This is a genomic window from Flavobacterium sp. B183 (assembly GCF_023539155.1).
GTDB lineage: Bacteria > Bacteroidota > Bacteroidia > Flavobacteriales > Flavobacteriaceae > Flavobacterium > Flavobacterium tructae.
Genome location: NZ_CP097434.1, coordinates 5,131,245 through 5,361,930, shown reverse-complemented (window position 1 = coordinate 5,361,930; position 230,686 = coordinate 5,131,245). Strand labels below are relative to the sequence as shown.

Sequence of the window (230,686 nt, the reverse complement as noted above, 5' to 3'; positions counted from 1 at the left end):
TCAATTCTGTGAAAAGTATATTCTACGTCAAATTCCGGATTTTCTTCATTATCTTTTTCGGGAATTAAATGCGGAAGTGTTTTGGCTGTTTTTGGAGTTTGTCGACGGGGAGTTTTTTTAACTTCGTATACATCATATGAAAAACCATTTTTCTTTAGCTGAACATTTAATCCAGTAGAGTTCAGTAAATACTTTACCTCAGTATTTGGTTTTCCTTTTTGATCGATAATCTGCCCTTTATTTTCTTTAAAACCAATGGATTGGTTTGTATTTTGGGAGAATAATTGAAAAGTAAATAAGAAAAAGTATAAAAGTAAGCGTTGTTCCATTTGAGTAATTTGAAAAGTGGTAAATGTAATTAAATATCTACAAAATAAAACTAAAAAGGCAAAATTCCATTCATCAAAATCTTTCCCTTAAAAAGTATCCAAATATCCCGTATTTTTGCAAAAAAATAAATTCCTTTTGAAAACAAAACTTTTTGTAATTACGCCACCTTTTACGCAACTGAATACCCCGTATCCGGCAACAGCGTATATAAAAGGTTTTCTGAATACTAAAAATATCGAATCGGTTCAGGCTGATTTGGGTATTGATGTGATTTTGGAACTGTTTTCGAAGAAGGGGTTAATTGATCTGTTTCTCTATTCTGAAAATCTTTTTAAAGATTTGTCCTCTCAAGCGGAGTCGAGGGAAGACATTTCAGATAATTCCAAACGTATTTTTGCATTACAGGACGAATACATCAAAACAATTGATGCAGTAATTCAGTTTCTGCAAGGGAAAAATCCAACTCTGGCCTTACAAATCTGTCAGGAAGATTTTCTGCCTGAGGCCTCCCGTTTTGCACAGTTGGAAGAATTGGATTGGGCTTTCGGAACCATGGGAACGCAGGATAAAGCCAAGCATCTTGCCACCCTTTATCTCGAGGATATTTCGGATTTTATTGTGGAATGTATCGATGAGAACTTTGGCTTCAGCCGATATGCCGAACGTTTAGGGAGAAGTGCCAATTCGTTTGATGAATTGTACGAAGCTTTACAGCAGGAACTAACCTATATCGATTCTATTTTAATTTCAATTTTAAAAGAAAAAATTGAAGCAGTTCAGCCTACATTTTTTCTGATATCGGTTCCTTTCCCGGGGAATTTGTATAGTGCTTTCAGATGTGCACAGTGGGTAAAACAATATCATCCGGAAATTAAAATTTCGATGGGCGGAGGTTTTCCCAATACCGAATTGCGTTCACTTTCGGATCAACGTGTTTTTGAGTTTTTTGATTTTATCACTCTCGATGACGGAGAAGTGCCAATTGAAGAACTTATTGAAAGCTTGTCTTCCCGAGCGGAGTCGAGGGAAGAGAAGCGATATAAAAGAACTTTTTTGCTGGAAAACGGAGAAGTAGTCTACAAAAACAATTCCTTAAAACACGATTATAAACAGTCACAGGTTGGAACTCCCGATTATTCGGATTTGCCTTTGGATAAATATATTTCGGTAATCGAAATTGTGAATCCCATGCACCGAATGTGGAGTGACGGACGCTGGAACAAACTTACTATGGCGCACGGTTGCTATTGGGGAAAATGTACCTTTTGTGATATCTCATTAGATTACATAAAAGTTTACGAGCCGGTCGCGGCAAATTTATTGTGCGATCGAATGGAAGAGATGATGCTGCAAACGGGGCAGAATGGATTTCATTTTGTAGATGAAGCAGCTCCGCCGGCACTGATGCGAGCTTTGGCTTTAGAAATTTTGCGTCGAAAATTAGCAGTAACGTGGTGGACCAATATTCGATTTGAAAAAAGTTTTTCGAAAGATTTGTGTTTATTGCTTAAAGCTTCGGGCTGTATTGCCGTTTCAGGAGGTTTAGAAGTGGCCTCAGACCGATTATTAAAGCTAATTGACAAAGGGGTAACAGTAGAACAGGTTGCAAGAGTAACCCGAAATTTTACCGAAGCCGGAATCATGGTTCATGCTTATTTGATGTACGGTTATCCAACTCAGACCATTCAGGAAACGGTGGATAGTCTCGAAATGGTGCGTCAGCTATTCGAAGCAGGGATTTTGCAGTCGGGATTTTGGCATCAGTTTGCGATGACAGCTCACAGTCCGGTTGGATTGTATCCGGAAAAATTTGGTGTCACAAAAGCAACGGAGGCTATCGGAACTTTTGCTAATAATGATATTGATTATACCGATTCTACAGGAATCAATCACGATAAATTTAGTTTTGGACTGAAGAAATCACTTTTTAATTTTATGCATGGAATCTGTTTTGATTACGAATTGCAGGATTGGTTTGATTTTAAAATTCCAAAGACTAAAATAGACCCCGACTTTATTTTTAATGCCCTTGAAGAAGGAAATGATTTCAATACAAAACCGAATGCAAAAGTTGTGTGGTTAGGCGGAAAGCCATTTGTGGAGCATTTCACAAAATCTAAAAAAGGAAGAAGCTGGGAAATGATGAGTTTTACTTTTCATGATAAAAAAGAAAGTTTCAACATTCAAACCAATAAAGAAGAAGGAGAATGGCTGGTTCAAATTTTAAGTAAAATGGCTATTTCAAATACTAAAAATTACACTTTTCAGGAAGTGAAGAATGATTTTGAAACTAATTTAGACGATTTCGAACTGTTCTGGTATTCCAAGCCCGTTAATACTTTGCGTGAGTTCGGATTATTGGTTTTGTAGTTTTTCTTTGTATTAAATGAAGGACTAGTATTCTACACAGGTACCGTCATTTGGAATCGAAACTTTATCTAAAAGATTATTATCCAGAAGCGCTTGTTTTAATGCTGTTCTTGTTGTCGGACAGTGATTTAAAGCTTCCAAATGATTGGCGAATACTTTTCCGGGAGCAAGTGCGGCAAATTTCAGAATATCGTTCATTCGCATCAATAAGGGCTGACCGAAATCTAATCTGGCAGTTCCACAGGCGACAACCGAAATGTCGGGTTTAAACTCAATTAGGACTTTTTGTACGTGTTCCGTAAAAATAGTATCAGAACTGATATAAATAGATTTTTGATTGGGTAATTCGATATGAAAGCCCATAACGTTTCCCATAAGTTTGGCAACAACCCCATAGCCATGAACGGCGGGTATTCCTGTTATTTTACCTCCAAGGAATTCCTGAGGTTCCCAATAGTTTAAGGTTTGTACGATGCTTAAACCTCTTTTCGATAGAGCACTTTGATCTTTGCTGCTGCAAATGACCGGAATACTTTTACGTCTTAAAAAAATCTCGCCCGCTTTATCGATATGGTCAGGGTGCAAGTGAGTAATAAGGCAGACGGTTACTTTACTCAAAATATCTCTACTGTTTTTGGGTAAAGCGATAAGTGGGTTTCTTTTGGGTTTGTAACGGAAAATAGTAAAAGGAGCAATCGTTTTCTTTTTCCCCAACATCGGATCAACCAATATAACATCGGTTTCAGTTTCTATAACTAAAGTGGCGTTACGTAAATGATGTAATTTCATATTGGAGGAAATAAGTACTAAAATACAAAAAATGGAAGAATTTAAGCCTATAAATTACATAGTAAATCGAAAACCAATTCCGTGAAGGTTCTCAATAGAAATGCCTTTTTCGTTGCTTAGAATCTTACGAAGTCGTGAAATAAAAACGTCCAGACTGCGCCCCATAAAATAATCGTCGGTTCCCCAGAGAGAGGTAAGAATTTGTTCTCTTTTTAAAACGGAGTTTTTATTGTCGAGGAATAATTTCAATAATTCGGCTTCGCGCTGCGTAAGGCTGATTTTTTCGCTTTCGTTGAAAAGAACAAAGTTACTCGTGTCAAATTGATATTTGCCAATCTCATAAACCGGTTTTTCAGTTAAAATGTTTTTCTGCGAACGCTTCAGAAAAATTTCAATTTTCAAAAGCAGTTCCTCAATGCTAAAAGGTTTTACGAGATAATCATCGGCACCCAAACGCAATCCTTTAATGCGATCTTCCTTTAATGTTTTGGCGGAAAGAAAGATAATCGGAATGTCGCTGTTGCATTTTCTGATTTGAGAGGCCAGTTCAAAGCCATCCATCTTAGGCATCATGATATCAAGAATACAAATGTCAAAATTCTCTTTTTTAAAGTTTTCGAGACCCATTTGTCCGTCACGGCAATGATTCACTTCATAGTTGTTCTGTTCCAGATTGTCTTTGGTCAGGAATGCCAGGGTTTCATCGTCTTCAGTATAAAGTATTTTGAATTGTTTCATTTTTTATATGGAATTGATAAAGTTATAGTGATGCCTTTTTCAGAATTGTTCTCCGCTTTTATTTTCCAGTTGTGCAAGTTGCAAATTTCTTTTACATAATACAAACCTAGTCCAAAACCGGTTACCTCATTGCTTTTTTCGTTTTGAGCACGGTAGAATTTATCAAAAATAAAGGAAAGGTTTTTAGATGAAATTCCAACTCCATTGTCTTTGAAAGCTAGTTTTAAAACCGAATTTTCTGCCGTTATTCCAATTAGAATAAGACATTTTCCGGAACAATATTTTACCGCATTGTCAAGTAAATTATAAACTAAATTCGAGAAATGAAAAACGTCCGTTTCGATTTTGTACTCTTTGGAAATAGTTTCAATTTTGATATTGGCCTCCGGATATTTTAAAAGTATGTTTTGGATTACTTCTTCAATAATCGGAACAACTAAAACCGACTCCTTCTTTAATTCCAGTGGAGCATAATCTGATTTAGCCACATTTAAAATCTTTTCAATATGACCATTCAGTTTGTTGCTTTGGTTGATAATGATGTCAGTGTAAGTATAGAGTTTTTTGTCTTCTTTAATAGGTGTTTGCTCGATCAAATATTTAGATGCAATCAGAATGGAAGATAAGGGTGTTTTAAACTCATGCGTCATATTGTTGATGAAATCGCGCTGCAGTTCGGAGTATTTTTTTTGTTGTAAAAGAGTAAAAATCGAGTACACATAAATTAATAAAATAAGAATCAGAGCAATCGAAAGTATAAACCAGAATCGCATCGAACTAAACAAATAGGTCGTCTCATTTGGAAAACGTATGGCGAAATAATAAACCAGGTTCTTGTGTTTTGGAAAATAAACGGGTTGCTTGATTGTCTTTTTTTCAGATAGTGAAATATAATTCCCATACACCATTTCGTCACTCTGACAATTGTACATCGCATATTCAAAATCAGTCGTAATGTTCATTTTTTTGAACTCACTTTTCAGGTAAAATTCCAGAATATCAGGTTCAAAATCATTGTCAATATTTACAATATAATAATCGTTGGCAATCTTTTGAACAGGATTTTGTGCCGGAAGTTCATGATTGGTTCCTTCGTACAGTTTTTTAGCGACTTCAAGCAAAGCGAGATGTGCTTTTTGACTGAGTTTTTTTTGTTCTATAGTAAAAGCTTCTTTGGTCCAAAGCAGCTGTGTTACCAGTATACTGATAATAGCCACTAAGCCTAATAAAATGATGCTATTGAGTTTGTTGAGTTTCAAGAAAACAGTTTTTTAAAGTGTAATATTAATCAAATTTATAGTGAAAAACGCCAATTAACAAGTCGTTAACAAAGATTTGAAAGCGGTTAACAGCGATTTGATCAGTTCAGAAGTACTTTTGAAATATCATTAACCAATAAAATATTTAGCTATGAAAATGATTAAAATTTCGATGTTAGCTTTGGCACTAGGTTTAATGTCTTTTTCGGCAATCGCACCGTTAAAGTCATTAAATTCTGAAACAAAAGTTGCTGCAGCAGCGGCTTCAACTGTAGTATGGAAAGCTGAAACTATAGATGTAGGAGAAATTCCTCAGGGAACTCCAAAAGCAATTGTTTACGAATTTAAAAATACCGGAAAAACTGCTGTAGTGATTACAAATGTAGTGGGATCTTGCGGTTGTACAGCTACAGATTATACTAAAGAACCTATTTTGCCTGGTAAATCAGCAAAAGTAACCGCAACTTATAACGCTGCCAATAAAGGTGGTTTTACTAAAACAGTTACAGTAACCACAAGTGCCGAAAGCACTCCAAAAGTCCTTACGCTAAAAGGCACAGTGATCTAAGAGTTTTAAATATATTAGTTATAAAGCGAGAAGCTCCGGGTATGTAATATATCCGGAGTTTTTTTTATGTTGTTTATTTTATCCTTTTAAAAATTATTATCTTTAATAAAAATGTTTTTCTGGAAAGTGTAGAGCGTTTTTTTTCAATATCACCGGACTAAAACAGCTAAAATTGTTAAAATGCGATAGGTACTTAAGAATTAAGTCGGCAATAGTCAGACCAAGCAGGTTCTCTTAAAAAAGCAATACGATGAAAAATAATATGTTTAAGTTTGTTCTCTTTCTGTTGATTATTCCTGGTTTTATGATGGCAAATGTCTCTCTACCCAATATTTTTGGTGATAATATGGTTTTACAGCGCAATGCTGAAGTTAAGATTTGGGGTTGGGCCAATCCACAGGAAGAAATTCGATTAGTGGCTGACTGGAGCAATATCGAGTATAAAGTTAAAGCAAACAATCTGGCGCAATGGGAACTCAAAATAAAAACGCCTGAAGCTGGAGGCCCCTATGTAATTTCCATCAAAGGGTACAACGAAATTATTCTTAAAAATATTTTGATTGGAGAAGTTTGGATTTGTTCGGGACAATCGAATATGGAAATGTCATCAAGCTGGGGAATAGACAATGGGGAGGAAGAAACTAAAAATGCAGCAAATCCGAATATTCGATTTTTTAACGTTCCGAAATTAACAGCTACAACGCAACAGAACAATCTGCTTGGTAACTGGACAGAATCGACTCCCGAAACCATGAAATACTTTAGTGCTGTTGGTTATTTTTTTGCCAAACGCTTAAGAGAAGAACTAAAAAATGTTCCAATTGGGTTAATATCTTCTAACTGGGGAGGTACTCCTGCAGAAGTCTGGATACCCGAAGAAGTCGTTCAGAACGATCCCGTTTTGTTGGAAAATGCAAGAAAATTAAATGAGCAGGAGTATGGACCCCGACAGCCGGGACGTGCGTACAATGCGATGATCTATCCTTTTGTTGGATACAAGATTGCCGGAACAATTTGGTATCAGGGAGAATCGAATGTTGGCTCTTTAGTATATGACAAAACATTATCGGCTTTAATTGCTTCATGGCGGAAAGTTTGGGGTGATAATTTTCCGTTTTATTATGCACAAATTGCCCCTTTTAAAACAGGAAGTAATAATTTTCATAATGTCATCGTAAGAAATTCACAAAGAAAATTACTCAAAGAGGTTTCAAATACCGGAATGATTGTGACCAGTGACATTTCAGATGTAAAAGAAATTCATCCCAAAGATAAAAAGACAGTGGGAGTCCGTTTAGCCAATCTGGCTTTGGAAAACACTTATAAAAGTACTGTTGGGTTGGTCAATGGACCTCTTTTTAAGAGTTTTAAAATCGATAAAGAGATAGTAACTCTTTCTTTTGATTATGCCGATGGTTTATATTTTAAAAACAAGCTGTCCAACCAGTTTGAAGTTACAGGGGCAGATGGTATTTTCTATACAGCCGAAGCCTTAATTAGAAACGATCAGGTCGTAGTAAGCAGTAAAAAAGTTAAAAATCCGGTTAAGGTTCGTTTTGCCTGGGGAAATACAATTCAATCTGATCTGTTTAATGAAGTGAATTTGCCTGCTTCTTGTTTTAGTACGGAATGAAACAGTTATAAAATTTGATTTGTAATCAAAAAAGCCAAGTACTCATGTCTTGATAACAAAATTTTACTTGTTCATAAAACCGGTCTTGAAGCAACACAATTAATAAATCTCTAAGATCAGTAAGTCATCATTTGAAATAAAAGAAATAATAGCTTCCCTTTTTGAGATTAAAAGCTCAGCAATTTGGTTCGTATTTTTGTTGAAAGTCTTTAGAATTATTACTTTTGGCGGTGCTCCCTTTAAAAGCAATAGTTTTTCAAAATCATCATCGTGAGTAAGTATGGTGAAATTGTTTTGTTTGGCGAAATTCCAAATCTCAATATCTTTTGCAGGCTGGTTTATTCGAATATCTTTGCAATGCAAACAATTTGAAAATTCATTTTCAATGCTCTTAATTACCCTCCATGAGATATTTGCATCCAAAAGTAATTTCATTAGGCTGCGATTATTTTGGTTATATTTTCCCTGTTTGCAGCAAAGGCTAAAGCCGCTAAAATATGCTCTTTTTTTAGTTCGGGAAAATCAGCTATAATTTCTTCGAAAGTCATAGCTGTAGATAGCCAGGAAAGAATGTCTGAGACGCAAATTCGGGTTCCTGCAATCACAGGTTTACCAAACCGAATGTCCGGATCGATTGAAATTAAGTTTTGCCAGTTATTTTCCATAAATTTATTGTTTAAACAAATTTACAAAAATAAAGCACTATTTGCTTTTAAAATAATAGGGTTTGTTTCTACCTTTAAATGCTATAAAACTTATAATTAAAACAATGAAATATAACAGATGTGGAAAAAGCGGATTGTTACTGCCTCAGATTTCTTTAGGATTGTGGCATAACTTCGGATCGGTAGATAATTTTGATACAGCAGAATGTATTGCCGTTGAAGCTTTCGATAAAGGAATTACACATTATGATCTGGCCAATAATTATGGGCCGGTTCCCGGATCTGCAGAAACTAATTTTGGAAAAATACTCTGGCATAACTTTCAGGGAAATTTAAGAGACGAAATCATTATTTCGACCAAAGCAGGCTACACCATGTGGGATGGCCCTTATGGAGATTGGGGTTCTCGTAAATATTTACTGTCAAGTCTGGATCAGAGTTTAAAAAGGATGAAAGTAGATTATGTGGATATTTTTTATTCGCATCGTCCGGATCCTGAAACTCCAATTGAGGAAACGATGATGGCTTTAGATTATGCTGTGAGAAGCGGAAAAGCTTTGTATGTGGGAATAAGTAACTATTCGGCGGAACAAACCAGAGTGGCTGTAGATGTTTTGAAGCAATTGGGGACACCATGCTTGATCCATCAGGCAAAGTATTCTATGCTGGAGCGTTGGGTAGAAAATGGTTTATTAGATGTTCTCGAAGAAAAAGGAGTAGGTTGTATTGCGTTTTCTCCATTGGCACAAGGACTTCTGACGGATAAATATCTAAACGGAATCCCTGAAAATTCAAGGGCACATAATCCAAACGGACATTTGAAAGAAGATGAGGTTACAAAGGAACGCAAACAGAAATTAGTGCAATTGAACGAAATTGCAGGAAACAGAAACCAGTCTTTGGCTCAAATGGCTTTGTCATGGCTCCAAAAGGACAAACGAATTACTTCAGTTTTGATCGGAGCAAGCTCTGTGAAACAATTGAATAATAATATCGAATGTTTGAAGAATCTTGATTTCGCAGAAGACGAAATAAATGCAATAGAGAAAATTTTAGCATAAATCAATTTTTATATACTTTAAAAAGTAAGGGCTGTCTCAAAAATGAGTCAGCCCTGTTTTTTTATAAATTAGATTTTTTCGAAACTGCTCCGGCAAAGCAAAATGTTTGTAACAAATGTAATTTTCCGATATTAGAAAAGCTCCAGCGTAGCGAAACGTAAATGGTTTAAGACGGCATGATTTTTTTGTTTGTTAAACTTTGTGTTGTCTCTCATTACTCCAAAAGCATTTTCATATTTGCTTTTATTTGACCGGAAACGTATTTTTTATGGAGTTGTTATGGTTTTCTTTTTTAGTAAAGTCCGTTCAAATTAGAATGGACTTTCTCGTTTTTAGCAATGAATGTTAATCGTTGAATTTTTTGTTTTTTACGATTTAAATTTGTAGGAATTTTTTCTTTTTTGATATCGCGTTTTTTACCTCATTAATGGCAGGTGATTTTTATTGTGTTTTTTTATTGTTTTGAATCAATGGGTATTTTTTATGGGGTATGCTTTTTTTTTATATTAATTTTTGATGTTTTTTCATTGTTTTTTATTTTATTTTTCATGTAAACCTATTTATTTATATGGTTTATTGCTTTTTTTGTGTTGTGTATTTTTTAAAAATGAATAGCTAATAATATCAAATAACGATTATGGAGAGGTTAATTTTTGTAATCCGTAATTCTTGCTTGAAAACGCTAAAAAAGTAGATTTGAATTCTTTTACTCATGCAAAAGTTAATAAATTCGCTACTGAAAATGAAGAGGTTTTAGAGGGAATAAGAGGTTTTAAAAGTGACTTATAGTATTCAATTGCCTATATAAAAGATTAACTAACCAAAATCAATTAATAACCAAAACCAATTAAAACATGAAAAAAGTATTGCACATTTTAGCCGTGATGTTAACAAGTTCTTTTGCTTTTGCTCAAGATGAAACGGAAGCTGCGACTTCACCGGCGACCACCTGGGGAGGATCGGCAGATGCTTATTATAAATATGATTTTTCAAAACAAATGAACGGACTGACAAGTTTTACCAATTCTCAGGATTCATTCGAATTAGGAATGGCTTCAGTTCAGGCAGGACATACCTTTGGAAAAGCCTCCGTTTTTGTTGATCTGGGCTTTGGAAAAAGAGCAGGAGAGTTCTCTTATAACGAAACAACAGATAAAGACATAAATGCAAAATTTTTGATTAAACAATTGTTTTTTACCTATCAGGTTACCGATAAATTTAAGTTTGTAGCTGGTAGTTTCGGAACACATATAGGTTATGAGGTATTAGATGCTGTTGGGAATAAAAATTATAGCATGTCTTATGCTTTTTCTTATGGCCCGTTTTTCAATACAGGTCTGAAAGCACAATACACATCAGGTAAGTTCACAGCTATGCTTGGGGTTACTAATCCGACCGACTTTAAATCAGCAATGGATGCAGGTTCAAGTCAAAAAACATACATAGCGCAAGTAGGGTATATAGGAGAGACCGGGAGTGCTTATTTGAATTTTACTTCGGGAAGTACTAATCCGGTTTCTGATGAAAATAAAACACAGATTGATTTTGTAGCATCTAAAACAATAACGGATGCCTTTTCTTTAGGGTTTAATGCCACGTACGCTAAAACGAATAACGATATTGACAGTGCGCTCGATGGTAATTGGTTTGCCTTGGTAGGATATGCGAATTATGCTTTCAAGCCAAGTTTGAGTCTGGCCTATAGAATGGAGTATTTTGATGCAAAAAAAGCAGCTGCGAGTCTAGGGACTTTGACAGGATCGAATGTTTTTGCAAACACAGTTTCTTTGAATTATAAAGTGGGGAAATTGACTATTATTCCGGAGTTAAGGTACGACGCTGCCTCTGAGGATGTTTTTTTAGATAAAGATGCTGCCCCAACCGGAGGATCATTCTACGGATTGGTAGCTACAACATACTCTTTCTAGAGATAAAGATTGATATTTTTTTTTTTTTTTGGAGCTGTCGAAACATACTTATGTTTTGGCAGCTTTTTTATTTTCTTTAAGTGAGAGGTGAATTGTGAGAGGTGAGTTATGGGGTAAGCTTTTTGTGTGTGAATATTGCTTATACTTTGAGATTAAATAACCACAAAGCTTGTCATTTCGACCGAAGGGAGAAATCGCATTAGAAACTCGACACAGAATGTTGTCAATCTTTGTCGAATCCCGCATGCGATTTCTCCCTTCGGTCGAAATGACATAAAATGAAAAAAAACTTTACGAATCTTGCCTTAAATCTTAGTGCTCGTTACAGTTAATCTTCAGGTGTAAATTACTGAAGCTGTTTTTTATAAATCGAATAAATGGTATCTATTGTTTTTCGATCTAAAGTTGGCGTCACATCAGTTTGAATGTAATGTAATTTGAAAGCCATAATAGCCGCAGAAAGATTTTTAGTATTGTATCCAATAATCCTTAGCGCCTGTTCAATCTTAAAATCAAAAGGAGCTTCCTCGAGAATTTCGTCCGACCAGATTCCAAATCCTTTTTCGGCCAGAGTTTTCCAAGGGAATAAAGCGCTTGGGTCCTGTTTTCTTCCCGGAGCAATATCAGAATGCCCTAATATGTTTTGAGTTGGAATATTGTAATCTTTCTTTAGTTTCGTTAATAGCGCCACTAAACTGCTGATCTGAGCCTCGGTAAAAGGTTTAAAACCGTTGTTGTCAAGTTCTATCCCGATAGAAGAAGAATTTAAATCTGTATTTTTCCCCCAGGTAGATGCTCCTGCATGCCATGCTCTTAGGTAATCGTTCAGCATTTGAACTACTTTTCCATTTTCAGATATGATGTAGTGAGCACTTACCTGAGTTCTTGTTTTGGTAAAAGTATTAATCGTTTGTTGAAGTGAATCCTGAGCCGTATGGTGAATAATAATAAAACTTGGTTTTCTTAAATTAAAGTTTACTGTTCCGATCCATTCTGTCTGTATGCCGTTTAATAAGGAAGTAGAGCCGGTTTTTGATAAAGTGTCTTTAATAATGCCAAGCTGTTGTGCATAACTTGTATCAATAACGATACGCGGTACTACAGGAATTGGCTGAGCTTCTTTACTGGTAATTTGGCCTTCTAAAGTTTTAAGCTGCTGATCGTAAACTTTTTCAGTATTTTTATAAGGATTTGTAGAGCAAGAAGTAATAATAATTGCTAAAATCAGGTAACAAAAATGTTTTTTTGCCATGGTTAGTTGCATTTTTTTAGATGAAGTCGAAACAATTATTCCTGAGTCTTGATTGTTTCAGAGTCTTCTTTTACTTCTTTTGAATCTTTATCTTTTGAATCTTTATCTTTTGAATCTTTTTTCTTTTTTGATTTAGAGGTCTTTTTGATCTCTTTAAAATTATCCATAAATGCAGTGTACTTTGGAACCTGATCCGGATTTAAGAAAGCGGTAATTTTTTTTGTGGTGCTTTCTCTTAATGCTTTAATTTGTTCGATCTTTTGATCCTGACTGCTGCTCTCATTTTTTAGTAAAATCCCCTGTTCTCTCATACTGTCTACCAAAACATTTGAGATAGCGATAACTTGCAGTTCATCAAGATTTATTTCAGGTTTCATTTGTTCAACAATTTTGCCAACTGTTTCCTCTACAGGTACCTCTTTTGGTTTACTGGTATTGGGTTGCGGACCTCCCATCATGCTTCTGTCCATTCCCATTCCGCCACCTCTTCCGTAGCCATTACCATAACCGCCACCACCGTAACCGTTATTGTATCCATTTCCGTATTGGGCCGAAACAGAGTTAAAACACAATAAGGTGAAAAACAAAATAAATAAAGATTGTATAGGTTTCATAAAAGTGTATTTTATCTAAAATTGATACTTGTTTAGCGTAAATTTAAGCAGGTTCTCCGTATAAATCAAATTCTGTCGCTTCTATTATCCTTATATTAACAAATTCTCCTGTTTTTACATAATGCTTAGAAGCGTCAATTAAAACTTCGTTATCAACATCCGGACTGTCAAATTCAGTTCGCCCTACAAAATGAGCTCCTTCTTTTCGGTCAATAATGCATTTGAAAACCTGTCCTACTTTTTCCTGGTTTAAGTCCCATGAAATTTGCGATTGTAATTCCATGATCTCGTTTGCACGAGCCTGTTTTACATCGTCCGGAACATTATCTTCCAGCAAATAAGCATGTGTATTTTCTTCGTGAGAATAGGCAAAACATCCCATTCTGTCAAATTTCATTTCCTGAACAAAATCTTTCAGAATCTCAAAATCTTCCTGAGTTTCACCCGGATATCCAACAATTAAAGTCGTTCTGATCGCCATTCCCGGAACTGCAGCACGGAAATCTTTTAATAATTGTGTCGTTTTTGCCTGAGTAGTACCACGACGCATCGATTTTAAAATAGAATCCGATATATGTTGCAATGGAATATCGATGTAATTACAGATTTTTGGCTCACGTTTCATTAATTCTAATACATCCATAGGGAAACCTGTTGGATAAGCATAATGAAGACGAATCCATTCGATACCTTCAACATTGGCTAATGCTTCCAAAAGTTCGGCAAGATTTCGTTTTTTATAAAGATCAAGACCATAATACGTTAAATCCTGAGCAATTAGAATTAATTCTTTTACGCCATTTTTTGCTAAACCTTGAGCCTCTTTAACCAGTTTTTCAATAGGTTGCGAAACATGTGAACCTCTCATTAAAGGAATCGCACAAAAACTGCAAGGTCTGTCGCAGCCTTCCGCAATTTTCAAATAAGCATAATTCTTTGGAGTTGTAGTTAAACGCTCTCCCAGTAGCTCGTGTTTATAGTCAGCACCAAGAGCTTTAAGCAGTTGAGGTAATTCAGTTGTACCAAAATATTGATCGACATTTGGGATTTCCTTTTCTAAATCCGGTCTGTAACGTTCTGACAAACATCCGGTAACGAAAACTTTATCTACTAATCCTTTGTCTTTTTTATCAGCATATTCCAAAATCATGTTTACCGACTCTGCTTTGGCGTTGTCAATAAAACCGCAAGTGTTGATCACAATAATGTTTCCTTCTTCCTTAGCAGGTGCCTCATGTTGTACTTCTTTGCCATTAGCACGAAGTTGTCCCATTAGCACTTCACTGTCATATACATTTTTCGAACACCCAAGAGTGATTACGTTAATTTTGTTCTTTTTTAAAGACTTGGTTCTCATACTTTTATAAATTGGAGTGCAAAATTACACTTTTTTATTCAAACACCGCTTGTTTCCGTTTCTTTTAGATGATTTTTATGAAGCTTATCCTGCTGTTTGCTATATCTTTTGTGTCGGCCGAGGCGGACACAAAAGGATGCTGCTTCCATCCGGGCTAAAAAAAATCCGTCAAGTAAGAGCCTGACGGAGATTTTAATTCATTCTATTTATTTTTAATTACAATTCAAATAGTAAAGTAAGCGTCACATTGTTTAGTTTTGAGGTAACGTTCGCTCCATCGGTAAATCCGGTTGCAAAAAATCCCTGATTCGATTTTCTTTCTAAGTAAGAATAGGCTAAATCTACTTTAGTGCCTCCAAAATTATAACCTAGACCACCTGAGTAACTGGTTAAGTCTCCAATCGTAGTTCCGTTTTTATAAGGGCTTTGTTCAAAACGATATCCGCCGCGTAGGCTTAATTGTTTTATTTTATATTCGGCACCTACTCTTAATTCACCGGCATTGGTCAATTGATTGCTGATGTCGCTATTTACTCCTCTAAAACCTGCATCGTTTGTTGGTTTGTATTTGGTGTTTCCGTAGTCTTTAATGGCATAATCAATACTGATAAGGCCTGATTTTCCAAATACATAAGCAGCGCTAAAAGTGGTTTTCCCTGGTGTTTGTAGGGTATAAGAGTCGTAAACATTTACAATTTTTGGATTTACCGTTTCGTTAATGTCTTGTCCTCCTTGAGCTTTTCTTGTGCTGTATAAACTTTGCGAAGTTTCGTCGTTTAGTTCGTACCAGGTATTGGATTCGTAGGCTAAGCCAAGTCGGAATGCATCAGTGACTTTAGCGATAGCCCCAAGTTGAAAGGAGAAGCCGTTACCGTAAGTGTATAGTTCATTGTTAAAACGTAAACTTGAAATTGTTTCTCTTGTTTCTAATGGGTTGTCATTATCTTCATAGAAGCTGGTTGATCTTCTGTAGTCAGTAATGTGAACATTTAAGTTGGCTCCAAGATAGATTCTGTCTTTGTAAGATGTTGCAATATTGAAGCTTAATTTGCTATTATATCCGCTAGTGAAAACTTCATTCTCGTGGTAATAGTTGCCACCTGCAGGTACATTGCTGATATATTGTGTGTTGTTGCTATTTGTGGTAACAGGGTCAATTACATGTCCCCAGTATCCCATATATGCTTGTTGTTCGTTATAAAACAAATCTTTGTAATTAAGTCCATCTATCACGTTCAAAGGAATTCCGTTTGCAAATTTTAGGAAATATTTATCAATAGAATTTGTTGGGTTTGTTCCTACTGAAACAATTCTGTTGTCGAAATTATTGGTATTTTCATAAGTGGCTCCAATTGTAATTTTTTTCCAGTTGTTGCTTGGGTTGTGGTCGTGAAAAACAAAAACAGCACCCGCCTGATTGAGTATAAAAGAATTTTTACTTTCACTAATTCCTGTTCCAAAATAGTTGGAGTTGTTTTTGATGTTTTGATTGCTAAAACTTACTCCAACCTGATTATTAGAGAATATTGCCGATCCTGCAGGGTTTACGGAAATAGCTGAGAAATCTCCTCCAACGGCTCCAAAAGCACCGCTCATGGCTCTGAATCTTGCAGTTCCGGTTAAATTGTCTTGCGCATAACGTACAGCATCTGATACTTCCTGAGAATGTGAGACGCTGGCAGTTAGTCCTGTAATAAGTAGGAATAATATTTTTTTCATTTGGATAGTTTTTATTGTGATTTTGTGATTAATGAAAGAGGCGATTATCTTCTTCCGCCTCCTCCGCCACCATATGATCTTCCGCCACCGCCGCCACCGCCGCCGCTATACGATCTTCCTCCTCCGCCACCGCCGCTATTCATAGAACGGGATGGGCTAGGAGAGTAGCTTCTTGTTGGTGCAGAATTATTATTGTTGTAATTGTAGCTTCTGTTAGTGTTGTAATTGCTTGATGATCTTCTGTTGCTGTAATCAGCACTATTGTATTGAGTTGTGTTTCCTCTGTTGGTAAAGGTTGGTGAGGAGTTGTTGTATGTTCTTCCGTTTACAGACGCATTTCTTCTTGAATCAGAGAAATCACTTCTGTTTGTGCTATAGGTTCTATTGCTGTTATAGCTGCGGTTAGTAGTGGTGTAGTCTCTGTTAGAGTTGTAAGTTCTGTTGGTGCTGTAGCCTCTGTTTGTAATATAGTTTCCGGAAGAATAGTTTCTTCCTCCATAATAAGCTGCAGAACCTCTTCTTCCATAGTTATAAGAGTAGTTGTTGTATCCGTATCTATGACCAGATCCCCAATAGCCAGGGTAACCCCATCCCGGATATCCCCATCCTGGATATCCCCATCCGCCTCCCCAGTAGCCAGGGTATCCCCAATAGTTGTCCCAGTATCCTCCGTAACCCCAACCATAGTAAGGGTATCCGTAGCCAAAACCAAATCCTAACGACCATGAAGGGTTAGAATATACGTTTACAGAAACATCAGTGGTTGCACTTCCCCAGGCAGGGTAGTTGCTAACGGTTTTTGTGCTGTCATTTACAGCATAATTGCCATAGCTGTCAACATCTGTAAAAATTTCAGTTGGCTGATTGTCGTCTTGTAAGGATCTAAAATAATCTTTATATTGATTGTTTGTGGTATTTGCTTGAGCATACGTTCTTGGTGAACCTCCGTAAATTCCATCGTTGTCATGATAGGAAGTGTTTTGGTAAGAACCACACGATGCTAATAGAAAACTCAATAATCCAATTAAGTAAAAATGACTTGAGTTTTGGCGGAAAGAAATAGAAGTTTTCATATCTGTGGTGTTTTTTATTGTTGCACATTACAAAAATAGTTAGTTTTGTCAAACTATTTAGTTAAAATTATTAAAACAAAATTTGTGCCAAACTATTCGATATGAGTAAGAACCTCACTACAAGATCAGAAGATTATTCAAAATGGTATAACGAGCTGGTTGTAAAAGCGGATCTAGCTGAAAATTCAGGAGTTAGAGGCTGTATGGTTATTAAGCCTTACGGATACGCTATTTGGGAAAAAATGCAGGCGGAATTGGATCGAATGTTTAAAGAAACAGGACATCAGAATGCGTATTTTCCTTTATTTGTGCCTAAGAGCATGTTTGAAGCGGAAGAGAAAAATGCAGAAGGATTTGCGAAAGAGTGTGCTATTGTAACACATTATAGATTAAAAAATGATCCGGAAAAACCCGGAAAGCTTATTGTAGATCCAAATGCGAAGCTGGAGGAAGAGCTTATTGTTCGTCCGACGAGTGAAGCGATTATTTGGTCTACTTATAAAGGTTGGGTTCAGTCTTACAGAGATTTACCTTTGTTGATTAATCAATGGGCGAATGTGGTGCGTTGGGAGATGCGTACACGTTTGTTTTTAAGAACTGCTGAGTTCTTGTGGCAGGAAGGGCATACGGCTCATGCTACAAAAGCTGAGGCTTTAGAGGAATCTGAAAAAATGATGCATGTATATGCTGATTTTGCAGAGAATTTTATGGCAATTCCGGTTGTAAAAGGATTGAAGACCGAAACAGAACGTTTTGCAGGTGCTGATGAAACGTATTGTATTGAAGCTTTGATGCAGGATGGAAAAGCATTGCAGGCAGGGACTTCTCACTTTTTAGGACAGAACTTTGCGAAGGCATTTGATGTTAAGTTTGCCAATGCCGAAGGAAAACAGGAGCATGTTTGGGGAACTTCATGGGGAGTTTCGACCCGTTTGATGGGGGCGTTGATTATGACACATTCTGATGATCAGGGATTGGTATTGCCTCCAAATTTAGCGCCAATACAGGTGGTGATTGTTCCGATTTATAAAACAGACGAGCAATTGGCTGAAATTACAGCTGCAGTTAATGAATTGACGGCTAAATTAAGAAAGCTGAAGATTTCTGTTAAATATGACGACCGAACAACTCAGAAGCCTGGATTTAAGTTTGCGGAATGGGAATTGAAAGGGGTGCCGGTTAGAATCGCGGTTGGGCCAAAAGATTTAGAAAATGGAACTTTTGAAGTTGCCAGACGTGATACACTGACTAAAGAGGTTGTTTCTAATGACGGAATTGTGAATTATGTAAATGATCTTTTAGAGCAGATTCAGGTTGATTTATTCAATAGAGCATTGAATTATCGCGATACGCATATTACGGAAGTAAATAGCTTTGAGGAATTTAAAGAAATTTTAGATGGAAAAGGTGGTTTTGTATCGGCTCATTGGGATGGTACAGCGGCTACTGAAGAGAAGATAAAAGACCTGACAAAAGCAACGATTCGTTGTATTCCTTTGGATGCTGTTGAAGAAGCGGGAACCTGTGTGTTTACTGGGAATCCATCTTCTAAAAGAGTGCTTTTTGCTAAGGCATATTAAAAAAAAATAAAAAAAATTGCATCAGCTATTGTGCAACTAAAAAATAGATGTATCTTTGCATCCGCATTAGAGAAACACACGGTCCGTTCGTCTATCGGTTAGGACGCCAGGTTTTCATCCTGGTAAGGGGGGTTCGATTCCCCCACGGACTACTTTTTTTCTGCGACAAAGTTATTTAACTTGATGTAATGGTCCGTTCGTCTATCGGTTAGGACGCCAGGTTTTCATCCTGGTAAGGGGGGTTCGATTCCCCCACGGACTACAAATTTCAATTTCTTTAAATTGAAGAAAACTTAGTACGATGATGGTCTGTTCGTCTAGGGGTTAGGACTCCAGGCTTTCGTCCTGGTAACAGGGGTTCGATTCCCTTACAGACTACAAAAATTAGTTGTAAATAAGTTTTGTAAAATAAAAATTGGTGTCTCGGTTTTTGTTTTATTAGTTAAAACCAAAGTGATTGTTTTATAATTGTGGGAGGTTTTTCTTTTTTAACTAGTATTTATAATAATTATTACATCTAAAAATTAAAAGAAAATGGCAAATCATAAGTCAGCATTAAAAAGAATCAGAAGTAACGAAAAAAGAAGAGTTCTTAACAGATACCAGCATAAAACTACTCGTAATGCTATTAAAGCGTTAAGATTAGCTACTGATAAAGCTGATGCATCTTCTAAATTATCAACTGTTATCTCTATGATTGATAAATTAGCTAAAAAGAACATCATTCATGATAATAAAGCTTCTAACTTGAAGTCTAAATTAACTAAACATGTTGCTAAATTGTAATTAATTACAATTTGATAAAAATATAAAAGTCCTCTTTGAGGACTTTTTTTTGTTTGTATTATTCCGAAGATTTTTAAGGTTTAGTAGTATTTGATTGTGGTTTGGAATTTGAAATTTGGAATTTGAAATTCTGAGGTTAGATTCCAATTTTCTTTTTAAGATACTCCAGCATTGGAAGGGTGATTGGTTTTGAAAGGAAATCGATTATAATGGGGTATTTTTTTGCCTTGGCCAAATCTTCAGGATCAATAGTAGAGGAGAGAACAATTACATTTGCGGTATTGAATTCTTTGTAAGCCGGAGAGGTGAAATGATCCAGAAATTCCCAACCGCCCATTACAGGCATGTTTAGGTCTAAAAAAATCAGTTCCGGTTTTTTGTTTGCTTTGTTTTTGTTGTTGGTGTATTTAAGTGTATTGAAATGGTGTAATGCTTCTTCACCATTCTGAGCTGTGATGATTTCTTTTGAGAATGATGATTTCGAAATTACTTTTTTGCATAACATCAACGTGATTGGATCATCGTCTATACATAAAATTTGCTCCAGCATATGAGTTAGTTTTTGAATGTTATTGTAAATGTGGTGCCTTTGTTGACTTCACTATCAATACTGATGGTTCCTCCCATGGTTTCGACTTGTGATTTTACAAGATATAAGCCTAGTCCTTTACTGTCGGGGTAGTTGTGGAATCGTTGGTACAGTCCAAAGACTTTGTCGCGGTTTCTTTCTAAATCAATTCCAATTCCGTTGTCTTTGAAAGTTAGAACTGCTTTTTGGTCGATTTGTTCTGCTGTAATGGATATTTTTAATTTTCTGTTTTCTGATTTGTATTTTATAGAATTGGTAAGTAGGTTTAATAAAATGCTTTCGATATAGGCTTTGTTTGTGTTTAGCAACGGAACTTTATCGAATTTGAGTTTGATAATGGGTTTGTGCAGTTCGATTTGAAATGATAGCTGACTAAATACATTTTCAAAAACTTCTTGTAGTGAGACTTCCTCTTTTTGCATAGAAGGGTTGTCTTTGATGATGATTACTTTTACTAAGTCGTTAATGGTTTCGTTTAGCAAATGTGTTGATTTTGTGAAACCGGACAGGATTTCTTCGAGTTCTTCGTTTTCGACAGGGATGTCCTCAATAAGATTTAATAGTCCGATTAAATTGGATAATGGCGCACGTAAATTGTGTGAGGTAATGTAGGAGAATTGTTTTAAGTCTTTGTTGTTTTGGGTTAATTCTCTAATTAAGTGTTCTTTTTCCGTCTCTAGTTTCTTTTCATCGGTAATGTCTCTTTGAATGGAGATCCAGTGTGAAATAACGCCTTCAGTATTAAAAATAGGGATCATCGAGAATCTTACCCAGTATTCTTCTTTTGATTTAGTATAGGTTATAGTCTCAATTAGGCACTCTTCTTCATTTTTTATAGCTCTTAAGAGTTTTTTTAATTCTTCTGAATCGGATTTTGGACCTTTGAAAATATTGGGTGATTTTCCAATTATTTCATTTGACATGTATCCTGACATTTGTGAAAAAGCAGGGTTAACGTAGACAATTTTAGGTATTTTTCGATCTGGAGAATTGGCTTCTGTTATTAATATGGAATCTTTAGATTGTGTAATTACAGTTTCTAAAAGTCTTAATCGTTGTTCTTCTTCCTTTTGTTTGGTGATGTCCTGGATGGCTCCAATCATTCTGATGGCTCTTCCGTTTTCATCTTTGAGAAGAAAACCTCTGTCCAAAACATATTTGTAACTCCCGTCGGCACATTTAAAACGATACTGATCCTGCCATTTTTCTGTTTTTTGTTCTATAAAAGAGTATAGTTTGATAGACATTCTGATGCTATCTTCCGGATGAATCTTGTCAAACCACCATTTGGATGTTTTTCCAACTTCCGTTGGATTGTATCCAAAAACGTTTTCTATTCCTTTGTTCCAATTGATGCTGTCTTCCTGGATTTTCCAATCCCAAATGGTGTCACTTGTTGCTTTGGCTACAATGTCATATTTTTCGTTTGATTCTTTTATTTCTTCGTTTGTTTCCTTTAATTTTTTGAAAATAGCAATGTTTTTTTTCTCGTTTTTAGAAAGTATGTATTTGAAAAACAGTGCAGTGCTCAGGATGAAAAAAATGTCCTTTAAAAAAAAAACAATGTAGTAATCGGTCTTTGAAAAGTAAGTCGTAAGTAATTTATGACAGATGATTGCCACAAATAACGATATGATAATATAAACTAGAGTAATTTGGAGAGTTTTACTTTTCATCACTCAAATATAGTTAAATTAACTATAATTAAACAATAACAAAAGTTCAATTTAGACTTAAATTTACATTGTTTTTGGGTTACTAATTACTTGTCTCTACGCAAACTATCGCAGAAACGTTTTTTATATCAAAATAAAGTGTACCTTTGCACCCATTAAAAATCACAGATGGAATCTATTAGAAACATTGCAATTATTGCCCACGTCGATCACGGTAAAACCACTTTGGTTGATAAAATTATGTATCACTGTCAATTATTTCGTGACAACGAAAACACAGGTGATTTAATTCTTGATAATAACGATTTAGAGCGTGAGAGAGGTATTACTATTACTTCAAAGAACGTATCAGTTCAATATAAAGGAACAAAAATCAATATTATTGACACTCCTGGCCACGCGGATTTTGGAGGTGAAGTAGAACGTGTATTGAACATGGCCGATGGTGTATGTTTGCTAGTGGATGCTTTTGAAGGCCCAATGCCACAAACTCGTTTCGTATTACAAAAAGCGATTGACTTAGGTCTTAAGCCTTGCGTAGTTATCAATAAAGTGGACAAAGAAAACTGTACTCCTGAAGAAGTTCATGAAAAAGTTTTTGACTTAATGTTTGAATTAGGTGCTGAAGAATGGCAGTTGGATTTCCCAACAGTTTATGGTTCTGCTAAAAACAACTGGATGTCTGACCACTGGGAAAACGTAACGGATAATGTTGAAGCATTATTGGATATGGTTGTTGATAATGTACCTGCTCCTAAAGTTTCAGAAGGAAATCCTCAAATGTTGATTACATCTTTAGATTTCTCTGCTTTTACAGGACGTATTGCTATCGGTCGTTTAGAAAGAGGTGTCTTAAAAGAAGGAATGCCAATTTCTTTGGTAAAAAGAGATGGTGCCGTAACAAAATCTAGAATTAAGGAATTACATACTTTTGAAGGTCTTGGACGTAAAAAAGTAACAGAAGTAATTGCAGGAGATATTTGTGCTATTGTTGGTGTTGAAGGTTTCGAAATTGGTGATACTATTTCTGATTTTGAAAATCCTGAAGGTTTAGCATCTATTGCTATTGATGAGCCAACAATGAGTATGTTGTTTACTATTAATGACTCTCCTTTCTTTGGTAAAGAAGGTAAATTTGTAACTTCTCGTCACATTAGAGAAAGATTGACAAAAGAATTAGAGAAAAACTTAGCGATGAAGTTAGGTGAAACTGATTCTGCTGATAAATTCATGGTTTTTGGTCGTGGAGTACTTCACTTATCTGTTCTTATTGAAACAATGAGAAGAGAAGGGTATGAGTTGCAAATTGGTCAGCCACAAGTTATCATCAAAGAAATTGATGGTCAAAAATGTGAGCCAATTGAGGAATTGACAATCGATTTGCCAGAGAATCTTTCAGGTAGAGCGGTAGAGTTTGTTACCATGCGTAAAGGTGAAATGTTGAGTATGGAAACTAAAGGGGAACGTATGATCGTTAAATTTAATATTCCATCACGTGGAATTATTGGATTACGTAACCAATTACTTACTGCAACAGCTGGTGAGGCTATTATGGCACACCGTTTCATTGGATATGAGCCTTATAAAGGAGAAATTGCCGGACGTAACAAAGGTTCGTTAATTTCTATGGAAAAAGGAAAAGCTATTCCTTATTCTATTGATAAATTACAAGATCGTGGTAAGTTTTTTGTTGAACCAAATGCCGAAATTTACGAAGGTCAGGTAATTGGAGAAAACTCTCGTAGTGATGATATGTGTGTTAACGTAACGAAAGAGAAAAAACAATCTAACGTTCGTTCTTCCGGAGCTGATGATAAAGCGAGAATTATTCCTCCAATCATTTTCTCTTTAGAGGAAGCATTAGAGTACATTCAAAAAGATGAATATGTAGAGGTTACTCCAAAATCTATTCGTTTGAGAAAAATCTATTTGACAGAAACTGATAGAAAAAGATTTAAATTCTAAGGAGTTTAAAATTCAATATAAAAAGCCAAATTCCAATCAGTGGAATTTGGCTTTTTTTTGTCTTGAAATTTTCGGACAGGAATTTCTTTACAGATTTTCGGAATAAGAAAGTGTAAAGTTTTTATCTTTTTAAGCTGAAGTGACCTTTTATGACTCTGCCATTAACAAATTGAAGGTTGAACCAATAGTCATCTGCTGGCAATTGTTGGTTATTAAATTGGCCGTTCCAGCCCAGTGTATTTTGATCCATTTGTTTGAGTAATTTTCCATAACGATCAAAAATGAAGATTTTAAAAGCCGGAAGCTGATCGGAGTTTTTAATTAGCCATAAATCATTATAACCGTCTCCATTTGGAGTAAAGAATCTTGGGTAGTCTGCAATGTAAACCTGATATTGGTTTGATGATCCGCAGCCGTTTTTGTCTCTTGCGATAGCATTGTAAACTCCGGGTTTGACATTAGTGAATAATGGGGCATCCTGAAAAACACTTCCATCCAATGAAAATTCATAATTACCAACCCCCGTATATTGAATTAAAACTGAATTCTCATCGCCAGAGAAATCTTTTGTATCTGCACCGCTTATAATCGCAGATTCAGACAGTATTACTTTAAATTTTTTGGTTTTTTCGCAGCCGTTAATGTCTTTTACAAGTACGGAATAATCACCGGCCGTGTTTACTGTAATGGAATTTGATGCAGCTCCGGTATTCCATAAATAGCTAGCGAAACCAGTGGCAACATCCAGGGTAATCTGCTCCCCTTTACACAAGTATTTTGATTCGTCTTGAAAATTTGAAGGATCAAAAGTGTTTACGACCAGAGTTATGGGAAGAATGTCGTAACAATCAGACCCATTTGTGGCTTTAGCATAAATGGTTTGGGTAAAAGCGGTAGTGTTTTTAAAGATATTAGGTAATGTATTTGTAGCTGCCAGAGCATCATTTACATTTAAATAGTAACTGAAAGTGATGCCCGTAGGTAAACCTGTCGAAAGTTGAGAGGTTACTTGTGCATTAAGATCAAATTGATAAAATCCGTCTTGTTTGTCATCTCCGTCACAAGTTGCAAATGGATTTTGTGAGGCAATTGTAGTGTTGGAAATTTGCAACGTTACTTCTGCGATTTTACTACAGCCATATTGGTTTTCAAGACGGACGTAAATGACCTGATTTTGGGATTTATTACTATACTTTTCAGGAGTTGAGATTGGATTCGTTTTAGTTTGAGCATCAGCTAGTGATTCGTAGTATCCTTTGTTCAGCGTTTCGGCAACATTGTTTTTCACAATATTAGCGACCTTTGTCAAGTCAAAAACCGATATTCCGTCGGTATTATCGTCACATTGTACTAATGAAGTGTTGGTGGATAGAATCTCAGGAGCAAACTCAATTTTAATTTTTCCGGTGGCCACACAAGTTGTTCCTATTAGTGTGGCTTCAACCTTATAATTGCCAGATGTTATAACAGTATAGGCAGAACCGGTTTCTGCCGGAGAAATTTCTGCATAGTTATCGGTGGTAGTTTCTTTAAACCATTTAAAAGTATAAAGATTGCTGTCCAGACGTGTATCTAAGACAATACTTTCTCCAAAACAGGCTGGATTTTTATCGGCAATTGTTTTGTTGGTTCCAAGATTTATTCTAGAGATAAAACTACCGGCTTCTATAAAAACAGCAGAGTTGAATTGCCCTGTCGGATCATCAGCAATTACCAGTTTTAAGTGGTATTTTTTGTTGGGAATTACATCTGTATGAGCATTCATAACTACAGTTTGCCCTGCGTAATTTATGGGGCTATTAATGGTATTGTAGCCATTGAAAAAATTTTCATTTAAAGGGTCACATCCCGGATAGTTGGTGCCATTGACAAAAGCGGGCTCAATTTTGGTATGAACTGTTGTAGAAGCAACCGGTGTTGTCGTATTGGGTAAGACGGCTAAATTTTTATAAGGGTCACTAGTGCCTGCTTCTTTTATTAAAAAAGCAAAACCATCAGAATAGATGCACGGATAGTAGGTTTGATACTCGTTTGAAGCAAAAATATAATTAAAGCTGATGGAGTTGGCTAAAGCGATAAAATCAAATTCCAGAACAGTTGCCTGTTTACTCGAGTTATTGTTTAAGGCCTGATTTAAGTCTGAGTCTCCCAGCCACTTATCGTTAGTAACGCCAATAGAGTTTGATCGTATAAATGGACCTGAAGCATTTGTACTTGGTGATGTACTTAAAACAATACCTCCTGAAAAGGGAAAGCTACCTCCGCCCGAATTAAAATAAGCATAACTATTACCCGTATTAGCAGGATTTCCAGTTGCATTAACACTAGTAACATTGATACAAGCGCTGTTAATTAAAATATTTTTTGCTAAATCTTCAGCAGTTCTGGTATCGTCTATACTAATATTTTGTGCGTTTACTTTTAAAGAGAGTAAACACACAAAATAGACTAGTGATAAGATTTTAAAATAGTTCATAGTACAACAAATATACTACAAATCTCTCTTTTTTAATAGCTTGTATGCGAAGTAAACAAATAAGAATGTCCAGATCAGAACGATTAAAACCGAAGTATAATGTACGCCATAATCTTTGGTATTTTCTACCCCAATTTGTGTTCCTATTGAACGAATTACGGATAATCTTGAAAAAGGCTCAATGATTAGATTTGACATGGCTTCCAGCGGAAAAAAATTCATGATCGTTTGACCCACTGAACTTTCAGGGAAAATCTTAAAGATCAAAACTCCTTTCATAATTCCTTCTATTATACTCCATACCAAAAGAAAACCTAATGCAAAAGCCGAACGCTTTACCAAAATTCCTAAAAACAAACAGAATGCAAAGAAGCCGGTGAGTTTTACGAAAAAGGCAAGAAGATAGTCTAAATCCATCAGAATAACATCAAATTCGGTATAGGATGAAAAGCACAGTCCAAGAATTACACTCATAACGAATACGAAAATGGTAGAGGCTAATGCAAAGAGTACAACTGCTAGGAACTTGGACAGAACGAATTCTTTTTTGCTTAAACCGTCAATCAGGTTTTGTTTTAAAGTTCCGTAACTGTATTCATTGGCCATCATAGAAACAATAACGATTGCAAGGAAAAGTTTAAGTAAGGCGGCTACATAAGTATTGAAATGCCAAATGAAAGGGAAGTTGAAAATACCCATTTCTGCCAAATGGAATTTAAAAGGACCTATGTCAAATTTGATCGAAGCCATTAAAGCGATGAACGAAAGCAGTATGAAATAAGTTAAAGTGAGGATGCGGCTGGCTTTGTTTTTCCAGATTTTTTGTAGTTCTATAGAAATTAGTCTGTTCATGGTTTAGTTGTTTTGGATAATGGCGTTCTTGGTTAATTCTAAAAATTGCGCTTCTAAACTGTTTTTACGTTTTACCAGATGGCTCAAAGCAATATTTTTAGAAAACAGAAAATGATTGAGTTCAGAAGCGGATAAATCAGAGTTCAAATAAACCAGGATTTTACCGTCTTCTTCGGTGATTTTTTCAACTGCCGGATGTGTTTCCAGTATGGTTTTCAACGCCAGATTGTCATCAGACTGAAGTTCAAAGAAACCTTCATTGGCTGACATTCCATCGACAGATCCGGAGTATAAAATTTCTCCTTTTCGCAAAACAACCACATGCGAACATACTTTTTCTACTTCGTCTAAAAGGTGAGAGGCCAGTAAAATAGTGGTTCCTTGTGACGCAATCTTTCGGATAATGTCTCTGATCTGATGAATTCCCTGTGGATCTAAACCATTTGTTGGTTCGTCTAAAATTAAAATTTCCGGATCATTTAAGAGTGCCGAAGCAATGGCAAGACGCTGTTTCATTCCCAAAGAAAAGGTGCTGAACTTGCTGTCTTTTCTCTCGGATAGCCCAACTAAATCAAGCTTTTCGCTGATTTTAGAATAATTGATGCTTTTTATTTTACAAACCAGTTTCAGGTTTTCTTCGGCAGTCATGTACGGGTAAAAGTTGGGCCTTTCGATGATGGCGCCTACTTTTTTAGTGCTTCATGTGTTTGTACCTTTCCTCCAAACCAGGTATAATTTCCCGAAGTTCTGTTTACAACATTCAGGACAATTCCTAAAGTGGTCGATTTACCGCTTCCATTAGGGCCTAATATGCCATAAACGTGGCCTTTTTGTATTTCAAAAGATACATTTTTTAAGGCCTGAATGCGCCCGTATCTTTTGTGAAGATTCTCGATAGTAAGTATGGTTTCCAAATTTATTTCGGTTTTAGTTTTATGTAAGACGATTCAACTTTTATTTTGTTACGCTAAATTTATTTATATGATGCTATTCATTTAAATTTGTAATAAAGATATTCAAAAATATGAGCGAACCTTTAATGGTTTTGAAAAAACCGTCTTATCCTTTAATGCCGTCTCTTCTTAGTTATTTAGAGCGATACGAACGTATTTCGAAAGTATCGGTGTTCTATGATGATCTATTGCGATTTTCAGGCTCGGTTAATGTTTATGATAAAAATGAAACGGATACTTTATGGATCAGAGTGTATTACAGCGAGTTTGAGAGAAATGAGATCGATCTGAATCTGAAAAAAATCTATTCCCTTTTACATTCTGATGGAAATAACGAGATCATTCAGTATTTGAATATTGATGCAATTGATTACTGTACTTTTGGAAATTCTAAACCTTTCCGAATAAAAGTTCGTAATATTCTCAATGATAATTATGTTCATTTTTATATCAAAAAAGCAGATGCTTCAAGAATTTACGGATTAGAGTTGGAGGATATTCTTTCACCGGATAAAATCAATTTTTTGGTTTTTAAGGATACTTTAATTGAAGAGCATATTATCGGAATCCCGGGTGACGTTTTTATGGATACTTTATTGGATAGTTGTACGGAAATGGAAAAGTCACAGATTGCAAAAGAATTTGTGAAGTTCAACGAACGTTGTATGATTAGGCTTTTGGGTGATATGCGTGCTTATAATTATGTGATTGTTCCCATTCATGACTTCGATCAGGTAGTTTATAAAATCCGTCCAATTGATTTTGATCAGCAATGTTACGAAGGAAACTTTAAAGTGTATCGTCCCCAGTTTTTCAAAGAAAATTATCCGATGATCAAATTGATTAAAGAAAAATTGGAGGACCGGTCCATTATTCAGTACAAGGATGAGGAAAGAGCGATTTTGGCAAAACGTATCCATTCAGCCGAAACCAGAATCAAAAAATTACTGAATATCATGTGTCACGATACGATTTCGACAGAAGAGCATCTGAATCAACTAAAAATGGAATTGTACCGTTATACCAATGATATGAAGTTCAAGAATGCTAAATCTATGGGACATATTATGTTTGCTGCTTTTGAATTTATTACACGCAATTTTAAAAATACAAACCTACTTTAAGTGCTGCACTCAATAAAAATCTTTGGCGGGTAACAGGTTTTAGTTAGGTTAAATTAAAAGAAGATATTATGAAAAAGTTTTTTTTACTCGGGGCTTCTATAGCCTTATTGGCTTGTCAGCAACAATCCAATACAAATTTAAAAACGTTGTACGCACTTCCGAAGAAGCTAAAAGAAGTTTCGGGAATTACTTATTTTCCTGAAACGAATTTAATTTATGCGATAGAAGACAGTGGCAATAAAAATGAAATTTATGCCATAAAATCAGATGGAAAGATAGCCAGATTGATTGTTGTTTCAAATGCGACTAATGTAGATTGGGAAGATATTACCAGAGATAAAAGCGGGAATGTTTATATAGGAGATTTTGGAAATAACGACAACGAGCGCAAAGATTTGTGTATTTATAAAGTCAATAAGAATCAGTTGAATAAAGATTCAGCTGTCGCAGAGTATAAGGTTTCATTTTCCTACCCGGAACAAACAGAATTTCCTCCGAAGAAAAAAGAAATGTTCTATGATGTCGAAGGCTTTTTTGAACACGGGAATTATTTTTATCTGTTTACCAAAAACCGTAGTAAGAATTTCGATGGAACGGCTTTTATTTATAAGATTTTAAATGCTCCGGGAACTCAGAAAGCGATTAAAATAGGGGAGTTTAAAACTTGTGATAATTACAATCATTGTGTTTTAACAAGTGCAACCATTAGCCCTGATGGTAAAAAAGTAGCTTTGCTGAGTCATGATAAAATCGTTTTGTTTAAAGGGTATAAAAATGATTTGTTTCATAAAGGATCGCAAACGGAAATTAAATTAGATCACTTTTCGCAAAAAGAAGCTGTTGTTTTTAAAGACAACAGCACCTTGCTGATTGCTGATGAAAAGGCAAACAAGACTGGTGGGAATGTTTATGAGTTTAAGCTAAAATAAAAAGGGACTGAGGTACTGAGGTGCTGAGGCTCTAAGGTTTTTTGCCACGAATTCGCGAATTTTAGTTTACTGTATCATTTTTGAATACTGAGAAAGAAAGCTTAGAATCTCAGTAACTCAGTACCTTTAAAATAAAAAGTTAGCCACGAATTCACGAATTTTAAATTACAAAATCATTCGTGAGTTCGTGGCAAAAAAAACTTAGAACCTTAGTAACTTAGCATCTCAGAACCTCTAGTTAAAAACTGTAAGCCGCTCCAAAAATGACTCTTCCGGTTTCGTCAGGTGATTTGAAATAAGTGATTCTTGCCGTTAGTACATTGATTGCGTTCAGCCAAAGTCCGCCGCCATAATCCTGATGCCATTTTCGGGAATTTTCACCGTCAAGCCAGATTCTTCCATAGTCAAAACCACCCAGAATCCCGTAGGTTAACGGAGCAATTGTTTTTTGGATTTTACCAATGCTAAGACGTAAATCAGTACTTTGAGAAAAATAAGAACTTCCCAGAAAGCGTTCGTTTCGATAACCGCGTAAGTCTGTATCGCCTCCTAAAGCCGCACCCTGATAAAATTCGTAATTGTTATTTAGGATCGCTTTTCCTTTTAAAAGTGTAGCTAAAACCAGCTTTCCGTTAGAATCAATTTTATGCGTAAATCCTAAAAGGCTTTCAAGAGTCGGGAAGTTTTGCCTGGTTTCATTTAGATTGGCTAACCACGCTGCCGAGATCATGAAAGTAACTCCCAAAGTAGGTTTTGCCGCAAAGTCGGAGTTTTTGAAATGGTACTTGATTTTCGCACCACCAAAGGTCTGACTTTGAAAAATCTCCGGATTAATGATGTTTGGAATATCAATAAATCGGTTTTTAGTTTCTTCTACTCTCATTTGTTGAAACATGGGCTGGATGCTAAACTCGCTTCCATATCGACCAACATGTCGGATCGCCGCTGAAACATTAAACTTCTGAATGCGAACGCGGTTGTAATCCATTCCGAATTGCTCTGTATTATTGATCGTTTCATTCCCATATCCGAAGTAATTCACTGTAAAATTTGGAGTTGTATATTGCGATTCAACGTCAATAACCCACTTGCCAAGCAAACCCGGAAAATGTGCGGCATAATTCAATTCGAAACCTTCCGTTGCGAAATAATAAAAACCGTTTAACACATGTTTTTGGGTGTAAGGGTTTTGTTTGAAATTGTTTACGGTATAGTTTAAATTAAAGCCAAGCTTTACACCATCGTCAGGATTGTACCCTATATTTGGAAGCCCTGAAATCACATTATACTTTGGCTTTTCGTAATTGTAAAGGTTAACGTCGTAATCATCTGTTAGTTGAGTTCCGGTTTTTGAATCCAGATTATAGGTATTTTGTTTTGATTTAAAATCATAAACGATCACTCTTTTTCCGTTCTCAATGTTATAGGTATCATTGTTTTGTCCACCTATTAAACGAATTTTTATCTTCGATTTTTCATTGCCGGTTACCTGGAAAGTATCATTATCATCTAAACCGTAAATCCATAAGTTGGAGGTTTTAGCATCGGTAACGGTTTTAGTATATACCAATTCGTCGCCCTCTTTTTTAACTCTGAAAACCTGAATTTCGAGTGTTTTTTTGGCGTTATGGCGAATTACAAACTTGTCTTTTTTATCTGTTCCGGCGATCATTACGGTATGACTTAAAACATCAAAGTATTCAGAAGCATATTTTTGAAGTTCTTTCTTTCTGCTTTTCAATTTCTGTTGAATGTCTTTAATCGTTTCGTCCTGAACCTCTTTTGGTAAACTTTTAAAAGCATTGTCAATGTCAGCATCGGTTAAGTTTTCCTGAATGTATTTTGCCTGAGCAATCCAGTCTTTTTCTTCGGCAGTTCTTAAGAAAGCCAAATCAAGCGGGTAAGGTTCTCTGTTAAGCCATTTTACATTGTCGATTTTGTCTTTAAAAGTACGCATGTGGCGCAGTGCAGGAATGTTCATCAACAGCGAAAGCAAAGTCCCGTCATATTTTGAAAAAGCCTGATCGCGATCTCTGGGAATAGGTTTATAAATGACCTTTCCCTCTTTTTTATATTCTCCCCAACGCCATTGGTCGTCATGTCTATCCCAATCGCCAATAAGCATGTCAAACAAACGGGCTTTTATGTATTCGTTTTCGTCAACGGTATATTTTTCATCTTTATGAAGGTTTTTCATCATGTCAGATGTGCTGATAATATTGGTTGGATTTCCAAAATTCTTCCCTTCCAAATGGTTGTCAGCAGGTCTTTCCTCGACCATGTACAATTCATCTCCAAAATTCGAATTGAATTCTTTTAAAGTATTTTGTTTCGGAATGTAATATAAAATAGGGTTGCTGTGTGCCAGCCCTATTCTATCGGCAAGATTGCCCACTGCAAAGGGAGTATAGGGATGTGAAGTAGTATAAAAGTCCAATAAGAAATTCTCTGCATAGGTGTTTTCAAAATCATTAACAATGTACTGATCTTTAAAAGCTACAGATTGTAAAAATTGTGTAGCGCTTTTTTTCATAGCACGCATCACATATTCACGGCCTTTAGGATCCGAGACTCTTAAAGATTTAGACTGGTGTCCGCCACCTTCACGAATAGGTTTCAAACCTCCCATTAAAGTGTCCAGAGTTGCGGTTTTAGTCTCAACGGGTAAACTGTAATATTTTCTATAGTGGTTTCCAAAAAGAAATTTATGAAACAGACTTTTCTGAGTCATTTTTTGAGAATAGATAGAAGTCGTAATTTTAGGAGGGAAATTATTCGGAATATCAGCAGCCCAGTTGATTTCTTTAGCCTTTATGATTTCATGCTCAAAAAGTAGTTTCTCGTGGTTGTTTTCATTTCCGAAGAAAGAAACTTTCGCATCTCCGCTTTTGAATAAAGTTAAGGTAGCATAACCGTTTCCTCCATAAGAAAAATCATTTGAATTAATGGCCCTTGCAGCTTCAGATTTTGATCCGGCACCGCTAATAATCTGCTTAATATTTTCCTTGTTTACATACTGCAGATTATGATCGTGGCCGGAAACGACAATCACATTTTTTTGTTTTTGCAGCAGCGTTTTAATACGCTTGGCATAAGCAGTATATTGTTTGTTTTGAATGTCTTGCGGACTGGCACCTGTAGTTTTTCGCAGTAAATTAATAAAGGAACCAATTACCGGAAGCGGAATTTTTTGTTCCAGAGGGAACAGTTGCTTTTCCAACGAATATTGACCGCCATGGGATCCGTTGCTCATGAGGGGATGATGTATGGCAAGAATGACCGTTTTCTCCTGATTTTTATTAAGAACACTTTCCAGTTCGTCAAAGAAATCTTCTCTGGTTTTAATATCACAATTGTCATTTATAGTAGGGTGGTTGTTCCAGTCTTCCAGAAACCATTCACTGTCAATCGTTACTAAAGCAGTTGTGCTGTCTATTTTAACAGCTTCTATAGCACAGCTTTTTCGGGGTAAAAAGGCTTTTTTATCGTTTAAATACTTAGTAACAAATTCAGCCTGAAGTTCAAGGCCTTTGATACCATTGTACCAATCGTGGTTTCCGGGAATGACAATCGTTTTTCCTTTAAATCCTTCGGTAAGTTTTAATTGATTGGTCAGTTTCGTTTCGGCCAAAGTCTTTTCCGGTCCTTCATTATGGGCAGGAAAACCTTTCGGATAGATATTATCTCCTAAAAAAAGTAAGGTCGATTTTTTACTCGCTTTTTTTAGCTTTTGATGCAGTAATTCAAGAGTTTGTTGTGCTTTTTCTTCGTCGGCGTTTCCGGCATCACCCACTAAATAAAAAGTGTGTGCAATTTTTATGGTATCTGTTGCGTTTTCCGTTTCGTTAGCACTGACATTTTTACCATATTGTGCTTTATGAGTCGCACAGGAATAGGGGAGCAGCAAGACAGCTATTGCCAAAGAACAGGTTTTAATTTTCGCAATAAAATGATTATCCAAAAACAATTTCATAATTTAGTGGTGTAAAAATATTCTTTATGAATTTAATAGAACAATCCGAAGATTTTGTTAGTAATTTACTCAAAGATAAACTTTCTAATTTATATTCTTATCATAATTTTAGCCATACTTTAACGGTCGTAAATGCTGTAAAAGAGCTTTGTAAAAAGGAAGATGTTACGGCTGAGGAGAAGGAAGTACTTTTAGTGGCAGCCTGGTTTCATGATAGCGGGTACATTAATGGTTATGAAAAACATGAAGAAGAGAGTGTGAAAATTGCTACGGCTTTTTTGAAGGAAAAAGAATTGTCGGATGAATTCATATCACAGGTTTCCGGTTTGATTCTGGCCACCGTAAAAGAGTATATTCCTAAAACACATTTGGAGAAAATAATCAAGGATGCCGATTTTGCTCATCTTATGGGTACTGAGTATGCAACGACCTGTGAATTATTGCGAATTGAATTAAAGAATACCTGGAATTTAAACTTTTCAAATGCCGAATGGGCAAAAGAAAACCTGAATTTTCTAATGAACAAGCACCGCTTTTACACGGATTATGCACTTAGAAAATGGCAGCCTTTAAAAGAGAGGAATCTGTTGATGGTTCAGAAAAAGATTGAAAAGCAGGAAAAGAAAGAGACCGAAAAAATCGAGGAAGAGAATAGAAAGAGAGATAAAATTGAAAAACCGGATCGTGGTATCGACACATTGTTTCGTGTTACCTTAGGAAATCATACGCGTTTAAGTGGGATTGCCGATAGTAAAGCAAATATTTTATTGTCTGTAAATGCTATTATCATTTCGATTGCACTTTCTACGATTATCCCTAAATTAGACAGTCCGAAGAATGCGCATTTGGTTGTCCCCACTTTTATCATGCTGATTTCAAGTGTAGTGACGATTATTTTTGCTATTTTATCTACGCGACCAAAAGTAACAACCGGTGTTTTTACACGTGAGGATATCGAAGCCAAGAAAATTAATTTATTATTCTTTGGAAACTTCTATAAAATGCCTCTTGAAGAATATGACTGGGCGATGAACGAAATGATGAAGGATAAAGATTACCTGTATTCGACCATGATAAAAGATTTATATTATTTAGGGTTGGTGTTACAGCGAAAATATAATTTACTGCGTATTGCTTACAATCTTTTTATGATCGGTATCATTGTTACCGTAATCTCTTTTGTAATTGCGTTTAAATCCATATAAAAGCTCAACTAAAAATTAGTTGAGCTCATCTAATAAGTCCTGATAGGTAATTTTTTTCGCTACGGGATTTGTATTGTTGTTGATTACTTTAACACGAATGGCTCTTAGACCCGAAACTCCCTGAAGGTCTTCGACTTCAAATTGTTCGATGGAAGGCTCGAGAATTTTTTTGTGCTGCAAGTATTTGATGTACTTCAAATATTCAGCTTCCTCACTGTTTTGAGAATACACAATTGTAATTTTCTCTTTCTCCGTAATACGTTCTTTTGTGCCTTTGATATTCGATTTGTCGATGCGTTTTTTCACCACTTCATATCTGGCATTGTAGGTTCCGTCAACATCAAAGCGTTTTTCATCCATTCTGAAACGGATCGAAAGCGGAGAAGTAAACACTAAAATTAAAGAAGTCACATCTAGTTCGTACGGGAGTGATTCTTTAAGCTGATGATGTTCAAGTTCCATTTCGCACAAGGTTTGTAACTGCCACAAGCGTAAATTGTGCAGATACATCATATCAAAGGGTTGATTTGGCGCAATAGAAGCTCCGATATAGAGGTTATGCTCAACACCATCTGTTTTAAATCGTTCGTAATAGTGTGGGTAAATCTGCTGTGCTTCGAGTTGTTTCTTGTCCAGAACCGAGGCTAGTTTTTTGTTGATAATAGACATCGCATTATCAAACTTCTTTCGCTCCTGATAAAACAGTCCACTTTTTGCGTCAAGACTCTCAAAGTACTTCCGTTCCAGTTTTTCGCTTTTTTCGGTTTCTTTTGTATTTTTTAGAAGAGGATGAATTTCTTCTTCAATATAACGCTGAATATATTGCTCGGTATCTGCTTTTAAAGGAGCGTCAAGCTCATCGCGAAAAGATTCCAGTTCAAATTTACGCTGTTCCAAGAGGACCAGATTGTGGTTTGTATTCTGAGATTCGAAAATTTTCAGCAAAGCAGTCAATTGATTTTTAAGGTCGATCTTAACCGTTTCATTTCGATGTTCGGAAGAACCTTTAATGTCAATTTGACCATAAAGCGGATATACGTTCTTAAACACAATTTCCTTAAAAATATAATCCTTAGTGTGATTGATGTTTTGGAAATAGTTTTGCGATTCTTTTTTGAATTTCCAGTACACACTTGGGTGAATGGTGGTGTACTCGCGCTGAATAATGGCTTCAATCTGATGCTGCATATCCGTATTGTAACGATCAATTGTATCAGTTAAATAAGGCAGTACCAGTTCCAGTTTAGTAGCATTAATCGTATTGAGCGCTTTTATTTGGGAAGAAACTAATTCTACAACGCCCAGTAACTGCCCATCTTTTATGATAGGAGCAAAAACGCAGCTTTGGATTCCTTGTTTTAGCAGGTGCTCCCCCAATTTTATATTATGTGATTCGGCAATAAATTTTTCGACATTAGAGATCACCAAAGGTTCTTTATCGTTTAGTAATTTCTCGAAGGTACATCCGAAAAAAGCATTCTTGCAATCAATTTCCTGATCTTTTGAAAGTAGAAAACTCTGCATCTGAGTGTCAAATTTAACAGGTCTGATAAATTTTTCTTCCTCCGGATTGTATACAATAAATCCCACCTTTAAATCTGGAATTTTAAAAATCGATTTAAAAATATTGAATACAATTTCATTTGTAGCAGCCGTTTTTGAATCAGGTTTCAATAAGTTGCTTTTCAGGTTTGAAATTGCACTTTCTGTAGTAGCGTCGAACAAAGAAACAATTCCAAAACCTTTTAAAATCCAGCTTCCAGCAGGGAATTTCGATTTCCAGAGTTCAAGATCGTGGTAGTTGTCCAGCAGTAAGTCAATATCATCCTGAGTTAAAGCTATTGATTTTTCTGTTGGAATGACTTCCATGAAATCGGCATTGTACAGAATACGATAGTGCTTTTCTATTCCATTTTCATCGGGAATATCATAGAAAAAAGGGTTGTTAAAATCGATACGCTGTTTGTAATAGGCACCTAAAATAATACAGCAGTTGTTGACATAGAACTGATGATCGTCAAAATCCCGAATTTCCATATCAAACTCTGATCCTGCGTTGCTTAAGATTTTTTTAAAGCGTTCCGTATAGTTGAAATATAAATTCTGAAAAGGGATAGTAACCGCTTTTATTTCGTTATTTGTCAAAGCAGTTGGGAAGATATCAGCCAAAAGATTCCTGATTAAAGCTTCATTGTCTTTAATAAGGGCATATTCCTTAATTCCCGTTCTAAGCTCAGGAATTGATTCTATTTGTTTTAAAATGGCTTTTGCGTAGTTAGCCCTGTAATCAACATCCGACAAAGCAATTTCTTCGAAAGATTCGATAAGCTTATGAAAGGAGATGATCGTTTCGAAAGGACTTTCGTTGTATAAATGAATATCCATCTGAATTGATTTAGATTGTAAATTTAAGCATAAATTAAGAATTTTTAGCATTTCATTATTTCTTTCCTTTATAATAGCATAGAGCAAAAGCTTGTCAATAACAGGTGTAAAACGCAATCTTTTTTGTTTAACAAAATATTAACGTAATTAATAACGGAACGATCGTTCCGTTATTATATCTTTGTATCAGAATAATCAAATAATCAGTAATTTAATAACAATTGAAATGAGAAAATTAGAGAATAAAGTAGCCATTGTAACAGGTGGAAATAGTGGAATAGGGTATGCAGCTGCAGCGGATTTGGTAGCAAATGGGGCAAAAGTAATTGTGACGGGAAGAAACAAAGAAGCCTTGGCAAAAGCAGAAGCTGAATTGAAAGTAACCGGAATTGCATCGGACCAATCCGATTTAAAATCAATTGACGGTTTAGTTGCCGAAGTGAAAGACCAATTTGGTAAAATTGATATCCTGTTTTTAAATGCCGGAATCGCTTCTTTTGCTCCCTTGGAATCTGCTTCCGAAGGTCATTACGATTCGATTATGGATGTGAACGTTAAGGGAGTTTATTTTACACTTCAAAAGTTGTTGCCTATTTTAAATGACGGAGGTTCTGTTATTTTTAATACCTCTATAAATGCCAATGTTGGTATGGAAAATTCAGGAGTTTATGCGGCAAGTAAAGCGGCTCTGTTATCTTTAAACCGTGTTTTTGCAACAGAACTGGCACCCAGAAATATCAGAATTAATGCAATTTCACCGGGACCTATTGAAACGCCTATTTTTGGAAAATTAGGATTAGAAAAAGCAGAAATCGAAGGATTTGGTGCAGCGTTAAGCGATAAAATTTTATTGAAACGTTTTGGTAAAGCTTCAGAGATTGCTAAGACAGTTACTTTTCTTGCGTCAGACGATGCTTCGTTTATTACAGGAACCGAAATTGTGGTAGATGGCGGGCTTACTGTAAATACGGTGGTTTAATTTTTTGCTCTAATTACGGAACAATCGTTCCGTAATTTTTCGTATCTTTGTAAGAGAATTTAATTATGAAGTTATGGCCAGAACAAAAGAATTTGATGAGGATAAGGCTCTGGATAAAGCGATAGAAATTTTTTGGTGTAAAGGATATAATGGTACTTCGGCACAGGACCTGGTAACGCATTTGGGGTTAAGCCGTTCAAGTTTGTATGATACTTTTGGAGAGAAACAGAAACTTTTTTCAAAAGCTTTAAGAAGGTATCTGGAACATGGGCAGGAAGCCACAAGAAACCTTTTAAATCAATCAGAAGATATAAAAGAAACCTTAACCGAGATTTTTAAACAGGCGGTTATTGAAAGTCTGGATGACCGAATGACAAAGGGATGTTTTGTTGTAAATGCTGCTGTTGAACTTGCAATGCATGACGAAGAGATTGCTAAAATTGTGAGCGATAACCGGCAAACGGTGGAGGAGATTTTTTTGACGGCAGTAAAAAAAGGACAGCAGGCTGGACAAATTTCAAAGCAATTAGAAGCAAGAATGCTGGCTCGTTTTATCTTTAATAATTATACCGGAATCAGGGTGTTGGCTCGCTCCGGAGAGAACGATAAGAAGGTTTACGATGATATTCTGAAAGCGATGTTTTCAGTATTGTAACTTTGGAATGAAGCATAAAAAAACGGCAATTACTAGTGTAGTTGCCGTTTTTTGCTTTAAGTAAGTAATAGAAAATGAATGACCCTTAGCTTTTCTCTTCTTTATTGAAATACACTAAGTAGTAATACATTTGTTTTTCTTCATCCCAGCCTTTTTCAACAAATTTTTCAGCACTTTCAGGGTTAATAAAATCCATTTTGATCTGAATGTGTGTGTCCAGATTGATCACATTTTTGATCGATTTTCTGGCGTCTGAAACTGCTGCGTTAGCAATAGGGAATGAGGTTACATCTTCGATGCTGTATTTTTCTCCCTTATCCACTTTATAGTTTTTGAATTCAGGAATTAATTCAGGATTGTCTAATACTTCGTTTAAGAAATTTTGTTCTTCAAACTGATCGTTTTTTGCAAAATAATTCACAGATCGGTTCATGAACATTACTTCTTCTTTTTTGTCTTCTGCTGGTAAAACTACATCTTTGGCGAAGTTCTGGCAGAATTTTAAGTATTTTTTAGTGATGAAGTTTTCATCCTCAAAAGCATCAACAGATAAAAAGTGCTCTAACCAGTAGCGCGCGTCATAACGGTTGCTGTCAACGGTTAGGATTTTGTATCCTTCTTCTTTTTTATAGTTAAAAATCAAACATCCTTTATCTAATTTACTTAAGTTGATTCCTTGTTGCAGGATCATTTCAAGATTACTTTCTTTCTCTTCAAATTGTAAAAAATCAGCTTGTAACTCACTTTTAAAGATTCCAATAGCATCTACAACATTATTGTCGATACTTAGATTGGTCAGGTACGTGATATAAACCTCTCCGTTTTTAATATGCGGGTGATTGGATTGTTCGAATAAATGCGTGGTGATTTTTTTTGAAACCTCGTGTAAATTTCCAGGGTTGCTAAAAATTTCTGTCGCATATTTAAACATGTCGTTGTAGTCTAAATCAACTTCGTGCGCAAACTGATAATAGTTTTCCTCTTTCTCTCTGAAAGGCTTAAAAAAGTACTCTTTGATCAAAGGAACAATTTCATCATTTAAATTAAATGGTTGTTCCGATAAAAAAATCGCTTCGTTTCTGCTTTTGTTCCCTACGCGGTGTATCGCAAGCGTATCGATGTGGGTGTTGAATAAGTTGATCATATTTTTTAGGTTCAGAGTGGCAAAGGTTCAAAGGAACAAAGGTTATTTTCTGTCTTTTATTTTTCGAATAAAAGAGCTTAACATTCGCTCAATTTCTCTGCTTTCTCCATTTATTTTATTAAATTGATTCTCGCTTAAATATTTTAAATTATATGAGATTTCAAGCTGGGTTTGCATTTCGAATAAAGATGATATTGAAATATTTAAAAATCTCAGGTAATCGTTATTTCCTTCTCTGCCATAACCTTCTGCAATATTACTGGGTATTGAAATTGAACATCTTCTGATTTGTGAAGATAGTCCGTAAATTTCTTCTTTTGGAAATGATTTTGTTATTTGGTAGATTTCGGTGACCAGAGTCATTGATTTTTGCCATATTAAAAGGTCCCGGAAAGTATTCATAATCTATGATATTTAAAAAATTAAACATAAAGATAAGAATATTCTTTCTTTTGTGAAAAGATTTTATAGAAAATACCTTTGAACCTTTGTCGCTCTGAACCTTTGAACCTTACAAACTAATTCCAATTCTCCTCAAATCCATAATCTTCAAAGCTGTCATCGCCTTCGAACATGTCAAGATCATCCTCATCAAGATCGTCTTCAAATTCTCCGTAGATATCGTCGTGCATGTCGGCTTCAAAGTTCTTTTCTGTAGCTTCGTCCGGCATTTCTCCGTGTGAGAATAGCGTTTCTGGGTATGGAGCTCCTGCGATTTGATCTTCAATAGCAGCTAATTCAACTAAGAATGTCCACATATTGATGAAATCATATACATAGATAATTTTGGTATTTTGTTCGTCTAAAATAGAAGATAACGGATAATCGCCCATCGTTCTTTGCTCACCAGGAACGTCACCAGTATCAAAAAGCGGAATCTCGTCTTCCTGATTCCAGGTTTCATCACAGGTATAAAACGAAGCCACTTCCATTCCGTCAAAACCAAAAGCGTTGAAGATAGCATTGTGTAAATCCTCAAGAGTATCGTCTTCAAGAATAGCAATGTCTCTAAAAATATCTTCTTCGGCGTCTAGAATTACTCTAAATTTATAAACCATAATCGTTGTTTTTATTGAAAGGGCAAAGGTAAAGTATAATTAACGATTTACGAATTTTGATTTACGAATTGTTGAAAAGATTTTTTATTCGTCGGAGGTAGCACAGTATGAGTCTTTTGTAATAAATAAGCTCTGACTCCGGCTCAGATGACTGTCGTGAGAAAAGCAATTACTTTCCGATTAATCTTTTCCTGATCTTGTGATAATGTTTGTGGTAGGTACTGTGGCTCGGATAGCTTCTGCTCGAAGTCATATTATTGAAAATTAATGCCGTTATGAATAAAATAAGGACACCGTCTAAAACGGGAGAAAATACATACATATAACCCAGGTCTTTTATCTGAGCAGAACCTGTAACCGCAATAAGTGCAGTGGCTCCTCCGGGAGGATGAAGCGTTTTGGTAATTTGCATAAATATAATCGATAAGGAAACAGCCAAAGGTGCAGACAGCCAAACAATGTCCGGAATTAGTTGGTTTATGGTTACTCCGATAATTGCTGAGATTACATGTCCTCCAATTAAATTTCGGGGTTGGGAGAACGGACTTTGAATGATTCCGTAAACCAACACACTCGAGGCTCCAAAAGAACCAATTAAGAAAACAATATCGGTGCCGGAAAAGCGAATAGATTCCAGATAAGAAAGGATTCCAATACCAATAAAAGATCCAATAAATGACCAAAAATGTTCTTTATAATCGATTAAAGTCTCTTTGTAAAGTATATAACGGGTTTTACGATAGCCTCTTTTTATTTTTGGAGTTGGCATATTTGCTAAATATTTGATGTGGTATTTTTTAAATTCAGGACTAAAACCTGAACTGATGTGTTATATCAGTGTTTGAAAATTTATTTTAGTAAACCTGGCGAATAAGTATAAACGGTATAAGGATAAATCATTTTTGCGGTATATTTTGATATCAAACAAACGACCAAGATTGGGATAAACAATGTGTAATCGTTAGTTAATCCGCAAACTAAGAATATTGCTGTAAAAGGAGCATGAATGCTGGCGCTTAAAACAGCCGCCATTCCGATAATCATAAAATTTACAGGAATTACATGTACGTGAAAAAAGGTATTCAATACAGATGCCAATAGTAATCCTAAAAAAGCTCCAATAAACAAGCTTGGTGCAAATACTCCACCATCGCCTCCGGAAGCCAGTGTGATAGAGGTTACAATTGGTTTAAGAATCAATACACCAATCAATGTTAGCGATAAAGTTATGGTTAATGGAATTTCAGATGTAGTGCTGAATATCCCTTTTATAGCGTGATATCCTTCTCCATACAATTGAGGGAAAATAAAAAGAGAAATGCTTAAAACCACTGAACCAATTAAGATTTTATAATAATGTGTATCGATTTTTCCGAATTGAGATTTAAAAAAAAGCACGCAACGTGTGAGATAAACTGAATTTAGCCCAGCTAATATTCCTAAAAGTATAAAGTAGGGAATCGCTTTTAAATGCCAAGTTGTAATGGAGACTGTGAATAAAGGTTCTTCTTTTAAAATAGAGAGCAAACCAAAAGCAATGGAAACGGCAATAATATTGGAAATAATAAAAGCACGGGTTACTTTTCTGGAGATTACTTCTAAAGCAAATAAAATTCCCGCAATCGGACTGCTGAATAAAGCGGTTACTCCCGCTGCAACTCCCGCACATATTAGTTCGGTCTTGTATTGGCGAAACACATTTTCTTTTTGCTGTGCAACAGAGCCAATGGTGGCGGTGGCCACTACGGTTGAAACCTCAATTCCGGTAGAGCCTCCAAAGATTACGGTCAGTAATCCGTTGATAAAATGGGACGGAATTTTATAAGAAGGCAAGTTTTTGGAAGAGGATTTGGTGCTTTCGAAAACCTCTTTAATGCCCTTGTTTTCTTTTTTCTTAAAGAGATATTGTCTAAGAAAGTAAATAACAGACAATCCAAAAACGGGGAAGATGATATAAAAAACAGGATTTACGGAGACTTCATGAAAGAAAATTTCTTCGTAATACTCGGTAATTTTTTTAAGGGAGATTCCTAAAAAGGCAGAAAGAAAGCCTATTAATATGGAAACAATAACTAATTTTTTGAGGACAATAAATTGATGATTTTTTTTGATTTTCGCCGTTTTGTTCATCAGAGATTGATTTTGAAATCGCATTTTTTTATGCGGATTACAAAATTAGCTAATCAAATTCGGTTTTTAATACAAATCGCTCCATATATTGTGTTAAAATTATCAGTTAAAGAAAATATCTTCTGTTCGTTTTGATCTTATCTTTCATAAAATTCAATGGGTAATTCGTCAGGATCGGCAATAAAAGTGAATCGCTTATCGGTAAACTCATCGATTCGGATAGGCTCTGATTCGATGTTTTTAGTGTTTAAAAAAGCGATGGTTTCCTCTAAGTTAATGACTTCAAAAGCCAAATGACGCAAGCCGACAGCTTCGGGTCTTGAAGGTCTTTTTGGCGGATTGGGAAACGAAAACAATTCGACAATATAAATACCATTCAGAGCCAAATCTAGTTTGTAGGATTGACGTTCTTCACGATAGATTTCTCTAATGATGGTAAGTCCCAGAACTTCCGTATAGAAAGTTTTAGACTTTTGATAATCCGAGCATAAAATGGCAATATGGTGAACTTTATTTAAGGTAAGCATTGATTTTTTATTGGGGTTCCTGATTTAATTTTCGAATAATTTTTGCCGGATTTCCAACGGCCAGCGAGTTGTCCGGAATGTCTTTGGTCACTACTGATCCCGCACCAATCACACAGCCTTTTCCGATGGTGATACCCGGACAAATTACCGTATTTCCGCCAATCCAGCAATCATCTCCGATAGAAATGGGTAAGGCATTTTCGAGTGTTTTTCTGAGTTCAGCGTCAAGCGGATGGGTGGCGGTATAAATTTGAACGTTTGGTGCAAAAAACACATTTGATCCAATATTTACCGGAGCACAGTCCAAAACAACACAGTTTACATTAAAATAAACGTTATCGCCACATGAAATATTGTAACCATAGTCGCAATGAAAAGGAGGTTCTATATAAAAACTCTTGCCTGCATTCGGAATTAATTCTGCTAAAATTTCCTTTGCTTTTTTGGTCATTCGGTATTCAGTAACATTTAAGCGGTGCAGTAAGTTTTTGGCTTTTCGGCGTTCTTTCACTAAAATAGGGTCACCGGCCAGATAATATTCTCCGGCAATCATTTTTTCCTTCTCAGTTTTCATAAAGTGTTTTTATATTTTTTTCTTGGCAATTTTATCGTGTATTTTTAAAGTTTCCTGCAAAGCAGCACTGGAATACCAAGGGGTTAATTCGGCTTCAAGCAAATTGGCTTTTATGGCAGGATCTGTTGCTACCAATGCTTTTGCTTCCTCTATAGTTTCAACATTAAAAATATAGATGCCTCGATAATTTCGGTCGTTTTTCATAAAAGGACCGGCAACAACCAGTTTTCCTTCTTTGGCTAATTTTCCAATATTCGCCATATGACCTTCAAACAGTTTCTTGCTTTCTTCTTTGGATGCGGTGGTGTTGCTTCCGGATTTTAAAAGACAGAAGACATATTTTTTCATTCCATACTCATCCGCATTCAGAGATTTAGCCAGTTTTTCATCAAATTTAGTTTCTGATTCCTGAGCGAATCCAATAGCGATTACAAACAATAAAGCGAAAATTGAAAACAATTTTTTCATAGCATACTTATTTTAAAGAAGTTTTTTCAAGATAACAATTTGTCCTAAATGATACACATCATGCTGAATAATTCCGTGAAGATGTTCATAATAAGTATGACCATTATTTACATAAATTTTAGCCAAATCGGCATCATCAAAATCCTGAAAGAAAGTACTCCAGGCTTCCTGTGATTTTGCCAGACTTTGAAGCGATTGCTCCCAAGCTGCTTCTGATGGGTCCAAAACAGGCACAAAATAGTTGTGATCCGGTGTTATTACAGTCTCTCCCTGCATACGATTTAGAATGTTTCTCCTCCATTGGATCAAATGGTTGGTAATTTCCCAAATGGTATTTAAGTTAGGATTTATTTTCCGGTAGGCCTGTGCGGCAGTTACGTTTTCTAAAGTTTTGGTTAAGTTAACTTCCAGCCATGGATCTCCATTATAAATGGATTGATACAGATTTGAAATTCTTTTGCTTTCTGACATAAGTGAAGATTTTAGAATTCATAGCTAAGATACAAATTAGATATTTACAACTCATCCTTAAAATTCTACAATTGGGTTATTTAATATTTTTTAACAGGAAATGTTAAAATACATTTGCTCTATCAAAAACCAAAATCATGAAAACCAAAATTACTTTTATTTTATTATTCTTTACCATTTTTACTTTTGCCCAGAATACGATTTCAGGAAAAGTTGTTGATCAAAAAGGAAAGCCTGTTCAGGGCGCTAATATTTACATAGACGGAACTTATGACGGAGCGACAAGTGCTGAAAACGGTAGTTTTTCATTTGAAACCAGTGAGAAAGGAAATAAATTTTTGGTAGTGAGTTTTTTGCTTTTCGAAACTTTCAAACAGGAAATAGATGTAGCCAATTATAAAGATCAAACGGTAAAACTCAGAGAGAATGTAAATGCACTTGATGCCGTTGTTATCACCGCTGGGACTTTAGAATCAGGGGATAAAGCAAGAGTTTCCGTTTTAAAACCTCTGGATATTGTGACTACCGCCGGATCTGCGGGAAACATTATTGCAGCTTTACAAACTTTACCGGGAACACAAAGCGTTGGCGAAGATGGACGTTTATTTGTTCGTGGAGGTGAGGCAAGCGAAACACAAACTTTTGTAGACGGACTTCGTGTCGCACAGCCTTATGGTGCAACGACTAATAATTTGCCAACCCGAAGCCGATTCTCTCCATTTTTGTTTAGTGGAATTGCATTTTCAACAGGAGGATATTCCGCAGAATATGGTGAAGCTTTATCAAGTGTTTTGTTGCTAAACACTCAGGATGAACCGGATCAGAATAAAACGGATATTGCTTTAATGACTGTAGGTTTAGGAGTAGGGAATACTCAAAAATGGAAAAAAAGCTCGTTCAGTATCAATACCAATTATATTAATCTGGCACCTTATCAGGCTGTAATTCCGCAAAACGTAGATTGGAATAATCCGTATCAGTCTTTGGGTGGTGAGGCCGTATATCGTTATAATTTTGAAAGAGGAATTTTTAAATTCTACGCTGCTTTTGATGCAGAGAAATTCGATTTGAATCAGAAAAATGTCAACTTTGCGAATCCTATCCGAACGGATCTGGACAATAATAACTTTTATCTGAATGCATCGTATAAGGGAGATTTTGGAACAGGCTGGCAACTCACATCAGGAGTTAGTTACGGATACAGCAAAAACAAAATTAAATTTGATATTAATGATGTGGACAATAATGAAAATGCAGCTCAGCTAAAATTAAAATTGAGAAAAAACATCTCGAATTATTTCAAGTTGTCATTTGGAGCCGATTATTTCATCACAAAGTTTAATGAAAATTATACAGATAATAATACTATAAAAACAGCAAATGGCTACGATTCTAATATTGCTGCTTTTTATACGGAAGGAGATATTCTATTCTCGAAAAAACTGGCTGCAAAAGTAGGTTTCAGACTTTCGAATAACAGTTTGCTAAACGAAACAAACATTGCTCCAAGAGCTTCTCTGGCTTATAAAATTTCAAAAACCAGTCAGTTTTCATTTGCTTACGGAGATTTTACACAGACACCGGTAGTCGATTATATTAAATACTCCAAATACCATCAGTTTGAAAGTGAGAAAGCGAGACATTATATCTTAAATTATCAGTTCACCAAACCGGGACAAACTTTTAGAGCAGAGGCTTACTATAAAGACTATAGCAATTTAGTACAATACAACACGAGAGATATTCAGTACAATTCGGTTTTCAACAACAACGGTTCGGGCTATGCAAAAGGATTGGATTTGTTTTGGAGAGACAGCAATCTCCATAAAAACCTGGAATACTGGATTTCTTATTCCTATATCGATTCAGAGAGACAGTACAAGAATTTTCCAGCGATGGTAACTCCTAGTTTTGTGGCTCATCATACCCTGTCTGTCGTAACCAAATATTTTATTACCGATTGGAAATCTCAGATTGGTTTTACAAACAGTTTCAGTTCCGGACGTCCGTACAACGATCCAAATCAGACGCAGTTCATGAATGGAAGAACAAAAGCGTATAATAGTTTGAGCTTCAACTGGGCCTATTTATTAACCACTCAAAAAATCCTGTATTTCTCTGTTTCAAATGTATTGGGAACTCAAAATGTTTTTGGATATGATTACGCAAAAAATCCCGATACCAACGGAGTTTACAATAGACAAGCCATTATACCAACCGCCGATCGCTTTTTCTTCGTTGGTTTCTTCTGGACCATTAGTCAGAATAAGAATGAGAATCAGTTGAAGAATTTGTAAGCGGCATAGTTACAAAGGTTCAGAGGTTCAAAGGTTCAGAGGTTCAAAGGTTCAGAGGTTCAGAGGTTCAGAGGCCTAAGGGTTTTGAAAATTGAAGGACATAATTAGGTTAGTGTAAGAAATGCTTTATCCAGTTTTGGAATCTTTGCACCTTTGTCGCTTTGCACCTTTGCAACTCAGAAAAAAACAATTCAGTCATCAAAATCAACAACTCGGTATCATTTAATTTTAAAAGAATAAAATCCGATATACTTTTGAAGTATAAATTAACAAGGAACAAATAGACAAAGGTTAACGGATAAGAAAATAAAAACTTTGCCACTTTGGAACTCTGAACCTTTGAACCTAAAAAAAAAGAGTTTTAATCATCAACAAAAACTTAGAATATCAAAATTTAAAATATTTAACAACTTTAAAAACAAGAAATCATGACCAAGATTATTACCATTATTACTTTATTTATCTGCAGTTTAATATCTGCACAAACACAATTTGAACAAGGAATGGGAAAAGCTTTCGGGCTTTGGAAAGAAGGAAAAAATACGGAAGCTTCGGCTATGTTTGAAAGAATTGCTGCAGCAGAAAAAAACAGTTACCTGCCAAATTACTATGTAGCCTTAATCAATACTACAGCTGCATTTTCTGAAAAAGATAAAACAAAAATTGATTTGCTGCTTACGAAAGCGCAAGATGCACTGGATACAGAATTTGTTAAAGATCAAAATAATGCCGAATTATATGCGATGCAGGCTTTAATTTATACAGCCTGGGTAGTAGCTGATCCAATGACAAACGGAATGAAATATTCGGCTAAGGTGATGGAAGCTTATGCAAAAGGAAAAGCGATAGACCCGAATAATCCGAGAATTGTTTTTGGTGAAGCGGATTACCAGATTGGAGGAGCAAAATGGTCCGGGGTTGATACCAAACCGTTATGTGCACAGGTGGATAAAGCTGTCGAACTTTTTGCTACTTTTAAACCAGCGACACCTTTTTCTCCAAAATGGGGATTAGAAAGAGCTTTGGAAACGCAAAAGAATTGTAAAAAATAATTTAATACCAAAAGAATAGAATGAAAGATCATAGAAACTCGTTTGCTGAATTAAAAAGTGGAACCCTTATGTGTTTCAAGATTTCTATGGTCTTTACCGTTTTGTTCTGCGCTTTTTTAGGTACCGATTTAAATGTTGAAAATGTATTGCTAACCTTTGGGATAAGCTGCCTTTACTCTTTTGGATTGGGCTTTGGTAACGGATTTATTAACGTTCTTTTGGACAAAAAGTGGGATTGGCTGGAACAAACAAACTTAAGGGTGTATTATGGAATTTTGATTACCATATTGTATACCGTTCCGGTTGTTTTGGGAATCAATTATGTTGTTTGCGTATTTGTTCAGCATCTTCCACCGGATCAGTTTTTTAGTGAAAGGATGATTTGGGCTCACCTATTTTATGTGATTCTGTCTCTCGGAGTGTCAACTTTCATGCAGGCCCGAAGCTTTATGGTGAAGTGGAAACAGGCATCTAAATTTGAAGTAACACAACAAAAAATTATTGCAGGAACGGCAAATGCAAAATTCGAAAGTTTAAAAAATCAAATAGACCCACATTTTCTTTTTAACAGTTTAAACGTTCTTAGTTCTTTAATTGAAGAAAACCCGGATAATGCACAACGATTTACGACCTCTTTGTCTAAAATCTATCGCTACGTTTTAGAGCAAAAAGACAAGGAGCTGGTTTCTGTTGAAGATGAACTGTCGTTTGCTAAAACCTATATGAATTTGCTTAAAATGCGATTCGAGAATAGTTTGTTTTATGAATTACCAACGACAAATATTAATCCCGATGCAAAAGTAGTTCCGCTATCCTTGCAGCTTTTACTGGAGAATACGGTAAAACACAATATCGTTAGCGAGCAAAAACCGTTGCATATCAGGATTTTTGTAGAGGGAGATTATCTGGCGATACAAAATGATTTTCAGAAGAAAGAAGTTTTACAGGACAGACAGGGAGTTGGGCTGCAGAACATTGTTAACCGATATTCAATTGTAACCAACAGAAAGGTTCTGATTGAACAAAACGAAGAAAATTTCACTGTTAAAATTCCAATTTTAACCAAACAAATTACAGTTATGGAAACAAGTGCAGAATATAGCGACGAAAATAAAGCTTATTTCAGAGCTAAGAAAAGAGTAGAGGAACTAAAAGGTTTTTACGGTAACGTAATTTCATATTGTTGTGTGGTACCATTTTTAATTTTTATAAATTTGAGGTACTCTCCTGGATTTCAGTGGTTTTGGTTCTCGGCTTTAGGCTGGGGATTTGGAGTTGTCATGCATGCTTTTAAAGTATTTGGGTACAGCTCAGATTGGGAAGAACGAAAAATAAGAGAGATTCTGGAACGTGAAAACAAACAAAAAAACTGGAAGTAGCCATGGAAAAGGATTTTATAGAAGCTGAACGTTTTTATCAGGCCAAGAAAAAAGTAAAAGAAATTAGAGAGTTTTACGAGCACCTGGCGGTTTTTATACTGGTAAACATTATTGTGATAACCGTAAATCTTATAACCTCGCCTGAATATTTATGGTTTGTCTGGTGCGTTTTAGGTTGGGGTGTAGGAGTAGTCATTCATGGACTGACAGTGTTTGATATCCCGCCTTTTTTCAGTAAAGATTGGGAAGAGAAGAAAATCAAAGAAATTTTGGAAAAAGAAAAATTAAGAAAACCTGAGAATAATTATGGAAACTAATTTTAATAAGGAACAGGAAGATTTCGAACTTCAAAAGATGGCAAGTAAAAAGGTGGTGAAGTTAAAGGCTTTTTACACCCATGTGATTTTCTACAGTGTGGGTCTTATACTTTATATTTTAAAAGATTATTTTGGACTTCCACTTAATATTTTTCCTGTACAATATCTGAACGGATTTGTTATGTGTATCTGGACCACTGCTTTTGTAGTATCGGCGATAGATATATTCGCTTCTTTTAAAATTTTTGGAGAAGAGTGGGAAGAGCGTAAAATGAAGAGCATCTTAGAGAAAAAGGAAAAAAAACAAAAATGGGAGTAGTCATGGAAGTAAATTTGAATGAAGAGGATAAATATTACCTCGCAAAAAAGAGAGTGGAGGAAATCAAAGGTTTCTATGGCAATTTAACAGCATACGTTATTGTAAATCTTGTTCTGATTTTTATCAATCTTTATACATCACCAAGGCATTTATGGTTTTACTGGCCTTTAATGTGGTGGGGAGTTGGAGTGGTTTTTCACGGTTTGAAAGTCTTTAATGTATTTCCGGTTCTTGGAAAAGACTGGGAAGAGAAAAAGATCAAAGAACTGATGGAAAAAGAGAGAGAGAATAAAAATAAATGGCAATAATTAAAGTAAAATGAGACGATATAGAAGAGACAGGTACGAAGTTTACAGAGATGAAATTAGTACAGACGAAAGCTATAATTTAGCGTACAGAAAAGTGAAAAAAATCAAAGGCTTTTACACACACTTAAAAGTGTATTTGATTGTGAATGCCATCATTATAGTTTCTAATTTAAACAGAGATTATTTCAGCCATAGTGTTTATGAAAACGGATTGTTAGACTGGCGTACTTATTCGACAGCCATATGCTGGGGAGTAGCTTTAGTCATTCATGCTTTCACCGTATTTGGTCCTGATATTTTTTTCAGCAATGAATGGGAACAAAAAAAGATCCAAAAATATATGGAGAGAGAGGCACAGAACAATAACACAAAATGGCAATAATTTTTAAATCAAAATAATATGGGACAGTTTAGAAGACAGATGTACGAAGAGTATTCACATGAGTTTAGTACAGACGAAAGTTTCAATTTGGCATACAAAAAAGTAAAGAGAATTAAAGGCTTTTATTCGCATTTAAGAGTTTATATATTGGTGAACATTATCATCATTGTTTCAAGTCTGAATCAAAGTTATATAGGAGATCATTTTGTCATTAGAGGATTCCGTGATTGGGAAATTTATTCGACTGCATTTTTTTGGGGAATTGCTTTAGTGATTCATGGAATTTCTGTTTTTGGCCCTGATGTTTTTTTCAATAGAGATTGGGAGCAAAAGAAAATTCAAAAAATAATGAAGAAAGAGGCTGAAAATAAAAATAAATGGAAGTAATTTTAAACTGAATTTTTAAATTTTGCATCTTACGAAATGACCACATTAATTATAGAAGACGAAAAACCGGCAGCAAGATTACTACAACGAAAACTCGAAAAGTTAGATATTGCTGTAAAGACCATGTTACATTCTGTTGAAGAATCCGTTTATTGGTTTGAAAATAATGAACATCCGGATCTCATATTTCTGGATATTCAATTGTCTGATGGTTTGTCGTTTGAAATTTTCGAAAAAATAAATATTCAGAGCGCCATTATTTTTACCACGGCTTATGATGAATATGCCTTAAAAGCATTTAAATTAAACAGTATCGATTATCTTTTAAAACCCATTGATGAAGATGATCTGGAGGTTGCTGTTGCGAAATTCAAAACCAGATTACCCAAAACAAGTTCAGAAAATTCAAATTTGCAACTTGATTTTGAACAAATTCGTCAAATGTTGTCAAATCCCTTTGAAAAGAATTATAAAAAACGATTTACAGTTAAAATCGGACAGCATTTAAAGGTCATTACAACAGACGAAATTGAGTGTTTCTTTAGTGAAAATAAAGGAACCTACATTCATACTTTTGATAATAGAAATTATTTAATTGATTCGACTTTAGAAATCCTGGAGCAGGAAATCGATAAAAAAGATTTCTTTCGCGTTAGCCGAAAATTCATTGTTCCACTTACGGCGATAAAAGAAATTCAGGTTTATACCAATTCACGGTTAAAGGTAATTTTGCCAACTTATAAAGAGGATGAGGTAATTGTGAGCCGTGAGAAAGTGCAGGACTTTAAAAACTGGCTGGGGTAAATTTATTTAATAAATGTATCGTTCCTACGGAACTTTTTTGCGGGTTGAATTTATTTTTCAATGGATCAAAATCCATTGCTACAATATTTGTCATTCCTTCGGAATTTTATAATGTGCCTGAACAGCTTCAATGATTAAGAGAGAGCCATTGGCTCGACGCATTTTTTAAAGCGGATTTTAATTCGCTTTAAAAAATAGGTTATCAATATGGAGAGCCGTAGGCTTGGGCCATATTCTAAATTATAATGTGTTTGAGCGGTTTTAATGATTAAGAGAGAGCCATTGGCTCGACGCATTTTGTAGGAGCGGATTTTAATCCGCTTAAAAAAAAGTTTATCAAATATGGAGAGCCGTGGGCTCGGGCGATATCCTTAAATAAAAAAGAGCTGGAATTTTCCAGCTCTTTCTATATAATTTAAGTTATTATTTACTCAATCGGTGCAAAGTGTAGGTCATGGCACTCAAAAGGAAAAAAGCCATAATTTGATGAATTAATCCTAGTGCTAGAGGAACACTGTATAAAAGTGTAAAAACGCCCAGTAAGAACTGAATAAAAACAAAGACAAGAAGAACGTTGATTCCCTTAGACTGATTTCTGGTTAGAGAAAATTGAGTTCCTTTGTAATATAAGAAAAGGATAAGAGCCACTACTACATAAGCAAAAGTTCTGTGTACAAACTGAACTCCGCTTTTTCCTTCGATTAAGTTTTTAACCAAAGTAGGCTGTTCAATAAAAACCGAATCGTGAATAAATTGTCCGTCACTCATTAAAGGCCAGTGATTGTGTATTAAACCGGCATTAAGACCGGCTACAAATCCGCCGTAAATAATTTGAATCAGTAAAGCGACAAGAGCTATTCTTGCGATATTACGAAGCGGAATTATTTTATAAACATTGCGTTCCGGATAAATTAAATCTAAGGCAACCCAAAGTGTATAAGCAAAAGTAATAAAAGCAAAAGTAAGATGAAGAGAAAGTCTGAAATGACTAACATCCGGATTGTCGATTAATCCGCTGCGAACCATAAACCATCCAAGAAAACCTTGAAAACCTCCCATTGCCAAAAGAACAATACATTTGTTTATGGTTGAACGATCGAGTTTTTTTCGAATTAAAAAATAAACAAAAGGGACAAAGAAAACCAGTCCGATAATACGACCGATAAAGCGGTGAAACCATTCCCAGAAATAGATGAATTTATAATCTGAAAGCTGAAAATCGTTGTGTATGTTGATTTTTTGATATTCTGGGAATTTCTTGTATTGTTCAAATGCTTCATTCCATTTTGCTTCTGTCAGAGGTGGAAAAGTATCTGTTACCAAATGCCAGTCGGTCATGGATAAACCTGAATTGGTCAGACGGGTAATTCCGCCAACGACAACCATTAAAAATAGCAAAACACAACCTGATAGCAACCAGATGATTACTGATTTATTTTCTTTTTTCATTTTATAAAATAATACTTAATTCTTTATACTTTTTTTAAGCCTAATTTTTCAGCTCTTTTAATCACAAAATCATAAGCAGCCTGATATTCATTTGGAATGTCACCTTCGAGAATTGCTTCTTTTACAGCTTCTTTCAAAATTCCGATTTCTCTTGAAGGCTTCAAATCAAAGATTTCCATAATTTCTTCACCCGAAATGGGCGGTTGAAAATTACGAACATGATCGCGTTCTTCGACTTCAACGATTTTCTTGCGGACGAGCTCGAAGTTTTTATGGTATTTTTTAAACTTTGACGGATTTTTGGTGGTGATATCTGCCTCACACAAAGTCATTAGGTTCTCGACATCCTCACCGGCATCAAAAACCAAACGACGCACTGCACTATCGGTTACGATGTCGTCAGCCAAAACAATAGGACGTGAACTCATGATAACCATTTTTTGCACAAATTTCATTTTGTGGTTCAACGGCATGTGCAGACGTTCGAAAATCTTTTTAGTCATCTTTCCACCTAAAAACTCATGCCCGTGAAAAGTCCAGCCTTGTTTTTTATTGAAACGTTTTGTGGGTGCTTTTCCAATATCGTGCAATAAAGCTGCCCAGCGTAACCATACATCGTCTGTATTTGGGCAAATATTGTCGACCACTTCCAATGTGTGATAAAAGTTGTTTTTATGGGTATGACCTTCAATTTCTTCTACCTGATTTAATGCTGTTAATTCAGGTAAAATTAGATCTAAAAGTCCCGTTTTGTATAATAGTAAAAAGCCGGTAGAAGGTTTAGGAGTGGAGAGGATTTTGTTTAATTCGTCAACAATTCTCTCACCTGAAATAATTTTAATGCGATCGGCATTTTTTGTGATGGCATTTAATGAATTTTCTTCTATTTGGAAATTCAATTGTGTGGCAAAACGAATCGCACGCAGCATGCGCAGCGGATCATCAGAATAAGTGATGTCCGGATCCAAAGGGGTTTTGATGATTTTGTTCTCTAAATCAGACAAACCATTAAAAGGATCAGAAAGATCTCCGAAGTTTTCTTCGTTTAATGATAAAGCCAAAGCATTAATCGTGAAATCCCGACGGTTTTGATCATCTTCTAATGTTCCGTTTTCCACTACTGGATTTCGGCTGTCTGAACTGTAAGATTCTTTTCTTGCTCCGACAAATTCAATATCGGTATCTTCAAAACGAAGCATGGCAGTTCCATAAGTTTTAAAAACCTGAACTTTTGGTTTATTAGGAAGTAAATCAGAAACTTTAAGTGCCAATTCGATACCGCTGCCTACAGCAACAACATCAATATCTTTTTTAGAACCTCTGTTTAAAAGTAAATCCCGAACAAAACCTCCGATGACATAACTGTCAACGTTGAGTTCCCGGGATGCCTTCGAAATGATATCGAAGATTTTATGTTGTAAAGCAGTTTTATAATTTGTTTGTATAGCCACGAATTCACTAATTTTAAATATCTGTTTATTCAAGAAGAGAATGAACGACTGCAAATTTACAACATAGAAAATGCCTAATACAATCTATTGCTCACTTTTTTGAAGAAATTCTAGGTTTTAAGCATCAATTTTTGTTGAAATGGAAAAGAGGAAAACTGGTTTGTCATGAATTCCGCGAATTTTTGCATTTTTTTTGCCACAGATTAAAAGGATTTTCACAGTTTTTTTTGATCCTTCTAATCCTTTTAATCTGTGGCGAAAAGGAACCTTTATAATGCGATCGAACAAATCAATTCAGATCTGTTATTTTTAAAAATTCAATTTGTATTTTTGGAGTATATAAAAATGTACACATGAAAATTGTTATATCGCCTGCAAAGTCATTGAATTTCGAAAAAGAATTACCTACTACTCAATATACAGAACCTCATTTTTTAAAAGAAGCACGTGTAGTTCATAAAATCTTAAAGACTAAAAAACCTGCTGAGTTATCTGAATTAATGTCGATTTCAGCTAAGCTATCAGATTTGAACTGGAAAAGAAATCAGGATTGGAAAACACCATTTACACCTGAAAATGCCCGTCCGGCGGTCTATACTTTTGATGGAGACGTTTATACGGGTTTAGATGCTTATTCTATTCCGGTGGAGAAACTGGATGTTCTTCAAAGCAAACTTCGAATTCTGTCGGGACTTTACGGAGTCTTGAAACCATTAGATTTAATGCAGGCTTACCGTCTGGAAATGGGAACAAAATTACCGGTAGGGGAGTATAAAAATCTGCACGAGTTTTGGAAACCAACCGTGACAAAAGCATTAAATAAAGAGTTATCTAAGGGAGAGTTGTTTGTCAATTTAGCGAGTAACGAGTACTTCTCTGCAGTAGATGTAAAAGCTTTAAAAGTTCCTGTGATCACACCGGACTTTAAAGATTATAAAGACGGAAAACTCAAAATGATCAGTTTCTTTGCCAAAAAGGCAAGAGGGATGATGGTGCGTTATATTATTGATACTAATGCTGAAACTATTGAAGACTTAAAAGGATTTAATTATGAAGGGTATCAGTTTGATGGTAATCTTTCGAAGGGAAATCATTTGGTGTTTACGAGATAGATTTTTTTAAAGGTTCTAAGTGACTAAGATGCTAAGTTTCTGAGATTTTTTGAAGAGCAGTAGGCTCGAATCATATTGTAGGGAGGGATTTTAATCCCTTTATGATGGATCAAATATATTTAAAAGAAAAACGCCGAATTCGATTTTTGAATTCGGCGTTTTTACGTATTATAAATCAATTATTATTAATGCATTGCATCAGCAGGATTAATCTTGTTTTTTCCTTTTTTGATTAAAAGAATAATTGGAATACAGCATAAGAACATAATTCCCAAATACATGAAGATATCCATATAAGCCATTACGGTACTTTGTTTCATTACAGAATATTCAATGGCTTGGTAAGCTTTTTTCAGTGCAACGTCTGCGCTATATCCTTTAGACATAAAAGCTCTTTGCATTCCTGCAATACGCTGCTGTACTTCATATTTTGCAGGATCTAAATTGGTTAGTAAGTTCACTCGGTGTTCCTGTCCTAAACGAGTAATAAACGTGGTAATAATGGCAATACCAAACGAACCTCCTAATTGTCTCATCATTCCGGTAAAAGCAGCTCCTTCACCAATATGTTTTCCTTTTAAGGTAGATAGAGAGAGTGTAGTAATAGGTACAAAAAGCAATCCTAAACCGATTCCTCTCAGAATTAAAGGCCAGTACATATGTTCAACTCCGGTATCAGGAGTCATACGGGTCTGCATCATAAAGGTAAAGAAAAAGAACACCAAAAATCCGACTCCAACCATATATCCCTGAGGAACTCCTCTCTGAATCATGTTCCCGACAAAAGGCATCATGATTGCTGTGGTAATAGATCCCGGAATCAATAATAATCCGGCATCTGTTGCGGTCCATCCTAAAATAGATTGCGTGTAGATTGGTATAATTAAAGTCGATCCGTACAGACCGAAACCAAGAATGAAACACATTACGGTTCCTATTCTAAGATTTCCGTCCTTTAGAACACTTAAGTTTACGATTGGATGTTTATAAGTAAGCTCTCTCCAGATAAATAAGACCAATCCTAAAACCGTAACCACACTTAAAGTTATGATAGTTGAATCGTTGAACCAATCGTCTTGTTGCCCGTGCTCCAGAACGAATTGTAAAGACCCGATAAAGGCTGCAAGCAATATAATTCCCCACCAGTCAACCTGATTGGCTTTTAATTTTTCTCCATATTTAGGACTTCTTACGAACGTTAACGCTAAAATTGTAGCGATGATCCCCAATGGAATATTAATGTAAAAAATATAAGGCCAGGAGTAGTTGTCTACTAAATATCCTCCTAATGGCGGTCCTAAAGTTGGTCCAACAATTACCCCCATTCCGTAAATAGCCTGAGCCATTCCACGTTTTGCTACAGGATAACTTTCGGTGATAATGGTTTGTGCTGTTACCAGTAAGGCACCTCCACCCATACCCTGAACAAATCTAAAAGCTACCAGTTCCCAAATATTGGTAGCGTTTCCACATAAAAAGGAACAGACTGTAAATATTATGATAGAAGCCACAAAATAATTACGTCTTCCAAATTGTTGTGAAAGCCAGCTCGTCATCGGAATTACAATCACATTCGCAATGGCGTATGCTGTAATTACCCAGGCCACATCAGTTAAAGTAGCGCCAAGGCTACCTCGCATGTCTGTTAGTGCTACGTTTACAATTGTTGTATCTACAATTTCAAGCAAGGCACAAAGTACTGCCGTAATCGTAATGATGACACGTCTGTATCCGTATTCTACTAAATCTTCGTCTGCTTGTACTGCTGCCATTATTTTATTTTAAATGTACATCTACATCAACATTCATCCCTGGTCTTAGTAATTTTACTTTCTCCGGATCGTTTGATTCGTCTAAACTAATTTTTACTGGTAGTCTCTGAATTGTTTTTACGAAGTTACCTGTTGCATTATCAGGAGGTAATAAAGAAAAACGTGATCCTGTTGCAGGAGAAAAAGAAGTTACCGTTCCTTTAAATTCGTAGTTTGGATAGGCATCAACTTTTAGACTTACTTTTTGTCCGGCAACCATTTTGTTCAATTGCGTTTCTTTAAAGTTAGCCACAACCCAAGCTTCATTGTTGTTGATGATGTAAAATAAAGATTGTCCCGGTTGAACTAATTGTCCCGGTTGAATATCTACTTTAGAAACCTGTCCGTCAATTGCAGCAGTTACAACCGTATAGCTAAGGTTTAAATGAGCAACGTCTAACATTGTTTTCGCTTTTTTGATATTAGCGGAAGCTACTTCAGTTTGTTTGTCAGAAACTTTTGATTTCGATTGAATTACTGATTTCTGGTAAGAACTAGCTCGTTGTTGATCTTGCAAAACACGTACCTGGTTTTCAGCTTCTTCTTTTGCAGATAGAGCCTGTTCGTATTGTTGTTTTGTAATCGTATGTGTTTTGTACAAATTATTGTAACGGTTGTAATCGTTTGTAATTTGTCTTAATCTGATTTTTGCGCTTTCGATAGAACCTGTTGCAGATTTCATTTGCGCGTCCGATACAGAGATGCTTGCATTAGCGCTTCCAATATCAGCTTTTGCAGCTTCGTATTGTCCTTCAGCACCTAATAAGGCAGCATTAGCCTCATCGATTTTTAACTGATAATCTCTTTTATCAATCGTAAACAAAGTATCCCCTTTTTTTACAAAATCATTATCTTTTACGTATACTTTACTAATATATCCCGATACTCTTGGAATAATCGGATTCATTTTTTTCTCTATTTGAGCATCGTCCGTTTCTTCGTGAGCTAAAGAATGCATGTACTTAGTTATTCCGTAAGTTCCGCCCACTAAAACCAAAACGGCTAGTATAATGATGAATTTAGTATTTGTTTTTTTCTTTTCCATGAGAGCTGTCGATTATATTTTAGAAAGATTGAATGATTGTGATAATTGTCCGGATACCGAAAGTAATTCGTAATATTTTTGAATGATAGTAGCTTTTGATAATGCGGTATTTATTTTAGCGCTTAATTGTTCAACGTCAGCTTCAACCAAATCATTAGTATCTGATAAACCATTGTCAAACTTATCTTTTACAAGTCTGTAATTTTCACTTGCCTGTTGAAGAGCTTCATCGTAAACCACACTTTGATTGATTGCCAAATCATAATCTTCAATTGATTTTTGAACTTCAACTTTAATACGGTCCGTCATTACAGCCTCACTATTTTTAACTTCCATAGCTTTGCTTTCCGCTACTCGTACATGAGCACTGTTTTTGTAAATTCCGGATAAGTCATAAGTTAAACCTAATCCAAAGTTCATAGCATATCTTACCGTTATAATGTCTTTAAGGTCCAGAGCTGTATAACCGCCAAGTAAGGCTAATGTAGGATAATAGGCTGCTTTTGCTACTTTGATATTTGACTCAGTAGCTTTTTGCTGCAAACGAATTGCTTCCAAATCTTTTCTGTTTTCAAGAGCTATTGCATCTGATGTTGGTGCATTGCTAGTTTTTAAGTTGAAAAAATCAGCTTCATTAACCTGCAGTTTCGTGTTAGGGTCTAACTTTAATAAAGTGGTTAGATAGAAGTTGATATTGTTAAGATTGTTAGTCGCTTCATCAATAGATAATTGCGTTTTTGAAACCAGTAATTGAGACTTTAATAAATCATTTCTTGGAATAATTCCATTCTTCTCCAATTCTGTGAAATCAGTAACACGTTGTTTCGCACTTTTTTGGTTTTCATTTAAAACATCTAATGTTTTTTGAGCTTTATACAAAGCAGTATAATAGGTAATTACTTTTAAAGCAACATCCTCTTTTGTTTTGGCAGCTGTAGCATTTTCCGCTTCGTATAAGTTATCGTAGGCTTCAATACTATTCTGAATTTTGAATCCTGAAAATAAAGGAAGACTCAAAGTTGCCATTCCAAACATTGCTCTGTCCGGAGATGCAATAGAGGCATTTTCACTTTGATTTGGCATACTAATCGATGCCTTCGTAAGACGTTGGTATTGACCGGAAATTTTAATATCCGGATATTGATTGTCTTTTACGCTTTTTAATTCGTATTTTTTTGTGTTTACCTTAGAGTTGGCAAGTGTAACTTCGTTACTTTTTTCCCAGGCCATTTGTACGGCCTCGCCTAAGGTTAAACTTGTTTTCTCTTGTGCTTCTATTGACGAAATTCCGATGAAGAAAACCCCAAAGAGCATTAATTGACTAATTTTCATAAACAAGTAGCGCTTTTATAGTTTGTTGAATGTGCTTTGTAAGACTGGTTTTTATATAATTATTATACAATTCTTCGGTATTTAAGTTTAATAATTCTTCAAAGAAAGGTTTGTTCATATGAAAGTGAAAAAAGGTTCCGATAATTGTTGGAGTGATGAGCGGAATGATAACATCTTTTCTGAAAACCCCTTTTTCCTGACCTTGTTTAATAATACTTTCAACAGATTTTAGATTTCCCTTTTTTAGTTCTGTGAAGGCAATAAAACTTTTTTCCCTTTTTTTTGCGTTGATTTCAAAATGTAAAACTCTGAAAATCCCTTTATTACAGCTTATTCTGGTGATGTAAATTTCGATTAATTTATTGACTTTATCGATAGGTTCGATATTTTCCAGTAATAAATTTTCGAGCTTCAACTTTAAATCAGATGTCTTGTAAATGATTAAGGCTTCAAGTAGTCTTTCTTTTGAACCAAAATAATACGAAACCATGGCAATGTTAATCTTGGCATGTTTTGAGATATCCCGTATCGAAGTCCCTTCAAATCCTTTTTCAGAAAATAGCTTTTCTGCAACTTCCAGAATTTGAATTTTTTTATCGTTTAATTCGAAGTTTGACATGGTAATGTTTCTAATCGGGTACAAAATTAAACAACCGTTTAATTTAAACAGTTGTTTAATTTTGTTTTAACAAAATATTAACATTGTTTAAGTTTGATAATTTTGTGCAAAAAAAAGCTGAAAACAGTACTGTTTTCAGCTTTTAATGTTTTTTTGTCATTTCGACCGAAGGGAGAAATCACATAAGAAATCCTCATACATAAGAGTCAATCTTTGTCGAATTACGAGTGTGATTTACTTTGTCATTCGCTATCGCTCGTGTCTCCTTCGTAGAAATGACAAACCAGACGGTATTACTATATTTAGTAGAAAAATTAATTATCTTATCTCGCCAACAAATTCTTCAATTTTTCCAGAGCCGTTTTCGCTTAAATGTTTGATAAAGGCACTTCCTATAATGGCTCCTTTAGCAAATTTAGTAGCCTGATTGAAGGTTTCTTTATTTGAAATTCCAAAACCTACGATTTGTGGGTTTTTAAGATCCATTTGGGCAATTCTTTCGAAGTAACTTTCCTGAGTATTTCCGAAACCGGCCTGAGAACCCGTTACGCTGGCAGAACTCACCATATAAATGAATCCATTTGAAACGCTGTCAATAAAACGTATACGTTCTTCTGACGTTTGTGGGGTAATCAGGAAGACATTGATTAAACCGTATTTTTCGAAAATTACTTTGTATTCGTCTGCGTAAACATCAACTGGTAAATCCGGAATAATTAAGCCGTCGATACCAATTTCGGCACATTTTTTACAAAATTCTTCGATTCCGTATTGCAGCATCGGGTTAAAGTATCCCATAATAATTAACGGAATTTTTACGCTTTCGCGGATGTTTTTCAACTGATCGAAAAGAATTTGGGTAGTCATTCCATTGTGAAGTGCCTGTGTTGAACTTGCCTGAATGGTTGGTCCATCAGCCAAAGGATCACTAAAAGGCAAGCCAATTTCGATTAAATCAACACCATTTTTTTCTAAATCCTGAATGATGGGAACGGTATCATTCAAATTGGGATATCCCGCTGAGAAATAAATAGAAAGAATCTTTTTATCTTCTTGTAATTTTTGAGTTATTCTGTTCATTGTTTTTATTTTTTCTCCTAACAAAAGTTAGATAGGTTTAAATTTTATCTTCTCCCGGATTAAGGGATTTGTACTATTTTTTTACAACTTTACTAGTCCAGTTTTCGTTTTGATATTCTACCAATAAAAGTCCGGTATCTGTATCGTTCATCTGCCCAATAAGTTCACCTTTATTATTCCAGAAAGCACTTTGTCCGGCTGATGGTGATCCCCACGATTCGCCGCTGAAATTAGACATCAGCACATTTAATTGGTGTTTCCCGGCATAACTTTGTAAATGCCTGTAAGCATTTGGAATCCCATTTGGCGAAAAGAAAATACTGGCAATATAAATACTTGCTTCTCTATTACATGCATTTTGTGGATGCAGTGGATTGTCGATATCAGCACAAATAGCAAATGAAATTTTCTGATTTTCAATTTCAATCATCGGATTATAATCAAACGAAGATTGAAAAAAATCGTCTTCTCCTTCATGCAAAAATTGCTTAGTGTATATCGAAACAGAATTGTCTGGAGTAATAATAAATTCGCCGATAAATAATGCTGATTCAATTTGGATTGGCGCTCCTGCAATGATGACGATATTGTTTTCTACGGCTAATTTTCTTAAATGATTTAATCTCGAATCGTCTTTTTGAAAGGCCAGTTTTTGAGCGTATGCTCTTTCATAACCTGTGATTGACATTTCAGGAAATGCAATTAATTTTGCTCCATTCTGAACGGCTAGTTCGATAAGCCGATAGTGCTCTAATAAGTTGGAATCAATATCCTCACGGAATGGTTTTGTTTGTGCTGCTGCCAGAATCATGGTATAGAATTATTTGTTTTCGATATAAATCCAGGCAACTGTTCCGGAATTCAAGGTTACCTGAACTCTTTTATATGCATTAGATTCGAATAGATCTACTTTAGCCAAATCGGCATTTGTGACGTCAAAAACAACACCGTGTATAGGATCCGTAGAGGTTGCGCTTGGTACGACTACAACATAGTCCGCCATTCCAAATTCTTCTTCGATTTGCAGACTTTTTAGTTTGTGACCGTGAAGCTGATCTCGGGTTCCGGTTAACACCTTATTAAAAAGACGCATCTGAATTTCTTTTGATCGCAATGTTCCGTAAGAGAATAACTTTTCCATAGTTGCTATTTTATTACAATTTAAAATATTCAATATAATTGTCTAAATCCTTATCTCCGCGACCGGAAAGACTGATCACTACGATATCGCTTGGTTTGAATTTCTTCTGATCTAAAACAGCAAAGGCATGTGCACTTTCAATTGCCGGAATAATTCCTTCCAGTTTGGTCAGCTGTAAACCTGCATTCATTGCATCATCATCAGTTACAGAAAAGAATTCCCCGCGACCGGTTTGCGCCAGATGTGCATGCATAGGACCAACTCCGGGATAATCAAGACCGGCAGAAATAGAATACGGTTCGGTGATTTGTCCGTCCGGAGTTTGCATTAAAAGGGTTTTACAACCGTGAATAATCCCCATTTTTCCTAATTTACTGGTGGCGGCGCTGTGACCGCTGTCTACACCTTTTCCGGCAGCTTCTACGGCAATAATCCCCACTTCAGGTTCATGCAGAAAGTGATAATAAGTTCCGGCCGCATTACTTCCTCCACCAATACAAGCCACTACATAATCAGGATTTTCACGTCCTTCTTTTGCTTTTAACTGCCATTTGATTTCTTCTGAAATAACACTTTGAAAACGGGTAACCATGTCAGGATAGGGGTGTGGTCCAATTGCTGAGCCTATGATATAATGTGTATCTACAGGATTGTTAATCCAATCACGAATAGCTTCATTGGTAGCATCTTTTAATGTTTTGGAACCTGAAAGTGCCGGACGTACTTCTGCGCCTAACATTTTCATACGTGCCACGTTTGGTGCCTGGCGCGCGATGTCAATTTCACCCATATACACGATACATTCCAGTCCCATTAAAGCGCATACCGTAGCGGTCGCCACACCATGCTGACCGGCACCAGTTTCAGCGATAATTCTTTTTTTACCCAGACGTTTGGCAACCAGAATTTGTCCAATAGTATTATTGACTTTGTGTGCTCCAGTATGATTTAAATCTTCTCTTTTTAGATAAATTTTGGTATTGTACTTCTCTGACAAACGTTTTGCGAAATAAAGCGGACTAGGACGACCTACATAATCTCTAAGTAATTGGTCAAATTCTGCTTTAAAATCTGGTTCGCTTGTTATTTTTAGATAATTCTGACGTAATTCTTCTACATTCGGATAAAGCATTTCGGGAATGTAAGCTCCTCCAAACTCTCCGTAATATCCTTTTTCGTTAACATTATAATTCATTGTATAGTTGTTTTGGGTTTAAAGTAACAGGTTTTAGATTTTTCTGAAACTTTCTTAATAGACTTGTATTCTTTAATCCTGGTTCTGTCTCAAATTTACTATTTACGTCGATAGCATAAATAGGCACTTTGAGGTTTTTTATTGCAGGTATTTCTTCAATTCCGATGCCACCACTCAAAAAGATTGGCTTCTCAGATTTATAATTTTCTAATATTTTCCAGTCAAAAGTGGTTCCGTTTCCGCCCGGTAATTTTCCTTTTGTATCAAACAGGAAATAATCGCAAACCTTTTCAAAAGGTGTCAGAACTTCAAAATCAAAATTTTCATCTATCGAGAATGTTTTTATGATTTCAATAGTCACATCAATTTTGGCATCGATCTTAGCTCTCAGTTCCTGGCAAAATTCTACGGTTTCTTTTCCGTGTAACTGAACGGCCTGTAAATGATATTTGTCTGCTGTTGATAGTACGTTATCAACCGTTTCATCTACAAAAACACCGGTTTTCTTGATGGTATGAATCAATTCCGGAATTGTTCCGTCAAAATAACGTGCGGATTTTTTCCAGAAAATAAATCCCATATAGTCGGGCAGGAGTGTTCCTGTTTCGAGTATATTGTCGGGATATTTCATACCGCATATTTTTAGTTTCATTTTTTTTTATTTTTATGCTTTAAGCTTTAGGCAATAAGCTTTAGGCTAAATTAGTAATGTTAAGAAAGTTTTTCGGTTTTCAGCTTACGGCTTAAAGCTTACAGCCTACAGCTGTCTAATAAATTCAGTTGCTGCCTGACCGGCATTGTCTGTTTTCATAAAGTTTTCTCCAATTAAGAAACCACTGTAACCATAAGGTCTTAATTCCGAAATGGCTTCAATAGATGAAATTCCGCTTTCTGAAACTTTTACAAAATCATTCGGGATTTGAGCGGCCAGCTGTTTGCTGAAATCCAGACTTACTTCAAAAGTTTTCAGATTTCTGTTGTTCACGCCAATCATATCTAAACTTGGCATTACAGATTTCTCTAATTCTTCCTGATTGTGTACTTCCAGTAAAACTTCTAATCCTAATTGCTTGGCAAATTCCGATAACGATTTGATTTCTTCGCGGGTTAAAACGGCTGCAATCAGTAAAATTAAATCGGCTCCGTACGCTTTGGCTTCTAAAATCTGATATTCATCGACGATAAACTCTTTTCGCAAAAGAGGAATATTTACAGTTGCTCTTGCCAGAAGTAAATCGTCTAATGAACCGCCAAAGTATTTCCCGTCGGTTAAAACTGAAATTCCACAGGCGCCGGCATTCTCATATCCTTTAACAACTTCTTCTACTGTGAAGCTATGATTGATTACAGATTTAGACGGTGAACGGCGTTTGTGCTCCGCAATTATTCCTGTCGAACTTGTCTTCAGTTTTTGACTTAGAGAAATCGTTTCTCTTCCAAAAAACACAGAAGCTTCCAATTGCGAAACGGGAATGATTGATTTTTTAAGGACGACTTCTCGTTTTTTATCTACAATTATTTTATCTAAAATGTTCATTGTTTTATTGGTTTCAGGTTTCAGGTTTCAAGTTCCCGGTTTCAACAACTTGAAACCTGAAACAAAAAAGACTTGAAACTATATTTTTTACTTACTTAGTTCTTGTAATTTTTTAAGCACTTGATGTCCTTTTCCGGAAAACAAACTTTCTTTGGCCTGCTTAAAACCTTCCTGAGGTGAGCATTTGGTTACGGTTGAAATGGCCATTCCGGCATTTGCACAAACCACATTATTCTGAGCCTCACTTCCTTTTCCGGAAATAATACTGACAAACATATCGGCTGATTCTTCGATGGTTCTTCCTCCCTCAATTTCTCTTTGTGATAAAAGACGAACGTTGAAATCCTCCGGTTTCAACATGCCTTCCATATCGCTTGTAATGATTTTTGTTGGGCCGGTTAATGAGATTTCGTCGTAACCGTCAAGCGAATGAAGGATGGTAAAATTAACATCAGTGTTTTGATATAAATAAGCATACATTCTCGCTAATTCTAAATTGAAAACACCAACTAATTGATTTTTAGGGAAAGATGGGTTTACCATTGGACCTAACATGTTAAAAAAGGTTTTTACAGCCAGCTCTTTTCGGATTGGTCCCACATGTTTCATGGCTGGGTGAAATAGAGGAGCGTGTAAAACACAAATTCCTGCCTGATCGATACATTTTTCTAAAAATGACGGATCGTTGCTGAATTTTATTCCCATTTTTTCCATCACGTTGCTTGATCCCGAAATAGAGGAGACCCCATAATTTCCATGTTTTGCTACCTTTATTCCTGCTCCGGCAGCTACGAATGAAGCTAAAGTCGAAATGTTGAAAGTATCTTTTCCGTCACCACCCGTTCCGCACAAATCAATAGCGTTGTAGGCCGATAAATCCACACGAATACACAATTCTAATAAAGCTTCGCGGAATCCGGAAAGCTCATCAATGGTAATGCTTCGCATCATAAATACAGTCAAAAATGCCGAAATCTGACTTGGGTTGTAAGCCCCGCTTGAGATATTGATCAACACGTCTTTGGCTTCTTCTTTCGAAAGCACTTCGTGATTGATTAATTTATTTAGTATGTTTTTCATTTTTTTTAAGTTGCTAAGGTTCTAAGTTGTAGAGAATTTTGAGTTTGTTTCAAGTTTCAGGTTTCACGTTCCAATAACCTAAAACTTGAAACTATTTTTTACTAGCTTTTAATCCAATTCTCTAAAATTAGTTTTCCTTTTGGTGTCAGAACACTTTCCGGATGAAATTGTACACCTCTTACATCAAAAGTTTTGTGTCTTAACGACATGATTTGTCCGTTTTCATCAACTGAAGTGGCTTCAAGAACATCTGGTAAGTTGGCATCAACAACCCAGGAATGGTATCGACCGACCTCAAATTCACTGCCTAAACCTTCGAACAAAATTTCGTCTGAAACAACTGTTTTTACATTTGTAGCGACACCATGGTATACCTTGTCCAGGTTTGAAAGTGTTCCTCCGAAAACTTCTCCAATAGCTTGTTGTCCTAAGCAAACGCCTAGAATACTTTTTGTTGGAGCGTATTTTTGAATCACGGCTTTCAATAATCCCGCTTCATCCGGTATTCCGGGGCCTGGAGAAAGAAGTATTTTTTCAAAAGAGGCGATTTCATCAATATCAAACTCATCGTTTCTGTATACCGTAACTTCACAGTTCAAATCTTCCAGATAGTGTACTAAATTATAAGTGAAACTATCGTAATTGTCTATAACTAATATTTTTTTCATTGTGTTTTTTGTTTCAAGTCTCAGGTTTCAGGTTTCAGATTTCAACAACTTGAAACCCGAAACAAAGAAAACCTGAAACTAATTTTTATTTTTCCCGAACATATTTTTCAGTGATAATACGATCGATCCCTAATTTTTCTAATTTTTCGATTCCCTTTTGAATCAGCGTATCGTTTTTAATTTTTACAACAAACTCAAACTTATTGTTTTCCCATTGACGGTTATTGAAGTATTCCAGATTTTCGGTATAAATACTGTCTTTTAGAGTGTATTTTCCGCCTCCGCCAAAGAAAACTGCATTTGTTGAATCCTTACCGTTATTTAAATCATGATTGAAAAAAGCAAAATGGCTATCATTTATAATTTTAATCATTTTTGTTTTTGGATTGAAAGTCGAGAACGTAGAATCTTTTTCGGTGGTTTCAGCTGATATCAGACGCCAGGTTCCGTTTAAAGAAAGTGTGTTCGATTCTTTTTTAACTTCGCAGGAAGTAAATAATACAATGGCAATCAAAAATGGAATAATGTTCTTCATCGTTTTTAGGTTGTGTTTATGGTTGTTTTTTAGTTTTGTTTCAAGTTTCAGGTTCTTTTTGTTTCAAGTTTCAAGTTTCAAGTTTCAAGTTTCAAGTTGTTGTAACGCAGGTAAACCTGAAACAAAATGACTTATATTTTCTCCGCCATCTCTAAGGCTGTATTCAAGGCTCTTAGTTTGTTGTAAACTTCCTGCATCTCGCTTTCTTCATCAGAACTGGCAACAATTCCGGCACCAGCCTGGCAGTGTAATTGATGATTTTTACTCAGGAAGGTTCGAATCATAATAGCGTGATTGAAATTACCTTCAAAATCCATGAACCCAATGGCTCCTCCATAGAAATTACGATTTGTTTTTTCATAATCTTCGATCAGTTGCATGGCTCTGTGTTTTGGAGCTCCGCTTAAAGTTCCTGCCGGGAAAGTATCGGCTACCACCTGCATAGTGGTTGCTTTTTCATGTAGATAACCTGTTACTTTTGAAACCAAATGAATTACATGCGAGAAAAACTGAACTTCTCTGTATTTTTCAACATTTACATCATGTCCATTTCGGCTTAAATCATTTCTGGCCAAATCGACAAGCATCACGTGTTCGCTGTTTTCCTTTTTATCTTCTGAAAGTTGTTTGGCTAAAACAGCGTCCTGTTCGTCATTTCCGGTTCTTTTAAAAGTTCCCGCTATAGGATGAATTTCGGCTTTTCTATTTTTTACAATTATTTGTGCCTCAGGTGAAGATCCAAATATTTTGAAATCGCCATAATCGAAGAAGAATAAGTACGGAGAAGGATTTATGCTTCGTAAGGCACGATATACGTTGAATTCATCGCCTTTGAAACCTTGTGTAAAACGACGTGAAAGTACCAGTTGAAAAACATCTCCACGGAAGCAGTGTTTTTTGGCTAAAGTTACATTGTGTTTGAATTCTTCATCGGTTAAATTAGAGAAACCTTCACCTTCCTTGGTGAATTTATAAGAGGCTATATTTCTGGATTGTAACAATTGTTCGATCTCCGAAATATTATTTCTTCCATCAACACTATGACAAAAAATGTACGCTTCATTTTTAAAGTGATTGATGGCAATGATATTTTGATAAACAGCATAAAACACATCGGGAATTAAAGTAGCTCTGTCTTTTTTGGCAATCGAAACTTTTTCAAAATAACGAACGGCATCGTAAGAGATGTATCCAAATAAACCATTATTGATAAATTTAAAATCATTTTTCTCTGATTGGAATTGGCTTGAAAATTCCTGAATAATTTCCGGAATATTCGTTGAACTGTCGATAGAGATTCGTTCTTTAGTTCCGTCAGGAAAAGTTTTTGAAATAGTTTCGTTCTCAATTTTAATGGTTGCAATGGGATTGCAGCAGATGTAAGAGAAACTGTTGTCATTTCCGTGATAATCACTGCTTTCCAATAGTAAGCTATTTGGGAATTTGTCCCGGATTTTAAAGTAAACACTTACTGGTGTAATGGTGTCTGCCAGAATTTGTTTGTAGTGTGTGTTGAGTGTAAATGGTTTCAAAGTATTTCGTTTTTTTTATTTTTAATAGATTTTCTTATCAGAGTTTAGACCAAAAAAAAAGGCTTGTCGTGATGACAAGCCTTTTATATTTATAGTTTTACAATACCATAGGAAGCTTTGTTCACGACGTTTGACGTAAATTCTTCCACCACCAAGTATTGTTCATTATTGTTTTCATATCTTATTTTGATTTCACAAATATATAAATGTAATTTGAATTACAAGACATAAAAAGTCAAAAAAAACTTTTCTAAATTTTAAAATTTGTTAAATTTTGTCGCTGCCAGGTTGTTTTAAGGCCTTAGTTACCAATGGCTATGGTGTTGTTTACGTTCATCCTAAAGTCCGGACTTCCTTTGATATTTGGTGTTGTAAACAATTCGCTGTTTTTGATTTTAGTAAAGTTAATGTCAAAAATTGGATTGTTGTAATAACTTTCAATTGCAGCATTTGCTCCGCCGGCTTCGCTTGTGATTCCACCATTACAATTATTTACGATTAAGTTTTTGAAGGTAATTTTCCCCAAGTTAACCTCGCCGTTTCCAATGTTTCCTTCCAGCAGAACAAAAGGTGTAAATCCGGAAACAATACTGTTCGTAAAATTAAAAAAAGTGTTCTCTCTGACGTAAACAGATTCTCTCACGAGTCCCTGATTGTTTTCTTCCAGATTTATAAGCGTAATATTACTGGCATTAATTTTAGTCAATTTTTTGCTCATGTCTGTATTTCCAATTTTGTCATAAGAATCAACTTCAAAACATCTTGAGCCCGAAATATCCGATGAAAAGGGATGACGAATGGCAATACTGTTATTGATGTTGATTTGTGCACCCTGAGTGAAATCAAAATCATCATCGGTGGTGCGATAAGAAACCAAATTGTTCAGGTTTAAATCTCCTCCGTAACATTCGAAAGAGTCATCATTAGAGTAACTAATCTGAATATTGCTTAAAATAGTTTTTTTCCCTACTCCGGCAAGCGAAAGTCCGTTAAGTTCTTTGGCAGCACTTAGTTTTCGTCCGGAATATTCAATTCGTACATATTTTAAAACTCCCGAGTTGTCTTCGGCATCCTGACCGCCGTAGTGGTTTAGCATTGGTTCCAGATCAAAAGGTAAAGTATGTACTCCTCCAAGGGTGTTGATTGGTGCTTTTCCCAAAATGATAATTCCACCCCAGTCTCCCGGTTTTCTTTGGGTCGTTTCTTTGTTGGAAGTAAAAACAATAGGGTCTGTCTCTAAACCTTCGGCTACAATTTTTGATCCGTTTGTAATGACCAGAGTTCCACATGTTTTATCGTCGCCTCTTATTACAGTTCCCGGTTCGATAGATAATACGGCATTGTTGGTAACGTAAACAACTCCAACTAATTGATATGTATTGCGTTTAAGGAGTTTGGTGTCTTTGTTAATGGTACCTGCAATAATGTTTGTGGCTTCGCTATATTCGGTATTGGCAGGTTTAAAATTGGTCCAGTTGTTCATCCAGTTTGAGGTACCAATAATACCTTTAGGCTGTTGTTGTGCCTGTAGAAAAAAAGTACTAAGAACCGTGACAACTATAAGATGTATTTTTGCTTTCATAACTATGATTTTGATTTCTAGTTTTTGATTTTTAATAAGTTCAAAAGTAGAAGGCCAATGTTAATCAAAGCCCAGTATGGTATTACGAAAGCGTTAGGGGAATATTATGAATGTTATTTTTTTGGGAAAAATGTAAAAATAAACCCCAATAGTGTTAAACTAATGGGGTTTTTCTTATAGTAATAAGAATTGCTGTTTTTTTTATGCTATTAGAATTTTAAAGCTACTGTCAATTCAAATTCGTCATTGATAGTTTTGTCTCCTAAGTTTTGGAAGAAGTTACCAGAGTTGTATTTGATGTCGTATTTAGTTCTGTCCACTTTGAAAGCTGTTGTAGCAGTATTTCCTTTCACAGCGATATCAAAAGTTACAGGTTTAGTGATTCCTTTAATAGTTAAATCAGCAGTTACTGTGTAAACATCAGTAGATTTTGCTCCGATAGTTTTGAAAACTAATTTTGCAGTTGGGAATTTCTCAGTTCCAAAGAAATCGTCAGCTTTTAAGTGACCGTTTAATTTTCCTTGGTACTCTCCTGTCAAATCTGTTGCTGTTAATGAAGTCATATCAACAGTGAAGTTACCACCTGTTAATTTTTTTCCTTTGAAAACTACAGCTCCTTCTTTGAAGTTTACAGTTCCTGAGTGCTCTCCGGTTACTTTTTTACCTACCCATTTGATAGTACTTGCTTTTACGTCGATTTTTTTAGTTTGTGCGTTTACTGAAAGTCCAGCTACTGCTACGAATAATGCTATTGCAATTGTCTTTAAATTTTTCATTTTGTTAAAATTGATTTTGATTAATAATAATTATATAGTGATAAATAAATTCTCGTGTGATTTTCTAACTTTTTTGTAGTGTTGAGTTTCGTCCTCATCATGTCTGTAACCTACAGTTGCAATAACAGAAGCGTTTAGGCCTAATTTGTCAAAACCTAAGATTTCATTAAATGCAGCAGCATTAAACCCTTCCATTGGAGTCGCATCGATTTTTAATTCAGATGCTGCACTCAATAATGTACCTAAAGCGATATAAGTTTGTTTTGCTGTCCAGATATTTTTAGCTTCAACAGAAAGATTTGAAATAGTACCTTTCATCATGTCACTGAATCCGCCTAAAGCGTCAGCAGGAACACCTCTTGTTTCACTGATGGTATTGATGTAAGCATCTACAGAATCCGCTCCAAGATTTAAGTCGTTTGCGAAAATAAATATTTGAGAAGCATCTGTAATTTGTGTCTGTCCGTAAGCAGCAGCTTTTAATTTTTCTCTGATTTCCGGATTTTCAACGATAATAACTTTGTAGGGTTGTAATCCGTATGAAGAAGCACTTAATCTAACAGCTTCTTTTAAAGTGTTTAAATCTTGTGAAGATATTTTTTTGGTGGCATCAAATTTCTTTGTTGCATATCTCCAGTTTAGATTGTCTAATAATGTACTCATAATTTTAATTTTGTTGGGTTCTGTATTTCTCTAATAATTGGTTTAATAATTCTAATTCTTCAGGGCTTATGTTCTTGGCAAACAAACGCTCGTGCTCGTCTACTTTCGGATCTAATTCTTTCAATACATCCAGTCCCTTTTGGGTGATTAAAACTTCAATTTTGCGTCGATTACCGGGACAAACATTTCTGGTAACGAAATCTTTCAATAATAATTTGTCTACTAATCGGGTCGTGTTGCTCGTTTTGGCCAGCATACGCTCCTGTATCACACACATATTAGCAGGGTTTCCTTTTTGTCCTCTTAATATACGCAGTACATTATATTGCTCTCCGGACAGATCATACGGTTTTATCAATTCGTTGAAATGATCCTGAATCACATTTTGCGTGTACATGATATTCAGAATAACTTTTCTCGCATTATCCATCTTAACTGTACTTTTTATAACCTCTTCAATTGTCATAGTCGTAAGTGTATAATTTGTATATACAAATGTATAACTTTTCATATTTGTATATACAAATGTATCGTTAATTTTTTGTTAATTAAAAATAACGCTGATTTAAAACTTCGCAAACCCTATAGAACTAGAGTAAAAATACTATAAGTTTTTAATTTATTGTAAGATTTGTGAATTATTTAATGTTTATTTAAAACGAACTAAGCTTTTTCAAAAAATTAAACCTTGGTAAAATCTTATATAAAGAAATAATTAAATAGTGAGCAGGGCGTGCCACCATCCCGATAAGAGGGCAAAGTTGCGTTGTGCTTATACGCCCTCTTATCAGGATGCTGTCGGGCTATCCGCACTGCTTCGGCAGATAGCTTCTATCCCTCACGCGATCTCACAATAGGAGAAACCCATGAGCCCTAAATTTTAGAACTCTCAGTGTGTTAAGCATTAATTAATTGCCAGATATAGTGCGGCAGCTAATCCCGAACCAATTATGGGGCCTACAATAGGAATCCAGGCATACGTCCAGTTACTGCTTCCTTTTATAGGTAAAATAGCATGCATGATTCTCGGACCTAAATCTCTTGCGGGATTTATGGCGTAACCTGTAGTTCCTCCTAATGACAGACCAATTGCCCATACGACTATTGCTACCGGAAGTGCTCCAATAGTTCCTAAACCAATTGTTGCGTTAGCATCGGTTGCGATTTGTAAACTCGGTCCGGCAATATAAAAGACTGAAAATAATAGGACAAAAGTCGCAATTACTTCACTGATTAAGTTGGAGAGATTGTTTTTGATTGCCGGCGAGGTAGAGAAACAGGCAAGCGTAGTTCCTTCGTCTTCTGTTGCTGCAAAATGATCTTTGTGAGACAACCAAACTAAAAAAGCACCTGACATTGCTCCAATCATTTGAGCAAGGATGTAAGCAGGAACCAGATTCCAGTTAAATTTTCCAATTAGGGTCAAACCTAGTGTAACAATAGGATTTAAATGAGCACCGCTAATTGGTCCCGCGATAGTAACACCCACAAAAACGGCAAATGCCCAAGCTGATGTAATCACCATCCAACCTGAATTGTTTCCTTTGGTATCTTTAAGTAAGACGTTTGCCACAACACCATTCCCTAATAAAATCATAATCATTGTGCCTAAAATTTCTGCTATAAAAGGAGTCATTTTTTACGGTTTAGTTAGTAATTAAAATTTATTCTTCAATCCAATGTGATGCGCGGCCAACAGCTCTGTCCCAGTTTTTCACCAGTAGTTTTACTTTTGCCTGATCCATTTTTGGAGAAAATACTTGGTCAATCGACCATTGTTCTTTTAGGTCGTCCAAACCAGACCAATATCCCACGGCTAGTCCTGCCAGATACGCGGCTCCCAAAGCGGTAGTTTCTAATGTGGTAGGCCGGGTTACATTAGACCCAAATATGTCTGATTGAAATTGCATTAATAAATTATTTGCGGCTGCGCCACCGTCTACCCGTAGTTCTATTCCTTTGTATCCGGAATCTGCTTCCATAGCTTTGAGCAGATCGTTTACCTGATAAGCAATTCCTTCTAAAGTTGCTCTGGCGATATGTGCATTTGTAGTACCTCTGGTAATTCCAACGATGGCACCTCTTGCGTATTGATCCCAATACGGAGCTCCTAAACCGGTCAAAGCAGGAACAAAATAAATACCACCATTGTCAGGTACGGTTGCTGCGAGCGCTTCGATTTCATCTGATGAATTGATTATTTTTGCGCCGTCTCGTAACCATTGTACGGCTGCACCTCCAACAAAAACACTGCCTTCTAAAGCATAGGTAGTTTTTCCGTTGATTTTCCATGCAATTGTAGTCAATAAGTTGTGCGCTGAAAAAATAGGTTTTTCACCGGTATTCATCAGCATAAAACAACCTGTTCCATACGTATTTTTAATCATTCCGGAGTTGGTGCACAGCTGACCAAAAAGGGCTGCCTGCTGATCTCCGGCGACCCCACTAATTGGAATTTTTGTCGAGAATAGGGTAGTGCTTGTTTCTCCATAAATGGCACTGCTTTCTTTTACTTCAGGAAGCATGGCTCTCGGAATATCAAATAATGTCAGCAACTCGTCGTCCCAATCCAGAGTGTTTATATTGAATAATAAAGTTCTGCTGGCATTAGAAACGTCCGTCATAAACAATTTACTTCGGGTTAGTTTCCAAATTAACCAGGTATCTACAGTTCCAAAACAAAGTTTTCCCTGTTCTGCTTTTTCGCGTGCTCCGGGAACATTGTCTAATATCCATTTTACTTTGGTTCCGGAGAAATAAGCATCGAGAATTAATCCGGTTTTTTTCTGGATCATTTCTGTATGTCCTTTTGCTTTTAGTTCGTCGCAGTATTTTGCCGTTCTGCGGTCTTGCCAGACAATGGCCTTGTAAACAGGTTCACTTGTTTCGCGATCCCAGACAATGGTAGTTTCTCGCTGGTTGGTAATTCCTATGGCTGCAATTTCGCGGCCTGTAATTCCAACTTTTGCTATTACTTCGGCAGCGACACTAACTTGCGAAGACCAGATTTCGTTAGGATCATGTTCAACCCATCCCGGTTTTGGAAAAATTTGTTTAAATGGCTTTTGAGAAATACTGACTATTTCTCCTTTATGATTGAATACAATGGCTCTGGATGAAGTAGTTCCCTGATCCAAAGCCAGAATTAATTTGTCCTGCATGATCTTATATTCTTAAGTTAATAAAAATCTATTGAAATTCTTTTAGAAGAAAACCTTTTGCAATTCCATGAAAGTTGGTCATTTCTCTAAGGATCCAGGTTTCATCATGTCCGAGTTCCTTTGCCAGAAGGCGCGCTACTTTTTCAGAAGAAGCTATGGCAGCTCTGGCATCTAAGAACAACAAGCGAACACGTCTTGCGAGAATGTCATCTACCGTTCTGGCCATTTCATATCGAATAGCCCAAACGACTTCAACCATGGTGAATTCGTGATCCGGATGTAGTTTTTCTTTCAGTTCAGGCTCATTTTTCTGCAATTCTACTATTTTAGGAAGGTCTGATCCATAGATATATAAATGATTTGTTCTGTCTGAATTTGTAGTGGCTTTATTTCCATGAATCGGAAGATGCTCGGTAATACAAGTTTTTTTAGGTAATTTGCCTATTTTGATAGCCTTATCGATAATATCCTCAGAGATCTTTCTGTAAGTAGTCCATTTGCCTCCGGTAATTGTGATTAATCCGGTTTCTGAAACTATGATTTTATGGCTTCGGGAAACTTCTTTGGTACTTTTGCCTTCTTCTTCCGGTGCAGCCAAAGGTCGTAAACCGGCAAAAACAGATAAAACATCGGCTCTTGTGGGTTTTTTAGCCAGAAAACGTTGAGCAGTTTCCAAAACAAATTCAATTTCACTCTCTAATGCAATGGGTTCGAGACTGTGTTTTCGAATTAAAGTATCAGTGGTTCCGACTACAATTCGATTGTGCCAGGGGACGGCAAACAAAACTCTTCCATCACTTGTTTTAGGAATCATCAAAGCATGTTCACCCGGCAAAAAGGATTGATCAAATACAAGATGAATTCCCTGACTTGGCACAATGTATTTTTTGTACACAGTGTCGTTAAGTTTCATGATGGCATTTGTAAAAACGCCTGTTGCATTAATGATAGCCGACCCTTTGATTTCGTACTTCTTACCAGTCTCATGATTTATGGCTTCAACACCGATGATTTGGTTGTTATCATTCTTTAGTAAATTGACAACTTTGACATAATTTAAAAGGCAGGCTCCTTTTTCAATAGCCGTTTGAGCAATGTTTATCGCCAGTCGGGAATCGTCAAATTGACCATCATGATAAATTACGCCATTTGTGAGATTTCTTTCTGCTACGGCAGGAAGCATTTCAATTGTTTTTTTTCTGGAAAGGTATTTTGATCTTCCCAAACTTAAACGCCCTGCCAATAAATCATAAACAGTCAATCCGATGGTGTAGAATAAACCGGCAAAGAAGTTGTAATTCGGAATTATAAAAGATTGATTTTTTACTAAATGGCCGGCATTTTTGGCAAGTAATCCTCTTTCTTTCAAAGCTTCGATGACCAGATGAATATTTCCCTGCTCTAAATAACGAACACCGCCATGAACTAATTTGGTACTTCGGCTGGAGGTTCCCTTTGCAAAATCAACTGCTTCAAGCAAAATGGTCTTATAACCCCGGCTTGCGGCATCAAGAGCAGTCCCCAAACCGCTTGCTCCCCCGCCAATTATGATTACATCCCAGTGTTCCGTATTTTCTAGTTTCGACAATTGTTCTGAGCGTTTCATAGGACTGTGATTGGTTCGCTTTTTTGTAAGATTAAATCTGGTATTGTAAACTTAATGAAAGTAAAATGAAGATAATACTCTTAGTAGAAAAAAATGTCTTAAAAAAACGACAGAACTTAATCGCAGGCAAAATAAAACCCGACAGAGGTTTTTGAAATCTGTCGGGTTTACTTATTTTATTGTTGTATTTTCTAAATCAGCTTTTTTTCAAACGCTTTTCGTGCTCCTCCTCTGAAAAAAACTTCACCACAATAGGTATACTTCAGTCTGTCTAAAATTTTAAGCATTGGAATATTGTCAAAATTCGTGTCTACCTTTATACTGTATATGTTCTGTTTGAGGCATAAACTTTCTATCTTTTCAAACAGTTTGGTTGCAATACCTTTACCTTTTGCGAGTTTCGATACGGCAACACGATGAATGGCTCCATAATCGCCATCAGTGAGCCATTTACCTTCTATGACTTCGTAGGCTGGTTCTTTATCAAAAAGAATCGCTGCATAAGATAATATAGTGTCATTTTCTGTAAGCACGTACCCATGATCGTTTTCAATATCGGTATGAATGGTAAGCTCATTAGGATAACCGTCCTGCCATTGTGTGCTTCCGTCCAGTCTTCGCTGTTCGATAGCATCTTGCAGAATCTCCCAAATGAAAGGTACGTCAGAAATAATCGCTTTTCTTAAAATTAAGTTTTCGGTAATGTGAGTCATCTGTTAGCTATTAGTAAACCCAACAGGTTTTTAAAACTTGTTGGGTTTGATGTGTATAATACAAGTAAGAATATTAATGAGGCAATTTGTCTTTAATAAGACCATAAACCCAGGTTCCAAAGATGGCACTTATCAGCGTTACAATAATAACAGTTGCACCAGTACCAATTTGGGCAAATAAAGGCCCCGGACAAGCACCTGTAATGGCCCATCCAAAACCAAATAAAAGACCTCCATAAATTTGTCCTTTACTGAATGTTTTGGGCTGAATTTCGATTTTTTCGCCTTGCAGTGTTTTTATGTTGAACTTTTTAATAAGAAATACGGAGATTACTCCAACAGCAACTGCACTTCCAATTACACCGTACATATGAAATGATTCAAGATGGAACATTTCCTGAATACGGAACCAGCTTATGATTTCAGTTTTTACGAATACGATTCCGAAAAAGATCCCAACAATTAAATATTTAAGATTTCCAAAGACCGTTTCTTTTTTCTGGCTTGCATTGATTCCCTCGCCGTCGACTGTTTTATTTTCTAAACTCATTTTTGAAATTTTAAAGTGAAAGAATATAAGGTAAGATCAAAAGTGTCATTACAAAACCTCCAATCATAAAACAGATTGTCGCTACCAATGATGGCCATTGTAAATTTGAAATTCCCATAATGGCATGCCCGCTGGTACATCCGCCGGCATAACGTGTTCCAAAACCTACCAAAAATCCGCCTACCACAATCATGATAAAACCACGAAGTGTGAATAAACTTTCCCAGGAGAATAATTGTGCAGGAACCAAACCGTTATGATCGGTGATTCCGTAGGCAGCTAATTTCGTTGATAATTCGGGACTAATTTCTATTGGATTTGGATTTGCCAGGAAATAAGCGGCAATGACTCCGCCCAGGAAGATTCCAAAAACGAAAAATAAATTCCAGCTTTCTTTTTTCCAGTCGTATTTAAAGAAAGAAATATTGGCAGGAATACAAGCCGCACAAATGTGACGAAGTGACGAACTGATTCCGAAAGATTTATTTCCGAGAATCAATAAAATAGGAACTGTTAATCCTATTAACGGCCCGGAAACATACCAAGGCCAAGGTTCTTTTAAGATTTCAAGCATTTTTATTTTTGTTAGGTTCAAAGAGGCAAAGGTTCAGAGGTTCAAAGGAGAAACTTTTGTTGCTTTGCATCTTTATTTTTTAAGTTCAAAGAGATAAAGGTTCAGAGATTCAAATAGAAAACCTTTGCACCTTTGTACCTCTGAACCTTTGTTACTTTAACACTTTACTTTGACAAACAAAATCTGATTTCGGAGTTTCTGTTTTAGAAATGGCTCCAAAACCGCCTTCAATTTCGCTAAAATTTCTGAAACCGCGAGCCTGTAAAATCGAAGCGGCAATCATACTGCGATATCCTCCGGCGCAATGCAGATAAAAATGTTCGTTTGGGTTAATGTCTTTTACCCAATCATTAATATAAGCCAGTGGTTTGCTGTATGCGTCTTCGATGTGCTCTGCGGCATATTCTGTTTCTTTGCGAATGTCGATTACTTTGTCTTCTCCGAATTTGAACTCATTTGAAAATTGTTGAGCAGTGATTCTGTTTACGGTGTCTACTTCGTAACCTGCTTTTTGCCAGGCTTCAAAGCCGCCTTCTAGATGACCAATAATCGAGTCAAATCCTACACGGCTTAAACGGGTTACGGTTTCTTCTTCAAGACCGGTTTCCGTTACCAATATAATAGGCTGTTTTACATCACCAATTAAAGTTCCAACCCAAGGAGCAAAATCACCATTGATTCCAATATTAATAGATTGCGGAATAAATCCTTTACTAAAATTGGCAGCACTTCTGGTATCCAGAATCAAAGCACCTGTTTCTTCGGCTACGGCTTCAAATTCTTCTGCTTTGATGGTTTTCATTCCATTGTACAAAACCGTTTCAAAACTTTCGTAACCTTGTTTGTTCATCGCCACATTCATACTGAAATAGGCGGGAGGAGGCAATAATCCGTCTGTGACCTCAGCAATAAACTCAGCCTCTGTCATATTGGCGCGCAACGCATAGTTATTTGCTTTCTGATTTCCTATTGTTGAAACCGTTTCTTTACTCATGTTTTTTCCGCAAGCGCTTCCCGCACCATGCGCAGGATAAACGATCACATCATCGGCCAAAGTCATAATTTTATCTCGTAACGAATGATATAAAATTCCGGCCAATTGGTCCTGTGTCATTCCGGCTGCTTTCTGAGCCAAATCCGGGCGTCCAACATCTCCAATAAATAAAGTATCTCCGGAGAAAATGGCGTGATCTTTTCCATTTTCATCAATCAGTAAATAAGTGGTGCTTTCCATGGTATGACCCGGAGTATGCAACGCTTTGATGGTGATATTTCCAATTTTGAATTCCTGTCCGTCTTTTGCTGAAATACAGTCAAATTCGCAGGTAGCGTTGGGTCCGTAAACGATTGGCGCCTGAGTTTCTTTGCTTAAATCGACATGTCCGGAAACAAAATCGGCGTGAAAATGCGTTTCAAAAATATATTTCAATTTTACCTGATCACGTTCTAAACGGTCTAAGTAAGGCTGAATTTCTCTTAACGGATCAATAATTGCGGCTTCACCATTTGAAGTAATATAATAGGCACCCTGCGCAAGGCATCCGGTGTAAATTTGTTCTATTTTCATGATTTGAAATCTAAAATAATGTGATACAAAGGTAAGTCTGTTTTTCGGGAAATTAAGTGACTATTGTTACAGAAATTTAATTTCGGTGTGAAATAAAAAGCGGATTTTATCATGCAAGTTATATTATTTGATTTAAACCCGTGCAATTAAGCTTTAACTTATAATTTTGCATATGACGAATGTCATTTTAAAACAAATAAACAGTTAAAAAGATGAAAACAGAAGATTTATTGAATCAGATTGCTTTTATAAAAGAAATTGATAAGGTAAAGTACATTCAGCGAAAAACGAAGCTGTTTCATAGTGACCGAAACGAAAATGATGCAGAGCACAGCTGGCATTTGGCTTTAATGGCAATCGTTTTGGCCGAACATTCAGATGAACCAATTGATGTTCTGAAAGTCGTGAAAATGGTTTTGATACACGATATTGTAGAAATTGACGCAGGTGATACCTTTATATATGATTCACAGAAAAATCATTCTAACACTGATGAAGAACGATTGGCGGCGAATCGTATTTTTGGTTTGCTACCGAAAAAACAGGCCGAAGAATTAATTGCTATTTGGGAAGAATTTGAAGCAGGTGAAACTAACGAAGCTAAATTTGCCAGATCGATGGATCGTTTAGAGCCTTTGTTGCAGAATACTTCTAACAATGGAGGAACCTGGAAAGAGTTTGGTGTAAGTTATGATAAAGTGCACGACAAAAAGAGCGTGATAAAAGAAGGTTCTAAAACATTATGGAGTTATGCTGAAGGATTAATTAACGAAAGCGTTGAAAAAGGGATTTTGAAAAAGGAGTAATTTTTTAAACAGATAGTTTCAATTACGATTTATAGACAATCGTGTCATTCCTGACAATTCTGGCTTAAAAACATAAGTGCAGTTTGTACAACTAAATTGTTGAAAAGTTTAACAAATATCGGGCGATAAACTTTTTTTAAAGGCAGGACTTTCGGGTTTTAATGGGTAAATTTGTTGGACTTCATAAATAAATTACCGCTATGGAAGAAATGCTTTTTTATGACCGAATGCAATTCGCCTTCACAATTACTTTTCACTATCTTTTTCCGCAACTTACAATGGGTCTTTCGCTGATCATTGTGTATTTCAAATGGAAATATCTTAAAACTAAAAACGAACAATACAATCACGCCACCCATTTCTGGATGAAAATCTTCGCTCTGAATTTTGCGATGGGGGTGGTAACCGGAATTCCAATGGAGTTTCAATTTGGGACCAACTGGGCAAAATTCTCGGAGTTAACCGGAGGGATTATCGGTCAGACATTAGCCATGGAAGGTATGTTTTCGTTTTTTCTGGAATCCTCTTTTTTAGGTCTGTTTTTGTTTGGAGAAAAATTATTGGGACATAAATGGCATTTTGTTACCGGATTACTAATCTGTATCGGTTCCTGGGCCAGTGGTTACTTAATCATCGCAACACATTCGTGGATGCAGAATCCAGTAGGTTACGAGATTTTGGAGAACGGAAAATTTGTGTTGACCAATTTCAAAGCACTGTTTCTAAATCCGTGGTTATGGCCATCGTATCTGCACAATCAGGCCGCTTCTTTAGTGACAAGTTCTTTTGTTGTGGCAGGAATTGGTTCTTTTTATATTTTGAGCAAAAAGAATATTGTTTTCGGAAAACTGTTTCTTAAAACGGGAGTGATCTTTGGATTGATTGCCAGTATGATTGTGGCGGTTCCAACGGGAGATTTACTAGCCAAAAATGTGGTGAAATACCAACCTGTAACGTTTGCGGCTATGGAAGGGATTTTCCATACCGAGAAAAAGGGTTCTGAAATTGTTTTAATAGGACAGCCTGATGTTAAAGATAAAAAACTGGACAACAAGATTGCCGTTCCGAATATTCTGAGTTTCCTGACTTATGGAAACTGGGAGCAGGAAATTAAAGGCTTGGATCAGTTTGAAGAAGATATTCATCCTACTAATATTTCAGGTTTGTATTATGCCTATCATATTATGGTGGGACTTGGAACAGTTTTTATTGGTTTGATGTCCCTTGCTTTGTTTCAATTGATCAGAGGTAAATTGTACGAAACCAAATGGATTCTCTGGTCCTTGCTTTTTATGATGCCGTTTCCTTACATCGCCAATACAACTGGCTGGTACACGGCGGAGTTGGGAAGACAACCCTGGCTTGTTTATAATTTAATGCGAACAGCGGCTGGAGCCTCTCCAACTGTTTCTTCGGGAAATACCCTGTTTACTTTGTTGGGATTTATAGGGTTGTATCTATTACTGGGAATGCTGTTTTTGCTTTTGATTGGAAAAATTATCAATAAAGGACCTCACACTGAAGTCATAACTGAAAATATATAAGTATGGAATTTTTTTGGTACGTAGTTTTAATGGGAATTTTGGCCGTTTATATTGTGTTAGACGGTTATGATTTTGGAGCAGGAATTATTCATTTATTTTTTGCCAAAACAGAAAAAGACAAAAAAGCAATTACAAACGCAATCGGTCCGTTTTGGGATGCCAACGAAGTTTGGATTATCGCTGCAGGAGGGGTTTTGTTTTTTGCTTTCCCTACTTTATATGCTTCTTCTTTCAGCGGATTTTATCTGCCTTTGATCATGATTTTATGGTTGCTGATCTTTCGTGCCATTGGTTTGGAAATGCGCGGACAGGTGCATCATCCCATGTGGGAAGCAATCTGGGATAAGGCTTTCGGAATTGCAAGTTTGCTTTTGGCTTTGTTCTTCGGAATTGCCTTAGGAAATATCGTTCGTGGTGTCAACCTTGGAATGGTAACCAACGGCGTTTCGACTCAGGAAGCGCATTATTTCTTTTTGCCATTGTGGAATCCAACTTTTAGTCCGCAGGCAAGTGAATTGGGAATTATCGACTGGTTTACACTTTTCCTGGGAATTGTGAGTGTGGTTTCTTTAACCATCCACGGCGCAAACTGGATCATCTTTAAAACCAATTCAGCTTTGAATCCACAGCTTAAAAATGTTGTTTTTAAATTGAATATTGTCTTGCTGGTTTTGGTGTGTATTTCGTTGCAAATCTGGCACTTTATTGAACCAAAGCCTTTCCATAATTTTGTAGAGAATCCAATTCTTTGGTTTTTTCCATTGATGACTTTTGTTGGGATTTTGGGATTATTCAAAGTACGCTCGTGGAAAAAAGACGGTTATGGATTTTTGTTTTCATCTTTGTTTTTGGTAGGTGGATTTGCTTCAACTGCCGTTTCCATTTTTCCGAATGTTTTGCCTTCTACAAATAATATAAATCCATCCCTAACTATTTATAACACTGCCGCCGGCGAATATGGATTGAATGCCGGAATGAGTTGGTTTTTTATCGCTTTGTTTTTGGTGATTATCTATTTTATTATTCAATACCGTGTTTTTAGTGGGAAAATGGATGATATCGGGTATGGGGAACATTAGATTTTATAGCCGCGAATTCACAAATTTTTACGAGTTAATGATATGCATAGCCGTTGGTTTTAACCAGCGGTTTTTTTTGTTTAATCCTAAGGAGGCTTTAGTCCAAATAAATGATTATTATGATTCCATGGGTTAAAACCCACGTCTATTCAATTTTGATAAATTCGAAATTTCTAATATATCATGAGTTCGCGCTAGTTAAAACCCTTTTTTGCAGGCTTGACCGAAACGCTGGATGATCCCGTTTTATGAAATCTGGACTATAAAAGAGTTTAGGTTTTAGAATATTTTCGTTCTTTTAATCTCAAAATTTACAATAATGAATTACCAAATCAAAAAAGCAAGTTTAGAAGATCTCAATGAAACAGCTGAACTTTTTGACCTCTATCGTGTTTTCTATCGTCAGAAATCTGATGTTGAGGCAGGAAAAACATTTCTTAAAGAACGATTGTTGCATAATGAATCGGATATTTTTTTAGCGATTGCAAACGGAAAAGCTGTTGGTTTTGTACAGCTCTATAAAATATTTAGCTCTACTAAAATGCAAAGACTATGGTTACTAAATGATCTTTTTGTGCATCCTGATTACAGAGGCAAAGGATTTTCTGTAGCGTTAATTGATCGCAGTAAAGAATGGTGTGAGGAAACCAATGCTTGTGGTTTGATGCTGGAAACCGAAAAAACAAATGATATAGGAAACCAATTATATCCGCGCTGTGGTTTTGAATACGACGGTCAACATAACTATTATTATTGGTGGAAGTAAAAAAGGCTTAAGTGTAAAGTTAGCCTGCACACTTTTGTCATTCCGAGGTACGAGGAAACTCCGCAAGTAACTCCGCAACGAAAGTCAATCTTTGTTGAGCTTCTCGCGGAGATTTCTCCTTCGTCGAAATGACAATGATTGTGATTATTTGGTCTAAAAATAAAGTTTTTATGCTTTTTTTTACATCTTAAGTAAAGATATTCTACACTTAACTAAAATAAAAATCGGCTTTATCTGCGAGAAAAAATAATTTTAAAACAAAACTTCCTTGGTAATAATATAAAATCCCATTACGAGAACAAACCATCCAAAAATGGGTTTTAGTTTTGCCCCGTCGATTTTTTTAGAAAGCTGGCTTCCTATAAACATTCCGAAGAGTGCCATTGCCGAAACCCCTAATAAAAAGTATAATCGATAGGAGTTCCGATGTATAAATCGCCGCCGAAACCTATCGAAGAGTTAATCGTAATAATCAACAATGAAGTTCCAACGGCTTGTTTCATGGGTAAATTAGCGAAGAAAAGCAGTGCAGGGATAATTAGAAAACCACCTCCGGCACCCAAAAATCCGGTCACAATTCCAACTAAAAATCCAATTAGACTTAATTGAACATAATTAGTTTCGGTGGCTTTTGTTTCGGGTTTATTTTTTCGGATCATCGAAATTGCTGCTGTGATCATCAATACCGAGAAGATAATCATGATGAGAAAATCTTTGGAAACCGAATATGAAGCTATAGAAAACAGGGTAGAAGCAATTTGAGGAAAAATAACTTCCCGAATAATCAAAATCGAAATGACAGAAGGAATCGCAAAATACAAAGCCGACTTAAGTTTAAGATTCCCCATTTTGTAATGACTGTAACTTCCAAACATGGCAGTTAATCCCACTATAAATAAAGAATATGAAGTAGCTTGTTCCGGATTTACTTTGAACAAATACACCAAAATTGGAATAGTTAGTATAGACCCGCCACCGCCAATAAGGCCCAGTGAAATTCCTATAATAATCGAAGCAAAATATCCCAAATATTCCATTGCAGTTGTTTTAACGCAAAGATGCTTCGTTTAAGAGAGACTCACAGTAACATTTATCACATAAGAGTATTTTGCCACAGATTAAAAAGATTAATAGGATTTCTGTTGGGTTATTTTTTAAATCAGCATTACTGTAAATTCGTCATATCGTTAAAAAATCAATTTAATCAAATTAATCTGTGGCAACTGTCTATTTTAAAAGTTCGATTTGATTGCGGTTGAGTTTGACCAGACCTCTTTGTTCCATTTTTTTGAGGAGTCGGGAGATTACCTCTCTGGAAGTATTTAATTCGGTTGCAATTTCCTGATGAGACAGATTGACTTCAGAGCAGCCACAAGCATCAGAATGTCGTTTGAGGTAAAACTCTAAACGCTCATCCATAGACCGGAAAGCAATATTGTCTACCACTTCGAGAACTTCTTCAAAGCGGCTGCGGTAGGTATCGATTACAAATTCATACCAGGTTCGGTGTTCCATCATCCATTTGTCCATCATTTGCAAGGGAATCATCATAACCGAAACATCTTCGACAACTTTTGCCATAATCTGGCTTTTTTCGCTTTTAGCGGTGCAGATCATCGAAATGGCACAGGCTTGCCCGGGTTGTAGGTAGTACATTAAAAACTCGCCGCCATCTTCACCTTCACGGTAAATTTTAATTTTTCCTTTGGTGATTAACACGGTATTTTTAATGTATTGTCCGGTTCGCATTAAAATGGTTCCGGCTTCAAAATCCTGTGCACTTCCGTTTTCTTCAATTGTTGCAATAAGTTCGTCGGAGAAATTGGGAAATATATTTTTTAGTGAGTTTTGCATTGATAATAGGAGGGAATTAATGCCCACGGTTTTAACGGTTTGAACAGGTTTACACTTTTTTTGCCACAAATTCCACAAATTAACACGAATTAATTTGTGGAAATTCGTGCAATTCGTGGCGAATATTTTTAATCCTTTTAATCAGTGGCAAAAAACATTCTTGAAGAACATTTTTATTAAATTAAAATTAAAATCTATAATTTATTACAAAGATAAGGGATTGCAATGGTATAAATTATCAGAAAATTATATTTAAGAGGTGTTTTGTGTAAATGAAAAAATCCTATTTTCTATCGAATTTATAGACTATATTTTTAAAAATAGTAAGTAAATTTGCTTTTCACTGATTATAGTACTTTCTCTAAAACGTTTTCTGAGAATAATAATCGAAATCGCATTTGGCACGTTTTTAATCAATAGAAACGTCGTAATTTTACAAAAACACATTTACTATGAATTTATCACAAGAAGATTGGGTTAATCAGCTGGCTGCTGACGAGAATGCAGTTATACTGGACGTAAGAACTGAAGACGAATTTAATGACGGCTACATTGAAAATGCCGTAAACATCGACATTAATAAAGGACAAGGGTTTATTTATGAAATCGAAGAGCTTGATAAAAACAAAAACTATTATGTGTATTGCCGTTCTGGTGCCAGAAGTGCCAAAGCATGTCAGATTATGAATGAGTTAGGGATTAGTAATGCCTACAATTTGCTTGGTGGAATTCTGGATTGGGAAGGTGAAACCGTAAACCCATAAAACAGAAGAAGAGGCCTATAAAGCCTCTTTTTTCTTTTTCAAATGCTATTAATAACCAAACTATAACAGACCAAATTATGAGTTTAATACCCGAAGAATTTCAAATTAAAAATTTGATCAATCAAGATACTTATCTTGTAAATGGAGAATTAAAACCATGGACGGGACAGACAACCCCAGTTTTTTCGACCATTTCCTCAACCGAAAAATATACGCCAACTTTATTAGGATCGATTCCGTTTATGGAAGAGAAAGAGGCTGCCGAAGTAGTGGAAGCTGCCAATGCCGCTTACAACAAAGGTCAGGGCTTATGGCCAACGATGAAGGTCGTTGACCGTATTAAATGCATGGAGAGTTTCGTAAAACAGATGAAGGAAACCCGCGAAGAGGTGGTGAAACTTTTGATGTGGGAAATTGGAAAAAACCTTGGCGATTCGCAAAAAGAATTTGACAGAACCGTTGAATATATTCAGGATACCATAGACAGTTATAAGGAACTAAACGGACGTAGCTCGCACTTTGAAAAAGTTCAGGGTGTTAATGCGATGATTCGTCGTGGGCCTCTGGGCGTAGTTTTATGTCTCGGACCTTATAATTATCCTTTGAATGAGACTTTTTCATTGTTGATTCCCGCTTTAATTATGGGAAACACTGTGATTTTTAAACCTGCAAAACATGGTGTTTTATGTATTTCGCCATTGTTGGAAGCGTTCAGAAGCAGTTTTCCGAAAGGAGTCATCAATATTGTTTACGGTCGTGGCCGAGAAGTAGCTTCGCCTATTATGAAGTCAGGAAAAATTGACGTTTTAGCGTTAATCGGAAACAGTAAATCGGCCATAGCATTACAGGATCAGCATCCAAATAAAAACAGACTTCGTTTGATTTTAGGTCTGGAAGCGAAAAACCCGGCGATTATTTTACCCGATGCCGATTTAGATCTGGCGATTCAGGAATGTATTACCGGAAGTTTATCGTTTAACGGACAACGTTGTACGGCACTAAAAGTTCTGTACGTACATGAATCTATTGCGGAAGAATTCAATAAACGTTTTGCTGAAAAAGTGGATGCTCTGGCATTTGGAAATCCGTGGGAAAAAGGAGTTTCTTTAACACCGCTTCCGGAAACAGACAAACCAAAATACATTCAGGGCTTAATTGACGATGCCCTACATAAGGGGGCAAAAGTACTGAATGAAAAAGGAGGAAAGCATAGTGAAAATTATATTTTTCCGGCAGTTTTGTATCCGGTAAACAAAGAAATGCGAGTGTATCACGAAGAGCAGTTTGGACCGGTGGTTCCCATTATCTCTTTCAAAGATATCAACGAACCGCTTGAAGATATGGCCGAATCCAATTACGGACAACAGGTGAGTCTTTTTGGGAAAGATATTAAAACTTTGGCACCGCTTATTGATGCCTTAGTAAATTTAGTATGCAGAGTAAACCTCAACAGTTCTTGTCAGCGTGGTCCTGATGCCTTCCCGTTTACGGGGCGTAAAGATTCTGCTGTAGGAACTTTAAGTATTCCGGATGCCTTGCGCTCTTTTTCTATTCGTACGTTTGTGGCTTCAAAAGATATCGCTTATAACAATGAAATTTTGCAGGAATTGCTAAACAGCAGGGAATCGAATTTTATTAATACCGATTATATTTTGTAGTTTCCAAGGTTATATATTAATTGTAGAGGCCGTCTTTTTCTTTTTGAATTGGACGGTTTTTATTTTCTTTTTAAGTCTTTGATTTTCTGTGTGATTGAGGTTCTGACTTTATTGTTTATTTTTAGAAATAAATTTTTTGAATAATGTAACTTAAAGCTAAAAATGTCATCTAACTACTATAATCAATCAAACCACCAAAATCTTAAAAATCACTTATGGAAAAAAAATCACTTCAATTGCTATTTATAGCGTTTTTGTTTTTAGCACAAAATAGTTTTGCACAGGAACTTTACATGCCAAGAAATATTAAAGAGTCTTATACAAACGGTGTTCGTTCTATGGATGGAAAACCCGGGAAAAATTATTGGCAAAATCATGGTAAATATGACATGGCTTTGACTGTAGATGCCAATACAAAAATAGTTAGCGGAACCGAAACGATCGTGTATGAAAACAACAGTAATGATACGCTAAGAAATTTACGAATTAGATTTGTGAATAATATTCATAAAAAAACCTCGCCACGAGCGGTACTAAATAGTGAAGGTTTTTTTACGGAAGGATTGACAATAACAAATTTAAAAATAGAAGGTGAAGTTTACAAAGAAGATGCTAAAAGCTGGGGTACCGTTGGGAGTGTAAAAATGAAGAAACCTTTGCCGCCTCATAGTAAAATTACAATTGATATCGATTGGAATTATCCGCTATCAGAAGTGAGCGGGAGAGAGGGGCAAATCGATAACACTACTTTTTTTGTAGCCTATAGTTATCCTCGTGTTTCTGTTTTTGATGATTACAATAAATGGGATAACCTGCCTCATACTTCAGGTCAGGAGTTTTATAATGATTTTAATGATTATACGTATTCTGTAAAAGCACCTAAAAATTATGTGGTTTACGGAACAGGAGATTTATTGAATCCGGATGAGGTTTTACAGCCTGAATTTGCTGCACGTTTAAAAAAATCATACGTAACAGATGAAATTTTACACATTGCCAATGAGCAGGAAATGAAAAGCGGTTTGGTAACAAAACAAAGCGATTGGAACGTTTGGAAATTTGAAGCTAAAAACATTACAGATGTTTGTTTTGGTTTAAGCGACCATTATTTATGGGATGCCGGAAGTGTAATTGTAGATAAAAAAACAAAGCGACGCGCCAGTATCCAAGCAGCTTATGATGTAAAAGGAACCGATTTTGAAAATTCTATTAAGTACAACCAATATGCTTTAGATTTCTTCTCACACAATTGGCCGGGAGTTCCTTATCCATATTCTAAAATGACGGCTTTTCAGGGTTTTGCAGATATGGAATATCCAATGATGTGTAATGATTCGCAAATGGGAGATCCTGTTTTTGCACAATTGGTTCAGGATCATGAAGTAGCTCATACCTATTTTCCTTTTTATATGGGAATCAACGAAACGCGTTATGCTTTTATGGACGAAGGCTGGGCGACAACTTTTGAATATTTAATAGGAATCGCGGAGCATGGAAAAGAAGCTGCCGATAAGTTTTATAAAGAATTTCGCGTAGAACAGTATATAAATGACCCGTCTACAGAAGAAGATCAGCCTATCATCACGATGTCGTCACAGTTATCAGATTCTGGTTATGGCAATAATTCATACGGAAAAGCTTCTTTGTCATACCTTGCTTTAAAAGACTTGTTGGGTGATGATTTGTTTAAAAAAGCATTGCATGCCTATATGGACAATTGGAATGGTAAACACCCGGTTCCATGGGATTATTTTAATTCGATCAATACAGCTTCGGGTAAAAATTTGAATTGGTTTTTTGATAATTGGTTTTTCACGAATAATTACTTAGATCTTTCCGTTAAAAAGGTGGCTAAGAATGTTATTTCTGTAGCCAATGTTGGTGGTTTTGCAATTCCGTTTGATGCCATTGTAACCTACGCAGATAATACGACAGAAACAGTTCATAGCACACCGGCTGTTTGGCAGGCGAATCAAAAATTGGCCGCTGTTACAGTGAAGAGCAGCAAGCAAATTAAAAAAGTAGTGCTTGATGGTGGTATTTTTATGGATGCTACTCCTGCCGACAATACTTGGTCAGCAAAATAAAAGAGTACAACAGAAGTCGTTTTTTTAACTAAAAAGACGACTTCTGTGTTTCATAAAAGCAGCACAATAAGTTTTGAATTTTTAGTAACAAATTGAAAAAAATCAATAAGAAATGAATAGTTTACAAATTGTTTTTAGAAAAAAGATACTCTTCTTCAGTTTATTTGTATTGTTAACGAGTTTTGCATTTGCTCAAAATAAAGATAGAATTGAAATAGGAACAATCGATAGTATTTCTTCTAAAGTCCTGAACGAAAATAGAAAAATATGGATTCATCTTCCTAAAAGTGCCCGAAATACAGGTCTAGCAAAACAAAAGTATCCGGTCGTTTATTTACTCGATGCCGAGGGACATTTTAGCTCCGTTGTTGGGATAATTGAAGAAATGAGCGAAGTGAACGGAAATACAAATTGTCCGGAAATGATTATAGTCGGGATTACCAACACTAATCGAAATCGTGATTTAACTCCAACACATTCGGAGGTTGATCCTCCTTTTGTACCCCAAAGCCTAAGTGATCAATCTGGTGGAGGAGAAAAATTTGTTGAATTCCTCGAAAAAGAACTGATTCCGTATATCGACAGTAAATACTCCACAGCACCTTTTAAAACTTTGATTGGACATTCTTTTGGAGGGTTGACAGCCCTGAATATCCTTACTAATCATACCGACTTATTTAACTCTTATATTGCGATCGATCCAAGTTTGTGGTGGGATCGTCAGAAGTTTTTAGCAGATACGAAGAAAAAATTAGCCAATAAAAACCTGTCAAAAGTTTCCTTATTTATGGCGGCTGCCAATACAATGGATGAGGGGATGAATATTGAAAAAGTTAGAGAAGATACAACACTTCTTACCAAACATATCCGTTCTATTTTAGATTTAAATGATTTTTTGCAGAACAATAAGAAAAGCAATCTGAATTATGCGTACCAATATTACAACGATGACAATCACGGATCTGTGCCATTGATCGCCACCTATGATGGTCTGCGTTTTCTGTTTAAGTTCAATCAATTGAAACTTTCCATTACGGAACAGTTTAATTTTAATAAAGCAGTTTTTGCTAAGATTGAAAAACACTTCGAGAATGTTTCAAAAAAATTGGGTTATACCGTTAATGTTCCTGAAAATACCGTAAATGCTTATGGTTATCAGTCTTTAGGAAAAAAAGATATGGATTTGGCCGGTTATCTGTTTAAGTTAAATGTTGCCAATTATCCTCAAAGTGCAAATGTATATGATTCCCTTGGAGATTTTTATGAAGCTAATGGTGATAAGAAAAATGCAATTGCCAGTTACGAAAAAGCGCTGCTGTTGGATAAAAACTTTTCGGAGGCAAAGGGAAAGCTGGAGAAACTAAAATAACCGATTTAACAAAAACTTAAAATGTCAGGAGAAAAAGATTTGGAAAAATTGCTAAAAAGCATGAAACCTCAGCATAATTTAGGAGATTATGTTTTCTGTAAAGTAGAAAAGATCGGGAACATGTCTATGGATGATATTGTAATGTTGTTCAAAGAAAATGAGGCAATTACTCTGATTTTGAAAAAAGAAATTGCAGACACATTAAAGTTGGATTACTCAGTTGTAATGTCCTGGATCACACTCACGGTGCATTCTTCATTAGAAGCAGTTGGTTTAACGGCGGCTTTTTCGAAAGCACTTTCTGAGAATGGTATTAGCTGTAATGTCGTGGCTGCTTTTTATCATGATCATATCTTCGTGGCTAAAAAAGACACAGATAAAGCAATGGAAGTTTTAAATTTATTTTCAGTCTAAATTAGAGTAAAATAGTAAAAAGTAGCAGTAAATATAAGAGAGACAGGGTCGTTGAATTTCTTCTCGGATGATTTATAAGTAAAATCTTATTTTTGAATTAAAAAAAAGTTAAAAAGGAGATGGAAGTCTGCGATTAAAAAACTAGGTTTGCAAAAAAATGAAAACCTACATTATTAATGAAAAAGAAACTATTTTTTATTGTTTTATTAATCTGTTTTAAAAACTTTGCTCAAAACAACCCTAAAATCGCATTTCAGAAAAGCAGATACGAATTAGCTTTAGATTACTATGAAAAAGCAGATTATAAGAAAGCAATTGACTTGTTTTACATTGCCTCAAAAATTAAACCTGATAATACAATAGGTCAGGAATCGATTAAAAAAGTAGATACCTTAAGAACAGTTTTGAGAGAACATCTTTTAAAGCAGGCTATTGGTACCTGGAAAATGGTCGGAGATAAGCCGGTTTGGGCTGCTAGTCAAAACAATGCAGCTTCTCAGAAAGATTTTGAGGAATTAATTGAGATTAAAGATGATGAAATCTTTTCGTATGAGAAGAATAAGAAAACGCAGGAAAAAAAACTTATTAAGTCTGAGAAATTAGTGTATTACAACAAAGAGAAATCAGATGCATTGTTTTCAGACATTATTTTATCTGATGGTACAGTTTGGAATTGCACCATAAATGGAAATGAATTACATGTCATTAATGTTGGTAAGAAGGGAGATGAGGGTATTGAAAAAATAACCGACAATAATACAGAGCGATTTTATATAAAAGTAGAATAGTAAAAAAGGGAATCAACTTAGATTCCCTTTTTTTGTTTTTATGAAATATCTTTGTGTGTAAAAGAGTAATTAACAGAACAATGAAAATCAAAACAATAGAGGCTTCGGAGACCTGGCAAATCAGACATGAAGTAATGTGGCCGGATCAGCCGTTTGAGTTTGTACAGTTAGAAGAAGATGCTTTAGGATTACACTTTGGCGTTTTTGTGGAGGATAAGCTGGTTTCAATTGTTTCCTGTTTCATCAATGATGACAAAATGCAGTTCAGAAAGCTGGCTACGCTGGAAGTATATCAGGGGAAAGGCATTGGTTCTGAGCTTGTAAAATATATTTTGGAATTAGCAAAAGAAAAGAAATTGAAAAAAGTTTGGTGTAACGCTCGAGTTAACAAAAAAGCTTTTTACGAGAAATTGGGCATGCAGGATACGGGGCAGGTCTTTGCAAAAGCAGGACAGGAATTTACCATAATGGAAATTTTACTTTAGAAAAGAGAGCGTATTTTTTCGAAATACAATATACATTCTCAGATGTTTGCGATTTTGATGTTTTTTTGCTTGTTTTTGAAATGTTATCAATTTGATTCTGAATCAGAGTCTATTTTTTATGATTTTTCGACAAGAAAGGATATCTTTTTATCACAATTTCAGCCTATTAAAACTCTGAAAACGTTTTCGTGTTTTATTAAATGTTAAAGCTTATAAAAAAATCTTTTTTTCTTTCGATACTTTCCTTACTTTCGCACCCAAATGAGAAAGTTAATAGTCTTTTTAGTATTTATGAATTTGCTTCTGCTTGGCGGAGGGCAATATCTTAATGCGGGTACTCCTAAAGACTCTCATTCTCACCATCTTGAGAAAAGACACCGTGTGAAATTCACCAATCAGGATCAGGGCAGTTCGATCATAGAAGACGCTGACTGTGATACTGAAGAAGAATGCCTTGGAAGTGATGATCTTAAAGGTGGTCTCTCAAACCATTTGTTTACAACAAATTACAGCTTACTCGACAGTTGGTATCTTTCCTTTGCTACCAGTCAGACTGCTGCAAACGATTATAATCGTTTTAAAATCTTTCTGCCATTCTGTGGCAACTCAAATCCTTTCTACATTACTCAACAAGTACTAAGAATTTGATTCAACAGTATACATCGGTTGCCTAAGTTGTGATCTGCATATTTTGTTGATGTATTTTTTGCTACTTCATCTTATATGAAAGTTAAGTTCTGACTAAGGGCACCTGATGCATTTTTCATCTAAAGGAATCACCGTATTCCAAGCACTCAATCGCTTAATTTCCATTAAAATCATGAAAAGAATTATCTTGTTCACAGGCTTAATTGCCCTGGTGTGCCTAACTAGTTGTACAACTAAAAAAGAAGAAAAAGAAGAAGTAGAAAAATTTGTTGTTACCAATCCGGTAAAAATAGACACTTCGTTTACGAAACAGTACGTTTCACAAATCAAATCAGTACGTAATATTGAAATCCGTGCTCAGGAAAAAGGTTTTTTACAAAACATCTTTGTGGATGAAGGACAATTTGTAAAAAAAGGGCAGCTGTTGTTTAAAATTATGCCAAATATGTATCAGGCAGAATTATTAAAAGCACAAGCTGAACAAAAATCAGTAGAAATAGAACTTCAAAATGCCAAATTACTGGCAGATAAAAATATCGTTTCTAAGAACGAATTAAGTGTAGCACAGGCAAAATTGCAATCTGCAAAAGCCGAAGTAGCACTGGCAAAACTTCATTTGTCATTTACAGAAATCAGAGCTCCGTTTGACGGAACTATCGATCGTATTCCATTAAAATTAGGAAGCCTTATTGATGAAGGTGAATTGATGACGAGTCTTTCAGACAACAGTCAGATGTTTGCTTATTTCAATGTTTCAGAACCGGAATATCTGCAATATCAAACCGATGTAAAAGATCGTGCTGATAATAGAGTAAGCTTGGTTTTGGCTAACGGTGAAACCTTTAAAGAAAAAGGAAATGTAGAAGTTATCGAAAGCGAGTTTAATAATGAAACCGGAAATATTGCATTCAGAGCACGTTTCCCTAATTCAGGAAAATTGCTTAGAAATGGAGAAACAGGACAGGTTCAGATGATTGTTCCGCTTAAGAATGCCATCGTAATTCCTCAAAAAGCGACTTACGAAATTCAGGATAAAAAATATGTTTTTGTGATCGATAAGAACAATAAAGTAAATTCAAGAGAAATCACAATAACAGGCGAAATCCCTGATTTGTATGTGATCAGAACCGGACTTGCCGATACCGATAAAATTTTACTTGAAGGAGTTCAAAAAGTAAAAGAGAACGACAAAATCAAATATGAATTCCAATCTCCTAAAGCGGTAATGAACAATTTACGCTTAAAAGCAGAATAGGTTTAATCATTAAAAAAATAAAAAATGTTTAATAAATTTATTCAAAGACCTGTACTGTCGATAGTAATATCGCTTATAATTGTCTTTTTAGGAGTATTGTCGGTATTGAATTTACCTATCACGCAATTCCCTACAATCTCACCACCAATGGTGAATGTTACTGCAGATTATCCCGGATCTAACGGTGAATTGATGATCAAGGCAGTTATTATTCCTTTAGAAAGAGCTTTAAATGGAGTTCCGGGAATGAAATACATGTCTTCTGATGCCGGAAATGATGGTGAGGCGACTATAAAAGTAGTTTTTAACTTAGGAACAGATCCCAACCAAGCGGCGGTTAACGTTCAGAACCGTGTAGCTTCGGTTACCAATAAATTACCTCCATTGGTAATTAGAGAGGGTATAAAAATTACCCGAGAAGTACCAAGTATGTTGATGTACGTGAACCTTTACAGTACAGACAAAAATACCGACATGAAGTTCTTGTACAACTACGCTGATATCAACGTACTTTCAGAATTGAAAAGGGTAAATGGTATCGGTTCCGGAGATATCCTGGGAACTCGTGAATATGCTATGCGTATCTGGCTGAAACCGGATCGTATGCTGGCGTACAAAATCTCTGCCGATGAGGTAATGGAAGCATTGTCAAGTCAAAGTTTGGAGGCTTCTCCGGGTAAAACAGGAGAAAGTTCAGGTAAACGTTCTCAGGCATTTGAATATGTATTGAAATATTCAGGACGTTTTACCACAAAAGAGCAATATGGAAATATTGTGGTAAAGTCCAATGCTAACGGAGAACTTTTACGTTTGAAAGATATTGCCAATATTGAATTTGGAAGTTCGATGTATGATATTTACTCGAACCTAAATGGTAAGCCTTCTGCGGCTATTGTATTGAAACAGTCATTTGGAAGTAATGCCAATCAGGTTATTGAAGAGGTAAAAGCGAAATTGGAAAAAATTAAGCAAAAATTCCCAAAAGGAATGGATTATGAAATTTCATACGACGTTTCTAAATTTTTGGATGCCTCTATCGAAAAAGTAATCCACACGCTGGTAGAAGCTTTTATTTTGGTTGGTTTAGTGGTATTTCTTTTCTTGGGAGACTGGCGTTCGACTGTTATTCCGGCAATTGCGGTACCGGTATCGTTGATTGGAACCTTTGTATTCATGACTTTCTTAGATATTTCATTGAACTTAATTACTTTGTTTGCTTTAGTATTAGCAATTGGAGTCGTCGTCGATGATGCGATCGTTGTGATCGAGGCAGTTCACGCCAAAATGGAAGAAGAACATCTGTCGCCTCTTAAAGCAACTAAAAAAGCGATGCATGAGATTGCAGGGGCAATTATAGCGATTACATTCCTGATGGCGGCGGTATTTATTCCGGTGGCTTTTATGTCAGGTCCTGTTGGGGTGTTTTACCGTCAGTTCTCAGTTACTATGGCAACGGCGATTATACTTTCGGGTATTGTGGCTTTAACCCTGACACCGGCACTTTGTGCTATGATGTTAAAAAATAATCATGCTCTGCCTAAAAAGAAAACACCTGTTAATGTTTTTATAGATGGTTTTAACAATAAGTTTAATCTGGCTCAGGGGAAATACCAAAATGTATTAGGTAAGATTGTAAACAGAAGAGCCGTTACTGTAATTGCTTTGTTAGGATTTTGTGCCGGAACATGGTTAGTGAGCAGCACAGTTCCTTCCGGATTTATTCCGAATGAGGATCAGGGAATGTTCTATGCTGTAATTCAGACACCTCCGGGTTCTTCATTAGAAAGAACCAACAATATTGCAGAGCGAGTTCAGAAAATTGCTGAAGATATAGACGGAGTAAAATCAGTTTCTTCATTGGCAGGTTATGAAATTCTTTCTGAAGGTACAGGAGCAAACTCAGGAACTTGTTTGGTTAACCTTAAGGATTGGAGCGACCGAAAAGAATCTGTTTTGGAGATCATGCATGAAATGGAGGAAAAATGTAAAGATATTGCAGGAGCTAATATCGAGTTTTTCCAACCGCCTGCTGTACCTGGATATGGTGCTGCCGGAGGATTTGAGCTTCGTTTATTGGATAAAACAGGTTCCGGAGATTACAAAAAAATGGAAAAGGTAAATAATGACTTTGTTGCTGAATTGAACAGACATCCGGAATTGTCTAACGTGTTTAGTTTCTATAGCTCTAGTTTTCCTCAATACATGATGAAAGTCGACAATGATCTGGCACAACAAAAAGGAGTTTCCATCGAAAATGCCATGAATACCTTGTCAACTCTTGTGGGAAGTAACTACGAAATCAGTTTTATTAAATTCGGAATTAACTATAAAGTAATTGTTCAGGCTTCTCCGGAATATCGTGCTCAGCCCGATGATATCTTAAAACTGTATGTGAAAAACAACCGTGATGAAATGGTACCTTACTCCGCTTTTATGAGATTGGAAAAAGTATACGGACTTTCTGAAATCACAAGACATAATATGTACACTTCCACACAAATTAGTGGTTCGGCTGCAGCGGGATATAGTTCCGGTACGGCAATTAAAGTTGTTCAGGAAGTTGCTGCTAAAAAATTGCCTAGAGGATACGACATCGACTGGGCAGGTATTTCTGCTGATGAGGTAGCACAGGGGAATCAGGCAATCTGGGTATTCCTGATCTGTTTAGGATTCGTATATCTGGTACTGGCAGCTCAATACGAGAGTTTTATTTTACCATTATCTGTAATTCTTTCTTTACCGGCAGGTATTTTTGGAGCTTTCTTTTTACTGAAATTAACAGGATTAGAGAACAACATTTACGCACAGGTAGCCATGGTAATGCTTATTGGTTTATTGGGTAAAAATGCCGTGTTGATTGTAGAGTTTGCAATTCAGCGACATGCTGCAGGTAAATCAGTTCTGGAAGCTGCAATGGAAGGAGCCAAAGCAAGGTTCCGTCCAATCTTGATGACTTCCTTTGCTTTTATAGCAGGTTTATTACCACTTGCATTTGCTACCGGTCCCGGAAAAATTGGTAACCGTACGATTGGTACTGCTGCAGCAGGAGGTATGCTTATCGGAACGATTTGTGGGGTGTTTTTGATTCCTGGTTTGTATTACATCTTTGGAAAAATAGCAGAGAGATACAAACTAGTGAAACATGAAGAAGAGAATCCATTAACAGAAGAAATTGATAACAATCATGTATAAATTCAAATCATATCAATATAGTATTGCATTGAGTGCATGTCTCATGGTTGCAGGGTGTAAGGCCCCTGCTCCTGAGACTACAACAACAAGCACACCAGTTCCTGAGTCGTTTGGTACAACAACTCAGATTCAGGATGCAAACAACAATACGGCAACATTAGCGTGGAAAGATTATTTTAAAGATCAGAATCTGGTAGAGCTAATTGATGTTGCGCTTAAGAACAATCAGGAATTAAACATTACTTTGCAGGAAATTGAGATTGCAAGAAATGACATTCGTGTAAAAAAAGGACTTTTATTGCCAACTGTTGGTGTTCGTGCCGGAGCGGGAGTAGAGAAAGTGGGCCGCTACACCAGTCAGGGTGCAGGTGATGCCAATACAGACATTAAACCTGGTGTAAAGACCCCAGATCCATTGGGAGATTTTACTATTTCGGCCTATGCAAACTGGGAAGTTGATATCTGGAAAAAACTGCGCAATTCTAAAAAAGCAGCTTTAAATCGATATTTAGCAACAGTTGAAGGGAAGAACTTTGTAATTACGAATCTTATTGCCGAAGTAGCCGATTCTTATTATGAGTTACTGGCTTTAGATACCCAATTGGACATTGTAAAACAAACCATCAAATTGCAGACGAATGCTTTGGAAATTGTAAAAATTCAGAAGCAGGCGGCAAGAGCGACCGAACTGGGAGTGAAGAAGTTTGAAGCTGAGGTTTTAACTTCAAAAAGTATGGAATTTGGAATTCTTCAGCAAATAAAAGAAACGGAGAATAAAATCAACTTTTTATTGGGAAGATATCCACAGGAAATTAAAAGAACCAATACAAACAACTTCCTGAGCTTATTACCGGCTGTTGTGACTTCAGGAATTCCGTCTCAATTACTGGCAAATCGTCCTGATGTGAAACAGGCAGAATTAGAATTAGTCGCTTCAAAATTAGATGTAAAAGTGGCACGTGCAGAATTCTATCCTTCATTAGACATTTCAGCTGCAATAGGAGTGCAGGCGTTTAAACCTTCTTATCTGTTAACATTTCCGGAGTCACTTCTGTATTCATTAGCAGGAGATCTGGCCGCACCGCTGATCAACAGAAATGCGATTAAAGCAGAATTCGCCAGCGCAAATGCAAGACAGCTTCAGGCTTTGTACAATTACGATCGTACCATTTTGAATGCTTATTTAGAAGTTTCTAATCAACTTTCGAAGATCGAAAACTTACAAAAAGGGTATGATCTTAAATCGCAACAGGTAGATGCTTTGAACACTTCAATAGATGTTTCTAATGATTTGTTTAAATCGGCCAGAGTAGATTATTTTGAGGTTTTAATGACACAACGAGATGCATTAGAAGCAAAACTGGAATTGGTAGATACTAAAAAAGAACAATTGAATGCTGCAGTCCATGTTTACAGAGACTTAGGTGGCGGTTGGAAATAATATTGCTTTTTAATTTGTAGACAAAAGCCTTTCAAGATTTTATACTTGAAAGGCTTTTTTAATTGCGGGTGAAAAGAATGTAAAAGAGATTATTTCAATTGTTTAGCTTCTCGATTACTGCTAAAAGAATCTCTGAACATTTTCCAGCCTTTTGAAGTTTTCTTCCAGAGAACCAAAAATTTCCCATCATCCATTAATTCACCTTTGGAGTTTAAGGATTGCCACAGGCCTTCTTCGGTCACATATGCTATGCCGTCACCGTATACTGCTGTGGTGATAAATTTTCCGCCTCTTAAGCCATATTCATCATAAGCTTTTCTGAAAAATTTGGCCGCACCTTCTTTTCCATAGATTTGTGGTGCGTTTGGGAGTAAGATAGAAGCATCTTCGGCATAGCGGTCTATAAATAGGGACGGATCATTGTTTTTAAAAGAATCAAAATAAATGGCATTGCTTTCCTGTATTGCTTTTTTTGCTTCTCTTAAATCTGCTGTTTTATTTTTGGAAGATGAATTACAGCCGGAAAGCAACAGGACAATTGCAATGAATTTGAATGTCAGATAAATGAGATTTCGATTAAAAAAGAGGTTGTAAAAACCAACTAAGAAAAAGGTTGATTTTGGATTCAATTCTGATGTCGTATTAAAAGAATTCATAGTATAAAGTTTTTAGATTGACTATTATTTTTGTCAAAGATAGTCAGGGTAAAAACGTCTGAATTGTACAAATCGGAACTGAATTTTAAATGAAGGGGCTTAGTTTCTAAGGTACTAAGAATTAATTTTGTAATGCAGAATATTCTTTTTAGATAATTAATTGATTGATAGGAGACTGATTCTCTAAATAGGAAGTTGGCGTAGTTCCCGTAAAGGATTTAAAATCCCTTATAAAATGGGATTGATCAAAATAGCCAGAATCATAAGCAATAGAAGTAAAGGGATATTCGGTAGTGTTAATGAGCTTAAGACTGTGTTGGAAACGTTTGATTTTATTGAATGCTTTTGGAGCGAGTCCCGTATGCTGAAAGACTAGTTTATGAAGATAACGGGGTGTTATACCATATTTTACTGAAATACTGTTGATATTGCTTTCAGTCGGGTCGTTGAGTAAACTGGATAAGATGTGAGCTACTTTTTCGATCTTATCCGATATTTTATCGTTTGTTATAATTTTTTGTATCAGGAAGGTTTCGATCAGTTCGATCCTTTTTTTAATATCAGAAGTTTCTAGTAACTGATCGTGCAAATGTTTTATTGGATTACCAATTATATCCTCGAGATCGAAAATCTGATTGTTGAATATTCCGATTTCATCCTTAAAAAAATAAGCTGCCGTGTGCGTATAAAACCGAATTCCCAACATCGTATGTTTGCCTTTTGATTTTATGGCAAGAGGTTTAGTGATCTGTCCCCATAATTCAATTTTTGGAGTTTTGTAGAAAGTCTGGTCAACCAATGATTCCCAAATGCCATCACCAAGATTGAAAATAATTTCCATTTCGCCACTCGGAAATACTGTGTCTTCAAACTCCTTATCCGAATCTGATTCAAAAATATAGTAATGTTTGATATAAGGCTTCAGAATTTCTGATGGCAAAAAATATTGGAATTGCATTTTACGGATGTTTAATTTTCAAATAGTAAATGGATTTTTAGGATTAATTTGTTGATAGGTGTAAAGTTATGAAAAATAGTAAGGAGAATTTTATAGTAGGGTACAGAAATAAAGACGCACTTTTAGGGCTACAATTCTGATGCTACAGTGCGTAATGAAACCAAAAAGTTTTTAAACAAGTGTCACTCCTGCATTTTGATAAGGTTTTAAGGTTTCATCCTTCGGATCAATATTGGTCACCAGTACGTCAATATCTTTAATCGGACAAACAAAATAGGATTCAGCAGTGCCTACTTTTTCGATAGAGCCCAGAGCAATAACAAAATCGGAGTGCTGAATCATGTTTCTTTTTATCTGAGAATCATCGTGTAAAATCCCTGTAACACCACGTTCGTGATGAATGCTGCAAAGTCCGAGAATACAAATGTTAGCTCTGAAGTTTCTGAAAAAATCTATGGTTTCTATACTTGCAGTCGCGAAAGAAGTTTTGCACATTCTTCCCCCTGCAAAAATCAATTCGATATTGGGCAAATCTTCGATTAGGGCCGCTACAGGAAAACTGTTTGTAATAACCGTTATTTTCAAATCATAAGGGAAACTGGCTACTAAAGCTAATGAAGTGGTTCCACCATCGATAAAAACAACCTGCCCGTCTTTTAGATAAGAGATTGCTTTTTCGGCTATTATTTTTTTGTTTTCAAGGTCATGTTTCTCTCTATTTCTAAAATGAAGCGGAATCGGAGACGGGGCAACCGCACCACCGCGGACAGCCTTTAACAATCCCTGATCTGAAAGTTCTTTTACATCCCGTCTTATCGTGTCTTCAGAAACATTTAAATAGACGCTAAGTTCTTGTAAAGTAAGTCGATGTTCTTTTGACAGGTATTCTAAAATTACTTTTTGACGTTCCTCTTTTTTCATGTCTTGCAAATTTATATTGCAAAAATAAGTTAAAATTGCAATACTTTGCAATATTTGCGTAAATTTGTTGCAAAATTAATCGAAATGAAAAAGAAAACTATTGCCATCGATATGGACGGTGTACTTGCCGACATTGAAGCACAATTAATAAAACAGTATAACGAAGAGAGCGGAACCTCACTTTCAAAAGAAAGTATTCAGGGATTAAGCGAAGAAGAAGCTTTTAGTGACAGGGTACTTTTGCGTAAAGTTTTGAATGCAGATAATTTTTTCAGAAATCTGCCGGTAATACCCGACGCAGTCGAAAGTTTACGCCGATTACAGGAAAATTTTGAAATATTTATTGTTTCTGCTGCAACAGAGTTTCCGGTATCACTGGCTGAGAAAGTAGCCTGGTTGGCAGAGCATTTTCCTTTTATCACATGGGAAAACATCATTTTATGCGGCAGCAAACGAATTATCAATACCGATTATATGATTGATGATCACAGAAAAAATTTAGATCATTGCATGGGAAAACCAATTATGTTTACCGCATTTCATAACGTTAATCTAACGCACCATTTAAGGGTAAACAACTGGAAAGAAGCCGTTGAAGTTTTAGAGAAAGACATTGTATCTAATTTAAACTAAAGTTTATTTGCCTTAAAATAACGAAATAGTATACAGGATTAGTTTTTTATTAACCTGTTTTTTGAAGGGAAAGAGCCTTTTGAGAGTAATCTTGAAAGGCTTTTTTTGTCTATGCAAATTATTAGATAGTCAAATTATAATGTTGAATTTATTTAGGTATAGATAGGTTCGCTTTAAATCCTTTATCCGGTGCTGTATCAAAAGTAATAGTTCCTTTAACGGCCTGGATGCGTTGTTCCATGTTTTGCAGACCATTTTTTGCAATAGTGGCCTTTTCAAAACCTTTACCGTTGTCGGTATAGTTTATAGCGATTGATTTCTCATTATTTTCAAATTTTATCCCAACAATAGTGGCGTTGCTGTGTTTTCTCATATTCACCATTAATTCCTGTAAAATTCGGCTAATGGTGATCTTTTTAGTATCGTTAATCGTTTCCCAGTTAATGCTTTCTAAATTGGTGACAATAATGTTTCTTTCGTTGGTTTTGTAAGTCGAAAGCATTTCTTTAATGCTGTAAGTGAAATCTGCACCAGTCTCAATCTTGTTGTTTTCTCTAGAAATTCCTCTTACACGGCCGTAAATATCATCTAGTTTTTGGAGTAGATTTTCTCTGGTGTTTTCTTTAGATAAAGGCTGTGACTCTGCAAAAGCAATGACATTATAAACATCGTTTGCCAGCTCATCATGGATTTTTTTCGCGATGCGGGCTTCGGTCATATACGAAGTTTTAAATTCGATTGCTTTGTTCTTGTTTTTGTAATAACGCACTACAATTAAAATTAGAATGACTAAGAAAACGAAAATGATTATATATACAATTCGCAAATATTTAGCTCTTTGGAGAGACAATTGAGTTTCGGCTTTTTCTAAACGAAGTTTAGCATTTTCATCCTTTTCCAGTTTAGCATCGTATTTAATTTTAGCAAACTTATTTTTAAAGTTGTTTCGAACCTTAATGATACTGTCGTTTAGTTTAAAATATTTTTGAACGTATTGGCTTTTTTTAGGACTGTGGTCATTAGAAATTAGAATTTGAAGGGCTTCCAATCTTTCGTCAACACTGTTTAGTTTTGTGGCGACGCTGTAAGCTGCAAGGGCATTTTCATCTGATTTTGGAATATCTTTTTTAGTATAGTAATCTGCGAGGTGCAGGTAGCTTTCAATACTGCCGTAAGTATCTTTAATTTCATTTCTGGTTTGGAGCGCTTCATTCATTAAGCGAAATCCTTTTTCCTCCATTCCATTCTTAAAATAGGCATAACCTAGGTTATCCATAACCAGTGATTTCTTGTTGGCATAAGTTTTCTCTTTTAATAATTGTTTGTTTAAAAGAGATTCTAAAAGAATAATTGCTTTGTCATATTTTTTTTGTTGGATATAAACGACCCCGATATTGTTTAAAGGGTATAACTTTTCAATAGGTGATGTATAATCTTTGACAACTTCCTTATAGTAATAGATTGCATCATCATATTGGGAAAGTTCTTTGTCGGCAACACCTAATATATTATTTATATATGCTGTATAGACATTCTTCTTTTTAATGTAAGATAGGGCTTCGGTAACAGTTTCTTTACTACCGTAATAATCTCCATTAATTTGTTGAATAGATGCAATTTGGATCAGGATGTAGCCGATGTTGACACTGTCTTTTTTGCCACTTTCTTTTAAAGCCTCGTACAGTTGCTTTGATTTATAAAACTGATCGAAAGCACTATTGAAGTTTTGTTTGGTATGATTTTCAATTGCTTTATTCCGTAAATTAAGCGCTTTTTTTCGGATAGCTTCTGTGTTTGTTTTTATGGTCTCTTTTTCTTTACAGGAAAACAGAAAAAAAAGAATAATACAATAAAAAAACGGGGACCGTAACATATAAATTTACTTTCCCCGAAAATAGTAATTAATTAGATACTAAAAATAATATCTTTATTAAATCTCTGGTGGAGGTGGAGGTGGAGGTGTTCCATCGCCAGGCCCATCTGCAAAAGTTGGTTTTGCAGGAGTGATTGCTTTTTCCTTTTCCTGTTTGGTTGGAGTTTCGTATTCATCAGGTGTACAGGAGAACATGCTGAATAGTATCGTGAAAGCGATAAAAATTATTAGCTTTTTCATATTATTTAGATTTAGAAATTAGACATGGGTATTGCTGACCGGAAATAGTCCGGAGGTTGGTTAGGGCAATACCAATATTGGTTTTTTGGGAAGTACAATGTGTAGAACTGTAAGACGTTATTTATACTTCCCGAATAAAATCGGTCTTACGGTTTTTTTTACACTGTTAATTTGAACTAGTTTTATATTTTTGTTTTAATCTGCAGATAAAACTTGAACTAATTTCTATGGCAAAGAAAAGACACTTTAAAGCCTTTAATGGTAGGGGATTCCCAGAATTCCCTCGTTTTCCTGAGATTCCCAACAATTCCCGAAAATTCCCAAAAAAATACCATGCATAGCCAGACATTAGAAGAATACAAAAAAGCGATTAAGAGCAAATACGAGATCGAGAAAGAAGGTGAATACTTTGATTATTTGTACAACCCTTCGCGCGCAAAGCTCCGTGACTTGTGTTGGATTATTTTTGAAAATAATCCGACTCAGGACGACTTAAATGTTTTCAGAAATTTATTGTGTTTAGATTTTGATCATACACGAAAAAATAAGTTTAATGAACAAAAAGATAAGTTCAGACCGATCGAAACTTTTTTTAAAGGAGAGACCGATCCATCAAATATTGATGCCATAAATCTGGCAGCAATTATGGTAGACTTTCAACCACGTCCTTTTAAAAAGTACAATGAAAAGTGTCGAATTAATGAGGTCAAACACATGATAAGTGTTGTCGAAATTAATGCAGCTGCTGAGGTCGAGATCATCGAAGAAGGTAACCTCGAAGAAGGCAATCTCGTGGAAAGTTATCCTGAAAAAGGAAATCGTTTCTATAATTTTAAGTACGTACTCTCAAGAAAAATAGTTAAGAAAATCTATCCACGAAAAATAATTACAGCTACAGTTGGGGCGGTCGCTTTTGTGTCTTCTGCACGTTTATACTTTGTGCGTAAAAAAGACCAAACGGAATAGTTTTGAAATAAAACAGAGAAGCATTTTGAAAAATAAAATGCAGGAAGAAGTAAAATGAATCATTTTTTGAAACAAAATTCAGGCGTGTAAAGAGTGTGTTTTTCGGCATATATTGGCTGTTATTTATACTATAAAGATAAGAAAAAAACACCAGTAAACCTAATGAAATCAAGGGTTTTTGGTGTTTTTTTTGCTTTTTAATACAAAAAAATTATAAGATTTCGGTGTCGTATTTTTTACTTTTTAAGCCAATAAAATTTGTTCTGATTTCGTCAATGGAAGTGGAGCAAAATTACTTTATACAGCGTTTATCTTAAGACAAGAAATCTTTGAACCACAATCCTGAATGCTTGATGGTTCTTTGTTGGGTGTCGAAATCTACGTGTATCAATCCAAAACGGGCGTTGTAACCTTCGGCCCATTCAAAATTGTCAGTAAGTGTCCAAACAAAATAACCGTCAACATTTAGACCTTCTTTTTTAGCTTTCAGAATTTGCTCCAAATGGTCCTGAATGTAGTGCGTACGCTTAATATCATATACTTTTCCATTTTTTAGAGTATCGGGAAAAGCGGCGCCATTTTCGGTAATAATAATCTTTTTGATACCATTGTAGGCATTAAATTTTTTAAGTACTTCATAAAGAGCAGGAGGGTAAACTTCCCATCCCATATCGGTTGAAATGACATTTCTTTTTTCGGCACTGATTAGTTCGGCACCGATATACGGAATAAGTAAAGATGATTTTACAACTTCGCGGGTGTAACATTGCAGACCAATAAAATCAAAGTCAAAAGACAAATTATTGAGATCATCTTCTACAATATAAGCATTAAGTTTCTTTAATACCGGTAAATCGCCTTGGGGATAACCCATTCCTAAAATGGGTTCGATAAAAGTTCTGTTTAATAAAGTGTCTACCCGTTTCGCTGCTTCGATGTCTTTAGAAGACTGAGTTGCGGGTTCAATATGTGTACAGGAGAAAGTTGTTCCAATATGAGCGTCTGGTATACGATTTCGTATTATTTTGGCACCTGCTGCGGTAGCTAAAGTGACATGGTGCATGGCTTTTAGGTAGTTGGTAATGCCTTTTTTTCCTGGAGCATGAATGCCCAGAAAATACCCCGCACCTGTAAAAACGGAGGGTTCATTGATTACCATCCAGTTTTTAACCCGGTCACCAAAACTTTGGACGCAGATTTCAACGTAGGCCGAAAACCAGTTAACCGATTCGCGATTGGTCCAGCCTCCTTTTAGCTCTAAATCATGTGGAAGATCCCAGTGGTAAAGTGTAATCCACGGTTCAATTCCGGCCGAGAGCAGAGCGTCAATGATTTTGTTGTAATAGGCTATTCCGGCCTGATTAATTGGAGGAACCCCGGTAGGCATGATTCGGGGCCAGCTGATCGAAAATCGAAAGTTCGGAATATTCAGCTCACGAATTAAATCGATATCGTTTTGGTACGAATTATAAAAATCGCAAGCAGTTGAAGCATGATGTCCGTTCTTTATTTTTCCTTTCTGAGAAGTAAAAACATCCCAAATAGAAGGGCCTTTTCCGTCGGTATCATGTGCGCCTTCAATTTGGAAAGCGGCGGTTGAAACACCCCACAAGAAATCATCTCCAAATTGGTTTTTATGCAAAAATGAGGTCTCAACTTTATTCATTCAATTGTACTTTCCTTTTTAAAATTGTAATTTATTAATGAAGGAAAGAAGATTGCATTGCTCTTAAAAAAAGCCATTCTTTGAATGAAACTAGAAAATTTAGATTAAAGAATTTCATAACGATTAGTTTTATTCAAATTAATAAAACTAATGTGAATTAAATGTAAAGTGATTATTATCAAATGTTTAAAAGAATTTCTGTCGCTTTGATAAGGTCAGTCTTCCCAACCGCAAAGGGTGAGTCCAAGGCCCTGTGCACGTTTAACAGACACTTTGGAAATTTCACTACGACAGGAGCTCAGACCACGACAATTTTCCTTGTAATGGTATTTTTTGGCACCTGTTGGGCCACAGATAAATACTTTCGCTTCAAAGGGATGAAAAGAGGTTAAAAATATAAAAAGTAAAGTGTATTTCATAAGAATAGGTTTTTGGGAAATTGGCTAGTGAACGACTAGTTGATAAGTATTCCCTTTTAAATCTTTAGCATTTAGTTTTTCATGTTCTATCCATTCTGTTTTAATTTCGAGATCAGGAATAGTATCAAACTTTAAGATTCCTGCACCATATTTTCCTTTTACATTGATGTTTCCAAAAACCGAATCTCCCTTAATATCAACCCCTTTTACGTTATAGTTGTATTCATAATTCCCTGAAGTGCCTGTGCGGTATTTATATTGATATTCAGTGTCTATGTGGTAGGTTTTGGCTTCTTCGGGATTAATAGTCTGGCGATCTGCCGGAGTAATTACCTCCTGATAAAAAGTGTTTATTTTTTGAGGAGGTAATTTTTTATGGCATGAGCTCATTCCTAGTGTTAGAAGTAGGAATGAGATTTTATAGAAGATTCTATAATTATTAAGCATATTTTTTTAATGTGTTTAAAAGCTAAAATCCATTATTGTACTTCACATTAAAGGAATGATCCGACATAAATAACAATCCGAAAAATTCAAAGAAAGCTAGTATCGAGGGGATTAATGTCCAGCAAAATAAAATATACATTATTCCTTGTGTCGATTTTCCTAAATAGAATTTGTGAATTCCAAGTCCTCCAAGAAAGAAAGTTAAAATTGTTGCAGTTAGTTTACTTTTCATAATTTACATTTTAGATAATATTTCTGTTTTTTTTGAGTCAAATTCTATTTGCGAAATGATTTCGCCTTCCAGTAATTTTTTGAGTTTGTTAAGTGTTTCAATAGGATCTTCTTTTTGCTCTGTACTTTGAGGAACTGATGTCCCGGTATTTACAGTTATTCCTCCTCCGGCAATTGCTCTCTTGTTTTCAAGATCGCGTTCGCGTCTGTAAACAATCATTTCTTCTTCTTTTTCCTGAGCAAATTGATACAATTTTCTGGCCTGTGACTTTGGCAAATAATCAAGCATGTTCATTTTTCCTGTGGTCGTCTTCATAGTAAAAGTTGCACCCATAATTCCTTCCTTCATGTGACAATCTAAAATATCTTTCCAGGCATAATCCTGAAAATCCATTGACAAACCTAAATTTTTCGGCCTACAGAAGATTATTCTTTTATTAGTTAAGGCAATACAGTCAGGAGATAAATTTAAGGCCGGTTTTTTTTGTACTGCTATGTATTCTACCTGTTCACCTGAGGTGAGTAATCCATTGACTTTGCTTAATAACTTTTCAACGGCTTTTGGATCTTGTTCTTCGTTTAAGAATTTTTTTAAATCGTTTATCATAATTGGTTTTTTTAAATTATTATTTGCGTTCGGGTAATTCTAATAATAGCTGATCTGAACGAATCATTCTTTTATTTTTATCAAATGTAGGTTCATTAAGAACCAGTATTTTACGGAAATCCATAATCTGGAAAATTTAAAATTGGACCATAAAAAAAGCCCCCGAAGGAGCTTTGAATAGGTAGGATTAAAAATCAGGGATCTTAAATAATTCCCATATCTTTGGTAATGGTAACCAAATGAATGGTATTATTGGCTTTGAAAAAATCTTTCAGTTTCGAAATTCTTTTCTCGATGGCGCTTTTACTATTGGGTTTTATCCCCATCTCTTTAAACGTTTCTATGATATCATCCTGAAGAGTTCCGAGCGATAAATGTTTTAGAATGAGTATGTCTAAATCATCGATTTCAAAATTATTTTTTTCCTGAAGTGCAGAAGCAACCTCAGGCGAAATAAATTTTTGATCTGAAGTAAAAATAAGATGAATCGCTTTTTTCAGTTCTTGGATGCTATTGAGACCTTTTAATACAAAAGCATCCACTTTTGCATCTTCAAAAAGTGATTTGATGCGATAACTTTTATCTTCGACCGAATAAGCAATGATTTTAATATTGGGCTGTAATTCACGTACTTTTTGAACCAGTTCATCTCCGTTAGCAATTTTTACTTCGCGATGATCAGTCTTGAAGGAAAGATCGCTAATTAATAAGTCATAAGGCTCATCATCCTGAATTGCTCTCCGTATTTTGAGAAAGGCTTCATCACAATATTTTGATTGTTGAAAATGGCTGATATTTAAATCCTTCAGGACTTGTTCAATTCCTAAATTCATAGTATCAAGATCTTCGGCAACTAGTACTTTTTTAAACATAAGTTATTTATTTAGGCAGTGTTATTTTTACTTTAAAACCTTTACTTGGTTCAGTGTCAAAAGTAATAGTTCCTTTTGTGGCCAGAATACGGTTTTCCATATTCTGAAGGCCATTTTTGATTATTTTATCTTTTTCACAGCCTTTGCCATTGTCAGAGTATTCAATAAGTATTTTGTTGGCAGTATTTTCAAATTTCAAAACGACTACTAATGCCTCGCTGTGCTTTTTCATATTGACCATTAATTCCTGTAGAACCCTATGTACAGCAACTTTTTTGATATCGTCAACTAAATCCCAGTTTACTTTTTCAATATTATTAATAATGACATTGGTACTGGTGCTGTTATATGTCGAAAGCATTTCTTTTAAGTTAACCGCATAATTGGCTTTCGTATCAATTTCATTATTTTCTCTTGAAATTCCACGAACCCGATTGTAGATCTGATCCAGTTTATGAACTAAATTTTCTTTTACATTGGTACTTTCCAGAGACTGTGTTTGTGTAAAGGTGATGGTATTAAAAACATCATTTGCCAATTCGTCATGAATGTCTTTGGCAATCCGGGTTTCGGTATCGTATGCCGCTGTTAATTTTTCGATTCGGTTTCGGTTTTGATAAAATTTTCTCAAATACAATAGTAAAAGACACAAAGCAGCTATTCCGATTATAAAAAACGCCCTTTGGTATTTGGCTTCCTGAATTGAAAGCAAGTTCTCGGCTCTTTCTAAACGAAGTTTCTGATTCTCATCTTTCTCTTTTTTAGAATCGTACTTAATTTTAGCAAATTTATTTTTAAAATTGTTTCGGATCTTAATAATACTGTCGTTCAGGAAAATGAACTTTTGGGCATACTGTACGTTTTTAATTCCGGAATCATTAGACATTAAAAAGGACAAAGCCCTTAAGCGTTCATCAACACTATTGAAATGTGTCGCAAGCTGATAGGCTGCCTGAGCATATTGGTTAGATTTTTGGGAATTTGATTTGGAATAAAATTCGGCTAAATGTAAATTACTCTCGATACTTCCATAGAAATCTTCGCTCTGAGTTCTCATTTTATGCCCTTCGTTCATCAGGGAATATCCCTTTTCCGTCTCACCCATTTTAAAATAGGCATAGCCCAGATTGTCTAAAACCCTTGCTTTTTTTGGTGGCTCCTTATCTAAGAGTTTTTTATCCAATATGGTGTTTAAGATGTTGATCGCTTCAGTATATTTTTTCTGCTGAATGTAAACAACGGCAATGTTATTTAAGGGAGATTGTCTGGATGCATCATCGGTACAGTCTTTTAAAGCTTCTTTATAGAAGAAAATAGCGTCATTATAGATAGAGAGTTCTTTGTCAGCAATGCCAAATGAATTATTAATGGCAGCACTATACACATCTTTCTTTTTGAGATAGGGCAGTGCTTCAGTTAGGGTTTCTTTGCTGCCGTAATAATCTCCGTTGATCTGCTGTATATTAGCCATCTGAATCAGGCTGTATACAATATTGGCACTGTCTTTTAAGGTTTCGCAGGCTATTTTTGCTTTATTATATTGGTAGAATGCAGTGTTAAAATTTTTATTCTGAAAATTTTCCATCCCTTTACTGAGATACCCTCTGGCCTCTTTTTTAGTTGAGGTAGTATCAACAGTATCGACAGTTTTTTCTTTGCAGGAAATAAGCAGCAGGAAAAATAAAAAATAAAAAAAAGGGGATCGTACCATAAAAGTTACTTTCCCCTAAAAATAGTAATTAATTGTAAATGTAATAATCTAATTTGCCATTATTTTGTTGGTGGTGGTGGTGGCGGAACCGTTATGGGTTGATCTCCGGGCCCGTCAGCATATGCAGGTATTGCAGGTTTGTCATTTGTTTTTGCAGTATCGTATTCGTCAGCGGTGCAAGAATATAAAGAGGCACTAAGAAGCACAATTGCTCCCATCAAATATAAATTTTTCATGGTTTTTGGATTTAAAAATTATATGCGGCATGCCCGTTCAGAACTTTTCTGAATCTTGTTATGGCGATGCCAATTTTGTTGGGAAGTGAAGTGCGTAGGCCGTAAAATTTTCATTTATACTTCCCGGATAAACTCCGTTTTACGGTTTTCCGCACTTTTTAATTGAACTAGTTTTGTACATTTGTTTTTGACCTGCAGATCAAAACGTTAACTGATTCTGAAGGCAAAGTAACGACGCTTGTAAGCCTGTATTGATAAGGAATTCCGGGAATTCCGATGTATTTTTTGAAGTCCTTATAATTCCGTAAAAGTCCTTGAAAATCCAATTGACAAATCCTTAAAAATCCTAAGATATCATGCCAAACAATACTTTTGAAGATTACAAAAAAGCGGTTAAGAAGAAATATGAGATAGAAAAAAAGGGCGGACATTCTGTTTATTTGGAAAACCCTACCAGAGCCAAACTCCGCAATTTATGTTGGGAATTATTTCAGCAGCAAAATAGAAATCAGGACGATTTAACCGTTTTTAGTTCTTTGTTAGGACTGGCTTTTGATGTGAACAAAAAGAATAGCTTTGATAAGCAAATAGATAAATTCAGACCTATTGATAATTTTTTTAAAGGAGAATCCGATCCAACAATTCTGGATGTAGTAAATATGGCCGCAATCCTGGTCGATTTCAAGGCAAGACCTTTTACTAAATTTAGGATGCAGGAGTTATTTAAAGAAGAAGATCTAACTGAAGAAGAAGGTTCAATTGAAGAAGAAGGTCAAATTGAAGTTGAAGGTCTGATTGAAAATGAAGAAAAAATAGAAGTATTGAATCCGAAAAAGGAAGAGAATACGCATTCCGGAATTCTAGATAATTTTTTGGTTAGAAAAGAAAGAGAAAAAGTAAACGGGACAGAGGAAATAAATGGTATTGAAGTCAAAAAAACACAAATCAATTCATTTGTAAATGTAGATGTTGAAGAAATCCATGATCCTGAACCTAGTCCTGAACTTGGGGTAGGATTACAACGTGCTATTATTGGTATTGTTGGTATTTTGTGTTTAATAGGTTTAATTATTTATTTCGCTTTTCCAGATAAGGAATGTATGCAGTGGTCAGGGGATCACTATGAAATGGTAGATTGTGATTTAAAAATACAAGGTTTTGCTAAATCTGCTAATATTGAAATAATAGACCCAACGCTTGTCAATCTTAAAAAGATTAAGGTTTGTGATACGACCACTTATTTTGATAAAAACGGAGTAGCGATTATATGGTATGCTAAGACGGCAAATGGAATTGAATTTTTTGATGCACATGGCAGACATCCGGAAAATAATAGTCCGTTACGACCTGTGACACATTACATCCTGAATAAATATGTAAAGAGGTAAATGAGTTCGTTAGAAGATTAAATAAAAAGACGGAAATAACTTTTGAGAAAGTCATTTCCATCTTTTATTCCTTTGAATTCGAAAAGTAGGAGTATGTTTAGGTAGACAGCGTTAAGCCTTTTTCTTTAAAATTACTGAAAAGAACCTGTCTTGCATTGCTGATAGTTTCTTCAGTACGGTAAATGCTACACCAGAATTTTATTTGCAGTTTGAATTTTCCATCAGAAATGGCGCTGTAATAAATTTGCGGAACTTTGGATGTATTGACCAATGCCATACTTTCGAGCGATTCCAGAATAATCGCATTGATTGCTTCCGGCATAACATCACCAGTTACTTTGGCTGTTATTTCAACGAGTTTAAAATTGTCGGTATAGGTCCAGTTCGTAATATTTTGGGATAACAAATTACCGTTCGGAATAATGATTTCGGCACCGTTTGAAGAGTTGATTTTGGTGGTACGCAATCCCATCGATTTTACCCGGCCAGATTCAGAACTAATGTCGATGACATCTCCAATCTGAATGGGTTTGTCAAAAATCAGGATGATACCTGAGACGAAATTATTAACGACATTCTGAAGTCCAAGACCCACACCAACACCCAAGGCTCCCAGTAGAATGCTCAGTTTGTCCAGAGGCATTCCCGAAGCAGCTACAGCCAAAAGATAACCACTTATTAAAACCACAAGCCTTGTGATGAGTAGTTTAGAATGCTGTCTTTTATTGATCGTTTCTTCGTTTTCATCGTCAATTTCTCCAAAGAAATAAGCCACATAGTTTTGTAATAAATGCGCAACCCAGATGATGATAAAAAATAAGACAATATTACCCAGCGTAAAAGTGATACTTCCAATCGTATTTGGATGACTTAGTAGCGAACCCAAACCGGTGCGCAGTGATTCCCAAATGTTTAAATTGGCTGCAATGACCACAATCCACATATAACTGATGACAATGATGAATGGTCTTTTTAGTGTATCAGATAAGCTTTCATGATCAAAGATTTTCTCGATACCACGTTTAATGCGGGTCGTGTAAATTTGTAAAAGAATAATTTCGAGTACAATTTTTAAAAGTACACTCAGTGCCACGATCTGCGTTAGCGATATAAAAGCAGTAAGACTTAACATATTGGCAAGTGAAACTCTTCCGAGAACATTATCGAAAATGGATAAAGCATTCAGACCAATAAAAATGATGGTGGCCCATTTAAAAAAGCCTTTGATGTACAACTGATCTTTTAAGGTTTTGATCTGCACGAAACCATAGCGGATTCCGAAGAGGTTGATTACAATAAAGGCACAACGCTGCATAAAACCAACAGGGATAAACAAGTCTAAGAAACACAGCATAAAAAACAATACCAAAAGAAGTAACCAGTTGCGCATGGCAACGGCCGACCATTTATTTTTAAAAAGTACTGTAAGTAGTCCCAGAAGAACCAGCTGAATCGATTCAATAAATAGGGCCGGAGCATATAAATTGCTAACTACAGCAATGTTAAGACCAATGACAGCAACCGGAATAACAACACCTCTATTGATGTATTTGAAGTTAAGCTGAGACAGGTTTTCGGCATGTGCATTACTGTTGAGGTATTTTAAATTACGGGAAATGTACCAACCCAATATTCCCATCAATAAAAGCAATGTGATTAAGCCGCCGGCTCTGTAACTTAAATAATATTCCGCAACGTTTTCTTCAATAATTATTTTGGCTTTAATGTTTTTACCTACGATCTTTTTTGCAACAGAATCGTTTGTACTCCATAAAACTGGATATTCTTTTTTAAGCATACTGATTCCGGATTTTTCCAGTTTACTCTCTACAGTAATTAAGGCATTAGAGACTGCAATTTTTCTTTCAACCGTTAATCTTTTATTGTGGTTTAAAATACTTTGATTCTTGGTCATCAGACTGTCGGTACTCAAGTATCTTTTTTTCAGATTCGCAAATTCACTTTTAAATTGCTTGCGGCGAAGGGTGTCTTTCAAAAGTCCCATGAGGGTTTTATCCTTGCGCAAATCAATTACCCTGTTTTTGATTTTTTCAAGTGCCAGATTGCGAGAATTGATTGCTGTATTTTGTTCGTCAAGTTCCAGCTCAATTTCTTTCAGTACAATGCGATACATTTGCTGGTTGCGTACATTCGGATTTGCTCCTTTTAGGCTGGCCAGAATAAGATCAAGTTTACTTTGCGTTCCTTTGATTTCACCAAACAAACGATGACTGTTTCCATCAAATTCAGTATCGTTATGCGCAGATTCCAAAACCTCTCCCGCTTTTTCAATAGCCATCAGATAGTCACTATCCGTAGTGGTTTCTTCAAATAGTTTTGATTTAGTCTCTGTTTTTGGAGAAGTCGTTTGAGAATAGGCAATCGGTGCATGAAATAAGACAGCCAGTAAGGCGAGTACACCGATAAAATTTCTTTTCAGGATCATAATTTGGGATATGAATTAAGGTTCAAATGTAATTTTTTTTAAAGTATTTATAAGGTCGGATGTAACAAAATTTGATTAAATGAGTTTTATCACTTCTGATTTTATCTGCCGCTGGCAATTGTTTTTGCCACAGATTAAAACGATTATTTGGATTTTAAATTTTGTATAAAAAGTATTTTAATATTGGTGATACCTAGTTTTTGGACATGTGTAAAAAAAATCTTTTTAATCCATGTAATCCGTGGCTAAAAAAGGAACCCCCAGAAACATAATTCTAACTAAAGTCCTAAAAATAGTATATTCGTAGTGTTATAACCGAAATACCAAAACAATTCGAAAATGGAAAATATTACTGTAATCATCATGTTACTATTTGGAGTCGCTTTTTTGAGTCTCGTTAGTAAAAAATACAATTTTCCAATTCCCATTGTACTAGTGCTTTGTGGTGTGGTGATTAGTATTGTTCCCGGACTTCCGGTAATTGCTTTAAGTCCTGAGGTGGTTTTTATTATCTTTTTGCCACCGCTTTTATACCACGCCGCCTGGTACACCAGCTGGTCCGATTTTAAACAAACCATCCGGCCTATTACTTTGGCAGCGGTAGGTTTAGTGTTGTTTACCACGGTGGCAGTAGCAATTGCAGCGCACCTGCTTATTGATGATATTTCCTGGCCTTTGGCTTTTCTCTTAGGCGCGATAGTCTCGCCTCCGGATGCGGTTTCTGCGACTTCGATTACCAAAGGATTGGGTTTGCATCCCAGATTAATCTCGATTCTTGAAGGCGAAAGTCTGGTGAATGACGCCAGTGGTCTGGTAGCTTACAAATATGCATTAACCGCAATTACGGCCGGTAATTTTGTGCTTTGGCAGGCGGGGTTAAACTTTGTTGTAATGTCTGTAGCGGGAATTGCAATTGGTTTGGCTGTGGGGTTTATTATGTGTTATATTCACAAGAGATTTGTCTGTGATGAGGTGATCGAAGCTACTTTGACTTTGCTAACGCCTTTTGCCTCTTATTTAATCGCAGAGCATTTTGAATGTTCAGGAGTTTTAGCCGTAGTTGCTACCGGACTTTATTTGTCAGCCCGATCCGGAACAATTTTTACGCACGAAAGCCGAATTATGGCCGGAACGATTTGGAGTGTTTTGACCAATATTTTAAACGGTTTGATTTTTATTTTAATCGGATTGCAGCTGCGACAAATTATTGCCGGAATTGGAGATTACTCAGGTTGGTCCTTGTTTGTTTGGGGCGCTTCGATAAGTGTAGTCGTAATTTTGGTTCGGTTTTTATGGGTGGTTCCGGCAACTTTGCTTCCGAGAATGCTTAGTAAAAGAATCCGTATGAAAGAAGAATTTGATTATCGTAATATGATTATTTTCGGCTGGTCCGGAATGCGAGGTGTAGTATCCATGGCGGCTGCGCTGGCTTTACCGTTAATGATGAACAAAACAACCGAATTTCCTTTACGAAACCTCATCATCTACCTGGTTTTTTGTGTGATACTTTCGACTTTGGTCATTCAGGGACTTACTTTGCCCTGGCTGATTAAAAAGTTAAAAGTGCAACCGTATTCAATTCTTGCCGAAGAATATGAAATCAGAAATACTATTGTTTCGCAAACCATTACCCACATCGAGGATAATTTTTCTTTGCTTAACGATGATTTACTGCACAACATAAAAAGCAAATACGAAGTCAAATTCAATCGTCTTCAAAAAACGGAACTTCCGGCTAATTTCTTCGGAAAAGGAAAGGTTTTGAGAGGGGAGATCTTCAACGACTTCACCAAACTCCAGATAGATCTTTTAAACATAGAACGTGACAAACTGGAACTGATGCACAAAACCGGTTCTGTTCACGAAGAGATTTTCAGGAAAATTGAAAAGGAACTGGATTTGGAGGAGACCCGTTTGTGGATGGAAATGTATGAGGACTGATTTTACTTTTTGTAACATAACGTTTTATAATAGCAATACAAATGATCATAGATAACAAGCTCATAGGTTCTTTGTTTGAAAGTATATTGCCTGTTAATCATCATATGGATATGGCTTGATAAGAAAAATTGCAGAACCTAAAATTAACAGCTTCCTTTAATTAATGGATTCTGATAATGAAGTTTTGTTTTTATTTATAGTTGGTTATGTTTCGCTTAATTTCTCGAGTTGCTTTATAAAACAAACAGGTTTAATACCGGATTTTTTATAAAAAGCGGCAGAAAATGATTCAGCATTATTAAAGCCGAACTCAATAGCCAATGCTTGAATGGTATATTTCTGTAATTTGGGATCCTTTTTTAAAGATTCTAAGGCATGTTCGATTCTTAGGTCATTAATATATTGAACAAATGTTTTTTCTTTACAGCTATTGACTACTTTGGAAATATATTTACTATTAGTTTCAAAAGTATCAGAAAGCGACTGAACGGTAATGCTTGATAATAAGTATCCTTTTGTTAGTTCAAAGTGAGTTAGTTTTTTTAATATCTGTTCCACTAATTCTTCATTAATGCCAATACCTTCTATTCCAGATTTAGCTGTTTTGGCTTCTTTTTTATTTATTTCAACGGTTTGTATTTCATTATTCGTTGATTTATCTATTATTTTTTCAAATTGAGATGACTGTCTCTTTTTGATTCGATACTGATAAAACCCAAAAAATGTTGTAATAATTACCAATAGAAATAATACACCAATACTCCAATATGATTTGGTTTGATCATTGGTGAGTGATTGTATCAGGTTCTCTTTTTCTAGAATTAAATAGGGTGTGTTATATATAAGGTCTTTTTTTGGATTTTGTGCGCATAGTAGAGTTGTAAAGAGTAATAAAAATTTGAGATTGTAGTGCATATAAGAAATCATAATTATTTTTTTTTCTTTTTTTTTCTTACAAAAGTATAGTTTATTGCTAAAAAGCAGCAATGAAACTCATTAAAAATTAGTATGACTTTGTATTTGTAATGTGTTGACTTTTAGTGTATTGTATCGGAATTCGTGTGGTATTTCTGATTTTGATATCGAAATTCAGGAATTTCGATATTCTATTTTTGTAAGTATTGAAGTGTTTACCTAGTTTTGGTAGGAAAATAGATACTATTTTACAATTCGACGTCACTGCAAGAATTAGATTGTTTTCTTAAATGTAATTGGCCATTACTATACCATGATTCAAAAAAGTAATGAATCTAAAAAAACAAGGGTGCGGAAAAATAAACCGCAGAATTAATTAACACTTTAAAATTTAAAATTATGAATTTAGAAAAATTGAATTTAGTTGAGCTTAATGGTAATGAAATACTGAGAGTAGAAGGGGGATGTCCACCTTACAGTAGTCATAATCCCGCACCATATTTATCTCATCAAATGATTGATTTTTTTAGGGGACTATTAGATGCGTTTTAAATTTATTACAAACTTATAATTTTTTAAATATGGAAAATATTATTGGAATAACAGAACTTAATTTAAATGAATTAATTGAAATTGAAGGGGGGCATGATGGTATAGCCTATCAGATTGGTCATTATGCAGGGAAGGCTCTCCTAGTAACAGCATGTGTACTTTGTATTGCATCTATGCTTTAAGTTAATGTGTGGTTGTCTTAAAGACAACCACACATTAAATAACTTAGTACTTTTTTTTAAAAGTAATTGTAGTGATTGAATTTTTATCACTATTACTAATATAAAAATATCGCATCTTATGAAATTATCTACATATGGTTTTTTAATTCTGGGAATATTATTTGGTATTGGATTCATTACATCATTATTTAAAGATGGCGTACAAGAGTTATTTTTTTTTGTAGTTCATATTTGGGTTTATAGAATTTATAAATTAATATTTTCTTTTCTTTTTATCTATGCTTATTTTAGAATTAGAGCGAAAGAGCGAAAAGTATAAAGGAATTATTCGTATTTCTTTCTGTTGTAATTTTTGAGAGAAATCATAACAATATAATTAATTGCAAATTGACATTTAAAGTAAAGTATTCAATGAAAAGTAAATTTGAAAATATTGACAGAAAGAAACTTAAAAAAAATATTATAAATATTATTGTTTTTGTTTTGATCTTTTATATCCTTTCAAAATGGAATACTATTGAAGAGTTTTTTAAAAGCTATTTTTAAATATAAAACTATTAAATTATGGAAAATTTAATGGAATTAGAATTTAGTGAAGCACAAGAAATTTCAGGTGGAGTTACTTTTGCTTATAGAGTTGGCGAATTTATTAGATTTTCTGGTCATGCTGACCTTATGGGAATATCAAGAGCATGTGAAATTGTTTATGCTAGGCAGTAATATGACTAAATGAAAAAACTTAAGATACAAAGAAAGTTTACATTTCATAAAGTTTTTTTAGTGTAATAGTAAAAGGTGGGGGAATGTTATTAATACCGACTTCCACATTTCTCATGATTTCTCAAAATCAATAATTGGATTAAAATACAAAGTAAAATTCCCTGTATGGTTTGTATAATGTTTTTGGGAAAAATAAACCGCAGAATTAATTAACACTTTAAAATTTAAAGTTATGAATTTAGAAAATTTAAACTTAGTTGAGCTTAATGCTCAGGAAATGGAAGAGATTGAAGGAGGGTTTCTTTTAGAAATTCTTGTAGGAGTTCTTATAGGAGCTATTGCATATATGTTAACAACTTAAAAATATAAGTTATGATAGATTTAGATAAAATTGGGGTTACAGAAATATCTGTCCAAGAACAAGCGGCAATCTCTGGAGGTTTTATGTGGGGCTTAGTTTTTTTAGTTGCCTTGGGAACACGTCTGCTTCTTGATCTTTTGGATTAATGTCAAAAAAGGACCTTTTTTTGCTTTTAAGCGGCTTATAATCGTAATAAAAAGTATGATTAATAATATTTAATTAAGAAAATAGCTACTTACTATTTTGCATTTAATTTTTAATGTTTTTTTGTTCTAACGCAAATAGTGAATAGTCATTTTTATAGAAAAATTATTTTAGTAATTTATGAAACAAATACTTATTGTTTTTCTAATAATGCCGTTTATAAATAGTGCTCAAACAAAGTACTATAATTATAATTTGTATGAAGGAAAGTCTTACTTATTTATCATGGATCAAAGCAACGACGTAATGCTAAACTCTATTCGTTTTATAGGTGGGCAAATAAACAATCCACAGAATACAAAAAAAGAAGAAAAATTATACGGAACAGGATTATTGATCTTTACCTCTTTAATTGGACAGGCAATTACCCATGAAGCGGGTCATCAGTCTGTACTTTCTGAACTAGGGATAGGAAGTATCAGCAAACCTTTTATAGATAAAAATTTAGTAGCTAAGGTAACAGGAGTAACCAATGAAACGCTTGTCAATTTAAGGAATAACTCTTTTCCCAGTTACATTAGACTTCATACAGCCGGACTGGAATCAGATTATGCTTATTTGAGAAAATCAGATAGGTACTTTAGTTTTAATGAAGAAGATTATAAAGTTCTGTATCCAGATTATGTAATAAGAAAATTGGCTACTCAATTTTATTATTTGACCAGTTTCTATGATTCAAAAACGAAAATTAAAGAAGCTGACAGTAATGAACTTGATCGTGATATTGTTGGACATGATATATACGGAATGATTCGGCATTTGCACAGACCATCTATGGAGTTTTATCGTTATACTCAAAGAGGAGGTTTAACTACAGAAGAGAAATTATATGCAAGGAGGATAGGGTACATGTCATTAGTTAATTTTTTGAATCCAAATCTTTGGAAAAGTAGAAATTATAAGCTTTCAGATATTGTCACCGGAAATTTTTCGGTTAGTTATTCTTTGGCACCTTTCGGAGATTTTATAGAACAAAACGCTTATTTAAAGATCAGCGATAAATATAAACTTAACCCTTATTTCAGGCAGTACTTCAACAAAAGTTATACTTTTTTAGCAGGTGGTATTGGCTTGTATAATTACTCTTTCCTCAAAGATAAATTTTTATTGAATTCATCACTAGATTTTTGGGAGCAACCGAGAAATTTAGAATTTAGAACAAAAGTAAAAGAAGTCGGATTTGGCGTGAAATCTGAATTAGCGATGAGATTCTCAAAAGGGAAAAGTGATACGAAACCATCAGCATATTTTAATTTAGGGATGTCTTATAAAACGAATGGTTTTATTCCTGAAGCCCCTTCTCTTTGTAATGATTTTCAGATCTATTTAGGGGTTATTGTCTCTGTGAAAAACAAAAGTTAGAAAGTATTGACTTACATATCTCTGGAGTTATTTGAAAAATTAGTACTTCTGTCCAATGTTATTAGATAGAAGTATAGTAAGTCTGTTCTTATAGAACGATTCTAGGGAAGATGATTTTGTTTAAGTTATTAATTAACCACTTAAATTTTAAAATTATGAATTTAGAAAATTTAAACTTAGTTGAGCTTAATGCTCAGGAGCTCATTTCAATTGAAGCAGGCAACAGATTTTGGGGATGGGTTGGTGCTGAAATTGTTGATCATTGGGATGAAATTAAAAAAGGATTTAGAGAAGGTTGGGCAGCCGCCAGCCATTAGTAAATAATAAAAAATGAAGAAAATGGAAAATTTGAATGAATTGAATTTGAGTGAATTAACGTTAAGTGAAATGGTATCAATAGATGCAGGAGGATTTTGGGGAGATGTTGCCTATGGAATTGGCTACGCAGCCGGTTCTTTGTATCGTTCCTTGCGAGACATTGAGCCACAAGTTGCCCAAAGATGGTAATTTAAAAAATGATTTTTTGTAGAATCTAAAGAGGCTGTTTTAAACAGTCTCTTTATTGAATTCAATAGCATATGATCTCAAAACTAAAAAAAAACATTCAAGATCTTCAACAATGGCAACTTGTATTAGTTGTAATTCTTTTAAACCTTTTTAATAGTTATACTTTTAGCGTTCTTGCAGAGTTCTTTGGTAGTGATTTAGGCAAAGGGTTTAATGAAAATTACACGATTAATGAAAAACTAGTTTTATTTGTTATCGTCGGCCCGCTTCTTGAGACTTGTTTGTTCCAGTACGGCGTTATTGAAATTTGCAAAAGCCTAAAAATAGCACTCAAGTATTGTTGTTTAGTATCTGCTTTAGTTTTTGCCTCAACACATCTCTATAATGTTTTTTATTTCTTCTTTGCTTTTGTTGCAGGGATGTTGTTGGCTTGTTTGTATGTAACGGGTAGAAATGTAAGGGGCTCATTCTTAATGACATTAATTGCACACACAATTTATAATGGGACTGTCTTTATCATGAAAATTTACTTTCCTTAAACTTGTTGGTTAGTAATTATATTCATGAAAAGAAAACATAAATAAACGATGAGAGACAAATTTAAAAATATTGAAAAGAAAGAATTTAAGATCGTGGCTAAAAAATTAATCCTTTTCATTTTCCTTCTATGTATTTTTTACAAATGGGATAGTATTGAAGAATTTTTTAAACATTTATTTTGAATATGAAAAAGGAGAAATATGAAACCTAATAATGTAACAAATGAGACTTTTTTGAGTAAAAAAGACAACGAAATAGCGTACGTAATTTATGCACTAATATTCTTTCCCGTGATGTTTTACTTTGCAGGGACCGTGTGCGGAGCGGCTTTATATTATTTATTACCTTAATTATATTTTAGAAATTATGAATTTAGAAAATTTGAATTTAGTAGAGCTTAGTGCTCAGGAAGTAGAAGAAATTGAAGGTGGTACTATGCCATATACAGGAGGTACTATGTGGGCAGGTCGAGAGGTATTCAAATTTGCAAAAGGCTTCATTAACGGATTTTTAGACAATCTTTAATTAAAAAGGAGTATGGAAAATTTAATTGAGTTAAACGAATTTAAAATGTTGAATATTGAAGGAGGTTCTTCCGAAGAATGGGGGTATCGAATGGGAAGAGCATTGGCTAAAACAGTTAAGCAATGTGCTAATTTATTTGGTACTGTTTCCGTTCTTTTTGCACTCTAATCATAAGATTCGTTTTTTTACTGAATGAAAAGGAGTTGTTTTTTAAGCTTTTAATAGTAAAAAATGACTTCTTTATCTATACATGCAACTTAATAAAATCAAAAGTTGAAAACAAAAATAGTTAAAATATTACTCATTGTGATGTCTGCGGCTGCAGTTGTCCATTTAATTAAATCTATTATTGAACCAAGATTTGGTTATGATGTTTTTGGCTTTGAAGCAGATATATGGAGTTATAGGATTTATGCGGTTTTACAGATATTTATATTTGTGAAGACATATTTAAAAATAAAAGAAGAATGAACTTCAGTTCAGACCCAATAAACACGCTGGAAAATCTTATTGCTAAAAATAAAACCAGGAGCTTTTCTATTTATTTTGTTATCCTTTTGTTTATCATTGTTTTCTTGACACTTTTGCCTGTTATCAAAGTGGATATTAGCAGTCAGAGTCGTGGTATTGTTCGCAGTAGAACCGATAATGTACCTGTTGCAACGATGGTTAGTGGAAGGGTGAATTGGATCAATTTAAAGAATAACGGAGTTGTACGAAAAGGAGACACACTTTTAAAAATTGCTAAAGAAAATTTGGAGAGTGATAAAAGGACTCAGGATACTTTATCAAAATCTGTTTCAGCACTGCTCAGAGACGTTTCAGTACTTTTGCAGAATAAAACGAATCATTTATTGACCACTACAGCACGAGAGGATCTATTGAAATTTCAGTCTGGGAAAAATGAATTGCAAAGTAAGATCACGCAGGCACAAATCAATTTTGACCGCAATAAAATTTTGTATGATAAAGAAATTATTGCCAAGGCCGATTTTGAAAAACTTGAATATGAATTACGTCTGTCCAAACAAGCCTTGCAAAGTTTCATAAGTCAGCAAAAATTAACCTGGGAAAACCAAAAGAGAGATTTAGAAGATCGCTTAAAGAACCTGAATGGCGCTGTCGCTAAGATAAATGCAGAATCGAATAATTATGTTGTTTTGGCTCCGGTTTCCGGAACAATCGAAAACTATTCAGGTATTCAAAAAGGCTCCTTTATAAATGCTTCCCAATCTATCGCAGCCATTTCATCGGCAGATCATCTTATTGTCGAATGTAATGTTTCTCCCAATGATATCGGTCTTATTAAGAGAAATCAGAAAGTCAAATTTCAGATAGATGCCTTCAACTACAACCAATGGGGTTTGTTAGAAGGAAAAGTGATTGATGTTGATCGTAATATTACGCTGCAAAACGATCAGGCTTTTTTTAAGGTGCGATGCGCTTTAAACTCAAAAACCTTGCAACTTAAGTCAGGTTACAAGGCGAACATTTCCAAAGGAATGACCTTAACAGCAAGATACATAATTACCCGAAGAAGTTTGTTTGATTTGTTATTTGACAAAATAGACAATTGGTTAAACCCAAAACAAAGAGCAAATAACAAATAAAATGAGTTCAATAAAAATAAAACAACATGATGTTAAAGATTGTGGCGCTGCTTGTCTGTCATCTATTGGAAGTCATTTTAAAGTTAATCTGCCTATAGCTAGAATACGCCAGTTTGCTAATACCGATAAGCGTGGCACCAATGTTTTAGGGATCATTGAAGGCGCGGAAAAAATGGGTTTTACTGCCAAAGGCGTCAAAGGCGGTTTAGATGCCTTAGATAAAATTCCGCTTCCGGCAATTGCACATGTTGTCATCAAAGAACAGTTACAGCATTACGTGGTACTTTATAAAGTAGAGAAATCTAAAATCACGGTCATGGATCCGGGTTTAGGCAAAATGGAAAACTATACCTTCGAAGAATTTCAGAAAATATGGTCAGGAGTATTGATTCTCTTTGCTCCCAATGAAGATTTTAAAACAGTAAACGAAAAAATAGCACCCTTAAAAAGGTTTTGGAATTTAATCCAACCCCATAAAACGATCTTACTTCAGGCTCTGGTTGGAGCCATTTTGTTCACCATTTTGGGATTGGCGATGTCTGTTTACATCCAAAAAATAACAGACTACGTTTTGGTAGATGGTAATCGAAAACTGCTTAATTTATTGAGCCTTTCTATGATAGCAATAATTTTGCTGCAAGCCTATATTGGCTCCAAAAAGAGTGTTTTTGTGATGAAAACGGGACAATTAATCGATGCAAAATTAATTCTGGGGTACTATAAACATTTACTGCATTTGCCGCAGCGCTTTTTTGATACCATGCAAATAGGGGAAATTACTTCAAGAATAAGTGATGCGGTAAAAATTCGCTCGTTTATAAACGAAGTAGCCATTGAAATGATTGTCAACCTCTTTATTGTTGTTTTTTCATTTGTATTAATGTTTACGTATTACTGGAAACTGGCCTTGGTAATTGTTTTGGTGATTCCGTTTTACGCCATGATCTATTTTGTTTTAAATAAATTCAACAAAAAAGTGGAACGAACTATCATGGAGATTGCTGCCGAACTGCAAACACAATTGGTCGAAAGTATTACCCATGTCAGGACAGTAAAGGAATTTGGAATCGAAGATTTTTCTAATCTAAAGGCGGAAAACAAATTCGTGAAGCTGTTATTTACGACCTACAAATCAGGTTTAAATGGAATCTTTGCAGGAACTTCTACACAATTTTTAGCTTCGGCTTTTACTATAGTTTTAATGTGGATCGGATCGGGTTATGTAATCGACAGAGCCATTACTCCGGGAGAACTATTCTCTTTTTATGCCTTGATTGGTTATTTTACTTCTCCGGTTGCTTCTTTAATCAACATGAATAAGACAGCTCAGAATGCCTTAATTGCAGCAGACCGGCTTTTTGAAATTATGGATCTGGAAAGAGAAGAAACAGAAAATAAAATAGAATTACAGAAAGAGCATTTAGGAGATATAAGGTTTGAAAATGTCTCTTTCAAATATGGATCCCGTCTGGAAGTTTTTAAAAACTTTAATGCAGTATTTAAAAAGAATCATACAACAGCAATAGTAGGAGAAAGCGGCAGTGGAAAAACAACTTTAATTTCATTGCTGCAAAATTTGTATCCTATCAAAGAAGGTAAGATTTATATTGGAGAATATGATTCACAGTTTGTTCATTACCAGAGTTTGCGAAAAGTGATAGGAGTTATTCCCCAACAGCTTAATTTGTTTTCCGGAAATATTATCGAGAATATTGCTTTAGGCGATTCGTTTCCGAATATTCAAAGCATTTTGGATTTGTCCAAACAGCTGGGAATAACTCATTTTGTTGAGAAATTACCAAACGGATTCGAAACACAAATTGGAGAAAATGGAGCTATGTTGTCAGGTGGGCAAAAACAAAGAATTGCCATTGCTAGAGCATTATACAAAAATCCGGATATTCTATTAATGGATGAAGCCACAGCATCATTAGATACAGCCTCTGAAAAAATGGTGAAAGAGGTGATCGATAATTTTAAAACTCAGGGAAAAACAATCATTGTTATTGCCCACCGTTTAAGTACAATTGCTAATGCAGATACCATATTGGTTATGAAAAACGGAACGATCGTCGAATCAGGAAATCATTTTGAATTGTTAAATCAGGAATCGGAATATTATAATCTTTGGAGTAAACAAAATTTGGTTTAGATGGACTTTTAATTAGAACGATTTATTTTGTACCATAAAAACTTCTTTTACGTGAAATTTCCCTAGCCCGGACAGAAGCGGTATCCTTTTTCTTGCTCCTTTAGCAAGGAAAAGATATAGAGGATGGCCGGAAATAGCTCCAGAAAAAGAAATTCCAAAATTATAAATTCCCAAATTGCTTCGCCTGCTCGCTATCGTTCAGGTCTAAATTCCAAAAATCCTTCGACTTCGCTCAGGATAACAATAATAAACACCAGAAAACGTTATTTCTAAACTTCGTCATGCTCAAAGGCCACAAAACCTCAACTTAAAACCTCAACTTAAAACCTCCCAAAACCCCAGTAAAAACTGTATACTGTATACGAAAACGTGTAATAATTACACACTTGAAAATGACGCAAAACCGCTAATTCATTAGAAATCAGTAAAAGAATAATTATGGCATAACGCTTGCAAAATGGCATTAGTATAAAATTCTCTCCATTAATCAAAATGTAGCATCGGAGGGAAAGAATTAAATAAGAGCCATTAGAAAGCAATCAAAAGTAATGTCATATGAAAAGTGAAACCTTAACATCAGAACAGTTTTATACTTCAAATCCAGATCTTAATACCGAACAAGCCTTAAACAGTTCCATTTTTCGTATTAGTAACGCCAATGCAACTTCAAAGAAAGTAAGCGAGCGTACCAAAAGTAAGACGGGGTTGTTTGTACTGGTAAGTACATTTATCCTAATGTTTATTGGGGCTTATACTGCTTATCAGCTGCAAGCCGATTTCGATCAGTTTCAGTTGGAGCGAATAAATTCAAGCTGGGGATTTCCTTTCCTGATACTCGCAGGTGTATTGTTTGTATTTCAGGCCGGAGTTTTCCTGTACAATCTATACTTGTATTTTACTTATAAACCAATCGAATCCGTTTCGGACGAAATGTTGCCAACCTGTACTGTGATTGTTCCGGCGTATAATGAAGGGAAACTGGTTTGGGATACTTTGATGAGTTTGGCTGACAGTGATTTCCCGGAGCAAAAAATGCAAATATTAGCGGTTGACGACGGAAGTAAAGACGATACCTGGTACTGGATGCAGCAAGCAAAAATAAAATTAGGAGATCGTTTGACGATTTTTCAGCAACCTGAAAATAGAGGAAAACGTCATGCCTTACACCGTGGATTCGAATTGGGAACGGGAGAAATCTTTGTTACGGTAGACAGTGATTCAATTGTAAAAAAAGATACTTTAAGAAACTTAGTGAGTCCGTTTGTAGTAGATGAGAAATGTGGTGCAGTAGCTGGAAATGTTCATGTACTGAATAGCAAAAAAGCAATCTTGCCAAAAATGCTGAATGTGAGTTTTGTGATGAGTTTTGAGTTTATGCGTTCTGCCGAAAGTCAGTTAGGGTCTGTGCTTTGTACTCCGGGAGCAGCGGCAGCTTACAGAAAAACCTCGGTTTTTGCTTGTTTGGACGAATGGATCAATCAGACTTTTATGGGACAGCCATCGGACATTGGTGAAGACCGTGCCATGACCAATATGATTTTGAGACAAGGGCAGCATGTGTTGTTTCAGCGAAATGCTTATGTATTGACCAACGTGCCGGAAGAATATACCGGATTGTATAAGATGTTTATCAGATGGAGCAGAAGTAATGTGCGTGAGAACATCGCTATGGCAAAGTATGTTTTTACAGATTTCAGAAGTGAATCTAAATTTGGAGCACGTCTTTTATTTGTGAGTCAATCTATGAAGATGATTATGGCGTATCCGTTTATGTTTTTTATGTTCTTTTTCATCGCGGTACATCCGATATTGTTTTTAAGTTCTACACTTTTAGCGATTTTAATCGTATCGAGTTTTCCGGTATTGTTTTACACCAAAAGATATAATTTTGCTGATTCACTTTGGGCTTATTCGTACAGTGTTTTTTATACATTCAGTTTGTTTTGGATTACACCGTATGCTATCGTTACAGCCAATAAAAAAGGCTGGCTGACCCGTGGATTGGCCTAGAAAAAAATATTGTAATTAAAAAAATAGAAATTGATTTGTTTTTTTAGGACTCCTTCTCATCTGAGCAGGAGTTTTTTATTTTTGGAAGAATTAGGAATTGGGATTTAAAAAGGAAAGAATCTGAAGTCGTATGATTCTTGTGCTGTTTTTTAACCACAAGGTGCGCAAAGGTTTACGCGAAGATCGCTGGATAGTTGTGATAAAATTGACTTATCTGTATTATGGAGAATGGGAGAAGCGATTCTGATTACTATACTTTGTTTCAATAAAAAAACCTCTAAAGTTTTAAGTTTAGAGGTTTCAATATTTTAAAAGACAACTATCGCTGTTCCGTAATTGTTGCTTTATTAAGCTTTATAACTCTGATTTTCTTGTTGGTATTATCAGATAAATACAAACGATCGTTTAATTGTGCTACACCAATAATACTTCCAAATGGATTTTGTCCCATAATATCAAGAGCATTTACTCTTGGAGTATAGATTCGATCCTTGAATTCTCCTTTTGGATACAGACGCAAGTAGTTGTTGCTCCCTATATTTTCGGATGTAATGGTCCAGTCTTTAGAAAAACTTATGGCCATAGGCTCCGCGGCAGCAAAAACTGCTGTTACAGGTTTTATGGGTTCAGTTAAAGAGGCAGCAGCATTAGTTTTAATAGACTCAATGTTGTAATACAGGTAACTTTTGGCATCTCTTCCGGCTACTACTAAATTGCCTGCATCTATATCCATAGCATACACCTCATCCCAACCGTTTAAAGTGTTTAATTTAGCAATTGGCTTTAAATTCCAATCACTGCTATCAGTAATTTGGGTAGTTTGAAAAACTTTAATTGAGGTTTCTTTTTCTTTTACGAAGATTAAACCATCTTTAACCACAACACCAAAAACGTGCACAAAAGTATTCCACCACTGACCGTTTCCGACTGTATTGATTCCGGCATTTGTAATCTCATCCAATACAAATAGTCTGGAATCGACACTCCCGATATAAAGACGTCCGCTATCTACACAAACTGAAGTAAGTTTGGTAAACGGAATTGTAGTGGCTCCTTTAGTATAAGCCGAGATCGTTTTGATATAAGCCATCGAAACAGCATCAAAAACTTCCAGTACATCGCCATTACAAACGTATAATTTATTGTTGGCAACCGTAATTCCTTTAGGATCTAAAGTTCCCGTTCCTGCACCAATTTGAGCCGCTGTGATGGAAGCTTCTTCCGTTGGAAAGTAATAATCGTATTTTGTTGGTTCACTGCCGTTTGAAGAATCATCGCTACAAGCTGTAAAAAGACAGAGTAGGATGAATAAAAAAGATATTTTGTTCATGATAGTTTTGTAGGTTATTTCCATTTTCCTTCTCCTTTATATTTTACTAAAAATGGGTTTTTAGGATCAATTTTGAAAACAGGCTTTTTATAAGATTGACTTAGATAGCTTGTTTTTGTATATCCTTTTAATACATCAGGATCTGTAAAAGGAAGATCATTCAAAGAGATGAGGTATTTATAGAAATCAGTAAACATTCCCTGTTGACCACCGCCTTCGCCACTGTTGCATAAGTTACTACTGTGACTGTAGCCGGAGTGGTGAGAGTATTCGTGGGTCCAAACTGACATATCGCCAACCCAATGTCCGGTCACATAACCAGATTCCCATTGTGAGGCTAAAGCTCCCCCTCCCCAGGCAGAACCACCTCCTACCATCGCCATATTCAGAGTCCGGCTATCGATATAAGTGTTATAGGCTTGTTCAATTTGGGCTTTGGTAAGATAATCGTAAACACCATCTTTGTCTTCAGCATTTCCGTGCCAGTTTAAAGCACCGTTTATACCTGCTCCGGCCGCTGTTGCCTGTTCTTTTTTATAACGGTCAAAATTCATAAAAGTATCATAATACAAAGGATGACTTATAGCATAGGAATAGTTAATAATCATAGTGATCGCTTCTTTAGCCAAAACAGGATTCATTGGTAAAAATTTATTAGGATCATCAGCAGGATTATTAAGGTGATATTGGGTGCTGAATTGTACGAGTCGATTTGATTTGATTCTTTTGAACATCGCAAATAAAGGATCAGTTGATTCTACCGAAAATTCGATTGCTCCTGAAGAGAAACCATCAATTTTATCAATAGTAACAGCCTTACCACCTTCAAGTTGATAGTCATGAGTTCCATTTACTAATGGAATTTGATGTGCCGAACGGTGAAAAGCAGGGACTGATGTAAATTCAAAAAGCAAAAATCGCTTGTCATAGTTAGGTAATTTTGCATACACTTTTACATCTTTAAGTCCAACTGGAGAATAAAGAGAAATTTGTACAGAATCTTTGCCTTTTTGAATAATTTGCATGGGCTGATTAACGCGAAACCAGCGGTTTTTGTTGTCATACATTTTTGAAGAACTTTCATTGTCTTCAAACATCGTCATTGGTCGGTTTTCTTGAGGTAAAGCTGTCGCATCAATAGCGGGCAAATAATTGGCTTTGTAGCTGTCACCTTTTGAATCATCATCGCTGCATCCGAATAATATGCCTGCGAAAAAGACAAAAGGTAAAAAATAAGAAATGGGTTTTCTCATAGGATTAGTAGGTTAAATTTGGGTTTATATAAAAAATTGTTGTTGTTTAAATCAATTTTTAAGTTTTGTTTTTGGGGCAATTTTGGGCAAAGTTAAAAAACTTATTCACATTTAGTTTCAGGAGGGTAACAATTGGTGCTGTTTAGGGAATGATTGATTATTCGGATTTATTTTTTCCGGGTTGTTTCATAATAATACAAGTTAAAAACGCTACTATACTCCATAAGAAATCGAGTTTAAGGAAAGTCAAAAAATTACTGTAAAATCTATTTTTCTTTCCTTATTCTATGAAATAAATAACGGTGTTTTCGGAAAATTTAAGGTTTTTATTTCAGATAAATTATCATTGAACTGAACAAAACTTGCAGGAAATCCCGGCTTTATTTTTCCAATTTGATCTTCTAAACCAATCGCCGAAGCAACGCGTGAAGTGGCCATTTGAATGGCTTCGTCTGCTGAAACTCCCAGATGATTGTAAGCATTCTGAACGGCTTCCAGCATCGAGATTGTTGCTCCGGCCAGACTACCTTCACTGTTTCGGTAAAAGCCGTCTTCAAGGTATGCATCGAAATGATTCCATTTAAAACTGGCAATTTTTCGTCCCAGGAAAGTGGCATCACTAATCAAAAAGAACTTATCCTGTTTTAATCTGTAGGCTAATTTCGCAGCAGCATAATCACAATGTGCACCGTCTAAAATAACCGGGGAATATACATTTTCATTTTCTAAAGTGGCACCTACTAAACCCGGTTCACGATGTCCGAACTGTGTCATTGCATTGAATAAATGAGTGACAAGTTTAATTCCCTTTGAGAAATAAACCTGCGCTTCTTTGTGTGTTACGGTTGAATGTCCGATCGAAATTATAATGCCGCTTTCAATTAACATGTTGAGTTGTTGCTCGGTAAAACATTCCGGGGCAATGGTGATTACTTTAATAACATCTTTTCCTAATCGGATAATTTCTTCAAGTTCCTCATTAGTAGGCTTACGAACCTGATCAATAGGATGTGCGCCACGTTTTAGCGGATTCAGAAAAGGGCCTTCCAGATGCATTCCTATTACACCGTTGGGGTATTTTTTCATGTAACTTCGTACCGCTTCAATTCCGTTTATGATAGTTTCTCTTGAAGAAGAAATCAAACACGGAAGTATATGAGTCGTACCGTATTGAAGGCTTGTATCATAAATGTCCTGAATGGTTTCCTCAGTAGGGGTTTGACTGAAATACAATTTTTCGCCTCCGTTGATTTGAATATCAATAAATCCGGAAGCAATATGTTTGCCTTTTAAATCAATCGTTTCGATATCATTTGGAGTTTCTTTTTGAACAGAAAGGATGATTCCGTTTTCAATGATGATTACTCCGTTGGTAATAATTTCGTCACCCGTGTGTACAGTGGCATTGATAATGGCTTGTTTCATTTTTTAGTGTATTTATTAGTTTAGTGGAAATAACAGAATAAGTGTTATTTGCATTTAAAAGATAATGACCTCTGTGTTTGCAGATGTAAATGTACTGGGCCCTATTGGTCAACCAATTTAAGCTAAAACGAACAAAGTACATTTGATAAATTGAACTTTCTGCATTTTTCATAATAAATTCCAATAGTATCGCAGAGTAGTATTGGTAAACTTGAACAGACTAAAGCTTCGGGGAGCTAAAATGCTAGTGTTTTGTCCTGTAGAAATCCGTATAATTTTGTTTGTGAGATGATTATTTTTTCACTTCACAAAAATAATTTTAAATAAAAGAATGTTCATTCATTTATTATGCTATATTTGTGCTAAAATAATCAGTATGAGAGCAAGAGATGTCGACAAAGAAAAATTAGTAATCGAAATGGCAATTGATCAGATTGTTCAGGAAGGATTTCAGGGTTTTAGTATGAACAAGCTGGCGAAGGCCTGTTCTATTTCTGTTGGCACGCTTTACATCTATTACAAAGACAAAGATGATTTGATTCAAAAAATAGGTGCCATTATCGCGCTGAAGTTTTTTACCAGCACCGTGAAGAATTTTTCGCCCGAAATGTCATTTGAGGAAGGTTTATGGAAACAGTGGGAAAACCGCGCCAACTTTACCATGAAATATCCCAAGGAAGTTGCATTTTTTGAAATTGTCAAACATTCCCCTCATTCAGAGATCATTCTGGATTCTATTCAGGAGTTTGCAGATTTTAGAAGGATTATGAAAACGTTTATAGAAAACGGCTTGCGCAATAACGAGTTGATTCCTATGACATTTGAGGCTTTTTGGAGTGTTGCCTACGGGCCTTTGTACACTTTATTGAACTTACATACTGAAGGTAAGAGTATGGGAGGAAAACCCTTTACACTTACTAAGGAAATTATGAAAGAAGCCTTTCAGGCCACTGTAAAAGGACTAAAACCATGAAAAATTATGGAAACAAATTTAAGTACAATACACATTTTTAAAACAAACATTGGTGACAAAGACCCTAATTGTCCCATCCGTCAAAAACTTGACACTCATTCAGACATTCAGCAATGGAGCATTGACTGCGAAGATGTTGATTGCGTTCTCAGAGTTGTTTCAGAAACATTACATCCTGAAATTATTATTGATATGGTCACATCATTTGGCCATGAATGTCAAGAGTTAGACTAAACTAATACATTTTATAAAGAATGAAAAAAAACACTACAGAAAGCCCGGCTTTCTCGACACATCAAAAAATCATTATTGCGATATTAGCGCTTTTACAGTTCACCGTGATACTCGATTTTATGGTTATTTCTCCCTTAGGAGATATTTTAATGAAAACCCTGAACATGACACCGGCAAATTTTGGTTTTACCGTTTCTGCCTACGCCTTTAGTGCTGGAGCTTCAGGATTGCTCGCTGCAGGTTTTGCAGATAAGTTTGACCGAAAAAAACTTTTAATTTTCTTTTATATCGGATTTATTATAGGTACCGTTTTCTGCGCACTTTCAACCAGTTATGTAATGCTGCTATTGGCAAGGATTGTAACCGGACTTTTCGGAGGGGTAATAGGATCTGTTTCCCTGGCGATTGTAACGGATTTGTTCGTGATTCACCAACGCGGACGTGTGATGGGATTTATTCAAATGGCATTTGCTTCCAGTCAGATTTTAGGAATTCCGGTAGGCTTGTATTTTGCCAATCACTGGGGATGGCATTCGGCTTTTATTATGATTGCAGTTCTGGCGGTATTGATACTTATTGCCATTATCACTCAGATGAAACCGATCACCAAACATTTAGAAGTACAATCAGACAAAAGTCCTTTTTTACATCTGTGGCATACCCTGAGTAACAAACAATATCAGGTTGGTTTTATGTCTATTGCTTTTCTTTCGGTTGGAGGTTTTATGCTACAGCCCTTTGGAAGTGCCTTTTTAGTCAACAATATTCACATCAGTCAGCTCGAATTGCCAATGGTCTTTTTCTTTACCGGACTTTCGGTACTTTTCATCATGCCTTTGGTAGGTAAGTTGAGTGATAAAGTCAGTAAGTTCAAACTGTTTGCGGCCGGATCTATACTTTCGGTTATTATGATTATCATTTACACCAACCTTGGTCCGGTACCTCTTTGGCAAATCGTAGTGCTTACTATGATTATGTTTATGGGTATTATGAGTCGAATGATCCCCGCTACAACATTAAACACAGCTATTCCCGGATTGGAAGATCGTGGTGCTTATATGTCGATCTCTTCTTCTTTGCAGCAAATTGCAGGTGGAATTGCCGCGGTTTGCGCCGGGTTTATTGTACATCAGAAAACAAAGACATCACCTCTCGAAAACTACGATATTTTAGGATATGTAATTGCGGTAATTACACTTTCGACCATATTTTTGATTTGGAGAGTCAATAAACTGGTGAAATCAAAAGATACAGTTGCTCCTACTCCGGTTCCGGAAATGGTAGAAATTTAATTTTTTAGATTTCAAATCATAAGAAAGCTTGTCCGTTAACGACAAGCTTTTTTTTATCTTTTTATGAAAATTGTTGATTAGGAGGTTTTTATTTTTCTATGCCAATACCAGTAAACCGAAAAAGCGTTTATAACAGCCAGTGTCCATAGAATTGGACTGGTGAAAAAGCTCTCATAACTTCGTCCTTCAGGAATTTCAACAAAAGGAACGGTTATCAAAACGTCCAAAAACAATGCTGTTCCCGACATTAATACACCAAGTGCAAAACCGTTGGTGTTGTATTTTTTCTGATAATAGAATTTTGCGCCAACGATGGCATAAAAAACAATAAGCACCATAACGATTAAAGCTTGTATTAGAAAATAATCTTTCAGAAGGGGAGTATTACCTAAAAGATAAAAGGAAATACTGACGCACAACCAAACTATAAATCCTGAAAATATTCCTCTGCTATATTTCATAATCTTATATCAATTTTATTTATATTTTAGTCCAATGTTTTCCGATATAATGCCGATGTAATATGAAAATAGTACAATGCAATTGGACTATATTGAATATACAATCGGTATTAGTTTTAGGAGTTCCAGATTTCGGTCTTGGCAGTCTCTTTCGCGTAGGCGGAAAAATCCTTTGCTTTTCTGCCCAAAATGTTTTCTATATCTGAGGTGATACTGGAATTTCTACCGTCTAAAACCTGTTCAAAAAGATAGTTGATGAGCCAAATATGATCTTCCGGAACCTGATATTCCTGCAAAAGCTGATTGTATTCTTCTAACGATAGTCCCTGAAAGGTAATATTTCGACCACTGGCTTCGGCAATTTCATTTACGGCTTGTTGGAACGTCAATAACCTTGGACCGGTTAATTCATAAGTTTGTCCGTTGTGTTTGTCTTCTAAAAGAGCGGCAGTAACCACATCGGCAATATCATCGGCATCGGTAAAAGGTTCCAGTGCTTCTGCTCTTGGTAAGGCCACTATTCCGGCTAATATCGGATCTAAAAAGAAACTTTCACTAAAGTTCTGATTGAACCAGCTGGAACGAATAATGGTCCAGTTTTTGGCAGCCGATTTAACGATTTCCTCGCAAAGCTGTGCTTCTTTTTCGCCTCTTCCCGAAAGTAAAACCATCTTCTGTACACCCAATTTTGTGGCAAGACCAGTAAAATTCTGAATCGTTTTTACCGCTGAAGGAATGGCCAGGTCGGGTTGAAAAGTAATATAAACTGTATCGATTCCCTGAAGAACAGTGGGCCAGGTTTCCTGTTTTTCCCAATCGAAAGGTAGTTTTTCATTTCGGGAACCCAAACGAACTTCAATACCTTCAATTTGTTCTAATCTTTCGGCTACTCTGCGTCCTGTTTTTCCATTGGAACCCAGAACTAAAATTTTTGTATTTTTCATATCAGTATTTTTTAAATGATTACTGATACAAAGGTGTTTAGATTAAAACGGATTCATTTGTCGTAAAAGAATTATGATTTGTTTGAAAAGAATTGCTGCCGAACTTCATTTGGACGCATACCAAATTTTTTATGAAAGGCATTCGAAAACGAACTCAGACTGTCATAACCCACCTCCCAGGCCGATTCCTGAACTGTTTTTTCGTTGTCACGCAACAATTCGTAAGCCTTGTGCAGTCTTTCTTCCTGAACGAATTTGAAAACAGGAATGCCAAAAAGTTCTTTAAAATTCTTTTTTAGTTTGTTACTGTTTAAGCCTACCATTTGCGATAATTGTGTGATCGATGGTGGTTTTGAATAGCTGTTGGTTACAATTTCTTTTGCTTTGAAAAGTTTGTTTTTATCAATTTCCGAAAGGTCAATTTTGGTACCTGTTGCGAGCAACGCATAAAAGTGAGCCAAAAGTTCGTTGACCTGACTTCTTAAAAACAGTAATCTCGTATTGCCGGTGTAGGTGGTATTGAAAATCTTTTGAACCGCGACCTGCATCTCCAAAGTCATATAAAAGGAAGGTCCTTGCACAAAATGTTCCTGCGGATTTAATAATTCAGGAAGGTAATTTTCAAAAATTTCTTTCTCGGCCTGAGGCAGAGAATGTAAATGTTTTGGTTTGGTGAAGATGCTAATGGACTGTAGAGGTTTATCTGGTTCTATTTTATGAGAGAACTCTACCTTTTGATTGCCAAAAAAACAAATGGCGAGTCCGGTTGTATTGGTCAGATATTTAGTCTGATTGTTGTGTTTGATTTCCAGTTCAACATTTCCGGAACCATAAAAGGCAAAGCCAACAGCATCTCCGTCGATTTCACATTGCTGTATGAAAGTCTTAGAGGTATTCGATTGTTCGATTAAAACAATAAAATCATTTAATTCTATAATGTCTGTTGTCATTGGTTTTTAATAGGTTTGACTCGAAATTGTCTGAAAAGTTACCAATTATTTTTAATATGTGCCATTCCTACGGAATTCAATTGTTGTGATATCATTTTATTCAACGGATTAAAATCCGTTGTTACAATATCGTTCGTTCCTCCGGAACTTTAGGGCGAGAGCCATTGGCTCGACCAATATTGTAGGGATGGATTTTAATCCATCCAAAAATAAATCAATAGCACAACAATTGAATTCCGTAGGAATGGAATCTATTAAAAGGATCCGTATTTCTGAAAAATCAAAAAAACCTCCCCAAAAAATAATTTGAGAAGGCTTCTTTTTAAATGGACGATTTTATAATCGATCCATTTTTGAACAAAATAAAGGTATGATTTGAATTAGTAAGCTAAAATTCCCAGCGTACAAAGGCTTCCATTGCGGCGTAACGTGACAAACCTAACTGATTGTACAATTGGGCTGTTTCGCTGTTTCGGTCTTCGGCTCTTTGCCAAAATTCTCTGGCATCAGTACCCTGAAAAACAACACCGTCTTTTTGCGACTGATGTTTGAAAATTCCGTGGCGTTTTGCCAATACCTGATCGGGACTCATTGGTACGGCCATTTCAACCTCATCGATTCCCCATTCCTGCCAGGCACCTCGGTAGAGCCACACCCAGCAATCGTTCATAAAAGGTTTTGGCTTTAGTGTTTTTACAGCTTCAAAGATCGCATCCAGACATACTTTGTGCGTTCCGTGCGGATCGGCTAAATCTCCTGCTGCATAGATTTGATGCGGTTTGATTTTTTCGATTAAATCCATAGTCAGTTGGATATCCTCACTGCCCAAAGGCTTTTTTTCAATCGCTCCGGTTTCGTAAAAAGGAAGTTCCATAAAATGAATCTGTTCTTCCGGTAAACCTACAAACTGACTGGTGGCACGTGCTTCTCCTTTTCGGATCAATCCTTTTAAATAGCGAACTTCCGGAATATCAATTTCACTGGCTTTTTTGTTTTTTAAAAAGTGTTCCGCTTTTTTGCAGATGGTTTCAGCTTCGATACTTTGTATTTTAAATTTGTCATTGTAATCACAGACAAATTTGGCAAATCTCAAGGCTTCATCATCGGCAACGGCAATATTTCCGGAGGTTTGATAGGCCACGTGTACCTCGTGTCCTTGTTCCTGTAAGCGCATAAAAGTTCCGCCCATACTGATAATGTCATCGTCTGGATGCGGACTAAAAAGCAATACTTTTTTTCGGACTGGTTCTGCTCTTTCCGGGCGATTTGTATCGTCAGCATTTGGTTTACCTCCGGGCCAACCCGTGATAGTATTCTGAAGTTTATTGAAAATCCTGATGTTAATGTCGTATGCCGGACCTGAATCGGCCAGTAAATCGCTCATCCCGTTTTCAATATAGTCGGCATCGGTAAGCATCAAAATTGGTTTCTTTAAATCGAGCGCCAGTCCTAAAACCGCTTTTCGAATCAGTTTATCGGTCCAGATGATTTTTTCAACCAGCCAGGGTCTGTTGATACGCGTTAGTTTTGAGGATGCTTCTTTGTCCAGTACAAAAACAACCTGGTTGTGTTCCTGTAAAAACGAAGCGGGAATTTGATTGGTCACTTCTCCTTCAACCGATTTTTTTATGATATTGGATTTTCCTTCTCCCCAGGCCATTAGAATGACCTGCTTAGCTTCCATTATTTTTTTAACTCCAAGTGTAATGGCGGTTCTTGGCGTGTTGCTAAGACCGGAAAAATCTCCGCTGGCTGCTACTCTGGTAATGTGATCTAAAGCCACTAAACGCGTTTTTGAGTTTTGTAGCGATCCCGATTCGTTAAATCCAATATGACCGTTTCCGCCGATTCCAAGAATTTGCAGATCGATTCCGCCCAAAGCTTCGATTTTAGCTTCATACTCGTGACAGTAATCAGCAATTTCTTCTTTGGATAGTTGTCCGTTGGGAATGTGGTAGTTTTCGGGTAAGATGTCTATCTGATCCAACAACAGTTCTTTCATAAATCGAACATAACTGTTAACAGAATCTGGTTCCATCGGATAGTATTCGTCGAGATTGAAAGTAATTACGTTTTTGAAACTTAAGCCTTCTTCTTTGTGCAAACGAACCAGTTCGGTATACAATCCTTTTGGAGAAGAGCCGGTTGCCAAGCCTAATACACAAGATTCGTTGTTTTTTTGTTTGGATTGAATAAGTGCCGCAATTTGCTGAGCGACTGCTTTTGAAGCTTCGGTTGAATTTTCGAAAACAACTGTATCGATGTTTTCAAATCGCTTTTCGAAACCCGTTGCTTTATCAATGTTACTTTTTATCATTTTAGTTTAGTTTTGACCTTTTAAGATAGTATCCAAAAGGAAAGTATTAGTCTTCGTTTGAAGGTTTTCCTATTGTTGCCAATATTCCGCCGTCAACATACACGATATGACCGTTTACAAAATCACTTGCTTTTGAGCTTAAAAAGATGGCGGCTCCCTGTAAATCGTCCGGATCTCCCCAACGACCTGCGGGAGTTCTTCCCATAATAAATTCATTAAATGGATGTCCGTTTACTCTGATAGGTGCCGTTTGACTTGTGGCAAAATAGCCCGGACCAATTCCGTTAGTCTGAATATTGAATTTTGCCCACTCGGTGGCCATATTTTTGGTTAGCATTTTTAGTCCGCCTTTTGCAGAAGCGTAAGCGCTTACAGAGTCTCTTCCCAGCTCGCTCATCATTGAACACATGTTGATGATTTTTCCTCCTCCGCGTGTGATCATGCCTTTTGCTACATTTTTTGAAACAATAAAAGGACCGGTCAGATCTACTTTTACTACCGCTTCAAAATCGGCAACTTCCATTTCTATGATTGGGGTTCTTTTGATAATTCCGGCATTGTTGATTAAAATATCGATCGGGCCTACTTCGGCCTCAATTTTATTGATGGCTGCAATTACGGCAGCTTCGTCTGTTACATCAAACAGGTATCCGAAAGCCTCAATTCCTTCTGATTTGTATTCAGCAATTGCATGATCAACAGCTTGTTGTGAGGAATGATCGTTTACTACAATTTTTGCTCCTGCATGTCCCAGTCCTTTGGCCATTGCCATTCCTAAACCATGAACGCCTCCTGTAATGAGTGCTGTTTTTCCGGTTAAATCAAATAAGTTAATTGACATTTTTGTTTGTTTTTGGTTATTAGTAATTTTAATTTGTTTTTATTTCGTTGAAGGCCTTTATTTTTAGCACATTCATAATTTTAAAATATCTGCCACAGATTACACCGATTAGAGGGATTTAATATTTTGAAAGTTTCTGCAATAGATTCGCCGATTAGAGGAGTTAATCCATAAAATCATTCGAATCTGTGGCTATAAAAGATGCACGCTATGAATTATGATTTCGTTTTACTGCTATTTTACACTGACTGTTAATGGATTTTTAAGCTCTTCATTAAAATGATCGAGGTAATTGAACCATTGTCTGGCCGAGGTAATTTTTCCGGCTTTGTCCCAGGCTGCACCAGTATAATAAATAAGAGGTTCATTATTTCTGACAGTGGTTTTGGTGAGTAATTGTTCTTTGTTTACCCACATGGCATTTGCCGGAGTTGTTAATATGGAACCAACTCCGGTAGTGCCTTCTTTATCAAAAGTAGGTTCCCAATACCCTATAATACCTTGCTGTTCGTTTAAAGAAAGAACACCGGCTTTTTCCCGTCTAATAATTCCAACAACTACTGGCAGTGGATTTTTATCATCAAATGTGTAAATATTCTCCATTCGGTTGAGCTGTGAACCGGCATCTATAGAAATGATTTTTGTGGCTTTGACGGGTATTCCACCGGCATTCCAGAGGTCATATGTCAGTTGAAAAGTGGTGCGGAGAGGTCCATTGTCTAAAATTTTCCATTGGTGGTAATTGCCCGAATATCGAATGGTATCTTTTACGTACGGAGCCATATTTCCTGCACCTAAAGTGTGTCCTACGTGATAATAATCCAATCCGTCGCCATGATCGATATGATAGTCGTTGCGTTTGTAGCGATCGTTTAGGACGAGTTTATCGGTTCGTTTTACCCAAACATCATAACCGTAAGCGTCACCTTCAGTTTTTTCAAGAGCCTTTCCATAGGCACGGAAGGCAATTTTATCATTTTCCCAGGCAAAATCGTCCAGACGTTCCGGTAGATAACGCGCATAGGTTTTGACAGCAAAAGGTTCTGGTTTTCCTTTTTGAATGGAAAGATTCAGAATTGCTTTTGCTTTTAGATCAATTTGTACCAGTAGATTTTGAATGGCATTATTCCCGCGATGTTCTAACTGAAACGGAATTTGTTTTTTGGTGAGGGTGTTCAATACGACAAAGTTAGCTGTGTCAATTTGCGGACAGGAGGAAAGTACCGATTTCCAGGGGATGGCTACAACCGTTTCTTTACGATCTATGATCGAATTATTGTGAACGGTTACTGTTGCTTTTGTTTGCGCAATTGTAGTGATCGGCAAAATGAAAGTCAGTATAAAAAGGAGTTTCATTATTTTCATAAAGGGCATTTTTATTTTAAACGTTGTATGGATGTTATTTTTTTCAATAAAACAGTTCCGTTAAGGCATAGTTCGAGCCTTCCTGTTCCAAAAAGACTGTTTCATCTGGACAGGATTCTGATTTTCAAAACTGAAATCCGGGATTGTTTTGAGGCTTTTTTAAAAACCTTGTTTTAGCTGATGTCTAACACAATAGTATCAGAATTTTATAAAGATTGTTTTTTGCATGGTATAGTAGTTTGTGTAGTTTGAATTATTCTTTTGTATCGTCGATTTTTGCTAAATACTCACTTGGCATACAGCCATAATGCTGCTTAAAGGCTGTAGAAAAATAAGAAGGAGAGTTGAAGCCGCACATATAAGTGATTTGTGCAATCGTATAGCGTTTGCTCTGCATCAATTCGACCGCTTTTTTAAATCGGATTCTCTTGATAAAATCCATAGCCGATTCTCCGGTAATGGCTTTTAATTTTAAATACAGATTCGATCGGCTCATGCCAATTTCTCTGCTAAACTGATCTACTGAAAATTCAGAATTGGCCAAATGATCTTCAACGATGCGAATGGCCTGTTTTAGAAACTCCTCATCCAGTGTATTAAAAGCAATATTTTCCGGAACCATTTCTTTTCCGACTGCATAATATTCTTTCAGTCTTTTTCGGGAGCGTAACAGATTGGTGATTTTCGTTGCCAGTAAAGGTGTCGAAAATGGTTTGGTAATATAATCATCGGCACCCATTTCGAGTCCTTTTATCTGCTGGCTGGTTTCGGTTCTTGCCGTTAAAAGCATCAACGGAATGTGCGAAGTATTAATGTTTTGTTTGACGCGTTTGCAAAAGTGTAAACCATCCAGTTCGGGCATCATCACGTCGCTGATGATCAGATCATAAGGCTGGATTTCCAGAAGTTCTAATGCCATTTGTCCGTTATGAGCTACGGTGACTTCGTATATTTTACTGAAATAGTCCTGTAGATAATCTAAAATCTCTTTGTTGTCGTCGACGATTAAAAGTTTAACAGGTTGATTTTTTTCGATGATTTCATTTTCTTCCGGCAGTAAAGCGTCTTCATTTTCAAGGTCATTGTCGGACAGGATTGCAAGGTCATAAGCAGATTCTTCCACATGTTGATCGTTTTGGTAAACCGCATCCGAAATAGGAATGGTAACAGTAAAACTGCTTCCTTCCTGCATTTTACTTTCAGCAGTAATGTCACCATGATGCAATTCGACCAGACGTTTGGTAAAGGCCAAACCAACACCGGAACCCAAATTCATTTCGCGATTGTTTACCTGATAGAAACGGTCGAAAACTTTTGATAAATCTTCCGTACTAATTCCGACTCCCGTGTCAGCAACTTTTATTTGTACCGTATCTTTTTTCTGTACTAGTGTGACAGCAATACTTTGCCCGGTTTTAGTATATTTAAAAGCATTGGATAAAAGATTGAAAAGGATTTTTTCCATAGCATCTTTGTCAAAATAAAATGACAATTGTGGCTCTTCAGAATGATAGGTATAGTGAATGCTGTTTTTCTCTGAAAGCGGTTTGAAAGACTCAAAAATCTCCTGCGTGAAACTTACAATATCGCCTTTGCCTACTTTTAATTGTCGCGTGCCCATTTCGGTTTTTCGAAACTCAAAAAGTTGATCGACCAAATTATAGAGTCTTTTGGCATTGATAAACATTAATTCATGTTTCTTTTTGGAAACTTTATCGGTAAACGGCATTTTTAAAAGTTCTTCGAGGGGTGCTAAGATCAGGGTTAAAGGAGTTCTTAGTTCATGAGAAACATTGGTAAAGAAATCCATTTTAACCTGATTGATATAGTTTACACGTTCTTTATCGATGCGTTCCAATTTTAATTGCTGAACGGCTTTTATTCTTTCTTTTATAATTTTAAAACCAATATAGGCTGCCGTACCAATGATGGTTAGCAATAGCAAAGAAAACCAGATGGTTTTATACCAGGGCGGAAGTATAATAACTTTTAAGTTTCGAACAGCACTCATTTCTCCGTTTGGTCCAACGGCTTTGATCTGGAAGTTGTAGTTTCCTGCAGATAAGTTGCTGTAACTTACTTTAAGCTCATCTGTTCGCTGCCAGTCTTTGTCGATTCCTTCCAGTTTGTAGTAGTAATAAGTTCGATTGGAAGAAATATAATTAAACGTATTAAAGAAGATGCTGAACTGTTTGTATTCAGGTCCAATTTCTAATTCATCGGTTTGGTCAATATGTCCTTCGAGTATGTCGGTATCATCTCCGGCAGCAACCGTTTTGTTTAATACTTCTAAAGCGGTAAAACTTAATTTTAAAGGAAGCGGCTGCTGCTTTACAATCGTAGGATAGAAATAGGAAAGTCCTTTGATTCCGCCGAAAAGCAGCATACCATCTTTGGCTTTGCAAAAGGCATAATCGTTAAATTGTTTGTTCTGCAGACCATCGCTTTCGTCAAAAGCCTGTACAGAACCTTTGTCGGGATTAAATTTGATTAAGCCGCTGTTGGTCGAAATCCATAAATTTCCTTCGTCGTCCGGAAGGATGCCGTAAATGTTTTCTTTAACAAAATCTTTTCGGGCTTTACTATTTTTGAAGGACTCCTGGGTTTCATCGTACAACCGTAATCCTTCACGGGTACCAATCCAGATTCGGTGTTTTGGATCTTCGGTTATACAATTTATAATATCATCGCTTAATTTGCCGCGACCGATAGTAGCAAACAGATTAGTGTCCGGATAAAAAAGAGTCACACCGTTAGTAGTTCCAATCCAGATTCGGTGTTTGCTGTCTTCAAAAAGAAAAGTAATATCATCTGATGCCAGACGTTTTCCGGCTTTGTCTAAATGAAGGTGCGTAAACGATTTGGTTTCCGGATGAAACTGGTCCAATCCCGATCGTGTACCTACCCAGATACGCCCCTTAGAGTCTTTCAATAAGCTGTAAACCAAATCTCCTGCGATCGAGTTGGGATTGTTTTCATCGTGGCGAAAACGCTGTGCAAAACCTGTATTCGGGTTGAGTATATTTAATCCACCGTTGTGGGTACCAATTAATACATTCCCGTTATCATCAAATTCGATGGCTTTGATATTGTTCGAACTTAAGCTGTTGGCGTTGTTCTCACTGTTCGAAAAATAGTTGATGGTATTGGCATTTTTGTTCCAATAATTCAAGCCTTTGTCATTGCTTCCAATCCAGAAGTTGCCTTTTGAATCTTGTTTGATTGCGCCAATTACCTCATCATTCAAAGAAGGTTTTCCGGAGTTTTGGCTTAACAAATTGAATTTAATATCGTTTTTATGATAGTAATTTATGCCTCCGTAATACGTTCCCAGCCAGATTCCGTTTTGCTTGTCTTTAAAGAAACAGCGAACAGAGTTTTGACTGATGGTGTAAGGCTGTGCTATTTGATGGTAATAATTACTGAAAGAGTTGGTTTTAGGATTAAAAATGGTGAGTCCTTTAAAAGTGCCGAGCCAGATATTTCCTTCGGTATCTTTTCCAACACATCTGATATTATTATCGGCAATACTGTTTGCTCCGGAGGTGTGGAGCAGTGCGGTAACCTGACCATTTTCGGCATTGTACCGAATAACACCTTCGCCTTCGGTGGCCACCCACAGCTTTTTATCATCGATATAAACCGCATTGATATACGGCTTTTTAGTGCCTAAATTAATTTTTGTGAGCTGATGTGAGTTGGGATTTAGTTTAAACAGACCAACATCTGTTCCCAGAATTATTTGTTTTTGCCAAACGCCGATGTAGGCAATTTTTTTGATTTCGTGCGAAGAAGCATTAAATCGGATGGATGAAAAATTCTGTTCTTCAGGGTTCAGCACAAAAACTTCTCCGGTAATCGAGGTCGCCCAAATTCTATGTGCAGGGTCTTCCGTGATCGACGAGATGTACCATTCCCCAATAGTTCGTGGAAGCTTGTAATTGGTAAAGCTGTCGGTACTGTAATTGTAAACACTAATTCCCTGATTACCGCCCACCCATAATTGCCCTTTATGATCGGTAAACAAGCTTCGGATGTAGTACGATTGCAAACTGTTTTTGACATTCCTTACGGGACGATACACTTTAAAACCTTTACTGTCATAACGATTTAGTCCGTCCTGAGTTCCTATCCAGATAAACCCCAGAGTATCCTGTTCAATAGCAAAAACGGAACTTTGCGACAAGCCTTTATCAACCGAAATCGTACGGAAGTATCGATCCTGTAACTGAGCCTGACTTTTAACGGCAAAAAGGATAAGATAGAAAAGCACAGCTATGGCAATCGTTTTCTTCATGAAAGTTTCAATTTTAATGGTTGGGTTTGTGTTTAATAGGTTATCGGTAATTTAACTCTAAATTTAAAGAAAAAGCAAACGTCCTTTTGTTTTTAATTTTTGTCGTACTTGACGACATCCGGTAATTCGTCAACAGCTTCCTGTTTGTTTAGCTCAGTACCATTCATTTCAAGCAATACAGAACTTCCTGTAATTTTAGGAGAAAAAGTTTTACCTTCAAATGTAATGGGTAAATTTCCATAACTAAATAATGATTTTGCAGTTTTTCCCGTAACTTGTAAAGCAGCCGGTTTTTCGCCGTCTAATTGTACTTGTATGTCCCAGTCGCCAATCTGCAAATGCGACAAGAAGCCATTGTTTGATAGCGTTTTTATAATTTCCGTTTTGCCGTCTTTTATTTGTATTATGGTTAAATATCTGAATTTTTGTTTGGGTTCAGAAGTGATTCCGGCATGCCATTGGTCTTTAAATTCTTTGATCTGACCTTCGTCGTTGGTTACTTTATTCCAGTTGACAGCGGCTTCGTAAAATTTATTGTGTACAGCCATTTTTAGCGGACTATTAGCAAAAACACTTGCGGTTACGTTTCCTAAATCTGTTTGTACCGTGAAGTTTTGCTGTTTGGCATTCGCCGAATTTTGCCCTTCAATGGTATAATACGGACAATGAAACTGAGTGGTCCATTTTATCGGGGTTTTAGCTTCCAGTTCGTCGTATAAAACAATATACCCGCCTTCAAGCTGCAGCATATGTCTGCGGTACAAGGTCACACCAGATTCTCCGTAACCGTTTGCTTTATTCGGTACTACATTAATTTGTTTAAATCTGTTGAGCCAGAAATCACTTTTAATGTCACCATAAGCATTGCTGGCATCTCCTAAAGCGTATTGGATGCGTTGACCGGAAATCGCTCTCGGAATCCATCCGTAACCTTCTTCTCCAATTTTTTGGTTCAGACTGTCGGCTAAAATGGTGTTGTATGCTTTAGAAGATCTGTAATCTAAAAGATTGTGTTTGTCGCTGAAATTACTGTAATATCCTGTTCCGCCAAAGAGAACTTTCCCTTTATAATTAATCGTAAAAGCATTTTGCGAAGCGTGACCGTGTCCTGAAGAACCAAACGGACTGCTGAACAAATAACTGCTCAGGGTTGTATTGGCTTTGGTCAGATCTTCGTGCATGGCTACGACACCTACATCGGCAAATTTTCGAGTTTTAGGGAGTTTTTCGGGCGAGGTTACAGGTAAGTTTCTATTGGGTTTGTAGTTTAATAATCTAAAGAATAAAAAATCATCGGTACCGTGATAGTAGGCCGGATAGTCTCTTTTGATTTCACCAACATACCAGTTCAGATAAGGATCATTCATACGGTAGGTCAAAGCATCGGCAAACCAGGCTTCGCCTTTTACGATGTACGGAATGTTTTCCCACATGTCGCCAATGGCAGTACTTGCCGCACCGTTTGGATGGGTGTATAGCATATAATACGGAAGATTCTGCATCCACGGTAATTTAAAATAATCAACACCGCTAAAGTCACCAAACATTTGAGACAGGTAAATAATCGATTTAAAGTTAACTCTGAAATAGCCGTTTCCTTCATGCCAGCCGCCATCAGTAGTGCCCAAGACCGGAAAACGTGCCGACCAGACTTCGTACATATAAGTGAGCCATTCTTTGGCTTCGGGTACATCGTTTATTACCGCTACAGTTGCGATGGCAAGGTTGCGCAAGGTGATTTGCCAAACGTGATTGTCGCTTACATGTAGCTCAAAACGATTGGGCAAATGGTCGTAAACTCTTTTGGCTCTGATCGTGATGCTATTTTTTAAGGTTTCTTTTTCCTGCGGCGTTAAAAAATCATAACCGCTATCGTAGAACCAGCCCAGGGCTTCTAGTACGGCACCACTTGTAAAATCATCTCCTGTTGCCAAGCCATCAGGATTCATGTTGGCAAGGTTTAAAGCTCTGCGTTTGGCATCCAAAATAAAACGTTTGTCTTTGGTGAGCTGATAGGCGATACATAAATTTCGAACCGGGTTTCCAACAGCATCTCCAAAACCATGATACATTCGTTCGATAATAATTTTCTTTTCTAACGGATTTTTGCCTGTGGTATCAATGACTCTTTGCGGTTTCTCTGTTGGAAGAGGAGCCAGCATTAGTTTTTCTGCGAAAGCAATAAATTTTTTAGCTTCCGGATTGTCCAGATTGTTGCGGTAAAAAGCCTCGCCTATGCGGTTCATATCCCATAAAAGAGGATGTGCACCTTCGTTTCTTTTAAGGACTTCGCTAATGGGAGGAGCTACTTTTTGGGAAGCATATTTTGCATCTACGACGAAATTGTAAACCGGAGACCAGGTCCATTGATTGCTGTCTTTTAAGGCATAACCGTATTTCCAATACCATTTTCCGGCTTTTAGAGCCTGATGTAACGGATAGACCGCCCAACGTTGTTCGGCACTGGTGAACGGGTTTTTGGTGAAGTTTTTATCGCTTGCGAGCATCACTTTGTAGCGTACATTGCCAATATTGGGATCTTCCGGAATATCACTTCCGCTTTCCATTGGGGTTACCATTCTTTTTCCATTGGTCCCCGGCCAAAGCAGGGCAGGAGCATTGGTAGGTACCGTAATTCCGTTTACAGGATAAGGCCATTCACGTACTCTTGAATGTAATTTTTCGGCGGTGAGTTTTAGAATTGCTGATGATTGTTGACTAAAAGCAGGCAGCAATATAAGCGATGCGACTAATGTGACTATTTTTTTCTGAATCATATTATTTTTTCTTTAGGCAAGTTTATAATCCGGATTGAAAAGAATCTCCATTTGCGCTGCACCATTTTTTTAAATAACGGCGCATGGCAATTAGTTCTTTTTTATAGGCCTTGTTTACTGCCAGATTGGTGATTTCTCCCGGATCTGTGGTCAGATTAAAAAGCTGTTCTTTTAAATCGCCTTTGTTGTACACAATGTATTTGAGATTTTGAGTAATTACAGCACGTCCGCTAATGTTTAAAAGTTCTTCGTTATCGGCAAAATCGGTTTCGATAACCAGAGTATCCCGCAGGTTTTCTGATGGATTTGTTATTCTTTTACTGAGGTCAATTCCTTTCAAATAAGTTGGTTTTTGTATTCCGGTGAAGCCACAAATGGTCGGGATAATGTCGATACCATTGCAAACCAGAAGATCGTCGGTACGGGGTTTCCATTCGCCTATTTTCGAAATGATAAAAGGTATTTTGGCGGATTCTTCATATAGTATCTGTTTTTGGTTCCAACTGTGGCCTGCATATCCGTCACCATGATCTGCTGTAAAAATGATAATGGTGTTTTTTTCGATGTTGTATTTTTTCAAAGAGGCGAGTACCATTTCGATGTAACCGTCTACTTTTTCAACTAAGCGATTGTAGGCCCAGCGGTATTGACGCCATTGATCTGCAGTCCAGTTTACAGAAGGGTAGGTTCTGAAACTTACTTTTTGCTGATCACGGACAATTTTAGGTTCGTACTGGGGGATTTTCCAATTGGAGGGCAATTGCGGACACTGATCGACCGGTGGTGCTTTTTCTAATACATCCATTTTCAGATCTTCATCACGAGCCCACTCGCAAATGTCATGGGGATTTAAAAAGGAGGCGACCAAAAGAAATGGGGTGTTTTTATTTTCCTTAATGAAACGAGCACAAAAGGAAGGTGTCGCCGCATCGTTGTAATCCTGAAAACTGGTGTTTTCGATATACTCAAAACCATGCTGACTTTTCTTGGCAGTGGGAACGGGAAGATGCCATTTGCCTACGTAACCGGTTTTGTATCCTCCGTTTTGGAAAATTTTCCCCATCATTAGTAAATCGTCAGGCCATTGACCGTCTTTTTCGGGAGCGTTGCCTACGAAGCCGGTTTCAAAAGGCATTTTTCCACTCATGAGGGCGGTGCGTGACGGAGTACATAAAGGCTGAGCACAATAGGCTTTGGTAAAACGGATTCCATTTTGCGCGAGCTTGTCCATTGCTGGGGTATGGAGGTCTTTGTTTCCTGCAATACTCATCGCATCGGCAGTTTGCTGATCGGTCATGATGATCAGGATATTGGGGCGTGCAGCGGTTTGGGCATTGCCGGAAAAAGGAATAGCCAGTATTCCCAACAAACAAACAAATCCTATGACTTTTTGAAATATCATATCGGCCTAATTTTTATAGATTACGTTTTGCCTTTTAAACTCTTAAATGCAAAAACGAAGTTAACTATCAGGCTTTAATTTGGGTTTTGAATTTGTTCAAAATGCTATTAATTTTAGTTAAAACCTTTAATAATGGGCAATTAGTGAGGAGATTCTTAAAAATATTTGCTCGCAGAGAGGCGAAGCTGCAGAGTTTTTTGCCACGGATTAAATGGATTAGAGTGATGCGTTGTTGGTGTGGATTTGCTCGCAGAGACGCAAAACCGCAAAGTTTTTTATGCAGTGCGTTTAGACAATCTACTAAGATCTTTGCGATTTTGCGACTTCGCGAGCATATTCTTTTAGTTCGTGCTGTATTTCAAATCTTTAAATTTCTGGAAAGCATTGGCACAGGCTCCCAGTAATCCGGCTTTGTTGCCTAAATCTGCTGCTACGATGCTGGTATGCGCAAAGGCAACCGGAATAGCAAAGGTTTTAACTCTTTGGGTTAGTTCGTCAATATAAAACTGACCAGCTTCGCTGATACCACCTCCAATAATTACTTTTTCCGGACTGAAGATGTTGACAAAATTAACAATTCCGGCAGCCAGGTAATCAAAATGATGCTCCATGGTTTTTATCGCATGATTTTCTCCGGCAAGGTATTTATCGATGATGGTTTTGCCGTCAATATTTTCATCTGCGGCAGGATTTTGTGACTGATAGTACTTGATTAAAGCGGTTACGGAAGCGTAGGTTTCCAGGCAGCCTCGTCCACCGCAATTACAGGCGATACCATTTTGCTGAATTACGGTATGGCCCAGTTCGCCACCGCGATTTTTGAAACCGCTATACAAGCCTTTATTAATCATAATGGCACCGCCAATGCCTGTACCAATCGTTAGAAAAACAGCATCGGTACTGTCTTTGGCTGCTCCGTAAATCAATTCGGCAAGCCCCATTAAGTTGGCATCATTATCAATTACCACATGATGTCCAGTTAGATCCTTTAGAATTTTTCCTAAGGGCAATTGGTCAAAACCGGGTAAGTTTACACCGCCGCCAATGATCACATCATTTTCAATCAGACCCGGAAAACCAATTCCGATACCCACAATGGGTTCTTTTAACTGATCGGTACATTGTGTGATGGCATCGACCATTAAGCGGATGATCTCTTTTTCGGTACGGGCTTCTTTTAAGGATACTATAAACGAAAATAAAATTTCTCCGAGTTCATTCACAACACCACATTTCAGTGAAGTACCACCAATGTCGATCCCAATTGCGTAGGATTTTGACAGTTGTGTATCATTTTTGGTAACCATATTGTTCTTTATTTTTAGTAGTTTTCTTTTCTGTTACAAACAATTAATGCAGAACAAAGTCCTGCATTAACGGTTATAAACTTATTCATTTCTAAATAATGTTGCATCATTTATTTTTAATAATTTGAGTTTTTCAAAATAAACCTCATCATTTAGTGGGGTGTGCATGATTTTTAAATACTATTTGCCTAGTACTTTGGATTCTGACGTGTGATGTTTTTGTTTACGTCTGTTTCATTTTGTGGATAAGGGTACAATTCATGTTTTCCGGCCACAAAATTGGTAATTGCCGGGAAGAAATAAGTCGATCGGATTTGTTTGACCGCGGTACTTGTTTCGATCAGTTTATCTCCTAAGATTCCCCATCGGATCAAGTCGGCTCTTCGCATTCCTTCGCCCGAAAGTTCCCAGGCTCTTTCCTGCTGAACGGCTTTTAGGAAATTGTCTTTGTTCAGACCGGTTGCTAAACTCATTTCGGCTGTAGTGGGTTTGGTCAAGAGTCTTGCGGTTGCGGTTGCTCCGGTACCTTTCCCGTCTGTACTGGTAATGGTTACGGTAGGAACAGAGGTATAACCATCGCCGGAACGCAGCATTCCAATGGTATTGATTCCTCCGGCCGAAAGGGTGATTACTGCCGCCGCCGCATCAGTACCGCCGCCACCTGTGATTTGTATTAAAACATTGGCTGCATTGGTATATCCGGTTCCTTTTGTTTTTATGTCAACCGCAATTCGGCTTCCCTGTATGTCAGCACCAAAGGCTCTTTTACGAACCTGATTGATGGCGTCGTAAGCAATAGTATTAGGGCCCTCGTTTAGTTCATTTTCTACCTCAGCACGCATCAAAAGCAAATCGGAATAACGCATGATGACCCAATTGATGTGTGTGTAAACACGTTCTGCGGTTGCATTGGTCTGGTATTCTCTGCTCCATTTACCAACCGTCCATCTTTCGTCCTGATTGGTGGTTAAAAGCGGAAGTTTGTTTCCCAAATTGTTGATGGAGTAGGTGGCAATCGAAAAATCCCTGCGCTGATCGGCCGCATTAAAACTATTGTAAAATGGTTTTGGAACTAAACATCTCGAAATGTTGGATGGATAGAAACCAGCTGCTGTTGCCGGACCGTTGAAGTTTCCTACCCAGGAGGCATTTCCTATGTTTCCTGACGGATTGTAGAAAGCAACCTGAAAAATATTCTCGGTAGGTTCTAATACATGCTGACACTGGTTTTTAAATACTTTAGCATAAGATGGGTTTAGCTTATACGGATTTTGAGCTATAACATCGTTAATCTGTTGCTGTGCCAGTTTGTAATAGTCTTTGTAGTTTGAAGGACGTTTCATCGTTCCGTCTGCACCTAAAGAGTATCCTCCGGCAAAAAGGGCTACTCTGGCCAGCATGGCTTTGGCTCCCCATTTGTTGATACGTTCGTCTGTAGGCAGCTGTTCCGGAAGGAGAAGTGAGGCTTCGGTCATGTCTTTGATGATCTGGGTATAAATTTCCTGACGGTCTACAAGTGCTCCTTTCAGATTATCGCCGGATTGAGAACTTTTTGTTTTAAAAGGCACGTCTCCCCATAAACGTACAAGTTCGGAATAATAAAAACCGCGGAGGAATTTTGCTTCGCCAAGGTAGCGGTTCAGCTGTTCTTTTTGGGCTGTGTTGCCGTTTGAAAAGAGTTCCATTTGCGGAATTCTTTCGATCACTACATTGGCTCTGTCTATTCCTTCGTACAATTTACTCCAAGTGGTGTAAAACATATTCGTTTGAGAAATTCCCTGATAGTGTGCTATGGTTCTCCAGTCGTCGGCACCAATTCCGGTCATTTGTTCGATATCGGTATCGGCATCAAAAACTAAGGAAATGTTCCAGCCATAACTGTCCATTGACGACATGGATTCATAAACACCAAGGGTAGCCATATTGGCTTCGTTTGCATCAGAGAAAAAGTTAGCAGTGGTGAAATAAGAATAGGGGGTAACTTCCAGTTCTTTGTCGCAGGAATTAAGCGGTAATAAGAGGCAGGCAATACCGGCTGCTATAAGTGTTTTGCGGGAAAATATATTGTTTTTCATCTTTGTAAACTTTAAATTATAGCGAAATATTTAATCCTGTGATAAACGATTTACTTCTAGGGTAAGCACTAAAATCGACTCCGCGGGTTATGGCATTGTTGAGTACGCTTACTTCAGGATCATAGCCTGAATATTTGGTGAATACGTACAGATTGTAAGCGGTAAAATAAATTCTCAAATTTGAGATTTTAGATTTTTTAAGCCATTCTTTTGGTAAGGTGTACCCAAGGCTGATGTTGTTGATTCTTAAAAACGAGCCATCCTCAATAATATCGCTGTACAAACGTCCGGTAGTGTTTCCGTTAAAGGCCGGATTCGTTTTGCCAGCGTTAAGAGCAGTCAGTTCGGTGGGATCGGTAACACGTTGTCCTGCTGCGTTAATGGTTGTCCATCTGTCAGCATAGATCGCTACGGTGTTTAAATTGTCGAGATTCAGTCTTGAGTTGTTTAGAACGTTGGCATTATAGATATCATTTCCTACCGTAAAATCAAGGAATACACTTAAATCAATTCCTTTGTAGCTAAAGGTATTGTTAAGACCTCCTGTATATTTAGGATTGGCATCTCCAATGGCAGTTCGGTCTAAATCATTAATTACGCCATCCGGTGTACCATTAGGACCACTGATGTCTTTAAATTTGATAAAGCCAGGCTGTGCAACGATATTGTCGCTTACTACCCCCGGTTTAAGGGTGTAGGTACTAGTTGTGGTATTATAATCAAAATCGTTTACCTGATACAATCCGTCTCTTACATAACCGTACATGACGCCCACCGGTTTTCCAACCTGCAAAATGTAGTCGTTCCGATCGGTATAACTGTTGGTGATCAACGAATTTTCGCCTTCACTCAAACTTAGTACTTTAGTTTTGTTAAAAGCAATGTTGAAAGTTGTACTCCAGTTAAAACTATTGGTTTTTACGTTTACCGTGTTCAGTGTAAATTCTATACCGCGATTGGAGGTGGCTCCGATGTTTTGAAATTGTTTTTTGAAACCTGAACTTGCAGGTACACGGGTGTTGTACAGTAAATCCTTAGAACGGTTTTCGTATAATTCTGTGGTAAGCGCGATTCTTTGTTTGAAAAAACCAATGTCAAAACCAATATTCGTCGATTTTGTAGCCTCCCATTTTAAAAAGGGATTTGGAAGATTGTTCTGAAATGCAGTGATATTCATCTGATTGTTCAAAGGATAAGATCCTGAATTAAAAATACCCAAAGCGGCATAATTGGCAATTCTGTTATTTCCGGCTTCACCATAACTCAAACGAAGTTTTAAGTCTGAAAACGCAGGTAATTTATCCATAAAAGGTTCTTCGATAATTCTCCAGGCAGCCGAAACAGAAGGGAAGTATCCCCATTGGTTTTCTGTCCCGAATTTAGAAGACCCGTCTGCTCTTAAAGTGGCAGTCAGCAAATACTTGTTTTTGTACGAGTAGTTGGCTCTTCCAAAAAAAGATAATATTTTGTCATCTTCTGCGTAGGTTGTCGGAATTCCGGCAATGGTACCCAGTTGCAATTTATCCCACCCCAGATTAACGTCAGGAAAAGCGGTTGCCGAAGCCGTAATTCCTTCTGCATAATTGTAAATGTACTCTTGTCCGAGAGAGGCATCAAATTTATGTTTTTTATTAAAAGTCTTACTATACGTTAGAACGTTATTGTAATTTAATCGGGTGCCAATATTGTGCGTCACCCCGCCATTGGCACCACCGCTTCTGATGGCTTGTATACCTCTGGAATCGTTAAAATATTTGCTCTTCATGCTGTTGTCGGTATAACTGATTAATCCGCGATAGATTAAGCTTGGCGTTATGTTGTATTGCAGCTGTAAACTCATGTTGATGGCTCTGGTAATGGCCTCTCTTTTTTGACTGTCGATGGTAATCAAAGGACTCTGGAAGGTTGGAGAATCCTGATTGTCCAACGGATCTACGGTTAAGGTTTTAAGATCTTCATCAGATCCTGTTTTTCCAATGGTAGGTCGGTATTGCAATAAATTTTGCAGCATGCTCAAACGTGCATTTCCACCATCGTTTGTTGATAATCCGGTTACTTTTTGATTGGAGTAATTTACAATTGCGGTAACCGTCACCTTTTTACTGATGGAATTGGTTACGTTTAGTTTTGCAATATTTTTTACCGATTCGCTTCCCAGCATAATTCCCTGATCGTTATTCACCGAGTAGAAAGCATTGTATTTGGTATCATTTTCACCACCGCTGATGCTTAGCTTGTGGTATTGACTTTCCACAGCATTTCCAAAAACCTCATCCTGCCAGTTGATACCTGGTCTGTCTTTGTAAAGGCCTTCAAGCTGATCATAAGTTCCAAAAGCACTCACAAACTTCTGCATTCTGGCATCATCAGTTGCTGATTCATAAAGTAATTGGGTGTATTGGTAAGGATTCATCACCGGAATTGTTTTGGCGATAGTCTTAATCCCGGCATAAGTATCATAACTTAAAGTGAGTTTTCCTCCCTTTGCTTTTTTGGTTGTCACTAAAACTACCCCGTTGGCCCCTTGTGCACCATAGATAGAAGTCGAAGAGGCATCTTTTAAAACGTCGATAGATTCAATATCCATCGGATCTAAAAAGCTTAATCCTCCGGTTTGAGCTACACCGTCAACGACATACAAAGGTTCATTACTTTGAGTAATCGAAGTTCCGCCCCTAATTCTAAGAGAAGGTTCAGACCCGGGTGTACCGTCAGACATGGTAACCTGCATACCGGCAATACGGCCCTGTAATGCCTGTGCCACATTTTGAACCGGAATTTTAGCGAGTTCCTGTCCCTTAACAGAAGAGATAGCTCCCGTAAGATCTTTTCTCGCTTTGGTTCCGTACCCTACTACAACTACCTCATCCAGATTATTGGCGTCATCGAGTAATTTAGTATTGATAAGCGTTCTGTTTTTAACAGGTTCTTCTTTAGTTTTAGTTCCGATGAACGAAAAAACTAAAATAGCATTTGATTTTACCTTAATTTGATAATCACCGTCCATAGCAGTAACAGTGGTATTTTTGGTTCCTTTTTCAGAAACAGTTGCTCCCGGCATAGGCATATTCTGAGCATCGGTTACCACACCTTTTACGGTGATAATATCCTGCCCGTACATCACTTTGCAGGTGGTAAGCAGCAAAAATAAAAATAGAGTCCTTTTCATAATTTTTTTTAAACCGGAATAAGGGTAACCTTACTTCCTAAATTGATGTTGTATAAGTTGATATCTGGTCTTGCTGCATAAGGAGAAATCACTCTTCTGAATCATTTATCTTCTTCTTATTGCTTGACCGAAATTCCGAATTACTGTTGTAATAAGTTTGAGATCGACTGCCGTTTGACACTATTGTTTAACCAATCGCTTCATTATTCTTAATGGACGAAAATTATAACAATTTATTAACTGAGGAAATTCGCAGAGGAATTTTCCGCCTGACAATTAAAAATGGATTCTGTAGTTGCTGGTTCATTTTTTTGGAATTGGTCATGTTTTTTTTGATTTAATAAAAACAAATATATAAATCGACTGTAGAGGACAGTTTTGAAAATGTCCAAATTGCTATTGATTTTGATTAATTGTGCTTTTAAAACTCTTTAAAATCCTTGTGTAATCAGGGTTTTATGGCGTTTTTGAGATTTTGTTTTCAGTATAAAAGTGTTGATTTTACTGTACTGTTCTGTGATCATTTGTGTTGGGCAAAAGTTAAATTAAAGGCAATAACAGATTAACGAAAACGATGTAATTTTTACAGATTATAGGAGGGAAGTAAAGTAGTTTGTTTTCTCTTTTTCAGATAAAACTGATAAAAGTATTGCGAGCATTTATTTTTTGAATAGGAATTGGACGATAGATTCATCGTTATTTAGAAATTGATGGGGAATTTAATCGGAAGCTTTATTTGTTTGTGAAATAGATGCCGCTCCGCTGGAGCTTTATGGTGGTGTGGTTATTAAACGTTATAAATATTTTGCTCCTCTGGAGCTTTACCTGTCGTGCGATTATAAAATAAAATTGTTATAAATATTTTACTTCTGTGGAACTGTTTTTTTCAGGTTAGATTAATGGAGGTGCATTTAAAATAAAACCCCAGAGGGATTTCATACTTATAAAAAAAACAATGTCTTATAGGTTAGAACCCCAGCAGGCTGGTAATTTTTATATGTGCCATTCCTATGGAATTCAAATGTTGTGTTCCTTTTACATTCAACGGATTAAAATCCATTGCTACAATATGAATCGTTCCTTCGGAACTATTGAAAAAGAGCCTTTGGCTCGGTCTATTTTGTAGGGATGGATTTTAATCCATTTAAAAATAATTTCGCACCGAATATTTGAATTCCATAGGAATGGCGCATATTATCCGGTAATCATGGTGTCAAAACATAAAGCCCCGGAGGGGCTTCATATTTGTAGAAAACAGTATCCCCAACGCTAGAACCCCATTGGGGTGGCAGATTATGACGGATGAAATAGGAATGAAAAAACAGATAAAAAAGTGGGGAAGAAGGAATTATCCGGTAATTAGTAGGTCCCCAAAAAAAAGGCGCCTAAAATTTAGACGCCTTTACATACATAATATTTTGAAAGGAATTAGAAAAGCTTAATCATTCAGATTTGTTTTTACCTCACTTTTTTTACCATCAATTTGTAAACTCATATCAATAATTCCTTTTTCGAAATCATTAGCCTTATTCATCTTAATACTGATCTCCGGAGCTTTAGTTCCATCATATGGATAAACTACCGTAATAAAACTTTGTGCTGCAGCAGTAGTTTTCGGCTTTTCAAAAACAAAAGCAGGGCGTGCAATTTCTTTGGCGTACTGATAGGAAACCTTACCGTCTTCTTCATTTAATGTCACTTTATCGGTATTTAAAGATTGTATCAAAAGATTGTTGCCGTCTTCGTAAGTGGTTGTAACGCTATTGTTCATTTTATTGAAAACGGGTTTGCTGTCTTCTTTTAATTGAAAGTGAACTCCTAAGTTTCCGGTAGCTTTCCCAATTGCTTTATCAAGAATTAAAAAGTACTTCTGATCTATAAAAAGAATGGTACGCTGGTGGTTTAAATCAGTATAACTAGGATTGGTATAGGTTAATTGGTCTAAGTTTTTAGAGGTACTCCATTTGTTTTCTTTGGCTTTGGTAATGATCATGTTCTGATTGTCAAGTGTCAACGTGCTGTGTACTCTGGTTTGACGGTACCAATTTCTCATTTTGGTTACCTCAGCATCACCACTGTAAATGTAGCAGCCTGTATCTGGTGTAAAATTGCGTCCTTTTACCCAAAGTTCAAACGTACCGTTGTCCGGCTGTGCATGGAATTCGGCCGGAGGCCCCGCTTTAACAATCATGACGGTTGATTTATCGTTCCATCCATTTCTAAAAGCGTAAAAACCGCCGTCTGATAAGCCATGGGATTCATAATTGGGCAATTGTCCTTCGGCACCAGCCGTACCTAAATATTTCAAGAGCCCGTTTTCAGGAAACATTTTTGACCAGTTTAGAAATTGTTTTATTCTGCCATTTTTATCAAAAGTCCAGGAGTCGCCAAACATCGGTGTACTGTAATCGGGAAACGAGATATTGGCGGTTGCCACCATCATTTTTTCGATTGTTTTAGAGTAGGTTTCCGGAAATTCTTTTGCTACACCCGCCATTTTAGCCGAGTTGTAGGCTTTTAAAAAGATTTCGATACAGGCAACATGATAAATCGGTGAAAGCTCCCATTGTACACCGTCAGGGAGTACTTGTAATTTTATTTCGCGATTGAGTATTTCGATGCCGCTTTTACGCCATTCTTCTGCTGCTTTGAGTTCCGGGAAAAAGGCTCCTGCACTCAGGATACGTTGTGCTTCAAACAATAAATGATTGCCTTCTTTACTATAATTCTTAGGAATATAAGCCGTCTGTTTCGAAAAACTGTTTAAGAATTCCATCAAAAAAGCGGGTGTAAAATTCGATGAAACTACAAACAGGTTGAAGGTTCCCGGAAGGCTCTGTATACGTTCTGAGACTTCTAACGGACGCCAGGCAAATTGGTCATTTTCTTTCGAACGCCCTAAAACATTTTTTCTCTCCCAATCGCGAAACTGGGAAACCCATTCTTTGGCATATTTTTCATCGCCGCTGCTTCTGTAGGCCATTCCCATAGGTTGCCACCAGGTTACACGGTGCAGCTGCCAGCGTACTTCATTATCTTTTACCGGCCAATAATCCCAGTTAATATCGGTTCCGTAATCAAAATAACCATAGCCTTTATGAGGCTGAAACTGATGCAACAAAGCATTATCGGCTTTTAACTGATTGGCTTTTCCGATATCTTTTCCTCTAAATCGGGTTTCATCGCCCACATTAAAATCAGGGTTTTTGATTTTTCTTCGCTCGCGGTAATAATTGAGCAACGCTCTGGCAGCTTCGTCATATTTACCGGAAGTAAAAAGCTGATTTACATTCTCTAAACCCGGATAGTGAAGGTTGACAACATCAAAACTTTCTTTTGTCAGTTGTTTTTCCTGCGCATGAGTAAAATAAGCGGTGGTAAATAGGAGGAGTAAGGTTATTGTTTTTTTTAGGTTTTTCATTAGTATGTAGTTATTGTTTTTTAAAATTTAGTTGATCGTTTATTGTTTTATTAATTTGACGGTTTTCTTTTGTTTGCCCTGACGTATTTCGGCAAAGTATATTCCGGGAGTCCAGTCACTGCCCAGAACGATGGTTTGCCCATAGTCTGATTTTAGGATGTTGACACGTTTTCCTAAAGTGTCGAACACATTTACAAAAATAGTCTCTCCGGCTTCACCTGTAACATTGATTTTAAAATCAGTTTGGGAAGGGTTGGGAGCAACAATTACTGCTAAATCTTTAGAAGCTTGCCCCGTCGGATTATTGATCCCCAATGTGGATGATTTTACGAGTTCGGTTTGAATTGTAAGTCCGTTAATGGTATTGAAGATCACTTCTGTATTAGCGCCATTGATAGAGGTGGTTATATTGGAAGCTGGTGCGGCCAATTCCCACTGACCGGCAAGCGTTAATTTTACAGAATCTGTTTGTGCCACTCTGTTTAAAATGGAGTTCTGACTGCTAATCTGACTCCAGGTGTAGGTTTCATTGGGAGCCAAAAGTCCTAAGTTTGGATTGGTGAGACTGACTTTTAATCGGTTTCCGTTGTCTGTTTTTTGCGTCATCACAGCCGCCGGTTTGCTTACACTCACCACTACATCATAAGTAAATACAGTATTTGGAGTAAAAATAACATAACCAAATAGGGCATCCGGCAGGTATTGTACAATGTGCGCCTGACTGTTTTGATGGTAAATTTTAAAGTAAGAAGTAAAATTAGCAGCCAGTTGTTGTGTAGCGGTCTGTCCGCCTTGCAATACGACCGCATATTGAAATTTGGCTGAAACCGGGGCAGTACCATGATTGATATAGGCACTAGTAAAATTACCCGAAGTAGTAGCGGTATTGCTGTTGTTGCGGGAGTTTTGTTCCAATCGGTTAACGGTTATTGCATCAGTATTACTTGAATTTCCGGGAACCACATAGCCATTGCCTAAAGCATCTGTCGCCCAAAAGGCTCCCGTTTGGGTAAGTGTATAAGTATTGCCTGTAGTGGCCGTACCGTTCACATAAGTTGCGGTTGCTGTATTGGCCAGTGCTGTTTGAAACAAAGTGGTATGAATAGGGTAGGTTCCGTTGGTATCTTTGATATTAGAACCCAGGCAGAGAATCATATTTTTAAAGAAAAAATTAGACTTCAAAGCCGTCATTCCGGTAGCAGAATTATAATCTTTATAGTCCATACCAAAAATACCGTTATGGTCTAAAGAACCAACTGTCAGAAATGATTTTCCGTTCATCTCCCTCATAGTCCCCGTTTCAAGGATGTTTAGAGGAAGATAAGCAACTGTTGTTCCGGGAAGATGCGACCAATCCCAGCCATTTTCGGAATAACCGTTTGAAACCCGGGTTACAGGAGTACCGGTGGTCAGCAAATCCATAGCGCCTGCAGAAGTGTATCTGCCAAAAACATTTTCTGTGGCCGAATCCTCGAAATGCCAGATGTGTTTACTGGTTCCTTTTATGCTTGCCTGAAAGCCGTTGTATTTGTGAACGCTCAATCCGGCAAAGGGAAAATTAAATTGCCCTTGGGTTATTTCTGGAAGCGGACTAAGTCCTGCATTTAAAGTTTGCAGCAGATCCATTAAACTTCCGGGCGTATGAACCAGTGTGATCGATAGGGCATTTTGTCTCAGTAAATTTGTATTAGCGGTTGCAGAAAGGTTCCAAAGGCGGACAAATTCTCTCCCTGCTTCCAGATTGGCTACAGGATCGGCTACATATAAAAATGCCAGTGCAGGTCGTAAGTCGTTTAGCGCATCAGTGTTGGTGAAGAATCTTCCGGCGAGCCCTAAAGGCATTTCAAAACCTTTACTGAATTTGCTGTAGTTTAAAATGGCATTTTTTAAGTTGCTTTGTGCTTCGACATTTAATTCATAGGAGGTGTTCTTCAGCATCATATTCATAATCGAAGATTGTTGCAGCGCTTCTACTCCGTAGGAATTCGAATAAGGACCTCGGTGATGATAGGTAATAAAATCAGGTTTAATACAATCGTTCCAGCCGTTGCTTATTTTGAGAGCATTGTCAATAAAGCGTTTCAGGAAATCCATATCGGTCACTTTTGTAGTTGAAGCATCGTCCTGAGCCAGTACATAACAAAATCGCTGCTGAATGGAAGAACGGATAATATCGGAATTGAAACCGGGATTGGTGAAATTGAAATTAGGATAATCCGGAGAAATAAAAGCCGTTAAGCTTTTCAGTGCTCCGAGATGATGTGTAAATTCTCCGGCAGCAACCAGTTCGTCTTTCATCAAAAAAACGGAAGTTGCATATCCTGAGGAGCGCAAACATACCCCATGACCACTGGTAATTACTTCTTCAGTCGCAGGAATGGAGAGATAAGCAAAATTAGTAGTACTGCTGATGCCTTTAGCTTTCATATAGTTGAAAAGTGCCAAAATAGAATCTCGCAGTGCAGGACTGTGATAATCGGGATTAGGACTGGCAGCTGACCCTTTTAATTGGTACAAAAAGACTAAGCGGATTAGTTTTTGCTCGACCAGAATCTGATACGCAGTCTGATCGGCACTAACAGTAAAATTCCATGCCGGACCAGGATTGGCAAAATCGTATGCCGAGAGGTTTTTAGCAGCTATACCATTGCTCAGAAAACGGCTGTATCTTTCGTTGACTTCTGCTTTAGAATAATCGAGATTCTCCCCTGTGAGCCAGTTTCGATATTTGACCGCAATCTCGTTTACAACACTCAGCTGAGCGTACGAAAAGTTAAAAACAAAGGCTATTAGCCCGACGGATAAAAGTATTTTTTTGTGCATAAGAGTGGTTATTAATAGATTAGTGGTTAGTAATTTATTGTATTCTTAGCAACTAACCCGCAAAACTTCCAACGGTTAGAATCGGAGGTTTTGCGGGCTTGTACTGAAGTTATTTTTATCAGAAATTATTTTAAGGAAATACCGCCAGAACTGTTTTTCGGCAAACTGTTAATCGTTTTTGGGGATATTTTTTTGTAATTTCTAAACTAAAGAACTTCCTGTTTTATTTCCTTTCGCAGACAGATTTTTGCACGAACGGTCTACTTTTAAATTTCTATTTTTTTAAGAGATGCGTATCTTTTTAAAGCTTCGAGATAATAATAATCGGCATAGTCAAGGGGTGTATCAATTTCTGAATTGTATAAAAAGGCGCCCACGCTGTGTTTCAGTAAAAAAAAGTTGTTTTCACCCGGTTTTGCGAGATAAGCATCAGACGATAAAGATTTTAAAATGGCTTCGGCATAGTTGACATATTTTTTTCCATCCTTAACCTGAATACTTAAATCAAGCAATGCTGAGGCGATTACAGCTGCTGCCGAAGCATCTCTGGGAGCAAGTTCAGCAGTGTCCATGGCGTTGTGCACATCAAAATCCCAAACCGGTATTTTGTCTTTTGGCATACGAGGATGATTCATTAGGAAGGCAGCAATATTTTCGGCCTGTTGTAAAAATTTCGGGTTTTTGGTATTAGCATAACACATCGTATATCCGTACAATCCCCAAGCCTGACCTCGTGCCCAGGCTGAATCGTCAGTAACACCCTGATGTGTTCCTTTACGTAATACTTTGCCTGTTTTCGGATCATAATCAACCAAATGGTAGGAACTGAAATCTTTTCTAAAATGGTTTTTTATAGTGGTCAGCGCGTGCGTATTGGCAGCGGTGGCATATTCAGGTTTGTTAAAGGCGCTGGCACTCCAATATAAATATTCAAGGTTCATCATATTATCGATAATCACCGGATAATGCAACCACTCAAAATCCCAGGAACGAATAGCTCCAACTGTTGGACTAAATCGGGCATAAAGATTTGCTGCTCCGTCAGCCAGTGTCGGAAGATAAGTTTTGTCTCCCGTAATTCTGTAAGCATTTCCATAAGAACAGTACAACATAAAACCTACATCATGAGTGTTTTTTATATTTCGTATAGAATCTAAAGCAAGCGTAAACTTTTTAGCCTCTTCCGCCAGAGCTTTATCCCCGGTGAGTTCATAGCCATACCACAAACTTCCAGGAAAAAAACCGGTAGTCCAGTCTGTTAAACCGGCCAATCTCACCGTTCCGTCAGGATTTACAGAACGCGGATTTTTCCCCGGTTTATAAGTCTGTGCCGCTTTGTTTAGCTGGAAGCGAATGGTTTCGGTTGTTTTTTTAAACCAAACCAAAGATGGATCTTCGGGTTTGAGATTGGCAAAGGAGTTTATGGTAATAGCAAAGACTGCTACTAATAAGCCTAGGTTTTTTTTCATTGTTTACTCTTTTAGATTTATGATCTGTTTGTTCTAATGCTTTGATGAAGCGAAGTTAGATTTGAGATTCAAAATCGCCTTTCAGTTTTTATCATAAAACTTTCAAATTTGTGTAAAGAGTCTGTTTTTTACAGAATTAATGAAGGTTTTGAGCTGCTCGGTTTAGGCGACTGAGTAAAAGGTGATTTTGAATTTTACCAAAGTCATAAAAAATAGGTTTATAGGTGTTGAAGCATTAGCCACAGATTAAGGGATTAAAATGATTAGCAAAAATCTGCTAACCTGAGCGATAGCAAACGTGCGGACCAATCTCCTGAATCTGTGTGAAAAAAATAAACACAACAGTTTACCTATCGATTAATTGCATAATTTTGAAAATAGTAAACCAACACTATAGATTCCTTTGAGCAAAAATGCCATACCCACTTTGTCTGTTTTAAATATACTTGGCGAGCAAACGTTTGGTATCACCCTGTTTCGGCATAGTGTAAAAGGGCGTAACGAATTCGAGCAGCCTCATAAACACGATTTCTACCTTGTTTTTTTCGTAGAGAACGGTTCCGGATTTCATAGTGTAGATTTTAAACAAACGAGAGTAGAAGATTATCAGATTCATTTTGTGGGAGCCGGACAGGTACACAATTGGTCGCTTGATGTAAATACCAATGGTTTCCAGCTGATGATATCTCCTGCGATCATGACCGTTTTTTCTAATTTGTCGCAGTTACCTTTTTTCGGACAGAGTTCACCCTTCTGCCTTTCCTTGGATAAGAATGGATTTCAGAATGTTAAAAGCCAGTTGGAGGAAATCGAATCAGATTTAGTTAAAGACGATCTATTGACCAAAGAAATAGTGATGTTGAGATTGCACTTGCTGTTTAAATTGTTGCAAAAAGAATACGTTTCGCAATTTCCGGATCATGATGTTGCGGCCAAATCAGAAAAAATTATAAAAAAGTTCAAGACACTGATTGAAGATCACTTTACAACTCAATTCTCTGTGAATTTTTACGCCGGAGAGTTGAATGTGACCTCTAATTATCTGAATATTCTCTCCCAAAAATTCCTGAACAAATCGGCTGGCGATGTTATAAAAGAAAGAACCATTCTGGAAGCCAAACGATTGTTGATTAGTACTGACTTATCCGTAAAAGAGATTGCCTATCAGTTGGGATTTAGCGATAATGGCTATTTTGCCAAAGTGTTTAAAAAGTATATCGGAAAAACACCAACCGATTTTAAGGAAAATTATAATCTGTACCATTCTTATCATTAATATTCCTGCTCCGGTTTTAAAAAATTAAGTGAATTTTGCAGTTCACCATTATTTCCTGAGAATCAGTTTCTCAAAAATATATCACACTATTAACCGATGAGCGACAATAAAATAAACCGAAAGCAATTTTTAAGAATGGGAGCCGCAGCAACTGGAGCCGCATTGTTTTCCGGAATAAGCAATACTGCAATGGCACATTCTATTGAGGAACCGGAGTATATTACGACCAGTACGAAAGAATATATTTTAACCAATGTAAGACTGGAAGACAGTTTTGAGTACAATGAAAAAAAAGAAGTAATTGCCACCAAAACCAATTTGTACAATGTACATATTTCAGATGGGAAGATTAAAAATATTACAACTGCCAAACCTGATGGGAAACTAAAAAAAGTAGATGCCAAAGGTCTTTTGATGCTTCCGGGATTGCGTGACATGCACATCCATATTGATAAAACTTTTTACGGCGGAAAATGGAATGCCGCTCCCAGAAAAGGATTTACGGTAAAAGATATGATTACGCTGGAACAAAAGATAATTCCCGAACTGCTTGTCGATTCTCAGTACAAAGCAGAGCAGGCTATTCAGTTGATGAAAAGTCAGGGGAGTTATTTTGCCCGTTGCCAATGTAATATTGACCCCGTGAGCGGATTAAAAAGTCTGGAGCATTTGTTGAAGGCTTTAGAGAATAATAAAGACAGTTTTGGATGGGAGATTGTGGCTTTTCCACAGCACGGAATTTTATATTCGCAATCAGAACCTTTACTGAGAGAAGCTGCAAAAATGGGAGTAGATTTTATTGGCGGACTTGACCCTACAACGGTTGATGGAAATATGGAGAAATCACTTGACAGTATGTTCCAGATTGCAATAGACCACAATAAAGGAATCGATATTCATTTGCACGAATCGCCACCTTCAGGAAAATCGGCTATAGAATACATCATTAAAAAAACTGAAGAGAACAAACAATTACAGGGAAAAACTTATATCAGCCATGGTTTTGCATTGGCCAGAATGGATCCGAAAGATTTAGAGGGAATAGCCGAAAAGATGGGAGCACTTGGAATAGGAGTCATTTCGACAGTGCCGATCGGAAAAACCATCATGCCCATTCCTACTTTAAAGAAGTATGGTGTGAAACTAATGACGGGTACCGACAGTATTGTCGACCACTGGATGCCTTTTGGAACCTGTGATATGCTGGAAAAAGCAAAATTATGTGCACAGCTTTATGGCTGGACAGACGAGTACAATTTGAGCCGTGCTTTGCATATCGCCACCACAAACGAGGTGTTGCCGCTTAACGATGCAGGTGTACGCGTATGGCCGGCAGCGGGGGATGATGCGCATTTTATTTTGGTAAAAGCAAGCTGTTCTGCCGAAGCGGTAGCTCGTTTGCCAAAAAGAGAAGGCGTGTTTTTTAAAGGTAAAATGATAGCAGGACAGATGACCGGCTTGTAAAAAAAATGAAAACGTATTTCTTACCGTCAATAAGCTGACCAGAAGAGATACAGTTGCCTGCAAAAGAATAATGGTTTGGATTTTATGTTTAATCTGAATTACAAGCATAAAAAAACAATCAGAACCACTAGGTTCTGATTGTTTTTTTATTTGAAATCGATATTAAATTTATGATGAGTTACCTCAGCATAAGAATTTAGCGTAATTTTTTTATATACTATTTACCATTTGATGTACATACTGCCCCAGGAGAATCCTGCTCCAAAAGCCGTAATAACAAGATTATCTCCTTTTTTGAAATCGTTTTTGAAATCCCAAAGACATAACGGGATGGTTGCCGCTGTAGTGTTACCGTATCTTTGAATGTTTACTTTAAACTTCTCAATAGGAATACCAACTTCTTCACTTACTGCCTGAATAATTCTCAAGTTAGCCTGATGAGGAATTACCCAGTCTACCATATCCGGAGTCAATGAAGCTTTTTCCATTAGTTCTTTCGAAGTACCGCTCATGTTTCTCACAGCGTGTTTAAAAACGGTTCTTCCTTCCTGATGTACAAAGTGCTGTTTGTTTTGAATGGTTTCTTCTGTTGTTGCCAAAAGAGAACCTCCGGCACGTACAGAAAGAAATTCAGCTCCTGTTCCATCTGTTCTGAAAATGTTTTGATGAATACCACGACCGTCTGTAGTAGGTTGTAAAAGTACAGCACCAGCGCCGTCGCCAAATAAAATACAGCTGTTTCGGTCTTCATAATTAACGATCGAACTCATTTTATCGGCACCAACTACGATAACATTTTTGTATCTGCCGCTTTCAATAAAGCTTGCGCCTACCGAAAGTGCGTATAAAAAACCACTGCAGGCAGCGTTAAGGTCAAATCCCCAGGCGCTTTTCAATCCTGCTTTTTCGCATACCAAACTGGCAGCGGGAGTAAGAATATGATCGGGTGTTGATGTTGCGAGTATTAAACAATCAATATCCAGAGGATTTATATCATAATTTTTTATTAAATCTTTAATGGCGAAAGAAGCCATATCTGAGGTTGCCAGTGTAGGGTCATCCAATATTCTTCTTTCTTTTATGCCTGTTCGAGAGGTAATCCACTCATCTGTTGTATCTATTCTTTTTTCTAAATCAGTATTGCTTAAAACCGTTTCCGGTACATATCCTCCAATAGCAATAATGGAAGCCTTTGTTGTATTCATTGAATTTTTTGTTTCTCTTTTAGTGTTCTTTTAATTTTGACTTTCGGCCCAAAACCTTTCTCCAGTCCATTTTACAAGAGTTTTTCGAAGAATATGTAGTACGAGGGGCATCTTCATTTACAGGGGCGCAATTTAACAAATATAAAGACGCAAAAATCTCGGGATTTGTTAATTTACTTTTAATATTTCTATTTCACTTCATTATTAATAAAATCAATTCCTGTTTTGAATGATTTTGTTTCAGTTCTTCAATGTTTATAAAAAAGCAATCCAACTGAACCTATTATTGGTCGCAAAAATGCTTTTTTGTTACGGGTAGGTTTAAAAAAGTGAAGAATATTTAAAACAGCATTCTTTTAATGAATGAATGAAATTTGGTCTCATTCATTGTCAAAAGTGTAATATGAACTAATTAACTCTTGTTTTTATAAAGATAATTCTATCTTTACGGCCAGATTAAGGTCTGTTTTTTCTTTAGAGAAAACAGTTAAAAGGGAATCAGGTGTAAATCCTGAACAGACCCGCTACTGTAAGTTCTGTAAAAGTCTTTAACGTTACTCATGCCATTGCCCCGCTTTGCGGGATGAGAAGGCTGTTTAAAGATGGAACAAGTCAGGAGACCTGCCGGAATCACATAGTTTAAGACTTTCGTGGAATAAAGTTGAACAACAATAAACGGACCTGTTATTTTGTAACGGGATCCTGCCTTATTGCTTTTTTGACGATCATATCCCGAAGTTTATTTAATTAAATCAGTGATGTGTAAGACCAGAAAATTACTTTTATTTCTTTTCGTATTGTTAGCTCCCGTCGTACTTCACTCGCAGACTACTAAGGACAGTCTGAGGGTTTTGAAAGAAGTACTGTTAAAAGCAAAACCTTATCAGGAAGTGATTCCCGTACAAAGCCTCTCAGGAGTACTGCTTGAAAACTTAGCCAGCCACAATGTTGCCGATGCACTTCGTTATTTTGCCGGAGTACAAATCAAGGATTACGGTGGTTTGGGCGGACTTAAAACGGTGGATGTACGCAACATGGGAACGCATCACGTGGGTGTTTTTTACGACGGAATTCAGTTAGGAAATGCACAGAACGGAGTTACAGATTTAGGAAAATACTCTCTCGATGATATGGAATCTCTCACCATGTATAATGGTCAGAAGAGTGAAATATTTCAGTCGGCTAAAGATTTTGCGGCAGCTTCTACTATCTATTTGCGCACCAAACGGCCTGTTTTTGAGAATAACAAAAAGACCAATTTCTTACTGCGTTATAAAACCATGTCCATCAATTACAATGACCTTTCTTTTAGATTGGAGCATAAATTAAGTGATAAAGTAAGTTGGAGCGCCAGTTCTGAATACATAAAATCTAATGGCGAATACAAATTCAGATACAAAAGAAACAATCTCGACGGTACTGTGGCTTATGATACCTCAGCCACGAGACACAATAGTGATATAGAAGCATTCCGTTTCGAGTCTGGTCTGTATGGGAAAATGAAGAACGGCACTTGGGATGCCAAAGTGTATTATTACGGTTCCGAAAGAGGAGCACCGGGAGCTATTGTAGAAAATAAGTTTTCGGATGGTTTTAGACAGTACGACAAGAATTTTTTTGCACAGGGTACTTTTATAAAAGATCTTAGCGAAAGATATAAATTTCAGGCTAAGGCAAAATATGCTTATGATTATACTCATTATGTAGCCAGAGACACCACCAGTGTACTGGGTGAAGTAGTTACCGAAGGTGCCCAATCTGACGATAGTTATTACCAACAGGAATATTATTTTTCAGCAGTCAATCTGTACAAGATTCTACCCACTTGGGACGTTTCGTTGTCAACTGATTTTCAGTACAACCGCCTTAATGCAACCAGAAAAGGGATAAAGACCCTGTTCTCTTATCCGGAGCGCTACACCGCTTTGTTTGCGCTGGCAAGTTCCTATAGACTGGATGGCTTTAAAGTTTTGGGCAGCGTTGTGGGAATGCACGTGCAGGAAGAAGTACGTTACAATGCCAAAGCTCCCGATAAAACAGAATTTACTCCTGCTATATTTTTGGGTTACACTCCTTTTAAAGCTTATGATTTTAATGTAAGAGCTTTTGCGAAACGTATGTTCCGAATGCCCACTTTTAATGATTTGTATTATACGATGGTCGGTTCCAGTACCTTAAGGCCCGAATACATGAATCAATATGACATTGGATTTACCTACAACATACCAGTAGAGAAAGGTTTCCTGGATCAGTTTTCTCTTCAGGTCGATGGATATTATACCAATACTAAAGATAAAATAATTGCTGCTCCAACCGGAAATTTATTCCGTTGGATGATGACTAATATCGGGCAGGTGAAAGGAAAGGGAATAGAGTCGGCTGTGGATATGAAAATGCATTTCGGCAAAGTAAATCTGACTACTCATTTAACCTATACGTATTCGGAGAGTCGAGATTACACCAAGTTTGCCGGTTTGGAATTATCCTCTTACGGAGATCAGATTCCTTACACACCCCGGCACAGCGGATCCGGAATATTAAATGCAGATTATAAGTCATGGAATTTTAACTACAGTTTTATATATGTAGGAAAACGCTACAACGGAAATGTAAACAATATCAAAATTAATGAAGTGCAGCCTTGGTACACCCATGATTTGGCGGTTCAGAAAATGTTCTCCTTTCATCAGTATAAAATAAAAGGAACGATCGAATTGAACAATGCCCTGAATCAGCAGTACGAAGTGATTTATAACTATCCGATGCCGGGCCGTACTTTAAAATTTATAATCAGTATTGCACTATGAAAAAGAGAAGTACCCAATTCCTGCTTAGTTTATTTGTTGCTCTTCTTTTGGTTTCCTGTAGAGAAGAAGAAACTATTTTTCCCTCTTCGGATAAAAGTGTAGCCGCACCCAGAAGCGATGGCAAAATAGAAGGATTTTATCTTTTAAACGAAGGTAATATGGGAATGAACCGTGCCAGTATTGACGTGTTCAATTACAGAACCGGGAATTATACCACCGATATTTACTCCGAACGCAATCCAACAGTAGTAAAAGAACTGGGGGATGTGGGTAATGATATAAAAATTTACGGGAATAAAGTGTATGCGGTGATCAACTGCTCCAATAAGGTTGAGGTAATCGACAAATGGTCCGCAAAACGAATCAAAAAAATAGACATTCCGAATTGCCGATATGTCACTTTCTACAAAAATAAAGCCTACGTAAGTTCGTATTCAGGCCCTGTTGCCATTGACCCAAATGCCGAAATTGGATTTGTAGCCGAAATAGATACCACATCCTTAGAAATAAAACGCAAAGTGACCGTTGGTTATCAGCCGGAACAAATGGTGGTACATAACGGAAAATTGTATGTAGCCAATTCAGGAGGTTACAAAGTACCTAATTATGACCGTACCGTATCTGTTATCGATCTTGAAACTTTTACCGAAATAAAAAAAATCGATGTGGGGATTAATCTTCATAGCATGCAGGTAGACAGCAGGGGGGATATTTATGTGAGTTCCAGAGGTGATTATTACAACACACCGTCTAATCTTTTTGTGATTGATACGAAGACGGATGAAAAGAAAATGCAGCTTGATATTCCCGTTTCAGCAACCTGTCTGGTCGATGATTTGCTCTATTATTACAGCGTTTCATGGAGCTATCTGACCAACAGTAATAAGGTTACGTACGGAATATTAGATACAAAGACCAAAAAAGTGATTAACGATAAAATCATTACAGACGGCACCGATAAGCATATCATGATTCCTTACGGTTTACAAGTAAATCCCGAAACGAAAGAAATATACATTACCGATGCCCAAAATTACGTAGTAACAGGTTACATCTACTGTTTTACTCCCGAAGGAAAATTAAAATGGAAAACTACGGCAGGTAATATTCCGGCACATATTGCTTTTATAACTAAAAAGTAAGTTGTGAAAAGTGAAAAGTGAAAAGTGAAGAATAAAGAATAAAGAGTAAAGAGTGAAGAATTAGATGTTACGCTCACTGGAAATTTATTTTGTTGTACCTCAGCAATTATCTGTCATTAAAGAATAAAAATAAAAAAATATGAAAAGAGTCCCTTTTGCACTTTTAAAGAGTACGCTAGTATTAACCCTCTTACTGGGATTTATTTCCTGTGGAACGGATCGGGAAGAAGAAGCGGAAAATGAAAATTTTGGAGAAATACTAAAAGAATCCTATACGATAGATCGTTTTAAAGTGCTCAATATTGATTTAAAATTAAATAGTAATTCAAAACTAACCTGGAGTATTAAAGATTCAGTGATCTCAGAAAGCCTTCAATTGGATTTTATCAGTCCGTATTTAAAGAGCTATCCCTTAACGTTAAAAGTGGAAACCAATGGTGTTGTAAAAACATTCCAATCGATTATCAATGTAACAAAAGAGACCGGAAATTATAGTAAGTACATCTCTAATGTACTGGAATTTCGTCCCGGAGTCGGTCAGTTTACCAATGAACTTCCCTTATACGCACCAGGAAATACCGAAAGTAATTTGATCAATGCCGCAAAAAAGTCACTCGTTGGTTCTAATGCCAGTATGATATCTCTAGGCGGATTTGGAGGCTATGTTGTATTTGGTTTTGATCATACGATTCCAAACATGAATGGCCGTGATTTTAAAGTTTTGGGAAATGCATTTTGGGCTAATGACACAAAGGAAACTCGTTCAGGTTCTTGTGAACCCGGAATTATTCTGGTGGCTTACGATAAAAATAAAAACGGGAAACCCGACGAGGACGAATGGTACGAAATAGCCGGAAGTGAATACTTTAAAAATACTACCGTGAAGAACTATAGTGTGACTTATTTCAAGCCGAATCCTGACAAACAGCCTGTTGCAGGTCAGGATTTTTGGCAGATCGATGTGCAGTACATTAAATGGGAAGACAATCAGGGGAATTCAGGATATAAAACCAAAAATGGATTTCATGAACAAAGCTATTATCCGCTATGGATTTCAGAGGCTTCTTATACTTTGAAAGGAACCAGAATTAAAGACAATTTTTATGATCAAAGTGGTACCGGAAACTATTGGGTAGGTACAGGATTTGACTTTGGTTATGCCGATAATGCACCTAATAGCGACGAAGGTTCTAATATTGATATTTCCTGGGCGGTAGACAAAAACGGAAAATACGTAAAACTTCCGGGAATAGATTTCGTCAAAATACATACCGCAATCAATCAGGAAGCAGGCTGGCTGGGAGAAGTTTCTACAGATGTTGCTGGAGCTTATGACCTGTATCTTAAATAATGAAAAATTAAAATTAAATTGAATATGAAGAAAAATTACTTGTTATTATTGATGTTCCTTTCTGTCGTTTTTATGCGTGGGCAGGTAGTATTGGAGGGCACAATTCTAAATAATAATAAACAATCAGCAGCGAAAAATAAAATTGCCAAAAACACGACTGCTGCGACAACCTTTGATGATATTAAGTATTGGATAGGCACCGGCTCTAATCGGGCAGCATTTGTGGTGCAGTGGAATGATGGTAAAAATACCGATGCTTTAGTCTGGGGATTCAGATGGGAGGGTACTGCCACAGGCCAAGACATGTTGAAGGCCATACTAAAAGCAGATCGTCGTTTTTTCGCTCTGTTGTATAAGGGAACACAAACGGGATCTTCGGTGGGAGGATTGGGTTTTGATCTGAATGGAATTAAAACGATCGGACTTTATAAAGGCACAGATTATACTTATCCTCTTTATCCAACAAATGGTTTTGTGAATACGACTGCTTATGACTTTGACAGCTACACAGCAATTGATACAAACGATCACTGGCAATCCGGATGGACAAATGGAGAATGGACGTATTGGGGGAAAAATTCTGCCGATGCTGATTTTACTGCTGTAAGTACAGGGGCATCTGGTCGTATTCTGCAAAATGATTCCTGGGATGTTTGGAATTATGCACCGTCTAAAAATGTGCTTCCTATTGCCGGAACTTTTACTCCGGTTGTACCTTATGCAGAAGCAACAGATTTTACGAATGGATTTTTTATGGTAAACGAAGACTGGTTCGGACATACCAATGGTTCTGTGAATTTTATTAATAAAGACGGAAGTACTAATTACCAAATTTATAGTATAGCGAACAACAATGAAACCTTTGGCGTGACCACTTGTTATGGAACAATTTACGGAGATAATTTTTATTTTATTTCCAAACAGGCAGCAAGTGGAGGAGATCAAAATTTTAGCCCAGGCGGAAGATTGGTTGTTGCCAATGCTAAAACCATGAAAAAAATTGCCGGATTTGCAAACATTGGAGCAGATGGACGTTCGTTTGTTGGAGTTAATGAAAATACAGGATATATCGGTACTTCAAAAGGTATTTATCTTTTTGATATTGCCAATTTGAAGGTAGGGAGTTTATTAGCAGGCACAGGTACTGCAGGACAGGTTGGCAATATGATTCGTACGTCTCAGTATGTATTTGCAGTAACACAAAATGGAGGAATGCTGATAATCGATCCTGCTACTAATACTTTGATTAAGACTATTACCGGTAAATTCCACTCTGTAGTTCAGGCCAAAGACGGAAGTGTATGGGGAATTCAGGATCAAAAGCTAATCAATATTAATGCTACAACTTTTACAGTAACCGAATATGCAATTCCAACAACTAAATACCCGGGTTCCTGGGGAGCCTGGAACGCGGGAAGTTTTACTTATAGCACGCAGGAGAATGCTTTGTTTTGGATAAACGCTATCAGTTCTTTTACTTCAGTAACAAAAATTGTAAAATTTGATATTACTTCAAAAACCTTTAATGAGAATTTTGCAACGATTCCGGGGCAGACAGATGCTTTTAAACAAATTCCTTATGGTGCCGCCCTGCGTATTGATCCGGTTTCAGATGAGCTGATTCTCAATACTACAGAAAACGGATTTGGAGCACATTTTCAGAAAAACTGGGTTCATACTTTTGATCGTACAGGAAATTTAATTCAGACAAGAGTTTTAGACGACTACTATTGGTTTCCCGGCACGACTGTTTTTCCGGATAATGCAGCACCAGTAGTGAGCAATACTCTGCCATCGGAAGTTTCGGTAAAAGAACCAACTGTAATCGATTTAAAAAACATTGTCTCGGATACTGATAATTTGTCGGCGGCGATTGTAAAATCTGTAAAGTCAGTTAGTGATACAGAGGTGGTTTCGGCCGTAATAAATGTGAATGACGAATTGGTTCTGACTCCAAAAACTCAGGGTACTGCAACAGTGGTGATTCGTTTTAATTCCAATGGTAAATGGGTTGAAAAATCAATTACAGTCAATACAACAAGCAATTTAGGAAAAGGCGAATTCACGAAATTAGTACTGGCAGTTTATCCAAACCCGGTTTCAGATGTATTGAATATTAGAACGGAAGACGAAGTGTTAAAAGTAACAGTCTATGATATTTCGGGTAAATCAATTAACACTCAATTCAATAACAATCAGATTAACGTTAGTGATTTTACCAATGGAATGTACATCATCAATATAGTGACTGATAAAGCAAACTATGTTCAGAAATTTATTAAGAAGTAAAATGTAAAATGTAAAAAGTGTTTCAAAAGCCCTCTTGCTGTTTTGTAAGAGGGCTATTTGTTTGAAGTTCAATATTTAACTAGTAGTAACTTCATTAATGATTTTATAAAAATATCTCTATGATTGTTTTCTTAATATCTGTTGGAGAGTATATTAGAATCAGAAATTAATTGTTGTAAGGTAAAAAGAGAGGTAACAATAATCCAGTAGAAAAACTTTCAGTGCTAAAAACAAAGATATAAATATTAATAATGTTACGATTTATTGTAAAATCGATATTATTAGTTCTTTGGCCGTCATAGACTCCATTCCAAAAACTTCATTATTAAAAAATGTTAGAATGCTCGGATCGGTTTCTGTTTCAAGTGCCAGAAGAAGATTTTCTTTAAAACCTGTTTGTAAATAAGTTTGATAGAGAAGGCCATATTTAGAATGTAATATGGTATGCAAATCTGGATTTTGTGAGTTTAGCCATTCATCCGCTGCATAACGTTCTTCTTTTAAAATTTTTCTTTGCTTTTGACTGGAAAAACCTTTAATTGTTTCTGTGCCATCACCTAAAAAAATAGGTTGTAGTGAAAAGTAGTATGGTTGTAGACACTTAGTGTACGCAATCTGTCCACACCAGTTAAAATAGCAAATTTCCTTACGTAATCCTTTGAAAATTTTCGAGTATGATATTCCTTCATAGATGAAATCTTCATATATTTTAGTATAATTAATACGAATAGCTTCGCGATTTGATTTGTCAAAGTATGATTTAGAGACTTTAACACCTTTCATATTGTAATGTGGTTCTTTTGCATACAAGAAAGGTAAACAATCAAAGTTAATATCTGTCAAAGTATTGGCTTGTGTTTTAAACTTGTTAAGATAATGTTCCAATATAATTTCAGCTTTGCTACCTTCAGGTACAGGAATGAATTCTATATCTATTAGTTCCATAATTTTTAATTTATGCTGTTTCGATGTATTTGATGTTTGATATGTCCATACTTGATAGGTCTAAACTAATTCTCATGTTTTCTGACATAGTTTCAAAGTCACTTACTATCAAAATCAGTTCGCCATTATCTTTATAAAGAGAAATTAAAGAACCTACTTTCCTTATTTCTATTGTTTTGTTTAGATCTATTGATCTAATTGCTCGCAATTCATTAGAATTACCAGTGTAAACGTATAAGTTGTTTATCATTCTTAGACTCAACAATGTATTTGTAGCGCTTTTTATCCTAAGATATGAATTACCTCCGGAAAAAGGGTCAAAAGAACTTTGTACATACTTAAAACTAATTCTCCAATTCTTAGTGTAATTAACTGGAGGTAGCCAATAAGCAAGAGCATTAATTTGCGGAGCTGTTACTTTTGGATAATCACCAACTGTTACATCTATATTTGATTTAGACTGCCAGTCAGATTCTACAGGTGTAAAAACGGTACCCAATACAATCAATAGCGCATCCGGGAAAGTTTGAGATATACCATTGTTTAGCGTAACATCAAAAATACCTTCTGTGTTACCAGTAGTTACATTCAAGTGATATTCGTTATCACTTATAAATGTTTTATAATTTACAGTTTGCCCCTCAAGAGAAATTGTCATATTTGGTGTAAAGAAAGAGCCTTTTAATATAATGTTTCCAGTAGTCGCTGGCAAATAACTATCCGGTATTAATTCTTCTAAATAAGGAGGAGGGGCAACTGGAATTGTAACTAATTTTAAGTATCCATTAGAATCTGTTGTCAAAACTTTATTTATTGAAATTTGACCATCGTTTCGGGTATTTGGATAACCTTCAAGTTTTAAATTTGATGCACTCAGATTTGGTATTGCATTAAATAAATCTTGTGCAGTTCCTTGGTAGCTTCCTTTATCCAATTTTGCAGCAAAACTTTTATTCATACCATTTATGTCGTAGTAATTCTCAAGCAAATTTTGCTCTACAGAATCAATATCATTTTTTAAATGTTGCGCTGTTCCGTTGTAATCGCCTTTGTCTAATTTTTTTTCAAAAGTAGTAGCATGAGCATTATCGTCTGTGATATGAGTATCAAACTGAGATTGATCCGTTTTTGCGTCTAAAGTTGTGGTCAAATTAGAAATAGAGGCCTGTGGAATCTGTTCATCTTTATGCCAAAAGCTTGACCAAGATGCCCAAAATTGTTCTTGTGTGGGCTTTGATCTGGTTTTGAACCAGCTCAGAATAGTATTTATATTTGTTGCCATTTTGTTTGTTTTAATTTTTTCTGTTTAAAAGTGTATTGGTTTATTCTTCAACATGGTATCTGGGGTCAATTGTAATCAAAATTCTCTTGAAAAGTTGTATCAAACGATTTCTGATCGACTTCAAAATCAAAGTCATGGCATCGAAATTCTCTACTTCTTTTTTTGTTTTTATCGCTATTATATTGCTGATTATTGAAATGCTATCGCTTACGATCAGTAAATCCATTACAATGGTGACAAACCATTTGAAGTTGTAATTGAGTCCTTTGCTCATTAACGCCAAAGCTGTTGGGATCAACAATACGGCCAGTTTGGATACAAATCCTAAGGCCAGTTTTTTAAAGCTAAAAGAATTATTCAATACAATGGTTTTGACAATGCCTAAAAAAGTATCCAATACCATTAAATAAAACAGCACTTTCACAATTTCTGCATCCATTTCCAGGTAAATAAAAATTCCATAAAGCAATAATTTTAATTCATTTGAATATTCTGTAATTCTATGCATCATCATAGGTTTAGGGTTGAATTAATCTTCTACTATAGACTTTTTGGCGTGATCAAAATCAATTACGCCAAGCAGGTTGGTAAATCTCTTTCCGAAAATGGATAAGGTATTGTCTCTTTCGTTTTCGCCTAAATTGTCGCTGATCGTTTCCTGAACAACGCCAAATTTATGGACGGAAGTGCTCGTAATAAAGTTGTCGTTCAATAAGGGCCCGGCGACCATATTTCCTGAGATATCAATACTTAAGCTGAGTTTTCTTAAATAATTTAGAAAGCCTTTCCATTTGATGGCGGCATAGATAAAAGAAATGGGGTAAACGCCAAAAGAGCAGATTAAGGCAAATGTAAAGAGGATCCATTCGGTGTAATGTTTTTTCGAAATAAAAAGGATTGGTAGTATAAGGATGGCTACTTGTGCCGTGATCAGGATGGTTATAAAAAGCCACAGCAATGCCAAAGCGGTAAAAATAAATTTTACAATTTTCATAGCGTTAGTTTAGGTTAGAAAAGGGAGATAAGGAATCTTTTGGGGGATTTCCCCCAAAAGATTATTTGTCAGAAATAGACCGTTTTACTGTCATGAGCAATAATCCCTGAAAGAATACAATTGTAAAGTGCTCTTAATTTTAAAAGGCGTGACATCTAAAGGTTTTTTGGAAAAGTAGACGCCTGAAGCTTGTTGTCAACTGTAATATTCTTCAAATTTTTGGATTGATCTAATGCCATTTTGGTCAATGATTTTACATCGAAACATTAATTCGGGTCAAAATCTGTAGCCATCTCGTATTCTTCGCTTAAGTCAGAGAAATTTCCTACTCCGTTTAGAGATTTTACTTTGTAAAAATATGTGGTACTATATTCGGTTTTAGCATCAGCATATCCGGGACTATAAGATGTTCCTATTTTTTCAAAAATTCTGTTGTGGCCACTTCTCCAGATCTCATAGCCAATAATATTTTCATTTGCTGGGGAGGAATTCCATTGAAGGAATATATCTTTTGAGGTTTCAAGCATAGCATGGGTTATTGCTGGCCTTGTCAATCTTGTAGTTTCTTCTACAAAATTACTGTTTGCCGAAGAGTTTCCCGCTTGATCATTTGCGACAACATGGAACTTATATTTTGTGCCTGGAAGTAATCCATTGACATCATAGTTTAGCACTTTGCCTGCGTGAAATGCAAAAACATTGTTTATAAATATTTGATAGTTAGTAACACCTACAATATCAGTTGACTCTCCCCAGCTTAAAGTTACACTTGTGCTACTAATGTTGGTTGCTTGTAGCGTCATAGGAGCTGTAGGAGGTGTTTGATCACTTGGCTCTCCAGTATATTTTATAAAATGTACTACTCGGTAAGGTTGCATGTTTTTATTTATTCCAGATTCACCAACCGTTGATATAGTTCCATTTAAGAGAGAACCACTACCACTATCCCATCTGGCTGTTTTATTAGTGATTTCACTACCGGGCTTTCCGTCGTTTATGTTTCCTGAACTTGTAATTGTGTGATTATGGGAAACAAGTACTGCATTTTTGCTACCTCCTTCATCTCCAATATTACTTAGAAGGGAATCTAACTTATCTAATCCAACCGGTACTCTTCCTCTTAACGGTACATACTCTTCCCAACCCTCCGGAAAAGGTGCTGGTTGGCCCCAGATGGCAATCATTCCTTTAGGTATTGCTGTCGCAGATTTGTTTTTTAAAGCTTCAATTTCGTTTAATATAGACTGGATTAAAGTATTGTTCTTAACAACCTGATTTGACCCGTTTAATAACAACAAAGCGCCACCATCTGTTAAGTCTACATTATTAAAATTTACTTTACCTTGTACAGTTAAATTTCCGGTCATAGCTTTTGAACCGTCAAGAGGAAGATAGTCTTTTTTTATTCCTGTAATTTCCCTAGCATTGTCACCAATTAATTTAGTATTATCATTTATTGACTTAGTATTATCACCAATTAATTTAGTATGATCGCCTATTGCCTTAGTATTTGCTGTAACGGTAGTATTTAATTCAGTCAAAATCTTTTCCAGGGCGGCATGATCCAAAATTTCCTTAAAACTTTCCAGAATATGATAATGGTCTGCAAGTGTTTTATCCGCTTGTGAAGCGCCAGCATTATATTCAGCTTGTTCTATATATACCGCTTCGTAATCAAAGTATGCGGTTTGAGATTTTCCGGTCCCGTAAATCAGGTTAGTGTCCTTTCGGATGGTTTTTAAGTATCCTGTTGGTTTCCCTTTTTGGATAGGATATAAAATTCCTTCCGGAGTTTCTTCATTATATCCCGGATCAGTAGATGCTTTTTTACCCGGATGGATAATCGCCCAGCCATTTTTTTTCTCTGTAGCGATGGCTATGATATAGTTTTCAGAGGTTTTGATGCTAAAATGCGCTTTTAAAGCACCGAATAGTTCCGACCTGTAGGCGGACTGAATTCTTTCTAAAGTTTCCTGTTCGAGAGGAAAACCTCCTTCATGACTAAAATTTATTTGTTTCATTTTTTTATTTGTTTTAATGTATGTTGTTTATTTGTTTTAATACCAATGATTTAGTTAATCGTCAATAGTTTTTTGGAGCGATTTTTTAGTCCATGCTTTCCTGCACATAACAATAGCTTTCGTAACTTTTTCCTGCCAGTTTATAGAAATTAAGAAGATTGTGATATTTTAAATCGGTCACGTCGATCGGCTCCGTTTTCTCTACAGTACTGTCCTGATTAGGTTGAACAGCTATGGTTTGATTCTTAATTAGATTTTCGGGTATAAACACTCTAAAATTGGCGTAGTTTACCTCTGTATAATCTTTGCGATGTGCGAGATAAACCGGTTTGTTGTCTCTGTTTTTAAGTTCATTATTAGTGAAAATGTTTAATTGCGGAATCATTAAAGCTCCTTTTTTTACCTTTTTGTCGGGCAAAATAATATCCGGTTCGAAGTATTCTTTGTGGAGATAGACATATTGAATAGCAGGTTTGATAGATTCGTCTATATAAATTAGCCCCTCTAATCGCTTTTGTTCCATACTTAGGTTGGGATCGTAATTTTTTGTGGGATTAAAAGCGTCGTTGAGTACTTTTTCCAGATAAATGACCTGCCCTGTATGCTGCATTTTGTATAATATGTCGTCATAAATCGTACGAAGAGGAGCCAGTAAAACATTGAGCCATTCAAGATGTGTTTTTTTTCTAACAACCGGTGGGAGGAGCCATAATAGTAGCTTTTCCCATTTTAAAACAGTGTATTTATTCATAGTATAGGTATTAGGCTATTGTTTGTCTCGGTAAAATGTAAAAGGAATATAATTTACCTGTACCTCTAAGGCATCCAGATCAAAATAGCCTGAGTTAGGGATGAAGTATTCCGTTTTAGTAACATTTTCTAAAGGAGGGCTTAGTTGGTCATTTGGATTTTTAGCCCAGCTGGTTTCGACTTTATTTACAACTGGGATTTTAATGCCCGGCGTATTCTGCAACGCATCGACAAAATAGGTTTTTACAAAGGCGCCATTAAACTCAATACTTTTTAAATGCTCTTTGACAGCATCTTGTACAGGAAATATCTTTTCGTTCAGAATCAATGAACCATTTTTTGGATTTGCCGGATTTGTTGGATCAATATAGATGTTCAAAGGATCAACATAAACGGTTAAGTTTAATTTTAAGATATCACCGTTATCAGAAGAGATATGAATATGGTTTCCTGCATCTTTAATTTTGGCCATATATTCTTTGAAGGCGTAGAGTTCATTAGGAACATCTATTCTCGAGATCTTATCTCCTTTTACCGTGGCTACTTTTAAAAATACTACCCCCACTTTGTTACGGAAGTAGTCCGAAAAAATAGCTTCCCGGTCTTTCTTTTGTGTAGGATCGAGTACTGTTTCCAGATCAATTTCGCTTACTGCGCAATGTTTGATTATTTTTAATTTTTCGATTTCTGTTTCGTCAAGACCTGTAGTGTCAAACTGATACGAACCATCTTTCCAGAGGAATGGAATTTTACTGTTGGAATCAGAGGTTGAAGTAAGGCCGTAATGAAAATTTAAGGCCTGGCTTCTGTACCAGTTTAAGGTATGCGGTCTTGAGATCAACGCATTTTTTTCTACTATTTTTTCATGAATCCAGATAGCGGTGGCGACTATGTTGATCCAAAGTTTCCAAATAGCAGTTTTTGAATCTGTTAAGTTGTTTAAGGAGGATTGCTTTCCTTTCTCAATCAGAATTTCGTTCTGTATTTCAGCAATTGTACGTGCCATATTTTAATTTTTTGAAATAGTTTAGCCTGTAAGACATGTGTAATATGCTTAGAGATAATTGTTTATGTTATTTGTAAATACTACAGAGAAGTAGTTTTCTTTTAGAGACTTCTAAAAGGAGAAATGAATAGGTTTTTTTGTTTGATAACCTGAATTTTTGGACTGTTGTTCAGATTGTTGCAGCCTACACAAATTGCTAATAAATGATGAAATCGTCTTCAATAATCATATAATCGATTCCGGAGAAATTATCCAGTAAATACTGCTCTTCTTCTGTAATAGCTGTGGCAGGCTTTAAGTTTCGGGTCTTGTAATATTCTACAATATCTTTTTTGAAAGCTTCGCGGCCTATTTTTAAATCTTCGTAAACAGAAAGGTCTTCTGTAAGGTTAAATCTGTCGTTGTCGTCTAAAAGGTCGAATACTTTTTCAATACTTCCGTATTCCTGTAAAGAGATATCAAAAATGTTTTGATTTTCTTGTGGTTTAATAGTTTCCATCGATTTTAATGTTTTGTAAATCGTTGACATCTAGTGTTTTTACGTGAAAGTTGTCATACGATAATTGTTTGTCTATTTCGTTTTCCAGTCTTAACCTGGAGGTTGCATCCGGGCTGTTGATGTATTTTTTTATTCCCACTCCCAGAATAGGAAACTCTTTATAACTTCCTTTTTGACTTAGCAATAGATGTTCTATGTTTTGCTGATCTGCATTTTTAATGTAGAAATCTCCATTGGTGATTAACAAGTCATCTTCTATGATAAAATCTCTCATATGTCGTTACTTTTTGTTTTTTTGTTAATGAATAGCTCCTTTGAATCTGCGCGCCATACTCAAAAAATGCCCTTTATTTGATACTGTAAAAATACGCCCGAATTTGTCTTTTACCAAGATTTTAAGGCTTACGAATCAGTAGTTTCAGTAAGTTGATTACTGGATTTAAGTTGTTGATTTTTAGTGTTTTGGTTTTTATTTTTTTGAAAAAACACAAAGATTTAACCCCGTGGGATAACCAGATCAAGAAGTACTTTAAAAATCATTTTTAGAATGTTATTTTTAATAGCATTCAGTTTTATTTTTGATATTCCGGTGGTTTGAAGCGTTTGAAATTCCATTAAATTGAATTGACTTTTTAACAGCCATTCTAAATCTTCTTCGGTTAAATTTCCGAAGGAGAAAAGAAAGAGCCAGCGTTCCAATTTCTCTCTGGAGATTTCTAAAAAAGTGTTCAGATCTTTCTCCAGTTCGAATTTGTTATCTTTATAACTTTCTGTTATAATAATTTTCAGTTTGCTTTTTAATTGGTCTAGTAATGTATCGTTATGCATTTTTTCAGGTATTACTGTTGATTAAATGTAAAAGAGCATCTTTTGACTCTCTATCTTTTTTGGCTTCGTATTGAATCAGTAAATCGAGAGCTTGCAAAACTTGTTTTTCGGATTCTTGTATAAAAGCAGGAGATAAAATTCCTTTCGTTTCCCATCGTTTGAAAAAACCGGCCAAAAGATTCTTTTCTTTATCGTTTAGGATTTTCCACATCGAAAAAGTGATTTCGTTATGAAGTTTGTTTTTTTCGTATTCAGTCAACTTTTCAATGTCAAGGAATAAAGCGTTTATTTCGACTTTATGAACCGCATATGGGGTAGTAGCTTTCTCCATTAGTTTAATAGTTTCGACTTTTACTGCGATTGTTTTTTGATAGGAATAAAGGTCGAATGGAGCTGTTTTTGTGGAAGTACAGGAGGTAAAGGAAAAAGCCAGAACAAGTAGGAGAGCTGTATGTTTTAATTTGAAAGGTTTCATCTGCGTTATTTGTATAAGATTACATAGTTTTTTCGGTCACGTTTTAATTTGCTAAGCACCTTCCAATCGCTGTACCCTTTTTTGTCAAAGTGTGGAAGATCTTTAAAAGTTTTCCAGTCTCCGCCCCAGTTCCAGTTGTGCTTTTTAAAAATTTCGACACATTCCTGCCAGTCCGAAATTTGGTCGTTGTCCCAGTCTTTTGCTGTATCCCAGGAAGCTGTTTTACCGTCGATAATTAAACAGATATCGACTGCAAAACCATAATTGTGAATCGATTGGCCTCCTTTGGCATTCGTGACTTTTTTACCGGGTTTTGTTCTTCCAAAAGCATAAAGATCCTCCTGCTCCTGAAAAGATCGTAGTCCTTGTGTTATTCTGACTTTTGCTCTTCCGTTCAGCACCAGATCGCATTCTTCGATAATTTTAGCAACCTCTTCCCGAACCGAAGGATGAAGTAAATCAATGTGTTTTTTTGTAGTTTGATCCATATTTATTGGTATTAATGATTTTAGGTTTTGAGCATAAAAATTCTGTCCCGACTGTTTCGAAAAACGGTCAGAGTATTTTTTATCGATAAAATGATACTGGTATTGAAACTTATTTACGATTAAAAACGGATCGTGGGATAAATTCTGAAGATGTATTTTTATGTTTTTTGAGAAAAGAATTTAATCTCAAGAGCACTGTGGAAATACTCTGAAACGGTGTGTTGTGGAAATATTATAACTTTGTTAATCAGTTATTTAAGTAGGGGTGGTTATGCGTTTTAGTACTTTATTTTGTAGACAAAAATGAAAATAAATGAAAAAAAACACCCTTTTTTTTAGTGTAGAAAACGGGTTCTTAATAGATTGAAAATTGAATTTTTAATGTATTAGTAGAATCGCCATCTCAATATGTTCAGCTAATTAAAGAAAGGCAAAAAGATTACTCTTGAGAGAATGGTAGGACTGAAACTGTTCTAAATTCAGGAAGCTTATGATGAGAAAGCAAATGGGACTGAATTTACAGTTCGATTCAACAATGCATAGGAAGACTTAATATTAAAAACTACTGTATAGTCCTGATCAGTCCATTCTTTTTTAAGCATTAGTATCATAATATCTACAATATGAATCATATCATCTGTATATATAGGACCTGTCCATTCTACTTCAGTTTGAGGCCAGTCTTTTATATCTTGCATTTTATTGAGCTTTTCAGGAAGTATTTTTTCTCCTTCATTTTGTATTAGTTTTTTTGCTAATTCAAAGACTTCAATGATTTTATTTTCTCTTTCGGGTAAGAATGCTAAATAATCTTCTAGTAAAAGAACCATTCTTCTTTGTAGATGTCCCTTTCTGATTTCGTCAAAGTCTTCAAAAATTTCTAAATACCAATCTGGTTTATCCTGTAGTGTAATTTGTTCAAATGCCGTTACAATAAAGGCACAAATAATTTCAAACGTAAATTCGCCAATCCAAAATCCTTTTTTTTCTTCGTAATTTATATATGTTGTGCTTGGCATACTGCGAGCTGTCATTGATTAAAAAATGATCTCAAATTGATGGCTAAAGATTTATATTTAGAATTTGAACCATAAAAAAAGCCAATATCTGCAATATTATAAATAGTACTCGTTTTTTTGACTTTGAAAAATGAGGATTAAGAGACTATTTCAAATCGTTTTACATTACTTTTTTTAAGTTTTTTAGGTCTTTATCGAGAATAAAAACACTCGACATTAGCGCATTAAAAGAGCTATTAGTAATTAAAACGTTTTTATTCTTTTTGTATACGGAACCACAAGAACTTTCACAATCTATACGGTATAGTTTACTGTCTTTTTTATCGAAAATCAAATAAGAACCGTAGACATTTGTGGTTACCAGATTCTTTTTTTCTTTGAGAATAAATGAGGGAATTTGAACATAAATGTTAAACTCACTGGACATACTTATTGGTATGATGCAATATTCTGCTTTTGTACTGGAATCTTTGTAGAGATCTAAAATTTTGTTTGATGTAAATTTATCAAATGAATCTTTTCCTAAATAAAATGAAGTTCTATTGGATTCCGAAATATTAGTTTCTGAAACTCCATTAAGAGATTTTAAGATACCGTGGAAGGAAGTTTGTGAATAGGAAGATAAAACAACGATGAAGTAAAAAAACAATAATTTCATACAATTAATTTTAAAATGAGACGATTCCGGATTTGTTAATTTTTATATTATTTAATAATATTGGAGATTCATCTTTACAATTAGCTTGATAAAGTTTACCTCCTCGTGTTGTAATAGTATTTCTATCGAAAAGATTCGTTGGGGTGTAATTTGCTACACCTCTTTTATTTACATCTATTACAAATCTTGTTGAAGTAAATTCATTACTGCCATACAAATTTACAGTGTTTCCAGTTAATGTACGCAGATTGTTAAAAAAAATATCGCTATCAGCAGTATTGCAACTTTGCAAATAGAAATTACCTTGTGGTTTAATTTGTTTTATCATACTTACAAGCGCGTTGACATCGTCTTGATTTTTAGTATTAGTTCCGGCAATACTTTTAGATAAATCTTTTTCTCCAATATGACTATGATTGTTGTTATCCGCAGACATATAAGTTCCTACCGAAAGTACTTCTCCATTTTTGTTCAAATAACGTTCTGGGCCACCGTGAGTTTCTAAAAGGATATTATCTGCTATTACTCCATTCAAATAGGTAGTTAATTGTGTATTTGCTTCCTGAATATTAGAAGCATAAATTCCTTTCCATCCGGATTTTTCCATAGATGTGAATTCCACGACTTCTCGGTTTTGATCGCCTACTTGAGTTCCGTCATAGTCCAAAGCTATGTAAATGTTCTTATGGATAGGGATGGCTTTTTTAGTTTTCTTCTTTTTCTTTTTCTTTTTGGACCACTCTTCAATAAACATATTCATTTTAGAAGTATTTTTATCATCCTCAATCTGCTGACTCCAAATGCCAAGCATAATTTGCCTAAAACGTGCCATTTCTGAAGCACTGGTATCTTTTAGTTCTATGGTATGGTTTTTAACGATCATTTTTTAGTATTTTATGGTATGGCAAATGAGCAGATGTTACAAAATTTCGACTTTAACAGGTTTAGGCTGGATATGATCTGAAAATGCGGTAGTGATGTTAAGACGCAAATCGTCTTCTTGTTCGATTTTGGCGTCACCGCCCAGATAACAGTTTTTAAAAAGGACTTCGAGGGCTTTAAACTCATCCATTTTGGATGCTTGTAAAACCGCAGCGCGAATACTCATATCGGGTTTTTTGAAATACGCAAATAAGGTGGTTCCGTCATCGTCGGCAATGGTGAGTTTAACTACTTTTTTATGTTTGTACTTCCATTGGTTGAGCTGCGCCTGGGTAATATTTCCGTTCAGGACATCGATATTTTTTGTAGTGGTTGTTTCCATTTTGAGAATTTATTTTGGATTGAAAAATAGGCTGCCTGAGCTGTATTTCAGGATGAAAATGCTCAGGCAGCCTGTGAAGTAGATAATTACCTGTCCGAAAACGGACTCGCTAAGAGCTGTAGGAATAATTTGCGGACAGAAATCATGTTGCTTTTGAGCTTCTTTTCTGCATAACGCTATAAGATTGGGTTTCTCTTTCGAGTCGGTTTTTTAGACAGGAATTATTAAGGTTAAGGAGTATTGCTAATGGTTAGTTCCATTCGATATGAGAGCAGATTAAGTCAAAAGAAACCGCAATTTTAGTATCTCCCTGACTAATTCCTCTGCTGTTGGAGTTGAATTCACAGTTTCTTACCGTGTGAGTAATTACTTCGTTGCTGTCATCCAAATAACTTACGATGATGCTAAACGGATTAATATCCTGTAATCTTTGCCCTTTTGGTAAAGCGGCCAGAATAGCTTCTACCTCATAATTGTATAAGGTGATAGAGGCTTTTGCTTCGTACTTTCCTCTACCTCTGTGCACAGGCATATCGCCGGCTCCGTAGTGGTTTTCTTTTGATACTGAGTCACTATAGTTGACAGCGGTAATACCGGTAACAATGTTACCTGCGATACTTACTTCAATTGATGACCAGCTGTGTTGTTGTCCGTTAATTAAGGGTAACTTATTCATATGTTTCTTGATTTTTTATTTTATAATTCTGATAACGCTCCAAGCCTATCATCGGATTCAATCACTGTTTGAGACGATTGAAAGACGGCAATATCCTGAGGAGATTTTATTGTTTTTGAGAGATAAGAAAAGCTTAAATTATGCTTTATCGATTCCGAAAGGATTTTTGAATCCTAAATCAACTTTAATTTTACGGGCAGTTCCAATTGGAGTAATTTCGGCTTTCACTTTTAATTCTGAAGTCGCCAAAATGTTTTGTTTTGGATCTACATACACATCAAAGGCAGATACTTCCTGATTGGCTACCATTCCCTCTAAGGCACTTCTGCATAATCCTTCGAAACTTTTTGAAACCGATTGCGGTAATTTACCATCGATATCCACTAAAACCGGTGAAGCTAATTTTGGGAGTAAAGCTGAACGTAACAAACGGGTTGCTTTATTGATTGTACGGTTGTTTTCGATATAAGCGAAGTCAGCTGTACCTGTTGTACAAGTGTGACTGTCGTTGAAATAGATTCCGGCTAAACCTGTGTGTGTTCGAGTGAAGATGTATCTTTTTTCGTTAAAAGCTCTCAATTCTGCAAGTGATTTGATTTCTTTTCCGCCTACGAAACCTGCTTTTGCAAAACCTTCACCGGTAAGATTGAATTTTTCGATCCAGGCGATGTTTTCTGATACTTTGGCTTTCGAAATGGCGCCTAACGCTAATCCAACCGCTGCGGTATTTTTGTATGAATCTTTGAAGACGACTTCAAGGAGTACTTCATTTTCTTTTTTCAAACCATCCGGAGTCTTCACGTTATAAATATCAGGGAATGTTTGTGTAGGAACTAATACCTCGTCAGGAGCTAAAGAATAAAGTGTTAAAGTTCCTTTTTTTAATAACTTTTGTTCAAAAGCTTTTTCAACATCCATGGCGATTACAACGGATACGTTTTCTGCGTTTAATCCAGTTAAAAAGAAATCAGCATCAGCTGTCACATCGACACCTTTTCCTTCCAATATAGTTTCAAATGGCATGTAGTTTTCGTAGGCTAGACTTGCCGCATTTTGTGCTGCTCTAACTGCCTTTTCCGTTTCTAAGAATCCTGTTTGTGCTCCGGAAAAGATAATGGCCATTTGGCGAATGTTTCCGTTTGCTTTTTCCTGCATTTGTAAGGCTCTTTGTGCGACTTCCTCATAAGAAAGAGCTTTCACTTTCATTATATATAGGTCGCCAGACGGATTCATTCTGAAAAACTGCTGAATCTGGTAGTATGCTGATTGTCCGTTTACATCATAATCAGCTGTAATTCCTAATGTTTCTGCATCTTCTAAGGAGGCCAGACGTTTTACTTGATCTAATGGCAGTTTTTCAGTAGCGACTCCGTCAAAAAGTAATCCTGAAACCATGTCCTGTTCCGGAGTTCTTCTTCCTAATCCGCCTGATAATTTGGTAATTACTACATCGTTTAATGTACTCATAATATAAAATGTTTAAATGTTTAAAATTTGTTTATTGCTTAAAAAAGGGCAAAAAGAAGCCTGTGACAAGTTGTTAAACTTCTCTTTTTTAGTTAATTGTTGTTTTTAAAATAGTATTCGTAATCTAAGACTCAAAAAGTAGCAAAGATGCTTTTTGGAAGTCAATACAAGTAGGTTTGTTATCTTAGATTAGGAGTGAATTTGTGGTCTGCCGGCGAGTACAAATTTAAGGCTCAAAGAGTGTTTTTCCAATTTTTTGAATGGTCAAAGCCAGTAGTTTCAGTCTATTAAGCGCTGGCTTCCAAAGACAGTCCTTCATTGATAATCGTATAGATAGTACGCTCTGTTAAGAACAAAGTATCCGAAAGTTCCGAAACCACAACTTTCATTTGTTTAGCCTGATTTCTATTTAGATAATTAATAACATATTCTCTTCTTTTGTCTAATAGTGTTCTGCTTCTTTTCATTTGTGGAGTTTTAATGGTAAGGATTAGTTTTGTTTTTGGTAAGGTGCTGCTTAATGATCTGATTGGGATTAACTTTCTTAAATTGCCGACTAGATTTTAGGGAGTGGTATCTAAATCTATAGCGCCTTTAACTTGGTTTGGATTTATGGAGATGATATCAGAGGTTAAATTGTATCCTAAGTCTTCCAGAGCTTCGTTGCTCAATCCGTTATTAAAGAGGATGTATTTCTTTTTTAAAGTATTTTCGATCAATGTGGTTTTGTAAGTGATCTCCCAAATAAAATAATCATTTTTATTCCAATAGGTATGTTCGTTTGTACACTGTTTTTCCCTTATTTTGAATGTTGAATTGGTATCAATATGCGTATTACTGTTGTTTTTAGATAATACCGCTTTGTCTATACGCTGCGCAAGATTAAATGCATTTGCGTAACTTGTTGATGAAATAGTGTCTACCGGTAATACAATATACAGGCAAAAAGATACATCGGCTTTATAGTTTTTTTCAGAGGATGTTTCCCAGTTGATGTTGTCGTATTTAAACATTACGATCGGTGTTTCGATTGATGTTTTAAAAATAGCATCACTATAAAGTTGTACTGTTGGCGCATCAGAAGTAAACTCTGATTGAATTGCGTTTTTTTTCTCGTTATAAAAATCTTTTAAAATCATATGATGGATTATTTTTTGACAAATATACAACATATGTTTTAATAAATACAACATATTACAGTTTAAAATGCAATAGTTTCAGTAATATGATTTGTGTTTTTTTACTTTATATTCGAGCAATACGATAGGAAACAACTCTCAAATGTCTTTATATTCGGTAGTTATATGAAAAAAAGTTTAAAAAATGCGATTATTCATTTTATATTATTTAGTTTTGCAACATATAGTGGAATGTGTATGGGTGTTAAAACATATTACATATAATGAGTAAATAAGAAGTACAACATGGAAATACATGCTAAAATAAAACGTATTATAGACGAATTGAAGTTAAACAATAACTCATTCGCAAAGTTAATAGGAGTAACCAGTACTACAATAGATAGTATCACGATTGGAAGATTGCAATCTGATGGAGAAAGAAAAAGAACAAAACCTGGTTTTGATTTACTCCAAAGTATTATCACCCATTGCAATGTAAATCCGGAGTATTTTTTTGGAGCAAGCGATGAAATTTTTGTTCAGAAAACCAAGGATGCGATTGGCTTAAATTTGCCGAAAATTATAACGGTAAATGAAGACGGAGAGGAAAACATCAATTTTGTTGGCGTTAAAGCACGTGCGGGTTACCTGGACGGTTATTCAGATCCGGAGTATATGGAAACCCTGCCTTCGTTTAGTATGCCAATGTTAAAAAACGGAACCTACAGATGTTTTGAAATTAAAGGAAATTCGATGTCGACAACCATACACGATGGGGATTATCTTTTTGGGAAATATGTCGATAATTTTGATGACATCTTAGACGGAAGAATTTATGTCATCATCAGTAAGAATGACGGGGTAGTGGTAAAAAGGGTTTTAAACCGAATTAGGGAAAGTGGAAAATTAATCCTTAAATCGGATAACAGAGACGGAAATTACCCGATGTATTCTATTTATGCCGAAGACATTTTGGAGGTTTGGTACGCCAGTATGTATGCGTCTAAACAAATGCCGGATCCTGTTAATATCTATGAAAAAATTCATGATCTCGAAAGCAAATTCTACGAAATGGAAGAGACCTTAAGAAAAAAGCTGAATTAAGATCCTTTGAGAGGGAATTTTATCTTTTTTGCTCATAATCTTGAAATAGAAAAATGCCTCTTACTATAGTTTATGGTAAGAGGCATTTTTCTATTAGTTCGGAACGATTTATATAATGTATCCAGTTCCGGTTCCGGTTTGTGATAATGCAGAACCAGTTGTTGTTACTGTAGTGGTTACAGTTCCTGATTTTACGAATGTGTCAATTGCGACTGCTAATCGATTGGCAATGTTGTCAATAGAAGTAGAGCTGTTGTCTGTTTTTTTATTCTCTTCAATTAAAAGAGATTTTATTGTTTGTTCTAATTGTGATTTATTTAAGGCCATAATTTTATTATTCTAGAAGTTCTGCAAGGTTATTTTTCATTGTGATAAATTTATTTAGATTGATTGGTGGTCCAGATGGACCTACTGGTGTAGTAACCGTAATTTTGCCAATTTCGTCGATTAGTTCCTCAAGCTTAGACTTTAAACTTTTTTCATTTACAGCAATTTTAAATTTTTTATCCATTTCAAAAGCTAAACTTCCTTTTTTAAATGAAGTTTTGGCATCAGAAATTATAGCTTCAAAACCATCTTTAATGATGACTTTAACTTCCTTATCTTTTATATTAAAAAGCGTACTTCCTTCATTAATGCTGATCTTTTGCTCGTTTATATTAAAACTGTTTTTAGAAATTTCTATGCCTTCTGCATTGTAAAAAGAGGTGTTGATGTTTGGCCCCTCAGTTCCACCCGTAAATTTGATTTGGGCCATATTTTTGTATTGAGGCGCCGAAGTTGATGCAGGATCATTTTCTTTTTTTTCTTTGAATAATACTTGAAACTTATCTGCATTACTCTCTATTTCCAGGTATTGGTTTTGTTCATTTTTGAAGCGTATTAAGGTGCGCTCAATTTCTGAATATTGCGAAATAAATGCTCTGGTTTCAACTCCATCAATAATGGTCGCCAAAATCCAGCTGTCCTTTTTAGGAATGACTATAATTCCCTGTTCTAAATCCTGAATGGAAGCTTTCAATCGTACGTTTTTAAGAATGGCGCCATCGGCACGCATAATGTTTACCGTATAAGCGTCTTCAGGATTGTGAAATGATTCTATCTCATTATTTATTTCGATCACTTTTGCCGCAAAAGTTTCAATGATCTGATTTTTACTGGCAACATCTTTTATTAAATCGGTTATATTTCCCATGATATATTTTTATTAAACTTCTACTCTTCGACCTATGTAAATCCTTTGTCGGTAACCATTTTCACCATAGCTTCGTACGACTTTTTCGACCTGAAAGGTTCCGTTTTTTTCTTTGTCTTTAGCATTTTCAAGAATTACTTTATCTGTTGGTCGAACAAACGGCTCTCCAAAAGTGAGGAAGGAACCTTCAAATCCACTGGGCTTAGATTCCATTGCTCGTAATGCGGCATATTGATACAATTCTGAAGTTACTTTTGTTGCTGTATTTTTGAAAGTGGCAGTATCTTTAGGTAAATCCTCACTATCACTGTGCAATACGTGGGTTTTTACTAATTGTCCGTTAGGATCACCTAATTCAATGTAAATTGGAGTGTTCGAATTTTTGAAGTACTTTTCTACTCGTGTGCGGGTATTTTTTGTCGATTCATTAACTACAACTAACTTATCTTCAATAATGTTATAGCGAAATCTGAAACGTGCTTTCCCTAAAAAGTTCCCGGAAGCGGCTTGAATTGTTTTATTTAGTTGTGCACTCAAAAGCTGAAGTCCCTGATTGATTAGTTTTTTTACAACTGCCCCAGCTAAAGGACTTTGGATAAAATTGCGATCGATAAAACTGCTTAATTCTCCGGTTGTATGTTTTTGCGGGTTATTGGTAATTGTAAGTACAGGTCGGGCTTCTTCCATTTTAAAGTAGGTGTAGATTCCTTTATCCTTCAGCATTTCGAAAACTTGAGCCAATGTTTGCCCTCTGTTAATCATGAGATTTCCTAAATTTTCGTCAAGAGCATCTATCTTTAATGGAAGATTTAGCGGTTTGATTCTTTTTTCAAGAAACGTTTTTGGATTAAAGTTTTCGACATTGGTGGTTGGATTAGTGGCTACAACATTCAAAGTGTCATTTTTGTCCTGAGCATCGCTATTATCTACTGCTTTTATTTTTTTGAAAGCATACATTAAGTCTTCGCAGGTTATAGTAGCATTGGTATCGGATTGTACGCCTGTAATATAACCCCTAAAAGCCGGTTTGTAATCTCCGTCGTATCCTAAAAATATTTCTATGAAATTTTCAACTTTAAAAAAATCATGAATTGTTTTTTGTTCACCGCTTGCATTTGCAAATAAGTTCTGATCAAAGCCTTTGGTATCGGTATATACTTTTTGAGGCATAACAATCGTGGCGGTGTCGGTTAACGATTTGTAAGAGCTATTGATTTCTACGTTTTTGAGATAGGTAAATTCATAAAATTTCGGACTGGGGATAAGCCTCACCGTTTCATAAACTTTAATTTTGGCATTTAGTTTAAGCATTGTCTCTGATTATTAGTTCTACAGTTTCGTCTGATGTGGCGCTGGCCGTGAATTTTTGAATGTTTTTTGTTCCGGAAATAGAAGGGATAGAGTAGGAGTCTATGACCAGTTCGTAAATACCAAATCGGTTCAGAATGGCATGAGTTACTCTCAGAGCATAGGGAGCATTTAGAAATTGTTTCAACAAGAAAAGCTTCTCTTTTGGATATTCATCTCCGCTTTCGTTGGCAATTAGTCCTTCAATCGAAATACTAAAATCACCATTTGTAATATGTTCTTTAATGGTTGAATCTCTGCCTTCTATTCCTTCTTTTCTAATAACTTTTGAGCGATTTAAATTAACTGTTACCGCATCTATACGTAAACCAGGCAGATTGAGATCTTTCTTTACCAGAGGTTCAAAAATTAGGGGAGCAAAGACTCTTAGGTTAAATTCGCCTCCGGTTTTATCGATAATAAAATCTTTCGATTCCGATTCGTTATAGTTAATACCCGTATATTCAGTGTCTTTTGAGTCTAAAATTTCGTTTACATTAAAATTGAATTTCATTATTTTTTTAGTTTTTAGTTAGAGAATGTTTTAGCGAAAGCCGTAATAAAGGTGTTTTCGAGTCTTGTTTCGTTGTGTTTCTGCAACCAGAGCGCTTCTTCGATTAGTTTATAAAATTCATCCATCGGTAATTGATAAGGATCTACCTGAAAAGCTTGGCGAATAAGTGCTGCCGATTTCTTGAACTCATCTTTTTGAGGTGTCGCATTGATGGTAAATTCACTGTCTGATCGAATCATTGAGATGATTGAATTTCCAGCAGAAAGCATGAATTCATCCTCATAATTTTCTTTTTCAAGTACACATTCTTTGAACAGAAACAAAATTGCATCATGCGGATCATCATTGTAGCGTTTTTGATAAGTAAGAAATGTGGTGAGAGACGGTTTCTTACAATATGCTGTTATAGATTGATCATCAGAGGTAAGTTTTAATACATTACCATATTTTTCTTTTAGTTTTTTGATTGCTGTTTCGTCTAACATTTTTTTGATTTTAAGAATTTTGATGTTTTAAATAGAACTGTCTGTACTTTCTCTTTTCAGGATTTCGGTAAGACTTTCAGTGGTTTGTGATGGATTTAAAGGAGTAATGTTAAAATTTCCAATAATAATGTTGCCTTCGGGTTGCTGCCCCAAAGGGTTTTTAAAATTGCTCATGTCTGGTGCCGAAGGTATTTCTCCTAAATCTCTGGATGTAGAATTCATGATTGATTTGATGTTTAAAGGTTGGTATTGCTGTTTAAGATATTCTCAATAGATGAGGTAGCTACTTTCAGGATATTCCCGTAAGTAAGCGGTGTTTTTATATTGATTTTGAGAGTGCTAGCCGATTTTATTAGCAGATGTAAAAATAAGGCACTGGGAGCTGGAAAACGAAAAATCTGCTCCTCGTTTTCAGTAGTTTCAGTAGATAGGTTTTGTGGCTAAGGCTTTTATTCTGAGTGTTTTTCTTTAAGTAATTGGAAAAGATTTGCATTCTAATTCAAAAACAAACCGCCAAAAAACAAAAAGTTTACGGCGGTTTGGGGGATTGTTTTTGTACTGCTTAGAAATTAGTTAATGATCTCTGTGTCCAAATGGCCCTTCGGGTGCTGATATAATGAAATCTGGCTAGTATTCGATTTTTTCTCTACTTACCACGATCATTCATATTGATGCTGTTGTTTCTGCTCTTGCGCTTCCTAGAATGTCTAATAGAGTGGAAGGTTTAATAATACTATAATCGAAAAATTGAAGTATGTATAAGACTGAAATGAAATATACGTATTTTCTTCAAAAAAAAGTAACGAATTAGTTTTAGTGTGAGCAGAGTTTAAAAGCTGGTTTAGTAAAAGCAACATTAGAAGACATAACTGTCCTCCAGTGCGGGCTTTGATGCTACAATTAAAATCTATGAGAAGTTTTTAATTATAGTAGGATTATTTTTTAAGTTCCAACTAAGGAAGTACTCTGAGCGTTCGAGATTCACGATTAACCAACATATTCGGTAATAAAGCAGAGTGCTAAGTAGGTATTGATGACGTATAATTAATTGCTTGTACTTTCATGATTTTATAATTAGGTTAATCTTCGGTGCAATGCGCCAGTTGAGCTATTAATATAACCATATCCAACAGACACGCCTCCTGCTGCTGCTTTGGCATCATCTTCATATAGACCTAGTGATGACAAGTCGTATTCGGAAGCTTTTAATGTTCCCGCGATTTTTACAAGTGCAGCACCGTCAGTAGTAGTAGTTTCAACGGTAAAAGCATCATAAATGGCTGAATCGGTGTAGTTTTTTAATCTAAACCTAAACTTATTGACCGATGCCATACCATAAGTCGAAACAGACTCAAAATCAATATATCTGTTTCCTCCGGAAAAAGTTCTTTTCAACGAAAAATTATTTTCCAAATAAGTCCCAAAATCAATCATATTGGCATCTACAGGAGCAAGGACTAATTTTTTAGGACTAAAAGAGCCTATTATAGATAAATTTCTATTAATAATTAAATCTCCGCCAACTGTAACTTTTGAAATTGCATCTGATGCAGTAGTTTCAATGGTAAAAGCATCATAAACGGCTGAATCGGTGTAATTTTTTAATCTAAACCTAAACTTATTGACCGATGCCATTCCATAAGTCGAAACAGACTCAAAATCGATATATCTGTTTCCTCCGGAAAAGGCTCTTTTCAATGAAAAATTATTTTCCAAATAAGTTCCAAAATCAATCAGATCATCATTTACAGGAGCAAGGACTAATTTTTTAGGACTAAAAGAACCTATTATAGATAAATTTCTATTAACAATTAAATCTCCCCCAACGGTAACTTTTGAAACCGCATCTGATGTAGTTGTTTCTATGGTAAAGGCATCATAAACAGCTGAATCAGTATAGTTTTTTAATCTAAACCTAAGCTTATTGACCGATGTTGTTCCGTAAGCCGAAACAGATTCAAAATCGATATATCTGTTTCCTCCTGAAAAAATCCTTTTTAATGTAAACGCATTTTGTGCATAATTCCCAAAATCAATCATATCACCATCAATAGGTGATAATGTTAGTTTATTAACAATACCGCTTGAATTACCGTAAACAGCCCATGTATCTGTGCCTATTTTTTCAACAATAAAAGTGTCACCATAAGTATAGACAAGATTCTTTTGAACAAAAGTTATTCCGGCTCCCGCAACGGTAACAGTCCCTGCGCCTTGCACTGTATAAGAAAACCTTGCTCCAACAGGTACAGCTACAGCAGCATTGGTTGGAACTGTAAAAGCAACAGGATTGGTGTTCGTGAATATATTTTTAGTTTTGTAGTCCGTTAAACCAATAGTGTAAGATATTCCTGGAATACTATTAATACTGAGTACCCATAAATTAAACTTCGAAATTGTCCAGTCATAAACCGCCTTTACACTTCCATGTTTTGTGGTAGATGCTTTGTCCGCTTCAATGTCTTGAGATTTGTTAGAAACATTCTCTTTCAACAAATCTAGTTGTTTTCCCATCTCAGCCGTAAGCGACTTGGTAACACCACCCGTTGTAAGGTCATTTACCAAAATAGTTGATAAATAAGTTTGAATATTTTCAATAGAATCAACGATTTCCTGTACGGTGTCTAAATTCACATTGTCAGAAGTCAAAAGTGTATTTATTGCAGTAATTTGAATTTTTAACTGCTTACCTTGCTCAGCTGTTAATGCCTTGGTTGTTCCGCCAGTTGTAAGGTCATTTATAAGTAAAGTACTCAATGAGGTATTAATTGTATTGACTTGGTTTTGCAAAATTTTTCCCTGTTCTGCTGTTAGTACAGCATCACTTCCGCCGGTCACGAGATCGTTGACCACATTCAAATAACTAGTTAGAACTTTAGAAAAGTTGTCTAGTGGTGCAAAGCCCCCTGCAACACCTTTTTGATTTTTATCTTCTTTAGTATCTAATAATGATTTTTCTGCTTTCTCATTTAAGATCGACTCAATTGATTCAATTGATGTAATTGGGATTTTTTCCTCTTTATGCCAAAAGCTTTGCCAGGAATCCCAAAATTCTTTTTGAGTTGGTTTTTTGCCGGTTTTGAACCAGCTTAGAATGGTATTGATATTTGTGGCCATAGTGTGTTTGAGTTGATTGTGAAATTAGATTGTAAATGTTTAGAAAATGAATATCTCACTGTATTGAATATGCTGGAATCAGAGAATAATTTAGAGGGATAGAAACAAGGAAATAAACCTTCTTTTTTTTAACAGTTTCAACAGAAAATGTTGTGTTTTGAAAAAGACGTTACCTCGTAATTACTGCGATTTTGGTTTGTTCCTATATTAAAATTTTAAAGTTACTTAGTGGGGATATTAAACAATTGAGGCGGCAATTTGCAACCAGCCAGCTGACGTATTTTCGTAGATCAAAGCTCCGCTTGAAATGGAATTGCAATGGACGCGAAAGCCCGGAATCGCATCAGGGTAGGAATTATCGAGTTCCGTCAAAGAGAGATTTATTGTTGTTGGGTTGTACGTAGCCAAATCTTCTCGGTACATTAGATTGTAATTTCCGGATGCTTTGTTTGGAAACTTTACATTTAAGTTACCGTCTTTCAAGTTTCTCAGACTTAAGTTGAGAGATTTTCTTCCACCATCCCATTCGAATTTTAAATTGCCATTTGCCAATAATAATACTTCCTCATTGTTGTTGTATGTCTGCACTAAAGCTGTAGGCGATATTGATCCGAAGTGATTTCCTTCCTTAAAATCTATAGTTCCACCTGCTACTCTTGTGTTTGATGTTAAACCTTCTGAATCGAGGGTAAATTCACCAGTTGCTCTACCTTGGTTGTCAATCACTGTTTGCAAATTAATTGGCAAATTGATATTACCAGTGATAGGATCTGGAGTTATTGAATTAACGGATACTGGTATTACTTGTTTAACCCCACCCCCATTTACAGGACTAGTTGCATTTGTATACGTTGTTCCGGTTCCATCATAGGTGGGTGAAAATATTAGTCCTCCGGGCTCTATGGAATTCACAAGCTTTATTTTATCACTGTTTGCTTCAAATCTTGAGTGATCTTCATTATTTTCAATAGTGTTACCTGTAACATCCATCTGATTAGTGAACGGATTTGAATTCATACTTATGTTCCCGTTGAAAATAGATAACCTAGGAAAGGAGATTACAGAGCGTGAGTTTAAAATATTTCCGTTATCCAGAGTTTGTTGCAATGTCTGTGGTATATCAGCTAGCGTAGCGATTGTATGATCTCCTACTTTATTTGGAATGGTCAATACAGAGTTTCCTGTATAATTATTTTGATCTTGAAATTTTAAGGTAGTATGCCAAAAATCACTAAAAGATCTTACTTCATATGAAGTAGGATTAAAAGGAGATCCTAAAGACCAACCTGTACCTGATATCGTATTTTTAACTCCGAGAGTTAAACTACCTAATATTGCATGAATTTGTGATTCTGTACTAGGATTGGTATTCCTGACGGAAAAACCTCCATTTGATATCCCTACACCTATATCTATAATAGCACCTGGAGTACTAAAGTGATAGTCTCCACCATTATCTAAAACTTGTTGCAAGGTTTGAGTAGAACCATTAGAAAATTCACTTCTGGGAACATGTTTAACTATTTTGTCAGCTCCGCGTACAAGAACACTATCTAATTTATCTTCACTTTGAGGGACAGAATTAAGTTGTAAAGGTTTGCTGATATGGTGTTTTGATTCTTTAGGATTTGTATTTTTCATTTAGTTAAATTTATTTTTGAATAACTTTTTAAGTAATAATTGTTACCAATCTTTATGATGGTAAGAAAACAGTATTATTATTTCATAGCGTTTTATTCTCGGTCTTCGAAGTATGGGAGTATAAATTCTTCTGAATCTTCCAAACTACCAGTAGTATCTATTAATTTAATGATAGTACCGGAATCAAGTCCAAGCCATGATTGTGGATATGTACCATGAAACATTCCATTGGAGAATTCGAGTTCTTTCGGTCTTTTATACTTAAGTGTAATTCCGTCATAAACACCATGACTGTGAGATCTTAAGAATACTTCATTATTAAGTTCGTAAGTCATAGTGTGATCGTTAGTATTGTAAGATAGAATTCTACCTACGATATTGTTTGATTTCGTAAAACTGCTCATCAAACTCGTATCTCCACCATAATAGGTTGCTTCGGATAAGAAATTTCCCTCACAATATCCTATAACACTATCTCCGATTTCTAATTCATCAGCTGTATTAGGATTAACTTTAAAAATGATAAATCCTTCTGATGGAACTATTTTAGATCCGGTTAATAATTTGTCAATCCCTTCAACATCCTTTACAGGAACTTTTTCGTCTTTATGACGAAAAGAATCCCAAGTGTCCCAGAATTGAGTTTGTGTTGGTTTTAAACCGGTTTTGAACCAGCTTTTAATAGTGTTTAATGTTTGTAAAGCCATGTTTTTTCCTTTTTAATGATATAAGTAAGATTGATCTAAGAAGTTTTTCAAGCTTTTCTTATCTGGTATTTTGGGTCTTTTTTCCATGTTTTTTAATAATGTTTGATGGGATTGTGGGTAAATTTTAAAGTTTTGAATACCTATAGAAAATAGGATTACTTAATTTTTTTGAGGGTGTAAAAGTAGAACAGAAGAATACTAAAAAAAGAAAAAATAACCTTCTCTATTCAGTAGTTTCAGTAGAATGGAAACTTACTGAAACTACTGAATACAAGTGTCTTGAAGTTTTAAAAAGATAAACTAGGAAATTACTTTTACACTCAGAAAAATAGCTACCAATGAGTAAAAATGTAATTCACAACTTCGATATTTTAATACAAGACAGCGCTGATGTTAAAAGTGCTGAACATCTAACCGATGTTATGATAAAAGAGCTGGCAAAAATTTCAAAAGAAATGAGTCAGCAAAAGGATATAGAACAATTATGGCAGGAGCAGAAGAGCCAAAACCCTTCTGTCAACAACTCTAATTTCTCAGCAGAAGGGGGCGTGAACGATACGATTGCTAAAATAGGAAATAACACAGCATTATCGGTAAACAATATTCCTTCGGTTTTCGGAGAAACGAGGCAAACTTTTAATACTTCAATCGGAGAAGGCGTTGCTGATACTATCAACAGCACAATGATGAGTACTGCCTTATCAGCTAACACTACTTCTCCGATACTCGGAGTTGAAGAGGATGCTTTAAATTTAAGTAAAGGTGTAACGAATCAGATTTATTCTGGTGTGGAGGCACAGCAAATGCTAACGATACCGGAAAAATTGCAAACAAACGGTGAGCCCACTCTGGAAGCTGTTAAAGAAGCAATCAGAAAAAAAATAGAGCAGGCTAATGCTGCAAATGATAGAACAGCAGTAGAATATTGGACAAAAATTTCTAAGGCTTTTGATGAAAATAAAGGAGCATCTATTCAGGATTTTGACGGTAAACCAAATCATACACTATTTACAGAAATGTACGTCGCTCTAAAACAATTGAATTCCGTAACAACAGCCCAAAATTTTAATTGGGAAATCGTTCGTGAAAAAATGATTAAAGCAATTGATACCAATATCTTGCTGGGGGAAATTTCTGAAGGAAGTAAAAAACGCTGGAAAATAATCCAACAAGAATTACAGAAAGACAGCACCAATGTGGCTAATCTTTTTGAACAATATAATGAACTGTTTTTATTGCTAGGACAAGTAGAGGGACTGGATGACCTGCCTGGTACAATTACTATAACCACTAAAACCAAAATTTATCCTAATTTAAGTGCAGATAGACTTTATGGTAAGATTGGAAAAGAGGCTGTCTATGTATTCTTAAAAGAAATAAGCAGTGAAGATGTTCGCGGAAGTGCAGTATATAGAAATGCTGTAAAAATTAAAGATACAAACGCAACTTCATTTATTATAGGGGAAAGTCTCGATTTTTTCCTTGATGAAAGTTTAATAAACCAAAATTTATATAAAAAAGAGCATATTAACTGGATTGTTTACAAAAAGAGAAAAGGTAAAAAAGACGAAGAAACTATTTTTGAAGACGAGGGTACATCCTTTAGTTATAATTTTGACGCAGAAGGGGCTTATATAATCGAAGCCTATGGACAGGAGCATGGAGCAAACAAGAAGAAAAGTAAAAAGTCATTCGCTTTTACAGAAGTAAAAATAGTGGCTCAGGAGATTGTAATTTTACCTCCTTTTACAGTTAAAGGAAGATTGGTAAGACCTTCTGCAAAAGAGTTTTTATTTAAAACAGCTTTAAAACATCCTAAAATAAAAACACTAAATCCGTTAAAATTTTATTATCAAATAGAGACTAAAACTAATAATAAAGGAATCACAATTTCAGACGAAAAAGAACTGGATTCGACAGGAAACATTAGATTATTGATGCCTGATTTAGGAACATATAAGATTAAAGTAATCAGTAAGGATCAGTATGCATTGACGCAGGAGTTTGAAGTTTCAGCAATTAAAAATGAAGTGACTAGCATTGGTCTTGCTCAGGGAGAATCCAATAAAAATGTCTTTTTATTGGGTGGCTCAAATAAGACTTTTAGGTTGGAAGCAAAAACTTTTAAAATACCTCCTACAGATGAAGAAAAAGAGGATGTAAAATGGATCGTTTATGATTCTAGTAATAAACCATACTTGCCATCAGGAGAGGTCTGGTTTACTGAAAAAGGCATTCCAAAAAGAAAGTATTTTCAGAAATGGGAGTCTTTTATTATGGCTATCCCCAATAAAGAAGGGCACTACACAGTAGAAGCTTTTAGCGACATAGCAAAAGGTGTCGATGCTAAAGCTACTTTCAAAATGGAAGTACAGCGTCCGCAGGTCACTGAGGCGTATTGGGCCTATAGTAATGGTGACAAAAAAGAAACTTCCGGTTTTTCAGGAGAAGTAAATCATGTAAAAGCAAAGATTCCGGGATATGACAATCAGAAAGTGAGAATTAGTTTTTACCTAAACGGCAGTAAAGAGCCTTCTTATTATAACGACACTACAACAGATGGAAGTGGGGAAATAAACAAGGTTATAACTTTTGATGATACTTTTCAGAGACGTTTTGGGGTTCAGGAGGGAAAAACGGCGAAAATTAGTTTCAAATTAATGGGAATACAAAATGACAGATTGTATCCATTTAAGAGAAATGCCGATGTTAATACCACTGCGGTTTTAAAGGTTGCAACGGGTGCAAACATAACAGCTGCCTATTTTCAGTACGATGGAAAAAGAGTCACGGCACAGGATGAAATTCCTCTTAGTTATAGCGGTGAATATGTAAGTATTGTCGTCAAAACGCAAAACATGATCGGTAAAGAAATTGTACTAACATCCCATAAAGCAAGTAAAGAACCAAATTTTAGAAGTAAAGTAAAAATAGATTCAGAAGGAAATGCATCAGCGACTTTTAAAATAACACGTCGTAAAGGTGCAAAAATTGGCGAAAAAATGAGTTATTATGTGGGTATCGAAGGACATTCTACGATGCATGTAGGTTATAAAGGATTGAATATGGTTGTGGGAGAGGCGATAAAAACTAGTAAGATTAGTAGTGACATAAAGTTGCAGGAAGCTAGAATTAGGGCATTTTTAAGAATGATTAGAGTTGGAGAAGGAACGACGACAAATAAGGGGTATGAAAAGATATTTGGAGGAAGTTCATTTATTGAAGATTATAAAAAAACATGGGAAGATCATCCAGGCATAGTTATAAAGGCAAAGGGAAAAGATTCTAAAGGAAAGGAAAAAACATATTATTCAAGTGCTTCTGGTGCGTACCAAATTAAGAAAGATATTTGGAATGATTGGGGAAAGAAATTTAGAGAATTTTATGATATCAAAGATTTTTCTCCAGAATCTCAAGATAAGTTTGCTTTAGTAATTCTAAAACATAAGAGAGGTAATGATGTTATTAGGTTAATAAGAGAAAATAAAATTGAAGAGGCGGTTAAATTATGTCAGGGAGAATGGGCAAGTTTACCAGATTCACCACACGGTCAGCCAACCGTTTCCTGGAAAACGGTAATGACTGAATACAATAAATTTTTGAATGAAGAATTACATGGGAAGTCTCCATTATCTATAAAGGCTGGATTTTTAAATGATCTAGGATATGGTGATAATCAAATAAAAGAAATTTCTAATGATGTTAATCTAAGATTTACTGGATCCTCTGCTGCTAGAGCTGATTTATCTTTTAAAACTATTAATGTCTTAAAAGAAGTGGCAAGTATATCTAAAAATTATACGATAAATATAACTAGTACGAAAAGAGCTTCTTATGATCAGGCAAGAATTATGTATGAGAATTGTGAAAAAACAGGCGGGAAATATCAAAAAGATGAAGTTTATAAAGATATAGGTGATAAAATTATTGATGTTTATATATTAGAAGCTGAAATAAATAAAAAGAAAAAGAAATTGTTATAAAAAAAATGGAAGAAAAAATAGTCGAAGTCGGATCAGAAAATGTTTCTAAACATCTTGGAGATTATATCTTTTTGGAAACGTTTGATATTCAGTACTCAATTTTATCTAATCCTAAAGATTTTAAAAAAGCATTTGAAAGAAGAAAAGAATTAAATCATATTTTGTACGAACCAAAAAATAACTGTTACCACATACAGATTAATCAATAATTAATTTATTTTTGGAAAAAAAACATGAAAAAAATTAACATAATAATTTGTCTTTTATCTCTCTCTTTTTATGGATGTCAGGATCAAAAAAAAGAAATCCATGAGATCAAAAAAAATGAAGAAATAAAAACTTCAGTAAATGAAAACAAAATTGCACCAGTCAAAAATGATGCGTTGTATGATTTTTTAGGAAAATACATATATAAGGATAGCGCAAACCCAAATGAAAATCTTCTTTTAGTATTAAAAAAAGTTGAAACTAAAAGTATCCCAGATTTTGAAGGAGCTTCGTGGGAAGAGAAGAATGAAAAAGGAGAAAATGTTAGTATGACTCTTGCAGGATTGCTTTATGGGAATACAGATTTGTTTGAGGAAGCGAGAGAAGGCTATGCACCGGGTTTTTTTGTTGTAAATGTTCAGGTTGAGCCATTTAATGATAACTCATTAAAAGTAAATGTCACTTTTGATTCTTCAGATGTTTTAGAAAACCCTGTTCAACCACCAATTGAATCTACTAAAGAAGCTTTGCGAAAAGGAAATAAAAATTGGGAGATAACAGAAATGAATATTGATAGAGAGCTTATTTTTGAGATAAAAAAATCTAATGAGTTAATACTTAAATCAGATTTTAATTTGGAGGATAAGATATTTAAAAGAATAAATTTATGATTATTCTTTTTTGGTAGCTTTTGTCTTTATATCCAATACTAAAGCGCACACACCTATAAATTCCCCTTATCCGCAAAAGAATAATAACTTTCTGAGGTAATAATCAAATGATCGACTACAGCAATGTCTAAGAGGGTTTCGGCATGTTTGGCTTTTTGGGTAATCAATTTGTCAGCAGTAGAAGGCAGTGTTTGGCCCGAAGGATGATTGTGTATCATGATAAGAGCAGAAGCATTTACTTTTAGCGCTGCGGCAAATATAAATCTAACATCTTTCGAAGTTCTGAATATATTCTACACGAAAAGCTTTTTGAAGGAGAGAAATTGAGTAAGAATGAATGTATTCCTGAAGGCAGAACTGTAAATATTGAAATAACAAAAAAGCTGCTTCAAATAATTGAATGCAGCTTTTTTAAATTTTATAATAAAGATAAAATTCCTTTAAATTCACTATTTAAGCGAAGTCAAATAAAACTCCGGGAATGTTTTTAAGGGGGCGTTGGTGGCGATGTCAAATGCTATGTGGGTGCACATTCCCGCTACCAGCCAGGATGCAATAGGGAGTTGGGGAGGAGACAGGTTTTTGTTTTCTTTTTTGTATTTGTCCAGAATTTCTTCCAGCCATTTTTGTGGATTTTCCCAGTATCTCATGTATTCTAAAACATAGTCAACTACATTCACTTCGCTAAATTTTTCATCTGGCTTTTTTAAAACTTCTAAACCTTCATCATCGGAAATGACTAAGACCAATGCGCCCCATCCGAGGTTGTAGGGATGTAAAACCGGAATGTTTTTTTGCTGACAAATCGAATCGAATATAAGCGGAACATCAGAAGTAAAATCCAGAGCGTTGATCGCAATTTTATGGTCGGTAATGTAATCGCCAACATTTTCGGGTGTTAAAAAACAATTGTGGATCGTGATTTTTGCCTGACTGTTGATAGCCAGTAAGCGTTCTTTAAGTGCCTCTACTTTGGGTTGTGCAATATTGTGTTCGGTATAATTTTGTCGGTTTAAATTGGACAATTCGACAACATCACCATCGATTATGGTTAAGGTTTCAAAACCTAATCGCAATAAACATTCAGCAATAGCACTTCCGATACCTGCTCCGCCTAATAATATCGGAGTATTTTTTATTAATTCCTGTTCTTCCGGGCTGATGTAAAGCCTATTTCTGATATGCCTTTGTTCCATATTTATTTTTTAGAAGTTAAAAATTTGTTCTTTTGACAGAGATAAAAGGGAGTAACAGGAATCCTTAGAATTTATCAAAACTGTTAATTTATGAATCTGCATCAAAGCTAAAGTATCGAAAATAATATTAATATTGAAGCATAAAAACTTAATAATTATGATTTTAAAATGTGTTCGTGCACTATAGCTTCGCGAGGGAAATTGTAATAAAATTTCTGTTTCAGAGTTTGATGATCAGTAATAATAAAAAAAGGAGATACCTGAATATCTCCCTTTGTTGTGGTCGTAATCGGACCACGATTGTGCACAACGTTTAAAAAATGCACAGATGTAAAAAATGGTATTTTTATTTTTGAAACTTAGCAATACCGGATTTCAGCCATTGCTCATATTCAGTGATGTCAGGAGTATATCCAGTAGGTTTGCTCAGCTTTTGCTCTTTCGTATCTAATAAAATATAGTACGGCTGCGCATTTGCTTTGTAACGGGTAATTTGAAAATCGCTCCATTTATTTCCAATGGTTGTGATCTTTTTACCCGTTTCTTTAGAGACATATTGTTCTTCAAGAGGTAATTCTCTTTTGTCGTCAACATATAAAGAAATTAAAACGACTTCATTGTTTAAGATGGATAAAATACGAGGATCAGACCATACATAATCTTCCATTTTTCGGCAATTCACACAGGCAAATCCCGTAAAATCTAAAAGGATAGGTTTGTTTACACTTTTGGCGTAGGCAAGCCCTTTTTCATAATCCGTGAAAGCCATGATGTCATGAGGACCTTTGTGTGCTCCGTCTGGTAATACTTTTTCAGCTGATGAGGTGTTTTTTCCAGCCCCACCCACGCCATACGGAGATTCGCTATACGTCATTGGAGGAGGGAATCCGCTGATTAATTTCAAGGGAGCACCCCACAATCCCGGAATCAGATAAATGGTAAATGTCAATACGATTAATCCAATTCCCAAACGGCCTACCGAAATGGATGCCGTTGGAGAATCATGTGGCAAGGTTATTTTTCCAAATAAATAGAAAGCCAGCGTACCAAATATAGCGATCCAAATGGCCAGGAAGATTTCTCTTTCAAACCAGTGTAGCTGTAGCACTAAATCGGCATTAGATAAAAATTTAAAGGCCAAAGCCAATTCCAGAAAGCCTAGAAACACTTTTACGGTATTGAGCCAGCCACCAGATTTTGGCAATGTATTTAACCAGCCCGGGAACATGGCAAAAAGCATAAAAGGCAATGCCAAAGCCGATGAGAAACCTAACATGCCCACAATCGGTGCAATTCCGCCTTTAGAAGCTGCTTCAACCAGTAGAGTTCCTATAATGGGTCCCGTGCAGGAAAAAGAAACAATGGCCAGAGCCAATGCCATAAAAACGATTCCAATGATCCCGCCTTTATCTGCCTGCTGATCTACTTTATTGGCCCATGAATTGGGTAACATGATTTCGAATGCACCCAGGAAAGAGGCTGCGAACACAATCAGTAAGATAAAAAAGATAATATTAAACCAGACATTGGTAGATAAGGCGTTTAAGGCATCTGCACCAAAAATAAGTGTAATTACCGATCCCAGAAATACATAGATTAGGATGATTGAAATGCCATAAATAATAGCATTTTTAATTCCTTTAGCTTTCGTTTTACTTTGTTTGGTAAAGAAACTTACCGTCATGGGAATCATCGGAAAGACACAAGGGGTAAGCAATGCAGCAAAACCGGATAAGAATGCAATAATGAAAATCATGTATAAATTGGAATCCGTTTTTTCAGATTCCGGTTGTTTTTCTATAGCGGAATTTACTGTTGTTTTCTCTGTTTTCTCGTTTGTAATGTCAGCTGCCTGAATTTCTTTCGCTTCAAGCGTTTTGAGATTGAATTCAAAGTACTTGGTTTCGCTAATACAATTCTCTTTACATACCTGATAAGAAAGCTCTACCTGTATGACTTCTTTTTTCGGATTGGTCTGCTTGATTAATTGGGTAAACACAGCTTTGTCCGAAAAGAAAATTTCATCTACACCAAAGATTTCATTAAACTTTCGGTGGGTTTCGCTTTCGGTTGCTTTTCCAATAAGTTCATAATTGTTTTTGGAATCATGAAAAAGGAATTCAGCCGGAAGCGGACCATCTTCGGGAGTGAATTGCGAGTATACATGCCAGTCTTTTTCAATAGCTCCTTTAAAAGAAAGTTGATATTCCGAGTTGGATTTTTTCTCGATCGAAGCTTCCCATTTTACAGGATTTATAATCTGCGCCTGGACTTTGGCAAAAGCCAAAAACAGGAATAACAAATAAATTATTTTCTTCATTTTATAGGTTTAATCAGAACGATTTGTTCCGGTTGTAATGGGATTTATTTACTTCGTTACATTGAAAAAAGTATATTCCAGTTTCAGAAAAATACCATCGGTTGCCATACGCTGCATAGAACTGTACAACTCTTTTTTGTAAGCTAAGTCAATTCTCGCCTGACTGTTGATGATAAACTGAATCGAAGGAACTACATCCAGGTACGATCTGCCATTTTCGGTAATGGTTTGTCCGGTAAACTCCAACATTGCATTAATGTTCGTCTGTTTGTAACTGGTGTATTTTTTAGGATGCATTAATTTACCCACAGAGAAGGTATAATTTATGGCATTTTTACCCAGCATATCCGGAAAGCTGTAATCGGCATTGTTAAGAGCACGCACATAGCTTACGGAAGAACTTATAGCTACTTTATGAAGCAACTGTGTGGCAACCAAACCGGCTTCGTAGCCTGAATTTCCGTTTGCCAGATCTATGGCTTCCTGATTAAAGTAAGAGTTATTGTAACTGTATCGTCCAAAGGCAGCCATCCTGAAATGACTTTGCAAATCATCTGCCGAAAAGAATCGGTACTTGGCATAAAAACCACCACCTTTAAGGCCCAGTCCATTGTCCTGATTGCTTAAAAAAGCTGAGGTACGAACCATTAAGTTTTTATTGATACCCCAGGTAACTTCCGGGGTTAAATTGTACATGGAACCGCTTTCGAGTTTCTTTTCCATTAAGGATTGTCCAACACGAACTCCGATAGAACCCGCCGGAGCATTACTGGCAGGTTCGGTTACTACAAATAATTCTTGTGCTTCAATTTGATAAGAAACCAGAAATAGGAAGATTATGGATAAATATCTCATTTTTAAAGAGCTTTTAAATAATAATCATTCTCATTTTCAGTCGCGTAATCAGGATATTTTGAGTACGACTTAAGCAGTTTTTTATACTCTTTTTGCGTCACAAAACCTTTGTCTAAAACTCTGTACTTCCCTTCGGCATGTGCTACAGGTTTTTTAATATCGATAAAAGTGTAAGTAGCATCATCGATTTTCAGAGTGGTATTGTCCTCAATTTTGTCTACGTGAAATTTTGCTGTTAAAACTAGTGACCCAACAAAAAAACCGGCTTTTTCAACTGCTTTTTTCAGGACTTTAGGCTCCAATGAATTGTCCTTTTTAAAATAAACGGTAAACGTATTGGTATTTAAATCGGTACTGATACTGTCTACTTCTGTAAAAGCTTTCAACTGTTTGTTTATGGCATTCGAACACATCGAACAGGTTAGTCCTGTTGCGATTATTTCGGCTTTTGTAATTTGAGAATAGGAGTTTACACCTGTTAATAATAGGATAAGTGTAAGAGCTATGAATTTTATATTTAGGGTTTTCATCTTATTTTTTGTTTTTTTTAATTTGAGCAATTATTTGAGCTTCTGTTGGATTGATGGCAACTAGTTTTCCTGATGCATCAAAAAGAAAAGCAGAAGGCAGCGCTTCAACTCCAAAAGTTAGAGCTGTTTTGGCTTCAAAACCTTTTGAATCAATTAATTGCTGATGTTTCATTTTGTCTTTTTCAATGGCTTTCAACCATTTTGTTTTGTCGTTATCGATTGATATTCCAACGATTTCAAAATTCTGATCTTTATATTGATCGTACATTTTAACCAGTTTTTTGTTGGCCAGTCGACAAGGAGCACACCAGGATGCCCAGAAGTCTACTAAAACCGTTTTTCCTTTAAAAGAATTTAGTTTGGTTGTAGTATTCTTATTATTTTGAAGCTGAACATCCGGAAAACTATCTCCCACTTTTATTTGTGCATTTGTCATAGAAACAGCTGCTACAAGGGTGAATAGTGTGATTATATTTTTTATTTTGAACATGATTTCTTTTTTTATGTTTGCTCGCAATTGGTTTTAAACAAAAAGGTTACGAACAAAATGGTTTTTAATGATGCGACGATGAAGTACTTTGTTTTTTATCGCTTGGTTCTCTGTCGTATTGACAACATCCGTGTAGTTCGTCATAAACCGCATTTGGAGCCTTAAATTTTTCATTATCGTATCCTGCATCAGCTATGCGTTTTAGAATGGCATCAAGATTCGTTTTTTGAGCATCGTAAGTAATAGTAGCGATTTTGGTGTCTTCGTTCCAGATTACTTTGGCTTCTTTATTAACGTTTGCGGCAGTCTCGATCACTTTTTTGCACATGCTGCAGTTACCGTTTACTTTTACTTTTTCAGTGGTTTTATTTTTAATTTGAGCGCTGGCGAAAGTAACTGATAGCAATAGAGACATTGCCATCAATAATTTTGTTATTGAGTTCATTGTATGTAATTTTTTTTGGATGAATTAATCCTAAAGCACAGCAGAAATTATAGCAAATACAGCTATCTCTGACAATAGATTAAGATTAAAAAATAGTTTTGAATTAAAGCCTTAAAAAAGACTTTTGGATAAGACAGACCTTTGGCCGTCACAAAAGAAATCTAGCTTATTTTAGGTGGAAGCCAGATCGAACGGAAATCTGAAGAAATAAAGATTTCTGAATAAAAGTAAGTTTGTTTTTTCTCAGAAAAACCAAAAAGAGAATGGTTTTCTACCTGAAAGATTGTCATTGGCGAAAAACCACAGCTACTGGTTGGCGTACAGGAATTCCCCATGCAGCTCTTATCACAGCCATGTTTTTTGTCTTTCGAATCTTTTTTGCTGCAACAATCTTTTGCTGCAGATTCTTTTTTGCAACATGACATTTCTTTTTTTGTTCCATGTGCATACGTAAACGTTGGTCCCATCAGGAAACCAAGTGTAACGAATAGCAATATGTAAAACTTTTTTGTCATAGTCGATGACAAAGATATTTTTATTTGTCGGGTTAGCTTGTTAATTTTTTTGTAAATAATTTAGAAAAAACACAAGATGGTAGGGTTTTCTCTTTTGATGTTCATATACTTTGATGCATCAATTCTAATTAATGTTTTGCAATTCAGGCAGAATGAATACCTGACATTAAATAGCAAAACATTAATTAGAACTAAAAACCAGCAGTTGAAATCTGATCGGTACATCAAAGTTTTTGTAAAATAAGAAGTCGTTTGTAATTTGGAGTTTACTTTATTGAAGATTGATATTGACTGTACTTCCGTCTTTGATAATTTTCTTAACGATTACTTTTTTGCCTTCAGAGATTGTTATTTTTAGTTTTTTATCGACTCTTTCCACTGTAATATCAAAATCATGTTCAAATGCATTGATGTGGCGCAATTTCATCATGGGCCAGGATTTAGGAAGACGGGGAGTGAAGTCAAACGAGTTCAGCGCTGTAGGTCGGATACCAAATAATCCTTCAGTAAAAATTCGGCAATACAATCCGCTTTCTGCCGAAAGATGACGCTGATCACCTTCGGGATAGGCTTCTACAGGGTAGGGAACGTGATCACCTAATAAACGACGGTTCGAATAGTAATGCAGAAAATCCAGTGCTTTGTCTGTTTCACCAGCGGCGAGAACACCTCTTAGGGCATACAAAGTCGAACGATCCCAGAAAATTTTGTCACCCGCAATACTGGCAAGTCCGTCTTTGGTCCATAACCTTGGTGAGAATAAGGCCTCAATTGTTCCTTCTTTTCGGTCGTAAATGCCCATCGTGAGCGGGGTACAGATCCAGGCTCTTAGAATATCATTTTCTTTGTAGTATTTGTAGGTTTCAAAACCTTCGACTTTAGCGCCGAAATACTTCTCAATCGCTGCTTTTAATTTTTCAGCTTCTTCTTTATAGGTTTTAAGCTGTGCTTCGTTTTTTCCTAAAGCTTTGCCCAAATAAACAGCAGAATTCAAAGCATCATAATATAAGGAAGAGGTATTTAAATTGGCCTTTCCGGCAGGAAGACGGCCTTCGAGCTCATCAGAATCGGATGTTACGATACCATCAGAATTTAATTTTCTATGGCAATACTCCAGACACCATTCGATCAGGGGCCATAATTGTTTGGCTTCATCTGCATTTCCTCTTGAAAGAGCATAACGCGAAGCTCCATAAGCAATCATTGCTCCGTCGCCACGATCACCGGCTCCGTCCCAAATATCAGTTCCTTCGGCTACAATCGAACTCGGAATAGGTTGGTATTCTTTGTTCATAAATTTTGCAAATTGCAAATAAGCATTTAAGGAAGCCTGATTGCCATATTCATATCCTAAAAAAGGAAAAAACGGACCTATATATTCAGCCTGATCATTGGCCCAGATAGCAGCATAGTAAGATTCTCCTCCAGGGCCGTGCATAGGACCGCCTTTGGTTTCAAAAATACTTTCGGAAGCTCTGATTTTAGCAAAGGCAAATTCCGTATTCAAAACGGGATCCGGTGTTTCTAAGATCAGTTTACTCCATATTTGATTAATGAATTGAGTACGTTTTTCTTTTTCTTCTTCGGCATTTACAACAGGAATCTGCTCGTTTGTTTTGACACCCGAATAGAAAACAGAAAAACTAACGACTTCATTGGTCTTAAGATTAAAATTCCCGGAATTAGAGAGGTCAACATGTACAGCATAACTGCCTTCTGTTCCTTTTGACGGATCTGTGGTATAAACGGTATTCGATTTTGGAATTTCTACGACACAGGTTTTTTCAGATATGTTTTTAAGGGTATATATTTCGAAATAACCGGCTAAAGTTGTCGACGGGAAAAATTGTCGGGTCAATTCCAGTGTATTGCCGGCTTTACTCTTAACGAGTAAGGTTCCGTCCAGAGTTAGTGAAGTCACCTTTTCTGCCACAATCGGTTTGTAGTTTACGGTTACCAAATTAAAACCGTCCTGTGCAAACCTTCGTGTTAAACTGGCATGAGTATTATTAGGGATGGTTCTGAGCATGGGCCATACCAAGCTGCGGGTAGCATGGAACGAACCATCCGCTGCAACGCCATACCTTAGAACGGCCGAAATCTTCTTGCCACTCATTTCGATATGATCGTCATGCGGAATATTGTTACTGATCTGCCAGGAAATAGTTCTGTCCGGATTGATTTGCCAGCGTCGGTCTTCCTGCGAAAATGTTTTACCCATTATGGAGCAAAAAGCGACAAGGACGAATAGAATGTGTTTTTGTTTTTTCTCAAAAAATCTCTTCATTAGAATTGTTTTTTATGGATGTTGAATAATTACCGCCAGCAGCTTGTTATTTATCGTATTAGTAGTATTTGTTTGTGTTGTTTTTAGATAAATTTTTTATTGGTTTTGTTTTAAAGACGTAGTTGCTTTTTGTCCTGAATTAACAACTGTTCGGTAATTTTCGATGTCATCTTTTTTCTACTGGCGGTAATTTTCATTATTTAAGAGTACAGTTTTATAGCTATTGTTTAGTCCAAAAGTATAAATGTTCTATTCTTTAAGGAAGCAGTTCCTACCGGTTTTTTTGAGGATGCTTAGAAAGCAGCGACAAACAGGAAAAGTAAAGTGGGTAATATAGGAATAGGAATTAAAAAGTTAAGATTGGTTTGCTATGAAGGTTTTTTACGTTTTACGAAAATAAAAACCGATCGGATTGTTCAACAGTGAGGAAAAAAGTTGAGGTTACCTACAATACAAAAAGGACCGGAAATAGTAAAGTTAAAAGATTAAAAATACCGTTGTTGTGAGGTTCTTTTCGGGCTTTGAAAAATTCGCTTTTTGAGTTAGGAGAAATATAGGTTTTGCTTCGAAGAATATAAAATGATATTTCATTAGATTTTTTACTTTATTAATAGTAATGGTCTTTTATAGAATAAAAACAGGGTAATATAGTATTATAATTATAGGTATAATGTTGTTTAAGAAAAACGCTTTTTGGAATAGATCAGAACAAACTGGTAGGTACCGGTGTGTACGGATGCTTGATTGTTATACTTTTGAAACTCACTTTAGATTAAAGGAATAAAATAAAGAATACCACAAACCAACCATAAGAAACAACCATTTACTATTATCGAACCCTTTTTATGAAAAAAATACTATTTCTATTAGTCTTTACATTTCTGTTTTGTAAAGTTAATGCGCAGGAGGAACAAATTCAGATCGAAACTCAAAATACGGCTTTGATTTTAAAGGTAGGAAAGAATGGCTTGCTGTATCAGTCTTATTTAGGGACGAAACTAAGAGATAATTCTGGATACAATGCGGTTTCGAAAGAGAGTACCAAAACATTTGTCGTTAACGACGGAAATCCGCTGGTTAATTTAAGACATCAGGCTTACCCGACTTTTGGAACAGAGAATTTGTTTGAACCCGCAATTCGAATGACTCATAATGATGGTAATCCCTCTCTGGAATTAAACTATGTAAGCCATAGTACACAAAAATTAGATGCTAACATCACCGAAACTAGTATCAAACTTAAAGATCCTGTATATCCGGTAGAAGTTACACTGCATTATAAGGCTTTTTATAACGAGAATACAATAGAACAATGGACTGAAATTGTACACCATGAAAAGAAATCGGTTGTCTTATACAATTATGCGTCATCAATGCTGCATTTTGATGCCGATCATTATTGGCTTACTCAATTTCACGGAGACTGGGCCAAAGAAACTCGCATGCAGGAAAGTGAGTTAACGAGTGGTACCAAAGTAATTGATTCGAAATTAGGGGTCCGTACAAATATGTATCAAACACCGGTTTTCTTTCTGTCTCTAAATGCTAAAGCCAATGAAAATTCGGGTGAACTTGTGGCGGGAACGATTGCCTGGTCCGGAAATTTTAAGTTTACTTTTGAATTGGACAATAAAAATTCGCTTCGAATCAGCTCCGGAATCAATCCGTTTGCTTCTGAGTATAATCTTCAGCCGGGAAAAGTATTCACAACACCGTCTTTTATTTTTACTTTTTCGAATAAAGGAAAAGGGCAGGCCAGTAGAAACCTGCATTCATGGGCCAAAAAATACGGAGTGAAAGATGGAGAAAAATCCCGTCTGACCTTATTGAACAATTGGGAAACAACTTTCTTCAATTTTGATGAAAAGAAATTGACCGACATGTTTGCTGATTCCAAAACGTTGGGTGTTGACATGTTCTTGCTGGATGATGGCTGGTTTGGAAATAAATATCCAAGAAGCGGTGATAAATCAGGGCTTGGAGATTGGCAGGCTACTAAAACAAAGCTGCCAAATGGTATTGGTTTCCTGATGCAGGAGGCTGAGAAAACGGGAATAAAGTTCGGAATTTGGATCGAACCCGAAATGGTGAATCCGAAAAGTGAATTGTACGAGAAACATCCGGATTGGGTATTGAAATTGCCTAATCGACCGGAAAGTTATTACCGTACCCAATTGGTTTTGGATTTATGTAATCCGCAAGTGCAGGATTTCGTATTCAAAACAGTAGACGATATTATGCAGACAAAACAGGGGGTAGCTTTCTTTAAATGGGATTGCAACAGAATGATGACTAATGCTTATTCTGCCTATCTGAAAAATCAGCAGTCACATTTGTTTATTGAATACACCAGAGGTTTGTATAAAGTTTTGGACCGCATTAAAACGAAATATCCAAATTTACCCATGATGCTTTGTGCCGGAGGAGGAGGCAGAACCGATTACGGATTACTTCAATATTTTACAGAGTTTTGGGCAAGCGACAATACCGATCCTATCAATAGAGTATTCATACAATGGGGATATTCGCAGTTTTTTCCGGCCTTCTCAATTTGTAACCATGTAACTTCCTGGGGAAATCAATCCATCAAATTCAAGACAGATGTGGCGATGATGGGTAAATTAGGTTTTGATATTAATGTAAAAGAACTGAAAGAAAAAGAATTGAAATACTGTCAGGAGGCCGTAGCCAATTACAAACGATTGAGTCCGGTAATTTGGCATGGCGACCTGTACCGAATGATTTCTCCTTATGAGGAAAGCCGTGCCGTATTAATGTATGTGAACGAGTCAAAAAGCAAAGCGGTTTTGTTCTCTTACACGCTTCATCCACTTTATGATCCGCAATATAATCCGGTGCGTTTTCAAGGTTTAGATCCAAATAAAACTTATAAAGTAGAAGAAATAAACCTAATGCCCGAGGCAAAGAAATCAGTCGAAGAATCCGGAGAATCTTTTACGGGAGATTATTTAATGAATGTTGGTTTACGGGTTTCTTCGTCTAAGGTCGAAACCAGCGTTGTTCTCGAAATTACTGAATTGTAGTTAAATTAGTTTTTTGTATAGACGAAAAGCCTTTCGATGGAAAATCTCCATTTTGAAGGGCTTTTTTATTTTGATAATGAGGTAGAAAGGAAATAGCTTCAAATGAATAATTATTACCAGTTGGGTGTTTTGAAAAGTAATTGCCACAGATTAGTAGATTAAAAAGATTCGAAAATCTGCAGACTCGAGCGATAGCGAACAGTCGAAGCAATCTGTAAGATCTGCGTCTGAAAAAAAATCTTAGACATAGAAACATTTAAAACCTGTCGGGTTTGACTATCAAATGTAAAAAAGCATCATAGATTATAAGGAAGCAGTTTAAAAAACCGCAATCTTTCCCGTTTGCACCCCGCCCGAACTTGTTATTATTTTGTAAAGATAAATTCCTGATGGCGTATTTTTCAAATTGATACTATTGATTTTAGAAAGAAACGAAGAAGTAATAATATTTTGTCCGTTAACATTGTAGAGATAAAAAGTAGCAGCTTCCTCTTTTTTGGCTTCAATATTTAATTCTTCATTTTTACTTAATAATGTTGGGTAAATCAAAAACAAATCATCACCTAAATAGTTAGCGTCAATAATTTGGGAACTTACGGTAGTATTGCTCCCTAATAGTATATTGATTTTATATTTATTACTGCCTTTTACTGGTGTTGTATCCAGAAAAGAAAATGTTTTTGATTGGATGTCGTTTAGAGTACTGATCACACTTTCGGCTGAATTATTAATCTTCACTAAATCTATTCTTTTGATGTTGTACAAGCTAAAAACACTGGCGCTGACCTTTATTTGGTTCTCCTCGAAAACTTCAGCCAAAGTCAATTCAAAGTAGCAATTTGAGTTTTGATCGTACTGTAAGGTCGATTCACTTTTTATTCCTTCGCTATCATTTATCACAGGAGTAACCGTATAAATCTTCCCGTCAGTATAGGCATAATTGTTGTTCGTTATCTGTTCTTTAAACTCTAAACGATCATTGGTCAGTTGATAAATTTTAAACGAAGCAACATCCGCAGGTTTGTCCCAATTAATTTCTGTTGTGCCATCGCATACTAAACTGGTTCTAATGTTTAAATCATAAGAAACCGTAAAGGGATCCGAAACATAATCTGTATTGCCAATGGTCATTTTTAGTTTAGCTTTCGAGAATTTTTTCTCTGCAGGTGTGTACGTAAACTGCTCATTATCTAAATTGATACTATTTGCTATAATTTCCCAGGTTTGACCATCATTATAACTGATCGATAATTGACCAGAGGTACCGGAAAAGGAAGAACTCCATTTGAAAGGAGAAATTATTTTCCCATCATAAGGGAAATTATCATTAGCAACTGGATAATTCCATTCAAAACGATTTTCCGTTTCATATTCATAGGCGATACTGTAATCCTGAGAAGCATTTGAGACGTACGCGCCAGTAACTGTAATAGTATAGGATCCGGATGTAGGATTTTCAACCGATACCTGCTCGATAGTATTCAGTTTGTCTTTTCCTTTAGTGGCAGGTTGCTGAGGATTTTCAGGATTCAGAACCCAGGGTAAAAAAGTAGTAGAATCGGCCGAAATAACTTCGAGATCTAAATCGTTTACCAAACTTATAGCGCTGTTGATCGCTGCGGGTAAGTCGTTCCAGACTAATGTTATTTTTAAGTTTTTCGCATTAGCAGGAACTGTAATGGTATGTGAGTTCGTTTGACCGGAAGCCAATTTATCGGTTATAAATCTGTTTTCACTAATCGTTTTCAGACATTTATCAGCATTGATGTTGCCATAACCATAGGTGAAATCAGGACCGGGGTTACCCAAATCTTTTGCACTATTAATTAGAATGGCCTTCGTTAAGGCATTAGACAAAGCAGTATTATGTATCGTTTTATACTGTTGCTTCATAAGAGTAATAATCCCTGTGGCCAATGCAGTAGAATTGGATGTCCCTTGCGAGCTGTAAGCGACTAATTCCGGTTTTATTCTGCCATCATAAGCAGGACCCTTCGACGAAAAAGACAGGATGACCTCATTCTGATCTACACAACCAAAGGCAATACTATTTTTAGATTGTTTGAAATTACCGGTAATAGATTTAAAGCCTTCCAATCCTTTGTTACCCGAGGAAAAACAATGAGTCAAATCGGGATTTAATGCCAATTGATTGTCGTAAGCATTTGCGAGTGCTCCATAAAAATTCTCAATCACGGTACCATAAGAATGATTTTGAGTGGTGGCGCCTTGTAAAGTTGCTATTTCATCAGGATAGAGATTCAAAAAGTCAGACGATTGCAATTTTGCTTTTATGGCGACCCCTTTTCCTAAAACAGAACTATTTCCTAATCCGGAAACTATAGTGGCCATAGCTGTTGCATGGCTGGATACGGTAGAAGATTGTGTTGAGGAAGGAATATGTTTATGGAAGAGATCAATATCTTTTAGATCGAAAAGGTCATCCTTGATAGAGGCAATTTGATTTTCGCCTGTGAGAAGAGGAAAATTAATAAGTGCTTTATTTACGGCATTAATAGTGAAATTTTGATCCGTTATTTTTGATTCGCTTTCAGGTTGCAGCGCTTCTTGTGAAACAGCCCTGACACTGCTCAAGGGAATAATCTTGTCAAGAATCATTTTGGAATCACTTTCCAGGATTACAAGATGATCATCAAGTATTTTAATAATAGAAATGTTTGCCAGCTTCAAATCAGCAAGCAATGATTCAATAGCATTAGTGGCTATAATGTATTTTTTGTGTTCTTGATGATTTGAAAAATGGGATGGCAATTTCCACAGATTATTAACGGGAAGTATCTCTTTCAACGATCGATTGTATTTTGAATTTTTATTTTCAACAATACAATAGGTAGCGTCTAATTTTTTTACAATAGTATACTGATTGCGATGTGCATTTTCTATAGCGGTAAGAGAGTATTTTTCAAATGTTCCATTATTTTCTTTCTTTAAGTATTGTTCCCATTTTTTTGTGTTTTGCGACAAACAGATTGTCGTCACTATAAAAAGGAAAAACGTAATTTTTATCTTCATTTATTGTAGGTGTTAGGGCAATTGCAGCCATTTTGATCAATATTTTGACAAAACCGCCTTTTTTAGCGATATATTACTTTTTAGTTTAAGATAGAAATCTTTTTTAAACACTTCTAATTGACTCGAATAGCATCACTAAAAAATCAAAGTTATCAAAATATTTGTAAAAATTTTATTCCTTTTTATTTCGTTCGGAATTCGTGATTTTAGAAGGTTAAGTCCACTTTTAAGAGTTTTCAGTTGTATTTCAAAGCTGTTGAAAGTTTATCAGATTCGTTTTCACCCGCGAAGTATACGAAATCTAAAATTAATAATTTTGCAGGATTTGTTTTAGAGTAATACGTTGATTTGTAATCGATTGCTTGTTTTTATTGGGCTCATAGTGAATTTTATGCGATTACCGCATAAAAAACAGGAAAATAATTTAACAAAATACATTTAATTTGTTAAATTATTGTTTTTATAAGTATTTTAATACTAAATCTATGTAGTTTTGACAATAAAGTAGTAATATTTTGTAAAGACCCTAAAAATATCAACTTATTTAACTAACCAAAACACTTTTAAATGAAAACAATTAAAACAACCTTACTTTTGTCGTGTATAGCGCTATCGCTATTGTCTTGTAATAAAGAGGATGAGGTAACTCAACCAAACAAAGAAGCTCTAACAGTATCACAAGATGTGTTAGATAAAATTAACTCACTTGCATTGAACACTAATGATGTTCAGGTAATTAAAAATACCAAATTAGACGGTACCACTGAAGATGCTTACCTGGTTGAAGGTGACATCATCATCACTGAAGCACAATTGAAACAAATGGATCTTCATGGAGGTATCACTTCAGAGCAATACCGTACTACTAATTTAGTAGCTGCTCCAAAAACTATTAAAATTGTTGGATTAACCGGAACAGGTACAACAGCTCTTTCTGCTAATATGCAAGCCGGATTACGTGCAGCAGTAAACAGATACAATAGTTTAGGATTGACGATTAACTTTACACTAACTTTCGGATCAAGTACTACAGGTGCAAACATAGTAGTAAGAAGACAATCCGGAGGTGCCGGTGGAGTAGCCGGATTCCCTACTGGAGGAAATCCTTATAACTCAGTTACATTGTATTCTGGATTAGATACTTATTCTGTGAATGTAAATGCTCACGTAGCAGCACACGAAATTGGTCACTGTATTGGTTTACGTCATACAGACTATTTTAGCCGTCAAAGCTGTGGACAAAATTCAAACGAAGGAGCTGCTGGTGTTGGAGCAATTCATATCCCGGGAACTCCTACAGGATACGATTCAACTTCATACATGAGAGCATGTTTCAGCTCAAATGAAACAGGCGCTTTCAATGCTAACGACGTTACAGCTCTGAATTATCTATATTAGAAGTTGAATTAGAGGCGTCCTTTGCAAAATATTCGAGGCTGTTCCGTAATTGGAGCAGCCTCACTTTGTTTTTGGTAATTGCTTCAGATTTTTTGTTTGCTGATAGGATAGTTGGACAATACTGATTTTTTTTAGTTTAAAAGAGTACATTAAAAATAAAACGGGTAATTCTACGTAGCTGTAAGATTATATTTTGTACTAGATTTATTACTTAAACCCTAATAATCGACAAATCATGCAAAACAATGAAAATTCACCCATTCCATTAGGATGGGTTGGTGGATTCCCGCCAGCAGGTTCACCTATGTTATATCCAACCCGGGATCTTTCCTCATTACCGATGTTGAGTAATATGGATAATATTAGTTTTTTACAACGTCAACTTGGTGTAAAGTGGCCTGAGTTTAGTTGGGAAACCCAAAAAGACAGTCCTAACAAGAGAAGATGTTACCAGCAATTTGCACCTTACATTTCCAGAGCCGGTTATACTGATGAAGGTCGGGTATATTCTGTTATCTGCCCTCAACAGGGAGTCTGGCTTAAAGATGAAATTTGTATCAATGTTGAGGTTACGGTTACCGGACAAAGAGGTTGGGTGAACGAAGTAACAAAAGAGATCGCCATAGATATGACTGTTGAAGGTAAAATTTGGCTGACACCAAATGAACAACAAGGCGATAAGATCAAAGAGATTTGGCCGCTATTGGAATATAGTTTTCCAAAATTTCCATTGAATAAAGATAATGCCATAAGAGTTACTACACACAAGCAAAATGATCCTGATCAGCCCATCTTTGAAGTGATCCACGGATTAAATCCTGAATTTGAAAATCCTCCGTTTGCATTACATGAGGGTAAAGCATTTGCTACCGCTTATCTTGCCGTTGAAATTGGAGATATTAAGCTGACAAAAGATAAAGTAGTTGATGATTTTAATCAATTAATCATGAAAGCTTTTAATATTGGTTCAGGAAATATGCTTCAGCCGGGAAATACCTTGTCATGGAATCTTTGGTTTACAGAACCCGCTTTGGTCAATAAGGAAGAGTGGAAAAATCATGCTGAATTTTGGAGAAACTCTATTGATGTACATCATTGCTCTCCAACAGGAAATGGTACTGATGCCAGATATTTTGACGGAAGCAAATTTAGCCCTGAAGCAAATGCTGTAGACGAGATAATTAAGGATATTATCAACTATGTTAGAAAGCATCTGTAGGTTATTGAAAAAATGACATATAAAAAAGGAAGGTATTCAATATCTTCCTTTTTTTTGTGAAGCCGTTGGAGTTACGATTGAACAACCGATACCTATTTTTGAAATGCTAGTTGTTTCCTTGACGGTTGACAGAATATCAAAAGAATAGTTTTAGAGAAAGCGGGGATTGTATTTTTTATCTTATGAGTTAATAGGTAAGAATTAATCCGTTGGGAGTAATTAATTTTTATATTTGAGAATTAAATGAATAAAATGAGCGAAAAAATTAAACCGTATGCGTTAGTAACTGGTGCCAGCAAAGGTATTGGAAAATCGATTGTTTATGAATTGGCTAAACAAGGTTATCCGCTATTGTTAGTGGCAAGAGGAGAAGCGGAATTAAAAGCACTATCTGATGATCTTCAGGTCACATACGGTATCAACGCTCCAATTTTGGCAATTGATCTTTCATTGACTGGTGCATCGCTAACAGTTGCCAATTGGGTAAAAATGAATAATTATCCCGTTGGCATTTTAGTTAACAATGCCGGTTATGGCGTGTGGGGCAATTTTAGTGAGTCTTCGCTGACGGATCAGCTTGGCATGATGCAGCTTAACATGAATGTAATTGTAGAACTTTCGCATTTATTAGTGCCGATACTTTCACAGGAAAAACAAGCCTACATTTTAAATATATCGAGTACTGCTGCCTATCAGGCGGTGCCTACGCTGGCGGTTTATTCCGCTACAAAGGCTTTTGTTTTATCTTTTACCCGTGCCTTGCGTTTCGAACTCGGTAAAAGTTCAATTTCAGTAACTTGTTTTAGCCCGGGTCCGGTTGATACCGGTTTTGCTGCAAGAGCGGGTTTAAATCCTTTTAACAAAATGGCTGAAAAGTTCAATATGCAGCCTGGTGAAGTTGCAAAAATTGCCGTAAAAGCCATGTTCAGCAAAAAATCAGAGGTTATTCCGGGCTTTACAAATGTCATTTCGGTTTACGCCAACCGCTTGCTGCCAAAGGGATTTATCGAAAAAACGGCCGCAGGAATTTATAAAATTTAATTTTTTTTCAAAAAAAGTAAGAAAATATGCTTTGCAAAAGATAAAATATTATTATCTTCGTTTTAATATCTACTAATTCTATAGAGTATATCTAGTAAAAGAAATATGTTTAGTTTTCCGAAAGAACGAATGCAAGTAAACAACATGCGAATGTGTCGCTGTTGTTGCTGTCGCTAATCTTTTAGATAAAATTACAAACACTATTATTTCATTTATTAAATATATTTATCATGGTATCTTCTTATAAAACCTTTACCCTTACAGAACAATTAACTGCTGAGCAAATTGACTTTTTTAACGAATATGGCTTTATCCATTTCAAAAAATTTATAAATCCGGAAACGGTTTCATCAATTATCGATGCCTCAAAACAAGTAGAGCAAAAATGGATTGATAATGATCTTAAAAAAGTAAATGGTGTTCCAATTAAATACGGAAAGGATTTGGATGGTTCTCCTATTGTACAGCGTTTTGCTTTTATCAATCAACACCACCAAACCTTAAGCGGTCTTTTATTAGATCCAAGATTTAATAGTTTACTGCAATTAGCAGGTGATGACGCAAGGTTAGGCACTGAAGAAAAAGACGGAATGGTTTTCAATCATTATATCAATGGGCCGGAAAGTAAGTTTACTAAAATGGGCTGGCATACAGATGGTTTGAGAGATATTTTTTATGGTGCAAAACTAAACCCGATGTTAAATGTGGGCATTCACTTAAGCACTTTGAAACCCGAAAATGGAGGTCTTAAAATCATTCCGGGTACTCATAAGCAAAGTATTTACCAAATGCTTTTTCGTAAGAAATACTTTTTAGATCATAACGCCGATTCCGAGGAAGTTTCCATCATTCCGGAAGCAGGAGATTTAACCATTCACGATGGCCGTTTGTGGCACAGAGTGGCAGAATCCTCTATCCGTGGCGAAGAGAGTAGAAGGAGAGTTATTTATGTTCCTATTATAGCAGGAAAATATGCTCCTAAAAACGAGAATAGCCCAACGGTTTTTTATCAACGTTTTGCGGGAATTGTTAAGTAGTATGCTGTTTGTCCTCGCATTTAGTTATCTGGTTAGATCAGGTAAGCTAAAAAGAACTGCCGATTTTTTTAAAAATACGCCAAGAAAAGTAAAATTAAAAATGGTTAAACTGGAATTAGCGATACTCTCAGGCTTACAAATATTGCGCTATTAATGGGAAAAGAAACACAAGTTGAAGAGTATACTGCAATTGTACAAAGAGCATTTTCAGACCGTAAGCGGACTAATATTTTAAAAAAAGCAGAACAGTCAACGATTGTATTTTTACTTCCAAAGGTACCTGAATTCATTTCGCCAAACGTACTCACTTTAATTGGTACACTTGGTTCGGGATTGATTTTTTTAGCCTTTGTTTTAGGTGCTTACCTAACCGATTGGTATTTGCTTTTGGCTATTGTCGGATTGATTATAAATTGGTTAGGGGATTCCTTAGATGGAAGATTGGCCTATTATAGAAATATTCCACGCCGTTGGTACGGTTTTGCACTTGATATTATTGCCGATTGGATTGGTATTGTACTTATAGGTTTTGGCTACTACATTTATGCTAAAAATGGTACACAAATAGTAGCCTTTGCTTTTGTGGCATTGTATGGCTGGTCTATTATCATCAGTCAGTTACGCTATAAAATTACAAATGAATACAGTATCGATTCCGGTTTTGTTGGCCCAACCGAGCTTCGATTTATTATTGCTTTAATTTTAATTATAGAAATTTTATTTCATGGATCAATCACCTATTTGGCAGGCTTGATAACTATTATATTGTTTGTAATTAATACGATAGATAGTGTAAGGCTTTTAAAATTGGGTGATTTAAGAGATAAAAACCAGGACTGATGTTCAGTAAAAAATCCATTTTTACTTTTCTGCAAGCACAAGTCGCGGCATTTTTAGGAGGCATTACCGATTATGGCTTAATGATTTTATTGACAGAAGTGTTTCAATTGCATTTTGCCTTTTCTATTCTAATCTCGGGAACCGTTGGCGCGGTTATCAATTTCAGCATCAATAGATTTTGGGTATTTAAAAATCAATCGGGTTATAGCAGCCGCATCAACAGTCAGCTTTTTAAGTTTGCGTTGGTGGTATTGGGGAGTATTTCCTTAAAATCATTTGGTACCCTTATTTTTCAGAAAGTATTTCAAATCGATTATAGAATTGGAAGATTAATCACAGATAGTTTTGTCTCTTATGGATTTAATTACCCACTGATTAAGTATTGGGTTTTTAGAGCAAATAAAAAGCAGAACATAGCCGAATCAAATTAATA

The 230,686-nt window shown here is 36.0% G+C and carries 204 protein-coding genes, 3 tRNA genes, 3 pseudogenes and 1 riboswitch (1 of these 211 running past the window's edge); of the genes and pseudogenes, 80 read left to right on the top strand and 130 right to left on the bottom strand.

What is annotated here, in order from left to right:
* Positions 1 to 329: the 5' end (the start) of a T9SS type B sorting domain-containing protein gene (locus M4I44_RS21985; protein ID WP_249966119.1), read on the bottom strand. 3,748 nt of this gene lie to the left of the window's left edge; 329 of the gene's 4,077 nt are visible here — the first part of the coding sequence; the start codon lies at positions 327 to 329; the stop codon falls past the left edge of the window.
* A 136-nt stretch (positions 330 to 465) separates the two neighbouring features.
* Between M4I44_RS21985 and M4I44_RS21980 the strand changes: the two genes are divergently transcribed.
* Entirely contained in the window at positions 466 to 2,700 is a 2,235-nt protein-coding gene (locus M4I44_RS21980) for a radical SAM protein (protein WP_249966118.1), read from the top strand.
* 24 nt (positions 2,701 to 2,724) lie between these two features.
* Here the strand turns inward: M4I44_RS21980 and M4I44_RS21975 are convergent, their stop codons facing one another.
* Genes M4I44_RS21975 through M4I44_RS21965 form a run of 3 tightly spaced genes read right to left on the bottom strand, consistent with a single transcriptional unit; the run spans position 2,725 to position 5,486 of the window.
* A complete protein-coding gene (locus M4I44_RS21975; protein WP_017495195.1) occupies positions 2,725 to 3,489 on the bottom strand; it encodes an MBL fold metallo-hydrolase in 765 nt (254 codons plus the stop codon).
* Positions 3,490 to 3,543: 54 nt separating this feature from the next.
* Positions 3,544 to 4,227: a response regulator transcription factor gene (locus M4I44_RS21970; protein WP_249966117.1), complete on the bottom strand. Its 684-nt coding sequence runs from the start codon at positions 4,225 to 4,227 to the stop codon at positions 3,544 to 3,546.
* Positions 4,224 to 5,486: a sensor histidine kinase KdpD gene (locus M4I44_RS21965; protein ID WP_249966116.1), complete on the bottom strand. Its 1,263-nt coding sequence runs from the start codon at positions 5,484 to 5,486 to the stop codon at positions 4,224 to 4,226. Before M4I44_RS21965 ends, M4I44_RS21970 begins: the two co-directional genes overlap by 4 nt.
* Before the next feature lie 151 nt (positions 5,487 to 5,637).
* Here M4I44_RS21965 and M4I44_RS21960 point away from each other — a divergent pair, with 151 nt between their 5' ends.
* Positions 5,638 to 6,054 carry a DUF1573 domain-containing protein gene (locus M4I44_RS21960; protein ID WP_017495198.1) on the top strand — a complete coding sequence of 139 codons (417 nt, stop codon included), beginning with the start codon at positions 5,638 to 5,640 and terminating at the stop codon, positions 6,052 to 6,054.
* Between the two features lie 250 nt (positions 6,055 to 6,304).
* On the top strand, positions 6,305 to 7,687 hold the full coding sequence (locus M4I44_RS21955) for a sialate O-acetylesterase (RefSeq protein WP_249966115.1): 1,383 nt from the start codon (positions 6,305 to 6,307) through the stop codon (positions 7,685 to 7,687).
* Positions 7,688 to 7,786: 99 nt separating this feature from the next.
* Here the strand turns inward: M4I44_RS21955 and M4I44_RS21950 are convergent, their stop codons facing one another.
* Together M4I44_RS21950 and M4I44_RS21945 are read right to left on the bottom strand one after the other, a co-directional pair.
* Entirely contained in the window at positions 7,787 to 8,122 is a 336-nt protein-coding gene (locus tag M4I44_RS21950) for a DUF5615 family PIN-like protein (RefSeq protein WP_202700856.1), read from the bottom strand.
* On the bottom strand, positions 8,122 to 8,352 hold the full coding sequence (locus tag M4I44_RS21945; RefSeq protein ID WP_017495201.1) for a DUF433 domain-containing protein: 231 nt from the start codon (positions 8,350 to 8,352) through the stop codon (positions 8,122 to 8,124). Before M4I44_RS21945 ends, M4I44_RS21950 begins: the two co-directional genes overlap by 1 nt.
* Positions 8,353 to 8,456: 104 nt before the next feature.
* Between M4I44_RS21945 and M4I44_RS21940 the strand changes: the two genes are divergently transcribed.
* Together M4I44_RS21940 and M4I44_RS21935 are read left to right on the top strand one after the other, a co-directional pair.
* The gene (locus tag M4I44_RS21940; RefSeq protein ID WP_249966114.1) at positions 8,457 to 9,413 is read left to right on the top strand and encodes an aldo/keto reductase; all 957 of its coding nucleotides are present in this window, start codon (positions 8,457 to 8,459) and stop codon (positions 9,411 to 9,413) included.
* An 854-nt stretch (positions 9,414 to 10,267) separates the two neighbouring features.
* The gene (locus M4I44_RS21935; RefSeq protein WP_017495204.1) at positions 10,268 to 11,341 is read left to right on the top strand and encodes an outer membrane beta-barrel protein; all 1,074 of its coding nucleotides are present in this window, start codon (positions 10,268 to 10,270) and stop codon (positions 11,339 to 11,341) included.
* Between the two features lie 346 nt (positions 11,342 to 11,687).
* Here the strand turns inward: M4I44_RS21935 and M4I44_RS21930 are convergent, their stop codons facing one another.
* The 5 genes from M4I44_RS21930 to M4I44_RS21910 form a co-directional block, all read right to left on the bottom strand.
* Entirely contained in the window at positions 11,688 to 12,593 is a 906-nt protein-coding gene (locus M4I44_RS21930) for an N-acetylmuramoyl-L-alanine amidase (protein ID WP_017495205.1), read from the bottom strand.
* Between the two features lie 35 nt (positions 12,594 to 12,628).
* Positions 12,629 to 13,207, bottom strand: coding sequence for a hypothetical protein (locus M4I44_RS21925; RefSeq protein WP_249966113.1), 579 nt, complete (start codon positions 13,205 to 13,207; stop codon positions 12,629 to 12,631).
* Between the two features lie 43 nt (positions 13,208 to 13,250).
* Complete coding sequence (rimO, locus tag M4I44_RS21920; RefSeq protein WP_017495207.1) at positions 13,251 to 14,564, bottom strand: 30S ribosomal protein S12 methylthiotransferase RimO; 1,314 nt, start codon at positions 14,562 to 14,564, stop codon at positions 13,251 to 13,253.
* Positions 14,565 to 14,780: 216 nt separating this feature from the next.
* Entirely contained in the window at positions 14,781 to 16,283 is a 1,503-nt protein-coding gene (locus tag M4I44_RS21915) for an OmpP1/FadL family transporter (protein ID WP_249966112.1), read from the bottom strand.
* Between the two features lie 44 nt (positions 16,284 to 16,327).
* The gene (locus M4I44_RS21910) at positions 16,328 to 17,356 is read right to left on the bottom strand and encodes a hypothetical protein (RefSeq protein WP_017495209.1); all 1,029 of its coding nucleotides are present in this window, start codon (positions 17,354 to 17,356) and stop codon (positions 16,328 to 16,330) included.
* A gap of 101 nt (positions 17,357 to 17,457) precedes the next feature.
* On the opposite strand from M4I44_RS21910, the gene proS reads away from it, so the two are divergent.
* The 5 genes from proS to rpsT all read left to right on the top strand — a co-directional run bounded on the left by proS (position 17,458) and on the right by rpsT (position 19,722).
* A complete protein-coding gene (gene proS, locus M4I44_RS21905; RefSeq protein WP_017495210.1) occupies positions 17,458 to 18,936 on the top strand; it encodes a proline--tRNA ligase in 1,479 nt (492 codons plus the stop codon).
* Positions 18,937 to 19,016: 80 nt separating this feature from the next.
* A tRNA-Glu gene (locus tag M4I44_RS21900) sits at positions 19,017 to 19,088 on the top strand.
* Between the two features lie 38 nt (positions 19,089 to 19,126).
* Positions 19,127 to 19,198 (top strand) — tRNA-Glu (locus M4I44_RS21895).
* Between the two features lie 44 nt (positions 19,199 to 19,242).
* Positions 19,243 to 19,314 (top strand) — tRNA-Glu (locus M4I44_RS21890).
* Positions 19,315 to 19,470: 156 nt separating this feature from the next.
* A complete protein-coding gene (gene rpsT, locus M4I44_RS21885; RefSeq protein ID WP_017495211.1) occupies positions 19,471 to 19,722 on the top strand; it encodes a 30S ribosomal protein S20 in 252 nt (83 codons plus the stop codon).
* A gap of 136 nt (positions 19,723 to 19,858) precedes the next feature.
* Here the strand turns inward: rpsT and M4I44_RS21880 are convergent, their stop codons facing one another.
* Both M4I44_RS21880 and M4I44_RS21875 read right to left on the bottom strand, forming a co-directional pair.
* A complete protein-coding gene (locus M4I44_RS21880; RefSeq protein ID WP_017495212.1) occupies positions 19,859 to 20,272 on the bottom strand; it encodes a response regulator in 414 nt (137 codons plus the stop codon).
* A gap of 5 nt (positions 20,273 to 20,277) precedes the next feature.
* Positions 20,278 to 21,987 carry a PAS domain-containing protein gene (locus M4I44_RS21875; RefSeq protein WP_249966111.1) on the bottom strand — a complete coding sequence of 570 codons (1,710 nt, stop codon included), beginning with the start codon at positions 21,985 to 21,987 and terminating at the stop codon, positions 20,278 to 20,280.
* Between the two features lie 168 nt (positions 21,988 to 22,155).
* Between M4I44_RS21875 and typA the strand changes: the two genes are divergently transcribed.
* Positions 22,156 to 23,952 (top strand): translational GTPase TypA, encoded by a 1,797-nt coding sequence (gene typA / locus M4I44_RS21870; RefSeq protein WP_017495214.1) that lies wholly within the window; start codon positions 22,156 to 22,158, stop codon positions 23,950 to 23,952.
* 121 nt (positions 23,953 to 24,073) lie between these two features.
* Here the strand turns inward: typA and M4I44_RS21865 are convergent, their stop codons facing one another.
* The 3 genes and pseudogenes from M4I44_RS21865 to M4I44_RS21855 all read right to left on the bottom strand — a co-directional run bounded on the left by M4I44_RS21865 (position 24,074) and on the right by M4I44_RS21855 (position 28,194).
* Entirely contained in the window at positions 24,074 to 26,428 is a 2,355-nt protein-coding gene (locus tag M4I44_RS21865; RefSeq protein WP_249966110.1) for a T9SS type B sorting domain-containing protein, read from the bottom strand.
* Between the two features lie 15 nt (positions 26,429 to 26,443).
* Positions 26,444 to 27,280, bottom strand: coding sequence for an ABC transporter permease (locus M4I44_RS21860; RefSeq protein ID WP_249966109.1), 837 nt, complete (start codon positions 27,278 to 27,280; stop codon positions 26,444 to 26,446).
* A gap of 3 nt (positions 27,281 to 27,283) precedes the next feature.
* A pseudogene (locus M4I44_RS21855) lies at positions 27,284 to 28,194 on the bottom strand (ABC transporter ATP-binding protein).
* 110 nt (positions 28,195 to 28,304) lie between these two features.
* Between M4I44_RS21855 and M4I44_RS21850 the strand changes: the two are divergent.
* Both M4I44_RS21850 and M4I44_RS21845 read left to right on the top strand, forming a co-directional pair.
* Positions 28,305 to 29,357, top strand: coding sequence for a hypothetical protein (locus M4I44_RS21850; protein WP_017495218.1), 1,053 nt, complete (start codon positions 28,305 to 28,307; stop codon positions 29,355 to 29,357).
* A 68-nt stretch (positions 29,358 to 29,425) separates the two neighbouring features.
* Positions 29,426 to 30,286, top strand: coding sequence for an SdiA-regulated domain-containing protein (locus tag M4I44_RS21845; RefSeq protein WP_249966108.1), 861 nt, complete (start codon positions 29,426 to 29,428; stop codon positions 30,284 to 30,286).
* A gap of 238 nt (positions 30,287 to 30,524) precedes the next feature.
* Here M4I44_RS21845 and M4I44_RS21840 read toward each other — a convergent pair whose 3' ends face one another.
* Positions 30,525 to 34,259, bottom strand: a complete 3,735-nt coding sequence (locus M4I44_RS21840) for a metallophosphoesterase (RefSeq protein ID WP_249966107.1) — start codon at positions 34,257 to 34,259, stop codon at positions 30,525 to 30,527.
* Positions 34,260 to 34,285: 26 nt separating this feature from the next.
* Here M4I44_RS21840 and M4I44_RS21835 point away from each other — a divergent pair, with 26 nt between their 5' ends.
* Positions 34,286 to 35,464: a Pycsar system effector family protein gene (locus tag M4I44_RS21835; RefSeq protein WP_249966106.1), complete on the top strand. Its 1,179-nt coding sequence runs from the start codon at positions 34,286 to 34,288 to the stop codon at positions 35,462 to 35,464.
* A 15-nt stretch (positions 35,465 to 35,479) separates the two neighbouring features.
* On the opposite strand, the gene M4I44_RS21830 is transcribed toward M4I44_RS21835, so the two are convergent.
* Positions 35,480 to 37,849, bottom strand: coding sequence for a GAF domain-containing protein (locus M4I44_RS21830; RefSeq protein ID WP_249966105.1), 2,370 nt, complete (start codon positions 37,847 to 37,849; stop codon positions 35,480 to 35,482).
* Positions 37,850 to 38,075: 226 nt separating this feature from the next.
* Between M4I44_RS21830 and M4I44_RS21825 the strand changes: the two genes are divergently transcribed.
* Together M4I44_RS21825 and M4I44_RS21820 are read left to right on the top strand one after the other, a co-directional pair.
* Positions 38,076 to 38,828 carry an SDR family oxidoreductase gene (locus tag M4I44_RS21825; protein ID WP_249966104.1) on the top strand — a complete coding sequence of 251 codons (753 nt, stop codon included), beginning with the start codon at positions 38,076 to 38,078 and terminating at the stop codon, positions 38,826 to 38,828.
* Between the two features lie 73 nt (positions 38,829 to 38,901).
* Positions 38,902 to 39,483, top strand: a complete 582-nt coding sequence (locus M4I44_RS21820; RefSeq protein WP_249966103.1) for a TetR/AcrR family transcriptional regulator — start codon at positions 38,902 to 38,904, stop codon at positions 39,481 to 39,483.
* A gap of 85 nt (positions 39,484 to 39,568) precedes the next feature.
* Here the strand turns inward: M4I44_RS21820 and M4I44_RS21815 are convergent, their stop codons facing one another.
* From M4I44_RS21815 to M4I44_RS21775, 9 genes are all read right to left on the bottom strand, one after another.
* Positions 39,569 to 40,627 carry a nucleoid-associated protein gene (locus M4I44_RS21815; RefSeq protein ID WP_017495225.1) on the bottom strand — a complete coding sequence of 353 codons (1,059 nt, stop codon included), beginning with the start codon at positions 40,625 to 40,627 and terminating at the stop codon, positions 39,569 to 39,571.
* Positions 40,628 to 40,669: 42 nt separating this feature from the next.
* Entirely contained in the window at positions 40,670 to 41,029 is a 360-nt protein-coding gene (locus M4I44_RS21810) for a four helix bundle protein (RefSeq protein ID WP_249966102.1), read from the bottom strand.
* Positions 41,030 to 41,145: 116 nt separating this feature from the next.
* The gene (locus M4I44_RS21805; RefSeq protein ID WP_017495227.1) at positions 41,146 to 41,685 is read right to left on the bottom strand and encodes a hypothetical protein; all 540 of its coding nucleotides are present in this window, start codon (positions 41,683 to 41,685) and stop codon (positions 41,146 to 41,148) included.
* A gap of 169 nt (positions 41,686 to 41,854) precedes the next feature.
* Positions 41,855 to 42,454, bottom strand: coding sequence for an HPP family protein (locus M4I44_RS21800; RefSeq protein ID WP_249966101.1), 600 nt, complete (start codon positions 42,452 to 42,454; stop codon positions 41,855 to 41,857).
* A gap of 80 nt (positions 42,455 to 42,534) precedes the next feature.
* The gene (locus M4I44_RS21795; RefSeq protein ID WP_017495229.1) at positions 42,535 to 43,839 is read right to left on the bottom strand and encodes a chloride channel protein; all 1,305 of its coding nucleotides are present in this window, start codon (positions 43,837 to 43,839) and stop codon (positions 42,535 to 42,537) included.
* 113 nt (positions 43,840 to 43,952) lie between these two features.
* Positions 43,953 to 44,342, bottom strand: a complete 390-nt coding sequence (locus M4I44_RS21790) for a VOC family protein (RefSeq protein WP_017495230.1) — start codon at positions 44,340 to 44,342, stop codon at positions 43,953 to 43,955.
* Positions 44,343 to 44,349: 7 nt separating this feature from the next.
* A complete protein-coding gene (locus M4I44_RS21785; protein WP_017495231.1) occupies positions 44,350 to 44,916 on the bottom strand; it encodes a sugar O-acetyltransferase in 567 nt (188 codons plus the stop codon).
* 9 nt (positions 44,917 to 44,925) lie between these two features.
* Complete coding sequence (locus tag M4I44_RS21780; RefSeq protein WP_017495232.1) at positions 44,926 to 45,384, bottom strand: YciI family protein; 459 nt, start codon at positions 45,382 to 45,384, stop codon at positions 44,926 to 44,928.
* 12 nt (positions 45,385 to 45,396) lie between these two features.
* Complete coding sequence (locus M4I44_RS21775) at positions 45,397 to 45,855, bottom strand: DinB family protein (RefSeq protein WP_249966100.1); 459 nt, start codon at positions 45,853 to 45,855, stop codon at positions 45,397 to 45,399.
* Between the two features lie 137 nt (positions 45,856 to 45,992).
* On the opposite strand from M4I44_RS21775, the gene M4I44_RS21770 reads away from it, so the two are divergent.
* From M4I44_RS21770 to M4I44_RS21730, 9 genes are all read left to right on the top strand, one after another.
* Positions 45,993 to 48,152: a TonB-dependent receptor gene (locus tag M4I44_RS21770; protein ID WP_249966099.1), complete on the top strand. Its 2,160-nt coding sequence runs from the start codon at positions 45,993 to 45,995 to the stop codon at positions 48,150 to 48,152.
* A gap of 428 nt (positions 48,153 to 48,580) precedes the next feature.
* Positions 48,581 to 49,204, top strand: a complete 624-nt coding sequence (locus M4I44_RS21765) for a hypothetical protein (protein ID WP_017495236.1) — start codon at positions 48,581 to 48,583, stop codon at positions 49,202 to 49,204.
* A 20-nt stretch (positions 49,205 to 49,224) separates the two neighbouring features.
* A complete protein-coding gene (locus M4I44_RS21760; protein ID WP_070907422.1) occupies positions 49,225 to 50,583 on the top strand; it encodes a 2TM domain-containing protein in 1,359 nt (452 codons plus the stop codon).
* 2 nt (positions 50,584 to 50,585) lie between these two features.
* Positions 50,586 to 50,900, top strand: coding sequence for a 2TM domain-containing protein (locus M4I44_RS21755; protein ID WP_017495238.1), 315 nt, complete (start codon positions 50,586 to 50,588; stop codon positions 50,898 to 50,900).
* A complete protein-coding gene (locus M4I44_RS21750; protein WP_017495239.1) occupies positions 50,890 to 51,219 on the top strand; it encodes a 2TM domain-containing protein in 330 nt (109 codons plus the stop codon). The genes M4I44_RS21755 and M4I44_RS21750 overlap by 11 nt, the downstream gene beginning before the upstream one ends.
* Before the next feature lie 2 nt (positions 51,220 to 51,221).
* Positions 51,222 to 51,527, top strand: a complete 306-nt coding sequence (locus M4I44_RS21745) for a 2TM domain-containing protein (RefSeq protein WP_198288037.1) — start codon at positions 51,222 to 51,224, stop codon at positions 51,525 to 51,527.
* Between the two features lie 10 nt (positions 51,528 to 51,537).
* Positions 51,538 to 51,909 carry a 2TM domain-containing protein gene (locus M4I44_RS21740; protein ID WP_017495241.1) on the top strand — a complete coding sequence of 124 codons (372 nt, stop codon included), beginning with the start codon at positions 51,538 to 51,540 and terminating at the stop codon, positions 51,907 to 51,909.
* Positions 51,910 to 51,927: 18 nt separating this feature from the next.
* The gene (locus tag M4I44_RS21735) at positions 51,928 to 52,296 is read left to right on the top strand and encodes a 2TM domain-containing protein (protein ID WP_017495242.1); all 369 of its coding nucleotides are present in this window, start codon (positions 51,928 to 51,930) and stop codon (positions 52,294 to 52,296) included.
* A 36-nt stretch (positions 52,297 to 52,332) separates the two neighbouring features.
* Entirely contained in the window at positions 52,333 to 53,100 is a 768-nt protein-coding gene (locus tag M4I44_RS21730) for a LytTR family DNA-binding domain-containing protein (RefSeq protein ID WP_017495243.1), read from the top strand.
* Positions 53,101 to 53,523: 423 nt separating this feature from the next.
* Here the strand turns inward: M4I44_RS21730 and M4I44_RS21725 are convergent, their stop codons facing one another.
* Together M4I44_RS21725 and M4I44_RS21720 are read right to left on the bottom strand one after the other, a co-directional pair.
* Positions 53,524 to 54,549 (bottom strand): COX15/CtaA family protein, encoded by a 1,026-nt coding sequence (locus tag M4I44_RS21725; RefSeq protein WP_249966098.1) that lies wholly within the window; start codon positions 54,547 to 54,549, stop codon positions 53,524 to 53,526.
* A gap of 23 nt (positions 54,550 to 54,572) precedes the next feature.
* Positions 54,573 to 56,000 carry a CCA tRNA nucleotidyltransferase gene (locus tag M4I44_RS21720; RefSeq protein WP_249966097.1) on the bottom strand — a complete coding sequence of 476 codons (1,428 nt, stop codon included), beginning with the start codon at positions 55,998 to 56,000 and terminating at the stop codon, positions 54,573 to 54,575.
* Between the two features lie 353 nt (positions 56,001 to 56,353).
* On the opposite strand from M4I44_RS21720, the gene yaaA reads away from it, so the two are divergent.
* Positions 56,354 to 57,112, top strand: a complete 759-nt coding sequence (gene yaaA / locus M4I44_RS21715) for a peroxide stress protein YaaA (RefSeq protein WP_089076435.1) — start codon at positions 56,354 to 56,356, stop codon at positions 57,110 to 57,112.
* Positions 57,113 to 57,297: 185 nt separating this feature from the next.
* On the opposite strand, the gene M4I44_RS21710 is transcribed toward yaaA, so the two are convergent.
* The 25 genes from M4I44_RS21710 to M4I44_RS21590 form a co-directional block, all read right to left on the bottom strand.
* A complete protein-coding gene (locus M4I44_RS21710) occupies positions 57,298 to 58,884 on the bottom strand; it encodes an MDR family MFS transporter (protein WP_017495248.1) in 1,587 nt (528 codons plus the stop codon).
* Positions 58,885 to 58,888: 4 nt separating this feature from the next.
* A complete protein-coding gene (locus M4I44_RS21705) occupies positions 58,889 to 59,968 on the bottom strand; it encodes an HlyD family secretion protein (RefSeq protein ID WP_070907414.1) in 1,080 nt (359 codons plus the stop codon).
* A gap of 12 nt (positions 59,969 to 59,980) precedes the next feature.
* The gene (locus tag M4I44_RS21700; RefSeq protein ID WP_249966096.1) at positions 59,981 to 61,300 is read right to left on the bottom strand and encodes a TolC family protein; all 1,320 of its coding nucleotides are present in this window, start codon (positions 61,298 to 61,300) and stop codon (positions 59,981 to 59,983) included.
* Positions 61,290 to 61,919 (bottom strand): TetR/AcrR family transcriptional regulator, encoded by a 630-nt coding sequence (locus M4I44_RS21695; protein ID WP_249966095.1) that lies wholly within the window; start codon positions 61,917 to 61,919, stop codon positions 61,290 to 61,292. Before M4I44_RS21695 ends, M4I44_RS21700 begins: the two co-directional genes overlap by 11 nt.
* A 318-nt stretch (positions 61,920 to 62,237) precedes the next feature.
* Entirely contained in the window at positions 62,238 to 62,999 is a 762-nt protein-coding gene (gene trpA / locus M4I44_RS21690; RefSeq protein ID WP_249966094.1) for a tryptophan synthase subunit alpha, read from the bottom strand.
* Between the two features lie 73 nt (positions 63,000 to 63,072).
* Positions 63,073 to 63,810, bottom strand: a complete 738-nt coding sequence (locus M4I44_RS21685; protein WP_249966093.1) for a carbon-nitrogen hydrolase family protein — start codon at positions 63,808 to 63,810, stop codon at positions 63,073 to 63,075.
* Between the two features lie 9 nt (positions 63,811 to 63,819).
* Complete coding sequence (locus M4I44_RS21680; protein WP_017495254.1) at positions 63,820 to 64,140, bottom strand: gamma-glutamylcyclotransferase family protein; 321 nt, start codon at positions 64,138 to 64,140, stop codon at positions 63,820 to 63,822.
* A 13-nt stretch (positions 64,141 to 64,153) separates the two neighbouring features.
* The gene (gene trpB, locus M4I44_RS21675; RefSeq protein ID WP_249966092.1) at positions 64,154 to 65,335 is read right to left on the bottom strand and encodes a tryptophan synthase subunit beta; all 1,182 of its coding nucleotides are present in this window, start codon (positions 65,333 to 65,335) and stop codon (positions 64,154 to 64,156) included.
* The gene (locus tag M4I44_RS21670) at positions 65,325 to 65,987 is read right to left on the bottom strand and encodes a phosphoribosylanthranilate isomerase (protein WP_249966091.1); all 663 of its coding nucleotides are present in this window, start codon (positions 65,985 to 65,987) and stop codon (positions 65,325 to 65,327) included. The genes trpB and M4I44_RS21670 overlap by 11 nt, the downstream gene beginning before the upstream one ends.
* A 105-nt stretch (positions 65,988 to 66,092) precedes the next feature.
* Entirely contained in the window at positions 66,093 to 66,872 is a 780-nt protein-coding gene (trpC, locus tag M4I44_RS21665; RefSeq protein WP_249966090.1) for an indole-3-glycerol phosphate synthase TrpC, read from the bottom strand.
* 87 nt (positions 66,873 to 66,959) lie between these two features.
* Positions 66,960 to 67,952, bottom strand: coding sequence for an anthranilate phosphoribosyltransferase (gene trpD, locus M4I44_RS21660; protein ID WP_249966089.1), 993 nt, complete (start codon positions 67,950 to 67,952; stop codon positions 66,960 to 66,962).
* A gap of 101 nt (positions 67,953 to 68,053) precedes the next feature.
* Entirely contained in the window at positions 68,054 to 68,620 is a 567-nt protein-coding gene (locus M4I44_RS21655) for an aminodeoxychorismate/anthranilate synthase component II (RefSeq protein WP_249966088.1), read from the bottom strand.
* Positions 68,621 to 68,705: 85 nt separating this feature from the next.
* Positions 68,706 to 69,155: a hypothetical protein gene (locus M4I44_RS21650; RefSeq protein WP_249966087.1), complete on the bottom strand. Its 450-nt coding sequence runs from the start codon at positions 69,153 to 69,155 to the stop codon at positions 68,706 to 68,708.
* Between the two features lie 131 nt (positions 69,156 to 69,286).
* Complete coding sequence (locus tag M4I44_RS21645) at positions 69,287 to 70,687, bottom strand: anthranilate synthase component I family protein (RefSeq protein WP_249966086.1); 1,401 nt, start codon at positions 70,685 to 70,687, stop codon at positions 69,287 to 69,289.
* 301 nt (positions 70,688 to 70,988) lie between these two features.
* Positions 70,989 to 72,269, bottom strand: coding sequence for a hypothetical protein (locus tag M4I44_RS21640; protein WP_249966085.1), 1,281 nt, complete (start codon positions 72,267 to 72,269; stop codon positions 70,989 to 70,991).
* A 209-nt stretch (positions 72,270 to 72,478) separates the two neighbouring features.
* Positions 72,479 to 73,045, bottom strand: a complete 567-nt coding sequence (locus M4I44_RS21635) for a YceI family protein (protein ID WP_017495263.1) — start codon at positions 73,043 to 73,045, stop codon at positions 72,479 to 72,481.
* A gap of 30 nt (positions 73,046 to 73,075) precedes the next feature.
* Positions 73,076 to 73,708 (bottom strand): NAD(P)H-dependent oxidoreductase, encoded by a 633-nt coding sequence (locus M4I44_RS21630; RefSeq protein ID WP_249966084.1) that lies wholly within the window; start codon positions 73,706 to 73,708, stop codon positions 73,076 to 73,078.
* Positions 73,709 to 73,712: 4 nt separating this feature from the next.
* Entirely contained in the window at positions 73,713 to 74,174 is a 462-nt protein-coding gene (locus tag M4I44_RS21625; RefSeq protein WP_017495265.1) for a MarR family winged helix-turn-helix transcriptional regulator, read from the bottom strand.
* A gap of 438 nt (positions 74,175 to 74,612) precedes the next feature.
* Entirely contained in the window at positions 74,613 to 75,344 is a 732-nt protein-coding gene (locus M4I44_RS21620) for an MIP/aquaporin family protein (protein ID WP_249966083.1), read from the bottom strand.
* A gap of 28 nt (positions 75,345 to 75,372) precedes the next feature.
* On the bottom strand, positions 75,373 to 76,869 hold the full coding sequence (glpK, locus tag M4I44_RS21615) for a glycerol kinase GlpK (protein ID WP_249966082.1): 1,497 nt from the start codon (positions 76,867 to 76,869) through the stop codon (positions 75,373 to 75,375).
* 28 nt (positions 76,870 to 76,897) lie between these two features.
* Positions 76,898 to 78,475: a glycerol-3-phosphate dehydrogenase/oxidase gene (locus M4I44_RS21610; RefSeq protein WP_249966081.1), complete on the bottom strand. Its 1,578-nt coding sequence runs from the start codon at positions 78,473 to 78,475 to the stop codon at positions 76,898 to 76,900.
* 191 nt (positions 78,476 to 78,666) lie between these two features.
* Positions 78,667 to 79,188, bottom strand: a complete 522-nt coding sequence (locus M4I44_RS21605; RefSeq protein ID WP_249966080.1) for a GNAT family N-acetyltransferase — start codon at positions 79,186 to 79,188, stop codon at positions 78,667 to 78,669.
* 73 nt (positions 79,189 to 79,261) lie between these two features.
* Positions 79,262 to 79,738, bottom strand: a complete 477-nt coding sequence (locus M4I44_RS21600) for a DUF6691 family protein (protein ID WP_017495270.1) — start codon at positions 79,736 to 79,738, stop codon at positions 79,262 to 79,264.
* Positions 79,739 to 79,748: 10 nt separating this feature from the next.
* A complete protein-coding gene (locus tag M4I44_RS21595; protein ID WP_070907396.1) occupies positions 79,749 to 80,312 on the bottom strand; it encodes a YeeE/YedE family protein in 564 nt (187 codons plus the stop codon).
* Between the two features lie 151 nt (positions 80,313 to 80,463).
* A complete protein-coding gene (locus tag M4I44_RS21590; RefSeq protein WP_249966079.1) occupies positions 80,464 to 81,879 on the bottom strand; it encodes a rhodanese-like domain-containing protein in 1,416 nt (471 codons plus the stop codon).
* A 212-nt stretch (positions 81,880 to 82,091) separates the two neighbouring features.
* On the opposite strand from M4I44_RS21590, the gene M4I44_RS21585 reads away from it, so the two are divergent.
* The 4 genes from M4I44_RS21585 to M4I44_RS21570 all read left to right on the top strand — a co-directional run bounded on the left by M4I44_RS21585 (position 82,092) and on the right by M4I44_RS21570 (position 86,074).
* Positions 82,092 to 82,685, top strand: coding sequence for an HD family hydrolase (locus M4I44_RS21585; RefSeq protein WP_249966078.1), 594 nt, complete (start codon positions 82,092 to 82,094; stop codon positions 82,683 to 82,685).
* A gap of 200 nt (positions 82,686 to 82,885) precedes the next feature.
* On the top strand, positions 82,886 to 84,229 hold the full coding sequence (locus M4I44_RS21580; RefSeq protein ID WP_249966077.1) for a cytochrome ubiquinol oxidase subunit I: 1,344 nt from the start codon (positions 82,886 to 82,888) through the stop codon (positions 84,227 to 84,229).
* 2 nt (positions 84,230 to 84,231) lie between these two features.
* Positions 84,232 to 85,308, top strand: coding sequence for a cytochrome d ubiquinol oxidase subunit II (gene cydB / locus M4I44_RS21575; protein WP_017495275.1), 1,077 nt, complete (start codon positions 84,232 to 84,234; stop codon positions 85,306 to 85,308).
* 319 nt (positions 85,309 to 85,627) lie between these two features.
* On the top strand, positions 85,628 to 86,074 hold the full coding sequence (locus M4I44_RS21570; protein WP_249966076.1) for a GNAT family N-acetyltransferase: 447 nt from the start codon (positions 85,628 to 85,630) through the stop codon (positions 86,072 to 86,074).
* 252 nt (positions 86,075 to 86,326) lie between these two features.
* Here M4I44_RS21570 and M4I44_RS21565 read toward each other — a convergent pair.
* A pseudogene (locus M4I44_RS21565) lies at positions 86,327 to 87,111 on the bottom strand (sulfite exporter TauE/SafE family protein).
* Positions 87,112 to 87,301: 190 nt separating this feature from the next.
* Positions 87,302 to 87,928: a Crp/Fnr family transcriptional regulator gene (locus M4I44_RS21560; protein WP_089076413.1), complete on the bottom strand. Its 627-nt coding sequence runs from the start codon at positions 87,926 to 87,928 to the stop codon at positions 87,302 to 87,304.
* A gap of 452 nt (positions 87,929 to 88,380) precedes the next feature.
* Here M4I44_RS21560 and M4I44_RS21555 point away from each other — a divergent pair, with 452 nt between their 5' ends.
* The 11 genes from M4I44_RS21555 (at position 88,381) to M4I44_RS21505 (ending at position 102,029) form a co-directional block, all read left to right on the top strand.
* The gene (locus M4I44_RS21555) at positions 88,381 to 88,692 is read left to right on the top strand and encodes a rhodanese-like domain-containing protein (protein WP_017495279.1); all 312 of its coding nucleotides are present in this window, start codon (positions 88,381 to 88,383) and stop codon (positions 88,690 to 88,692) included.
* Positions 88,693 to 88,769: 77 nt separating this feature from the next.
* The gene (locus tag M4I44_RS21550; RefSeq protein WP_249966075.1) at positions 88,770 to 90,350 is read left to right on the top strand and encodes an NADP-dependent glyceraldehyde-3-phosphate dehydrogenase; all 1,581 of its coding nucleotides are present in this window, start codon (positions 88,770 to 88,772) and stop codon (positions 90,348 to 90,350) included.
* A gap of 215 nt (positions 90,351 to 90,565) precedes the next feature.
* Positions 90,566 to 92,437: a M1 family metallopeptidase gene (locus M4I44_RS21545; protein ID WP_017495281.1), complete on the top strand. Its 1,872-nt coding sequence runs from the start codon at positions 90,566 to 90,568 to the stop codon at positions 92,435 to 92,437.
* A 112-nt stretch (positions 92,438 to 92,549) separates the two neighbouring features.
* On the top strand, positions 92,550 to 93,806 hold the full coding sequence (locus M4I44_RS21540) for an alpha/beta hydrolase-fold protein (RefSeq protein WP_249966074.1): 1,257 nt from the start codon (positions 92,550 to 92,552) through the stop codon (positions 93,804 to 93,806).
* A gap of 21 nt (positions 93,807 to 93,827) precedes the next feature.
* Positions 93,828 to 94,220, top strand: coding sequence for an ACT domain-containing protein (locus M4I44_RS21535; RefSeq protein ID WP_249966073.1), 393 nt, complete (start codon positions 93,828 to 93,830; stop codon positions 94,218 to 94,220).
* A gap of 176 nt (positions 94,221 to 94,396) precedes the next feature.
* A complete protein-coding gene (locus tag M4I44_RS21530; RefSeq protein WP_070907384.1) occupies positions 94,397 to 95,008 on the top strand; it encodes a hypothetical protein in 612 nt (203 codons plus the stop codon).
* Between the two features lie 80 nt (positions 95,009 to 95,088).
* Positions 95,089 to 95,493: a GNAT family N-acetyltransferase gene (locus tag M4I44_RS21525; RefSeq protein ID WP_249966072.1), complete on the top strand. Its 405-nt coding sequence runs from the start codon at positions 95,089 to 95,091 to the stop codon at positions 95,491 to 95,493.
* A 261-nt stretch (positions 95,494 to 95,754) separates the two neighbouring features.
* Complete coding sequence (locus M4I44_RS21520) at positions 95,755 to 96,141, top strand: hypothetical protein (protein ID WP_157495771.1); 387 nt, start codon at positions 95,755 to 95,757, stop codon at positions 96,139 to 96,141.
* Positions 96,142 to 96,313: 172 nt separating this feature from the next.
* Positions 96,314 to 97,396, top strand: coding sequence for an efflux RND transporter periplasmic adaptor subunit (locus M4I44_RS21515; protein WP_017495288.1), 1,083 nt, complete (start codon positions 96,314 to 96,316; stop codon positions 97,394 to 97,396).
* A 24-nt stretch (positions 97,397 to 97,420) separates the two neighbouring features.
* The gene (locus M4I44_RS21510; RefSeq protein WP_089076408.1) at positions 97,421 to 100,588 is read left to right on the top strand and encodes an efflux RND transporter permease subunit; all 3,168 of its coding nucleotides are present in this window, start codon (positions 97,421 to 97,423) and stop codon (positions 100,586 to 100,588) included.
* Entirely contained in the window at positions 100,581 to 102,029 is a 1,449-nt protein-coding gene (locus M4I44_RS21505) for a TolC family protein (RefSeq protein ID WP_089076407.1), read from the top strand. The genes M4I44_RS21510 and M4I44_RS21505 overlap by 8 nt, the downstream gene beginning before the upstream one ends.
* 89 nt (positions 102,030 to 102,118) lie before the next feature.
* Here the strand turns inward: M4I44_RS21505 and M4I44_RS21500 are convergent, their stop codons facing one another.
* The 3 genes from M4I44_RS21500 to M4I44_RS21490 all read right to left on the bottom strand — a co-directional run bounded on the left by M4I44_RS21500 (position 102,119) and on the right by M4I44_RS21490 (position 104,564).
* Positions 102,119 to 102,685, bottom strand: coding sequence for a DUF4440 domain-containing protein (locus M4I44_RS21500; RefSeq protein ID WP_249966071.1), 567 nt, complete (start codon positions 102,683 to 102,685; stop codon positions 102,119 to 102,121).
* Between the two features lie 148 nt (positions 102,686 to 102,833).
* Entirely contained in the window at positions 102,834 to 103,643 is an 810-nt protein-coding gene (locus M4I44_RS21495; RefSeq protein WP_017495292.1) for a helix-turn-helix domain-containing protein, read from the bottom strand.
* A 171-nt stretch (positions 103,644 to 103,814) separates the two neighbouring features.
* Positions 103,815 to 104,564, bottom strand: a complete 750-nt coding sequence (locus tag M4I44_RS21490; protein ID WP_017495294.1) for a DeoR/GlpR family DNA-binding transcription regulator — start codon at positions 104,562 to 104,564, stop codon at positions 103,815 to 103,817.
* A gap of 84 nt (positions 104,565 to 104,648) precedes the next feature.
* Here M4I44_RS21490 and M4I44_RS21485 point away from each other — a divergent pair, with 84 nt between their 5' ends.
* The gene (locus M4I44_RS21485; protein WP_249966070.1) at positions 104,649 to 105,197 is read left to right on the top strand and encodes a 5'(3')-deoxyribonucleotidase; all 549 of its coding nucleotides are present in this window, start codon (positions 104,649 to 104,651) and stop codon (positions 105,195 to 105,197) included.
* A 148-nt stretch (positions 105,198 to 105,345) separates the two neighbouring features.
* Here M4I44_RS21485 and M4I44_RS21480 read toward each other — a convergent pair whose 3' ends face one another.
* Positions 105,346 to 107,070, bottom strand: a complete 1,725-nt coding sequence (locus tag M4I44_RS21480; RefSeq protein WP_249966069.1) for a tetratricopeptide repeat-containing sensor histidine kinase — start codon at positions 107,068 to 107,070, stop codon at positions 105,346 to 105,348.
* A gap of 57 nt (positions 107,071 to 107,127) precedes the next feature.
* Complete coding sequence (locus M4I44_RS21475) at positions 107,128 to 107,310, bottom strand: hypothetical protein (RefSeq protein ID WP_249966068.1); 183 nt, start codon at positions 107,308 to 107,310, stop codon at positions 107,128 to 107,130.
* Between the two features lie 333 nt (positions 107,311 to 107,643).
* Here M4I44_RS21475 and M4I44_RS21470 point away from each other — a divergent pair, with 333 nt between their 5' ends.
* Positions 107,644 to 108,276: a hypothetical protein gene (locus M4I44_RS21470; protein WP_249966067.1), complete on the top strand. Its 633-nt coding sequence runs from the start codon at positions 107,644 to 107,646 to the stop codon at positions 108,274 to 108,276.
* Positions 108,277 to 108,589: 313 nt separating this feature from the next.
* Here M4I44_RS21470 and M4I44_RS21465 read toward each other — a convergent pair whose 3' ends face one another.
* The 8 genes from M4I44_RS21465 to M4I44_RS21430 form a co-directional block, all read right to left on the bottom strand.
* Positions 108,590 to 109,942 carry a GH1 family beta-glucosidase gene (locus M4I44_RS21465; RefSeq protein ID WP_249966066.1) on the bottom strand — a complete coding sequence of 451 codons (1,353 nt, stop codon included), beginning with the start codon at positions 109,940 to 109,942 and terminating at the stop codon, positions 108,590 to 108,592.
* 215 nt (positions 109,943 to 110,157) lie between these two features.
* Positions 110,158 to 110,361, bottom strand: a complete 204-nt coding sequence (locus tag M4I44_RS21460) for a hypothetical protein (RefSeq protein WP_081603504.1) — start codon at positions 110,359 to 110,361, stop codon at positions 110,158 to 110,160.
* 24 nt (positions 110,362 to 110,385) lie between these two features.
* Complete coding sequence (locus tag M4I44_RS21455; protein WP_249966065.1) at positions 110,386 to 110,751, bottom strand: hypothetical protein; 366 nt, start codon at positions 110,749 to 110,751, stop codon at positions 110,386 to 110,388.
* A gap of 79 nt (positions 110,752 to 110,830) precedes the next feature.
* Positions 110,831 to 111,040 (bottom strand): TM2 domain-containing protein, encoded by a 210-nt coding sequence (locus tag M4I44_RS21450; protein WP_081603505.1) that lies wholly within the window; start codon positions 111,038 to 111,040, stop codon positions 110,831 to 110,833.
* 3 nt (positions 111,041 to 111,043) lie between these two features.
* A complete protein-coding gene (locus tag M4I44_RS21445) occupies positions 111,044 to 111,646 on the bottom strand; it encodes a PH domain-containing protein (protein WP_249966064.1) in 603 nt (200 codons plus the stop codon).
* 203 nt (positions 111,647 to 111,849) lie between these two features.
* Positions 111,850 to 112,518 (bottom strand): response regulator transcription factor, encoded by a 669-nt coding sequence (locus M4I44_RS21440; RefSeq protein ID WP_017495302.1) that lies wholly within the window; start codon positions 112,516 to 112,518, stop codon positions 111,850 to 111,852.
* Positions 112,519 to 112,525: 7 nt separating this feature from the next.
* Complete coding sequence (locus M4I44_RS21435; RefSeq protein WP_249966063.1) at positions 112,526 to 114,229, bottom strand: tetratricopeptide repeat-containing sensor histidine kinase; 1,704 nt, start codon at positions 114,227 to 114,229, stop codon at positions 112,526 to 112,528.
* 59 nt (positions 114,230 to 114,288) lie between these two features.
* On the bottom strand, positions 114,289 to 114,465 hold the full coding sequence (locus tag M4I44_RS21430; protein WP_249966062.1) for a hypothetical protein: 177 nt from the start codon (positions 114,463 to 114,465) through the stop codon (positions 114,289 to 114,291).
* Positions 114,466 to 114,821: 356 nt separating this feature from the next.
* On the opposite strand from M4I44_RS21430, the gene M4I44_RS21425 reads away from it, so the two are divergent.
* Complete coding sequence (locus M4I44_RS21425; protein WP_249966061.1) at positions 114,822 to 115,853, top strand: hypothetical protein; 1,032 nt, start codon at positions 114,822 to 114,824, stop codon at positions 115,851 to 115,853.
* A gap of 97 nt (positions 115,854 to 115,950) precedes the next feature.
* Here M4I44_RS21425 and M4I44_RS21420 read toward each other — a convergent pair whose 3' ends face one another.
* Entirely contained in the window at positions 115,951 to 118,299 is a 2,349-nt protein-coding gene (locus tag M4I44_RS21420; protein ID WP_249966060.1) for a mechanosensitive ion channel family protein, read from the bottom strand.
* A gap of 339 nt (positions 118,300 to 118,638) precedes the next feature.
* Between M4I44_RS21420 and M4I44_RS21415 the strand changes: the two genes are divergently transcribed.
* The gene (locus M4I44_RS21415) at positions 118,639 to 120,240 is read left to right on the top strand and encodes a Na+/H+ antiporter (protein WP_249966059.1); all 1,602 of its coding nucleotides are present in this window, start codon (positions 118,639 to 118,641) and stop codon (positions 120,238 to 120,240) included.
* 2 nt (positions 120,241 to 120,242) lie between these two features.
* On the opposite strand, the gene M4I44_RS22665 is transcribed toward M4I44_RS21415, so the two are convergent.
* Positions 120,243 to 120,374, bottom strand: a complete 132-nt coding sequence (locus tag M4I44_RS22665; protein WP_371923049.1) for a hypothetical protein — start codon at positions 120,372 to 120,374, stop codon at positions 120,243 to 120,245.
* A gap of 70 nt (positions 120,375 to 120,444) precedes the next feature.
* A complete protein-coding gene (locus M4I44_RS21410; RefSeq protein ID WP_249966058.1) occupies positions 120,445 to 121,167 on the bottom strand; it encodes a helix-turn-helix domain-containing protein in 723 nt (240 codons plus the stop codon).
* Between the two features lie 387 nt (positions 121,168 to 121,554).
* On the opposite strand from M4I44_RS21410, the gene M4I44_RS21405 reads away from it, so the two are divergent.
* The 15 genes from M4I44_RS21405 to M4I44_RS21340 all read left to right on the top strand — a co-directional run bounded on the left by M4I44_RS21405 (position 121,555) and on the right by M4I44_RS21340 (position 131,880).
* Positions 121,555 to 121,707, top strand: a complete 153-nt coding sequence (locus M4I44_RS21405) for a hypothetical protein (protein ID WP_249966057.1) — start codon at positions 121,555 to 121,557, stop codon at positions 121,705 to 121,707.
* Positions 121,708 to 121,736: 29 nt separating this feature from the next.
* A complete protein-coding gene (locus tag M4I44_RS21400; RefSeq protein ID WP_017495310.1) occupies positions 121,737 to 121,889 on the top strand; it encodes a hypothetical protein in 153 nt (50 codons plus the stop codon).
* 118 nt (positions 121,890 to 122,007) lie between these two features.
* Positions 122,008 to 122,208, top strand: a complete 201-nt coding sequence (locus M4I44_RS21395; RefSeq protein WP_017495311.1) for a hypothetical protein — start codon at positions 122,008 to 122,010, stop codon at positions 122,206 to 122,208.
* Between the two features lie 245 nt (positions 122,209 to 122,453).
* Positions 122,454 to 122,609 carry a hypothetical protein gene (locus M4I44_RS21390; protein ID WP_017495313.1) on the top strand — a complete coding sequence of 52 codons (156 nt, stop codon included), beginning with the start codon at positions 122,454 to 122,456 and terminating at the stop codon, positions 122,607 to 122,609.
* 232 nt (positions 122,610 to 122,841) lie between these two features.
* Positions 122,842 to 122,970: a class IIb bacteriocin, lactobin A/cerein 7B family gene (locus M4I44_RS21385; RefSeq protein WP_017495314.1), complete on the top strand. Its 129-nt coding sequence runs from the start codon at positions 122,842 to 122,844 to the stop codon at positions 122,968 to 122,970.
* Between the two features lie 11 nt (positions 122,971 to 122,981).
* Positions 122,982 to 123,116 (top strand): hypothetical protein, encoded by a 135-nt coding sequence (locus tag M4I44_RS22550; RefSeq protein ID WP_017495315.1) that lies wholly within the window; start codon positions 122,982 to 122,984, stop codon positions 123,114 to 123,116.
* A 178-nt stretch (positions 123,117 to 123,294) separates the two neighbouring features.
* Positions 123,295 to 124,536, top strand: coding sequence for a hypothetical protein (locus tag M4I44_RS21380; RefSeq protein WP_249966056.1), 1,242 nt, complete (start codon positions 123,295 to 123,297; stop codon positions 124,534 to 124,536).
* 155 nt (positions 124,537 to 124,691) lie between these two features.
* Positions 124,692 to 124,853, top strand: coding sequence for a hypothetical protein (locus M4I44_RS21375; protein WP_017495317.1), 162 nt, complete (start codon positions 124,692 to 124,694; stop codon positions 124,851 to 124,853).
* A 261-nt stretch (positions 124,854 to 125,114) separates the two neighbouring features.
* On the top strand, positions 125,115 to 125,582 hold the full coding sequence (locus M4I44_RS21370; protein WP_249966055.1) for a type II CAAX prenyl endopeptidase Rce1 family protein: 468 nt from the start codon (positions 125,115 to 125,117) through the stop codon (positions 125,580 to 125,582).
* 382 nt (positions 125,583 to 125,964) lie between these two features.
* Positions 125,965 to 126,108 carry a hypothetical protein gene (locus tag M4I44_RS21365; protein WP_249966054.1) on the top strand — a complete coding sequence of 48 codons (144 nt, stop codon included), beginning with the start codon at positions 125,965 to 125,967 and terminating at the stop codon, positions 126,106 to 126,108.
* 12 nt (positions 126,109 to 126,120) lie between these two features.
* The gene (locus tag M4I44_RS21360) at positions 126,121 to 126,276 is read left to right on the top strand and encodes a hypothetical protein (protein ID WP_249966053.1); all 156 of its coding nucleotides are present in this window, start codon (positions 126,121 to 126,123) and stop codon (positions 126,274 to 126,276) included.
* Between the two features lie 105 nt (positions 126,277 to 126,381).
* Positions 126,382 to 126,579 (top strand): hypothetical protein, encoded by a 198-nt coding sequence (locus M4I44_RS21355; RefSeq protein WP_017495323.1) that lies wholly within the window; start codon positions 126,382 to 126,384, stop codon positions 126,577 to 126,579.
* Entirely contained in the window at positions 126,576 to 127,718 is a 1,143-nt protein-coding gene (locus M4I44_RS21350) for an HlyD family secretion protein (protein WP_249966052.1), read from the top strand. The genes M4I44_RS21355 and M4I44_RS21350 overlap by 4 nt, the downstream gene beginning before the upstream one ends.
* A gap of 1 nt (position 127,719) precedes the next feature.
* Positions 127,720 to 129,870 carry a peptidase domain-containing ABC transporter gene (locus M4I44_RS21345; protein ID WP_249966051.1) on the top strand — a complete coding sequence of 717 codons (2,151 nt, stop codon included), beginning with the start codon at positions 127,720 to 127,722 and terminating at the stop codon, positions 129,868 to 129,870.
* A 555-nt stretch (positions 129,871 to 130,425) separates the two neighbouring features.
* On the top strand, positions 130,426 to 131,880 hold the full coding sequence (locus M4I44_RS21340) for a glycosyltransferase family 2 protein (RefSeq protein ID WP_249966050.1): 1,455 nt from the start codon (positions 130,426 to 130,428) through the stop codon (positions 131,878 to 131,880).
* A 319-nt stretch (positions 131,881 to 132,199) separates the two neighbouring features.
* Here the strand turns inward: M4I44_RS21340 and M4I44_RS21335 are convergent, their stop codons facing one another.
* The 3 genes from M4I44_RS21335 to nagA form a co-directional block, all read right to left on the bottom strand.
* Positions 132,200 to 133,234, bottom strand: a complete 1,035-nt coding sequence (locus M4I44_RS21335) for a hypothetical protein (protein WP_249966049.1) — start codon at positions 133,232 to 133,234, stop codon at positions 132,200 to 132,202.
* On the bottom strand, positions 133,225 to 134,463 hold the full coding sequence (locus tag M4I44_RS21330; RefSeq protein WP_249966048.1) for a hypothetical protein: 1,239 nt from the start codon (positions 134,461 to 134,463) through the stop codon (positions 133,225 to 133,227). The genes M4I44_RS21335 and M4I44_RS21330 overlap by 10 nt, the downstream gene beginning before the upstream one ends.
* Positions 134,464 to 134,748: 285 nt before the next feature.
* Positions 134,749 to 135,888, bottom strand: a complete 1,140-nt coding sequence (gene nagA / locus M4I44_RS21325) for an N-acetylglucosamine-6-phosphate deacetylase (RefSeq protein ID WP_249966047.1) — start codon at positions 135,886 to 135,888, stop codon at positions 134,749 to 134,751.
* Between the two features lie 376 nt (positions 135,889 to 136,264).
* Here nagA and M4I44_RS21320 point away from each other — a divergent pair, with 376 nt between their 5' ends.
* The 3 genes from M4I44_RS21320 to M4I44_RS21310 are packed head-to-tail and all read left to right on the top strand — an operon-like array spanning position 136,265 to position 138,387.
* The gene (locus tag M4I44_RS21320) at positions 136,265 to 136,861 is read left to right on the top strand and encodes a TetR/AcrR family transcriptional regulator (RefSeq protein WP_017495331.1); all 597 of its coding nucleotides are present in this window, start codon (positions 136,265 to 136,267) and stop codon (positions 136,859 to 136,861) included.
* 6 nt (positions 136,862 to 136,867) lie between these two features.
* The gene (locus M4I44_RS21315) at positions 136,868 to 137,095 is read left to right on the top strand and encodes a hypothetical protein (RefSeq protein WP_017495332.1); all 228 of its coding nucleotides are present in this window, start codon (positions 136,868 to 136,870) and stop codon (positions 137,093 to 137,095) included.
* Positions 137,096 to 137,115: 20 nt separating this feature from the next.
* The gene (locus M4I44_RS21310) at positions 137,116 to 138,387 is read left to right on the top strand and encodes an MFS transporter (protein ID WP_249966046.1); all 1,272 of its coding nucleotides are present in this window, start codon (positions 137,116 to 137,118) and stop codon (positions 138,385 to 138,387) included.
* Positions 138,388 to 138,464: 77 nt separating this feature from the next.
* Here the strand turns inward: M4I44_RS21310 and M4I44_RS21305 are convergent, their stop codons facing one another.
* The 15 genes from M4I44_RS21305 to M4I44_RS21235 form a co-directional block, all read right to left on the bottom strand.
* Complete coding sequence (locus tag M4I44_RS21305) at positions 138,465 to 138,848, bottom strand: DUF5367 family protein (RefSeq protein WP_249966045.1); 384 nt, start codon at positions 138,846 to 138,848, stop codon at positions 138,465 to 138,467.
* Between the two features lie 116 nt (positions 138,849 to 138,964).
* On the bottom strand, positions 138,965 to 139,792 hold the full coding sequence (locus tag M4I44_RS21300) for an SDR family oxidoreductase (protein ID WP_249966044.1): 828 nt from the start codon (positions 139,790 to 139,792) through the stop codon (positions 138,965 to 138,967).
* A 71-nt stretch (positions 139,793 to 139,863) separates the two neighbouring features.
* Positions 139,864 to 140,742 (bottom strand): AraC family transcriptional regulator, encoded by an 879-nt coding sequence (locus M4I44_RS21295; protein ID WP_070907362.1) that lies wholly within the window; start codon positions 140,740 to 140,742, stop codon positions 139,864 to 139,866.
* Between the two features lie 388 nt (positions 140,743 to 141,130).
* On the bottom strand, positions 141,131 to 143,059 hold the full coding sequence (gene nagB, locus M4I44_RS21290; RefSeq protein ID WP_249966043.1) for a glucosamine-6-phosphate deaminase: 1,929 nt from the start codon (positions 143,057 to 143,059) through the stop codon (positions 141,131 to 141,133).
* 46 nt (positions 143,060 to 143,105) lie between these two features.
* Positions 143,106 to 143,900: a gluconate 5-dehydrogenase gene (locus M4I44_RS21285; protein ID WP_249966042.1), complete on the bottom strand. Its 795-nt coding sequence runs from the start codon at positions 143,898 to 143,900 to the stop codon at positions 143,106 to 143,108.
* 234 nt (positions 143,901 to 144,134) lie between these two features.
* Positions 144,135 to 145,265: a DUF4861 family protein gene (locus M4I44_RS21280; protein ID WP_249966041.1), complete on the bottom strand. Its 1,131-nt coding sequence runs from the start codon at positions 145,263 to 145,265 to the stop codon at positions 144,135 to 144,137.
* A 253-nt stretch (positions 145,266 to 145,518) separates the two neighbouring features.
* Positions 145,519 to 149,562, bottom strand: a complete 4,044-nt coding sequence (locus M4I44_RS21275; protein ID WP_249966040.1) for a two-component regulator propeller domain-containing protein — start codon at positions 149,560 to 149,562, stop codon at positions 145,519 to 145,521.
* Between the two features lie 92 nt (positions 149,563 to 149,654).
* Positions 149,655 to 152,339: a DUF4962 domain-containing protein gene (locus tag M4I44_RS21270; protein ID WP_249966039.1), complete on the bottom strand. Its 2,685-nt coding sequence runs from the start codon at positions 152,337 to 152,339 to the stop codon at positions 149,655 to 149,657.
* Positions 152,340 to 152,361: 22 nt separating this feature from the next.
* Positions 152,362 to 153,741 (bottom strand): sulfatase, encoded by a 1,380-nt coding sequence (locus tag M4I44_RS21265; protein WP_249966038.1) that lies wholly within the window; start codon positions 153,739 to 153,741, stop codon positions 152,362 to 152,364.
* A gap of 341 nt (positions 153,742 to 154,082) precedes the next feature.
* Positions 154,083 to 155,048 carry an ROK family protein gene (locus tag M4I44_RS21260; RefSeq protein WP_249966037.1) on the bottom strand — a complete coding sequence of 322 codons (966 nt, stop codon included), beginning with the start codon at positions 155,046 to 155,048 and terminating at the stop codon, positions 154,083 to 154,085.
* 188 nt (positions 155,049 to 155,236) lie between these two features.
* Positions 155,237 to 157,123 carry a RagB/SusD family nutrient uptake outer membrane protein gene (locus M4I44_RS21255; RefSeq protein ID WP_249966036.1) on the bottom strand — a complete coding sequence of 629 codons (1,887 nt, stop codon included), beginning with the start codon at positions 157,121 to 157,123 and terminating at the stop codon, positions 155,237 to 155,239.
* Between the two features lie 16 nt (positions 157,124 to 157,139).
* Entirely contained in the window at positions 157,140 to 160,292 is a 3,153-nt protein-coding gene (locus M4I44_RS21250; protein ID WP_249966035.1) for a TonB-dependent receptor, read from the bottom strand.
* Between the two features lie 1,438 nt (positions 160,293 to 161,730).
* Positions 161,731 to 163,713: a heparin-sulfate lyase HepC gene (gene hepC / locus M4I44_RS21245; protein WP_249966034.1), complete on the bottom strand. Its 1,983-nt coding sequence runs from the start codon at positions 163,711 to 163,713 to the stop codon at positions 161,731 to 161,733.
* A 39-nt stretch (positions 163,714 to 163,752) separates the two neighbouring features.
* Positions 163,753 to 166,536: a polysaccharide lyase family 8 super-sandwich domain-containing protein gene (locus M4I44_RS21240; RefSeq protein ID WP_249966033.1), complete on the bottom strand. Its 2,784-nt coding sequence runs from the start codon at positions 166,534 to 166,536 to the stop codon at positions 163,753 to 163,755.
* Between the two features lie 266 nt (positions 166,537 to 166,802).
* Positions 166,803 to 168,005 (bottom strand): glycoside hydrolase family 88 protein, encoded by a 1,203-nt coding sequence (locus tag M4I44_RS21235; protein WP_249966032.1) that lies wholly within the window; start codon positions 168,003 to 168,005, stop codon positions 166,803 to 166,805.
* 403 nt (positions 168,006 to 168,408) lie between these two features.
* Between M4I44_RS21235 and M4I44_RS21230 the strand changes: the two genes are divergently transcribed.
* Both M4I44_RS21230 and M4I44_RS21225 read left to right on the top strand, forming a co-directional pair.
* Positions 168,409 to 169,281 (top strand): AraC family transcriptional regulator, encoded by an 873-nt coding sequence (locus M4I44_RS21230; protein ID WP_249966031.1) that lies wholly within the window; start codon positions 168,409 to 168,411, stop codon positions 169,279 to 169,281.
* A gap of 96 nt (positions 169,282 to 169,377) precedes the next feature.
* Entirely contained in the window at positions 169,378 to 170,745 is a 1,368-nt protein-coding gene (locus M4I44_RS21225; RefSeq protein ID WP_249966030.1) for an amidohydrolase, read from the top strand.
* Between the two features lie 221 nt (positions 170,746 to 170,966).
* On the opposite strand, the gene M4I44_RS21220 is transcribed toward M4I44_RS21225, so the two are convergent.
* On the bottom strand, positions 170,967 to 171,950 hold the full coding sequence (locus tag M4I44_RS21220; RefSeq protein WP_070907348.1) for a beta-ketoacyl-ACP synthase III: 984 nt from the start codon (positions 171,948 to 171,950) through the stop codon (positions 170,967 to 170,969).
* Between the two features lie 442 nt (positions 171,951 to 172,392).
* Positions 172,393 to 172,594, top strand: a riboswitch (cobalamin riboswitch).
* Positions 172,595 to 172,708: 114 nt separating this feature from the next.
* On the opposite strand from M4I44_RS21220, the gene M4I44_RS21215 reads away from it, so the two are divergent.
* The 4 genes from M4I44_RS21215 to M4I44_RS21200 all read left to right on the top strand — a co-directional run bounded on the left by M4I44_RS21215 (position 172,709) and on the right by M4I44_RS21200 (position 179,539).
* Positions 172,709 to 174,757, top strand: coding sequence for a TonB-dependent receptor (locus M4I44_RS21215; protein ID WP_249966029.1), 2,049 nt, complete (start codon positions 172,709 to 172,711; stop codon positions 174,755 to 174,757).
* On the top strand, positions 174,754 to 175,899 hold the full coding sequence (locus M4I44_RS21210; RefSeq protein ID WP_249966028.1) for a YncE family protein: 1,146 nt from the start codon (positions 174,754 to 174,756) through the stop codon (positions 175,897 to 175,899). The genes M4I44_RS21215 and M4I44_RS21210 overlap by 4 nt, the downstream gene beginning before the upstream one ends.
* Before the next feature lie 139 nt (positions 175,900 to 176,038).
* Positions 176,039 to 177,250: a cell surface protein gene (locus tag M4I44_RS21205; protein WP_249966027.1), complete on the top strand. Its 1,212-nt coding sequence runs from the start codon at positions 176,039 to 176,041 to the stop codon at positions 177,248 to 177,250.
* A gap of 24 nt (positions 177,251 to 177,274) precedes the next feature.
* Positions 177,275 to 179,539: a DUF5074 domain-containing protein gene (locus M4I44_RS21200; protein ID WP_249966026.1), complete on the top strand. Its 2,265-nt coding sequence runs from the start codon at positions 177,275 to 177,277 to the stop codon at positions 179,537 to 179,539.
* Between the two features lie 261 nt (positions 179,540 to 179,800).
* Here M4I44_RS21200 and M4I44_RS21195 read toward each other — a convergent pair whose 3' ends face one another.
* The 20 genes from M4I44_RS21195 to M4I44_RS21100 all read right to left on the bottom strand — a co-directional run bounded on the left by M4I44_RS21195 (position 179,801) and on the right by M4I44_RS21100 (position 195,050).
* Positions 179,801 to 180,484 carry a hypothetical protein gene (locus M4I44_RS21195; protein ID WP_249966025.1) on the bottom strand — a complete coding sequence of 228 codons (684 nt, stop codon included), beginning with the start codon at positions 180,482 to 180,484 and terminating at the stop codon, positions 179,801 to 179,803.
* A 10-nt stretch (positions 180,485 to 180,494) separates the two neighbouring features.
* Positions 180,495 to 181,766 carry a hypothetical protein gene (locus M4I44_RS21190; protein ID WP_249966024.1) on the bottom strand — a complete coding sequence of 424 codons (1,272 nt, stop codon included), beginning with the start codon at positions 181,764 to 181,766 and terminating at the stop codon, positions 180,495 to 180,497.
* Between the two features lie 40 nt (positions 181,767 to 181,806).
* On the bottom strand, positions 181,807 to 182,280 hold the full coding sequence (locus M4I44_RS21185; protein WP_249966023.1) for a phage holin family protein: 474 nt from the start codon (positions 182,278 to 182,280) through the stop codon (positions 181,807 to 181,809).
* Positions 182,281 to 182,295: 15 nt separating this feature from the next.
* On the bottom strand, positions 182,296 to 182,760 hold the full coding sequence (locus M4I44_RS21180) for a hypothetical protein (protein WP_249966022.1): 465 nt from the start codon (positions 182,758 to 182,760) through the stop codon (positions 182,296 to 182,298).
* A 266-nt stretch (positions 182,761 to 183,026) separates the two neighbouring features.
* Positions 183,027 to 184,781 carry a fibronectin type III domain-containing protein gene (locus M4I44_RS21175; RefSeq protein ID WP_249966021.1) on the bottom strand — a complete coding sequence of 585 codons (1,755 nt, stop codon included), beginning with the start codon at positions 184,779 to 184,781 and terminating at the stop codon, positions 183,027 to 183,029.
* Between the two features lie 85 nt (positions 184,782 to 184,866).
* On the bottom strand, positions 184,867 to 185,532 hold the full coding sequence (locus M4I44_RS21170; protein WP_249966020.1) for a hypothetical protein: 666 nt from the start codon (positions 185,530 to 185,532) through the stop codon (positions 184,867 to 184,869).
* Between the two features lie 15 nt (positions 185,533 to 185,547).
* Positions 185,548 to 186,537 (bottom strand): hypothetical protein, encoded by a 990-nt coding sequence (locus M4I44_RS21165; protein ID WP_249966019.1) that lies wholly within the window; start codon positions 186,535 to 186,537, stop codon positions 185,548 to 185,550.
* 196 nt (positions 186,538 to 186,733) lie between these two features.
* Positions 186,734 to 187,036, bottom strand: coding sequence for a hypothetical protein (locus M4I44_RS21160; RefSeq protein WP_249966018.1), 303 nt, complete (start codon positions 187,034 to 187,036; stop codon positions 186,734 to 186,736).
* Positions 187,023 to 187,310, bottom strand: a complete 288-nt coding sequence (locus M4I44_RS21155; RefSeq protein WP_249966017.1) for a hypothetical protein — start codon at positions 187,308 to 187,310, stop codon at positions 187,023 to 187,025. Before M4I44_RS21155 ends, M4I44_RS21160 begins: the two co-directional genes overlap by 14 nt.
* A 221-nt stretch (positions 187,311 to 187,531) precedes the next feature.
* Positions 187,532 to 187,864 carry a hypothetical protein gene (locus M4I44_RS21150; RefSeq protein ID WP_249966016.1) on the bottom strand — a complete coding sequence of 111 codons (333 nt, stop codon included), beginning with the start codon at positions 187,862 to 187,864 and terminating at the stop codon, positions 187,532 to 187,534.
* Positions 187,865 to 187,868: 4 nt separating this feature from the next.
* A complete protein-coding gene (locus M4I44_RS21145; protein WP_249966015.1) occupies positions 187,869 to 188,339 on the bottom strand; it encodes a hypothetical protein in 471 nt (156 codons plus the stop codon).
* Between the two features lie 5 nt (positions 188,340 to 188,344).
* Positions 188,345 to 188,827 carry a M15 family metallopeptidase gene (locus tag M4I44_RS21140; RefSeq protein ID WP_249966014.1) on the bottom strand — a complete coding sequence of 161 codons (483 nt, stop codon included), beginning with the start codon at positions 188,825 to 188,827 and terminating at the stop codon, positions 188,345 to 188,347.
* 488 nt (positions 188,828 to 189,315) lie between these two features.
* A complete protein-coding gene (locus M4I44_RS21135) occupies positions 189,316 to 189,846 on the bottom strand; it encodes a hypothetical protein (protein WP_249966013.1) in 531 nt (176 codons plus the stop codon).
* 160 nt (positions 189,847 to 190,006) lie between these two features.
* Complete coding sequence (locus M4I44_RS21130; protein WP_249966012.1) at positions 190,007 to 190,504, bottom strand: hypothetical protein; 498 nt, start codon at positions 190,502 to 190,504, stop codon at positions 190,007 to 190,009.
* 10 nt (positions 190,505 to 190,514) lie between these two features.
* Positions 190,515 to 191,387, bottom strand: a complete 873-nt coding sequence (locus M4I44_RS21125) for a hypothetical protein (RefSeq protein ID WP_249966011.1) — start codon at positions 191,385 to 191,387, stop codon at positions 190,515 to 190,517.
* A gap of 36 nt (positions 191,388 to 191,423) precedes the next feature.
* Entirely contained in the window at positions 191,424 to 191,768 is a 345-nt protein-coding gene (locus M4I44_RS21120) for a hypothetical protein (protein WP_249966010.1), read from the bottom strand.
* Between the two features lie 250 nt (positions 191,769 to 192,018).
* On the bottom strand, positions 192,019 to 192,444 hold the full coding sequence (locus tag M4I44_RS21115) for a hypothetical protein (protein WP_008461938.1): 426 nt from the start codon (positions 192,442 to 192,444) through the stop codon (positions 192,019 to 192,021).
* 138 nt (positions 192,445 to 192,582) lie between these two features.
* Complete coding sequence (locus M4I44_RS21110) at positions 192,583 to 193,911, bottom strand: DUF2586 domain-containing protein (protein WP_249966009.1); 1,329 nt, start codon at positions 193,909 to 193,911, stop codon at positions 192,583 to 192,585.
* A gap of 287 nt (positions 193,912 to 194,198) precedes the next feature.
* Positions 194,199 to 194,378 (bottom strand): hypothetical protein, encoded by a 180-nt coding sequence (locus M4I44_RS21105; protein ID WP_017498028.1) that lies wholly within the window; start codon positions 194,376 to 194,378, stop codon positions 194,199 to 194,201.
* Between the two features lie 96 nt (positions 194,379 to 194,474).
* A complete protein-coding gene (locus M4I44_RS21100; protein ID WP_017498029.1) occupies positions 194,475 to 195,050 on the bottom strand; it encodes a hypothetical protein in 576 nt (191 codons plus the stop codon).
* Positions 195,051 to 195,335: 285 nt separating this feature from the next.
* On the opposite strand from M4I44_RS21100, the gene M4I44_RS21095 reads away from it, so the two are divergent.
* Positions 195,336 to 196,136, top strand: a complete 801-nt coding sequence (locus tag M4I44_RS21095; RefSeq protein ID WP_249966008.1) for a S24 family peptidase — start codon at positions 195,336 to 195,338, stop codon at positions 196,134 to 196,136.
* 108 nt (positions 196,137 to 196,244) lie between these two features.
* Here M4I44_RS21095 and M4I44_RS21090 read toward each other — a convergent pair whose 3' ends face one another.
* The 9 genes from M4I44_RS21090 to M4I44_RS21050 all read right to left on the bottom strand — a co-directional run bounded on the left by M4I44_RS21090 (position 196,245) and on the right by M4I44_RS21050 (position 205,142).
* On the bottom strand, positions 196,245 to 196,463 hold the full coding sequence (locus tag M4I44_RS21090) for a hypothetical protein (RefSeq protein ID WP_249966007.1): 219 nt from the start codon (positions 196,461 to 196,463) through the stop codon (positions 196,245 to 196,247).
* Between the two features lie 7 nt (positions 196,464 to 196,470).
* On the bottom strand, positions 196,471 to 197,331 hold the full coding sequence (locus M4I44_RS21085; RefSeq protein ID WP_249966006.1) for a hypothetical protein: 861 nt from the start codon (positions 197,329 to 197,331) through the stop codon (positions 196,471 to 196,473).
* A gap of 12 nt (positions 197,332 to 197,343) precedes the next feature.
* Positions 197,344 to 198,642, bottom strand: coding sequence for a hypothetical protein (locus M4I44_RS21080; RefSeq protein WP_249966005.1), 1,299 nt, complete (start codon positions 198,640 to 198,642; stop codon positions 197,344 to 197,346).
* The gene (locus tag M4I44_RS21075; protein ID WP_017498034.1) at positions 198,635 to 199,192 is read right to left on the bottom strand and encodes a DUF6046 domain-containing protein; all 558 of its coding nucleotides are present in this window, start codon (positions 199,190 to 199,192) and stop codon (positions 198,635 to 198,637) included. The genes M4I44_RS21080 and M4I44_RS21075 overlap by 8 nt, the downstream gene beginning before the upstream one ends.
* 14 nt (positions 199,193 to 199,206) lie before the next feature.
* Positions 199,207 to 199,677, bottom strand: a complete 471-nt coding sequence (locus M4I44_RS21070) for a hypothetical protein (RefSeq protein ID WP_017498035.1) — start codon at positions 199,675 to 199,677, stop codon at positions 199,207 to 199,209.
* A gap of 27 nt (positions 199,678 to 199,704) precedes the next feature.
* Complete coding sequence (locus M4I44_RS21065) at positions 199,705 to 199,899, bottom strand: hypothetical protein (protein ID WP_249966004.1); 195 nt, start codon at positions 199,897 to 199,899, stop codon at positions 199,705 to 199,707.
* A gap of 852 nt (positions 199,900 to 200,751) precedes the next feature.
* On the bottom strand, positions 200,752 to 202,794 hold the full coding sequence (locus M4I44_RS21060; protein ID WP_017498037.1) for a hypothetical protein: 2,043 nt from the start codon (positions 202,792 to 202,794) through the stop codon (positions 200,752 to 200,754).
* A gap of 237 nt (positions 202,795 to 203,031) precedes the next feature.
* Positions 203,032 to 204,435, bottom strand: a complete 1,404-nt coding sequence (locus M4I44_RS21055; protein WP_249966003.1) for a hypothetical protein — start codon at positions 204,433 to 204,435, stop codon at positions 203,032 to 203,034.
* A gap of 92 nt (positions 204,436 to 204,527) precedes the next feature.
* Positions 204,528 to 205,142 (bottom strand): hypothetical protein, encoded by a 615-nt coding sequence (locus M4I44_RS21050; protein ID WP_249966002.1) that lies wholly within the window; start codon positions 205,140 to 205,142, stop codon positions 204,528 to 204,530.
* A 338-nt stretch (positions 205,143 to 205,480) separates the two neighbouring features.
* Between M4I44_RS21050 and M4I44_RS21045 the strand changes: the two genes are divergently transcribed.
* Genes M4I44_RS21045 through M4I44_RS21035 form a run of 3 tightly spaced genes read left to right on the top strand, consistent with a single transcriptional unit; the run spans position 205,481 to position 210,003 of the window.
* Positions 205,481 to 209,125, top strand: a complete 3,645-nt coding sequence (locus tag M4I44_RS21045; protein WP_249966001.1) for a glycoside hydrolase family 104 protein — start codon at positions 205,481 to 205,483, stop codon at positions 209,123 to 209,125.
* A gap of 5 nt (positions 209,126 to 209,130) precedes the next feature.
* Entirely contained in the window at positions 209,131 to 209,334 is a 204-nt protein-coding gene (locus M4I44_RS21040; RefSeq protein ID WP_249966000.1) for a hypothetical protein, read from the top strand.
* A gap of 24 nt (positions 209,335 to 209,358) precedes the next feature.
* Positions 209,359 to 210,003: a hypothetical protein gene (locus M4I44_RS21035; RefSeq protein ID WP_249965999.1), complete on the top strand. Its 645-nt coding sequence runs from the start codon at positions 209,359 to 209,361 to the stop codon at positions 210,001 to 210,003.
* Positions 210,004 to 210,056: 53 nt separating this feature from the next.
* On the opposite strand, the pseudogene M4I44_RS21030 reads toward M4I44_RS21035, so the two are convergent.
* From M4I44_RS21030 to M4I44_RS20990, 9 genes and pseudogenes are all read right to left on the bottom strand, one after another.
* A pseudogene (locus M4I44_RS21030) lies at positions 210,057 to 210,284 on the bottom strand (JAB domain-containing protein); the annotation flags it as partial.
* 168 nt (positions 210,285 to 210,452) lie between these two features.
* Positions 210,453 to 211,199, bottom strand: a complete 747-nt coding sequence (locus M4I44_RS21025) for a ThiF family adenylyltransferase (protein ID WP_249965998.1) — start codon at positions 211,197 to 211,199, stop codon at positions 210,453 to 210,455.
* A 346-nt stretch (positions 211,200 to 211,545) separates the two neighbouring features.
* Positions 211,546 to 213,519 carry a thioredoxin family protein gene (locus M4I44_RS21020; RefSeq protein ID WP_249965997.1) on the bottom strand — a complete coding sequence of 658 codons (1,974 nt, stop codon included), beginning with the start codon at positions 213,517 to 213,519 and terminating at the stop codon, positions 211,546 to 211,548.
* A 48-nt stretch (positions 213,520 to 213,567) separates the two neighbouring features.
* The gene (locus M4I44_RS21015) at positions 213,568 to 214,374 is read right to left on the bottom strand and encodes a hypothetical protein (protein WP_017498050.1); all 807 of its coding nucleotides are present in this window, start codon (positions 214,372 to 214,374) and stop codon (positions 213,568 to 213,570) included.
* 2 nt (positions 214,375 to 214,376) lie between these two features.
* Positions 214,377 to 214,904 (bottom strand): heavy-metal-associated domain-containing protein, encoded by a 528-nt coding sequence (locus tag M4I44_RS21010; protein ID WP_123923531.1) that lies wholly within the window; start codon positions 214,902 to 214,904, stop codon positions 214,377 to 214,379.
* A 1-nt stretch (position 214,905) separates the two neighbouring features.
* Complete coding sequence (locus M4I44_RS21005) at positions 214,906 to 215,394, bottom strand: TlpA disulfide reductase family protein (protein WP_249965996.1); 489 nt, start codon at positions 215,392 to 215,394, stop codon at positions 214,906 to 214,908.
* 64 nt (positions 215,395 to 215,458) lie between these two features.
* Positions 215,459 to 215,839: a heavy-metal-associated domain-containing protein gene (locus M4I44_RS21000; RefSeq protein WP_249965995.1), complete on the bottom strand. Its 381-nt coding sequence runs from the start codon at positions 215,837 to 215,839 to the stop codon at positions 215,459 to 215,461.
* A gap of 161 nt (positions 215,840 to 216,000) precedes the next feature.
* A complete protein-coding gene (locus M4I44_RS20995) occupies positions 216,001 to 216,333 on the bottom strand; it encodes a hypothetical protein (RefSeq protein WP_249965994.1) in 333 nt (110 codons plus the stop codon).
* A 292-nt stretch (positions 216,334 to 216,625) separates the two neighbouring features.
* Complete coding sequence (locus tag M4I44_RS20990; protein ID WP_249965993.1) at positions 216,626 to 218,641, bottom strand: hypothetical protein; 2,016 nt, start codon at positions 218,639 to 218,641, stop codon at positions 216,626 to 216,628.
* Positions 218,642 to 219,486: 845 nt separating this feature from the next.
* Between M4I44_RS20990 and M4I44_RS20985 the strand changes: the two genes are divergently transcribed.
* On the top strand, positions 219,487 to 221,685 hold the full coding sequence (locus M4I44_RS20985; RefSeq protein WP_249965992.1) for an alpha-galactosidase: 2,199 nt from the start codon (positions 219,487 to 219,489) through the stop codon (positions 221,683 to 221,685).
* Between the two features lie 318 nt (positions 221,686 to 222,003).
* On the opposite strand, the gene M4I44_RS20980 is transcribed toward M4I44_RS20985, so the two are convergent.
* Positions 222,004 to 224,718, bottom strand: coding sequence for a S8 family peptidase (locus tag M4I44_RS20980; RefSeq protein WP_249965991.1), 2,715 nt, complete (start codon positions 224,716 to 224,718; stop codon positions 222,004 to 222,006).
* Between the two features lie 567 nt (positions 224,719 to 225,285).
* Here M4I44_RS20980 and M4I44_RS20975 point away from each other — a divergent pair.
* From M4I44_RS20975 to M4I44_RS20950, 6 genes are all read left to right on the top strand, one after another.
* Positions 225,286 to 226,116, top strand: a complete 831-nt coding sequence (locus M4I44_RS20975; RefSeq protein WP_249965990.1) for a M57 family metalloprotease — start codon at positions 225,286 to 225,288, stop codon at positions 226,114 to 226,116.
* A gap of 235 nt (positions 226,117 to 226,351) precedes the next feature.
* Positions 226,352 to 227,335, top strand: coding sequence for a hypothetical protein (locus M4I44_RS20970; protein WP_249965989.1), 984 nt, complete (start codon positions 226,352 to 226,354; stop codon positions 227,333 to 227,335).
* A gap of 252 nt (positions 227,336 to 227,587) precedes the next feature.
* Positions 227,588 to 228,376, top strand: a complete 789-nt coding sequence (locus M4I44_RS20965; protein WP_249965988.1) for an SDR family oxidoreductase — start codon at positions 227,588 to 227,590, stop codon at positions 228,374 to 228,376.
* A 230-nt stretch (positions 228,377 to 228,606) separates the two neighbouring features.
* Positions 228,607 to 229,413 (top strand): phytanoyl-CoA dioxygenase family protein, encoded by an 807-nt coding sequence (locus tag M4I44_RS20960; RefSeq protein ID WP_249965987.1) that lies wholly within the window; start codon positions 228,607 to 228,609, stop codon positions 229,411 to 229,413.
* 153 nt (positions 229,414 to 229,566) lie between these two features.
* On the top strand, positions 229,567 to 230,253 hold the full coding sequence (locus tag M4I44_RS20955) for a CDP-alcohol phosphatidyltransferase family protein (RefSeq protein WP_249965986.1): 687 nt from the start codon (positions 229,567 to 229,569) through the stop codon (positions 230,251 to 230,253).
* Positions 230,253 to 230,684 carry a GtrA family protein gene (locus M4I44_RS20950; protein WP_089076297.1) on the top strand — a complete coding sequence of 144 codons (432 nt, stop codon included), beginning with the start codon at positions 230,253 to 230,255 and terminating at the stop codon, positions 230,682 to 230,684. Before M4I44_RS20955 ends, M4I44_RS20950 begins: the two co-directional genes overlap by 1 nt.
* Positions 230,685 to 230,686: the final 2 nt, after the last annotated feature.

Excerpts from the sequence above, each read along its gene's own strand:
- M4I44_RS21975 (WP_017495195.1), bottom strand. The coding sequence starts at position 3,489 with ATGAAATTACATCATTTACGTAACGCCACTTTAGTTATAGAAACTGAA.
- M4I44_RS21970 (WP_249966117.1), bottom strand. The coding sequence starts at position 4,227 with ATGAAACAATTCAAAATACTTTATACTGAAGACGATGAAACCCTGGCA.
- M4I44_RS21960 (WP_017495198.1), top strand. The coding sequence starts at position 5,638 with ATGAAAATGATTAAAATTTCGATGTTAGCTTTGGCACTAGGTTTAATG.
- M4I44_RS21955 (WP_249966115.1), top strand. The coding sequence starts at position 6,305 with ATGAAAAATAATATGTTTAAGTTTGTTCTCTTTCTGTTGATTATTCCT.
- M4I44_RS21950 (WP_202700856.1), bottom strand. The coding sequence starts at position 8,122 with ATGAAATTACTTTTGGATGCAAATATCTCATGGAGGGTAATTAAGAGC.
- M4I44_RS21945 (WP_017495201.1), bottom strand. The coding sequence starts at position 8,352 with ATGGAAAATAACTGGCAAAACTTAATTTCAATCGATCCGGACATTCGG.
- M4I44_RS21940 (WP_249966114.1), top strand. The coding sequence starts at position 8,457 with ATGAAATATAACAGATGTGGAAAAAGCGGATTGTTACTGCCTCAGATT.
- M4I44_RS21935 (WP_017495204.1), top strand. The coding sequence starts at position 10,268 with ATGAAAAAAGTATTGCACATTTTAGCCGTGATGTTAACAAGTTCTTTT.
- M4I44_RS21930 (WP_017495205.1), bottom strand. The coding sequence starts at position 12,593 with ATGGCAAAAAAACATTTTTGTTACCTGATTTTAGCAATTATTATTACT.
- M4I44_RS21925 (WP_249966113.1), bottom strand. The coding sequence starts at position 13,207 with ATGAAACCTATACAATCTTTATTTATTTTGTTTTTCACCTTATTGTGT.
- rimO (WP_017495207.1), bottom strand. The coding sequence starts at position 14,564 with ATGAGAACCAAGTCTTTAAAAAAGAACAAAATTAACGTAATCACTCTT.
- M4I44_RS21915 (WP_249966112.1), bottom strand. The coding sequence starts at position 16,283 with ATGAAAAAAATATTATTCCTACTTATTACAGGACTAACTGCCAGCGTC.
- M4I44_RS21910 (WP_017495209.1), bottom strand. The coding sequence starts at position 17,356 with ATGAAAACTTCTATTTCTTTCCGCCAAAACTCAAGTCATTTTTACTTA.
- proS (WP_017495210.1), top strand. The coding sequence starts at position 17,458 with ATGAGTAAGAACCTCACTACAAGATCAGAAGATTATTCAAAATGGTAT.
- rpsT (WP_017495211.1), top strand. The coding sequence starts at position 19,471 with ATGGCAAATCATAAGTCAGCATTAAAAAGAATCAGAAGTAACGAAAAA.
- M4I44_RS21880 (WP_017495212.1), bottom strand. The coding sequence starts at position 20,272 with ATGCTGGAGCAAATTTTATGTATAGACGATGATCCAATCACGTTGATG.
- M4I44_RS21875 (WP_249966111.1), bottom strand. The coding sequence starts at position 21,987 with ATGAAAAGTAAAACTCTCCAAATTACTCTAGTTTATATTATCATATCG.
- typA (WP_017495214.1), top strand. The coding sequence starts at position 22,156 with ATGGAATCTATTAGAAACATTGCAATTATTGCCCACGTCGATCACGGT.
- M4I44_RS21865 (WP_249966110.1), bottom strand. The coding sequence starts at position 26,428 with ATGAACTATTTTAAAATCTTATCACTAGTCTATTTTGTGTGTTTACTC.
- M4I44_RS21860 (WP_249966109.1), bottom strand. The coding sequence starts at position 27,280 with ATGAACAGACTAATTTCTATAGAACTACAAAAAATCTGGAAAAACAAA.
- M4I44_RS21850 (WP_017495218.1), top strand. The coding sequence starts at position 28,305 with ATGAGCGAACCTTTAATGGTTTTGAAAAAACCGTCTTATCCTTTAATG.
- M4I44_RS21845 (WP_249966108.1), top strand. The coding sequence starts at position 29,426 with ATGAAAAAGTTTTTTTTACTCGGGGCTTCTATAGCCTTATTGGCTTGT.
- M4I44_RS21840 (WP_249966107.1), bottom strand. The coding sequence starts at position 34,259 with ATGAAATTGTTTTTGGATAATCATTTTATTGCGAAAATTAAAACCTGT.
- M4I44_RS21835 (WP_249966106.1), top strand. The coding sequence starts at position 34,286 with ATGAATTTAATAGAACAATCCGAAGATTTTGTTAGTAATTTACTCAAA.
- M4I44_RS21830 (WP_249966105.1), bottom strand. The coding sequence starts at position 37,849 with ATGGATATTCATTTATACAACGAAAGTCCTTTCGAAACGATCATCTCC.
- M4I44_RS21825 (WP_249966104.1), top strand. The coding sequence starts at position 38,076 with ATGAGAAAATTAGAGAATAAAGTAGCCATTGTAACAGGTGGAAATAGT.
- M4I44_RS21820 (WP_249966103.1), top strand. The coding sequence starts at position 38,902 with ATGGCCAGAACAAAAGAATTTGATGAGGATAAGGCTCTGGATAAAGCG.
- M4I44_RS21815 (WP_017495225.1), bottom strand. The coding sequence starts at position 40,627 with ATGATCAACTTATTCAACACCCACATCGATACGCTTGCGATACACCGC.
- M4I44_RS21810 (WP_249966102.1), bottom strand. The coding sequence starts at position 41,029 with ATGAATACTTTCCGGGACCTTTTAATATGGCAAAAATCAATGACTCTG.
- M4I44_RS21805 (WP_017495227.1), bottom strand. The coding sequence starts at position 41,685 with ATGGTTTATAAATTTAGAGTAATTCTAGACGCCGAAGAAGATATTTTT.
- M4I44_RS21800 (WP_249966101.1), bottom strand. The coding sequence starts at position 42,454 with ATGCCAACTCCAAAAATAAAAAGAGGCTATCGTAAAACCCGTTATATA.
- M4I44_RS21795 (WP_017495229.1), bottom strand. The coding sequence starts at position 43,839 with ATGCGATTTCAAAATCAATCTCTGATGAACAAAACGGCGAAAATCAAA.
- M4I44_RS21790 (WP_017495230.1), bottom strand. The coding sequence starts at position 44,342 with ATGCTTACCTTAAATAAAGTTCACCATATTGCCATTTTATGCTCGGAT.
- M4I44_RS21785 (WP_017495231.1), bottom strand. The coding sequence starts at position 44,916 with ATGAAAACTGAGAAGGAAAAAATGATTGCCGGAGAATATTATCTGGCC.
- M4I44_RS21780 (WP_017495232.1), bottom strand. The coding sequence starts at position 45,384 with ATGAAAAAATTGTTTTCAATTTTCGCTTTATTGTTTGTAATCGCTATT.
- M4I44_RS21775 (WP_249966100.1), bottom strand. The coding sequence starts at position 45,855 with ATGTCAGAAAGCAAAAGAATTTCAAATCTGTATCAATCCATTTATAAT.
- M4I44_RS21770 (WP_249966099.1), top strand. The coding sequence starts at position 45,993 with ATGAAAACCAAAATTACTTTTATTTTATTATTCTTTACCATTTTTACT.
- M4I44_RS21765 (WP_017495236.1), top strand. The coding sequence starts at position 48,581 with ATGACCAAGATTATTACCATTATTACTTTATTTATCTGCAGTTTAATA.
- M4I44_RS21760 (WP_070907422.1), top strand. The coding sequence starts at position 49,225 with ATGAAAGATCATAGAAACTCGTTTGCTGAATTAAAAAGTGGAACCCTT.
- M4I44_RS21755 (WP_017495238.1), top strand. The coding sequence starts at position 50,586 with ATGGAAAAGGATTTTATAGAAGCTGAACGTTTTTATCAGGCCAAGAAA.
- M4I44_RS21750 (WP_017495239.1), top strand. The coding sequence starts at position 50,890 with ATGGAAACTAATTTTAATAAGGAACAGGAAGATTTCGAACTTCAAAAG.
- M4I44_RS21745 (WP_198288037.1), top strand. The coding sequence starts at position 51,222 with ATGGAAGTAAATTTGAATGAAGAGGATAAATATTACCTCGCAAAAAAG.
- M4I44_RS21740 (WP_017495241.1), top strand. The coding sequence starts at position 51,538 with ATGAGACGATATAGAAGAGACAGGTACGAAGTTTACAGAGATGAAATT.
- M4I44_RS21735 (WP_017495242.1), top strand. The coding sequence starts at position 51,928 with ATGGGACAGTTTAGAAGACAGATGTACGAAGAGTATTCACATGAGTTT.
- M4I44_RS21730 (WP_017495243.1), top strand. The coding sequence starts at position 52,333 with ATGACCACATTAATTATAGAAGACGAAAAACCGGCAGCAAGATTACTA.
- M4I44_RS21725 (WP_249966098.1), bottom strand. The coding sequence starts at position 54,549 with ATGAAAAAAGAAAATAAATCAGTAATCATCTGGTTGCTATCAGGTTGT.
- yaaA (WP_089076435.1), top strand. The coding sequence starts at position 56,354 with ATGAAAATTGTTATATCGCCTGCAAAGTCATTGAATTTCGAAAAAGAA.
- M4I44_RS21710 (WP_017495248.1), bottom strand. The coding sequence starts at position 58,884 with ATGGCAGCAGTACAAGCAGACGAAGATTTAGTAGAATACGGATACAGA.
- M4I44_RS21705 (WP_070907414.1), bottom strand. The coding sequence starts at position 59,968 with ATGGAAAAGAAAAAAACAAATACTAAATTCATCATTATACTAGCCGTT.
- M4I44_RS21700 (WP_249966096.1), bottom strand. The coding sequence starts at position 61,300 with ATGAAAATTAGTCAATTAATGCTCTTTGGGGTTTTCTTCATCGGAATT.
- M4I44_RS21695 (WP_249966095.1), bottom strand. The coding sequence starts at position 61,919 with ATGTCAAACTTCGAATTAAACGATAAAAAAATTCAAATTCTGGAAGTT.
- trpA (WP_249966094.1), bottom strand. The coding sequence starts at position 62,999 with ATGAACAGAATAACTCAAAAATTACAAGAAGATAAAAAGATTCTTTCT.
- M4I44_RS21685 (WP_249966093.1), bottom strand. The coding sequence starts at position 63,810 with ATGATTCTGGCAGCAGCACAAACAAAACCATTCCGTGAGGATATTGAT.
- M4I44_RS21680 (WP_017495254.1), bottom strand. The coding sequence starts at position 64,140 with ATGGAAAAGTTATTCTCTTACGGAACATTGCGATCAAAAGAAATTCAG.
- trpB (WP_249966092.1), bottom strand. The coding sequence starts at position 65,335 with ATGAATTATAATGTTAACGAAAAAGGATATTACGGAGAGTTTGGAGGA.
- M4I44_RS21670 (WP_249966091.1), bottom strand. The coding sequence starts at position 65,987 with ATGAAACTAAAAATATGCGGTATGAAATATCCCGACAATATACTCGAA.
- trpC (WP_249966090.1), bottom strand. The coding sequence starts at position 66,872 with ATGAACATTTTAGATAAAATAATTGTAGATAAAAAACGAGAAGTCGTC.
- trpD (WP_249966089.1), bottom strand. The coding sequence starts at position 67,952 with ATGAAAAACATACTAAATAAATTAATCAATCACGAAGTGCTTTCGAAA.
- M4I44_RS21655 (WP_249966088.1), bottom strand. The coding sequence starts at position 68,620 with ATGAAAAAAATATTAGTTATAGACAATTACGATAGTTTCACTTATAAT.
- M4I44_RS21650 (WP_249966087.1), bottom strand. The coding sequence starts at position 69,155 with ATGAAGAACATTATTCCATTTTTGATTGCCATTGTATTATTTACTTCC.
- M4I44_RS21640 (WP_249966085.1), bottom strand. The coding sequence starts at position 72,269 with ATGAAAGCAAAAATACATCTTATAGTTGTCACGGTTCTTAGTACTTTT.
- M4I44_RS21635 (WP_017495263.1), bottom strand. The coding sequence starts at position 73,045 with ATGAAAAATTTAAAGACAATTGCAATAGCATTATTCGTAGCAGTAGCT.
- M4I44_RS21630 (WP_249966084.1), bottom strand. The coding sequence starts at position 73,708 with ATGAGTACATTATTAGACAATCTAAACTGGAGATATGCAACAAAGAAA.
- M4I44_RS21625 (WP_017495265.1), bottom strand. The coding sequence starts at position 74,174 with ATGACAATTGAAGAGGTTATAAAAAGTACAGTTAAGATGGATAATGCG.
- M4I44_RS21620 (WP_249966083.1), bottom strand. The coding sequence starts at position 75,344 with ATGACTCCTTTTATAGCAGAAATTTTAGGCACAATGATTATGATTTTA.
- glpK (WP_249966082.1), bottom strand. The coding sequence starts at position 76,869 with ATGCAGGACAAATTAATTCTGGCTTTGGATCAGGGAACTACTTCATCC.
- M4I44_RS21610 (WP_249966081.1), bottom strand. The coding sequence starts at position 78,475 with ATGAAACGCTCAGAACAATTGTCGAAACTAGAAAATACGGAACACTGG.
- M4I44_RS21605 (WP_249966080.1), bottom strand. The coding sequence starts at position 79,188 with ATGACTCACATTACCGAAAACTTAATTTTAAGAAAAGCGATTATTTCT.
- M4I44_RS21600 (WP_017495270.1), bottom strand. The coding sequence starts at position 79,738 with ATGAGTTTAGAAAATAAAACAGTCGACGGCGAGGGAATCAATGCAAGC.
- M4I44_RS21595 (WP_070907396.1), bottom strand. The coding sequence starts at position 80,312 with ATGCTTGAAATCTTAAAAGAACCTTGGCCTTGGTATGTTTCCGGGCCG.
- M4I44_RS21590 (WP_249966079.1), bottom strand. The coding sequence starts at position 81,879 with ATGAAAATAGAACAAATTTACACCGGATGCCTTGCGCAGGGTGCCTAT.
- M4I44_RS21585 (WP_249966078.1), top strand. The coding sequence starts at position 82,092 with ATGAAAACAGAAGATTTATTGAATCAGATTGCTTTTATAAAAGAAATT.
- M4I44_RS21580 (WP_249966077.1), top strand. The coding sequence starts at position 82,886 with ATGGAAGAAATGCTTTTTTATGACCGAATGCAATTCGCCTTCACAATT.
- cydB (WP_017495275.1), top strand. The coding sequence starts at position 84,232 with ATGGAATTTTTTTGGTACGTAGTTTTAATGGGAATTTTGGCCGTTTAT.
- M4I44_RS21570 (WP_249966076.1), top strand. The coding sequence starts at position 85,628 with ATGAATTACCAAATCAAAAAAGCAAGTTTAGAAGATCTCAATGAAACA.
- M4I44_RS21560 (WP_089076413.1), bottom strand. The coding sequence starts at position 87,928 with ATGCAAAACTCACTAAAAAATATATTTCCCAATTTCTCCGACGAACTT.
- M4I44_RS21555 (WP_017495279.1), top strand. The coding sequence starts at position 88,381 with ATGAATTTATCACAAGAAGATTGGGTTAATCAGCTGGCTGCTGACGAG.
- M4I44_RS21550 (WP_249966075.1), top strand. The coding sequence starts at position 88,770 with ATGAGTTTAATACCCGAAGAATTTCAAATTAAAAATTTGATCAATCAA.
- M4I44_RS21545 (WP_017495281.1), top strand. The coding sequence starts at position 90,566 with ATGGAAAAAAAATCACTTCAATTGCTATTTATAGCGTTTTTGTTTTTA.
- M4I44_RS21540 (WP_249966074.1), top strand. The coding sequence starts at position 92,550 with ATGAATAGTTTACAAATTGTTTTTAGAAAAAAGATACTCTTCTTCAGT.
- M4I44_RS21535 (WP_249966073.1), top strand. The coding sequence starts at position 93,828 with ATGTCAGGAGAAAAAGATTTGGAAAAATTGCTAAAAAGCATGAAACCT.
- M4I44_RS21530 (WP_070907384.1), top strand. The coding sequence starts at position 94,397 with ATGAAAAAGAAACTATTTTTTATTGTTTTATTAATCTGTTTTAAAAAC.
- M4I44_RS21525 (WP_249966072.1), top strand. The coding sequence starts at position 95,089 with ATGAAAATCAAAACAATAGAGGCTTCGGAGACCTGGCAAATCAGACAT.
- M4I44_RS21520 (WP_157495771.1), top strand. The coding sequence starts at position 95,755 with ATGAGAAAGTTAATAGTCTTTTTAGTATTTATGAATTTGCTTCTGCTT.
- M4I44_RS21515 (WP_017495288.1), top strand. The coding sequence starts at position 96,314 with ATGAAAAGAATTATCTTGTTCACAGGCTTAATTGCCCTGGTGTGCCTA.
- M4I44_RS21510 (WP_089076408.1), top strand. The coding sequence starts at position 97,421 with ATGTTTAATAAATTTATTCAAAGACCTGTACTGTCGATAGTAATATCG.
- M4I44_RS21505 (WP_089076407.1), top strand. The coding sequence starts at position 100,581 with ATGTATAAATTCAAATCATATCAATATAGTATTGCATTGAGTGCATGT.
- M4I44_RS21500 (WP_249966071.1), bottom strand. The coding sequence starts at position 102,685 with ATGAATTCTTTTAATACGACATCAGAATTGAATCCAAAATCAACCTTT.
- M4I44_RS21495 (WP_017495292.1), bottom strand. The coding sequence starts at position 103,643 with ATGCAATTCCAATATTTTTTGCCATCAGAAATTCTGAAGCCTTATATC.
- M4I44_RS21490 (WP_017495294.1), bottom strand. The coding sequence starts at position 104,564 with ATGAAAAAAGAGGAACGTCAAAAAGTAATTTTAGAATACCTGTCAAAA.
- M4I44_RS21485 (WP_249966070.1), top strand. The coding sequence starts at position 104,649 with ATGAAAAAGAAAACTATTGCCATCGATATGGACGGTGTACTTGCCGAC.
- M4I44_RS21480 (WP_249966069.1), bottom strand. The coding sequence starts at position 107,070 with ATGTTACGGTCCCCGTTTTTTTATTGTATTATTCTTTTTTTTCTGTTT.
- M4I44_RS21475 (WP_249966068.1), bottom strand. The coding sequence starts at position 107,310 with ATGAAAAAGCTAATAATTTTTATCGCTTTCACGATACTATTCAGCATG.
- M4I44_RS21470 (WP_249966067.1), top strand. The coding sequence starts at position 107,644 with ATGCATAGCCAGACATTAGAAGAATACAAAAAAGCGATTAAGAGCAAA.
- M4I44_RS21465 (WP_249966066.1), bottom strand. The coding sequence starts at position 109,942 with ATGAATAAAGTTGAGACCTCATTTTTGCATAAAAACCAATTTGGAGAT.
- M4I44_RS21460 (WP_081603504.1), bottom strand. The coding sequence starts at position 110,361 with ATGAAATACACTTTACTTTTTATATTTTTAACCTCTTTTCATCCCTTT.
- M4I44_RS21455 (WP_249966065.1), bottom strand. The coding sequence starts at position 110,751 with ATGAGCTCATGCCATAAAAAATTACCTCCTCAAAAAATAAACACTTTT.
- M4I44_RS21450 (WP_081603505.1), bottom strand. The coding sequence starts at position 111,040 with ATGAAAAGTAAACTAACTGCAACAATTTTAACTTTCTTTCTTGGAGGA.
- M4I44_RS21445 (WP_249966064.1), bottom strand. The coding sequence starts at position 111,646 with ATGATAAACGATTTAAAAAAATTCTTAAACGAAGAACAAGATCCAAAA.
- M4I44_RS21440 (WP_017495302.1), bottom strand. The coding sequence starts at position 112,518 with ATGTTTAAAAAAGTACTAGTTGCCGAAGATCTTGATACTATGAATTTA.
- M4I44_RS21435 (WP_249966063.1), bottom strand. The coding sequence starts at position 114,229 with ATGGTACGATCCCCTTTTTTTTATTTTTTATTTTTCCTGCTGCTTATT.
- M4I44_RS21430 (WP_249966062.1), bottom strand. The coding sequence starts at position 114,465 with ATGAAAAATTTATATTTGATGGGAGCAATTGTGCTTCTTAGTGCCTCT.
- M4I44_RS21425 (WP_249966061.1), top strand. The coding sequence starts at position 114,822 with ATGCCAAACAATACTTTTGAAGATTACAAAAAAGCGGTTAAGAAGAAA.
- M4I44_RS21420 (WP_249966060.1), bottom strand. The coding sequence starts at position 118,299 with ATGATCCTGAAAAGAAATTTTATCGGTGTACTCGCCTTACTGGCTGTC.
- M4I44_RS21415 (WP_249966059.1), top strand. The coding sequence starts at position 118,639 with ATGGAAAATATTACTGTAATCATCATGTTACTATTTGGAGTCGCTTTT.
- M4I44_RS21410 (WP_249966058.1), bottom strand. The coding sequence starts at position 121,167 with ATGATTTCTTATATGCACTACAATCTCAAATTTTTATTACTCTTTACA.
- M4I44_RS21405 (WP_249966057.1), top strand. The coding sequence starts at position 121,555 with ATGAATTTAGAAAAATTGAATTTAGTTGAGCTTAATGGTAATGAAATA.
- M4I44_RS21400 (WP_017495310.1), top strand. The coding sequence starts at position 121,737 with ATGGAAAATATTATTGGAATAACAGAACTTAATTTAAATGAATTAATT.
- M4I44_RS21395 (WP_017495311.1), top strand. The coding sequence starts at position 122,008 with ATGAAATTATCTACATATGGTTTTTTAATTCTGGGAATATTATTTGGT.
- M4I44_RS21390 (WP_017495313.1), top strand. The coding sequence starts at position 122,454 with ATGGAAAATTTAATGGAATTAGAATTTAGTGAAGCACAAGAAATTTCA.
- M4I44_RS21385 (WP_017495314.1), top strand. The coding sequence starts at position 122,842 with ATGAATTTAGAAAATTTAAACTTAGTTGAGCTTAATGCTCAGGAAATG.
- M4I44_RS22550 (WP_017495315.1), top strand. The coding sequence starts at position 122,982 with ATGATAGATTTAGATAAAATTGGGGTTACAGAAATATCTGTCCAAGAA.
- M4I44_RS21380 (WP_249966056.1), top strand. The coding sequence starts at position 123,295 with ATGAAACAAATACTTATTGTTTTTCTAATAATGCCGTTTATAAATAGT.
- M4I44_RS21375 (WP_017495317.1), top strand. The coding sequence starts at position 124,692 with ATGAATTTAGAAAATTTAAACTTAGTTGAGCTTAATGCTCAGGAGCTC.
- M4I44_RS21370 (WP_249966055.1), top strand. The coding sequence starts at position 125,115 with ATGATCTCAAAACTAAAAAAAAACATTCAAGATCTTCAACAATGGCAA.
- M4I44_RS21360 (WP_249966053.1), top strand. The coding sequence starts at position 126,121 with ATGGAAAATTTAATTGAGTTAAACGAATTTAAAATGTTGAATATTGAA.
- M4I44_RS21350 (WP_249966052.1), top strand. The coding sequence starts at position 126,576 with ATGAACTTCAGTTCAGACCCAATAAACACGCTGGAAAATCTTATTGCT.
- M4I44_RS21345 (WP_249966051.1), top strand. The coding sequence starts at position 127,720 with ATGAGTTCAATAAAAATAAAACAACATGATGTTAAAGATTGTGGCGCT.
- M4I44_RS21340 (WP_249966050.1), top strand. The coding sequence starts at position 130,426 with ATGAAAAGTGAAACCTTAACATCAGAACAGTTTTATACTTCAAATCCA.
- M4I44_RS21335 (WP_249966049.1), bottom strand. The coding sequence starts at position 133,234 with ATGGAAATAACCTACAAAACTATCATGAACAAAATATCTTTTTTATTC.
- M4I44_RS21330 (WP_249966048.1), bottom strand. The coding sequence starts at position 134,463 with ATGAGAAAACCCATTTCTTATTTTTTACCTTTTGTCTTTTTCGCAGGC.
- nagA (WP_249966047.1), bottom strand. The coding sequence starts at position 135,888 with ATGAAACAAGCCATTATCAATGCCACTGTACACACGGGTGACGAAATT.
- M4I44_RS21320 (WP_017495331.1), top strand. The coding sequence starts at position 136,265 with ATGAGAGCAAGAGATGTCGACAAAGAAAAATTAGTAATCGAAATGGCA.
- M4I44_RS21315 (WP_017495332.1), top strand. The coding sequence starts at position 136,868 with ATGGAAACAAATTTAAGTACAATACACATTTTTAAAACAAACATTGGT.
- M4I44_RS21310 (WP_249966046.1), top strand. The coding sequence starts at position 137,116 with ATGAAAAAAAACACTACAGAAAGCCCGGCTTTCTCGACACATCAAAAA.
- M4I44_RS21305 (WP_249966045.1), bottom strand. The coding sequence starts at position 138,848 with ATGAAATATAGCAGAGGAATATTTTCAGGATTTATAGTTTGGTTGTGC.
- M4I44_RS21300 (WP_249966044.1), bottom strand. The coding sequence starts at position 139,792 with ATGAAAAATACAAAAATTTTAGTTCTGGGTTCCAATGGAAAAACAGGA.
- M4I44_RS21295 (WP_070907362.1), bottom strand. The coding sequence starts at position 140,742 with ATGACAACAGACATTATAGAATTAAATGATTTTATTGTTTTAATCGAA.
- nagB (WP_249966043.1), bottom strand. The coding sequence starts at position 143,059 with ATGATAAAAAGTAACATTGATAAAGCAACGGGTTTCGAAAAGCGATTT.
- M4I44_RS21285 (WP_249966042.1), bottom strand. The coding sequence starts at position 143,900 with ATGTCAATTAACTTATTTGATTTAACCGGAAAAACAGCACTCATTACA.
- M4I44_RS21280 (WP_249966041.1), bottom strand. The coding sequence starts at position 145,265 with ATGAAAATAATGAAACTCCTTTTTATACTGACTTTCATTTTGCCGATC.
- M4I44_RS21275 (WP_249966040.1), bottom strand. The coding sequence starts at position 149,562 with ATGAAGAAAACGATTGCCATAGCTGTGCTTTTCTATCTTATCCTTTTT.
- M4I44_RS21270 (WP_249966039.1), bottom strand. The coding sequence starts at position 152,339 with ATGATTCAGAAAAAAATAGTCACATTAGTCGCATCGCTTATATTGCTG.
- M4I44_RS21265 (WP_249966038.1), bottom strand. The coding sequence starts at position 153,741 with ATGATATTTCAAAAAGTCATAGGATTTGTTTGTTTGTTGGGAATACTG.
- M4I44_RS21260 (WP_249966037.1), bottom strand. The coding sequence starts at position 155,048 with ATGGTTACCAAAAATGATACACAACTGTCAAAATCCTACGCAATTGGG.
- M4I44_RS21255 (WP_249966036.1), bottom strand. The coding sequence starts at position 157,123 with ATGAAAAACAATATATTTTCCCGCAAAACACTTATAGCAGCCGGTATT.
- M4I44_RS21250 (WP_249966035.1), bottom strand. The coding sequence starts at position 160,292 with ATGAAAAGGACTCTATTTTTATTTTTGCTGCTTACCACCTGCAAAGTG.
- hepC (WP_249966034.1), bottom strand. The coding sequence starts at position 163,713 with ATGAAAAACCTAAAAAAAACAATAACCTTACTCCTCCTATTTACCACC.
- M4I44_RS21240 (WP_249966033.1), bottom strand. The coding sequence starts at position 166,536 with ATGCACAAAAAAATACTTTTATCCGTCGGGCTAATAGCCTTTGTTTTT.
- M4I44_RS21235 (WP_249966032.1), bottom strand. The coding sequence starts at position 168,005 with ATGAAAAAAAACCTAGGCTTATTAGTAGCAGTCTTTGCTATTACCATA.
- M4I44_RS21225 (WP_249966030.1), top strand. The coding sequence starts at position 169,378 with ATGAGCGACAATAAAATAAACCGAAAGCAATTTTTAAGAATGGGAGCC.
- M4I44_RS21220 (WP_070907348.1), bottom strand. The coding sequence starts at position 171,950 with ATGAATACAACAAAGGCTTCCATTATTGCTATTGGAGGATATGTACCG.
- M4I44_RS21215 (WP_249966029.1), top strand. The coding sequence starts at position 172,709 with ATGTGTAAGACCAGAAAATTACTTTTATTTCTTTTCGTATTGTTAGCT.
- M4I44_RS21210 (WP_249966028.1), top strand. The coding sequence starts at position 174,754 with ATGAAAAAGAGAAGTACCCAATTCCTGCTTAGTTTATTTGTTGCTCTT.
- M4I44_RS21205 (WP_249966027.1), top strand. The coding sequence starts at position 176,039 with ATGAAAAGAGTCCCTTTTGCACTTTTAAAGAGTACGCTAGTATTAACC.
- M4I44_RS21200 (WP_249966026.1), top strand. The coding sequence starts at position 177,275 with ATGAAGAAAAATTACTTGTTATTATTGATGTTCCTTTCTGTCGTTTTT.
- M4I44_RS21195 (WP_249966025.1), bottom strand. The coding sequence starts at position 180,484 with ATGGAACTAATAGATATAGAATTCATTCCTGTACCTGAAGGTAGCAAA.
- M4I44_RS21190 (WP_249966024.1), bottom strand. The coding sequence starts at position 181,766 with ATGGCAACAAATATAAATACTATTCTGAGCTGGTTCAAAACCAGATCA.
- M4I44_RS21185 (WP_249966023.1), bottom strand. The coding sequence starts at position 182,280 with ATGATGATGCATAGAATTACAGAATATTCAAATGAATTAAAATTATTG.
- M4I44_RS21180 (WP_249966022.1), bottom strand. The coding sequence starts at position 182,760 with ATGAAAATTGTAAAATTTATTTTTACCGCTTTGGCATTGCTGTGGCTT.
- M4I44_RS21175 (WP_249966021.1), bottom strand. The coding sequence starts at position 184,781 with ATGAAACAAATAAATTTTAGTCATGAAGGAGGTTTTCCTCTCGAACAG.
- M4I44_RS21170 (WP_249966020.1), bottom strand. The coding sequence starts at position 185,532 with ATGAATAAATACACTGTTTTAAAATGGGAAAAGCTACTATTATGGCTC.
- M4I44_RS21165 (WP_249966019.1), bottom strand. The coding sequence starts at position 186,537 with ATGGCACGTACAATTGCTGAAATACAGAACGAAATTCTGATTGAGAAA.
- M4I44_RS21160 (WP_249966018.1), bottom strand. The coding sequence starts at position 187,036 with ATGGAAACTATTAAACCACAAGAAAATCAAAACATTTTTGATATCTCT.
- M4I44_RS21155 (WP_249966017.1), bottom strand. The coding sequence starts at position 187,310 with ATGAGAGATTTTATCATAGAAGATGACTTGTTAATCACCAATGGAGAT.
- M4I44_RS21150 (WP_249966016.1), bottom strand. The coding sequence starts at position 187,864 with ATGCATAACGATACATTACTAGACCAATTAAAAAGCAAACTGAAAATT.
- M4I44_RS21145 (WP_249966015.1), bottom strand. The coding sequence starts at position 188,339 with ATGAAACCTTTCAAATTAAAACATACAGCTCTCCTACTTGTTCTGGCT.
- M4I44_RS21140 (WP_249966014.1), bottom strand. The coding sequence starts at position 188,827 with ATGGATCAAACTACAAAAAAACACATTGATTTACTTCATCCTTCGGTT.
- M4I44_RS21135 (WP_249966013.1), bottom strand. The coding sequence starts at position 189,846 with ATGCCAAGCACAACATATATAAATTACGAAGAAAAAAAAGGATTTTGG.
- M4I44_RS21130 (WP_249966012.1), bottom strand. The coding sequence starts at position 190,504 with ATGAAATTATTGTTTTTTTACTTCATCGTTGTTTTATCTTCCTATTCA.
- M4I44_RS21125 (WP_249966011.1), bottom strand. The coding sequence starts at position 191,387 with ATGATCGTTAAAAACCATACCATAGAACTAAAAGATACCAGTGCTTCA.
- M4I44_RS21120 (WP_249966010.1), bottom strand. The coding sequence starts at position 191,768 with ATGGAAACAACCACTACAAAAAATATCGATGTCCTGAACGGAAATATT.
- M4I44_RS21115 (WP_008461938.1), bottom strand. The coding sequence starts at position 192,444 with ATGAATAAGTTACCCTTAATTAACGGACAACAACACAGCTGGTCATCA.
- M4I44_RS21110 (WP_249966009.1), bottom strand. The coding sequence starts at position 193,911 with ATGAGTACATTAAACGATGTAGTAATTACCAAATTATCAGGCGGATTA.
- M4I44_RS21105 (WP_017498028.1), bottom strand. The coding sequence starts at position 194,378 with ATGAAAAGAAGCAGAACACTATTAGACAAAAGAAGAGAATATGTTATT.
- M4I44_RS21100 (WP_017498029.1), bottom strand. The coding sequence starts at position 195,050 with ATGATTTTAAAAGATTTTTATAACGAGAAAAAAAACGCAATTCAATCA.
- M4I44_RS21095 (WP_249966008.1), top strand. The coding sequence starts at position 195,336 with ATGGAAATACATGCTAAAATAAAACGTATTATAGACGAATTGAAGTTA.
- M4I44_RS21090 (WP_249966007.1), bottom strand. The coding sequence starts at position 196,463 with ATGGCCTTAAATAAATCACAATTAGAACAAACAATAAAATCTCTTTTA.
- M4I44_RS21085 (WP_249966006.1), bottom strand. The coding sequence starts at position 197,331 with ATGGGAAATATAACCGATTTAATAAAAGATGTTGCCAGTAAAAATCAG.
- M4I44_RS21080 (WP_249966005.1), bottom strand. The coding sequence starts at position 198,642 with ATGCTTAAACTAAATGCCAAAATTAAAGTTTATGAAACGGTGAGGCTT.
- M4I44_RS21075 (WP_017498034.1), bottom strand. The coding sequence starts at position 199,192 with ATGAAATTCAATTTTAATGTAAACGAAATTTTAGACTCAAAAGACACT.
- M4I44_RS21070 (WP_017498035.1), bottom strand. The coding sequence starts at position 199,677 with ATGTTAGACGAAACAGCAATCAAAAAACTAAAAGAAAAATATGGTAAT.
- M4I44_RS21065 (WP_249966004.1), bottom strand. The coding sequence starts at position 199,899 with ATGAATTCTACATCCAGAGATTTAGGAGAAATACCTTCGGCACCAGAC.
- M4I44_RS21060 (WP_017498037.1), bottom strand. The coding sequence starts at position 202,794 with ATGGCCACAAATATCAATACCATTCTAAGCTGGTTCAAAACCGGCAAA.
- M4I44_RS21055 (WP_249966003.1), bottom strand. The coding sequence starts at position 204,435 with ATGAAAAATACAAATCCTAAAGAATCAAAACACCATATCAGCAAACCT.
- M4I44_RS21050 (WP_249966002.1), bottom strand. The coding sequence starts at position 205,142 with ATGGCTTTACAAACATTAAACACTATTAAAAGCTGGTTCAAAACCGGT.
- M4I44_RS21045 (WP_249966001.1), top strand. The coding sequence starts at position 205,481 with ATGAGTAAAAATGTAATTCACAACTTCGATATTTTAATACAAGACAGC.
- M4I44_RS21040 (WP_249966000.1), top strand. The coding sequence starts at position 209,131 with ATGGAAGAAAAAATAGTCGAAGTCGGATCAGAAAATGTTTCTAAACAT.
- M4I44_RS21035 (WP_249965999.1), top strand. The coding sequence starts at position 209,359 with ATGAAAAAAATTAACATAATAATTTGTCTTTTATCTCTCTCTTTTTAT.
- M4I44_RS21025 (WP_249965998.1), bottom strand. The coding sequence starts at position 211,199 with ATGGAACAAAGGCATATCAGAAATAGGCTTTACATCAGCCCGGAAGAA.
- M4I44_RS21020 (WP_249965997.1), bottom strand. The coding sequence starts at position 213,519 with ATGAAGAAAATAATTTATTTGTTATTCCTGTTTTTGGCTTTTGCCAAA.
- M4I44_RS21015 (WP_017498050.1), bottom strand. The coding sequence starts at position 214,374 with ATGAGATATTTATCCATAATCTTCCTATTTCTGGTTTCTTATCAAATT.
- M4I44_RS21010 (WP_123923531.1), bottom strand. The coding sequence starts at position 214,904 with ATGAAAACCCTAAATATAAAATTCATAGCTCTTACACTTATCCTATTA.
- M4I44_RS21005 (WP_249965996.1), bottom strand. The coding sequence starts at position 215,394 with ATGTTCAAAATAAAAAATATAATCACACTATTCACCCTTGTAGCAGCT.
- M4I44_RS21000 (WP_249965995.1), bottom strand. The coding sequence starts at position 215,839 with ATGAACTCAATAACAAAATTATTGATGGCAATGTCTCTATTGCTATCA.
- M4I44_RS20990 (WP_249965993.1), bottom strand. The coding sequence starts at position 218,641 with ATGAAGAGATTTTTTGAGAAAAAACAAAAACACATTCTATTCGTCCTT.
- M4I44_RS20985 (WP_249965992.1), top strand. The coding sequence starts at position 219,487 with ATGAAAAAAATACTATTTCTATTAGTCTTTACATTTCTGTTTTGTAAA.
- M4I44_RS20980 (WP_249965991.1), bottom strand. The coding sequence starts at position 224,718 with ATGAAGATAAAAATTACGTTTTTCCTTTTTATAGTGACGACAATCTGT.
- M4I44_RS20975 (WP_249965990.1), top strand. The coding sequence starts at position 225,286 with ATGAAAACAATTAAAACAACCTTACTTTTGTCGTGTATAGCGCTATCG.
- M4I44_RS20970 (WP_249965989.1), top strand. The coding sequence starts at position 226,352 with ATGCAAAACAATGAAAATTCACCCATTCCATTAGGATGGGTTGGTGGA.
- M4I44_RS20965 (WP_249965988.1), top strand. The coding sequence starts at position 227,588 with ATGAGCGAAAAAATTAAACCGTATGCGTTAGTAACTGGTGCCAGCAAA.
- M4I44_RS20960 (WP_249965987.1), top strand. The coding sequence starts at position 228,607 with ATGGTATCTTCTTATAAAACCTTTACCCTTACAGAACAATTAACTGCT.
- M4I44_RS20955 (WP_249965986.1), top strand. The coding sequence starts at position 229,567 with ATGGGAAAAGAAACACAAGTTGAAGAGTATACTGCAATTGTACAAAGA.
- M4I44_RS20950 (WP_089076297.1), top strand. The coding sequence starts at position 230,253 with ATGTTCAGTAAAAAATCCATTTTTACTTTTCTGCAAGCACAAGTCGCG.